Annotated in this window: 179 protein-coding genes, 6 pseudogenes and 3 riboswitches (2 of these 188 only partly in view); of the genes and pseudogenes, 97 read left to right on the forward strand and 88 right to left on the reverse strand. The window is 65.8% G+C overall.

From position 1 onward, the window contains the following. A protein-coding gene (locus tag CCOS191_RS11360; protein ID WP_046855284.1) for an AAA family ATPase crosses the window boundary here: on the forward strand, positions 1-525 show its 3' portion. It extends 18 nt beyond the left edge of the window; the window shows 525 of its 543 coding nt (coding positions 19-543); the start codon falls outside the window, past its left edge; the stop codon is at positions 523-525. An 80-nt stretch (positions 526-605) separates the two neighbouring features. After that, complete coding sequence (locus tag CCOS191_RS11365; protein ID WP_046855285.1) at positions 606-1118, forward strand: GrpB family protein; 513 nt, start codon at positions 606-608, stop codon at positions 1116-1118. 16 nt (positions 1119-1134) lie between these two features. Here the strand turns inward: CCOS191_RS11365 and CCOS191_RS11370 are convergent, their stop codons facing one another. Further along, positions 1135-2061: a LysR family transcriptional regulator gene (locus CCOS191_RS11370; protein WP_046855286.1), complete on the reverse strand. Its 927-nt coding sequence runs from the start codon at positions 2059-2061 to the stop codon at positions 1135-1137. Positions 2062-2184: 123 nt separating this feature from the next. Here CCOS191_RS11370 and CCOS191_RS11375 point away from each other — a divergent pair, with 123 nt between their 5' ends. Together CCOS191_RS11375 and CCOS191_RS11380 are read left to right on the forward strand one after the other, a co-directional pair. Further along, positions 2185-3336 carry an efflux RND transporter periplasmic adaptor subunit gene (locus CCOS191_RS11375; protein WP_046855287.1) on the forward strand — a complete coding sequence of 384 codons (1152 nt, stop codon included), beginning with the start codon at positions 2185-2187 and terminating at the stop codon, positions 3334-3336. 18 nt (positions 3337-3354) lie between these two features. Then, positions 3355-6537, forward strand: a complete 3183-nt coding sequence (locus tag CCOS191_RS11380; protein WP_046855288.1) for an efflux RND transporter permease subunit — start codon at positions 3355-3357, stop codon at positions 6535-6537. 111 nt (positions 6538-6648) lie between these two features. Here the strand turns inward: CCOS191_RS11380 and CCOS191_RS11385 are convergent, their stop codons facing one another. From CCOS191_RS11385 to CCOS191_RS11400, 4 genes are all read right to left on the reverse strand, one after another. Then, positions 6649-9045: a TonB-dependent siderophore receptor gene (locus tag CCOS191_RS11385; protein ID WP_046855289.1), complete on the reverse strand. Its 2397-nt coding sequence runs from the start codon at positions 9043-9045 to the stop codon at positions 6649-6651. 80 nt (positions 9046-9125) lie between these two features. After that, positions 9126-10124 (reverse strand): FecR domain-containing protein, encoded by a 999-nt coding sequence (locus CCOS191_RS11390; protein WP_046855290.1) that lies wholly within the window; start codon positions 10122-10124, stop codon positions 9126-9128. Continuing rightward, the gene (locus tag CCOS191_RS11395; protein WP_046855291.1) at positions 10121-10627 is read right to left on the reverse strand and encodes a sigma-70 family RNA polymerase sigma factor; all 507 of its coding nucleotides are present in this window, start codon (positions 10625-10627) and stop codon (positions 10121-10123) included. The genes CCOS191_RS11390 and CCOS191_RS11395 overlap by 4 nt, the downstream gene beginning before the upstream one ends. 122 nt (positions 10628-10749) lie before the next feature. After that, positions 10750-11667, reverse strand: coding sequence for a LysR family transcriptional regulator (locus CCOS191_RS11400; protein ID WP_046855292.1), 918 nt, complete (start codon positions 11665-11667; stop codon positions 10750-10752). Between the two features lie 125 nt (positions 11668-11792). On the opposite strand from CCOS191_RS11400, the gene CCOS191_RS11405 reads away from it, so the two are divergent. The 5 genes from CCOS191_RS11405 to CCOS191_RS11425 all read left to right on the forward strand — a co-directional run bounded on the left by CCOS191_RS11405 (position 11793) and on the right by CCOS191_RS11425 (position 16115). Next, positions 11793-12551, forward strand: coding sequence for a 5-oxoprolinase subunit PxpA (locus CCOS191_RS11405; RefSeq protein WP_046855293.1), 759 nt, complete (start codon positions 11793-11795; stop codon positions 12549-12551). A 94-nt stretch (positions 12552-12645) separates the two neighbouring features. Next, positions 12646-12891: an acetyl-CoA carboxylase gene (locus tag CCOS191_RS11410; protein WP_046855294.1), complete on the forward strand. Its 246-nt coding sequence runs from the start codon at positions 12646-12648 to the stop codon at positions 12889-12891. A 10-nt stretch (positions 12892-12901) separates the two neighbouring features. Beyond that, a complete protein-coding gene (locus CCOS191_RS11415) occupies positions 12902-14275 on the forward strand; it encodes an acetyl-CoA carboxylase biotin carboxylase subunit (protein WP_046855295.1) in 1374 nt (457 codons plus the stop codon). Beyond that, the gene (locus tag CCOS191_RS11420) at positions 14272-15144 is read left to right on the forward strand and encodes a 5-oxoprolinase subunit B family protein (protein WP_046855296.1); all 873 of its coding nucleotides are present in this window, start codon (positions 14272-14274) and stop codon (positions 15142-15144) included. Before CCOS191_RS11415 ends, CCOS191_RS11420 begins: the two co-directional genes overlap by 4 nt. After that, complete coding sequence (locus CCOS191_RS11425; RefSeq protein WP_046855297.1) at positions 15141-16115, forward strand: biotin-dependent carboxyltransferase family protein; 975 nt, start codon at positions 15141-15143, stop codon at positions 16113-16115. Before CCOS191_RS11420 ends, CCOS191_RS11425 begins: the two co-directional genes overlap by 4 nt. A 99-nt stretch (positions 16116-16214) precedes the next feature. Here CCOS191_RS11425 and CCOS191_RS11430 read toward each other — a convergent pair whose 3' ends face one another. Beyond that, positions 16215-16772, reverse strand: a complete 558-nt coding sequence (locus tag CCOS191_RS11430) for a GNAT family N-acetyltransferase (protein WP_046855298.1) — start codon at positions 16770-16772, stop codon at positions 16215-16217. 121 nt (positions 16773-16893) lie between these two features. After that, positions 16894-17112 carry a hypothetical protein gene (locus CCOS191_RS11435; RefSeq protein ID WP_046855299.1) on the reverse strand — a complete coding sequence of 73 codons (219 nt, stop codon included), beginning with the start codon at positions 17110-17112 and terminating at the stop codon, positions 16894-16896. Between the two features lie 164 nt (positions 17113-17276). Between CCOS191_RS11435 and CCOS191_RS11440 the strand changes: the two genes are divergently transcribed. Further along, positions 17277-17579, forward strand: a complete 303-nt coding sequence (locus CCOS191_RS11440) for a hypothetical protein (protein WP_046855300.1) — start codon at positions 17277-17279, stop codon at positions 17577-17579. A 25-nt stretch (positions 17580-17604) separates the two neighbouring features. On the opposite strand, the pseudogene CCOS191_RS11445 reads toward CCOS191_RS11440, so the two are convergent. Next, a pseudogene (locus tag CCOS191_RS11445) lies at positions 17605-17832 on the reverse strand (LysR substrate-binding domain-containing protein); the annotation flags it as partial. 11 nt (positions 17833-17843) lie between these two features. On the opposite strand from CCOS191_RS11445, the pseudogene CCOS191_RS28380 reads away from it, so the two are divergent. The 3 genes and pseudogenes from CCOS191_RS28380 to CCOS191_RS11455 form a co-directional block, all read left to right on the forward strand. Next, positions 17844-17930, forward strand: a pseudogene (locus CCOS191_RS28380) (RidA family protein); the annotation flags it as partial. A gap of 628 nt (positions 17931-18558) precedes the next feature. After that, positions 18559-19059 (forward strand): hypothetical protein, encoded by a 501-nt coding sequence (locus tag CCOS191_RS11450; RefSeq protein WP_046855302.1) that lies wholly within the window; start codon positions 18559-18561, stop codon positions 19057-19059. Positions 19060-19071: 12 nt separating this feature from the next. Beyond that, on the forward strand, positions 19072-19314 hold the full coding sequence (locus CCOS191_RS11455) for a hypothetical protein (RefSeq protein WP_046855303.1): 243 nt from the start codon (positions 19072-19074) through the stop codon (positions 19312-19314). A gap of 26 nt (positions 19315-19340) precedes the next feature. Here CCOS191_RS11455 and CCOS191_RS11460 read toward each other — a convergent pair whose 3' ends face one another. Continuing rightward, entirely contained in the window at positions 19341-20255 is a 915-nt protein-coding gene (locus CCOS191_RS11460; RefSeq protein ID WP_046855304.1) for a LysR family transcriptional regulator, read from the reverse strand. A gap of 140 nt (positions 20256-20395) precedes the next feature. Here CCOS191_RS11460 and CCOS191_RS11465 point away from each other — a divergent pair, with 140 nt between their 5' ends. After that, positions 20396-20791, forward strand: a complete 396-nt coding sequence (locus CCOS191_RS11465) for a RidA family protein (protein ID WP_046855305.1) — start codon at positions 20396-20398, stop codon at positions 20789-20791. A gap of 383 nt (positions 20792-21174) precedes the next feature. Then, entirely contained in the window at positions 21175-21372 is a 198-nt protein-coding gene (locus CCOS191_RS28385) for a DUF3077 domain-containing protein (protein WP_269451419.1), read from the forward strand. Between the two features lie 106 nt (positions 21373-21478). On the opposite strand, the gene CCOS191_RS11475 is transcribed toward CCOS191_RS28385, so the two are convergent. Then, positions 21479-21721 carry a hypothetical protein gene (locus CCOS191_RS11475; protein WP_046855307.1) on the reverse strand — a complete coding sequence of 81 codons (243 nt, stop codon included), beginning with the start codon at positions 21719-21721 and terminating at the stop codon, positions 21479-21481. 10 nt (positions 21722-21731) lie between these two features. Further along, positions 21732-22232 (reverse strand): hypothetical protein, encoded by a 501-nt coding sequence (locus CCOS191_RS11480; protein ID WP_046855308.1) that lies wholly within the window; start codon positions 22230-22232, stop codon positions 21732-21734. A gap of 451 nt (positions 22233-22683) precedes the next feature. Between CCOS191_RS11480 and CCOS191_RS11485 the strand changes: the two genes are divergently transcribed. Together CCOS191_RS11485 and CCOS191_RS11490 are read left to right on the forward strand one after the other, a co-directional pair. Next, a complete protein-coding gene (locus CCOS191_RS11485) occupies positions 22684-22941 on the forward strand; it encodes a hypothetical protein (protein ID WP_046857755.1) in 258 nt (85 codons plus the stop codon). Between the two features lie 185 nt (positions 22942-23126). Beyond that, positions 23127-23426 (forward strand): DUF3077 domain-containing protein, encoded by a 300-nt coding sequence (locus CCOS191_RS11490; protein ID WP_046855309.1) that lies wholly within the window; start codon positions 23127-23129, stop codon positions 23424-23426. 514 nt (positions 23427-23940) lie between these two features. Here the strand turns inward: CCOS191_RS11490 and CCOS191_RS11495 are convergent. The 4 genes from CCOS191_RS11495 to CCOS191_RS11510 all read right to left on the reverse strand — a co-directional run bounded on the left by CCOS191_RS11495 (position 23941) and on the right by CCOS191_RS11510 (position 28646). Then, entirely contained in the window at positions 23941-26424 is a 2484-nt protein-coding gene (locus tag CCOS191_RS11495; protein ID WP_046855310.1) for a TonB-dependent siderophore receptor, read from the reverse strand. Positions 26425-26535: 111 nt separating this feature from the next. Next, the gene (locus tag CCOS191_RS11500; protein ID WP_046855311.1) at positions 26536-27471 is read right to left on the reverse strand and encodes a FecR domain-containing protein; all 936 of its coding nucleotides are present in this window, start codon (positions 27469-27471) and stop codon (positions 26536-26538) included. Between the two features lie 10 nt (positions 27472-27481). Then, entirely contained in the window at positions 27482-27982 is a 501-nt protein-coding gene (locus CCOS191_RS11505) for a sigma-70 family RNA polymerase sigma factor (protein WP_046855312.1), read from the reverse strand. Between the two features lie 91 nt (positions 27983-28073). After that, positions 28074-28646 carry a LuxR C-terminal-related transcriptional regulator gene (locus CCOS191_RS11510; RefSeq protein ID WP_046855313.1) on the reverse strand — a complete coding sequence of 191 codons (573 nt, stop codon included), beginning with the start codon at positions 28644-28646 and terminating at the stop codon, positions 28074-28076. A 140-nt stretch (positions 28647-28786) separates the two neighbouring features. Here CCOS191_RS11510 and CCOS191_RS11515 point away from each other — a divergent pair, with 140 nt between their 5' ends. The 5 genes from CCOS191_RS11515 to CCOS191_RS11535 all read left to right on the forward strand — a co-directional run bounded on the left by CCOS191_RS11515 (position 28787) and on the right by CCOS191_RS11535 (position 33950). Further along, positions 28787-29965: an acetyl-CoA acetyltransferase gene (locus CCOS191_RS11515; RefSeq protein ID WP_038706289.1), complete on the forward strand. Its 1179-nt coding sequence runs from the start codon at positions 28787-28789 to the stop codon at positions 29963-29965. A 3-nt stretch (positions 29966-29968) separates the two neighbouring features. Beyond that, a complete protein-coding gene (locus tag CCOS191_RS11520; protein WP_046855314.1) occupies positions 29969-31510 on the forward strand; it encodes a class I adenylate-forming enzyme family protein in 1542 nt (513 codons plus the stop codon). A gap of 43 nt (positions 31511-31553) precedes the next feature. Next, complete coding sequence (locus tag CCOS191_RS11525) at positions 31554-32891, forward strand: MFS transporter (protein ID WP_046855315.1); 1338 nt, start codon at positions 31554-31556, stop codon at positions 32889-32891. A 97-nt stretch (positions 32892-32988) separates the two neighbouring features. After that, positions 32989-33624 carry a LysE family translocator gene (locus tag CCOS191_RS11530; RefSeq protein WP_046855316.1) on the forward strand — a complete coding sequence of 212 codons (636 nt, stop codon included), beginning with the start codon at positions 32989-32991 and terminating at the stop codon, positions 33622-33624. A gap of 29 nt (positions 33625-33653) precedes the next feature. Then, on the forward strand, positions 33654-33950 hold the full coding sequence (locus tag CCOS191_RS11535; protein ID WP_046855317.1) for a DUF3144 domain-containing protein: 297 nt from the start codon (positions 33654-33656) through the stop codon (positions 33948-33950). A 57-nt stretch (positions 33951-34007) separates the two neighbouring features. Here CCOS191_RS11535 and CCOS191_RS11540 read toward each other — a convergent pair whose 3' ends face one another. Continuing rightward, complete coding sequence (locus tag CCOS191_RS11540) at positions 34008-34796, reverse strand: formate/nitrite transporter family protein (RefSeq protein ID WP_046855318.1); 789 nt, start codon at positions 34794-34796, stop codon at positions 34008-34010. Between the two features lie 254 nt (positions 34797-35050). Here CCOS191_RS11540 and CCOS191_RS11545 point away from each other — a divergent pair, with 254 nt between their 5' ends. From CCOS191_RS11545 to CCOS191_RS11555, 3 genes are all read left to right on the forward strand, one after another. Then, positions 35051-35989 (forward strand): Dyp-type peroxidase, encoded by a 939-nt coding sequence (locus tag CCOS191_RS11545; protein ID WP_442963665.1) that lies wholly within the window; start codon positions 35051-35053, stop codon positions 35987-35989. A 95-nt stretch (positions 35990-36084) separates the two neighbouring features. Continuing rightward, entirely contained in the window at positions 36085-36906 is an 822-nt protein-coding gene (locus CCOS191_RS11550) for a DNA-binding protein (RefSeq protein WP_052752597.1), read from the forward strand. Positions 36907-36996: 90 nt separating this feature from the next. Further along, positions 36997-37887, forward strand: a complete 891-nt coding sequence (locus tag CCOS191_RS11555) for a sterol desaturase family protein (RefSeq protein WP_046855319.1) — start codon at positions 36997-36999, stop codon at positions 37885-37887. Here the strand turns inward: CCOS191_RS11555 and CCOS191_RS11560 are convergent. After that, on the reverse strand, positions 37873-38556 hold the full coding sequence (locus CCOS191_RS11560; RefSeq protein WP_046855320.1) for an AraC family transcriptional regulator: 684 nt from the start codon (positions 38554-38556) through the stop codon (positions 37873-37875). The two genes, CCOS191_RS11555 and CCOS191_RS11560, sit on opposite strands and share 15 nt — an antisense overlap. 205 nt (positions 38557-38761) lie before the next feature. On the opposite strand from CCOS191_RS11560, the gene CCOS191_RS11565 reads away from it, so the two are divergent. After that, positions 38762-40441, forward strand: coding sequence for an MFS transporter (locus CCOS191_RS11565; protein ID WP_046855321.1), 1680 nt, complete (start codon positions 38762-38764; stop codon positions 40439-40441). A 64-nt stretch (positions 40442-40505) separates the two neighbouring features. Here CCOS191_RS11565 and CCOS191_RS11570 read toward each other — a convergent pair whose 3' ends face one another. The 3 genes from CCOS191_RS11570 to CCOS191_RS11580 all read right to left on the reverse strand — a co-directional run bounded on the left by CCOS191_RS11570 (position 40506) and on the right by CCOS191_RS11580 (position 42471). Beyond that, entirely contained in the window at positions 40506-41075 is a 570-nt protein-coding gene (locus CCOS191_RS11570) for a hypothetical protein (protein ID WP_046855322.1), read from the reverse strand. 84 nt (positions 41076-41159) lie between these two features. Continuing rightward, complete coding sequence (locus CCOS191_RS11575) at positions 41160-41546, reverse strand: VOC family protein (RefSeq protein WP_046855323.1); 387 nt, start codon at positions 41544-41546, stop codon at positions 41160-41162. Between the two features lie 112 nt (positions 41547-41658). Continuing rightward, on the reverse strand, positions 41659-42471 hold the full coding sequence (locus tag CCOS191_RS11580) for a hypothetical protein (RefSeq protein ID WP_046855324.1): 813 nt from the start codon (positions 42469-42471) through the stop codon (positions 41659-41661). A gap of 356 nt (positions 42472-42827) precedes the next feature. On the opposite strand from CCOS191_RS11580, the pseudogene CCOS191_RS28705 reads away from it, so the two are divergent. Together CCOS191_RS28705 and CCOS191_RS28710 are read left to right on the forward strand one after the other, a co-directional pair. Then, a pseudogene (locus CCOS191_RS28705) lies at positions 42828-43544 on the forward strand (PAS domain-containing protein); the annotation flags it as partial. Positions 43545-43661: 117 nt separating this feature from the next. Then, a pseudogene (locus CCOS191_RS28710) lies at positions 43662-44081 on the forward strand (methyl-accepting chemotaxis protein); the annotation flags it as partial. On the opposite strand, the gene CCOS191_RS11590 reads toward CCOS191_RS28710, so the two are convergent. From CCOS191_RS11590 to CCOS191_RS11620, 7 genes are all read right to left on the reverse strand, one after another. After that, positions 44056-47310 carry a transporter substrate-binding domain-containing protein gene (locus CCOS191_RS11590; RefSeq protein WP_046857758.1) on the reverse strand — a complete coding sequence of 1085 codons (3255 nt, stop codon included), beginning with the start codon at positions 47308-47310 and terminating at the stop codon, positions 44056-44058. The pseudogene CCOS191_RS28710 and the gene CCOS191_RS11590 sit on opposite strands and share 26 nt — an antisense overlap. 6 nt (positions 47311-47316) lie before the next feature. After that, entirely contained in the window at positions 47317-47931 is a 615-nt protein-coding gene (locus tag CCOS191_RS11595; protein WP_028690792.1) for a response regulator transcription factor, read from the reverse strand. A 185-nt stretch (positions 47932-48116) separates the two neighbouring features. Next, the gene (locus CCOS191_RS11600) at positions 48117-48359 is read right to left on the reverse strand and encodes a DUF1272 domain-containing protein (RefSeq protein ID WP_046855326.1); all 243 of its coding nucleotides are present in this window, start codon (positions 48357-48359) and stop codon (positions 48117-48119) included. 64 nt (positions 48360-48423) lie between these two features. Continuing rightward, complete coding sequence (cobM, locus tag CCOS191_RS11605) at positions 48424-49176, reverse strand: precorrin-4 C(11)-methyltransferase (protein WP_046855327.1); 753 nt, start codon at positions 49174-49176, stop codon at positions 48424-48426. A gap of 29 nt (positions 49177-49205) precedes the next feature. After that, complete coding sequence (locus CCOS191_RS11610; RefSeq protein ID WP_046855328.1) at positions 49206-49616, reverse strand: cobalamin biosynthesis protein; 411 nt, start codon at positions 49614-49616, stop codon at positions 49206-49208. Continuing rightward, complete coding sequence (locus CCOS191_RS11615) at positions 49616-50305, reverse strand: CbtA family protein (RefSeq protein WP_046855329.1); 690 nt, start codon at positions 50303-50305, stop codon at positions 49616-49618. The genes CCOS191_RS11610 and CCOS191_RS11615 overlap by 1 nt, the downstream gene beginning before the upstream one ends. Positions 50306-50315: 10 nt before the next feature. Then, the gene (locus CCOS191_RS11620; RefSeq protein ID WP_046855330.1) at positions 50316-50501 is read right to left on the reverse strand and encodes a CbtB domain-containing protein; all 186 of its coding nucleotides are present in this window, start codon (positions 50499-50501) and stop codon (positions 50316-50318) included. 100 nt (positions 50502-50601) lie between these two features. Beyond that, positions 50602-50827, reverse strand: a riboswitch (cobalamin riboswitch). A 61-nt stretch (positions 50828-50888) separates the two neighbouring features. Further along, positions 50889-51085, forward strand: a riboswitch (cobalamin riboswitch). A gap of 101 nt (positions 51086-51186) precedes the next feature. Here CCOS191_RS11620 and cobW point away from each other — a divergent pair. Genes cobW through CCOS191_RS11640 form a run of 4 tightly spaced genes read left to right on the forward strand, consistent with a single transcriptional unit; the run spans position 51187 to position 57688 of the window. After that, entirely contained in the window at positions 51187-52254 is a 1068-nt protein-coding gene (gene cobW / locus CCOS191_RS11625; RefSeq protein WP_046855331.1) for a cobalamin biosynthesis protein CobW, read from the forward strand. Between the two features lie 3 nt (positions 52255-52257). Beyond that, a complete protein-coding gene (gene cobN, locus CCOS191_RS11630; protein WP_046855332.1) occupies positions 52258-56019 on the forward strand; it encodes a cobaltochelatase subunit CobN in 3762 nt (1253 codons plus the stop codon). 2 nt (positions 56020-56021) lie between these two features. Then, complete coding sequence (locus tag CCOS191_RS11635) at positions 56022-57020, forward strand: ATP-binding protein (protein ID WP_046855333.1); 999 nt, start codon at positions 56022-56024, stop codon at positions 57018-57020. A gap of 53 nt (positions 57021-57073) precedes the next feature. Continuing rightward, positions 57074-57688 carry a vWA domain-containing protein gene (locus tag CCOS191_RS11640; RefSeq protein ID WP_231867486.1) on the forward strand — a complete coding sequence of 205 codons (615 nt, stop codon included), beginning with the start codon at positions 57074-57076 and terminating at the stop codon, positions 57686-57688. A 104-nt stretch (positions 57689-57792) separates the two neighbouring features. Here the strand turns inward: CCOS191_RS11640 and CCOS191_RS11645 are convergent, their stop codons facing one another. After that, positions 57793-58059 carry a hypothetical protein gene (locus CCOS191_RS11645; RefSeq protein ID WP_028690802.1) on the reverse strand — a complete coding sequence of 89 codons (267 nt, stop codon included), beginning with the start codon at positions 58057-58059 and terminating at the stop codon, positions 57793-57795. 333 nt (positions 58060-58392) lie between these two features. Between CCOS191_RS11645 and CCOS191_RS11650 the strand changes: the two genes are divergently transcribed. Beyond that, complete coding sequence (locus CCOS191_RS11650; RefSeq protein WP_046855334.1) at positions 58393-59718, forward strand: sigma-54 dependent transcriptional regulator; 1326 nt, start codon at positions 58393-58395, stop codon at positions 59716-59718. A gap of 26 nt (positions 59719-59744) precedes the next feature. Here the strand turns inward: CCOS191_RS11650 and CCOS191_RS11655 are convergent, their stop codons facing one another. From CCOS191_RS11655 to CCOS191_RS28720, 11 genes and pseudogenes are all read right to left on the reverse strand, one after another. After that, on the reverse strand, positions 59745-61940 hold the full coding sequence (locus tag CCOS191_RS11655; protein ID WP_046855335.1) for an LTA synthase family protein: 2196 nt from the start codon (positions 61938-61940) through the stop codon (positions 59745-59747). 126 nt (positions 61941-62066) lie between these two features. Beyond that, on the reverse strand, positions 62067-63347 hold the full coding sequence (locus CCOS191_RS11660) for a hypothetical protein (protein WP_046855336.1): 1281 nt from the start codon (positions 63345-63347) through the stop codon (positions 62067-62069). Between the two features lie 46 nt (positions 63348-63393). After that, positions 63394-64134, reverse strand: a complete 741-nt coding sequence (locus CCOS191_RS11665; RefSeq protein WP_023630127.1) for a hypothetical protein — start codon at positions 64132-64134, stop codon at positions 63394-63396. A gap of 33 nt (positions 64135-64167) precedes the next feature. Continuing rightward, on the reverse strand, positions 64168-64848 hold the full coding sequence (locus CCOS191_RS11670; protein WP_023630128.1) for a C39 family peptidase: 681 nt from the start codon (positions 64846-64848) through the stop codon (positions 64168-64170). A 62-nt stretch (positions 64849-64910) separates the two neighbouring features. Then, positions 64911-66227 carry a hypothetical protein gene (locus CCOS191_RS11675; RefSeq protein WP_046855337.1) on the reverse strand — a complete coding sequence of 439 codons (1317 nt, stop codon included), beginning with the start codon at positions 66225-66227 and terminating at the stop codon, positions 64911-64913. Between the two features lie 52 nt (positions 66228-66279). Next, positions 66280-66852, reverse strand: coding sequence for a hypothetical protein (locus CCOS191_RS11680; RefSeq protein ID WP_046855338.1), 573 nt, complete (start codon positions 66850-66852; stop codon positions 66280-66282). Position 66853: 1 nt separating this feature from the next. After that, entirely contained in the window at positions 66854-67297 is a 444-nt protein-coding gene (locus CCOS191_RS11685; RefSeq protein WP_023630131.1) for a hypothetical protein, read from the reverse strand. A gap of 298 nt (positions 67298-67595) precedes the next feature. Beyond that, entirely contained in the window at positions 67596-68147 is a 552-nt protein-coding gene (locus CCOS191_RS11690; RefSeq protein WP_046855339.1) for an AAA family ATPase, read from the reverse strand. Further along, complete coding sequence (gene pnuC / locus CCOS191_RS11695) at positions 68144-68710, reverse strand: nicotinamide riboside transporter PnuC (protein ID WP_046855340.1); 567 nt, start codon at positions 68708-68710, stop codon at positions 68144-68146. Before pnuC ends, CCOS191_RS11690 begins: the two co-directional genes overlap by 4 nt. A gap of 98 nt (positions 68711-68808) precedes the next feature. Further along, positions 68809-69543, reverse strand: a complete 735-nt coding sequence (locus CCOS191_RS28715; protein ID WP_442963671.1) for a methyl-accepting chemotaxis protein — start codon at positions 69541-69543, stop codon at positions 68809-68811. Between the two features lie 138 nt (positions 69544-69681). Next, a pseudogene (locus CCOS191_RS28720) lies at positions 69682-70443 on the reverse strand (cache domain-containing protein); the annotation flags it as partial. A 300-nt stretch (positions 70444-70743) separates the two neighbouring features. On the opposite strand from CCOS191_RS28720, the gene CCOS191_RS11705 reads away from it, so the two are divergent. Together CCOS191_RS11705 and CCOS191_RS11710 are read left to right on the forward strand one after the other, a co-directional pair. Next, positions 70744-71574, forward strand: a complete 831-nt coding sequence (locus tag CCOS191_RS11705) for an undecaprenyl-diphosphate phosphatase (RefSeq protein WP_046855342.1) — start codon at positions 70744-70746, stop codon at positions 71572-71574. Further along, positions 71567-71992, forward strand: a complete 426-nt coding sequence (locus CCOS191_RS11710) for a DUF1294 domain-containing protein (RefSeq protein WP_046855343.1) — start codon at positions 71567-71569, stop codon at positions 71990-71992. Before CCOS191_RS11705 ends, CCOS191_RS11710 begins: the two co-directional genes overlap by 8 nt. Before the next feature lie 924 nt (positions 71993-72916). Here the strand turns inward: CCOS191_RS11710 and CCOS191_RS11715 are convergent. From CCOS191_RS11715 to CCOS191_RS11730, 4 genes are read right to left on the reverse strand one after another with little or no spacing between them, the layout of a single operon-like run. Further along, a complete protein-coding gene (locus tag CCOS191_RS11715) occupies positions 72917-74362 on the reverse strand; it encodes a curlin (protein WP_046855344.1) in 1446 nt (481 codons plus the stop codon). 30 nt (positions 74363-74392) lie between these two features. Further along, positions 74393-74863, reverse strand: a complete 471-nt coding sequence (locus CCOS191_RS11720) for a curlin (RefSeq protein ID WP_046855345.1) — start codon at positions 74861-74863, stop codon at positions 74393-74395. A gap of 15 nt (positions 74864-74878) precedes the next feature. After that, positions 74879-77113: an Ig-like domain-containing protein gene (locus CCOS191_RS11725; protein WP_046855346.1), complete on the reverse strand. Its 2235-nt coding sequence runs from the start codon at positions 77111-77113 to the stop codon at positions 74879-74881. Positions 77114-77139: 26 nt separating this feature from the next. Next, a complete protein-coding gene (locus CCOS191_RS11730) occupies positions 77140-78486 on the reverse strand; it encodes a hypothetical protein (RefSeq protein ID WP_046855347.1) in 1347 nt (448 codons plus the stop codon). A 290-nt stretch (positions 78487-78776) separates the two neighbouring features. On the opposite strand from CCOS191_RS11730, the gene CCOS191_RS11735 reads away from it, so the two are divergent. The 4 genes from CCOS191_RS11735 to qhpG are packed head-to-tail and all read left to right on the forward strand — an operon-like array spanning position 78777 to position 84364. Beyond that, complete coding sequence (locus CCOS191_RS11735; RefSeq protein ID WP_046855348.1) at positions 78777-80687, forward strand: sigma-54-dependent Fis family transcriptional regulator; 1911 nt, start codon at positions 78777-78779, stop codon at positions 80685-80687. Between the two features lie 3 nt (positions 80688-80690). Next, positions 80691-82418 carry an ABC transporter ATP-binding protein gene (locus CCOS191_RS11740; RefSeq protein WP_046855349.1) on the forward strand — a complete coding sequence of 576 codons (1728 nt, stop codon included), beginning with the start codon at positions 80691-80693 and terminating at the stop codon, positions 82416-82418. Then, positions 82408-83085 (forward strand): subtilisin-like serine protease QhpE, encoded by a 678-nt coding sequence (qhpE, locus tag CCOS191_RS11745; RefSeq protein WP_046855350.1) that lies wholly within the window; start codon positions 82408-82410, stop codon positions 83083-83085. The genes CCOS191_RS11740 and qhpE overlap by 11 nt, the downstream gene beginning before the upstream one ends. Further along, positions 83078-84364, forward strand: a complete 1287-nt coding sequence (qhpG, locus tag CCOS191_RS11750) for a flavin-dependent monooxygenase QhpG (RefSeq protein WP_046855351.1) — start codon at positions 83078-83080, stop codon at positions 84362-84364. The genes qhpE and qhpG overlap by 8 nt, the downstream gene beginning before the upstream one ends. Before the next feature lies 1 nt (position 84365). Here qhpG and CCOS191_RS11755 read toward each other — a convergent pair whose 3' ends face one another. After that, positions 84366-85679 (reverse strand): hypothetical protein, encoded by a 1314-nt coding sequence (locus CCOS191_RS11755; protein WP_046855352.1) that lies wholly within the window; start codon positions 85677-85679, stop codon positions 84366-84368. A 91-nt stretch (positions 85680-85770) separates the two neighbouring features. Then, the gene (locus CCOS191_RS11760; protein ID WP_046855353.1) at positions 85771-87264 is read right to left on the reverse strand and encodes an aldehyde dehydrogenase family protein; all 1494 of its coding nucleotides are present in this window, start codon (positions 87262-87264) and stop codon (positions 85771-85773) included. A gap of 484 nt (positions 87265-87748) precedes the next feature. Here CCOS191_RS11760 and peaA point away from each other — a divergent pair, with 484 nt between their 5' ends. From peaA to CCOS191_RS11785, 5 genes are all read left to right on the forward strand, one after another. Further along, the gene (gene peaA / locus CCOS191_RS11765; protein ID WP_046855354.1) at positions 87749-89314 is read left to right on the forward strand and encodes a quinohemoprotein amine dehydrogenase subunit alpha; all 1566 of its coding nucleotides are present in this window, start codon (positions 87749-87751) and stop codon (positions 89312-89314) included. A 36-nt stretch (positions 89315-89350) separates the two neighbouring features. Continuing rightward, positions 89351-90781 (forward strand): quinohemoprotein amine dehydrogenase maturation protein, encoded by a 1431-nt coding sequence (peaB, locus tag CCOS191_RS11770; RefSeq protein ID WP_046855355.1) that lies wholly within the window; start codon positions 89351-89353, stop codon positions 90779-90781. Between the two features lies 1 nt (position 90782). Then, the gene (gene qhpC, locus CCOS191_RS11775; RefSeq protein ID WP_046855356.1) at positions 90783-91106 is read left to right on the forward strand and encodes a quinohemoprotein amine dehydrogenase subunit gamma; all 324 of its coding nucleotides are present in this window, start codon (positions 90783-90785) and stop codon (positions 91104-91106) included. Between the two features lie 19 nt (positions 91107-91125). Next, positions 91126-92247: a quinohemoprotein amine dehydrogenase subunit beta gene (peaD, locus tag CCOS191_RS11780; RefSeq protein ID WP_046855357.1), complete on the forward strand. Its 1122-nt coding sequence runs from the start codon at positions 91126-91128 to the stop codon at positions 92245-92247. Between the two features lie 138 nt (positions 92248-92385). Continuing rightward, positions 92386-94059: an AMP-binding protein gene (locus tag CCOS191_RS11785; protein WP_046855358.1), complete on the forward strand. Its 1674-nt coding sequence runs from the start codon at positions 92386-92388 to the stop codon at positions 94057-94059. Between the two features lie 21 nt (positions 94060-94080). Here CCOS191_RS11785 and CCOS191_RS11790 read toward each other — a convergent pair whose 3' ends face one another. The 3 genes from CCOS191_RS11790 to CCOS191_RS11800 all read right to left on the reverse strand — a co-directional run bounded on the left by CCOS191_RS11790 (position 94081) and on the right by CCOS191_RS11800 (position 97035). Beyond that, positions 94081-94638, reverse strand: a complete 558-nt coding sequence (locus tag CCOS191_RS11790; protein ID WP_046855359.1) for a TetR/AcrR family transcriptional regulator — start codon at positions 94636-94638, stop codon at positions 94081-94083. A gap of 158 nt (positions 94639-94796) precedes the next feature. Further along, complete coding sequence (locus CCOS191_RS11795; protein WP_046855360.1) at positions 94797-95948, reverse strand: acyl-CoA dehydrogenase family protein; 1152 nt, start codon at positions 95946-95948, stop codon at positions 94797-94799. A 16-nt stretch (positions 95949-95964) separates the two neighbouring features. Beyond that, positions 95965-97035 (reverse strand): enoyl-CoA hydratase/isomerase family protein, encoded by a 1071-nt coding sequence (locus CCOS191_RS11800; RefSeq protein WP_046855361.1) that lies wholly within the window; start codon positions 97033-97035, stop codon positions 95965-95967. A gap of 318 nt (positions 97036-97353) precedes the next feature. On the opposite strand from CCOS191_RS11800, the gene CCOS191_RS11805 reads away from it, so the two are divergent. The 3 genes from CCOS191_RS11805 to CCOS191_RS11815 all read left to right on the forward strand — a co-directional run bounded on the left by CCOS191_RS11805 (position 97354) and on the right by CCOS191_RS11815 (position 101174). Continuing rightward, a complete protein-coding gene (locus CCOS191_RS11805) occupies positions 97354-98202 on the forward strand; it encodes a helix-turn-helix transcriptional regulator (protein WP_038706257.1) in 849 nt (282 codons plus the stop codon). A 67-nt stretch (positions 98203-98269) separates the two neighbouring features. Next, positions 98270-99760 (forward strand): aldehyde dehydrogenase, encoded by a 1491-nt coding sequence (locus CCOS191_RS11810; protein ID WP_046855362.1) that lies wholly within the window; start codon positions 98270-98272, stop codon positions 99758-99760. Positions 99761-99782: 22 nt separating this feature from the next. Then, positions 99783-101174 carry an aspartate aminotransferase family protein gene (locus tag CCOS191_RS11815; RefSeq protein ID WP_046855363.1) on the forward strand — a complete coding sequence of 464 codons (1392 nt, stop codon included), beginning with the start codon at positions 99783-99785 and terminating at the stop codon, positions 101172-101174. A 168-nt stretch (positions 101175-101342) separates the two neighbouring features. Here the strand turns inward: CCOS191_RS11815 and CCOS191_RS11820 are convergent, their stop codons facing one another. Both CCOS191_RS11820 and CCOS191_RS11825 read right to left on the reverse strand, forming a co-directional pair. Continuing rightward, positions 101343-101549, reverse strand: a complete 207-nt coding sequence (locus CCOS191_RS11820; protein ID WP_046855364.1) for a tautomerase family protein — start codon at positions 101547-101549, stop codon at positions 101343-101345. A 16-nt stretch (positions 101550-101565) separates the two neighbouring features. Then, positions 101566-102300, reverse strand: coding sequence for an SDR family NAD(P)-dependent oxidoreductase (locus tag CCOS191_RS11825; protein ID WP_046855365.1), 735 nt, complete (start codon positions 102298-102300; stop codon positions 101566-101568). Between the two features lie 125 nt (positions 102301-102425). Here CCOS191_RS11825 and CCOS191_RS11830 point away from each other — a divergent pair, with 125 nt between their 5' ends. The 4 genes from CCOS191_RS11830 (at position 102426) to CCOS191_RS11845 (ending at position 105527) form a co-directional block, all read left to right on the forward strand. Further along, a complete protein-coding gene (locus CCOS191_RS11830) occupies positions 102426-103346 on the forward strand; it encodes a LysR family transcriptional regulator (RefSeq protein ID WP_046855366.1) in 921 nt (306 codons plus the stop codon). A 101-nt stretch (positions 103347-103447) separates the two neighbouring features. After that, on the forward strand, positions 103448-103717 hold the full coding sequence (locus CCOS191_RS11835) for a hypothetical protein (RefSeq protein ID WP_046855367.1): 270 nt from the start codon (positions 103448-103450) through the stop codon (positions 103715-103717). A 134-nt stretch (positions 103718-103851) separates the two neighbouring features. Next, positions 103852-104550: an MOSC domain-containing protein gene (locus tag CCOS191_RS11840; protein ID WP_046855368.1), complete on the forward strand. Its 699-nt coding sequence runs from the start codon at positions 103852-103854 to the stop codon at positions 104548-104550. A 41-nt stretch (positions 104551-104591) separates the two neighbouring features. Then, positions 104592-105527 (forward strand): 5'-nucleotidase, encoded by a 936-nt coding sequence (locus tag CCOS191_RS11845; RefSeq protein ID WP_046855369.1) that lies wholly within the window; start codon positions 104592-104594, stop codon positions 105525-105527. A gap of 38 nt (positions 105528-105565) precedes the next feature. On the opposite strand, the gene CCOS191_RS11850 is transcribed toward CCOS191_RS11845, so the two are convergent. After that, on the reverse strand, positions 105566-105883 hold the full coding sequence (locus tag CCOS191_RS11850; RefSeq protein WP_046855370.1) for a DUF2388 domain-containing protein: 318 nt from the start codon (positions 105881-105883) through the stop codon (positions 105566-105568). 153 nt (positions 105884-106036) lie between these two features. Here CCOS191_RS11850 and CCOS191_RS11855 point away from each other — a divergent pair, with 153 nt between their 5' ends. Together CCOS191_RS11855 and CCOS191_RS26820 are read left to right on the forward strand one after the other, a co-directional pair. Continuing rightward, entirely contained in the window at positions 106037-106663 is a 627-nt protein-coding gene (locus CCOS191_RS11855; RefSeq protein WP_046855371.1) for a glutathione S-transferase family protein, read from the forward strand. Between the two features lie 144 nt (positions 106664-106807). Then, on the forward strand, positions 106808-107578 hold the full coding sequence (locus tag CCOS191_RS26820) for an RHS repeat-associated core domain-containing protein (protein ID WP_231867487.1): 771 nt from the start codon (positions 106808-106810) through the stop codon (positions 107576-107578). Between the two features lie 108 nt (positions 107579-107686). On the opposite strand, the gene mrdA is transcribed toward CCOS191_RS26820, so the two are convergent. Together mrdA and CCOS191_RS28150 are read right to left on the reverse strand one after the other, a co-directional pair. Continuing rightward, positions 107687-109573: a penicillin-binding protein 2 gene (gene mrdA / locus CCOS191_RS11865; RefSeq protein ID WP_046855372.1), complete on the reverse strand. Its 1887-nt coding sequence runs from the start codon at positions 109571-109573 to the stop codon at positions 107687-107689. Between the two features lie 155 nt (positions 109574-109728). After that, positions 109729-109899 (reverse strand): hypothetical protein, encoded by a 171-nt coding sequence (locus CCOS191_RS28150; RefSeq protein ID WP_172670887.1) that lies wholly within the window; start codon positions 109897-109899, stop codon positions 109729-109731. Positions 109900-110102: 203 nt separating this feature from the next. Between CCOS191_RS28150 and CCOS191_RS11870 the strand changes: the two genes are divergently transcribed. The 8 genes from CCOS191_RS11870 (at position 110103) to CCOS191_RS11905 (ending at position 119321) form a co-directional block, all read left to right on the forward strand. Then, entirely contained in the window at positions 110103-111125 is a 1023-nt protein-coding gene (locus tag CCOS191_RS11870; RefSeq protein WP_046855373.1) for a LacI family DNA-binding transcriptional regulator, read from the forward strand. Between the two features lie 72 nt (positions 111126-111197). After that, on the forward strand, positions 111198-111968 hold the full coding sequence (locus CCOS191_RS11875; RefSeq protein ID WP_046855374.1) for a sugar phosphate isomerase/epimerase family protein: 771 nt from the start codon (positions 111198-111200) through the stop codon (positions 111966-111968). Beyond that, the gene (locus tag CCOS191_RS11880) at positions 111961-112920 is read left to right on the forward strand and encodes a sugar kinase (protein WP_046855375.1); all 960 of its coding nucleotides are present in this window, start codon (positions 111961-111963) and stop codon (positions 112918-112920) included. Before CCOS191_RS11875 ends, CCOS191_RS11880 begins: the two co-directional genes overlap by 8 nt. 57 nt (positions 112921-112977) lie before the next feature. Further along, entirely contained in the window at positions 112978-114255 is a 1278-nt protein-coding gene (locus CCOS191_RS11885) for an MFS transporter (protein WP_046855376.1), read from the forward strand. A 10-nt stretch (positions 114256-114265) separates the two neighbouring features. Beyond that, entirely contained in the window at positions 114266-115252 is a 987-nt protein-coding gene (locus CCOS191_RS11890) for a 2-hydroxyacid dehydrogenase (protein WP_046855377.1), read from the forward strand. 203 nt (positions 115253-115455) lie between these two features. Further along, positions 115456-116202: a gluconate 2-dehydrogenase subunit 3 family protein gene (locus CCOS191_RS11895; protein WP_046855378.1), complete on the forward strand. Its 747-nt coding sequence runs from the start codon at positions 115456-115458 to the stop codon at positions 116200-116202. Positions 116203-116214: 12 nt separating this feature from the next. Further along, positions 116215-117990 carry a GMC family oxidoreductase gene (locus CCOS191_RS11900; RefSeq protein WP_046855379.1) on the forward strand — a complete coding sequence of 592 codons (1776 nt, stop codon included), beginning with the start codon at positions 116215-116217 and terminating at the stop codon, positions 117988-117990. Positions 117991-118001: 11 nt separating this feature from the next. Next, a complete protein-coding gene (locus tag CCOS191_RS11905) occupies positions 118002-119321 on the forward strand; it encodes a cytochrome c (RefSeq protein ID WP_046855380.1) in 1320 nt (439 codons plus the stop codon). Between the two features lie 187 nt (positions 119322-119508). Here CCOS191_RS11905 and CCOS191_RS11910 read toward each other — a convergent pair whose 3' ends face one another. The 3 genes from CCOS191_RS11910 to CCOS191_RS11920 all read right to left on the reverse strand — a co-directional run bounded on the left by CCOS191_RS11910 (position 119509) and on the right by CCOS191_RS11920 (position 121443). Further along, positions 119509-119838: a hypothetical protein gene (locus CCOS191_RS11910; RefSeq protein WP_046855381.1), complete on the reverse strand. Its 330-nt coding sequence runs from the start codon at positions 119836-119838 to the stop codon at positions 119509-119511. A 74-nt stretch (positions 119839-119912) separates the two neighbouring features. Beyond that, complete coding sequence (locus CCOS191_RS11915; RefSeq protein WP_046855382.1) at positions 119913-120563, reverse strand: DUF998 domain-containing protein; 651 nt, start codon at positions 120561-120563, stop codon at positions 119913-119915. Positions 120564-120627: 64 nt separating this feature from the next. Next, a complete protein-coding gene (locus CCOS191_RS11920; RefSeq protein WP_046855383.1) occupies positions 120628-121443 on the reverse strand; it encodes a sulfite exporter TauE/SafE family protein in 816 nt (271 codons plus the stop codon). 109 nt (positions 121444-121552) lie between these two features. Here CCOS191_RS11920 and CCOS191_RS11925 point away from each other — a divergent pair, with 109 nt between their 5' ends. Both CCOS191_RS11925 and CCOS191_RS11930 read left to right on the forward strand, forming a co-directional pair. Continuing rightward, positions 121553-122320: an AraC family transcriptional regulator gene (locus tag CCOS191_RS11925; RefSeq protein ID WP_046855384.1), complete on the forward strand. Its 768-nt coding sequence runs from the start codon at positions 121553-121555 to the stop codon at positions 122318-122320. A gap of 79 nt (positions 122321-122399) precedes the next feature. Then, positions 122400-123149, forward strand: coding sequence for a FadR/GntR family transcriptional regulator (locus tag CCOS191_RS11930; RefSeq protein WP_023632887.1), 750 nt, complete (start codon positions 122400-122402; stop codon positions 123147-123149). A 32-nt stretch (positions 123150-123181) separates the two neighbouring features. On the opposite strand, the gene CCOS191_RS11935 is transcribed toward CCOS191_RS11930, so the two are convergent. The 5 genes from CCOS191_RS11935 to CCOS191_RS11955 form a co-directional block, all read right to left on the reverse strand. Next, positions 123182-124762, reverse strand: a complete 1581-nt coding sequence (locus tag CCOS191_RS11935; protein ID WP_046855385.1) for an aldehyde dehydrogenase (NADP(+)) — start codon at positions 124760-124762, stop codon at positions 123182-123184. 99 nt (positions 124763-124861) lie between these two features. Continuing rightward, a complete protein-coding gene (gene garD, locus CCOS191_RS11940) occupies positions 124862-126415 on the reverse strand; it encodes a galactarate dehydratase (protein WP_046855386.1) in 1554 nt (517 codons plus the stop codon). 73 nt (positions 126416-126488) lie between these two features. Continuing rightward, positions 126489-127838 carry an MFS transporter gene (locus CCOS191_RS11945; RefSeq protein WP_046855387.1) on the reverse strand — a complete coding sequence of 450 codons (1350 nt, stop codon included), beginning with the start codon at positions 127836-127838 and terminating at the stop codon, positions 126489-126491. 102 nt (positions 127839-127940) lie between these two features. Beyond that, a complete protein-coding gene (gene kdgD / locus CCOS191_RS11950) occupies positions 127941-128852 on the reverse strand; it encodes a 5-dehydro-4-deoxyglucarate dehydratase (RefSeq protein ID WP_046855388.1) in 912 nt (303 codons plus the stop codon). A 380-nt stretch (positions 128853-129232) separates the two neighbouring features. Next, positions 129233-130042 (reverse strand): gamma-glutamyl-gamma-aminobutyrate hydrolase family protein, encoded by an 810-nt coding sequence (locus tag CCOS191_RS11955; RefSeq protein ID WP_046855389.1) that lies wholly within the window; start codon positions 130040-130042, stop codon positions 129233-129235. A gap of 1924 nt (positions 130043-131966) precedes the next feature. On the opposite strand from CCOS191_RS11955, the pseudogene CCOS191_RS28725 reads away from it, so the two are divergent. The 10 genes and pseudogenes from CCOS191_RS28725 to CCOS191_RS12005 form a co-directional block, all read left to right on the forward strand. Beyond that, positions 131967-132066 (forward strand): annotated as a pseudogene (locus CCOS191_RS28725) (transposase); the annotation flags it as partial. A gap of 280 nt (positions 132067-132346) precedes the next feature. Further along, entirely contained in the window at positions 132347-133897 is a 1551-nt protein-coding gene (locus tag CCOS191_RS11965) for a ShlB/FhaC/HecB family hemolysin secretion/activation protein (RefSeq protein ID WP_046855391.1), read from the forward strand. 40 nt (positions 133898-133937) lie between these two features. Continuing rightward, positions 133938-135743: a DUF2341 domain-containing protein gene (locus tag CCOS191_RS11970; protein WP_046855392.1), complete on the forward strand. Its 1806-nt coding sequence runs from the start codon at positions 133938-133940 to the stop codon at positions 135741-135743. A gap of 10 nt (positions 135744-135753) precedes the next feature. Continuing rightward, a complete protein-coding gene (locus tag CCOS191_RS11975) occupies positions 135754-136179 on the forward strand; it encodes an ExbD/TolR family protein (RefSeq protein ID WP_046855393.1) in 426 nt (141 codons plus the stop codon). Between the two features lie 8 nt (positions 136180-136187). Next, positions 136188-136862: an energy transducer TonB family protein gene (locus CCOS191_RS11980; protein ID WP_046855394.1), complete on the forward strand. Its 675-nt coding sequence runs from the start codon at positions 136188-136190 to the stop codon at positions 136860-136862. A gap of 38 nt (positions 136863-136900) precedes the next feature. After that, on the forward strand, positions 136901-138598 hold the full coding sequence (locus CCOS191_RS11985; RefSeq protein WP_046855395.1) for a putative porin: 1698 nt from the start codon (positions 136901-136903) through the stop codon (positions 138596-138598). 15 nt (positions 138599-138613) lie between these two features. Next, positions 138614-139261 carry a hypothetical protein gene (locus CCOS191_RS11990; RefSeq protein WP_046855396.1) on the forward strand — a complete coding sequence of 216 codons (648 nt, stop codon included), beginning with the start codon at positions 138614-138616 and terminating at the stop codon, positions 139259-139261. Positions 139262-139289: 28 nt separating this feature from the next. Then, positions 139290-139766: a YbjN domain-containing protein gene (locus tag CCOS191_RS11995; RefSeq protein WP_038706233.1), complete on the forward strand. Its 477-nt coding sequence runs from the start codon at positions 139290-139292 to the stop codon at positions 139764-139766. Then, complete coding sequence (locus tag CCOS191_RS12000) at positions 139763-140719, forward strand: peptidylprolyl isomerase (protein ID WP_046855397.1); 957 nt, start codon at positions 139763-139765, stop codon at positions 140717-140719. The genes CCOS191_RS11995 and CCOS191_RS12000 overlap by 4 nt, the downstream gene beginning before the upstream one ends. Positions 140720-140776: 57 nt before the next feature. Next, positions 140777-141739, forward strand: coding sequence for a LysR family transcriptional regulator (locus CCOS191_RS12005; RefSeq protein WP_082120405.1), 963 nt, complete (start codon positions 140777-140779; stop codon positions 141737-141739). Between the two features lie 411 nt (positions 141740-142150). Here the strand turns inward: CCOS191_RS12005 and alkB are convergent, their stop codons facing one another. Continuing rightward, the gene (gene alkB / locus CCOS191_RS12010) at positions 142151-142795 is read right to left on the reverse strand and encodes a DNA oxidative demethylase AlkB (RefSeq protein WP_046855398.1); all 645 of its coding nucleotides are present in this window, start codon (positions 142793-142795) and stop codon (positions 142151-142153) included. Positions 142796-142876: 81 nt separating this feature from the next. Further along, entirely contained in the window at positions 142877-144967 is a 2091-nt protein-coding gene (locus CCOS191_RS12015) for a TonB-dependent siderophore receptor (RefSeq protein WP_046855399.1), read from the reverse strand. Between the two features lie 133 nt (positions 144968-145100). Here CCOS191_RS12015 and ykgO point away from each other — a divergent pair, with 133 nt between their 5' ends. Beyond that, positions 145101-145247 (forward strand): type B 50S ribosomal protein L36, encoded by a 147-nt coding sequence (gene ykgO, locus CCOS191_RS12020; RefSeq protein WP_046855400.1) that lies wholly within the window; start codon positions 145101-145103, stop codon positions 145245-145247. Between the two features lie 53 nt (positions 145248-145300). Here ykgO and CCOS191_RS12025 read toward each other — a convergent pair whose 3' ends face one another. From CCOS191_RS12025 to CCOS191_RS12035, 3 genes are all read right to left on the reverse strand, one after another. Continuing rightward, entirely contained in the window at positions 145301-146755 is a 1455-nt protein-coding gene (locus CCOS191_RS12025) for a PepSY domain-containing protein (RefSeq protein WP_046857762.1), read from the reverse strand. A gap of 5 nt (positions 146756-146760) precedes the next feature. Next, positions 146761-148914 carry a TonB-dependent receptor gene (locus CCOS191_RS12030; protein ID WP_046855401.1) on the reverse strand — a complete coding sequence of 718 codons (2154 nt, stop codon included), beginning with the start codon at positions 148912-148914 and terminating at the stop codon, positions 146761-146763. Between the two features lie 71 nt (positions 148915-148985). Beyond that, on the reverse strand, positions 148986-149375 hold the full coding sequence (locus CCOS191_RS12035) for a DUF2946 family protein (protein WP_038706229.1): 390 nt from the start codon (positions 149373-149375) through the stop codon (positions 148986-148988). Between the two features lie 137 nt (positions 149376-149512). After that, positions 149513-149716, forward strand: a riboswitch (cobalamin riboswitch). Between the two features lie 90 nt (positions 149717-149806). Between CCOS191_RS12035 and CCOS191_RS12040 the strand changes: the two genes are divergently transcribed. The 3 genes from CCOS191_RS12040 to CCOS191_RS12050 are packed head-to-tail and all read left to right on the forward strand — an operon-like array spanning position 149807 to position 153417. Further along, positions 149807-151762, forward strand: coding sequence for a TonB-dependent receptor plug domain-containing protein (locus tag CCOS191_RS12040; RefSeq protein ID WP_046855402.1), 1956 nt, complete (start codon positions 149807-149809; stop codon positions 151760-151762). Between the two features lie 10 nt (positions 151763-151772). Continuing rightward, positions 151773-152501 (forward strand): (2Fe-2S) ferredoxin domain-containing protein, encoded by a 729-nt coding sequence (locus CCOS191_RS12045; protein ID WP_046855403.1) that lies wholly within the window; start codon positions 151773-151775, stop codon positions 152499-152501. Continuing rightward, on the forward strand, positions 152494-153417 hold the full coding sequence (locus CCOS191_RS12050) for an ABC transporter substrate-binding protein (protein WP_046855404.1): 924 nt from the start codon (positions 152494-152496) through the stop codon (positions 153415-153417). The genes CCOS191_RS12045 and CCOS191_RS12050 overlap by 8 nt, the downstream gene beginning before the upstream one ends. A gap of 5 nt (positions 153418-153422) precedes the next feature. Here CCOS191_RS12050 and CCOS191_RS12055 read toward each other — a convergent pair whose 3' ends face one another. Beyond that, positions 153423-154781 (reverse strand): 8-oxoguanine deaminase, encoded by a 1359-nt coding sequence (locus CCOS191_RS12055; protein ID WP_046855405.1) that lies wholly within the window; start codon positions 154779-154781, stop codon positions 153423-153425. A 567-nt stretch (positions 154782-155348) separates the two neighbouring features. Here CCOS191_RS12055 and CCOS191_RS12060 point away from each other — a divergent pair. Further along, positions 155349-158225 (forward strand): HD domain-containing phosphohydrolase, encoded by a 2877-nt coding sequence (locus tag CCOS191_RS12060; protein WP_046855406.1) that lies wholly within the window; start codon positions 155349-155351, stop codon positions 158223-158225. 32 nt (positions 158226-158257) lie between these two features. After that, positions 158258-158788, forward strand: coding sequence for an MgtC/SapB family protein (locus tag CCOS191_RS12065; RefSeq protein WP_046855407.1), 531 nt, complete (start codon positions 158258-158260; stop codon positions 158786-158788). 538 nt (positions 158789-159326) lie between these two features. Here CCOS191_RS12065 and CCOS191_RS12070 read toward each other — a convergent pair. The 3 genes from CCOS191_RS12070 to CCOS191_RS12080 all read right to left on the reverse strand — a co-directional run bounded on the left by CCOS191_RS12070 (position 159327) and on the right by CCOS191_RS12080 (position 161604). Further along, positions 159327-160226 (reverse strand): hydroxymethylglutaryl-CoA lyase, encoded by a 900-nt coding sequence (locus CCOS191_RS12070; protein ID WP_046855408.1) that lies wholly within the window; start codon positions 160224-160226, stop codon positions 159327-159329. Between the two features lie 20 nt (positions 160227-160246). After that, on the reverse strand, positions 160247-160648 hold the full coding sequence (locus CCOS191_RS12075) for a MerR family transcriptional regulator (protein WP_023631568.1): 402 nt from the start codon (positions 160646-160648) through the stop codon (positions 160247-160249). 83 nt (positions 160649-160731) lie between these two features. Continuing rightward, positions 160732-161604 (reverse strand): helix-turn-helix domain-containing protein, encoded by an 873-nt coding sequence (locus CCOS191_RS12080; RefSeq protein WP_046855409.1) that lies wholly within the window; start codon positions 161602-161604, stop codon positions 160732-160734. Between the two features lie 171 nt (positions 161605-161775). Here CCOS191_RS12080 and pobA point away from each other — a divergent pair, with 171 nt between their 5' ends. Further along, a complete protein-coding gene (gene pobA / locus CCOS191_RS12085) occupies positions 161776-162963 on the forward strand; it encodes a 4-hydroxybenzoate 3-monooxygenase (protein ID WP_046855410.1) in 1188 nt (395 codons plus the stop codon). 8 nt (positions 162964-162971) lie between these two features. On the opposite strand, the gene CCOS191_RS12090 is transcribed toward pobA, so the two are convergent. After that, entirely contained in the window at positions 162972-163634 is a 663-nt protein-coding gene (locus tag CCOS191_RS12090; RefSeq protein WP_046855411.1) for an ankyrin repeat domain-containing protein, read from the reverse strand. A 158-nt stretch (positions 163635-163792) separates the two neighbouring features. Here CCOS191_RS12090 and CCOS191_RS12095 point away from each other — a divergent pair, with 158 nt between their 5' ends. Next, positions 163793-164674 carry a LysR substrate-binding domain-containing protein gene (locus CCOS191_RS12095; protein ID WP_023631572.1) on the forward strand — a complete coding sequence of 294 codons (882 nt, stop codon included), beginning with the start codon at positions 163793-163795 and terminating at the stop codon, positions 164672-164674. Positions 164675-164686: 12 nt separating this feature from the next. On the opposite strand, the gene CCOS191_RS12100 is transcribed toward CCOS191_RS12095, so the two are convergent. The 7 genes from CCOS191_RS12100 to CCOS191_RS12130 form a co-directional block, all read right to left on the reverse strand. After that, positions 164687-165415 carry a DUF899 domain-containing protein gene (locus CCOS191_RS12100; protein WP_046855412.1) on the reverse strand — a complete coding sequence of 243 codons (729 nt, stop codon included), beginning with the start codon at positions 165413-165415 and terminating at the stop codon, positions 164687-164689. Between the two features lie 973 nt (positions 165416-166388). Continuing rightward, complete coding sequence (locus CCOS191_RS12105; protein ID WP_046855413.1) at positions 166389-167171, reverse strand: amino acid ABC transporter ATP-binding protein; 783 nt, start codon at positions 167169-167171, stop codon at positions 166389-166391. A gap of 23 nt (positions 167172-167194) precedes the next feature. Then, complete coding sequence (locus tag CCOS191_RS12110; protein ID WP_046855414.1) at positions 167195-168439, reverse strand: NAD(P)/FAD-dependent oxidoreductase; 1245 nt, start codon at positions 168437-168439, stop codon at positions 167195-167197. Between the two features lie 16 nt (positions 168440-168455). After that, entirely contained in the window at positions 168456-169166 is a 711-nt protein-coding gene (locus CCOS191_RS12115) for an ABC transporter permease (protein ID WP_046855415.1), read from the reverse strand. Then, a complete protein-coding gene (locus CCOS191_RS12120) occupies positions 169163-169882 on the reverse strand; it encodes an ABC transporter permease (protein ID WP_046855416.1) in 720 nt (239 codons plus the stop codon). Before CCOS191_RS12120 ends, CCOS191_RS12115 begins: the two co-directional genes overlap by 4 nt. A gap of 104 nt (positions 169883-169986) precedes the next feature. Next, entirely contained in the window at positions 169987-170739 is a 753-nt protein-coding gene (locus tag CCOS191_RS12125; protein ID WP_023632571.1) for a transporter substrate-binding domain-containing protein, read from the reverse strand. Positions 170740-170765: 26 nt separating this feature from the next. Further along, positions 170766-171638 carry a MurR/RpiR family transcriptional regulator gene (locus tag CCOS191_RS12130; RefSeq protein WP_046855417.1) on the reverse strand — a complete coding sequence of 291 codons (873 nt, stop codon included), beginning with the start codon at positions 171636-171638 and terminating at the stop codon, positions 170766-170768. Between the two features lie 143 nt (positions 171639-171781). On the opposite strand from CCOS191_RS12130, the gene CCOS191_RS12135 reads away from it, so the two are divergent. The 5 genes from CCOS191_RS12135 (at position 171782) to CCOS191_RS12155 (ending at position 216216) form a co-directional block, all read left to right on the forward strand. After that, a complete protein-coding gene (locus tag CCOS191_RS12135) occupies positions 171782-172807 on the forward strand; it encodes an Ldh family oxidoreductase (protein ID WP_046855418.1) in 1026 nt (341 codons plus the stop codon). Positions 172808-172969: 162 nt separating this feature from the next. Further along, the gene (locus tag CCOS191_RS28535) at positions 172970-198415 is read left to right on the forward strand and encodes a non-ribosomal peptide synthetase (RefSeq protein ID WP_046855419.1); all 25446 of its coding nucleotides are present in this window, start codon (positions 172970-172972) and stop codon (positions 198413-198415) included. After that, positions 198412-212946 (forward strand): non-ribosomal peptide synthetase, encoded by a 14535-nt coding sequence (locus CCOS191_RS12145; protein WP_046855420.1) that lies wholly within the window; start codon positions 198412-198414, stop codon positions 212944-212946. The genes CCOS191_RS28535 and CCOS191_RS12145 overlap by 4 nt, the downstream gene beginning before the upstream one ends. A 109-nt stretch (positions 212947-213055) precedes the next feature. Next, positions 213056-214210 (forward strand): macrolide transporter subunit MacA, encoded by a 1155-nt coding sequence (gene macA, locus CCOS191_RS12150; protein ID WP_046855421.1) that lies wholly within the window; start codon positions 213056-213058, stop codon positions 214208-214210. 2 nt (positions 214211-214212) lie between these two features. Then, a complete protein-coding gene (locus CCOS191_RS12155; RefSeq protein ID WP_046855422.1) occupies positions 214213-216216 on the forward strand; it encodes a MacB family efflux pump subunit in 2004 nt (667 codons plus the stop codon). Between the two features lie 55 nt (positions 216217-216271). Here CCOS191_RS12155 and CCOS191_RS12160 read toward each other — a convergent pair whose 3' ends face one another. Next, positions 216272-216919, reverse strand: coding sequence for a helix-turn-helix transcriptional regulator (locus tag CCOS191_RS12160; RefSeq protein ID WP_046855423.1), 648 nt, complete (start codon positions 216917-216919; stop codon positions 216272-216274). 224 nt (positions 216920-217143) lie between these two features. Between CCOS191_RS12160 and hisN the strand changes: the two genes are divergently transcribed. Next, positions 217144-217935: a histidinol-phosphatase gene (hisN, locus tag CCOS191_RS12165; protein WP_046855424.1), complete on the forward strand. Its 792-nt coding sequence runs from the start codon at positions 217144-217146 to the stop codon at positions 217933-217935. Positions 217936-217959: 24 nt separating this feature from the next. Continuing rightward, on the forward strand, positions 217960-219006 hold the full coding sequence (locus tag CCOS191_RS12170) for a metal-dependent hydrolase (RefSeq protein WP_046855425.1): 1047 nt from the start codon (positions 217960-217962) through the stop codon (positions 219004-219006). An 83-nt stretch (positions 219007-219089) separates the two neighbouring features. Here the strand turns inward: CCOS191_RS12170 and CCOS191_RS12175 are convergent, their stop codons facing one another. Together CCOS191_RS12175 and CCOS191_RS12180 are read right to left on the reverse strand one after the other, a co-directional pair. After that, positions 219090-219272, reverse strand: a complete 183-nt coding sequence (locus CCOS191_RS12175; RefSeq protein ID WP_046855426.1) for a hypothetical protein — start codon at positions 219270-219272, stop codon at positions 219090-219092. A gap of 101 nt (positions 219273-219373) precedes the next feature. Continuing rightward, positions 219374-219715, reverse strand: a complete 342-nt coding sequence (locus CCOS191_RS12180; protein ID WP_038706052.1) for a hypothetical protein — start codon at positions 219713-219715, stop codon at positions 219374-219376. Positions 219716-219876: 161 nt separating this feature from the next. On the opposite strand from CCOS191_RS12180, the gene CCOS191_RS12185 reads away from it, so the two are divergent. Further along, positions 219877-220698: a shikimate 5-dehydrogenase gene (locus CCOS191_RS12185; protein WP_046855427.1), complete on the forward strand. Its 822-nt coding sequence runs from the start codon at positions 219877-219879 to the stop codon at positions 220696-220698. 84 nt (positions 220699-220782) lie between these two features. Here CCOS191_RS12185 and CCOS191_RS12190 read toward each other — a convergent pair whose 3' ends face one another. From CCOS191_RS12190 to CCOS191_RS12200, 3 genes are all read right to left on the reverse strand, one after another. After that, positions 220783-221028 (reverse strand): hypothetical protein, encoded by a 246-nt coding sequence (locus CCOS191_RS12190; protein ID WP_046855428.1) that lies wholly within the window; start codon positions 221026-221028, stop codon positions 220783-220785. Between the two features lie 96 nt (positions 221029-221124). Then, positions 221125-221652: a lactoylglutathione lyase gene (gene gloA, locus CCOS191_RS12195; protein ID WP_023630254.1), complete on the reverse strand. Its 528-nt coding sequence runs from the start codon at positions 221650-221652 to the stop codon at positions 221125-221127. 206 nt (positions 221653-221858) lie between these two features. Continuing rightward, positions 221859-222215 carry a histone-like nucleoid-structuring protein, MvaT/MvaU family gene (locus CCOS191_RS12200; RefSeq protein ID WP_046855429.1) on the reverse strand — a complete coding sequence of 119 codons (357 nt, stop codon included), beginning with the start codon at positions 222213-222215 and terminating at the stop codon, positions 221859-221861. Between the two features lie 346 nt (positions 222216-222561). Between CCOS191_RS12200 and CCOS191_RS12205 the strand changes: the two genes are divergently transcribed. Together CCOS191_RS12205 and cobF are read left to right on the forward strand one after the other, a co-directional pair. Then, complete coding sequence (locus CCOS191_RS12205) at positions 222562-223851, forward strand: OprD family porin (protein ID WP_046855430.1); 1290 nt, start codon at positions 222562-222564, stop codon at positions 223849-223851. A gap of 64 nt (positions 223852-223915) precedes the next feature. Then, a complete protein-coding gene (gene cobF, locus CCOS191_RS12210; RefSeq protein ID WP_046857763.1) occupies positions 223916-224665 on the forward strand; it encodes a precorrin-6A synthase (deacetylating) in 750 nt (249 codons plus the stop codon). 318 nt (positions 224666-224983) lie between these two features. On the opposite strand, the gene CCOS191_RS12215 is transcribed toward cobF, so the two are convergent. Beyond that, positions 224984-225289 (reverse strand): hypothetical protein, encoded by a 306-nt coding sequence (locus CCOS191_RS12215; protein WP_046855431.1) that lies wholly within the window; start codon positions 225287-225289, stop codon positions 224984-224986. 332 nt (positions 225290-225621) lie between these two features. Here CCOS191_RS12215 and CCOS191_RS12220 point away from each other — a divergent pair, with 332 nt between their 5' ends. Genes CCOS191_RS12220 through CCOS191_RS12230 form a run of 3 tightly spaced genes read left to right on the forward strand, consistent with a single transcriptional unit; the run spans position 225622 to position 227743 of the window. Then, complete coding sequence (locus CCOS191_RS12220) at positions 225622-226245, forward strand: secretin and TonB N-terminal domain-containing protein (RefSeq protein WP_231867488.1); 624 nt, start codon at positions 225622-225624, stop codon at positions 226243-226245. Between the two features lie 17 nt (positions 226246-226262). Further along, positions 226263-226805 (forward strand): RNA polymerase sigma factor, encoded by a 543-nt coding sequence (locus tag CCOS191_RS12225; protein WP_046855432.1) that lies wholly within the window; start codon positions 226263-226265, stop codon positions 226803-226805. 29 nt (positions 226806-226834) lie between these two features. Then, entirely contained in the window at positions 226835-227743 is a 909-nt protein-coding gene (locus tag CCOS191_RS12230) for a FecR family protein (RefSeq protein WP_046855433.1), read from the forward strand. On the opposite strand, the gene CCOS191_RS12235 is transcribed toward CCOS191_RS12230, so the two are convergent. Then, on the reverse strand, positions 227736-228329 hold the full coding sequence (locus CCOS191_RS12235; protein WP_046855434.1) for a type II secretion system protein GspJ: 594 nt from the start codon (positions 228327-228329) through the stop codon (positions 227736-227738). The two genes, CCOS191_RS12230 and CCOS191_RS12235, sit on opposite strands and share 8 nt — an antisense overlap. Continuing rightward, positions 228326-228760 (reverse strand): GspH/FimT family pseudopilin, encoded by a 435-nt coding sequence (locus CCOS191_RS12240; protein ID WP_082120408.1) that lies wholly within the window; start codon positions 228758-228760, stop codon positions 228326-228328. Before CCOS191_RS12240 ends, CCOS191_RS12235 begins: the two co-directional genes overlap by 4 nt. Before the next feature lie 116 nt (positions 228761-228876). Here CCOS191_RS12240 and CCOS191_RS12245 point away from each other — a divergent pair, with 116 nt between their 5' ends. Continuing rightward, positions 228877-229317: a general secretion pathway protein GspC gene (locus CCOS191_RS12245; protein WP_046855435.1), complete on the forward strand. Its 441-nt coding sequence runs from the start codon at positions 228877-228879 to the stop codon at positions 229315-229317. Here the strand turns inward: CCOS191_RS12245 and CCOS191_RS12250 are convergent. Then, positions 229299-229778, reverse strand: a complete 480-nt coding sequence (locus CCOS191_RS12250; RefSeq protein ID WP_046855436.1) for a GNAT family N-acetyltransferase — start codon at positions 229776-229778, stop codon at positions 229299-229301. The two genes, CCOS191_RS12245 and CCOS191_RS12250, sit on opposite strands and share 19 nt — an antisense overlap. A gap of 243 nt (positions 229779-230021) precedes the next feature. Between CCOS191_RS12250 and CCOS191_RS12255 the strand changes: the two genes are divergently transcribed. Next, positions 230022-230642: a LysE family translocator gene (locus CCOS191_RS12255; RefSeq protein WP_046855437.1), complete on the forward strand. Its 621-nt coding sequence runs from the start codon at positions 230022-230024 to the stop codon at positions 230640-230642. Between the two features lie 18 nt (positions 230643-230660). After that, a protein-coding gene (locus CCOS191_RS12260) for an alpha/beta fold hydrolase (RefSeq protein WP_046855438.1) crosses the window boundary here: on the forward strand, positions 230661-230686 show its 5' portion. 847 nt of this gene lie beyond the right edge of the window; only the first 26 of its 873 coding nucleotides appear in the window; its start codon is at positions 230661-230663; the stop codon falls past the right edge of the window.

Raw genomic sequence — 230686 nt, forward strand, 5'->3', positions numbered from 1 at the left:
ATTGGTCAGCCAGGGTCTGGGAAAAGTACCCTGGCGCGCAAGCTTGGCGAGCGCACGGGCTTGCCGGTCGTGCATATCGACACGATTCACTGGCAGCCAGGGTGGGTCGAGCGCAGCCGTGACGAGAAGACGCGTCTTTGCCATGAGGTCGAGGCCCGTGAGCGTTGGATCTTCGAAGGCGGGCACTCGACGACATGGCAAAACCGGCTGGCCCGCGCTGACACGGTGATATGGATCGATCGCTCGGCGCCGCTTCGATTCTTGCGTGTGTTCTTCAGAACGATGCTGAGCCGCGGTCGATCTCGGCCTGACTTGCCGGACGACTGTCCGGAACTGCTGGCCAACCTGCCGGAGTTTTTCAGGTTCATGTGGCGGACGAAAAACTCGTCCCGGGAGGCGATGAAGCGATTCGTGGCGACCGCCCCGTCGGGTTGTCGCGTGGTCTGCCTGCGGTCCAATCGAGATACCGAGGTTTTTCTCGCGAGCCTGGGCGCATTGCCTGATCAGGTGGCGCGAGGTCATTAAAGGCCCGTTCTCGTTTGATTGTTGGCAGACGCCTGCCTTGAAGACGCATCACAACGTTTCAACCTGCCCAAGGATGGCCCATGGCGCTGACCAGCAAGATCACGATCTACAACCCTGAATGGCCGCAGCGGTACGAGGCGGACAAAGTGCTGCTCGCTTCGGCATTCGGGGATGAGCTTCTCGCCCTGCACCATGTCGGCAGCACGGCTGTCCCGCAACTTGCAGCCAAGGCTGAGATCGATGTGCTGATCGAGGTTTCAGAGCATCGCAATGAGGCAGCGCGGGACGAGGTGTTGCTGAAGCTGGGGTATGTACGCGGCACTGACCTGTCGGAAGGACACCATTTCTACCGCCGCAATGTTGGCGAGGTGCGCACCCACAAGATCCATATTTGCAGGTGTGGTCACGATTCAGTCATCCAGATGCTGACGTTCAGGGATCTGCTCAGAAACGACGCCTCCCTCCGGCAGCGATATCAAGACCTCAAGCTCGAGCTGGAGGCTTCCAATACCGGCGGTATGGCTGAATACCTGGAGAGGAAGGGGCCGTTCATCATTGCGGCGTTGCTTGAGGCCGGTGTCAGGCGGTGGTGATGGTCTGCCACAGAGCCTAGGCTTTCTCAAGCTGCGACCACAGGGGATCGCTTGCCATCAACGCCGTTACCCAGTCGGCGAACGCTCTTACTCTCGCCGACAAATGCCGCGTGTAGGGATAGACGATGGACAGGGGCATGCTCGCCATCTGCCAGTGCGGCAGGACCTCGACCAGGGCGCCACTTCTGAAGTGAGGCTCGGCCTCCGCCCTGGGCAGGAATGCGACGCCCAGGCCGGCGACCGCGGCGGCGGCCGTGGCGCTGCCGTTGTTGAAGTACATGCTTGGCGGATGATCCAGGGTGAAGTGCTCGGTTCCGCGGGTAAGGGTCGGGATATATCGCCTGTCCGTGGCGGGAAACTTGAAGCCCAGGTGCTTGTGTCGTGGCAAGTCCGCAGGCGTGTGGATCGGCTCTGCCGACGCCAGGTAGGCGGGTGAGGCGCAAAAGCACAAGCGCATCTGGCCTATCGTGCGGCAAACCAAGTCCTGGTCCGCGACCACGCCGCCACGAATCGCGCAGTCGACGCCTTCCTGGACAAGGTCGACGACGCGCTCGCTGCAGCCGATGTCGAGATGAATCTCCGGGAACCTGGCGGTGAAGTCGGGCAGTGCCGGCACGATGAACAGAATCCCGACCGGTGACGGCATCTCGATGCGCACCCGCCCGCGCACGACGTTGCGGCTCTGGGATACCGAGGCCTCCAGTTCGTCCACATCGTCGATGACCGCACGTGCCCGAGCGTAGTACGCGGCGCCTTCTGTGGTGGGGGAGACCTTGCGGGTGGTGCGGTGCAGCAGCTTGATCCCCAGCAGCGCCTCCAGCGCCTGCAGTTGGCCTGAGATCGTCGTCTTGGCCAACCCCAGCGACTCCGCTGCGCCGCTGAAACTGCCTACTTCGACGATACGGCAGAACGCGCGCATGGCCTCCAAGCGGTCCAAAGCCATTGTCCGGATTTCCGTAAAAACAAAACGATTATGGCTAGTTTATCCGAGTATTTGCTTTTCCTACAGTACGAGCCATGCAACGACTGCACCCTAGTCACTCATCGAAATAGATAGGACAGCCCTGTGCGTGCCCCTTCCGTCAGCGTTACCGCAATCATCATCGCTGCCTTGCTTGCCAGCGGTTGCAGCAAAGAACCAGAGTCGATCGCCGCCAGCCCTCCCGCTGTCGATGTCGTGAGCGCGAAGCTTCGAAACGTCAGGTATTGGGACAGCTTCAATGGTCGCGTGGCTGCCATGGAGTCGGTGGCGATTCTTCCCCGGGTGGGCGGATACATCACCAAGGTGGCCTATGGTGAAGGCCGCGAGGTCCGCAAGGGCGATCTGCTTTTTGTCATCGATCAGCGTCCCTACCGCGCCGCGTTGGACAGCTCGCGCGCCCAGCTGGAGCGGGCGCGTGTTTCGCTGGCGTTTGCCAGGCAGCAAGACCTGCGCGCGCAAAAACTCATCAGTGCCAACGCCGTTTCGAAGGAACTCGCCGAGCAGCGGCGCACGGCCTACGAGCAGGGGATTGCCGAGGTGCACGCCGCCGAATCTGCGGTCGCCACCGCAGCATTGAATCTTGAATTCACCGAGGTTCGATCGCCAATCGACGGTCGTACCAGCCGCGCTCGGCTGACCATTGGCAACCTCGCGGTGGCGGATCAGTCCGTGCTGACATCGGTCGTGTCGCAGGATCCGGTCCATGTCTACTTCGACCCCGATGAACACAGTTACCTGAACTACCGTAAAACGCTCGCGACCTCGGCGAAGGCCGCGGTGCGTATCGGCTTGGCGACTGACAACGGCTTTGCGTACGAAGGTGAGCTGACGTTCGTGGACAACGAAGTGGACGCCGCGACCGGCACGATCCGCGCGCGCGCCACCGTGCGCAACCCGGACAGGCACTTGACCCCGGGCCTGTTCGCCAAGGTCCAGTTTTCACCAGGTGAGGCGGTGCAAGTCGTCGTGGTACCTGATCGGGCCATCCTGACCGATCAGGACAAGCAGTATGTCTATGTGCTCAGCGACGCGAAGACGGCCGAAAAGCGTTACGTCGAAACGGGCAGGCTGCTTGGCAAGCAACGTGTCATCTCGGTAGGCCTGGCCTCGGACGAGCAGGTCATCGTTTCCGAACTGCAGCAGATCTATGCCTCGGGAACCCCGGTCCTGCCCACTGTGCTCGCGCCTGAAAACGATGAGCTGAAAGTTTCCAGCACCCGTCATGACGGACGATGATCCGCAAAGGCTCCCACCATGGATTTCTCTAGATTCTTCATCGACAGGCCGATCTTCGCCATCGTCCTGTCGGTCGTTATTTTTGCCGCGGGCCTGATCGCCATTCCACTGTTGCCGGTCGGAGAGTACCCGGAAGTGGTGCCACCCACCGTGGTGGTGAAAGCGACCTACCCCGGCGCCAACCCCAAGGAAATTGCCGAGTCGGTCGCCGTTACGCTGGAAGAGGCGATCACCGGAGTCGAGGACATGGTGTACATGAAGTCCGTGGCCAGCTCCGATGGCACCCTGCAGGTGGTCGTCACCTTCAATTCGAAGGTCGACCCCGATACTGCTGCCGTTCGCGTACAGAACCGTGTCAGCCAGGCCCTTTCGCGTTTGCCGGAGTCGGTGCGCCAATATGGCATCACCACCCAGAAGCAGTCGCCGACGCCGCTGATGTATGTGGACATGTATTCCGACAACGATGAGTTTGATGCTCTCTACCTGCGCAACTATCTGCGCTTGCACGTGAAGGATGAGCTGGCGCGCATCCAAGGCATCGGCGACGTCGTGCTCTACGGCTCGGGTGATTACGCCATGCGTATCTGGCTCGATCCGGACAAGTTGGCCGCTCGTGGCATCACCGCTGGGGATGCGATCGGCGCGATCCGCCAGCAGAACGTGCAGGTTTCTGCAGGCCAGCTGGGGGCCGAGCCTGCTCCGCGGGATACGGAGTTCCTGGTCTCGATCAACGTCCAGGGCCGCCTGAAAACCGAACAGGAGTTCGCCGATATCATCCTCAAGAGCGGGAGCGACGGACAAGTCACCCGCCTTGCCGATGTGGCCCGTGTGCAACTGGACTCGGGCGACTATACGATGCGCGTGTTTCGCGGCAAGAACCAGGAAGTCGCCATCGGGATCTTCCTGACGCCCGGGGCCAACGCCATCGATGTCGCCAACACGGTATATGCGAAGCTCGACGCGTTGGCCAAGGATTTCCCCGAGGGTGTGCGCTACACCCCAGTCTGGGACCCGACAGTATTCGTCCGTGAGTCAATCAGCGCCGTCCAGCACACCCTGTTCGAAGCGATGGTGCTGATCGTGCTGGTGGTCGTGCTGTTCCTGCAGACCTGGCGCGCCTCGATCATCCCGCTGATCGCCGTGCCGGTCTCGATCGTCGGCACGTTCGCGTTTCTCTACCTGCTTGGCTATTCGATCAATACCCTCACCTTGTTCGGCATGGTATTGGCCATCGGGATCGTGGTGGACGATGCGATTGTCGTGGTGGAAAACGTCGAGCGCAACATCGCGCTTGGCTTGATGCCGCACCAGGCGGCGCACCAGGCCATGCGCGAAGTGTCAGGCCCCATTCTCGCTATCGGCCTGGTGCTGTGTGCCGTGTTCATCCCAATGGCATTCATGAGCGGTGTCACGGGGCAGTTCTACAAGCAGTTCGCGGTCACGATCGCTATTGCCACGGTGATTTCGACGATCAACTCGCTGACCCTGTCGCCCGCCCTGGCGGCCAAGCTGCTGCGTCATCACGACAGCCCCAGGGATCGGCTGACCCGTGGGATGGATTACACCCTGGGCTGGCTGTTGCGCCCGTTCAATCGATTCTTCAATCGCAGTTCGGCACGTTACGAAGGCAGCGTTGCGCGGTTGCTGCCGCGCAAAGGGTTGGTGTTCGTGGTCTACGCAGCATTGCTGGGGGCTACCGGGGTGCTGTTCAAGACGATCCCGGGTGGCTTCATTCCCAATCAGGACAAGCTGTATCTGTTTGCCGGGGCCACACTGCCGCCCGGTGCGTCGCTGTCCCGCTCCGAAGCCGTCGCCCGGCAGATGTCGGTAATCGCCTCAAGCGTGGAGGGCGTTGATTACGCCAACGCTTATGTCGGCATGAATGCGCTGCAGAGCACCACCACGCCGAACCTGGTGACCGCGTATGTCTTGCTCAAGCCCTTTGGCGAACGCACGCGCAGCGCAGCGGACATCAACACCGAGCTGAACGCCAGGTTCGCGGCGATCAAGGACGGTGCCGCCTACGCGTTGCTGCCGCCACCGATCCAGGGGTTGGGCAACGGCTCCGGCTACTCGCTGTTTCTCACCGACCGGGGCGGGCTGGGCTATGCCGCGTTGCAGCAGGCGCTCACCAGGTTCCAGGGCGAGGTTGCCAGCACGCCGGGCATGACTTTCCCGGTCAGTTCCTACCAGTCCAACATTCCGCAACTTGACGTCAAGGTCGACCGTACCAAGGCGCAAGCTCAAGGGGTGGAACTGACGGCCATCTTCGAGACCTTGCAGACGTACCTCGGGTCGGTCTACGTGAACGACTTCAACCTGTTTGGCCGGGTGTATCGAGTGGTCGCCCAGGCCGATTCGAGCTTCCGCCAGACGGCGCAGGATATCGGTAGCCTGCGTGTGCGAAACAGCCGCGGCGACATGGTCCCCATCGCTGCGGTCGTCGATATCGTGCCGACCTTCGGCCCGGATCCGGTGATGCGCTACAACGGCTATCCCGCCGCAGACCTGATCGGCGACGCCGACCCGACGGTGATGTCGTCGGCCGAGGTCATCGCCAAGCTGCAAGCGATCGCGGCCCGCACGCTGCCACGGGGCATCGAGTTGGAGTGGACGGACCTGAGCTATCAGCAGGTCACCCAGGCCAATACCGCAGCGATCGTGTTTCCCGTCGCGGTCATGCTCGCCTTCCTGGTGCTGGCGGCACTGTACGAAAGCTGGACCTTGCCGCTGGCGGTCATCCTGATCGTGCCCATCTGCATGTTCGCGGCGCTGAGCGGCGTCTGGCTGGTCGGTGAGGACAACAACGTGTTCGTCCAGGTCGGCCTGGTGGTGCTCATGGGGCTGGCCTGCAAGAACGCGATCCTGATCGTCGAGTTTGCCCGGGAGCTGGAAATACAGGGGCGAGGCACGGTGGATGCCGCTTTGCAGGCCTGTCGGTTGCGGCTGCGGCCGATCGTGATGACTTCGGTGGCATTCATTGCCGGCGCCGTACCGCTTCTGCTCGGCAGCGGTGCGGGTAGCGAGGTGCGCCATGTCACGGGCGTCACGGTGTTCTGCGGAATGCTTGGCGTGACGTTGTTCGGCTTGTTCCTGACGCCGGTGTTCTATGTCGTGCTGAGAAAACTCGGCGCAGGCATTCCTGTACGTCCTTCCGGCATGGCACAGGACAATATGCTGAACATACTGCCGCGAAACTAAGTGTCGAGCGCCAGAGCCATCGATTTCCAGTCGTGTAAATGCCCTTGGTCTTGCGGCCGTTGATACTGGGTTGAAACCGACAGCCCTGGTTCAGTACGGAGCGTGCGAACGTCAGAAGTTGTATTTGATGCCCGTCATGATGTTTCTTGGTGCACCGTACATACCGTGGTCGCCGGCATAGCTGAGGTATTCGCGGTCGAACACGTTGTTCAGATTGACTGACGCACTCAGGTGTTGGTTGAAGTCGTAGCGAGCCATGAGGTTGGTGACGGCGTAGCTGCCCTGGGTGAAGGTGTGCAGGTCGGCACCGGTCTTGCTCTGCCAGTTCACACCGCCGCCGAGGGTGACCTTGTCCAGAATGCCCGGCAGGCGATAGCTGGTGAAGGTCTTCAGACTGTGGCGGGGCAGGGTGGTAACGATACGCTGGTCGTCAGCGTCGGTGCTCACCGCATAGGCATAACCGGCGGAGGCCTGCCAGCCTTCGGCCAGTTCTCCGTCCAGGGTGAACTCAGCGCCCTTGGTAGTAGTGCCCTGTTCCGACTTGTAAGTGTTGCCGCCTGGGGTGTCGATCCAGATCGCCAGGTTGTCCTGCTCGATCTTGAACAGCGCGATGCTGGAGTTCAGCTTGCCGTCGAAGTGGCTGCCCTTGACACCGACTTCATAGCCGGTGCCTTCCATCGGGTCCAGTGGCTTGTTGTTGATGTCGCGAACCCAGGACGACTGAGGGTTGAAGATTTTCGTATAGCTGGCATACAGCGACCACGTATCGTTGACGTCATACACCACGCCGGCATACGGAATGTAGACGCCGGTTTCCGATTCCTTGGTCTTGGTGTGTTCTGCGTTGTAGGGCTTATCCTCGATGTCACGATGCCAGTCGATCACGCGGCTACCCAGCAAGATGCTCAGATCGTCGGTGGCATGCAGGCGCGTGGCGAGGTAGGCGGCGTATTGGGTTTCGTCGACAGTGGATTTGCCCGTGACGTCGAATTCCGGTTTCACCGAGGCACCGTTCCAGTTCAGCAGGTTGTCGATCGCGCCGGCGGGAGAGCCCGAGTAATCGTATTTCCAGCCGCCGTAGCTTGGCACGCTCTCGTAGTAGTTGGACAAGGTAACGCCGGCGATCAACTCGTGCTCGCGGCCCAACAGGCCGAACGGGCCGGTCAGGTACGCATCGATGTTGTTCTGGCGTGGGATACCGGAGAAGCGCACTGGCAACTGAGTGGTGCCACTTCCGTCCGGGTTGAGGCTACCGTTGACGTAGTTGAAGACTTCGTCAAACTTGTTTTCGGAGTGGGTCAGTTCGATCTTCCCGCTCCAGCCATTGGCAAACTGCTGCTCGATCGAGGTGAAAAAGCTGGTTTGTTCATGGTCGTTGTAAGACCAGGTCTGAGCCGAATTGAGCGAGCGCTTGAGGTTTGTACGAGAGCCGTCAGTGAAGCGGGTTGGCAGGCCGGAGCGCATGGGGGAGTCAACGTCTGTGCGTTGATAACTGAAGCCCATCGTCAGCAGGGTGTCCTCGGTCAGGTCGAACTCGGTAATGCCGTAGATCAGTTGCGAGTCCTGCTTGTAGCGGTCGATCCAGGACTGCTCGGTCTTGAAGTCAGCGACCAGGCGACCGCGTACGTTGCCGGTTTCGGTCAGCGGGCCGGATACATCAAAGCCGGTACCGTAGCGGTCCCAGTTGCCGGCTTCAGCGGTGACGCTGGCCTGAGCCTCGGCGGTCGGACGCTTGCGGATCAGGTTGATCGTCGCTGAAGGGCTGCCCAGGCCGCTGATCAGGCCGGTAGCACCGCGCACTACCTCCACACGGTCATACATGGCCATGCTCTGGGTGTAATTGTCCATGCGCTTGACGGTGGGCACACCATCGATTTCAAAGTTCTGAATCTCGAAGCCACGCGAGAAGTAACCGTCGGATTCGGCACCCTGTCCGTCGCGCAACACGATGATGCCCGGCGTGGCATCGAGGGTATCGCTGAGATTGGTCAGGCGCTGGTCATCCAGGCGCTGGCGGGTCATCACGGTCAGCGACTGCGGGGTTTCCTTGGGGGTCAGGTTCAGACGGGTCGAGCTGCTGGATGAGTAGGTGGTATAGAGCCCGGTACCTTCTGTAGTCGACCCGGGAGCCTTGCCCGAAATGGAAATGCTCTGAAGCTCCAGGGCGGCAGAGGCTGGTGCGCGCAGGAGGGTGTATCGCCCATCCGGCTGGCGAACCGCAATGAGTTGGCTGCCCTCGAGTAGCGCCTGTAAAGCGCCGTCGACCGTGTAATCACCATTCAAGCCCTGGCTGTTTTGCCCGGCAATCAACTCATTGGGAAACGACAACAACAAGTGGGCTTGCTGGCCCAGTTGATTGAGCGCAGCGCCCAGTGGCGCCGGGGCAATTTCGTAGTGCTGCACGTGGCTATCGGCGGCTGCCCAGGCTGGCGCTGAAGTGGCGAGCAGAACCGCTGCGGTAGTGGCGAGCGAGGTTACGTAGTAGGAGGAAATACTGCGGTGATGCATGTGAAGTTTCCCGATGATTTTTGATGTATGGCCTATGAGTCTCGCCAGAAATCAAAACGGCTCATCGAGGACGAAAAAACTCAAACGTTAGCGGGCAGGGGACGCAAGTTGATCCACAGGCGAGTGAAACGCTGTACATCCAGTTTCAGTGTCTGGGCGACGGCATCGATGATTCGATCACTGTCTGCCAGCGGGTAGGTGCCCCATACACGCAGGTTGGCCAAGGCGGCGTCGCACCCCAGATGCCCATGACGATACCGGCCAAGTTCATTGAGGAACGCCTGAAGCGGCTGGCCGTTGGCGACGATCATGCCTTCGGCCCAAGCGGGAGTGGATGCTTGCATTGCCCCCTGGTCGAGCATCCCGAGCGGCCCGAAACGCGCCAGCTGTCCGGCTTGCAGGGTAGTCCAGGAGCTGGCTTGAGTCGGCAGGACGTCAAGCGAGCCACGATAGACCGCCAACTGGGTCGAGCCATTGTCAAACTGCCGCATCGTGAAACGCGCCGAGGACGCCTGCGCCCGAACCTGAGCGGTTTCGATAAACAGCGCCGGGTTCAAGGCAGTGTTGATCAGAACCTCGCCGCTGAGTAATCGCAGGTGCCAGCGCTGGTCAGTCGCGCGAGCATTGATCGCACTACGGGTATTGAGTTCAAGCGACAGATCCGAGGCCAGCGCAACACGTCGCTGCTCGCCCACACCCGTGGTGTAGTCGGCACTCATGCGCGACACCAACTCGCTATCTCGACTCAACCAGGCACCGGTACCTGCAGCCAGCAGCAAGGCCAGGCCCTTTATTGCCCGACGCCTGCTCAGCCCTTCCTGGGAGGGGAGCAACAGGGCCTGTCGGGCGAGGCCTGGATCACCTTGGGTGCGCAATGAGTCGAGCTGCGCCCCCAGCGCCAAGGCTTTTTCCCAGGCCAGCTCATGCAAGGGGTGTTCACCACGCCACGCCATGAAAGCGGCCTGTGCGGGTGAATCGAAATGGGCCTCCTGCATATCGAGCCACCATTCCATGGCTTCCTCACACATCTTCGGCGATAGCGAGGGTTCTTGGCCAAAGGCGTTTGCGGGGATAGTCATTGCAGCGATTCCGTCACCAGCATGCATCGCGCCCCCGCCTTGATGATATGGCGCTTGACGGTAGCGATTGAAATACCCAGCCGCTCGGCAATTTCTGCGTGGCTGAGCCCATCGAGTTGCGACCAGAGAAAAGCCTTCTTGACGGCGATATCCAGTTCGCACAGCGCTTCGTCGAGTCGTACCAGCGTCTCGAAAAGAATCAATTGGGTCGCCAGATCCGGCAGTACGCTTTGGTCCTCGGTCTGCAGCGCCTCCAGATAGGCTTTTTCCAGGCGTGCGCGGCGGTAGTGGTTGGACAGGACACTGCGTGCCACCTTGGCCAGAAAAGGCCGAGGCTGGCGGATTTCCAGCGCCTCGTTGCTGGCCAACAGACGCATGAAGGTGTCCTGCATCAAGTCAGCAGCGCGGTGTGAGCAGCTCAATTGCCGATAAAGCCAGCTACGCAACCAGCGGTGTTGCTGTTGGTAGAGAGCAGTGAGCTGAGCGGTATCGATGGATGCCATGAGCTGCCACAGAACTGGTGCAAATGAGACTTAGTATCATATGAGACTAATGGAGTATCGACAAGAATGCACAAGGGCGCAGTGCATGACTGGCCTGATGGATCAGGGGCATTTGCTTGCTTTCAGCGCCGTGCGGAAAGTTGCTGCGGCGCCAGGAATGCATCGTGGAAGTAATTGTGGAACGCGTGCATCGCCGGGCTGAATTCCCGCTCGCGATGCCAGGCCAGGCCGACGCTCATGGGGGTGACCTTGTCGGTGATGGTCACGGTTTCGATGCGTTTACCCTCCAGCGACCAGGGGCGGTGTACCAGGTCGGAGAGGATCGCCACGCCGCTGCCGTTGGCCACCATGCTGCGCACCGCTTCCACGGAGCTGGTGCGGATTCGCACGTTGGGCTGCTGTCGGGCATGTTCCCAGTAGCGCATGGCGCTTTGTTCGGCTTCGTCGACGGTCAGCAGGATGAAGGGCTCGTGTGTGACGTCGGCAAGGCTCACGGCCGAGTGTTCGCACAGCGGGTGATGGCTGGGCAGCCACAGCCGGCGCTCGGAATTGAACAGGGTTTTCGAGACGATGTCCGGGTGGGTCAGGTTCGAGGTCAGCACCACCGCCATGTCGAATTCGCCTTCCAGCAGGCCATGCTCGATGGCCTGGCGCTCCCGTTCGTGCACTTCGATGGCCACGTCCGGGTGCCAGTGCTCCAGGCGTTGCAGATGGTGCGGCAGGAAGTAGCCGATCACCGTGTAACTGGCCGCTATCCGCAACAGGCCGGTGGCACGAACGTCCGGCAGTGGGCTGTTAAGGGCGTCGTCGACGCTGCGCAAGATCACGTAGGCCCGATTGAGAAAGTGCCGTCCGGCATCGGTCAGGCTCATGCCCTGGGCCGAGCGCTGGAACAGCAGCGTGCCGAGCATGCCCTCCAGTTCCTTGATCGCCGTGGTCACCGCCGACTGGGAAATATTCAAGTGAATCGCAGCTTGGGAGATTTGCCCGATCTCGGCCGTGGCGACGAAATAGCGAACCTGGCGCAGGGTCAGTGACATGAACACTCCGCTTGATGAGGTATCTGATTTTCAGAAGATAGCCCCTCTGATAATAGATCTTCCCAAGGGGGTGGTTGGAATTTAACGTGCTCTGCATGAAGTCACAAGCGTCAGGAGCGAGTGTCATGCAGGCAGTAGATTTCAATTCGGACATGGGCGAAGGCTTCGGTCCGTGGACTATCGGCGACGGAGTCGACAACGAACTGATGGGCTTCATCAGCTCGGCCAACATCGCCACCGGTTTCCATGCCGGCGACCCCGGCACCATGCGTCGCACTGTCGAGCAGGCCAAGCGCCTGGGCGTGGCCGTCGGTGCCCATCCGGGCTTTCGCGACCTGGTCGGGTTCGGCCGCCGTCACATCAATGCACCGGCCCAGGAGCTGGTGGACGACATGCTCTATCAGCTGGGCGCCCTGCGTGAACTCGCCCGGGTTCAAGGCGTAGCCCTGCAACACATCAAACCCCACGGCGCGCTGTACATGCACCTGGCCCGGGACGAGGAAGCGGCGCGTTTGCTGGTGGAAAACCTGCAGCGCCTGGAGCCCGAGCTGCTGCTGTATTGCATGCCCGACTCGGCGATCTGGCGTATCGCCACGGAGCTGGGCCAACCGGTGATCCGCGAGTTCTACGCCGACCGCGAATACGACCTCAGCGGCTCCATCGTCTTCACCCGCAACGTGCGTGCCTACGACCCCGCGCAAGTAGCTGCGCGGGTACTGCGTGCCTGCCAGGAGGGCGTGGTGCGCACGGTGGAGGGTGAAGACCTGGCGATCGAATTCGACTCCATTTGCTTGCACAGCGATACACCCGGTGCCCTGGCACTGGTCGAGGCTACCCGTAATGCGCTCGATGGCGCAGGGATCCAGGTGCGCGCTCCGCGATAACGCAACCGAAGTCACCTGGCACGCAGACGCCAGGGCTTACTCGACACACAGATTTTTTGCCTGCCTTTCTACAACTATTCCAAGAGGAACAGACATGGCGCAGCACACAGTCATCACCCCGTTGCCGGGGACTTTCTACCGCAAGGCCACCCCGGACTCGCCGAACTACGTCGAGGCGGGTGCCCAGGTCAGCGCCGACACGGTGATCGGCCTGATCGAGGTCATGAAGCAGTTTTCCGAACTGACCGCCGGCACGGCAGGGCGTCTGGACGCGTTTCTGGTCGAAGACGGTGATCCGGTTGAGCCGGGTCAGGTCATCGCCACACTCGAAGACGCGTGAGGGCACGACCATGACTCAAGGCATTGGTAAATTGCTGATCGCCAACCGCGGCGAGATTGCCGTGCGGATCATCCGCGCCGCGCAAGCGCTGGGGATTCCCACTGTGGCGGCGTGCAGCGAAGCAGACGTCGATTCCCAGGCCGCACGCATGGCCGACGAAGTGCACATCCTCGGCCCGGCCCGCGCCGACAAGAGCTACCTCAATGTCGAAGCGCTGCTCGGTGCCCTGAAGGCCACCGGCGCCAACGCGGTGCACCCAGGCTACGGCTTTCTCTCGGAGAACGCCGAATTTGCCGAAGCGGTGCAAGCCGCCGGGGCGATTTTCGTCGGCCCAAGCCCCGAGACCATCCGGCGCATGGGCGACAAGGCCGAAGCCCGGCGCACTGCGCAAGCCGCGGGTGTGCCGGTGGTGCCCGGCTCCCCGGATGAACTGTTCGATGTGGAGTCGGCGCTCAAAGCCGCCGAATCCGTCGGTTTCCCACTGCTGATCAAGGCCTCGGCCGGAGGTGGCGGACGCGGCATTCGTCTGGCGGAAAACCTGCAACAATTGCGCGAAGAATTCCCCCGTTCCCAGCGCGAAGCCCAGGCCGCCTTTGGCAATGGCGCGGTGTATCTGGAGCGCTTTATTGGCAAGGCCCGGCACATCGAAGTGCAGGTGCTGGGCGATGGCAAGCATGCGGTGCACCTGTTCGAACGGGAATGTTCGCTGCAACGCCGCCGGCAGAAGATCTTCGAAGAAGCGCCGTCGCCGGTCCTCGATGCGCAGCAGCGCGAGACCCTCTGCGCGAGTGCCGTGCGCCTGACCGAGGCCCTGGGCTATCAGGGCGCGGGCACCCTTGAGTATCTGTACGACGACGCCACCGGAGAGTTTTTCTTCATCGAGATGAACACGCGGATCCAGGTGGAACACCCGGTCAGCGAGCTGATCACCGGCATCGATCTGGTTCAGGCCATGTTGCGCATCGCCGGCGGCGAACCGCTGGGCCTCAAGCAAAGCGATATCCGGCTCAACGGCGCGGCCCTGCAAATGCGCCTGAATGCCGAAGACCCGGCGCGGGATTTCTTCCCAAGCCCGGGTCTTGTGCAAGCGCTGAACTGGCCGGAAGGCGAGGGCGTGCGCGTCGACAGCCATCTGTATGAAGGCTACCGGGTACCGCCATACTATGACTCGCTGCTGGCCAAGCTGATCGTCCATGGCAGCGATCGCGCCGAGGCCCTGGCCCGCGCGCGACTGGCCGTGGAGCAGACCACGCTCACGGGCATGGCCAGCACCTTGTCTCTGCACGGCGAGTTGCTGGAGCAACCCTGGCTGCACACCGCCGATTTCCACACCGGCACTTTGGAAACCTGGCTGGCCGAGCGCCGCAGCGGAGGTGCAGCATGAGCAGTCCGATTCGCTACAGCTTTGGCGCCGACGAACATCTGTTTGCCGAAGTCAGCGACAGCATGTCTCTTGAAGCCTTCTTCAAGGGCATGGCCGTCACCCGTGCGGTGGAGCGCTTGGCCCTCGATGGTGTGCTCGACGTGTGCCTGGCCAACGCCTCGTTCCAGATCCGTTTCGATCCGGACCGCATCGCCCCGGCCGATCTGCTCGAAGCGGTGAAGGGCGCCGAAGCCGAGGCCGTGGCCGAGCGCACCCTGCACACCCGGATAATCGAAATCCCGGTGCTCTACAACGATCCGTGGACCCACGAAACCCTGATGCGCTTTCGCGACCGCCACCAGGACCCGAACGCCACGGACCTGGAATACGCCGCGCGCATCAACGGCTTGGCCGACGTCGAGGCGTTCATCGCCGCCCACAGTGGCGCGCCGTGGTTCGTTTCGATGGTGGGCTTCGTGGCGGGCCTGCCGTTCATGTTCCAGATGGTCGAGCGCGAACGCCAGTTGCAGGTACCCAAGTACCTGCGACCCCGTACCGACACGCCGAAATTGACCCTGGGCCATGGCGGCTGCTTCGGTTGCATCTACTCGGTGCGTGGCGCCGGTGGCTACCAGATGTTTGGCGTCACTCCGGCACCGATCTACGACCCGCAGCAGAACCTGGGGTACCTCAAGGAACACATGGTGTTCTTCCGTCCCGGCGACATCGTGCAGTTCAAGTCGATGGACCGCGATGCCTATGACCACGCCGTGGCCGAGGTCGAAGCCGGGCGCTTCGATCTGCGCATCCGTCCGGTGGAGTTTTCGCTCGATGCGTTCCTCGCCGACCCGATCGGCTATCCCAAGTCGCTGCAGGAGGTGCTGGCATGATCAAGGTACTCAAACCAGGCCTGGCCACCTCAGTGCAGGACCTCGGCCGCGAGGGCTACTACCATCTGGGGATACCACCTTCCGGGGCGCTGGATCAGTACGCCCTGAGCGCGGCCAACCAGTTGGTGGGCAATCCGGCCAATTCGGCGGCGCTGGAGTGCACCTTGCTGGGGCCGGAGCTGGAGTTTCAGCAGGACGCCCTGGTGGCGGTATGTGGTGCGCAGATGACGCCGAAAGTCGATGGCGTGGACATGCATCTGGACACCGCCTTCGAAGTGAAGGCCGGACAAGTGCTGCGTTTCGATTTTCCCAAGGCTGGCGCGCGGGCTTATCTGGCGGTGGCCGGCGGTATCGATGTACCGGTGGTACTCGGCAGTCGTTCCACCTACGCGCTGGGGGCGCTGGGTGGTTTTCAGGGGCGCAGGCTGGTGATTGGCGATGAACTGCCGATAGGCGCCGCCAGCGGCAAGGGGCGTGTCGGGGCGAGTCTGCCCATGGCGTTGCGACAGTCGCTGGGAGGGGAGGTCACCCTGCGGGTGGTGCCGGGGCTGTACTACGATCGCTTGACCCTGGCGGCGGCGGACAGCTTTTTCGCCGAAGCCTGGACCGTCGGCTCGGAGGCAGATCGCATCGGCTATCGCTTCAAGGGTGGCAGCCCGCTGAGCTTCCAGCCTCGCGAGCAGCCGTTCGGCGCCGGCTCCGATCCTTCGAACATCGTCGACAGCTGCTACCCGATCGGCTCTATCCAGGTGCCGGCAGGGCTCGAGCCCATCATTCTGCACCGCGATGCAGTGTCCGGTGGCGGCTACGCAATGATCGGCACGGTGATCAGCGCCGACCTCGATCTGGTCGGCCAGATGCAACCCAACCAGAAGGCCCGCTTCGTCGCGGTGACTCTGGAAGAGGCGCTGCAAGCCCGACGTTCCTACAAGAAAAAACTCAGCTGTCTGGGCAAGCTGTTCCCTTGCTGATCTGCCCGCCGCACTGCGCGGGTAGAGCCAAAAAGGCAAGCCAACGCCGCCCCTCGGTGCGGGGGCGGCTGCCTGCGCTTCAACCGCTGACGTAAAGAACTAGCGACTGGCAGTCGAGCTTTCCAACCAGTCAGCACGAGTCATCTCCCATACTTCGACCTCCATCCGTCCAGATACGAAATTTCCTGCCCGCACGTCTACCAAGCGCATACCCTCATGTTTCGAGACCCTGCGAGATGCGTCGTTGGCAACCGCTTTGGGAACCTGCATGACCGGACGCAACAGTGTCTCGAACCAATAGGCATTGATGATCCGGCATGCCTCGCGCATGTAGCCCTTTCCCCACCACTGTGGGGCGAGCCAAAAGCCTCTGTTGTTTCCAGGCTGATCATACAAACTGATGCTACCCAGGGTGCAGCTGGCATCATCGCGCATGCGGATCATCCAGTGCCATTCCCGACCTGCTGCCATGGCAGGCAGGGCGATATCTCGGACATAGATCAGCGCCCCGTCTTCTGGATACGGCCATGGGACACGACGATCCAGGTAGCGAACCACCTCCCAGCAGGGGAACAGCTCCTGAATGATGGGCGAATCCTCTAACTGGAGGGGGGTGAGAACCAGCCGATCAGTGACAAGCGTCGCAAGACTGTCCATGACATTCGTTCCCGGGCATCCCTGTGAGATTTTGATTATCTGTACCGGGTTGGTTTGTGTCGACCGGTTCTGGCTGTTATCTGCCCTCTGCCAAGGGCAGCTATGGGGCGGAAGCGGCCACTCAATGAAGGTGAAAAAGTATTAGAATCAACCTCAAAGCTTTCTTACCATCTGCTTCGTAAAGGCTGCGTAATGAAGCCTGATCGGCGAGCTTGTGTAGGTTGAAGTGGTTGTAGAACGCTTGGCCCAGTCGCTGATGCTCAAAGCTCCCTTGACTCCAAAGCCGGACGAACTCCTCATAAGCGGCGCGTTCGATCTGCAACGAGAAATCGGTTTCCATGTCAGGCTCCCATCAGTAGACGGCCGCGAACGTACCAATGGCCTGTCGCCTCTGCAAGCTTGGTCTTTCCAGCAAGATGTGTAGTTCTCGGCCGGAAGCTGCCAGTTGTGGCCGACTCAAATCGATCTAGAGCAGTTGTATGAATAGATGAGGCGACCGACATCATGCCCAAACCTACGAATTACTTTTTTGCGAATGTAAGGAAACTCAACGAATTTCGGCCGGGCGTAACCTCGCTCGTGCTTTTTGGCCTAGAAGTCGAAGGCGATGACCCGGTATATCTGGAGATTCGCTTTGAAGACTACGAAGAGCTCCAGATTGAAGGCGACCACTTGATGCTTGGATTAGAAGATGCCATGGAAAGCGCCGAACTTGAGTACGGTATTTTGCGTGGCGATTGGCGAGAAATGAATGAGATGGAAATTCAGCGAATTCCGTTTTTTGTTGGTGGAATACCTGTAAAGTGATTCGACCGCTGTAATTCTACAGGTGTCATTCGCATGTGACTGCTTCTGGCCTATTGCGGTCAGCGGCCATCAATTCGATTATCCAGTCGATAAACACCCGCACCTTGGCGCTGACATGGCGATTCGGCGGGAAGGCTAAATACATTGGCATCGGCGACATGTGGCAGTCTTCAAACAGCGGCAGCAGTTCGCCGCTGATCAGGTGCGGTTCGGCCATGTACTGCGGTAGCCAGAGCATCCCGAGGCCAGCCAGCCAGGTCGGCGGCAAGGCACGCCACGGTGGCCGCTATCGGCGTGACCTGGTTGTCCGGCTTCGACTTTGAGATCAAGGTGATCGCGAAACTACCGTAATAGAGGCGGTGCAACTGCTCCGTCTGGATCATCTTGAATAACTTTTGTACTACTTGGTTCTATCGCGCTGGGGGATGCAGACTGTTTTTTGGATAGCTAGGTAATGGGGTAGGGGAGCAAGTTCATTGCGTGTCCTACAGGCATGAATAAGATTTTCCCTATTTCGAGTAGTCCGTTTCCGAAGCATGCTTTACCCGCTTTTACGCCATCCAACCGAGGTCTAGTCTCGCTGGGTCGCTACAAAAAAGTAGCGACCGGGTCTGCAAGCCCGAGCGGGACAACTAGATCAGCACCACCCTTTTGCCATTGGTCTCAAGCCATTGGCTGTGCGTCATGGTGGCTGCGTGCGGGTGGCCTTCGGGTCAGCCGGGCTTACTCTGGTTGCCCCGGTCTTGCAGACCCGTACATAGCCGCCACCTCTTCGCCTGGAAGCGATGGGTTGCGGTCCGATCAGCGTAACCAGAGAGTTTCATCACGCTCAAGATCTTTCCCGATGCATGAGTTCGGCTTCTTGCTATGCAGCCATTTCGCGGCACAAGCCCACTCCTAAAGGGATCGTGTCAACTTTCAGCTGCATATGGATACCCAGCTGTTCAGAAACTCTGGCTGTTTCGTAAGGATGCGTTAAGTGAACTTTGAAGCGACATTCCAGTACATGGGCCACCACGGGATCGTGTTCAACGTCTCGCAGATCACCCTCACCGAGAGTGACCGCGGTCGTTTGTGCGAGCTGCATTTTGGCGAAGCAAAGCACGCCCATTACCAAGTCAATAGTAAAGTCGTAGAGGTTTACGACAAGATGCAGGCCAAAAACCTGCCCTGCGTGATGATGGTCGGTATTTCCAAACCGCTGACCCGTCAACAAGCAGACACCCTCAATACCCAGCGCACCAGCATTGCTAACCTGGCGCTCTCCGCCTTCGGCGGGGCTGCCCGTGCTGTGGGCAATCTGGCCGGGCCAGTAGCAGGGATGGCGGCAGGTACTGCTGTAGGTATGGGCGTGCGCTCTTACGTTAATGACGTCTTACCCACTTACCATGCTGGCGACGTAGTCGTGAGCATTCAGGCTCAGGTGAGTGGTGGGATTGGCCCGCAGCGCACTGCCGAATCACTGATCATCAGGGCTTGAGAGGCGACGCACATGTCCGAAATTACCCAGGCAGTCATCTTCGTTGCACTGGCTTTTCTATTTGAACGGTTCATGAAGCCATACCTGCTGCGCAAGTGGCTAGGCGTTGCATTGGTCATTGCTGGACTGATTGGTTGCGTTGCGCTGAGCCAGACTCGTCTGCAGGGCTTTGACCTGGGATTGATGTCTGCCCTTGCAGTGCCGCTTGGCATAGGGCTGTTCCTGAGCAGGCGACGATTTGAGGGACGAGAGTAGGAGCCTGGAGCGGCCTTGCACCTGGTTCAGCCAATCACCGGCGCATGCTCGGCCATCAATTCGGTTATCCAGTCGATAAACACTCGCACCTTGGCGCTGACATGGCGATTCGGCGGGAAGGCCAGGTACATCGGCATCGGCGACATGTGCCAGTCTTCGAACAGCGGCAGCAGTTCGCCGCTGATCAGGTGCGGTTTGGCCATGTACTGCGGTAGCCAGAGCATCCCGAGGCCAGCCAGGCCGGCGGCAAGGTACGCATTGCCGTCATCGACTGTCAGTTGCGGGCGCGCCTGGACCTCCAAGCGTTCATCACCTCGGTGCATCGCATAGGGCAAGGTTTTGCCTGTACGAAACCAGAGAAAGCCAACGGTTTTGTGCTGGCCTTCCTCCAACTCAAGGGGGTGAACCGGCGTCCCGAAGCGCTGCAGATAGCCGGGCGTGGCATAGATGCCGAGTTTCAGATCGCCCACATGCCTTGCCACCAAGGACTGGTCGGTGATCTCGCCGCCACGCACCACGCAGTCAATGTTTTCACCGATGATGTCGACGATGCGATCGCTCACGCCCACCGTCAGCTGGATTTCCGGATAACGTGCAAAGAACTCCGGCAAGGCGGGTATGAGCAGCATTCGCGCCAGCGGGCTGGGTACATCCACCCGCAGCCGACCGCGCGGCGCCATCGACGCGCTGGACAAGCTGGTCTCGGCGTCGTCCATGTCTGCCAGTAACCGGACTACACGTTCGTAGTAGGCCGCGCCGTCGGCGGTGACATTGACCTTGCGCGTGGTGCGGTTGAGCAGGCGCACGCGCAGCCTTGCTTCCAGCTGCTGAATGAGCTGCGTCACGGTGGTCTTGCTCATGTGCAGGGTAGCGGCCGCCTTGGTGAAACTGCCGGTTTCCACCACCCGGGCAAACGCCTGCATTGCATCGAATCGGTCCATTCCACGCCTCGTTCGCACCTGGATTGTTTGGAGTATACAAACAGTCCTGGCCAGAGCTGCCCGTTTATCCAGGCAAGTGGCCTTTTTATAGTGGCCTCACCGTAAACACCGGGCCGCTAGGGCCCAGAACGAGGTAGGCCATGTCCAGCAAACGTGATGTCGTTTTCCCGCCAGATCGCCATGCTTTGTACGAGTTGCACCGCTACTCGCCGGCGATTCGCTCCAATGGTTTTCTGTTCGTATCCGGTCAGGTCGGCAGCCGCAAGGATGGTTCGGCCGAGCCTGACCTCGCGGCGCAGGTTCGCCTGGCCTTTGCCAACCTCAACGCGATCCTGGCCGAGGCGGGCGGTAGTTTCGAGGATGTGGTTGATACGACCATCTTCATGGTCGACCCCGACTCGAAATTCGAAGCCATCTGGGAGGTGGCAGCCGAGTATTGGGGCGAAGCGCCTTATCCCACGGTGACCGCTATCGGCGTGACCTGGCTGTCCGGCTTCGACTTCGAGATCAAGGTGATCGCGAAACTGCCGCAATAGTAATGGGGTAGGGGAGCACGATCATAGCCCGTCCTACAGGCATGAATAAGATTTTCCCTATTTCGAGTAGTCCGTTTCCGAAGCATGCTTTGACCACTGTTGCGCCCCCGAAGTGGCGGCTAGTCTCGCTGGGTCGTATCAACGGCCGGGTCTGCAAGCCTGCGCGGTATTACGATGGTGCTCACCATGAGCCTCGGCGTTGAGTCGTGGGTCTCGCTTTTTGGTGGCTGCGTGCGGGTACCCTTTTGGTCAGCCGGGTTTTCGCCTCGTAATGCCCCGGTCTTGCAGGCCTGCACGTAGCTGCCATCTTTCACTGTCCGCCGAATTCCTTCTCCTTAAAGACGCCCCGCACCTGCCTGGAAGGCGCCACCAAAGGTACGCGGCTGTTCCGCGTAGAGTCTGGTAACTGTGCGAACTACGCCATGGAGCAGGCTTCCGTGCTGCTCGACAGCGCCCGCCGGGCTTCCTTCATCGGTGTGATGGACAACGAACCGGTGCTGGTCTGGGCATCGCACTACCTGAGCGATATGGCCAAGGCATTGATGGATGATGCGCATATGGGAATGGTGAAGAAGGTGTGACACAGACAGGGGAGGCGCGCGCAGGGCCGCCCCGACTTGCGCCCGTCAGAAACGCCCCCTGAGTAAAAGGGGGCGGATTTTTCCTCGCCAGAGTTTGGAATGGCTATCAGTCCATATCCGAGAATCGCCGCCGCGTCAGGAACAGCACCACGCCTAGCGGCACAGCCAGCAGCGCCAGCAGTTCCAGGTCAAAGCCCAACACCTGTTGCTGGTCGACTTTGAAGATGCCGACCAAGCCCGCGGCTAACAGCGCCACGCCCAGCCACTTGCGTAAGGGGGAGGGTCTCAGAAACTGAACGAGTAGTGCGCCCAGTACCAGAAGGATGGCAGCTTGCATGATGTAAGGCATGTGTCGCTCCTCAGACCTTGATGACCAACGTCACGCCAGAACGTTGCGGGCCAATCCCGCCATGAACCTCTCCCTCGATGCTGACGAGTACGTCGCCTGCATGCAGGTTAGGCAAGGCCCCTTTGAGGTACCAGTTCATTCCTGTCGTCACCACTGCACCGGAAGTCCAGCCAATTATTGGCCCACCCAAAGCGCCCACCTTTCCGGCAGCAGCACCTGAGGCTGCAGCAATTCCTTTGGCGACGTTGCCGCGCAGGGTGTTGATGGTATCGGCTTGCTGCCGGGTCAGGGGGTTGGAAATGCGGACTGTCAGCAGGCAGGGCAGGTTTCGGGCCTGCATCCGATCATACAGATCCACGACCAAGTTGTTGACTTGGTAGTGGGCGCGTTTTGCCTCACCAAAGTGCAACTCGCGCAGGCGGCCTCGGTCACTTTCCATAAGGGTAATTTGCGAGAGATTGAAGACGATCCCTTCATCGGTTCTGTACTGAGTGGTCCTCTCGAACTTCATGCGCGTGTCCATTCGTGCAAAAGAGGGGATGTTCTACTAGCGATGGGGTAGATGCAAACTATCTCTCGGATAGCTGGGTAATGGGGTAGGGAGCAAGTTCGTATCGCGTCCTACAGGTATGAATAAGATTTTCCCTATTTCGAGTAGTCCGTTTCCGAAGCATGCTTCGGCCACTGTTGCGCCCTCGAAGTGGCGGCTAGTCTCGCTGGGTCGTTGCCAAATCAACGGCCGGGCCTGCAAGCCCGTCTGAACATCGAACTGTACTCATCTTCGAGTCGCTGGCGTTTTCCAGTGGTTGTGCTCAATGGTGGCTACGTGTGGTTGGCCCTCGGGCCGGCCGGGTTATCGCTCGATGTTCCCCGGACTTGCAGACCCGCACGTAGCCGCCACCCATCCTCCTGCAGGTGAATGGGTGTCTGGTTGATCATTCATGAACGTCGAGTATGAAGTCATGTTGAAGATCGTCCCGGATCCACCACCGTCCTCCGAATCCCCCCATCTCCTTGAAGACACCCTGGTCCAGGCCACCGAGTACGTTATGTGCGCGCTGGCCGTCGCCCATCAATCGTTCAATCACCTGCCGAAATCACCGGCCACCCTGGTGATGCTGACGATGATGCACGAGCTTGACGCCACCCGCACATTGCTGGAGTCGGCACTTGCCCAGCTCCACATGAGTACGCGACCGCCGTCATACACTCTGCACTGACAGAGCCGCCACGGATTGGTGAGAGTGGGCGCCCGGATCAGTGAAACAGCTGATGCGATTCCCGTCATCACCTGGGCTTGCCTCATCGCGGGGCAAGCCCGCTCCCACGCATTTGATGCATAACCAGTCGGCGCGCAACCCGGTCTTCGAACCCGCTACATCAAAGACACCCGAGGATTTCGCAAATGGACAACGAAACCCCTGCAGACCACGGCCAGCTTGGCTGGACCGTGGGCGCTTGCACCTGCCTGGAAGGCGCAACCAAAGGTACGCGGTTGTTCCGCGTAGAGCCCGGCAACTGTGCGAACCACGCCATGGAGCAGGCTTCCGTATTGCTCGACAGCGCCCGCCGCGCTTCCTTCATCGGTGTGATGGACAACGAACCGGTGCTGGTCTGGGCCTCGCATTACCTGAGCGATATGGCCAAGGCATTGATGGATGATGCGCACATGGGGATGGTGAAACATCCATCTCACCCGCATTGATGACAGTTTTCATTTCGTCATGCTCGATCAACCGGCGCGGTTTGCCAGCGCTGTTGCGCTTTCCTCAAAGCTTGAGCAGAGCGTGGGTGATGAATCGGTGGCGCGTTTGTGGACAGCCCTCTCAAGGTCTTTGGGTGCGAGGGCTATTGACCGAGTGAGGGACCCCATGTGTTCGCCGCAACCCTTGCAGCGCCTATGAGATCGAGCGCCGCCCGCGCGGCGCATCGCGGATGAATCCGCTCCTACATCTGTTGCAACGTGGCCATGCCTGATAGGCCATGGTTGTGAGCCTTATGTGCTCGACGCGGTTTTTCTGTGGGCATTGCTGCCGCCCCACTCATCTCAAGACCTGCGCCAAGGCTGGCAACCATGGCCTGACAGGTTCGGTACGTTGCAAAAAATGTAGGAGCGGATTCATCCGCGATGCGCCGCGCGGGCGGCGCTCGATCTAACAGGCGCAGAAGCCTTCGTGGCGAACACCTGGAAAGGCCCGGCGCTTACATCCCAGCCCCCATCAGAAACTCCCCTTGAGCGTCACCATGAAGTTGCGCGGCTCGCCGTAGTAGTTGCCCCAGCCAGTGGCCCCCACAGTCGAGTAATAGCGCTTGTCCAGCAGGTTGTTGCCGTTCAGCGCCAGGCTCCAGTGTTCGTCCAGGCGGTACTGCACGCGGCCGCTCCACAGCGTGTAGCCCGCTTGCTCGATGCTCAGGTTGCCCTGGCGGCGGAAGTTCTCGCTCTGGCTGGATACCCCGGCACCCACGGTCCAGCGGTCGAGCGCGCCGGCGAGCTGGTAGTCGCCCCAGACCTTGAGCATGTGTCGCGGGATGAAGCTGGACGTGAAGTTGAGCTCGGTCGGCTCGGTCTGGTTGATGGTGTTCAGGTACTTGGTCTGGGTGTAGGTGTAGCCCGCCAGCAGTTGCAGGCGCTCGATGGGCGAGCCGCTGACCTCGGCTTCGAAGCCCTGGGCGCGCACCTTGCCGCTGTCGGTGTAGCAGTACTGGTCGCCCGAGCCCTTGCAGGTGTCGACGAAGTCGGTTTCGGCGCGGTGCTCCTCGATGGTGCGGAACAGGTTGAAGGTAGTGTTGAGCGCGCCGCCGAACAGTTCACCCTTGATGCCCAGCTCGTAGTTGGCGCCGGTCTTCGGTTGCAGGGCCTGGCCCTGGGCGTTCACCAGGTTGCTCTGCGGCTGGAAGATATCGGCGTAGCTGGCGTAGGCGGTCCATTCATCGTTGAGGTCATAGAGCACTGCGGCGAAGGGCGTGACCTGGCCGTTCTCCTGGCTGCGGTTGTGCACCCAGTAGTCCCAGGCCTGGGTGTAGGAATCGCTTTTGTTGCGGTACCAGCTCACCCGCGTGCCGAGCACCAGGGTCAGCGGCTCGGCCAGTTTCAGGCGCAGGGTGGCGTAGGTGCCGTACTGGGTGGTGGTTGAGTCGGTGGGTTCGCTGCCGCCACGGCTGGGGTTGGCCAGAAACTCGTCCTTGGAGGGGTGTGGGAAGGCCGGTGACGGGTCGAAGGGGTTCTGGGTACCGTTGAGCGGCATCAGCGCGAAGTAATCGTGGGTCTTCTGGCGGCTGGCGTTGGCGCCGACGATCAACTCGTGCTCGAGACCGAATGCCTCGAACTTGCCGTCGAGGTAGCTATCGAAGCCGTAGTCGTCCTGGTCGTAGTCGAATCGCCCGGCGTAGCGGCCGATCGCGGCGCTGCCGGCACCGACCGGTACCGCGCCCTCGGCGTAGCCGTACTCGATATTCTGGTTGTTGTGGGTGTAGACCGAGGCGAAGTTCAGGCTCCAGTCGTCGTTGAAGCGGTGCTTGAGGTCGGCGAAACCGGTGGTGCGCTGGCTTTGCTGGTCGTTCCAGCTGGCGCCCAGGCAGGTGGAGCGCGACAGCTTCAGGTCGCTGCCATCAGCATAGCGGGGCAGGCCGTGGTAGCAGGGCGAGGCATCGATGTCTTCATAGGCCAGGCCGACGCCCAGGGTGGTGTCAGGCGTCACGTCCCAGTCCAGGGCGCCGTACAGCACCTGGTCCTGGCGCTTGGCATTGTCGTAGAAGTACTGGCGATCCTGCAGGGTGGCCACGGCGCGGCCGCGCACGGTACCCGATTCGTTCAGCGGGCCGCCCACGTCCACCTGGCCGCGGTAGTTGTCCCAGGTGCCGGCGGACAGGGTCAGCGTGGTCTGGGCCTTGTCCTGGCCACGTTTGCGCACAAAGTTGACGCCGCCTGCCGATGAGCCGGAACCTTTCATCATGCCGGCCGCGCCCTTGAGGATCTCGACCCGGTCGTAGAAGGCCATGTCGCTGGAGAAGCTGTTGGCCTGCACATAGTTGCCACCCACGTCCAGCGGTACGCCGTCGTACTGGTACTGGCCGTCGAGGTTGAAACCGCGCGAGTAGAAGTACTTGCCGCCCATGGGCGAGTCGTAGACGGTGATGCCGGGGGTCTTGTCGAGCACCTGTTCCAGGGTGTTGAGGTTCTGGTCGTCGAGCATCTTGCGGGTCATGACGGTGACCGACTGCGGCGTCTCCTTAAGGGTGTGCACGCCTTTGCCGATGGTCACCGCCCGCGCTGCATAGGACTGGGTGCCCTCGCTGGTGGCGTCGAGGCGGTTGGCGTCGATGGTCAACGGCCCCAGCTCCATCGCGGGGCCATTGTCAGCCGGGATCAGCACATAGCCGCCATTGCCCTGGCGCTGGGCTTGCAGCCCGCTGCTGCCAAGCAGGCGCAGCAGGCCTTCCTCGACGCTGTAGCTGCCGTCGAGCCCGGGGGTGGAGAGATGCCGGGTCTGCTCGGTGTCGAACGAAATGGTCACCCCCGCCTGTACGCCGAACTGGGTGATGGCGTTGCCCAGGGGGCCGGCTGCGATGTGGTAGGCGGTCTGGCTGACGGCCAGGGCGTCGACCGGCGCGAACATCAGGCCAGGCGCGGTGGCGAGGGACAGGCCGAGGGTGAACCGGTGGATGGCGTGGCGCAGGCGGGTGCTGGGCTGGAGCAGGGGCATTGGGTGATCCTTGCGTGTCATGGCGGAAAGTCGCTGTCGTCGCGGCTTGTGTCATGGACGGACGAGAATCGAAATCAGCAAGATTGCGAAAAACTTTTTTTGGCGCCGGGCTCAGGCAGGTTCGACGTTGACCCAGTAACGGCTCAGGTAGCGCACCCTCACGGGCAGGGATTTCGGCAGGTTCGCCAGGGCGATATCGGTGTCATCGATGGCGAACGAGCCGGAAATGCGCATGCCTTGGACGGACGGCGCGCAACGCAGCACGCCGGGGCGGTAGCGGCCCAGTTCGGCGATGAAATCGCCCAGGCGCCAGTCGTTCACGCTGAGCATGCCCTGGACCCAGGCCGCGGAATCGGCGGGCAGGGCTTGTGCGCGGCCGATCGCGTCGCGGTCAAAGCCGGCCTGCTGGCCGACGTCCAGGCGCAACACCTGGTCGAGGTGGCGTTGCGGGCGTATCTCGACGGCGGACTGCAACACGCCGACCTGTGTCTGCTGCGCTGTTTGGCGCACGCTGAACTGCGTGCCCAGCGCACGCACGCTGCCGTTGTCGGTGTGCACGATGAACGGGCGGCGGGCGGCGTCGCGGGCGGTGCTGATCAGGATCTCGCCGCGATACAACTGGATCGCCCGCACCTGGGCGTCGAAGCGCACGTCGAGTGCGGTGTCGACGTTCAGCTCCAGCTGCGAACCGTCGTCCAGGTGCAGCGAGCGCCGTTCACCGCTGCCGGTGCGCTGCTGGGCGAGCAGGGCGCGATAGGGCACCTGCTCGCTGGCCAACCAGGTACCGCCACCGACCGCCAGTAGCAGGCCCAGCACCTTGAGCACCTCGCGGCGCTGCGCCTGGGCCGCGCCCAGGCCTGACAGCGCAGCCTGGCGCGGCACCCTTGACCACTGGTGTTGGAGTTTCTCCACCCGCGACCAGGCTTCGGCATGCGCGGGGCTCGCGGCCAGCCAATCGCGCCAGGCCTGGGTCCGTGCTGTGTCGGCATCACCGTCATTGAGTTGCACGTACCAGGTCGCGGCCGCCTCGAGGGTTTTCAGGTCCACTGGCCGGCCCTCAATTGTCGACCACCAGCAGGCAGCGGGTCATGGCCCGGATCAGATGGTTCTTGACTGTGGTGATCGATACATCGAAGCGTTCGGCGACCGCCGCGTAGGTCAGCCCTTCCAGTTGCACCGCGAGGAAGATGTCACGGGTCCTGGGGCCCAGTTCGTCGAGCAGTGCATCGACCGCTACCAGCATTTCGATGATCGACAGGCGCGTCTCCGGCGACACTTCGACCGGCTCCGGGCGCAGGGCCAGGGCCTGCAGGTAGGCCTGCTCGATGGCGCGGCGCCTGACTTTGTCGATCAGCAGCGCGCGGGCAATGGCGCTGAGGTAGCTGCGCGCCTCGCGAATGGGGCCTTGGTTGCGGGCAGTCATCACCCGCAGGAAAGTGTCGTGGGCCAGGTCGGACGCATCGGCGGCATTGCCCAGGCGTGCGCGCAGCCAGCTTTTCAGCCAGCCGTTGTTTTCGCAGTACAGCTGGTGAAGCGCCGAGCGGTCGAGCGTCGACATAGAGCGGGATCCAAGGTGTAAATGGTAATTGCTCGCATTGTCTCGGGGTGGCGGAGGGATTGCAAGGTTCGGCTGGCCTGTCGCACTCAGCTCAACTGATGAAAATTATCCTCGATACCAACTCCGCACTGTTCTTGGCCTGCAACTTCTTCATCAACCGCGCCCGATGCACTTCCACCGTCCGATGAGATATCCCCAACTGCCGCGCCACTTCCTTGCAGGTCAGCCCGTTGACGATATGCGACGAAATCTGCCGCTCCCGAGGCGTCAGTTGCACCGCTGGCGCCGGCTGCCGGTCAAGCCGTTCGAAATGCCAGATCATCAGTTTGAATGGATCCTCCGCCGTCAGCGTAAAGCCCTGGGCCCGGGCCCAGAACACCTCGCCGTTGCGGTGCTGCATGAAACGCTCGTCCGAATAGAACGCGCCCAGACCGTTGCGCAGCCAGTGCTCGCTGCGCTCGCCAATGCTCTGGTAGTCGGCCTGGGAAGGGTAGAGCAGCAGGGTCAGGTGCCCGCGCAGCTCCTCGCGGGTGTAGCCGAACAGCCGGGCAAAGGCCTCGTTGCAGTCGAGCATGCGCCGATGCCCGGTGATCAGTTGCGGCGCGGGTGACACCTGGAACGCCAGGCGCTCGAGGTCCGGGGAGGCGTGGGTGGGTACGGTCATCAGGCTTCCTGCCTCGGTGCTTATGGTCATGCCCCGTAAGGCTCACTACTTACTCGTGTACGTAGTTGCCCCAACTAGCGTGGGATTCGGGTGCTGACACATTGTATGCAATACCCGCTTCAAGGACAGAAGAAAACACCATGTTCCACGATTCCGTCGCCATCGTCGCCGCCGCGCACAGCCCTTTCGGTCGTTTGGATGGCCTGAACCTCGAAGACCTGATCGTCCAGGTCACCCGCGATGCCTTGCAGGATGCAGGCATCGACGCCGCCGAGATCGACGCGCTGTTTCTCGGCCACTTCAACTCGGGCCTGGTGGCCGACGGCTTCCCCGCCTCGCTGATGCTGCAGGCCGACCCGCAACTGCGCTTCAAACCCGCCACCCGCTGCGAAAACGCCTGTGCCTCGGGCTCGGCGGCGATCCAGGCCGGGATCAACGCGATCCGCAGCGGCGCCGCCGAGCTGGTGCTGGTGGTCGGCGCGGAGAAGATGACCGGCAACAGCACGGTCGAGGTCACCCGGGCGCTGGCCGGCGCCGGTTACCAGAACGCCTTGCAGGAGGCCGGCCTGAGTTTTGCCCAGCTGTTCGGCCAGGTCGCCCAGCAATACACCGAGCGCTACCACAGCCCACTGGCATCGATGGCGGCGATCGCGGTGAAGAACCACGCCAATGCCATGGCCAACCCGCTGGCGCAGATGCACCGGGTGATGGACTTCGAGCACTGCAACCAGGTGTCGCCGAGCAACCCGCTGATCGCGGCGCCCCTGCGCCTGACCGACTGCTCGCTGATCAGCGATGGTGCTGCGGCGATCATCCTGGCTTCGCCTGCCCGCGCCCGCTCGATGCGGCGCCAGGTGGCGATCCGCTCGATGGTTCAGGTCAATGACTTCCTGCCGTTGTCGCGCCGCGACATGCTGGCCTTCGAGGGGCCGCAGCGGGCCATCCACGGGGCGCTGCGCGAGGCGGGAGTGACCCTCAACGACCTGAGTTTCGCCGAGGTGCACGACTGCTTCACCATCGCCGAACTGCTGATCTACGAAGCCATGGGCCTGGCGCCGCGTGGCGAGGGGCACCGCGCCCTGGACGACGGCATCGTGCGCCAGGGTGGGCGCTTGCCGGTGAACTTGTCCGGCGGGCTCAAGGCCAAGGGGCATCCGGTGGGGGCCACCGGGGTGTCGATGCATGCTCTGGGCTTCGCCCAGCTGACCGGCAAGCCCATCGGCCTGGGCGTGCCCAATGCCGAGTTCGGCCTGCTGTTCAACATGGGCGGGATGGCGGTGGCCAACTACGCCAGCGTGCTGCAAGCCGTCAGGGTCTGAGCCATGAACATCGCCCATTGGTTGCAGGATGCGGCCCAGCGTTGGCCTGGGCGGCCGGCGTTGTTCGAGGGGATGCGGCAGATCGCCGACTACCGGATGTTTGCCACCCGGGTGCGGGCACAGGCGCTGGAGCTGCGTCATGTGCACGGTATCGAACCGGGCGAGCGGGTGGCGCTGTTGATGAAGAACAGCTGCGACTACCTGCAACTGCTCTATGCGATCTGGTGGTGCGGGGCGGTGGCGGTACCGATCAATCACAAACTGCACGCCCTGGAGGGCGCGTGGATCGCCGGCAATGCCGGGGCGCGGCTGATCTTCACCGACGAGGGCCAGCTGTTCGCCGACCTGGCATTGCCGAACGGTTGTCGCGAGCTGGCCACGCCTGTCCAGCGCATGCCGGGGTTGCCGGCCAGCGATGAGCTGCAGGCGCCGCACCCACGCCTGGACAGCGACCTGGCCTGGCTGTTCTACACCTCCGGCACCACCGGGCGTTCCAAGGGGGTGATGCTGTCCCATGGCAACCTGATCGCCATGTCGCTGTGCTATCCGCTGGACGTCGACCCGGTAGCCGCCGATGACGCCGTGGTCTATGCCGCGCCGATGTCCCACGGCGCGGGGCTGTACAACTTCATCCACGTGCGTTGCGGCGCCCGGCACGTGGTGCCCCTGTCCCGTGGTTTCCAGGCGGCGGAGCTGTTCACCCTGGCGCGATCGCTGGGGCAGGTCAGCCTGTTCGCCGCGCCGACCATGGTCAAGCGCATGGTCGAGCAGGCGCGCGAGCAGGGCTATGCCGGCGAAGGCATCAAGACCATCGTCTACGGCGGCGGCCCGATGTACCTGGCGGACCTGGTGGATGCCCTGGATACCTTCGGCCCGCGCCTGGTGCAGATCTACGGCCAGGGCGAATGCCCGATGACCATCAGCGCGTTGTCCCGCGAGGCCATCGCCGACCGTGGCAACCCGGGCTGGCCGGCCATCGCCGCTTCTGTTGGCCGCGCCCAGGCCTGCGTGGAGGTGCGCGTGGTCGATGGCGCGGGCCGCGTGACGGCGGCTGGCGAAGCAGGGGAGATCGTCGTGCGCGGCCCGGTGGTGATGCAGGGTTACTGGGACAATCCCCAGGCCACCGCGGCGGCCCTGGTGGATGGCTGGCTGCACACCGGCGATATCGGCTTTCTCGACGGCCAGGGCTACCTGTCGCTGACCGACCGCAGCAAGGACGTGATCATTTCCGGGGGCAGCAACATCTATCCCCGCGAGGTCGAGGAAGTGCTGATCCAGCACCCCGAAGTGTTCGAGGCCTGCGTGGTGGGTGAGGCCGACGCCGAGTGGGGCGAGTCGGTGGTGGCCTTCGTCGTGCCGCGCACGGCGGGCAGCCTCGACTCCCAGGTACTCAATCAGTGGTTCCTGGCGCGCATGGCCTCGTTCAAGAAACCGAAGAAGTACCTGTTCTGCGCCGAGCTGCCGAAAAACAGCTATGGCAAGATTCTCAAGACCCAGTTGCGCCAATGGCTGCAGGACCCGGACGGGTCGCTCGGCAGCGCTTGAGCCGCGACATTTCATGGAAAGCGACACGACAGGAGTTACCCGCATGGGCATGTCACCCGCCAGCACCCAGCGCCAGCGGCGCCGGGCTTTCATCGGCGCCACCACCGGCCACCTGATCGAGTGGTACGACTACGGCGTCTACGGTTTCCTGGCCTTGTATATCGGCAAGGCCTTCTTCGTTTCCGACGACCCCACCAGCAGCCTGCTGGCGAGCTTCGCGGCCTTTGCCCTGAGCTTCTTCATCCGGCCCTTGGGCGGGCTGTTCTTCGGCCCGCTGGCGGACAAGATCGGCCGCCGTCGCACGCTGATCACGGTGCTGGTGATGATGGCCGGCTCCACCTTCCTGCTCGGCCTGCTGCCGACCTACGCCAGCATCGGCATCGCCGCGCCAGTGCTGCTGGTGCTGATCCGTTGTGTGCAGGGCTTCTCCGCCGGGGGCGAGATCGGCACCATCACCAGCTTCATCTCCGAATACGCCGGCCCCGGCCGTCGGGGCTTCGCCACCTGCTGGCTGATGGTCACGGCGGTGCTCGGGTTGCTGTTGGGTGGCGCGGTGGCCAATGGCATGACCTGGGCCCTGGGCGCCGAGCTGATGCAGGACTGGGGCTGGCGGATTCCGTTCCTGATTGCCGGCCCTCTGGGCTTCATCTCGCTGTATATCCGCCTGAAGCTCGAGGACAGCCCGGAGTTCCTCGCCCTGGTGGAGGCCGGGCAGACTTCCAAGGCGCCGCTGCGCGAGGTGTGGCAGTGGAAGCGTTCGATTGCCCTGGTGTTCTTCATCATCACCTTGCACAGCTCGATCTTCTACCTGGTGCTGACTTTCGCCTCGACCTACATGTCCAACACGCTGAAGTTCGACAGCGGCACCACCTTGCTCTATGTGTTCGTCGCCAGCCTGTCGGCGGCGCTGGTGATGCCGTTTGGCGGCGCCTTCACCGATCGCTACGGGCGCAAGCCGTTCCTGATGGTGATCGGCACGTTGGCGACCCTGGCCATGTACTGGTTCTTCAAGACCGCGCCGGGCGCCACACCGGCGACCCTGTTCTGGCCGCTGATGGCGGTGGCGATCCTGTTTGGGCTGTATGCGTCGTCGACCTACGCGCTGATGAGCGAGCTGCTGCCGACGCGCATCCGCTCCACCGGCATCGCCATGGCCTACAACATTCCGGTGGCGGTGTTCGGCGGCAGCGCGCCGCTGATCTCCACCTGGCTGATCAAGGTGACCGGGGATATCACCGCGCCTTGGTACTTCTACGTGGGCACCGGCGTGGCGTCGCTGGTGGCGCTGGTGGTGCTGCGCCAGGAGGATTTCGTGGCCTGCAACCGTGCACCGACGCAAGAACGGCCGGTGGGGACGGTACTGGCGGATTCTCAGGCTTGATATAGCACGGGGAAATCAGGCGCAGCGCCAATTCCGGAGCGGGGCGGCATTCTGTTACAGTCGCCGCCTCATGTAATCGGCCCGAGGATGTACAAGGATGTCGCTGCACGATTGGTTCGGATTTGTCGTTGTCTCGATGGTGGTGACCTTGTCGCCAGGCCCGGGTGTCATCATGGCGTTGTCCAACTCGCTGTCGCACGGGCCGAAGCGGGCGATGCTCGGCTCGCTGGGCAACGCGCTCGGGCTGCTGGTGGTGTCCACCGCCACCAGTGCGGGCCTCGGGGTATTGCTGCAGACTTCCGCCAGCGCTTTCCTGCTGCTCAAGGTGGTGGGCGCGAGCTACCTGATCTACCTCGGCGTCAAGCAGTGGAAAAGCCGCAGCAGTGCCTTTGACCAGCTAGAGCAACCGGTCAAGGCCCTGGTCAGCAACCGCCGGCTGATGCTCAACGGTGTGACGGTGGCGTTGACCAACCCGAAAGCCATCCTGTTCTTCGCCGCCTTCCTGCCGCAGTTCATGGGCTCGGGCAACGGCGCCGATAGTCAGCTCGGGCTGCTGGTCGGCACCTTCGCCCTGTGCTCGATCCTGGCCCATGCTTTCTATGTCCTCCTGGCCCAGGCCTTGAAGCGCAAGCTGGCGGCACCAAGCCGCGCTCGCTTGATGAATCGCCTGTTCGGCGTGTCGTTCATGACGCTGGGGGCCAGCCTGTTCACCGTTCAGGCCAAGACCGCCTGAGCGCAACGTTTTCCGATAGGTAGATTCCCATGGCACAAGCCACCGACCAGGCCTTCTACGACCGCGCCGATGCGCATGTGGAACTGGCCAACCAGCAGATCGAAAAGCTCGAGGACCTCGGCAAGGTCAGCGCTTCGATGACCTTCGCCGCCAGCCGCTTCAATGCCTGGATGGCGGCGCGCAGTTTCAAGTCCGCGGCGGAGATGGCTGCGGCGCGCGAGGAGTTGCTGAAGTACTTCAGCGAGCAGTACCGGATGATGCTCGAAGACAACCTTGACGAGCATATCCAGCACTTCGACCGCTATGTGCTGGGCAAGGACAACTGAGTTCGCACACAACCAGGACATCGACGAAAAACACCCCACCGCTTCGGTGGGGTGGTATCAGTGCAATGCGCCTTGTTCCTGCGCAGGCACGCCGAACGACACGTAGTAGGCCAGGCCGACAAAGATCGCCCCACCCACGGCGTTGCCCAGGAACACCGCCACCAGGTTCTCTGCCAGTTGCCCCCAGCTCAGGTAGCCGGCGAAGATCGCCGCCGGGATCAGGAACATGTTGGCCACCACGTGCTGGAAGCCGATGGCGACGAAGGCCATGATCGGGAACCAGATGCCGAGGATCTTGCCGCTCATCTCGCGGCTGGCGTAAGACAGCCACACCGCCAGGCATACCAGCCAGTTGCAGCCGATACCGGAGACGAACGCGTGCAGGAAGTCGGCGCTGACCTTGCTGGTGGCGCCAGTCAGGGTCTTGCCCAGATACGCGCCCTCGGTCAGCCCCAGCAGATGGCCGAAGCAGTAGGCGACGAACAGCGCGCCCAGCAGGTTGGCCAGGGTCACCAGGGTCCAGTTGCGCGCCACTGCCCGCAGGCGGATACGCCCGGCGAACATCGCGAGGGGCAGGCTCATCATGTTGCCGGTGAGCAGTTCGCCACCGGCCAGGATCACCAGGATCAGGCCGATGGGAAACACCGCGGCGCCGAGCAGCGTGCCGAACGAGGCCCACTGCGGGGGAATCATGGTGCTGACGTGGATCGCCAGCAGAAAGCCCAGGGAAATGAACGCGCCGGCCAGGAAGCCGAGGATCAAGGTGGCGCGGGTGGGCAGGTGGGCTTTGCGGGTACCGGCTTCGATGACCAGCTCGGTGATCCGGGAGGGGGTATTCACAGACATTTCAACAACTCGAACGCAAGGATAACGGCGGTACCATTGGGCGGATCTGGTAACGATGGGACGAGGCCAGCGCGGTTCGGCTCGTGGTGGAGGGAACAGGCAACTTCGAAGCGGGCGGCACGTTATCTGAGGCAATTTGACGCGGTCAAATCGATAGGCTGGATGAGTTGATAGAGCGCATCTATGAGGTGCGGTTGTTCAGCCGCGCTGTGCTATACCACAAGCGATCAAACCCAGCGTGAGAGGAAGCCTTGGTGAATACAGTCAAGATCGAGCCGCAGGCTGTCGACAGCCCGATCACCCGTAGTGCGATGTTTCTGGTGGCCACGCTCAATCCGGGCGAGCGATCCGTGGCCGCTGTGCGGGCGCTGTGCGCCGACCTTGGCGGCTTGGTGCGTTCCGTGGGCAAGCGGGTGCCGGCCGGTAACTTGTCTTGCGTCATCGGCTTCGGCGCGGTGGCCTGGGCGGGTTTGTTCGGTGCGCCGCAACCGGCCGGCCTGCATTCCTTCCGCGAGTTCGGCAGCGGTACGCGCAAGGCGCTTGCCACACCGGGCGACATTCTTCTGCATATCCGCGCCGAGCACATGGACCTGTGCTTCGAGCTGGCGGCATTGCTGGTCAAGCGCCTGGCCGGGGCGGTGACGGTGGTCGATGAAGTACAGGGGTTCCGCTATTTCGACATGCGCAGCATCATCGGCTTCGTCGATGGCACCGAGAACCCCGGTCCGCGGGACGTGGCGCGCTTCACCCTGGTCGGCGACGAGGACCCGGCGTTCGCCGGCGGCAGCTATGTGCTGGTGCAGAAGTACCTGCATGACATGGCCGGCTGGGAGGCGCTGTCGACCCAGGAGCAGGAGCGCATCATAGGGCGCACCAAGCTGGCCGACATCGAACTGGATGCCGCGAGCAAGCCCAGTTGCTCGCACAGTTCGCTGACCACCCTGGAAGAGGGCGGGCAAGAGATCAAGATCCTGCGCGACAACATGCCCTTCGGCCGCCCCGGTGCCGGGGAGTTCGGTACCTATTTCATCGGTTACGCCCGGTCGCCCGCGCCGATCGAGCAGATGCTCGAGAACATGTTCGTCGGCAAGCCGCCGGGCAACTACGATCGTCTGCTGGACTACAGCCGCGCCGTTACCGGCGGGTTGTTCTTCGTGCCGCCGGTGGATTTCCTCGAACAGGCCGCTGAATGACATTTCACCCGCAGGCTTGAATCGAGGGGCAGGGCCGTGCAGTATTGCGCCGAATTGCATGGTACATGCCATGGTATGAATAGGTGGAATGAGCAATGGCCCGCAATGGCATAGACAAGGCTTCCGTTCAGCAGGCACGGCAGGCACTGATGGCCCGGGGTGAACACCCCAGTATTGATGCGGTACGTATCGAGCTGGGTAATACCGGCTCGAAGACCACTATCCACCGCTACCTCAAGGAACTGGACCGGCAGCCGCTGGAGTTGCTGGGCAGCCAGGGGGCCTTGAGCGAACCGTTGGCGCGATTGGTCGAACAACTGGCCGCCCAGTTGCAGGAGGAGGGGCAGGCCCGGATCGCCGCCGCCGAGCAGGCGGCGCAGGCGCGTTGTGCGGCGATGCAGGCCGAGCTGCAACTGACCCAGCGCGACCTGGCCGGCGCGCTGCGCCAGGTCGAGGCCCTGACCACTGCGTTGCATGCCGAAACCCAACGCCTCTCGACCGCCCAGGCCAGCCTGCAGGCCGAGCAGTTGCGCAGCGCCAGCCTCAGCCAGTCACAGGGTGAGTTGCAGGCGCGCTTGGCCGACAAGGACGGGCAACTGCGCGCCAGCCTCGAGCAGCGCCAACAGGACCAACGCCGCAACGAGACCCAGGTGCGCCAGCTGCAAGGCCAGTTGCAGACCTTGCAGCAGGGCGCCCTGGCGCGTCAGGACGAGCTGACGCGCCTGCACCGCGACAATGAGCGCCTGCTCGCCGAACATCGCCAGGCCACGGCCCGGGGCACCCTGCTGGACGAGCAACTGCAGCAGCGTGACGCGCAAGTGCAGGGGCTGCGCGCCATCCTCGCCCAGGCCCAGGGCGCCAACGACGAGATGCGTAGACAGCTGGCAGCCCGAGCCGCGGATACACCGACCCTGTAGAGCATCGCTGCGACAGATGCGCCGTTCGTTCAATCGCTGAGGTCAGGCACCAGGCAACACTGGCGGCTCCAACCATGACTGGAGCCATCCATGCGTATCCTCTATGCCCCGTGTTTCTTCTTCGGTTTCATTGCCACCGCGGTGTGGCTGATCGATCTTGGCGCCGATATCCTCTGGCTGCTGCCCCTGCTTGGCGTGGCGATCCTGCTGTCGTTCACCTGCGAAGCGCTGTGCCCCTACAAACCGGCCTGGAGCGAGGCGGCAGGCGAGGGCGGGCGCGATGGTCTGCACGCGCTGGTCAACGAAACCCTCAATATCGCCAGCATCGCCGCCATCCCGCTGTTCGCCGGCTGGCTGCCGGCCACAAGCCTGTGGCCCAGCCACTGGCCCGTGCTCGGGCAACTGTTGCTGGCGCTGCCCTTGGCCGACCTGGGCATCACCCTGGTGCATTACGCCAGCCATCGCAGCGCGCTGCTCTGGCGCCTGCACGCGGTGCATCACAGCGTGACCCGGCTGTACGGCTTCAATGGCTTGATGAAGCACCCGCTGCACCAGATGGCCGAGGGGCTGGGCGGCGTGCTGCCATTATTGCTGCTGGGTTTGCCGCAGGACGTGGCGGCGTTGCTGGCGTTCTGCATCGCGGTCCAGCTGCTGTTGCAGCACAGCAATGTCGACATGCGCATCGGCGCTCTGCGCCATCTTTTCGCCTGGGCCCCCGTGCACCGGCTGCACCACCTCAAGTACGGCACCCTGGGCGACGTCAACTTCGCGCTGTTCTTCCCGGTCTGGGATCGCTTGCTCGGCACTGCCCTGCACCTGCCGGGCTATGGGTTGGCCGATGACGACATGGGCATCGGCGACCGTCCGGACTATCCCAAAACGTACCTTGCGCAACTGCGTGAGCCGTTCCGTCCAGCGGCCACGGCGCAGCCGCCGGTAGCCGTGCCGAACAACCTACGTCAGGCGCTAGAGCACGTCTGAGCGCAGGTGGCGCAGGGCTTCGCTGGCGCGGATGCCGAATTGCTGGCGCAGGCTGCGGCTCAGGTGCGCCGAGTCGGCGAAGCCGGCGGCCATCGCCGCCTCGGTCAGGCTGGCACCGGACAGCGCCTCGCCCAGGGCCACGCGTAGGCGTTGCCACAGCACCATGCGCCGCACCGACAGGCCCAGGCGGCCACTGAACAGGCGTTCGAGCTGGCTGACCGACAGCGCCGCAGCCTGTGCCAGCTCCGTGGCCGGCAGGCGCTGCTCGTCCAGCGCGCGAATCCGTGCCAGGGCCCGCGCCAGGCGCGGATCCAAAGTGCGGCGTGGTGCCTGGCGCAACGCCTGGGCCAGGCTTGAGATATCGCGGGGGGCTTGCCGGCAGACGTCGAGCAAGGTCTCCAGGGAAAACGCCAGGGGCTCGGCGAACAAGGTGATACAGGTGGTGCCGGGCGCGAGAATGGCGTGGTGCTGCAACGAGGCGATGGCCAGCATGTCGCCGCGCTGCTCTTCGCCATTGACCTGCAGGCAGGCTTGGCCCTCGAGTGCGAGCACTACCTGGTGGGCATAGTGGGCATGGACACCGGTGTGGCCCGCCGTGCCGAGCAGCAGGCCGTGATCATCGGCCAGCCAGAGCCGACCTCGCCAGGCGCTGTGCTGTGCTTCGCTCATTGCCGGTTCCCTATCCGTTTCGGCGCTCGATCACCCAGGCGAGTGGCTATCGTGCAAAGGCCGATTATGCTTGAAGTGACTTGCCGCGATTCGAGGCCGATGCCTCGTCGTGCTTCGCGCAGCCTGCAATGCCTTTGGGCCTGGGTGCGTGCTTTGGCTACCTGATGGAGCACTCCGGTCTACCACAACCAGACGGAGGCGACCCATGGCGGTCCTTGACAGCGCATCCACGGGCAGTAGCGCGCCCCAACGTGGCATTTCCCGGGAGGAGCGCAAGGTCATCTTCGCCTCTTCGCTGGGCACCGTGTTCGAATGGTACGACTTCTACCTGTACGGCTCGCTGGCGGCAATCATCGCCAAGCACTTTTTCGCCGGGGTCAACGAAACCACTTCGTTCATCTTTGCCTTGCTGGCTTTCGCCGCCGGCTTTGCCGTGCGGCCATTCGGGGCCATCGTGTTCGGTCGCCTGGGCGACATGATCGGGCGCAAGCACACCTTCCTCATCACCATCGTGATCATGGGCGTGTCCACCGCGGTGGTCGGGTTGCTGCCCAGCTATGCGACGATCGGCGTGGCCGCGCCGGTGATCCTCATCACCCTGCGGTTGCTGCAGGGGCTGGCATTGGGCGGGGAGTACGGCGGCGCTGCCACCTATGTGGCCGAGCATGCGCCCAAGGGCAAGCGCGGGTTCTTCACCGCGTGGATCCAGACCACCGCCACCCTCGGGCTGTTCCTGTCGCTGCTGGTGATCCTGGCCTGCCGTACGGCCATGGGCACCGAGGCATTCGAGGATTGGGGCTGGCGGATACCGTTCCTGCTGTCGATCCTGCTGCTGGCGATTTCGGTGTACATCCGCCTGCAGCTCAACGAGTCGCCGGTGTTCATGAAGATGAAGGCCGAGGGCAAGGCGTCGAAGGCGCCGCTGACCGAATCGTTCGCCCGTTGGGACAACCTCAAGGTGGTGATCATGTCACTGCTCGGCGGCACCGCCGGCCAGGCGGTGGTGTGGTACACCGGGCAGTTCTACGCGCTGTTCTTCCTGCTGCAGACACTGAAGATCGACCCGCAGACCGCCAACCTGCTGATCGCCGGTTCGCTGCTGATCGGCACGCCGTTCTTCATCGTCTTCGGCAGCCTGTCCGACCGCATAGGGCGCAAGAAGATCATCATGGCCGGCTGCATCATTGCCGCGTTGACCTACTTCCCGATCTTCAAGGCGCTGACCGAGTACGGCAACCCGGATGTGTTCGTTGCCCAGGAGCAGAACCCGGTCGTGGTGGTGGCTGACCCCGGGCAGTGCGCCTTCCAGTTCGACCCGGTGGGCAAGGCCCGCTTCACCAGTTCCTGCGACATCGCCAAGAGCCTGCTGGCCAAGCGGGCGATCCCGTACGAAAACGAAAAGGCCGAGCCTGGCAGCGTGGCGCAGATCCGTATCGGCGAGCGGGTGATCCCGAGTTTCGAGGGGACAGGCCTGGCCGCGGCTGAACTGAAGACGCAGGCCGACGCTTTCACCGCCACCCTGACCGGTGCCCTGAAAGAGGCCGGTTATCCCGAGAAGGCCGACCCTGCGAAGATCCACTACCCGATGGTGTTGCTGCTGCTGACCATCTTGGTGATCTACGTGACCATGGTCTACGGGCCGATCGCTGCCTGGCTGGTGGAGCTGTTCCCGGCGCGGATCCGCTACACCTCGATGTCGCTGCCGTACCACATCGGCAACGGCTGGTTCGGTGGCTTCCTGCCGACGGTGGCCTTCGCCATGGTGGCGGCGACCGGGGATATCTACTACGGGCTGTGGTATCCGATCGTCATTGCGGTGATGACCGCGGTGTTGGGTATCTTCTTCCTGCCTGAGACCAAGGATCGGGATATCCATCACACCTGAAGGATGAAGGTCCGCTCCTGCAGCAATGGCGCGGTTCACGCCATCACTGCAGGAGCGGCCCCGGTCAGTCGAAGTAACCGCGCAAGGTGTACCGGTAGCCGACATCCACCTCCGAGGCCTGTGGGCGCGCATAGGCCTTTTTCATGACGAATTCGAACGCCGGTTCGTACAAACCGTCGCGCACCACGGCGCCCGCGAGCACCTCCACCGAATACCAACCGTTGTCCAGCTCGATGATCGGCCGCCCCGGCTCCTGGTAGCGCGCCAGCAGATCGCCCAGGGTCTTGTTGGTGAAGTGCTGCAGGATGCGCCAGGTGAACAGCATCACGGCGCCGTGGTCGACCCTCAGCACATGGCCCGGACGACGGTGCTTGAGGCGGCTGCCGGGCTCGAGCAGTGCCGGGGTGCGTTCGTCGAGGGTGAACAGGATGCGGTAGGGCAGGTTGTCGACGCCGGCCAGCGGCAGGATCACCCCTTGTTGCACCGCCAGGTCGCCGCTGTCGCTGCTGGTGAACGCGCGCGCCAGGTCGTCGGGCAGGTCTTGGTCTTCCTTGAACTGTTCGAGCAGCTGGATATCGCCCAGCAGGAAATAGTCGACCAGGTCGTTGAGCACTTCGCTGAATTCGTAGCGCATGGGGTGTCCTTGTTCTGGCTGCGCTGGAGGAAGTCAGCAATGTAGCAGCCCACGAGGAAAACCTCGCGGGCTGCACGAAGGTGGCTAATGGCGCTGGGCGATCTGGATCAGGTTGCCGCAGGTGTCGTCGAACACGGCCACGGTGACCGGGCCCATGGCAGTAGGTGGCTGAGTGAAGTGCACGCCCGCCTTGCACAACCTTTCATATTCAGCCTGGATATCGCGCACGCCGAACGAAGTGGCGGGGATGCCGTCCTGCTTGAGGGCGGCCTTGTAGGTCTTCGCCGCTGGATGGGCATCGGGCTCGAGCAGCAACTCGACGCCATTGGGATCATTGGGGGAGGTGAGGGTGAGCCAGCGGTACTTGCCCATGGGGATGTCGTGCCTGGGCTCGAAGCCCAGGACATGGTGGTAGAAGGCATGGGCCTTGGCCTGGTCGTCGACGAGGATGCTGGTGACCACGATCTTCATGCGTACCCCTCCGGTAAGGCGCCGTCGCTATGTCGGCGCCTCCTGAGTATAGGAGAGTGTATTGCGAGGCCTTGCCTTGAATGTGGCAGGTTGTCGGGCTTCAGGCATGGCATCAGTTCCCTTTTACTGGGCCCGTGAGCAGGATCGGTGTCCAGTTACGATCAGCGTTTTTTTCCTTGAAGGCCTGGTCCAAATCGGCTTGGGTCATGAAGTTTCCGCGGATATAGAGCACTGCATAGAAGTGCGCCCATTGATGGGTCTGCGTATACGCCTTCATATCGGAGTAGAACTCGTCGACACAGGACTTGGCCGTTGTCAGGGTTCGGGCAAACTTGAATTCGACCACGGTTCGCAAGGAGGGAACGGCAAGGTCGGTACGATGCAGTTTTAATGAGCCGGGGATCACAGCTTCCCGTTGGATGTCGGGAAAGGCGAACTGGGCGACCTTCCATACGGCGTTTCGAACTTCAACCTCCTTGGCAGGAGGGTCGAAGAGGTCGTCGAACATCTTCGGCGTACTGCGCAGAATGTGTTCAAACGCCTGGATCGCGGTAGTTCGCGTGTGCCCGGAGATTACTTGGAGCGAGTTGAAAAACACTTCGAGCACCTTGAGTGCCGGGGAGAAACCACGCCCCTCGTTCAGGCAAGGCTCGAGCTCACTCGTTTCGAGTGCGTTTTCAAAGTCGCGGTGGAATGTAGATAGGCCCTGTAGTACTCCAAGCTTCTCGGCCAGCAGACAGATCTCTCTGAATGCAGCCTGTAAATGAGTTTGCAACTCCTGAGAGGCGGCAGAGTACGATTCATTCAGTAAAATTCTGTCGGTGATTGGCTGCCGGGAGGCCCTGTCACAGGCGAGTTCTGCATTTCTTGCTTGATCCAGGGTGGTGGCTACCGACTCGATGAGAGAGCACTCATTGAATACCATGCGATTCCTGTTGAATGGTCATTTGTTACGTGAGGTTCCGGCGATTCTACAGGTTGTCAGTCTAGGCCTGTCGTTGCTGCCTCCAGCACCGTTGTTCTGAACGCACCTACTGCACGGGCCGCTGCCACATAGGTTGAAAGCGGCGCTTCAAGCGGGCAGACCATGCCCACGCCCGGCCATGACCGGACAGACGGCACAAATGCCTAATGCGAAAGTGATATCAGATCGCTTGCATGCCTTCGGCGCCGATCTATGCTCAGGACATTCCGTGAGCACAGGAGGCCCGGTCCATGTTCGAGTACCATCGCAAGTCCGACTTGATCGAGATACAGCGCAGCCGGCAGGCCCTGGCGGGCATGGAGGCGAAGCTGGCAGCGATCAGCCGTTCCATGGCGATGATCGAGTTCGCGCCGGATGGCACGATCCTCGAGGCGAACGAGAACTTCTGCAAGACCATGGGCTACAGCGCCGACGAGATCCGCGGCAAGCACCACCGGCTGTTCTGCGACCCGGTCTATGCCAAGAGCGCCGAGTACCAGCAACTCTGGCGCGAACTGGGCGAGGGCAAGGCCATCAGCGGTACGTTCGAGCGCCTGGACAAGGCGGGCCGTGAGGTGTGGCTGGAGGCCAGCTACATGCCGGTGATCGATGAGCGCCAGCAGGTGACCAGCGTGATCAAGGTGGCCTCCGACATCACCCGCCACGTGATCGAGGAGCACGAGAGCGAAAGCCTGCTCAAGGCCATCGGCCGTTCGATGGCGGTGATCGAGTTCACCCCGGCCGGGCGCGTGATCAAGGCCAACCAGAATTTCCTCGACACCATGGGCTATCGCCTTGAGGAGGTGGTGGGGCGTCATCATGGGCTGTTCTGCCTGCCCCATGAACGCGAGTCGGCCCAGTACCGCGATTTCTGGGCCTCGCTCAACCGCGGTGAGTACCATTCACATCGCTTCGAGCGGGTCAACAAACAGGGCCAGACCGTTTACCTCGAGGCGTCCTACAACCCGATCTTCGACAACAAGGGCCGCTTGTACAAGGTGGTGAAGTTTGCCAGTGACATCACCCGGCAGGTCAGCACCCAGCAGACCGCCGCTGACGCTGCCCATGCCAGCTCGATGCAGACCGATGCCTGCGCACGCAAGGGTACCCAGGTGGTGCAGCAGGCGGTCGAGGTGATCGAGCAGATTTCTTGCGAGCTCAACGACGCCGCCCGCACCATCGACGCGGTGAGCAAGCAGTCCGAAGTGATCGGGCAGATCGTCCTGACCATCCGCGGCATCGCTGATCAGACCAACCTGCTGGCGCTCAACGCCGCCATCGAGGCGGCCCGGGCCGGCGAGCATGGCCGAGGCTTCGCCGTGGTCGCCGACGAGGTGCGCAACCTGGCGGCGCGCACCAGCAAGGCGACCCTGGAGATCGTCGAAGTGGTGCGGCAGAACCATGACCTGTCGTTGACCGCGGTGGCCAGCATGCAGTCGAGCCTGACCCGCACCGGCCTGGGCGTGGAACTGGCCAACGAAGCCGGTACGGTGATCATGGAGATCCAGCAGGGTTCGCGGCACGTGGTGGACGCCATCAGCCAGATCAATTCGACCCTTCAATTGCACTGAGGCTCTGGCGCAGTTCGTGCTCCAGGGTGTACAGGCTCGACCGTAGCTGGGCGAGCCGTTGTTCAACAGGCTGCCCCTGGGCTATGGCCTGCTCCAGCGCTTCGCAATCCTGCCTCACGCCCCTGACCTTGAGCATCCGCGCGCCGCCCTTGACCCGATGGACCACTGGGGCGAGGGCGTCGGCTGCCGGGTTGGCGCCCAGTGCGTGCAGTGCCTGCAGGTCTTCGGCGCTGCTTTGCGCCAATTGCTCCAGCAGGCGCCTGACCAGCCTGTCATCGTCCTGGGTGAGGTGGCGCAGCTGCGCCAGGTCGAAGCCGCTGGCGCGGGGCGTCTCGGCGGCCAGCGGCAGGCAGGCCTTGAGCGCCTGCAGGCCGATCGGCTTGAACAGGCATTCATCCATGCCGCTGTCCAGGCAGCGCTGGCGTTCCTCGGCCTGGGCGTTGGCAGTGACGCCGATGATTCGAACCGCGGGCAGGTTTTCATCGTGCTCCCGTGCACGAATCTGGCGGGCCAGCTCATGGCCGTCCATGACCGGCATGCTGCAGTCGGTGATGACCACATCGAAATGGCCGTCCAGCCAGAGCGACAGCGCGGCCTTGCCCTGGTCGGCGAGGATCACCTGGTGACCCAGCGAGCGCAGTTGCTTGTCGAGCAGCAACAGGTTGGCGGGGTAGTCATCGACGACCAGGACTTGCAGCGGGCCAGCACCGGCTTCGATCAAGGCCTTGCCGGCAGGCTCGGTGGCAGGAGGCTCGGCGCCTGGCAGGCGTAGATGCACTTCGACCTGGGTGCCCAGGCCCTCGATGCTGTTCAGGTGCAGCTCGCCCCCCATCAGCTCGCACAGCTCGCGGCTGATCACCAGGCCCAGGCCCGCCCCTTGGCGTGCCTGCCGGCCATCGACCTGGGAAAAACTGGTGAACAGACGTGCCTGATCGCTACTGCTGATCCCCACGCCGCTGTCCTTGATTTGCAGCCTGACCTCAAGCAGGTCGGCATCGATCGGGACGACAGCCAGCGACACGTCGATCCCGCCCTGGTCAGTGAACTTGATCGCGTTGCTCAGCAGATTTGACAGCACCTGCTTGAAACGCAGCGGATCGACCAGCAGCCACGCGGGCGAGGCGGGCAGCAGCGCATCCAGCGCGAGCCCTTTGAGACGTGCGCTGCCTTCGAAAACCCGCAGGGTCGCACGGATCAGTTCGAGCAGATCGCAAGCCACCGGTTGCAGTGTCATGTGGCCGGACTCGATGCGCGATATGTCGAGCACATCGCCAATCAGGTCGAGCAGGCCGATCGCCGATCCATGGGCCGCCTCCAGCGCCTGGCTGTCACTATGGCCGTGCCGGCTGTCCTCCAGGGCCATCTCGAGCAGACCGATGACCGCGTTCATCGGTGTACGGATCTCATGGCTCATGACTGCCAGGAAGGTGCTTTTCGCCCGACTGGCCTGTTCGGCATCGTCCTTGGCCTGGCGCAACTGTTCGAGCAGGCCGCGGCTGAGCGCCAGTTGTTCCTGCAGTGCGCGCTGGGCTTCGCTGCGCTGATGGATGAGCTTGCGCAGGTAGCTGTTCCAGAACGCCACACCGGCCAGCAGCAGGGCGGCCAGCACCAGTACCTGCAGCGCCAGCGTGCGGTAGTTGCGCCAGGGGCTGTCGCTGACCGCGGTGTTGGTCCGCCACTGGTTGACCAATTGTTCCAGCTCGTCGGGTGGAATGCTTAGCAGGGCCTTGTCGAGGATCGCCTGCAACTGAGGCTGTGCGGGGCCTACGGCGAAGGTCGCCAGGGCCGGCTCGTCACCATGCAGGCCGGCAATGTGCAGACGGTCCTTGAACACCTGGTTGATGAAATAGCTGGCATTGATGTGCGAGCCGAGGGCGACATCGGCATTACCGTTGGCCACGGCCTCCATCAGTTGTAGAGGGTTCTCCACTTCCACGATGCGCAGTTCGCCATATTGCCGTTCGAGGCCTTCGCGCAGCGGCGAACCCCGCAGCAGCGCCACCCGCAGTCCTTTCAGTGGTTGCTCCGGCTCTAGGGGGGCCGCGTCCCGCCTTGTGACCAGTACCCGTGGGCTGATCATGTAAGGACGGGTGTAGCGCAGGCGTTGGGCGCGGTGCTCGCCGTAACCGATGGCGCCAATCATGTCCACCTTGCCCTGGGCTACCTGCTCGACCATGTTCTCGAACGAATCCGACTCGACCAGCTTGAAGCGCAAGCCGGTACGCAGGCCGATACGCTCCAGCAGGTTCAGGGCGATACCCCGTGGCTGCTGCTGGGCGTCGGTGAAGCTCAAGGGCGCCAGTGTGGTGTTGATCATCACGCTGACCTGCCGGTGTTGCACTATCCAGTCGCGCTCCTCCTGGGTCAGGGCATCAAGGCGGCGGTCGAGCAGCAGGCTGGTACTACCGCCGGTCCAGCGGCGCAGGATGTTCAGCCGTTCGCTGTCGGCGATGCGGCCCAGGGCCAGGTCGACCAGTTGCAGCAGGCGCTGGTTGTCCTGGGTCAGGGCAAAGGCAAAGCTGCTGGCCGGAGCCTTGACGAAGTGATCGACCTTGACCGCTTCCTGGAAACCCTTGGCGATCGCATAGTCAGTACTGATGGCGTCGCCCAGATAGGCGTCGGCCTGCCCCAGGGCAACCGCAGCGACTCCGGCGAGTGTCGAGCGATAGAGGTCCAGTTGTGCGTGAGGATAGAGGCGTCGCACCGCCTGTATGGGCAGGTAATGATCCACCATCGCAAGGCGCAGGCCAGCGAGGTCGTCACCGTCGCGCAAGGCCTGGTCCTTGCGCGATACGATGACCGGCAGGTCGTCGGCATAGGGCAGGCTGAGGGCCAGTTGCGCGTCATTGGCCTCGAAGGCGTTGGAGCTGCCCAGCAGATCGATCTCGCTAGCGCGCAGCGCTTCCAGGGCCAGCTCGCGGCTCGGATAGCGGCGCACCTCGACCGGCACCCCCAACTGCTCGCCGATCAGTCCGGCGTAGTCCGCGCTCAGGCCTTCGTAGTCGGACTGGCTGTTGTTGATGTCGAAGGGGGGGTAGTCGGGGCGCGAACTGCCTAGCACCAGGCGCCCGCGACTGGCCAGCCACTGACGGTCGGATGCGGCCAGCGTCAGAGGAGGCGCCGCGCTCAGGGCGCGGGCCAGGAGATGGCGGGATTCGCTGTGCGCTTCGCTGTGAGCGGGCAATGCTGGCAGCATGGCCAGCAGCAGGCACAGCAGGGTGCCCTTGATCATGATTCAGGCCACGTTGTTGCGTTTGGCCAGGTCAACCATTTCCACCAGCGACTCGACCTTGAGCTTCTCCATGATCCGGCCGCGGTAGGTGCTGATGGTCTTGGCGCTGAGGTTCATCTGCTCGCCGATCAACTTGTTGCTCTGGCCGGCGCTGAGTCGGCGCAGCACTTCCATTTCGCGGTTGGACAGCAGTGCCAGGCGCTCGGTCTCGCTTTCCAGGGTGTTGCTGTTGACCGCCATCTGCGGAAAGGTCGAGTAGCCTTTGACCAAGGCCTTGAGGGCGAACACCAGGGCATCGAGGTCTTCATCCTTGTTGACGAAGGCCGAGATGCCGGCGTCCATGCAGCGGCGCACGTAGAGGTCGGCGGGCTGGCCGGTCAGGGCCATGATCCGTGGGGGCGGGTCGATCAGCTTGAGGCGCTTGATCACTTCCATGCCATCGAGGTCCGGCAGGCCGATGTCGAGGATGACCACGTCTGCCTTGGTCTGCTCGGCCAGGCGGGCGGCCTCTTTGCCTTTGCCGGTTTCACCCACGACGGTGAAGCGCTCACGTTCGAGCAGCATGCGTACGGCGAGTCGCACAATGTGGTGGTCATCGACCAACAGCACGGATGTCATTCAGGTCACTCCTGTCAAAGTGCAGCCCGCTTCCTGCGTTGAATTTCAGGCGCGGGCTGCGGACTTGCTGGGCAGCGCGCACCTTACGGACATTCAGGACCCTTGGTAATAGGCGAGTATAGGTGTGTTGAAAATCCCGCACCAACCTGTAGAAAAGTCCTACAAGCAAGGTTCGGCGCAAAGGCTCAGGCGCAGGGGACCTGGGGCTTTAGTACACGGTGTGTGGAGGCGGGGTTGTTGGCCAGCACCTTGCCGACGCGCGTGGGGCGCGCCACCAGTTGGCCGCCGCAGTTCGGGCAGCGGTCGTGGAAGTGCCGCTCGTTGCAGGCGCGGCAGAAGGTGCACTCGAACGAGCAGATCAGCGCATCCGGGCTTTCGGCGGGCAGGTCGGTGTCGCAGCATTCGCAGTTGGGGCGCAGGTCGAGCATGGTCGGGGCTTCCATCCAGTTGGAAAGCCCAGTGTGCTCCGCCGTCGCCCGCTCGGCAATCGCTTCACGAGCCGGGGCGATAGAGGTGGGCATGGCCGGCGCGATACAGGGCCGAGTCGGCGAAGGGGGCGTCGCCCAGGACATGCCCGACGAGAATCAGCGCGGTACGCCGGAAGCCCTTGGCGGCCACACGCTCGGTGATATCCGCCAGGGTGCCCTTGACCCAGTCCTGGTCAGGCCAGGTAGCGCGATGGACCACGGCGATGGGGCAGTCGGCGCCATAGTGTGGCAGCAACTGCTCGACGATACGTTCCAGGTGGCGCACACCCAGGTGGATGGCCAAGGTGCTGCCATGGCGGGCCAGGTCGGCCAGCTGTTCACCGGCCGGCATCGGCGAGCTATCACCGTAGCGGGTGAGGATCACCGTCTGCGCCACGTCGGGTAGTGTCAGCTCGCAGCCCAGCAGCGCGGCGCTGGCGGCGGTGGCGGTGACGCCGGGGACGATCTGGTAGTCGATGCCCAGCTCACGCAGGTGGCGGATCTGTTCGCCGATGGCGCCATACAGGCTGGGGTCGCCGCTGTGCACGCGGGCTACATCCTGCCCGTTGGCATGGGCCTGGCGCATGGCCTCGATGATCTGCTCCAGGTGCAGTTCGGCGCTGTTGAGCACGGTGTGTGCCTGATGCCCCTCGAGCACTACAGCCGGTACCAGGGAGCCTGCGTAGATGATCACCGGGCACTGGCGGATCAGGCGCTGGCCCTTGACCGTGATCAGCTCGGGATCGCCGGGGCCGGCGCCGATGAAATAGACCGTCATGGGGGTTCCTTGCAGGTAAAAGGGGCGGATTATCCGCCGATGGCCAGGGCCAAAGTAGCGCCGCCGAGCCCTTGCCTTGGCACATGCAGGCGCGGCACGGCGCCTGTGCGCCCGGCCAGGGCCAGGGCTGCGCTTTCGGCGACGCCCCAGCAGCCGGTCTGGGCGTACACCGTTGTCGAGCGCTGACTGAGCAGCGCTTCGAAGGTCGACAAGTGGCTGCTGTCGAAGCAGATGAACGGCAACCCGAGCCGCTCGGCCAGTGCCAGCAGGCCGGGCTCGCGCGCCTTGGGTTCGATGCTGGCGATTGCCTTCAGCGCCGACATCGGCAGGGCGTGGTTGGCCAGGGTCTGGCGCAGCAGCACCGCGAGCGTTTCGACCGGGCAGCCACGGCGGCAACCAAAGCCGGCATACAACGCCGGCTGGGGAGCAAGGTCGCGCATCAGTGCTGGCTGGAGCGGCGGAACAACCAGGCGCTGAGCAGGCCCAGGGCCACCCAGAACGCGGCGTTGGTCAGCCACGAAGCGATCTTGAACTGGGTCTCCAGCGCCTCGGGGGCCAGGCTTTCATGAACCGCTGGCTGTGGCGCGCCGATCAGGTGCGGGATCACCAGCAGGGCGACTCCGAGCACCTTGAACAGCCAGTGCTGGGCGAACACCAGTAGCGCGAGGCCGGCGGCGGTGGCGGCGGCGGTGCCGATCCACCAGGTCTGGCGCTGGCCAAGGTCGGCGGCGGCGGTGCCGGGCAGTTCCGGTGGCAGGCCCAGGGTCGGCGCCAGGCAGAACACGGCGAAGCCCGCCAGGCCCCACAGCGCGCCGGTCGCCACGCGGCCCGGGGCACGCAGGCTGTACAGGGCGGCGAGGATCAGGGCGAAGCCGACGGCGACCACCAGGTTGCCGCCTGTGGTGGACAGGATACGCTGCCAGCCATCTTCGGGCGCCCAGGCCTCGGCGCTGTGCTCATGAGGCGCGGCGGCCTCGCCATGTTCATGATGTTCGGCGGCGGGGGTGGCGGTTTCATAGGTTTCCGCCTGGAGAATCAGCGGGGCGACCCAGAAGCTTTGCAGCAGGGTCAGCAGCAGGGCGGCGAGCAGGCCGCTGAAACCCGCGGTACGGGCGATGCGCGTGATCATGCGGGCGTACTCAGTGGCAAGGGAAGGCGGCGCTGTGGCGGGTGTCGTGGGCGGCGTTGTGCACCGCCTCGATGTGCGAGAAACCGGCGAAGTACACCAGGCACAGGCCCAGCAGGCTCGCGCCGACCGCGACGATCAGGCGCTGGCTGAGACTGACGGGGGTAGCGATACTGGGTTTGGCGTGGGTGATGGGCATGACGCGTTCCTCTGCTGCTTTTGTTGTGGCAACGGGCAGGCGCGACGCCCCCGGGCACGGCTGGCCCGGGTGATACGACAGCGCCCGCCCACCGCGGGGTGTTCTGCAAGCATGTCAGGCCGGTCTCCGGGCTGGCGAGGCGGAGCGGGGCTCCATTGATCAAACGCCACCTTCCCATGCCGCACGATGGGCACAGTGGTCTGGACGCTTCTCTCGCTTACCGTTGCGGGGGCAGCACCGGCTTTGTCGGCCCTCTTCTAAAGGAGGCGCGACGCACCGGTTTCCCGTTTCACCCCCGTTGGGGGCACCTGAACGCAATGCGCTAGCAAATCACGGGGCCGGGCCTGCGTCAATCGCCGCGGCGGTTGACCGCCAGGCAGGCACTGCGTAGCCTTGCCGGTTCGAGGTTCCCGGGCGTTGTCCCGGGCTAAGACGGGAACGCGGTACAAGCCGCGGCTGCCCCCGCAACTGTAGGCACTGAAGGGTTCGGCACAGCCACTGCGCACGCGCGGGAAGGCGCCATCCCACCGGCTTTGATGGCCGGCGGTGCAAGCCAGGAGACCTGCCTCGCAACGTTTTCGACTTTCAACCGGGCGGGGTGATCCGGTGGCGAAACAGTCAGGCCGACACGGGCCGTGGCTGTCGTCCTGCATGCCCGCGCCATTGCTGCCAAGGGCATCGCGACATGAAAACACTGGCCAAGCTTCCCGTCACCATCGTCACCGGCTTCCTCGGTTCGGGCAAGACTACCTTGCTGCGCCATATGCTCGACAACGCCCAGGGCCGCCGCATCGCGGTAATCGTCAACGAATTCGGCGAGCTGGGCATCGATGGCGAGATCCTCAAGCAGTGCAGCATCGGCTGCTCCGAGGAAGAGGCCAACGGCCGCGTCTACGAGTTGGCCAACGGCTGCCTGTGCTGCACCGTGCAGGAAGAATTCTTCCCGGTGATGCGCGAGCTGGTGGCGCGCCGCGGCGATCTCGACCATATCCTTATCGAAACCAGCGGCCTGGCCCTGCCAAAACCCCTGGTGCAGGCCTTCCAGTGGCCGGAGATCCGCAACGCCTGCACGGTCGATGCGGTGATCACCGTGGTCGACAGCCCGGCCGTGGCCGCCGGCACCTTTGCCGCCTACCCGGACCAGGTCGACGCCCAGCGCAAGCTTGACCCCAACCTCGATCACGAGTCGCCACTGCACGAACTGTTCGCCGACCAGCTGGCCAGCGCCGACCTGGTGGTACTGAACAAGGCCGACCTGATCGATGCCGAGGGCCTGGCCAAGGTCCGTGCCGAAGTGGCCGAGGAGCTGCCGCCGGCGGTCAAGGTGATCGAGGCCAGCAGTGGTCGCCTGCCGCTGGAGGTGCTGCTGGGCGTGGGCGCCGAGTCCGAGGCGCATATCGATGGCCGCCGCACCCACCACGACAGCCATCACGACGGCGATGACCATGACGACCATGACCACGACGCCTTCGACTCGATCTCCATCGACCTGCCCGAGGCCGACGAAAGCCTGCTGCTCGATGCCTTGACGCAACTGGTTACCGAGTTCGGCATCCTGCGCGCCAAGGGCTTCGCCGCCATTCCCGGTAAGCCGATGCGCCTGCTGATCCAGGGTGTGGGTACCCGCTTCGACAAGCATTTCGACCGTGCATGGCGCAGCGAGGAGCCACGGATCACCCGCCTGGTGCTGATCGGCCAGGACCTGGACGCGACCCAGCTGGAAGCGCGCCTGCGCCAGGCCCTGGGCGCCTGACCCATGCACCTGCTGCGGACCCAGCCCGGCGGCTTTGTGCCGGACGACAGCATCGCCGACCTCGGGCAGACCCCCGCCGAACTGGTGATCCTCTGCAGCGGTGACTCACACCTGGCGCTGCTTGCCGAAACCGCCGAGCAGTTGCCGGCGGATTTCCCCAGCGTGCGCCTGGCCAACCCGATGCAGGTGCAGAACCACGCCTCGGTCGACCTGTATGTCGACCAGGTGCTGCGCCATGCCAAGGTGATCCTGGTGTCGCTGCACGGCGGCGTCGGTTACTGGCGCTACGGTGTCGAACAATTGGTCGAGCTGGCGGCACGGGGCGTGCAACTGATCCTGGTACCCGGCGACGATCGTCCCGACCCGGAGCTGACCGGGCTGGGCACGGTACGCGGCGAACAGGCCGAGCGCCTCTGGCATTACCTGCGCCAGGGTGGCAAGGCCAATGCACTGAACCTGTTCAACTGCCTGGCCAGCCAGTGGCTGGGGCGCGCCTACCCCTGGGACGAGCCGCAGCCATTGCCGCGCACGGTGGTCTATCACCCGGCCAAGGCCAGCGCACGGCTCGAGGACTGGTACGCCGAATGGCATCCGGAGTACCCGGTGGCGCCGCTGCTGTTCTACCGCTCCCACCTGCAGGCAGCCAACACCGCGTTCATCGATGTGTTCTGCCAGCGCCTGCAGGCTTGCGGCTTGAATCCGTTACCGATCGCCGTGGCCAGCCTCAAGGAGCGCGCCTGCCTGGATCAGGTCGAGGCCTGGCTCGACGAAGTGCAGGCCGAGGTGGTGATCAACACCACAGGTTTTGCCCTGTCCAGCCCCGAACAGCCCAATCTGCGCCCGCTGCGTCGCGACGTGCCGGTGTTGCAGGCGATCTGCGCCCAGGACAACCAGCCCGGCTGGGAGCAGAGCGAGCAGGGCCTCGGCGCCCGCGACCTGGCGATGCACATCGCCTTGCCCGAGCTGGACGGGCGCATCATCACCCGGCCGGTGAGCTTCAAGGACCTGGCCTGGCGCAGCGAGCGCAGCCAGTCCGACGTGGTCTGCTACCGCGCCCACCCCGAACGCATGGATTTCGTCGCTGAACTGGCGCGGCGCTGGGTGACATTGGCGCGCCTGGACAACCAGGAGAAGCGCGTGGCCCTGGTGCTGGCCAACTACCCGACCCGCGACGGGCGCATCGGCAATGGTGTCGGCCTCGACACCCCAGGCGCGGCGTTGAATATCCTCAAGGCCCTGCAGGCGCAGGGTTACCCGGTAGCTGGCCTGCCCGACAGCGGCACCGAGTTGATCCATCAGTTGCTTGGCGGTGTCACCAACGACCTCGATCACCTTGACCAGCGCCCTTGCGCCCAGAGTCTGGCCCTGGCCGACTACCACAGCGCCTTCGCCGCGTTGCCCGAGGCCAACCAGCGCGCTGTGCTGGAGCGCTGGGGGCCGCCCGAGCAGGACCCGATGTTCCGCAGTGGGCGCATGATGGTCGCTGGCTTGCGCTACGGCCTGACCTTCGTCGGCATCCAGCCGGCGCGGGGCTACCAGGTGGATCACAGCGCCGTGTACCACGACCCGGACCTGGTGCCGCCGCACGGCTACCTGGCGTTTCACTTCTGGTTGCGCAACGGCTACGCCGCCGATGCGTTGATCCATGTCGGCAAGCACGGCAACCTGGAATGGCTGCCGGGCAAGGGCGTGGGGCTGTCCGCCGAATGCTGGCCGGATGCGTTGCTCGGGCCGTTGCCCAACATCTACCCATTTATCGTCAACGATCCGGGCGAGGGCGCCCAGGCCAAGCGACGCACCCAGGCGGTGATCATCGACCACCTGATGCCGCCATTGACACGCGCCGAGACCTATGGCCCGCTGCGCCACCTGGAACAGCTGGCCGACGAGTACTACGAAGCGCAGCTGCTCGATCCACGTCGCGCCAACGAGTTGCAGCGCGACATCCTCGCACTGGTCAAGGCCAACCACATCGACCGTGAGCTGCAGCTTGAAGGGCAGCTGGAGGATGCTGCGGTGTGGTTGCCGCGCCTGGATACCTACCTGTGCGACCTCAAGGAGTCGCAGATCCGCGATGGCCTGCATGTGTTCGGCCAGTCGCCCCAGGGGCGCCTGCGCAGCGACACGCTGCTGGCCCTGGTGCGGGTGGCGCGGGGAGATGGCAAGGGCGGCAATGCCAGCCTGATTCGCGTGCTGGCCAAGGCCTTGGCGTTGGGCTTCGATCCGTTGGACTGCGACCTGGGGCAGGCCTGGGACGGGCCGCGCCCGGGCCTGCTGCTGCAACTCGACAACAGCGCATGGCGCACCTGTGGTGATACCCGTGAGCGTCTGGAGTGCCTCGCGCTGACATTGATCGAGCAGGCATTGCAAGGGGCTGTGGCGCTGCCGGATGAAGACGGCTGGGCACCGGTGCGCGAGGTCTTGCAGGCACTGGTCGAACGGATCGCGCCGGACCTGGACGCCTGTGGCTCCGCCGAGATCGACGGCCTGCTGGCCGCACTGGCCGGGCGGTTCGTCCCGGCCGGGCCCAGTGGCGCGCCCAGCCGTGGCCGCCTGGACGTGCTGCCCACCGGGCGCAACTTCTACACCGTCGATGTGCGCAACCTGCCGACCACCACCGCCTGGCGCCTGGGGTTTGCCTCGGCCAACCTGATCCTCGAGCGCCACTTGCAGGACCACGGCGACCACTTGCGCCAGTTGGGCCTGTCGGTGTGGGGCACGGCGACCATGCGCACTGGCGGCGACGACATCGCCCAGGCCCTGGCGCTGATGGGCGTGCGCCCGGTGTGGGCCACCGGCAGCCAGCGGGTCGACGACTTCGAGATCCTGCCATTGAGCCTGCTCGACCGGCCACGGGTGGATGTGACGCTGCGAGTGTCGGGTTTCTTCCGCGACGCCTTCGGCAACCTGATCCGTCTGTTCGACGCCGCCGTGCAGGCGGTGGCCGCGCTGGACGAGCCGGACGACCTGAACCCCCTGGCCGCCCGGGTGCGCGCCGAGCGTGAAGCGTTGCTCGGCGCCGGCATGGAGCTGGAGCAGGCGGCGCGGCAGGCCGGCTGGCGGGTGTTCGGAGCCAAGCCAGGGGCGTATGGCGCCGGCGTGCAGAACGCCATCGACGGCCGCCTGTGGCACAGCCGCGACGACCTGGCCGAGGTCTACCTCAACCATGGTGGCTACGCCTACGGCGCCAGCGACGAAGGCACGCCGGCCCGCGCCGCGTTCGCCCAGCGCCTGGCGCAGGTGCAGGCCGTGCTGCAGAACCAGGACAACCACGAGCACGACCTGCTCGATTCCAACGACTACTACCAGTTCCAGGGCGGCATGCTGGCGGCCGCCGAAACCCTGGCCGGTACCGCGCGGGCCAGCTACCACGGCGATCACAGCCAGGCCGACCGGCCGCGGGTGCGGACCCTGAAGGAAGAACTCAACCGCGTGATCCGTGCCCGCGCGCTCAATCCGAAATGGATCGACGGCGCCAAGCGTCATGGCTATAAAGGTGCGTTCGAGCTGGCGGCGACGGTCGACAACCTGTTTGCTTTCGATGCCACCACCCACCTGATCGACGACCATCATTACCAGGGCCTGGCCGACGCCTATGTGCTCGACCCGGCCACCCGAGATTTCATGCGCGAGCACAACCCCGAAGCCCTGCGCGACCTCACCGAGCGCTTGCTGGAGGCCCAGCAGCGCGGGTTGTGGCAGGAACCGGGCGACTATCGCGAGAGCCTCGAGCAGCAGTTGCTCGCCGGCGAGGAAGACAGCTGAACATGAGCGAACCCGTACAATTCCCCCTGGCCGCCGTGGTCGGCGCCGACGACCTCAAGCTGGCCCTGTGCCTGACGGCGATCGACCCGAAGATCGGTGGCGTGCTGATCGAAGGCCCCCGGGGCATGGCCAAGAGCACCCTGGCAAGGGGGCTGGCCGACCTGCTGGGCGACGGCCCGTTCGTGACCCTGCCATTGGGGGCGACCGAGGAGCGGCTGGTCGGCACCCTCGACCTCGATGCCGCGTTGAGCCAGGGCCAGGCGCGGTTCTCGCCGGGTGTGCTGGCCCACGCCGACGGTGGCGTACTGTACGTCGACGAAGTCAACCTGCTGCCCGACCCCTTGGTGGACCTGCTGCTGGACGTAGCAGCCAGCGGTACCAACCGTATCGAGCGCGATGGCATCTCCCATCGGCACGCCGCCCGGTTCGTGCTGATCGGCACGATGAACCCGGAGGAGGGCGAGCTGCGGCCGCAACTGCTCGACCGGTTTGGCCTGAACGTGGCCCTGGAGGGCCTGCCCGCGCCCGAAGCACGGCAGCAGATCATTCGCCGTCGGCTGGCTTTTGACAGCGACCCGCAGGCGTTCTGTGCCCAGTGGGCGCCCCAGCAGACCGCGCTGCGCCAGCGTTGCCAGGCCGCGCGCGAGCAATTGGCGTCGATCGCCCTGGACGACCAGGCCCTGGCCTGGATCACCGAGCGCTGCTTTGCTGCCGGGGTGGACGGCATGCGCGCCGACCTGGTCTGGCTGCGTGCGGCGCGGGCTCACGCCGCCTGGCGTGGCAATACAGTGATCGAGGAAGCGGATGTGGAGGCGGTTGCCGAGTTTGCCTTGCGCCATCGCCGTCGCGCCCACGCACCGCAAGCGCAGGCCGCCACGTCGGGCGAGCCACCTCGGCCGCCGCAAGCGCAAGGCGGGCAGGGTGACTGGGGCGCCTTGGCGCCGCAGCCGGTGGCGACGGGCGCACGCCGCGAGGTACCGAACTGGGCAAAAAAGCCCTGAGCATCCGCTCGCGCCCTGCCCAGGCGGCGGATGCCAAGCCCCGTGTCGGCAATTTGACAGGTAGCGCCCGGGGCCGCCCGCGTACGGCCGACACTGGCCGTATCGCCTGGCTGCCGACTTTGCTCAAGGGGCGACCGCGCCTGCGTCGCGAGCTGTGCTGGCAACAGCGCCAGGCCCAGGCGCCGGAGCTCTGGCTGGTGATCGTCGATGCATCGGCTTCCACCCGCCGCAACCAGGCACTGACCCAGGCCAAAGGCCTGCTGGCCGGATTGTTCGATGAGGCCTATCGGCAGCGCGCACGCCTGGCCTTGCTCACAGCCAGTGGCGACAAACCGCAATGGCAGCGGCATGGCCTGAAGGCCTCGGCGGCCTTGCAGCCCTGGTTGCAGGCGCTGGGGGCTGGCGGCGGCACGCCGTTGCCGGCCGCGCTGGAAGAAGCGCGCCATTGGTTGTTGGCGCGGAGCAAGCGCCTGCCCCTGGAGACCCAGCGTTGCCTGGTGCTGACCGATGGTCGCCTGCAGCAGGAAGCACAATTGCAGCCGTTACCGTGCAGCACGTTGCTGGTGGATATGGAAATGGCGGCGGTGCGTGTGGGCCGCGCACAACAACTTGCCGAACAACTGCATGCCGAATATCGGCATATCGAGCAGTTCAGCGTGGTCAATTAAGCAGGCGGCTGCGACAGGATGTCGCAATTGAAAAAGTTATCCCCGTATTCGGGGAAAGTTGCCAAAGTGCGTGGCGGCCACGCACTTTGTAACAGCCAACCTTGTTACTTTGGCATCGACCAGGGTTGCAGGTCGTAACCTTTGCCGGACAGTTCGGCGCGCACTTCCTCGATCAAACTGGCCCATTGCGCAGGGTCGGAATAGACGCGCGAGGACACTTGTTTGCTGCCGATACGGGTGCTGGTCCGGTCGATCACTGCCAGGCTCAGCTCACCGGTACCGTTGGGTGCATCCCAGGCTACGCACTGGAAGGGTTCGAAGGCGTGGTCGGCGATCAGCAGTGCTTCGTTGACACGGAGCGGGGCATTCATGGTTCGGTCTCTCTCATGGTCCCAAACAGCGAAATATTGTTCCGCGGTGTTATTCCTGAACACTCTACAGCGCGGGGTTATTTGTACTGATGCTCCAGGTCAGGGTTCAAGTCACAAGGTTTTGAAATTTTTTATTGACGATTCATTCGTCCGTGCTTGTCGCTCCCGCCTCAGACGCGCAAGGGTTGAGATAATTCCCGAGTGTGCCGGGCACACGGCTGGCGGGCTGACCAACGGTAGTGGGGAGCGTCAAGTTCATTGCTACTGTTAATTCGGGCGTCGCAACTGTCTGTTTATAGGTAAAAAACCAATAACTGGCGCCAAGGAAAGGTCATGCTTGAACCTGCATCCCACCGCCGCCTGCTGATCGTCGACCCCTGCGACGATTGCCACCGCCTGTTGCCGGGCTTGCGCAGTGTCGGCTGGGATGTCCGAAGTTGCACGCTCGAGGCGGCGCTGGAGCAACCCTGCGATGTTGGCCTGGTGCGCTTGCAAGCCTCGCACCTGCTGCACCCCGAAGCGGTCAAGGACCTGATCAAGCGCAGCAATACCGAATGGATCGCCGTGCTCAGCGCCGAGGAACTGCGCCTGCAGAATGTCGGCGATTTCGTCTGCGAGTGGTTTTTTGACTTCCATACACTGCCGTTCGATGTCTCCCGGGTGCAGGTCACCCTGGGCCGTGCCTTTGGCATGGCACGCCTGCGCGGCAAGGGCGCGGTGCGCGTCGATGAGCCCGAGCACGAGCTGCTGGGCGAAAGCCGGCCGATCCGCGAGTTGCGCAAGCTGCTGGGCAAGCTGGCGCCGACCGAGTCGCCGGTGCTGATCCGTGGTGAAAGCGGAACCGGCAAGGAACTGGTGGCGCGCACCCTGCACCGGCAATCACAACGTCGGGACAAACCTTTTATTGCCATCAATTGCGGGGCGATCCCGGAACACCTGATCCAGTCCGAGCTGTTCGGCCATGAAAAGGGCGCCTTCACCGGGGCCCACCAGCGCAAGGTAGGGCGCATCGAAGCGGCCAATGGCGGCACCCTGTTTCTCGACGAAATCGGTGACCTGCCTTTGGAGTTACAGGCCAATCTGCTGCGCTTTCTTCAGGAAAAGCACATCGAACGGGTGGGCGGCAATCAGCCCATCGCGGTCGACGTCAGGGTTCTGGCGGCTACCCATGTGGACCTGGAAAAAGCTATTGCCTTGGCGCGATTTCGAGAAGACCTGTACTACCGACTGAATGTTTTGCAAGTGGTGACCGCGCCACTACGTGACCGACATGGCGACCTGTCGATGTTGGCCAGCCATTTTTCACAGTTCTACAGTGCCGAGACGGGCAGGCGGCCACGTTCATTCAGCGACGGTGCCCTGGCGGCAATGGGACGGCACGAGTGGCCGGGCAATGTGCGCGAGTTGGCCAACCGGGTGCGGCGTGGCCTGGTGCTGGCCGAGGGACGGCAGATCGAGGCCCAGGACCTGGGACTGCAGGACCTGCAGGAGCAGGACCAGCCGCTGGGCACGCTGGAGGACTACAAGCACCGCGCCGAACGGCAGGCGTTGTGCGATGTGCTGAACCGGCACAGCGACAACCTGAGTATCGCGGCCAAGGTACTGGGTGTGTCGCGGCCGACTTTTTACCGGTTGTTGCACAAGCACCAGATTCGTTGAGCAACCACGCTGCCGATCGCGGGGCCTCAGCTCGACTGGGCGAGATGGCCGTCCGCCAGTTCCTCCACCGTCTCCGGCTCATCGGGCAACGCGGTGATCACGCTGAAGTCGCTGACCTCCACTTCGCCGCCACCATACCCCAACAGGTGGAAGGAAAACGCCTTGCGCACGGTGGGGTTGTCGAAGTCGAACTGCATTTCCAGCGGCTCATCGGCCGTTACCCGAATCTCTTCGGGCAAGCCAAGCTGCACATCCTGCTCAAGCTCCTTGGCCTTGAGCCGGATGTACACGGCGTGGCGCGGGTCCAGCGCTCGTACCTTGAGGCGTACCCGGGTGCGGGTGCCTTCGGGCATCTCCAGGTATTGCGCGCCGATCAGGTTGTCGGCCCAGTCATCCTTGATGCGCTCAGCCAGGGCGATGGGGGAGGGACCGCCGAACTGGTAGCGCAGGTTGAGCGGAGTCTGCAGCAACGACTGGTCGAGGCCGGTGGCCAGCAGGCCGATCTGCGCCCCCAGGCTGTCGTCCCCGCGGCCGACGAATTTTGCCTGGTCGGCAATGAAACCGGGGCTGGCATAGCGTCGGCAGCGTTGCTGGAAATCGCACTCGCTGAGGGTACCTTGGCCGTCGTGGTAGCGCAGCATGCCATTGGTGTAGGAAATCATCTCGCGGCCACTGTCGTACTCGCGGTACAGCGAGCGGCCGGCCAAGGCCGCAGGGATTGGCAGGGCAAAGTAGTCGAGCAGCGAGGTGCTCAGGTCGACGTGGCCGTAGGTGCCCTGCTTGAGCCTGGGCAGTTGGGCGTGCTCCGGTGCGAGCGTGAGGTTGAAGCCCCACGCCGATGCCAGGCGCACGCCATCGATGCCGTGGGATTCGTCGGAGGTGACGATCACCAGGGTGTCTTGCAGCACGCCCTGGCGCTCGAGGCCGTCGAGGAAGCTGCCAAGGGCATCGTCGAGGTAGGCCACCGCAGCCTGCTTGGGCGTATCGAAGCGTTGCAGATAGGCCTCCGGAGCCGAATAGGGCTGGTGGGTGCCGACCGTGAGCAGGGTGAGCATCCAGGGTTGCGGCTGCTTGCGCAGCTCACCGATATAGTCAAGCGCACCCTCGAAGAACGCGCGGTCGTCCTTGCCCCAGGGGAATTCCAGGTAGTTGTCGTTGGCGAACCACTCCAGCCCATGCACCGTGTCGAAGCCGATGTGCGGCATGATCCGGTCCTTGGCCATGAAGCGCAGCCCGGCGCCTTGCAGGTAATGGGTGGCGAAGCCGGCCTCGCGCAGCTGGGCCGGCAGGCAGGCCTGGTTGCGTTGCTGCTGGGTCAGCAGCTCGACCCCCTTGGGCGTGCCGTTGGCCAGCTTGTCGTAGTCGCCGCAGAGCATCGCGTACAGGCCGCGAATGGTCTGGTGTGTGTGCAAGACATAGTCGGGGGTGTTCATGCCGCGCTCGGCCCACTGGCTGAGACGGGGCATCAGGTCCTGCTGGTAGTGGCTGCCCAGTGCCTCGCGGTTGGGGCGCAGGTAAGCGCCGGGGATGCCCTCGACGGTGATGATCAGCAAGTTGCGTGCCTTGCCCGGGGCGTCGAGCAGCTTGACGCCATTGAGGTCGGACTGGGTCAGGCCGGCGCTGGACAGCGCCGTGACTGACGGCACCCGGCCCATACGGCTCAAGGCCTGATGCTGCACCTTGCCCACCGCCGTCGACAGCGCCTGGTGGGTGAGGCCGTATTGGCGCCATTGGTCAGCGTCCGAGGGGGCCAGCTGCTGGCCGCCCCAGTGCAGGCCGAACAGTGCCAGGGGCACGGCCCAGAGACGCCGTGGCAACGGCTTGCTGGCGGGCGATCGCCATACGCTCGCCAGCCAGGCGCCAATGCCTGCGACCAGCAGGGCGGGGAGCCAGGCATGGGCCAGTCCGCCGCCGGTGGAGTTCTCCATGAACTGCGGGTCGATCAGGTAGGTCAGGTCGTCGACCGTGGGCAGCCTGCCGACGGCGCTGACCAGCTCGGCGGATGCCACCCACAGGCCGCCCCAGGCCAACAGCAGCGGCAGGGCCAGCCACCAGGGGCGCCGCTGCAGGAGCAGGACCAACAGGCTGCCGATGGCGAGGTCGGACAGGTAGCCGAAGGGGTTGGACCAGCCCAGCAGGGCGCGCGCGGTCAGGGGTATCACCAGCACCAGGATTGCCAGGCTGGCAAGGCGGGCGCGAGGGTGACCGAGCAGGTTGTTCACGAAACTTTCCTTAATGCCATTAAACCGTCACAAAAGTGTGCCGGATGATAACAGGCTGGTGCCGGGAAAGTCGGGCGCTACAAAACCGGTAACCAAATGCCGGGCCCTTGCGCGGGCCCGGTGCGGTCAGAAGTAGTAAGGGAATTTCAGGCTGAACGAGAAGTCTGGCGCGTCTTCGGTGAGACCGATGGACAGGTTGGGCACGATGGTCAGGTTGTCGGTGGCAGCGAAGGTCAGGCCGACGTTGAAGTTGGCGGCGTTGTAGTCGCTGTTGGTGATCGACTGCCAGTCGCCGCCGTCGGGCTTGATCTTGCTTTTGCTGGCGAACTGGTCGGTGACCGAGAACGACATGCTCATCCGCTCGTTCAGGGCGAAGGCAATGCCGCCGCCGATCTGCCAGGAGTCGCCCAGCTTGACGTCCCCCTTCACCTTGGAGTTGACCTGTGGGCTGATGTCGCTGAACGAGTCCTGCATGTTGTAGGTGTAGGACAGGCTGGCGAACAGCACGGCAGGGTCGAACGTCTTGACCAGCGAGATGCCCGGCGTGATCGCCCAGACACCGTTGCCGGTGGGGAGGCTCTCGGGTACCGAAAGGTTGTTGTTCGTCGGGTCCTCGACCAGCTTGATGCCGTACGGATCCTTGCCGGTGGGTGCTTTCACCCGCAGGGTGAGCACGGCGTCGGGAAGGTTTTCCGATTCGTCGAGGAATTTGTAGGCGATCCCGACGTTGACATCGCCGATGGCAGGGTCACGGGTGACGGTGGCGTCGGAGGTGACCGGCCCGGCACCGCCCGCACCACCGGACGAATAGGTTGATTCGCGATAAACGATTGGCACGTTTATATCGAACTGCCAGCGTTGGTCCATGTTGTAACGGGCGGTCAGGTCCAAGGTCCAGTTATCCGCCTTGATACGGTCCAGATTGATATTGCCGAGGAAGATCGAATCGAGCGCGAGGAAGCCGTTGAGGGTCAGCGCACGGGTATCGTAGTGCGTATAGGTCAGGCCGGTTTCGACACTGAACTTGCCGCCACCGAAGAAGCCGCTGGCTTCGTCATACAGGTTGGAAACGCTTTGCGCCGGCTCCGAATCGTCCTTGAGCGACTGGCCATAGGAGCTGCCGCTGCTGCCCGGGGCGCCGGAGGCCACGGTCTGGGCGCCCTTGGCCGGTGTCGAAGGTGACTTGGTCAGCCGCTTTGGGGGCGGCGCGGCGGGGGTTTCCTCGACTTGACGCACACGCTGCTCGAGCACCATCAAGGCGTTCTGCTGGGCTTCATAGCGTTGTTTCAGTTCCCGCAGCTCCTGCTTCAGCGCCTCGACCTGAGGGTCCGGAGCCGCATACAGCAGTGTGGCCGGGGTCAAGGTACTCAGACAGACTACAGCTTTGAGCGTCAACGATCGTTGCATGAGTTAGCCGTCCCTTCAGACTACATACGATGAGAGTCAGCGTAGATCAGTATCCGAGCGCGCGAAGGCCTTTGAGCTGGTCAAGATTGCCGTTAAGCGCCGCCGCAGGCACGTTGTCGCGCAGCACGACGTTGAGGGAGGTCAGGTTGCTGACCTGGTTGCCGTTGCCCAGCAAGGTGGCGTTCTGCATCAGCCCGCCCTGGGCGATCTGCTGCAGGGTACTGCCCTGGTTGTTGTTGGCCATGACATTGAGTTGCACGCCCGTACCATTCGCGGAAACGCTCATGGACCCCGCGGCGTTGCTGCCGACCAGTGTCGAGCCTGTGGCGAGTGCCTGGCCCTGCTGCGGTACGTCGGGCGCCTGGTTGGCCTTGGTGACGTTGATGTCGACGTTGTTGTAGGCCGTGTTGTTGTCGCCAGCGGCACGCACGACCTGAGTTACGCCGACAGTGCTGTCCAGGCCACCACCACCGGTGACGGTACCCGTCCCGCCTTTGGCGCCGCTCGAGCCCGTGCCTTTCTCGTCGATCATGGAGACATAGAACTGCGGCTTGATGGTCGACTGCTGGACCTGCATCGAGGTCTTGGCCCCGATCACATCGCCGTTGGCGTTCTGCCAGGTGCTGGTCATGACCACGCCGAAACTGATGATCCGCCCCGGCAGCACATAGCGGCCGCGCAAGTTCGCCAACTCCTGGTCCTTCAGTTCAATGGGTTTGAACGTCTCTGCCTGGGCCGGCAGTGCGGCGGCGAGGCAGATCAGGGTGAGCCATGCTGGGGTCTTCATGGGATGCTCCCGGAGCGTCTTGCTCAATTGTCATTAGAAGAAGTCGCTGCGGATGAAACCGAAGTCCATCAGCTCGGCGTCTTTGACCGGGGTGAAATTGTTGATGCGGCCCTTGGCGCTCAGCGGCAGAGGTGGGTCGAGCAAGGCATTGTTCTTGTCGTAACCCTGGCCGATCACGGCGAAGATGATGCCGTTCCAGCCTTTGAGAAAATCTTCGACTTTGTAGCGTTTGTGGCCGAGCACTGGATCGCCGATGTACACCCAGCCCTTGTCGACGCGCTGCATGACCACGAAGTGCTTGTAGCCACGGATGTCCATCAGTACCACCACGGGAATGCGCACGCTGGTGAGGGTGTCGGCCGCGACCCGGTAGCCGCGGGCACGCATGCCCAGGCTTTCCACGTAGCGTTTCATATCGAGCATGGAGAAGCCCTGCACCCGCACCAGGTCCTGGTCGGCGTGGGCGAGCATGCCTTCGATGATGTGTTGTTCGTCCACGTCCAGCCAGTAGGCCTGGCGCAGGATGGTTGCCAGCGCCGCGGCGCCGCAACTGAAATCGGTCTTCTGTTGCACCAGGTCGGCGAACTTGCGCTCACGGATGCTCTGGATGGGCTTGTAGATCACCGCGCCCCCCGGCAAAACCGAAAGCGGCATCTGCGCCGCTTCGCTGTAACTGGCCATGCACAGCAAAAACGCCAAGGCGATCATCCGCATGGTCTTGCCCCCTGGTCCTGTTGAAGAAAGGCCCCCCGAAGGGGGCCTTACGGTTACAGCGCTCAGAACGAGGTGTTGGAGATGGCCAGCGAGTTGCTCTGCTGGTTGCCCACACCGGCTGCGACGTTGACGCCGAGGTTGCCGCTGCCACCGTTCACCGAGCCACTGAGGGTTGCGGTGTTGGTTACAGGGTTAGCCCAACCGGTAGGGGTCAGCACCTGGAACGACACGGTGTTGCTCAGGTCGTACGAGCTGGACTCGCTGTAGCTCTTCGAGCCGGACTTCGACGATTCGTTGGAGGCGCTGCCCGACTTCTCATAGGAGGAGTCGTAGGCTTTCTCGAACGCAGAGTCGCGTGCTTTCTCGTACGAGGAGCTGGAAGACTTCTCGTGCGATTTGTCATACGACGCGTCGATCGAGGCGGTCAGCGATGCATCGAACGAGTCGGTGCGGCTGCGCTCGTGGCGGCCGAAGTCCTGGGTCTGGGTCACGCTGCCGCTTGCCGAGGCATCCAGCGAAGCGTTCAGAGAACCGCTTGCCGAGGAGCTCGAATCATGGCTACGCGAACCACTGGCGCTGGAGCTGTTGGAGCCACTGGCGTTCCAGCTTTTGGAGCCGGCGGCGTCCCAGCTCGACGAGGCGCTGCTGTCCTTGCTGTAGCTGGAGTCTTTGTCGTACGAGGCGCTGCCGCTTCTGGTCGTGGTGAATGTCAGCGTATCGACCCGGTAGGTGCGGTCGGCGCTGTTGTTCACTACCAGGCCTGGGCCACTCTGGTCGGCAGAGGCGGTGGCGGTGGCATTACCCAGTGGCGCATTGGAGTTGGCAATGGCCATGGTGTTTTTCTGTTGGTTCAGGTCGCCACCGGCAATGTTGATGCCCATGTTGCCGCTGCCGTTGTTGCCCGAGCCGCTCATGATGCCGGAGTTGGTGGTGCCGTAGTTGTTGACCTTGTTGTTGTTGCTGTACTGACGTACGTCGGCGGTGGCCGAGGCGGAGCCGAACACGAAGCTGTTGTCCAGGCTCGAATCGGCGCCGGCGTTGGCGATGGCGGCGGCGTTGTCCTGCTGGTTGCCGGCGCCGGCCGCGACGTTGACACCCACGTTGCCGCTGGTGCCGGAGGCCGAGCTGCTCATTTCGGCTTCGTTCACCGTGCCTTCATTGCTGATGCGGTTGCCGGTGCTGCTTTGCTTGTCCCAGGCATTGGCGGTGGCATACACCGGGATCTTGGTAGGAGGAGGGGTGTGATGACCGTTGTTGTGGCCATTGTTATGGCCATTGTTGTGGCCGCCACGTGGATCATTCTGCCCAGCTTGTACAGCCACAGCCATGATCGCAGCAATTGCGAAAACCAGAGGCTTGAGTGCCATCGAGGGTTTCATGGTGGTTCTCCGTACTTTGTTTTAGGTTAAGTGTTGTTGTTACCTGTTTGGGTCAATCTGCGACCCGGATGCTCAGGGTGTTGGCCGTTCGGTTTCCCACCCCTGCACTCTGATTCAACTGCACCACGCCACGGCTACCGGTGAATGCCTGGTCGCTGGTGCTGACCTGGCGATGGCCGGGTGTCTGGGCAGTTGAGTCCGAGCTGTTGATCAGCGCCACGTTCTGTTGCAGAAGGACGCTGTCGTCGATGCTTTGCGGTTGGGCACTGACGCTGATGCGCAGTGCGTTGGCTTGCTGGTTGCTGGCGCCGGCGCTCTGGTTGACCCCCAGGATGCCGTTGCCGTGGCTGAAGGCTGTGCCCTGGATGTTGGCCTGGGCATCGATCGCCGGGTCGGACCCGGTGCGCAGCCGCTGGTGGATCTGGGTGCTGGCGTTGGCGTCATGGCCGATGGCGATGGCGCGGGCATTGACCTGTTGCTGTTGATCGCCGGCCGCCTGGTTGACGCCCAGGTTGCCCTGGTATTGCGCACCCGAGCTGTCAATGGTGGCGTTGTTGATCACGGGGGATTGGGCGAAGGTCGGCGCACTGCACAACGTGGCCAGGAGCAGCAGCGTATGCCTCATGTCACTGACCTCCACTGAGGATCTTCAGCGCGCCCAGGCCTTGCTGGACGTTCGAGTTGACCATGTTGGCGATGCCGTTGCCGCCCGAACCCGAGCCACGGCCACCTGCGATATTGGGCAACTGTGTCTGGTTGCCGATGTTGCTGCCGATGGTGTTGGTCTGCTGGGTAATCAGCGAGTTGATACCGGCGCCGCTGGTGATGTTGGCGAAGTCACCATCGCTAAGCTCACTGGTCTGCCTGAGGATGTGGGCGGACGGGTTGGTATTGACGGTGACCGGACTAGGATCAGGGATGATCGGCGCTCGTATGGCGCTGCGGGTCTGCACGTCGCGGGTGATGACGACGATGCCGTTGTCAGCCCAGGTGGGCAGGCTGAAGCTGGAACCCAGTGCGCATCCGATCAGCAGGAGACGACAGACGTTGCCTTTATCAAGTTTCCCCACGATGGCAATTCCTTCTTCGGCGTGTTGGGCCTGGGCCGCGTTGCCAGAAGGAGAGCAGAAGCTGTGCCGGTTTTTGTTATTGCTTTCGAATCAGTGAGTTGTGGAGCTGGAGCTGGCGCGTCAAAGGATTGGTGTATCAGTGCTGAGACAGAGAGACGACCCAGGAGCTGCCGGGCCCATTGAAGTCGGGCGCTGACGGGTTTTCGTCGAGGGTGTTTCACGGGTGTGACACTACCCCCGGATCTGGCGCAATACGCGCAAATCCGGGGGCCATGGCCCCGCAGGGTGTATCAGTGGCTTAACATTCTGTGGGGCAGGTTGGGGATTTGCCGTCCAGCAGACGCTGTACAACGCTCAAGACCTTGGCGCTGCGTTGCGACCAGTCGCCATCGATCACCTGCACGTTCTGTCGGTGGCGTTGCAACCAGGCCAGGCTGTCGTCGAAGAACACCTGGCGCTCTTCCAGCCGTGGCTGGCAGCGCAGCCCGTCCCCGACCCATTCGACGCCCTCGGGGCGCAGCAACAGGTGCAGGTCGTAATGGCGCGCCTGGATGGCCTGTTCCAGCCACCTGGGGCAATCACCGAACAGTGCCCGGCTCCACAGGATATTGCTCAGCAGGTGGGTGTCGAGGATCAGCAGCTCCGGTGCCTGCGCCCGGCCCTGGTCTTCCCAGGCCAACTGGCCACGCGCAATGGTAGGGATGTCGGCGTAGCAGGTATCGCGCTGCTCGCGCTCCATGAAGTGGCGGACGTACTCACCGACCAGCACGCCACCGAAATGCGCCTGGATCTCGCCGCTCAGCCAGCTCTTGCCACTGGATTCCGGGCCGCACAGCACCAGGACCTTCATGCGCTGGCCAGCGCCGGGTCGCGCCGCCACTCCAGCCAGCCGCGCACGGCAATCAGGGTGAACAGGGCATACAACGCGGCGGTGAGGTAGAGGCCTTTGTAGAGGAACAGCCCGACGAAGACCACATCCACCACCACCCACAGCGCCCAGCACTGCAGGCGCTTCTGGGCCATCCACAGCTGGGCCACCAGGCTGAAGCCGGTAAGCGCGGCGTCGAGCCAGGGCTGGGCAGCGTCGGTCCAGTGGGCCATGGCAGCGCCCAGCAGCAGGCTGGCCGCCAGGCCGATCGCCAGGCCCTTGAGCATCGTCACGGGTGCCAGGCTGGTCACTTGGCGGGCGTCCTCGACCCGGTCCGGGCGGGTCCATTGCCACCAGCCGTACAGTTGCAGCACGGCATAGACCAGTTGCAGGAGCATGTCCGAGTACAGCTTGACCTCGTAGAAGATCCAGCTGTACAGCACCACCATCACCAGCCCGATCGGCCAGCACCAGGGGTTCTGCTTTACGGTGAGCCAGACGGCGATGACGCCGAGCGCGGCGGCGAACAGTTCGAGGCCGGACATCGGCGATCCTTGGACGGGGAAAGGGCGCGATGCTAACCGCTTCGAGCGACCTGCTTCAAGCGGCGGGCAGCATCCGAGCTACCCGCCGCCTGGCCCTGCTAGACCCTGAACTGGCGCAGCAACTGTTCCAGTTCATCGCTCAAGCGGGCAAGCGCCACCCCTGCGTCGCTGGATTGGCGGGCGGCCGCGGCGGTCTGTTGCGACAGGTCGGCGGTTTCGGTGACGTTGCGGTTGATTTCCTCGACCACATGCGACTGCTGCAAGGTGGCGCTGGCGATCGAGGCATTCAGCGCGCCCAGGTTGCCCAGTGCCTGGTTGATGGCGTCCAGGCTGCTACCGGCCTCGCGGGCCTGCTCGACGGTCTGGCGCGAGGCTTCGCTGCTGGTATCGATGGCCCGCACCGCGGCTTCGGACTGGCCTTGCAGGTGCTCGATCATGGTCTGGATCTCGGCGGTCGACTGTGCAGAGCGCTGGGCCAGCAGGCGCACTTCGTCGGCGACCACGGCGAAGCCGCGCCCTTGCTCACCGGCGCGGGCGGCCTCGATGGCGGCATTGAGGGCAAGCAGGTTGGTCTGCTCGGCGATCGAGCGGATCACCTCGAGTACGCCGCCGATCTTCGTGCTGTGGCTGGCCAGTTCGCGGATCACCTGTACTGCCTGGTCGATGGTCGCCGAAAGCCGGTCGATCTGTTGCAGGCTGCCGTGGATCGCCTGTTGGCCGTGGCCAACCTGCGTCTGGGCGTTGCGCATTTCGTTGGAGGCCTGCTCGGCGTGCTTGGCCACGTCGTGCACCGCGTAGGAAACCTCGTTGATGGCGGTGGCCACCTGATCCATCTGCAGCGATTGCTGGGCGCTGCGGGCCTGGGCGGAGCCTGCGTTGTCACCCACATGGCCGGCCGACTCGGCCAGGGCATGGGCCGCCCCCTGCAATTGGCCGATCACGCCCTGCAACTTGCCGTTGAAGCGGTTGAAGTGTTCACCCAGCTGGGTGATCTCGTCGCGGCCGTGGGTGTCCAGGCGCCGGGTCAGGTCGCTTTCGCCACTGGCGATGTTGCCCATGGCCTGCACGGCCTCTTGCAGTGGCCGGGCGATGCTGCGGGCGATCAGCATCACCAGGAGGGCCATCAGCAGGGCGATGCCCAGGCCCAGCAGCGAGGCGTCGCGCAACTGTCTGGCGAACTCGGCCTGCACGTCGTCGATGTAGACGCCCGAGCCGATGATCCAGCCCCAGGGCTTGAACAGCTGGATGTACGAGGTTTTCGCCACCGGCTCGCTGGCGCCGGGCTTGGGCCAGCGATAGTCGACGGGCCCCGCGCCCTGGCTGCGGGCCAGGGCGACCATCTCGTTGAAGACGGCAAAGCCGTCGGGGTCGCGGATGGCGGAGAGGTCCTGGCCATCGAGCTTGGGGTTGGCCGGGTGCATGACCATCTTCGGTTGCAGATCGTTGATCCAGAAATAGTCGTTCTGGTCGTAGCGCAGCCCGCGCACCACCTGCAGGGCCTGCTGCTGTGCGGCCTCGCGGGTCAGCGTGCCGGCGGCCTCCAGGCCTTGGTAATGGGCCAGCACGCCGGCGGCGGTTTGCACCACGTGGCGGGTCTTTTCGGCCTTGGCCTGGTACAGGCCGTCATGGATCTGGCGCAGCATCAGCAGGCCCAGCACCAGCAGCATGGCCACGGCCACCAGCAGGATCAGCCACAGGCGGCGGCTGATCGACATCGACCTCAGGGTCTTCATGATGCGTTACTCCAGTCTTGTTCTTTTTATCCAGGGCATCCAAGCATGCTTTGTCGCGGGTCCCCACTCGACCAACGGCTAATGCGTCGTTCTTGACATCCTCAGTTGCAGGTAACGCAAGCCTTGAAACATAGGCTCTGCTAGGATTTCGGCCGCGCCAGATGAAACCTTTAGGCGGCTGGACTTTTCAGCTGGCTTTGGGGGCCCCTGTCGCTGTAAAAAGCACGCGCCGCGTGCGGTATCAATTGTGTCAATCAAAACAAGCGGCCTGCCACGCGCAGCGTCGCACTTGGGGGAAAGATGGATTTGTGGAGTGCCTTGCAGGCGATCATCCTGGGCGTGATCGAGGGGCTGACGGAGTTCCTGCCCATTTCGAGCACCGGGCACCAGATCATCGTCGCCGACCTGATCAACTTCGGCGGCGAACGCGCCATGGCGTTCAACATCATCATCCAGCTGGGTGCCATCCTGGCGGTGGTGTGGGAGTTCCGGCGCAAGATCTTCGACGTGGTACTGGGCTTGCCCACGCAAGTGCCGGCACGGCGCTTCACCGCCAACCTGCTGATCGCCTTCATTCCTGCGGTGATCCTGGGCGTGCTGTTCGCCGACCTGATCCATGAGTACCTGTTCAACCCCATTACCGTTGCCGCCGCGCTGGTGGTGGGCGGGGTGATCATGCTGTGGGCCGAGCGTCGCCAGCACCGGGTGGAGGTCGACCATGTCGACGACATGCGCTGGACTCACGCGCTGAAGATCGGCCTGGTGCAGTGCCTGGCGATGATTCCGGGCACCTCGCGCTCGGGCTCGACCATTATCGGTGGCTTGCTGTTCGGCCTCTCGCGCAAGGCGGCGACCGAGTTTTCGTTCTTCCTGGCCATGCCGACCATGGTCGGTGCGGCGGTGTATTCGGGGTACAAGTACCGTGATCTGTTCCAGCCGGGCGATCTGCCGGTGTTCGCCATCGGTTTCGTGGTGTCGTTCATCTTTGCCATGATTGCCGTGCGCGGGCTGCTCAAGTTCATCGCCAACCACAGCTATGCGGTGTTTGCCTGGTATCGCATCGCCTTTGGCCTGCTGATCCTGGCGACCTGGGAGTTTGGCTGGGTCGATTGGTCGACGGCGCATGGTTGAGAGGGCCAGTACGCAGCGTGCGCCCCGACGCGAGGAGGGCGTGCGCAATGCGCGCCTGAAGGGGCTGGTACTTTTGGTGCTGTGCCTGTTGCCGGTGCTCGGCGGCCTGCGGATGGGGTTGAGTGGCGGGAGCTGGTTGCCGTTGGCGATGTATCCGGTGGTGAGTCTGGTCAGCCTGTTGTTGTACTGGCAGGACAAGCAGCAGGCGCGGAGTCAGGCTTGGCGTACGCCGGAAAAGGTGCTGCATGCCAGTGAGCTGCTGGGGGGGTGGCCGGGGGCTTTGCTGGCGCAGCAGGTGTTTCGGCACAAGACTCGGAAGGTTTCCTATCAGGTTGTGTGTTGGGGAATTGTTCTGGTGCATCAGGTGTTCTGGGTTGATTATTTGTTTTTGGCGGGGCGGTGGGGGGCTTTGATCTGACGGTTGTAGTTTTGGTTTTGGTTTTGGTTTTGGTTTTAGTTTTGAAAGTTGTATGCGCATTCATTTGTGATGTCGACGCTTATTCACCTTTCCGCCCTTACGGCGGGTCCCTTTTTGAAGGATCAAAAAGGAACCAAAAAATCCTCGCTCCATTCATCCGGCCCTCCGCTTCGCTCCGGGTCCCCTCACTCCGGTCTTGCTCCCGGGAGGACCGCGCTGAACGCCCCATCCTGGGGCGCAGCGCTTGACGGGCATCCATGCCCGTCACCTCCCTCCGCAAGACCTGCGTTCGGCCTCCTGAAGTCGCGAAGTTACGGGCGGCGCCTGCACTAACGCAGCTAGTCGCTAGTTGCCATCGTGGGAACTCTAGATCAACATCTCGGGGCAAGCCCGCTCCCACGATAGTTTGACTACGTTATTCAACGTGGGAGCGGGATTGCCCCGCGATGGCGTAATGAAAAACAACATTACATCTACTGAAAAACCAAAAGTTCTGCTCTTGATCCGCTCTTGATCTGCTCTTGATCTTGCTTCTAAGTGCGCGATAGTTCAGGCGACACAAGTTGCGACTTCAGGAGGCCGAGTGGAGTTCTTGCGTAGTGGGGCGACGGCCATGGATGGCCGTCGAGCGCTGCGCCCCAGGATGGGGCGTACAGCGCGGTACCCACGGGAGCAAGAACGGAGCGAGGGAACCCCGTAGCGAAGCGTAGGGGCCGTATGAACGGAGCCGAACGGTTTTGCCTACTTTTGTCAAGACAAAAGTAGGTCGCCGTAAAGGCGAAAGGGTGACTAAATGTCGACATCTTCTACGAATGTGTCTACAAAAAACAAAACAATCGCCCCCGAACCCGAACCCAACCCAAAGAAAAAAAGGAACCGCAGCGCCAGGGGAGAACCAACGCCACGGTCCAAGGGGAAACCCCGTCACTGCTGGGTAACAGTCGCCATATTGGCATTCCCAAACTGCGTAATGGTGGCCGTCTGACTAGCCCCACTCTGGTCGACAAACGCCTGGTTCCCATTCCCCCCCTGGGTCACGTAGGCGAGGTTGACCCCATCGGTCTGCTTGATGGTCGCCTCGTTGCCACTGCCATACAGCTGATAGGTGTAGCTCTGGTTGCCACTGCCCGACTGCTCGAGGGTGATGCTGCCGCCATTGCCCGCAGCCAGGCCCTCGGCGTAGTTGGCGGTGCCGCGCTGGTCGGCGATGAGCAGGTTGTCGCTGCCGTTCTGCTCGAAGTACAGCTCGTTGTTGCTGTCGGCCTGGCGGGTCTCCATCTGGTTGCGGTTGCCATCCTGGTTCAGCCGGGCGATCTGGCTGTTGCCCTCCTGGGTAAGGTTGACCCCGTTGCCATTGCCCGCCTGGTTGATCTGCGCCTGCTGACCGACACCGAACTGCCCGCCGGACTTCTCGCCCTTCCAGTTGCTGGCCATGATCTTGTTGGCGTTGCCCACCGTGCTGATGGTCAGGCTGTGGTTGTCACCGGTCTGGTAGGTGAAGTGCAGGTTGTTGTTGCCCACCTGGGAAATGCTGGTCACCGCCTGGTTGGTCTCGAACTGGTCCGACCAGCTGGCGTTGCCACGGCCGGTCTGGCTGAGGCCCGCGCTGTTGGACTGGCCGAAACTCTGGTCGATGTAGCCTTCGTTGCTCTGGCCGTTCTGGTAGACACTGGCCTGGCTCGCGGCCTGGTTGTCCTGCCACACCTCCACCGAGTTGCCGGTGCCGTACTGGTTGATGCCGATGGTGCCGCCCAAACCGTCGCGCTGGTCACCGTAGGCCCAGTTCTGCCGGCCTTCCTGGTAGATGGCGATATCGCCGTCCTGGTGGGTCATGTGCTCGGCGGCGGCCTGGTTGTCGCTGCCACCCTGCATGATCACGCTCTTGTTGTTGCTGCCACCGAACAGCTGCTCCACCGTGGCGTCGTTGCCATGGCCGGACTGCAAGGTGGTGGCCTGGCTGCCGTACTGGGTGTCCTGCCAGATGACCGAACGGTTGCCGCTGCCTTGCTGGACCTGCAGGGCTTCGTTGTTCTCGCCCACCGACTGGCTGGCGAAGGCGTCATTGAGGCTGCCGCCGGACTGCTGGGTGATCTGGCTGCCGTTCTCGAACAACTGCTCGGCGTAGCCGGCGTTGAACGAGCCGGTGGCGCTCTGCTGGATATGGCTGGTGCTGCTGTCCTGCAGCGCCATGTGGTTGTGGTCGTGGCCGGCCTGGTTCTGCGTGGCCGAGGCGAACGACGCCTGGGTCTGCTTGACCTCGGCGATGTTCTGGTTGCCCTGTTGGGACTGGGTCGAAGTGCTGTCGTCGGCCATGGCCTGGCCGGCAAGGGCCAGGACGATGGCGGCGCTCAGGGGGGCGAGCTTGTGCATGGTGTTGCCTCCAGATCTGTCGATGAGTGCCTAGCGGTACTGGGTGATGTGGACCTGCTGGCCGTTGCCGGCCTGGGTCACGGCGCTGTTGAGCCCCGTGCCGCGCTGGTCGATGGTGGCGCTGTTGTGGTTGCCGATCTGCTCGATGGCGGCGCTGTTGCCGCTGCCGCTCTGGCGGATCGTCGCGTCGTTGCCCTGGCCCTGCTGGCTGATAACGGCCGTCAGGTCGCTGCCTTCCTGCAGGATGTAAGCCTCCTGCGCGCCCCCGGCCTGGACGATCCGGCCCAGCAGGGCTTGGCCGCTCTGGTCGAGGGCGGCACGGTTGCCGCTGCCCAGTTGCTCGATCACCGCGACCTGGCCGGCGCCGGTTGGCAGCAGGCGCAGCACCAGTGGCTCGCCCAGGTCGCTGCCGGCGGCAAGGTCGGCGTTGTCCATCAGGTCGTCGGCCCAGGCCTGGCCCCCGAGGGCCAGGCACAGCAGCAGTGGAAACAGGGCGTTCATGGCATCCTCCCGGCGCTACTGCACGACCACGTTGGTGGTGCGAGTGGTGCCCTGGCTGCTGGTCACGGTCGCGGTTGGCGCGGCGGTCGGGATCAGCGTGGTGCTGTTGCTCACCGTCAGGCGCCAGCGGCCGGTGACCGGCACGGTGGTGGTGCCCAGGGTCTGCACGCCGCTGGTGGTGGTCACCCGCACCGTGATGGTGTTGCCGGTGGTCACCGAGGACGTGCCGCTGATGTCCCAGTTGAAGCGGTTGTTGGAGCGCGCCGTGACCGTCGCCGCGGTGACCGCGAAGGTCTCCTGTGCCGGTCGTGGCGATACCTGCACCGTGACCGTGCCCGGCGTCGAGGTGGCGCCGATTGCGTCACGGGCGACGTAGGTGAAGCTGGTGGTGAACGCCGCGGTGACCGTCGCCGGTGGCGTGTAGGTGATCACGTTGCCGTCGGTGCTCACCGTGCCGCGCCCGGCCGGGGTCGGCTGGGTGACGCTGGCGATGGTCAGTGGCAGGTTGCCTTCCGGGTCGGTGTCGTTGGCCAGGGCGTTGATGGTCAGTGGCACGCCGAGGGTGGCGGCGCTGTCGGCCACTGCGGTTGGTGGACGGTTCGGCGCGACGTTGACGGTCACGGTGGTGACCGGCGATTTCAGGCCCTTGGCGTCTTGCGCGCGGTAGCTGAAGGTCGCCACCAGCGGCGAGGTGGCCCCGGCCGGTGGGGTGTAGGTCACTGCCGTGGTGCCGTTCATCACCACGCCGCCCAGGCCGGTGCCCGGTTGGGTGAGGTCGGTGATGCTCAGCGGCACGTTGCCGTCCGGGTCGCTGTCGTTGGCCAGCAGGTTGAGGGTGATCGGTATGCCGACACTGGTACTGCCGCTGTCGGCCTGGGCCACGGGGGCTTGGTTCTCGGCCTGCACTGGAGCGCTGCCGACCACCACCACCGGTTCCACGTCGAAACCGCCATGTGCCGACTTGACCGTGATGCTGGCAGGCGGCTGGGCCAGGTCGTTGACCGTGAGGCTTTGCTGGACGCCGGACTTGGACATCCGTCCGAAGCCCTGGACCAGCAAGTCCGGCACCACGACTTCGTCGCTGGAACGGGCCTCGATCAGCAACCGCTTGGCGCTCCAGTCATAGCGTGCCGTGCCCACCTTGACCACATCGCTGAGCTTGCTCGACAGCGAGGTCGGGCGTGTGGTGCCGGCCGGGCTGCTGGCGGTGACCACCACCACCGACGGTGGCACTGCCTGGCTCAGTTGCTGGTTGAAGAACAGCCCGTTGTTGTCGGCGAGCATGCTGAACTGGCAGGGCGAAGGCGGCGAGCCGACCAGCGCCAGGCCGTTGCGCAGGCACAGGCTGGCGCTGTTCGGCGCCTTGGCGAAGACTTCGACGCGGGTGCCCGCGGCGTTGCGCTGGTAGGTGGCGCGTTCCAGCGTCGCCGGGGTTTGCTGGCGTTGGTCGAGGACCTTGCCGGAGACGGTGAAGACGTTGGTCTGGATGGTGCCCGCCGGGCCCTGGATACGCACGAAGTTGGTGTTGTTCGGGCTGCCGGTCACCGCCTCGGTGATGTTAGGGTCGCCGACGAAGGTCTCGGTGGCGCCGGTGTCCGGGTTGACCTCGGTGTAGGGGCCGCCGACACCGCGCAGGAACGGGCCGAGGTTGCCGTTCAGCGCGCCGCTGAAGTTGCCGGGGGCACCGATGCCGATGTCGCGGGTGATGTTGATCGCCCGCCGGCCCGCCGTGGTCACGTTGACCGTCTCGACCCCATAGGGGTGGGTGATGGTGTAGGTGCCGGTGCGCGGCACCGAGGCGCGGATGCGGATGCGGGCGAAGCTCTGCTGGTCGCCATTGACCGGATTCTCGGCGGCGAAGGCCGCCTCGAGGCCGGCAACGTAGACCTCCAGCTCGTAGCCACTGTTGCCTACCTGGGGGATCTCGGTCTCGGCCAGGAACCAGAACATCTCCGGTGGCCAGTTGTCCGGGAACACCAGCGGCAGGGCATCGTCATAGACCCCGGGCTCGGGCAGCAGGGTGCACATGTAGGCTGGAGCGCCCGGGCCGCCCGGTGATCGGGTGCTGGTGGCGCGCGACTGGCACAGCTCCAGGGCGAGGTTGTTGGCGTCCTTGTACCACATGGGGTAGCCCCCGGTGGCGAAGGTGTAGGGGCCGGGGTCGACCTCCGACAGCGCGGCCCAGGCCGCGCTGCTGAGGGTGAGGGTGAAACCGGCGGCGCAGAGCGCGCGACGCGACCAAGTATTCATGCTGCCTCCTTGAAGGCGTGTCCTGTTCATGGCACCAGCACCACGTCTTCGCTGTCGCTGCCGCCATGGGCGCTGGTGACCTGCACCGTCGCTGGCGGGATCGGCGAGAGCCCGGTGGTCAGGGTCTTGACCGCGCCGTTGCCGCTCAGGCCGCCGATCAACGCACCGTTGCCGGTGCGGGCGGTGAGGGCCGGCGGGCTGGTCTCGTCGCTGCTGCTGGCCACCAGGGTCAGCTGGCCGCTGCCCAGGCTGTATTCGGCGCGGCTGATGGTCACCAGGTCGGTCAGCGGCATGGGGGCGCTGGTCGGGGTGCTGGTGGCGATGGCCAGGCTGTTGTCGGCGGTCACCTGCAAGGTCAGCGGCAGGGTCGGGTTGAGCGGCGACTGGGCGTACCAGGCACCGGTGCCGTTGGCCTCGCCGAGGGGCAGGGTGGGGGTCTGGCTGGTCAGGGTGACCGTGGCGGGCGCCGGCGGGGCCATGACGAACACATCCTGCTGGGCGCGCAGGTCGCCATTCACGGTGTGTCGCGAATAGGTGCTGCGCAGCGGGATCAGCGGCGTCGGGCGGTTGACCGTGGACAGCTTGCCGGAGATGGCGAACAGCTCGGTACGCAGGTCGATGCCATTGGGCCCTTCGATGCGTACGAAGTTGGTGTTGAACGGGCTGCCGGTGACCGGCTCCTCCAGGTTCGGGTCGCCGATGAAGCGTTCGCTGGCGCCGGTGCCTGGGTTGGTTTCGGTATAGGGGCCGTTGACGCTGCGCAGGAACGGCCCGACGTCGCCCCTGAGCGCGCCGCTGTAGTCGCCTGGCGAGCCGATGCCGATGTCGCGGGTCATGTTGATCGCCCGGCGTCCGCCAGCCGCCACCTCGAACACATCGACACCGTAAGGGTGGGTGATGGTGTAGGTACCGGCCACTGGCACATCGACGCGGATGCGCACCCGGGCAAAGCTGACCTGGTCGCCATCCACCGGTTCCTCGGCACTGAACGCGGCTTCGATGGCCGAACCGTAGCTCAGGTCGATACCGCGGGCGGCATCGACGATGGCGGCGTCGGCGGTGAACCAGAACGCTTCGTCGGGGAAGTTGCTGGGGAAGACGACTGGCTGGGTGTCGTCGAACACGCCGGGTGTCGGCAGCAGCGTGCACATGTACGAGGGCGCGCCAGGAGCACCGGCGACCCTGGAGCTCACCGCCTTGGACAGGCACAGGTCGAGCACCCGGCCGTGGCTGTCCTGGTACCAGGCAGGGAACTTACCGGTGGGCAGGGTGTAGGGGCCGGTGTCGACCGCATACAGCGCAGCCTGGGCCGGGAGCTGGAGCAGGCCGGCGAAGATCGCCACGGCCAGCGGGTGGGGTGTCGGTCGGTGCATGAGTTGCTTCCTCCTGCAAACGGGCCCATGGGTTGGGGCGTCTGGGGAGGGATCGGCAACTGTTGTGCCAAGTTTTGCAGAGGGGCGTCCAGGGCCTTTGCGACGAGGGTTTCAGCGTCCCGGCAACGGTCTGGCGAGGTAGCCATGGTGGGCGGGTGGCCCCAGCATTGGGGAATGGGGTGAGGCTCGGTGTCTGTCGTGGCTGATGACTGACAGCCAATTCTGAAGCACACTGCCGAAAAATCCGATGCCCGTTGCCCCGCCTGAGCGGGGCACATCAGGAGCACGCAATGGCGCGACAACTTCCAACAACAACCGCCAACGACCCCTTGCAGCAATCTCGCCTGGTCCGCCTCAAGCTTGCCAGCGAAGGCGAACTGCCCTGCGGCATGCTGCGCGACGAGATCGACGCCTCCTGGCGGCGCAGCCTTGGCCATGGCCTGGACTGCCTGCAGGGCGAGCAGGTCGGCCTGGGTATTCGCCACGGCCTGGACCTGGACACGCTGCTGGAACACAACCGCCTGCTGATCGACGCAGCTACCCCCGAACTGGACTACCTGATCAAGCGCCAGGGCAAGAGCGGCATCGTCATCCTCGGTGACGCCCAGGCCAACGTGCTGACGATCGACGGCCAGAAACACGTGCTCGAGCGCGAGGGCCTGCGCGACCTGCACCCTGGCAGTTGCTGGAGCGAGGCCCTGCGCGGCACCAATGCCATCGGCACGGCAGTGGTCGAGGGCCAGCCGACCCTGATCAACTGCGGCGAGCATTACCTGGACCGGCTAAGCCCGTTCTCCTGCACCTCGGTGCCGCTACGTGATCCGCGTGGCGAAGTGATCGGCGTGCTCGATGTGACCCGTGAAGGGGTCATGGCCCAGCCTCAGGACAGCCTGTCCACGTTGCTGCTCGCCGCTGGCAATATCGAAGGCCGGTTGTTCGGGCTCTACCATCCCGAGCATCTGGTGCTGGCCTTCCACAGCCGTCCGCAATACCTGGCCAGCGCCTGGCAGGGCTTGCTGGCGCTGAGCCTGGAGGGCGAGGTGCTGGCAGCCAACGACAATGCCTGCCAATTGTTGCAGATGCCACGCCAGGCGCTGCTCGGGCGGCGCAGCAGCGACCTGTTGGGCGAACGCTCCCCGGCGTTCATCGCGCGCCTGTGGCAGGGCGGTGTCAGCAGCGTGCAGACGGCTGCGGGCGAGTTCTTTTTCCGGGCGCTGCAACTGCCACGGCATGCGCGCATCAGTGGCCCGTCCCCGGTCGCCAAACCAGCAGCGCCGAAGGCCCAGGCACTGGAAGCGCTGGCCGGTGGCGATGCGCGTCTGGCGCGTGCCTTGCGCATGGCCCGCCAGGGCCTGGCGAACGGGCTGCCGGTGCTGCTGCTGGGCGAAACCGGCACCGGCAAGGAGGTGGTTGCCCGTGCCCTGCACCAGGCCGGTCCGCGTGCCGACAAGCCATTCGTGGCGGTCAACTGCGCGGCGATTCCCGAGGGGCTGATCGAGTCCGAGCTGTTCGGCTACCGCGACGGCGCCTTCACCGGCTCGCGCCGGGGCGGCATGGTCGGGCGGCTGATGCAGGCCCATGGTGGCACGCTGTTCCTCGACGAGATCGGCGACATGCCGCTGGCCCTGCAGGCGCGCCTGCTGCGTGTGCTGCAGGAGCGCCGCGTGGCGCCCCTTGGCGCCGGCGACGAGCAGGACATCGACGTGGCGCTGATCTGCGCCACCCACCGCGATCTCAAGCGCCGAGTCGCCGACCAGCACTTCCGCGAAGACCTCTACTACCGGGTCAATGGCGTGTCCCTGCGCCTGCCGGCACTGCGCGAGCGCGACGACCTGGCAACGATCATCCAGGGCCTGCTGGACAAGGCCGGGGCCCGCGCTGTCAGCCTTGACCCGGCACTGGTCGCGCTGCTGGAGAACTTCGACTGGCCGGGCAACATCCGCCAGCTGGAAATGGTGGTGCGCACCGCCCTGGCAATGCGCGAGGAGGGTGAGCAGGTGCTGACCCTCGACCACCTCACCGACTGCCTGCTCGATGAACTGGCCAGCGGCGCCGCGCCGTCCGGCAGCCTGCGCGACAACGAACTGGAACTGATCCGCGCCGCACTGGCCCGGCACCAGGGCAATGTCTCGGCCGCGGCCGAGGCCCTGGGCATCAGCCGGGCGACGCTGTACCGCAAGCTCAAGCAGTTGCGTGGTTGAGCCATGGGCGGATTGTTTTCCCGATTGATCGAATCCAGCGACCCGCAGTTGATGCGCCAGGCCCTGGCCTGGCTCTACGGTTTCGTACGCCCGCAGCGTGGCGCCATCGGCGTGCTCCTGGGGTTGTCCCTGGGCGCCTCGCTGCTGGCCCTGGCGCAACCCTGGCTGGTCAAGACGCTGATCGACGAGGGCCTGCTGGCCAAGGATTACCAGACCCTCTGGCACATGGCGGCGATCATGATCATCGCCGGCCTGCTCGGCACACTGCTGGCCGGGGTCAACCGCTACCTGCACACGCGCCTGTCCGGGCGCATCCTGTTCGCCCTGCGCGACGACTTGTACCGACACCTGCAACAACTTTCGCCGACCTTCTACGGGCGCCGACGCACCGGTGACATCCTGTCGCGGCTCGATGGCGATGTCGCCGAGATCCAGCGCTTTGCCGTGGACTCGCTGTTCTCGGCGGTATCGGCGCTGATCGGCCTGGTCGGCGCGGTGGCCTTGATGCTGATGCTGTCCTGGCAGCTGTCGCTGCTGCTGGCGTTGCTGATTCCGCTCGAAGTGCTGTGGCTGCGCTGGATGCGACGTAAGGTCGAGCGCGAGGTGCGCAGCCTGCGCGAACGCTCGGCGGACGTGTCGTCGTTCCTGGTCGAGACGCTGCCGGCGATGAAGTTCATCCAGGCCGCCGGCCAGCAGCGGCGTGAGGCCGAGCGCCTCGATCAGTTGGGGCAGAGCTACATGGGGCAGTTGCTCAAGGTGCAGGTCACTGAGTTCTTTACCCAGGCGGTGCCCGGCACGCTGACTTCCTGGTGCCGGGCCTGCGCATTCCTGGTCGGCGGCTGGTGGGTGATCCAGGGCACCTGGCAACTGGGCGCGCTGATCGCCTTTTCCACCTACATGGGCATGGCCGTCGGTCCGGTGCAGAGCCTGCTGGGCCTGTACGTCGCGGTGCAGCGGATGGCCGTGAGCCTGGGGCGGGTGATGGAGCTCAAGCAGGAAGCGCTCGCGGTGCGCGAGGCGGACGATCCCCGGCCCATGCCACAAGGGACCGGGGAGCTGCGACTGGACGGCGTATTTTTCGCCCACGATGGGCGCCAGGGTGTGGTGCTGGACCAGGTGCAGGCCTGTCTGCCCGGCGGCGCCAAGATTGCCATCAGTGGCGCCTCCGGCGTCGGCAAGTCGACTCTGATCGACCTGCTGCAACGCTTTTACGACCCGGATGGCGGGCGCATCCTGCTCGACGGCGTCGACCTGCGCGAGCTCGACCTGCAGGCCCTGCGGCGGCGCATCGCGGTGGTCAGCCAGGACATCGTGCTGTTTCGCGGCACCCTGGCGCAGAACCTGGCCTACAGCACGCCCCAGGCCAGCCGTGAGGAGATCGAGCAGGTGGTGCGCCTGACCCGCCTGGACAGCCTGGTGCAGAGCCTGCCGCTGGGGCTCGATGGTCTGCTGGGCGAACGCGGCCAGCAGTTGTCCGGTGGCCAGAAGCAACGTATCGCCATCGCCCGGGCGCTGCTGCAGCAACCGGCGATCCTGGTGCTCGATGAGGCCACCTCGGCGGTGGACGAAGCCACCGAGCGTGAAGTGATTGCCGCCATCGACCAGCTGTTCGCCGGGCGTACGCGGATCCTGATCAGCCATCGTGCCTCGACCCTCGCCGATGCCGACTTGCACCTGGAACTGCGTGAAGGGCAATTGCGCAGCAAGGAGCCCGCCGACCATGGCCGTTGACCTGTGCATTGGCGTGATCGACAGTGGCTGCTCGGCGCAGCAGGCGGATAGCCTGCGCGGAGCGCGACGCTTCTGGCTTGAGGACGGCGTGCTGTGCGAGGGCGAGCCGCTGCCGGATGCCCTGGGCCACGGCAGCGCGGTGCTGGCGCGGCTGCGGGCCGAGTCCGGCGGCCAGCCGGTGCTGCTGGCCCAGGTGTTCGCCGGGCAGGGCAGCACCAGCGCCTTGCAGGTGGCCGCTGGCCTGTTGTGGCTGGTGGAAGCGGGCGCGACCGTGGTCAACCTGAGCCTGGGTCTGCGCCAGGATCGCCCGGTACTGCGCCTGGCCTGCGCCGAGGCCGTGGCCGCTGGCGTGCTGCTGTGTGCCTCCAGTCCGGCGCGGGGCGAGCCGGTGTATCCGGCCAGCTATCCCGGGGTTATTCGCGTCACTGGCGATGCCCGCTGCGCCGCTGGGCAATGGTCGTGGCTGGGCACTGCCCAGGCCGACTTCGGCGCGGCGGCTGGCGCCGCTGGGGTGGCCGGGGCCAGTCTGGCCTGTGCCGCGTTCACTGGACGGGTGGCGGCCCTGCTGCGCGAGGAGCCCGGCATGACGCGGCAGGCACTGTTGCACTGGCTGGAGCAGCATGCGGCGTTCGTCGGCCCTGAGCGCAAGGAGTCGACCGATGTCTGAACCGAGCATCCTGGTACTCGGTGCCGGACCTGCGGGGGCGACTACTGCCCTGGGGCTGCGGCGGATGGGCTACCCCGTCACCGTGGTCTCCGACTGGCGCCGTTTCACTGCAGTGGAAGGTGTTTCGCAACGTGTGCTGGAGGGCTTGCGCCATGCGGGCCTGGGCGCTGCCCTGGCCGAGGCGACCACGCCGGCCACGCGGCAGGTCCACTGGAACGGTGAGCGGCTGCAACCGAACCAGGAGTGGCTGCTGGATCGCCAGCGCTTCGATCAGGCACTGCGTGATGACTTGAATCGTGCCGGTGTCGAGCTCGTCGAAGGGCGTGTGCGCGAGGTGGAGCAGGGGCAGGGGTACCGGGTCCAGTTGGACGACGGGCGTACCTTGCACGGCGATTTCCTGGTCGAGGCCCGTGGTCGTCAGGCCCCGTTGAGCGAAGGTCGCCTGCGCGGGCCGGAGACGGTCAGCCTGCTTAACCTCTGGCAGACCGAGCCCGGCACGCCAGCCTCGGCAGTGGAGAGCCTGGACGACGGCTGGGCCTGGATGGCGCGGCTGGCCGATGGCCGCTGCTACTGGCAGGTGACGCTGGACGTGATGGCGGCGCGGCTGCCTGGCAAGACGGCGTTGCCCGAGTACTGTGCCGAGCTTCGTCGTGGCTCGGTGCTGGTGGCGCAACTGTTCGGTGAGCAGGCCTTTGCCCCTGCCCAGGTGCATGCACGCAGCAGCACAGCAATTCTTGTCGGCAACTGCGCGGGCCGTGATTGGCTGCGGGTTGGCGATGCGGCGATGGCGGTCGATCCGCTGTCGGGCAATGGCATCTTCCAGTCCTTGTCCTCGGCGCTGCAGGCGCCCGTGGTGATCAATACCCTGCTGCAACGGCCCGGGCAGGCGGACCTGGCGCAGCGCTTCCATCAAACGCGGATCGAACAGTTGTTCCTGCGTTTCGCCCGGATCGGGCGCGACTTCTACGCCCAGGAAGCGCAGCGTGGCGCGCAGCCGTTCTGGGCTCGCCGCCGAGGCTGGCCGGATGCGCAACCGCTGCACGCGGCGGCAAACTGGCAGGCGGTGCGGGTGGAGCGCCGCCCGGTGCTGCGCGATGGTTGGGTGGAGGAGGCCGAAGTGGTGGTGACGGCTGATCAGCCGCTGGGGGTGTGGCACCTGCAGGGTGTCGAGCTGGCGCCGGTGGTGCGGGGGTTGCAGGCTGGCATCGGCCTGGAGCGCCTGGTGACACAGGCGCACCAGCCGATGGTCGAGCGCTGGTTACGCGAACAGGGCTTTTGATTTAGAAGAATGTCCCCACCACCAGTTGCAGGTAGGCCCCGCTATCCCGGCCACCCAACTGCACGCCGCCATCCTGCGCGCTGCGCTGCGGGGTGTAGAACCCCACCAGCGGGCTGATCAGCCAATGCTCGTTGACCATCCACTCCACATACAGGTCCACCTCGCGCCCACCCAGGTTGCCCTGGTCGGTGCTGAGCGGGTCGAAGTCGAAGTACAGCGCGCCCAGGGTCAGCCCCTCCCGTGGCGTGGCCTTGAGCGCCACATGGTGCACCTGGGTATTGCTGTTGAATGGCCCGGCGTAGTTGGCCGCCACCTCGCCCTGGAACCAGGTGCCATAGCCCCGGCTCAGGCCATAGAACAGCGGGTCGAAGTGCTCCGAGAAGCGGCTGTAGCGGTAGGTCGCGGTGGGCGACCAGGGCAGTGCGGAGAAGGTCCAGTTGCCCTCCAGGTACCAGGCGTTCTCGCGCCCGTCGGTGCGGTCCTGGGTGACATACTCGGCGGCCAGTTCGAGGTCTTTCACTCCCAGGTTGCCACGCCCGCGCAGGCTCACCGTGTCCATGCCGTCGCGGTGTTCCAGGCCAAGGATCTCGGCGTAGCGGCGGTCGACATCCAGGCCGCGGATCCAGCTCAGGCCCAGGGTGCCCGCGTCGGCGACATGCTCGAGGTTGGCCACCGCCATGGAGGTGTCGGCCTGGAACGGGTTGTCGGACTTGAGCCACATCAGGTCGCCGCGCCAACCCTGCTTGCCGCCCAGACGCAACACGGCGGTGCGGTCGAACGCCTTGCGCGCCGCCAGGTAGTAGGCGCCGCCACGGTCGAAATCGGCGCCCAGGTCGACGTTGCCGGCATTGACCGGGTCGCCCTGGATCAGGAAACCGTCGCCGAGGGTGATGACCTGGCGCCCGCCGGAGAGATCGATGCCGTCTTCGCCAAGCACCGGAAACAGGGTGCCCGAGCGCCATCCAAGGTAAGCGTCCTCGATGCCGGTGCGACGTTCGTCACCGAGCGTGAAACCCGCGGCGTCGCCATCGCCCCAGGTGGCCGAACTGAGCAGGCTGAAGGCGCCGTAAAGCGTGCCGTTGCCGGTCAGCGCCTGGCTGGCGCTCAGGCCGTACTTGACGTAGCCCTCGCTCCAGTTGCTGCTGCCGGCCTGGCGGTTGCCGAACTGGTCGAAGCTTTCGTCGCTGTGGAACACGCCGAACAGCGCTTCGAGGTTGGCGTCCAGGGTGGTGCCGGCGTGATTGTACAGTTCGTGGGCCTGGGTGAGGGGAGAGGCCAGCAGCAGGGCCAACGTGCAGGCGAGCTTGTGCGTCATGGTGTGCTCCATGTTTTTGTTGTTTTCTGGTTTTTTCATTGCCTGGCCGGGCCTCATCGCCGGCCAGGCGATGAGGCCAGCACAGGTGAAATCAGAGCTTGATCAGCACCGACTTCAGCTCGGTGTAGTGCTCGATTGCCGCCGCGCCCATCTCGCGGCCGACGCCGGAGAGCTTGTAGCCGCCGAACGGCAGCGCCGGGTCCAGCGCGCTGTGACAGTTCACCCACACCGACCCGGACTTGATCCGGGGGATCATCCGGTGCACCGCGGCCAGGTCGTTGGACCAGATGCTCGCGCCCAGCCCGTAGGGGTTGTCGTTGGCCAGGCCCACCACCTCGTCAAGGTCGTCGAATGGCATGGCCACCAGCACCGGGCCGAAGATTTCCTCCTGCACCAGGCGGTGGCGCTGGTCGACATCGACGATCACCGTCGGCTTGACGAAGTAGCCCGGGCCGAAGCCTTCGCCGCCGCAGGCGATGGTCGCGCCCAGCTCGCGACCCAGGTCGATGTAGCCGGTGACCCGCTCCTGCTGCCTGGCCGAGATCAGCGGGCCCATTTGTACGCTAGGGTCCAGGCCGTTGCCCAGTTTCATGGCATTGGCGATGCCGGCGATATCGGCCACCACGTTGTCGAAGTGCTTGCGGTGCACATACAGTCGGGAGCCGGCGCAGCACACCTGGCCCTGGTTGAAGAAGATCGCCGTGGCGGCCCCGGCGGCGGCCTCCTGCAGGTTGGCGTCGGGCAGGACGATGGTCGGCGACTTGCCGCCCAGTTCGAGGGTGACGCGGGTCATGTTGTCCATGGCGGCCTTGCCGATCAGCTTGCCGACTTCGGTGGAGCCGGTGAAGGTCAGCTTGTCCACGCCCGGGTGGCGGCTCAGCGCGGCACCGGCGTTCAGCCCGGTGCCGGTGATCACGTTGAACACGCCGTCCGGGTAGCCGGCCTCGCTTACCAGTTCGGCGAGCTTGAGCGCGGTCAGCGGGGTTTCATCGGCAGGCTTGAGCACCACCGTGCAGCCGGTGGCCAGGGCCGGGCCGAGCTTCCAGCAGGCCAGCAGCAGCGGGAAATTCCAGGCGACGATGGCACCGACCACGCCCACCGCCTCGCGGCGCACGAACGCGTGGAAGTCGTCATTGGGCATCAGCGGCAGCGACGGCTCGACCGTGCTGCCTTCGAGCTTGGTCGCCCAACCGGCCATGTAGCGCAGGAAGTCGATGGCCAGTTGTACGTCCATCACTTGGGCCACGGCGGCACTCTTGCCGTTGTTCAGGCATTCCAGCTCGGCCAGTTCCTGGGCATCGCGCTGCATCAGGTCGGCCAGGCGCCACAGCAGGTTCTGCCGCTCGCGCGGACGCATCCGGCTCCAGGCCGAGTGTTCGAACGCCTGGCGGGCGGCCTGCACGGCCCGGTCCACATCCTGTGCCTCGGCCGCGGGGACCTCGGCGAGGGCCTCGCCACTGGCCGGGTTGCGCAAGGTCATGGTGCGGCCGCTGGCGGCGTCCTGCCAGTCGGCGCCAATGCGCATCTTCAGCTGGCGTGCGAGGAAGGCACGGGTGGCGGGCAGGATCGGCAGTTCGCAATGCATGGGACGGTGCCTCTTGTCATGGTTGTGACCAGGGCAGGGCAATGGGCGTGCCAAGCCGGTCAACGCGTTCACAGCCCTTGATACATGTGGTTTACGCGTTACATGGCATGCAGTCAGGGAGGCTTGAGCTGTTGCACATTGAGACTGGGTGAGACGCGGATGAAACGAACCGCTGTGCGGGCCAATCGCCGGCAAGCCGGCGCCCATAGGTACGGCGTTGCTCTCGAAGGTGGCTAGATCCCTGTGGGAGCTGGCTTGCCAGCGATGGCCTGCGCAGCAGGCCCCGTGTCTCAAGGTGAAACACCTCGTCGCGAAATGGCACGTTCGGCCACAGCCTGCGCTGCTGGGGTTTGCCCCTGCTCTGCGCTCAAATCGTTGATGCAAAACATATTTGCCGCAATTGGCACACTTCCTGTATCGCTACTGTCAGATGCACACCGCAGCGTGCGAATAACGATAAGAACGATACCGTGGAGGTCTGACCTTGAAGACGACTCGACTCCGGCGGCAGGCGGGCACACTGGCGCTGGTCGCCACCGCACTGCTGTCCGCCCAGGCCATGGCGGCCGAGCAGGGCCCGAGCCTGTTGCAGAACAAGTGCATGGGGTGCCATATCCCCGAAGGCAACGACAGCTACAGCCGCATTAGCCACCAGCGCAAGACCCCCGAGGGCTGGCTGATGAGCATCGCCCGCATGCAGGTGATGCATGGCCTTTCGATCAGCGACGACGACCGCCGCACCCTGGTCAAGTACCTGGCCGACAAGCAGGGCCTGGCGCCCAGCGAGACCGACGGTGTGCGCTACGCCATGGAGCGCCTGCTCAATACCGTCGAACACTTCGACGACCAGCTCAGCCAGATGTGCGGGCGTTGCCACTCCGGCGCCCGGGTCGCCCTGCAACGGCGCCCGGCCAAGGAGTGGGAGCACCTGGTCAACTTCCACCTCGGCCAATGGCCGTCCCTCGAATACCAGGCCCAGGCCCGCGACCGTGACTGGCTGGACATCGCCCTCAAGCAGATGGTGCCCGACCTGGCCAAGCGCTTCCCCCTCGACAACCCGGCCTGGGCCGAGTGGCTCAAGGCCCGGCCCGAGTCCAAGGTCCTGGCCGGGCAATGGGCGTTCAGCGGCCATATGCTGGCCAAGGGTGACGTGCGTGGGGTGATGACGGTCAGCGCCGAGCAGGGCGACACTTTCAAGGTCGAGGTCAAGGGCGCCTACGCCGACGGCACGCCGTTCAACGGCAGCGGTTCGGCGATCCTCTACAACGGCTATGAATGGCGCGGCAACGTCAAGATCGGCGAGGCCAACCTGCGCCAGGTGTTCGCCGCCATCGACGGGCAGATGAAGGGCCGCATGTTCGAGGCCGAGCACGACGAGCGTGGCCTGGACTTCAGTGCGGCGAAGGCCGGGCAGGGGCGCCTGCTGGCAGTGCAGCCGGCGTTCATCAAGACCGGCAGCGACAGCGAGATCACCCTGGTGGGCAGCGACCTTTCCGGCAAGCCAGACCTGGGCGCGGGCGTGCAGGTGACCGAAGTGCTGGAGTCGACGCCGACGCTGATCCGGGTCAAGGCTCGGGCCGCCAAGGATGCCGCCGCCGGCCCCCGCGAGGTGGCGGTGGGCGCGCTCAAGGGCGTGCAATTGGCGGTGTACGACAAGGTCGATGAGGTCAAGGTGGTGCCGGCGTTCTCCATCGCCCGCATCGGCGAGAACGGCGCCTCGGTGCCGAAGGTGCAAGGTCGCTTCGAGGCTGAAGCCTGGGGCAAGGACGCCAGTGGCCAGCCGCTGCGCATCGGCTACCTGCCAGCCACCTGGAAAGTCGAGCCGTTCAACGAACGGGCGGTCGAGGACGAGGACGTCAGGTTCGCCGGGCAGATGCAGGCCGACGGCGTGTTCGTGCCGGGCGGGGCAGGGCCCAACCCCGAGCGCAAGATGATGACCAACAACGCCGGCAACCTGAAGGTGATCGCCACCCTCGCCGACGGTGGCCAGCAAGGCGAGGGCCACATGATCGTCACCGTGCAGCGCTGGAACAATCCGCCGCTGCCATAGGCATCAACCTGACCAATTGCTTATCGGGAGGTCGCCATGGGCGCACTACTGAACCTGGTCGAACGCAACCTGCACGAAGTGCAGGTCGATGCCGACCGCATGCTGTTCCATATCCCCAGCAGTTCGCTGTTCGCCACCGACGCGGTGACCGGCGGCATCATCGACACCCTGCGCCGCCAGGGCTGCTCCGCCGAGGAGCTGCTGCAGCAGCTCGGCCAGCAGTTCGACGGGCAGGATATCGAGGAAACCCTGCGCGAGCTGATCGCCCTGGAAGTGGTCAGCGACGGCTCGCCGCTGACCCCGGAAATCGCCCTGAAACAGGTCGAGCGCACCGCGCTGAACACCGTGGTGCTCAACGTCAACACCGGCTGCAACCTCAGCTGCACGTACTGCTACAAGGAGGACCTCGACAAGCCCTCCGCCGGCAAGAAAATGAACAGCGCCACCGCCGAAGCCTCGGTGGAGATGCTGCTCAAGGAGTCGCCGAACGAGGAGCGCTACAGCGTGGTGTTCTTCGGCGGCGAGCCGCTGTCCAACCGGGCGTTGATCGAGCACATGGTGGCGTACTGCGAGCGACGCTTCGCCGAGGCGGGCAAGCAGGTCGAGTTCATCATGACCACCAATGCCACGCTGCTCACCGAAGAGATCGTCGACTGGCTCGATGCCCACCGCTTCGGCCTGTCGATCAGCATCGACGGGCCCAAGACCGTGCACGATCGCAACCGCATCACCGTGGGCGGGCAGGGCACCTACGACGTGGTGCGGCGCAAGGCCGACATGCTGCTGTCGCGTTACCGCAGCCGGCCGGTGGGGGCGCGGGTGACGCTGACCCGTGGCATCACCGATGTCGAGACCATCTGGAACCACCTGTTCAACGAGATGGGCTTCGCCGAGGTCGGGTTCGCCCCGGTGACCTCCGGCGACATGGCCGACTTCAACCTCACCGGCGACGAGCTGGTGCAGGTGTTCGCCAACATGAAGGCCCTCGGCCGGCGTTACCTGGAGGCGGCGCTGGCGCACCGCAACATCGGCTTCTCCAACCTGCACCAGCTGATCACCGACATTCACGAAGGCCACAAGAAGGCCCTGCCATGCGGTGCCGGGCTGAAGATGCTGGCGGTGGACCACGAGGGCGAGCTGAACCTGTGCCACCGCTTCACCGGCTCCAGCCTGCCGACCTTCGGCAATGTGCACCAGGGCGTGAAGCAGGCGCAGCTCAACGATTTTCTCTCGCAGCGCCTGGACCGCAGCGGCACCGGTTGCGACAGCTGCCGCATCCGCAACCTGTGTTCCGGCGGTTGCTACCACGAAAGCTACGCCCGCTACGGCGACCCGCAGCATCCGACCTACCACTATTGCGAGCTGATGCGCGACTGGGTCGACTTCGGCATCGAGGTCTACAGCCGCATCATGGCCGTTAACCCGGCCTTCATCGATCGCTATATCACTCCCCGGAAGGCGCACTGACATGAAGCACCTCAAACCGCTGAACAACAAGGCGCGCATCCTCGAGCAGGCGGCCGCCGAAGACCGCGTCGAGGAAGTGCTGGCGATGAGCGCCGTGGCCGGCTGCACCGCCACCACCGACCCGGGCTGGGAAGTGGACGCCTTCGGTGGCGTCAGCTCGCTGTGCCAGCCGATGGAGGCCGACCTGTACGGTTGCTCCGACCCTTGCTGGTGGCCAGCCCAGGTGCCGGACATGATGAGCACCTACCAGGACTGGAACGCCCAGGCGACCAACTCCGCCGAAGACTGGCGCAACCTCGGCACCGTATTCCCGAAAGACAAATAGAACGACAAGGGGAAACCGCATGAAACCTGGATTCTGCGCGCAACTCGCGCTCACCGTCGCCGCCACGGCCTGCGCCTGGGCGGCCCAGGCCGACGACGCAGGCAAGGCCCTGAAGGCCGGCCATGAATACCTGATCGCCACCAACTACCCGAACAACCTGCACGTGGTCGAGGTGGCCAGCGACACGCTGTACAAGACCTGCCGCATGCCCGATTCGTTCGGCCCCGGCACGGCGATGATGGCGCCGGACAACCGCACCGCCTACGTGCTCAACAATCATTTCGCCGATATCTATGGCATCGATCTGGACAGCTGCAAGACCACCTTCCACGCCAACCTGTCCAGCGTGCCGGGCGAGGTCGGCAAGGCCATGTACTCCTTCGCCATCAGCCCCGACGGCAAGGAGGTGTACGCCACGGTCAACCCCAGCCAGCGCCTGAACGACCACTATGTGGTCAAGCCGCCGCGCCTGGAGGTGTTCCGCACCGGCGACGGCCTGGATGCCAAGCCCGTGCGCAGCTTCCCGATGCCGCGCCAGGTGTACCTGATGCGCGCCGCCGACGACGGCAGTCTCTATGTGGCCGGGCCAGACATCTACAAGCTGGACGTCAACACCGGCAAATACACCGTCGCACTGCCGCTGCGCAGCTGGAACCGCCCGGGCTACAGCGCGCCGGACGTGCTGTACTTCTGGCCGCACCAGAGCTCGTTGCACGAGTTCTCGATGCTCTACACCATCGCCAGGTTCAAGGACGCCAAGCAGGACCCGGCCACCGCCGAGCCGCTTTACGGCTACCTGAGCATCGACCTGAAGACCGGCAAGGCCCATACCCAGGAGTTCGCCGAGCTGACCGAGCTGTACTTCACCGGCCTGCGCTCGCCGAAGGACCCGAACCAGATGTACGGCGTGCTCAATCGCCTGGCCCGCTACGACATCGCGCAGAAGAAGCTGGTCAAGGCCGCCAACCTGGACCATACCTACTACTGCGTGACCTTCGACAAGGCCGGCGACAAGCTCTACCTGGGCGGGACGTTCAACGACCTGGCGGTGTTCGACCCCGATACGCTGGAGAAGGTGGGGAACATCAAACTGCCCGGTGGCGACATGTCGACCACCACGCCGCAGGTGTTCATTCGGTAGAGCGGTGTTGGCGCTATCGCCGGCAAGCCGGCTCCCACAGGTACGGTGCTGCCCTCGGGCCTGCAGCGATCTCTGTGGGAGCCGGCTTGCCGGCGATAGGGCCGGATCAATTCCTACAAGAACAACAAGAGACACCCCATGACCCAGCCCAGCCACACCGTAGGCAGCAACGTCATTCCCTTGCTCAACTTGTGCATCGGCGACGCCTTCGACGCCACCGTCGCCCGCTTCCCCGACCGCGAGGCCCTGATCGTCCGCCATCAGCAGTTGCGCTACACCTGGCGGCAGCTGGCCGATGCGGTCAACCAGCACGCCCGCGCTCTGATGGCCCTGGGCGTGCAGGTCGGCGACCGCTTAGGGATCTGGGCGCCCAACTGCGCCGAATGGTGCATCACCCAGTTCGCCAGCGCCAAGATCGGCGCGATCCTGGTCAACATCAACCCGGCCTACCGCACCAGCGAACTGGAATACGCCCTGGGCCAGTCGGCCTGCCAGTGGGTGATCTGCGCCGACGCCTTCAAGACCTCCGACTACCACGCCATGCTGCTGGACCTGGTGCCCGAACTTCGCGCCTGCCGAGCGGGCGAGCTGCAAAGCGCGCGCCTGCCCGCGTTGCGCGGGGTCATCAGCCTGGCGGCCACGCCACCTGGTGGCTTGCTGGCCTGGTCGGCGTTGCAGGCCCGTGCCGGGGAAACCGCCCCCGGACAACTGGCCACGCGCCAGGCCAGCCTGCACCGGCATGCGCCGATCAACATCCAGTACACCTCCGGCACTACCGGGTTTCCCAAGGGCGCGACCCTCAGCCACCACAACATCCTCAACAACGGCTACATGGTCGGTGAAAGCCTCGGATTGACCGAGCACGACCGGCTGGTGGTACCGGTGCCGCTGTACCACTGCTTTGGCATGGTCATGGCCAACCTCGGCTGCATGACCCACGGCAGCACCCTGATCTACCCCAATGACGCCTTCGATCCGCTGCTCACCCTGCAGGCGGTGGCCGAAGAACGCGCCACCGCCCTGTACGGCGTGCCGACCATGTTCATCGCCGAACTCGACCACCCGCGTCGCCATGAATTCGACCTGTCCAGCCTGCGCACCGGGATCATGGCTGGCGCCACCTGCCCGATCGAGGTGATGCGCCGGGTGATCGACGAAATGCACATGGGCGAGGTGCAGATCGCCTACGGCATGACCGAGACCAGCCCGGTGTCGTTGCAGACCGGCGCCGCCGACGACCTGGAGCGCCGGGTGACCAGCGTCGGCCGCACCCAGCCGTGGCTGCAGAGCAAGGTGATCGATAGCGCAGGCACTACCCTGGCACGCGGCGAGATCGGCGAGCTGTGCACCCGCGGCTACAGCGTGATGCTCGGCTACTGGGAAAACCCCAAGGCCACCGCCGAGAGCATCGACACCGAGGGCTGGATGCACACCGGCGACCTGGCGGTGATGGACGAACAGGGCTACGTGCGTATCGTCGGGCGCAGCAAGGACATGATCATCCGCGGTGGCGAGAACATCTATCCGCGGGAGCTGGAGGAGTTTTTCTTCACCCACCCGGCGGTGGCCGACGTGCAGGTGATCGGCATCCCCTGCAGCCGCTATGGCGAGGAGATCGTCGCCTGGATTCGCCTGCACCCGGGGCAGACCCTGGGCGAGGAAGAACTGCGTGAATGGGCGCGGGCACGCATCGCGCATTTCAAGGTGCCGCGCCATTTCCGCTTCGTCGATGAATTCCCGATGACGGTGACCGGCAAGGTGCAGAAGTTCAGGATGCGCGAGATCAGCATCGAGGCGCTGGCGGGCGGGTAGGGGCGGTAGCCGCCCTCAGCCTCAGGCCTGGGCCCGCGCGCCATTGAGGAACAACTGTTCCACGGTCTGCGCGGTGTTGGCGCTGGCGGCGCGGCCCCGGCGCTCGGCATCGACCATGCCGTAGATCATGGTCATGAACATTTCGGTGAACACCGCCGCGCTGATGTCGATGCGCAGCACGCCCAGTTGCTGGGCGCGCAGGAAGAACGCGTCCATGGACTGGGTGTAGGCCTGCCAGCGCATATCCTCGGCGTTGTTGAGCAGAGTGTCGGGGCGGTACTGGAACATCAGGAACACCAGCATTTCGCGGTGCTTGAGGTGTTCGGCGATCAGGTGGCGAATGCCGACCAAGGGTTCGGTGCGTTCCAGGTCGGCTTCCTGGATGACCTGGTTGAGCACGTGCTCGCCGTGGTCCTCGAGCAGGTTCACCAGATTTTCGCGGGTGCCACAGAAGCGGTGCAGGGTGGCCTTGCTGACCCCGGCGGTTTCCGCCAGCTCTTTCAAGGTGGCGCGGGGATGGACGACAATGGCATGGGCCAGCGCCTTGAGCAGGCGTTCTTCTTGGAGGGATCTGCGCATGTGGGACCTCGAGTCGGGGTTCGGCTGTCGGGCAGGCGAAAAGAGACGAAAGATCCATTACTGTATCATATGAGACGAATAAATCTCATTGGTTGAACAATTCATCGCGGGTCAAGGCTGCTCCACCGTGGGAGCGGGCTTGACCCGCGATGGGTACGTCAGATCGGATAATGCTTCAGCTCACGGGCGATCAGCATGCGCTGGATCTCGCTGGAGCCCTCGTAGATCTGGGTGATCCGCGCATCCCGATAGTACTTCTCCACCGGGTAGTCTTCCAGGTAGCCGTAGCCGCCATGCACCTGGATCGCCATCGAGCAGACCCGCTCGGCCATCTCGGAGGCAAACAGCTTGGCCTGGGAGGCCTCCGACAGGCAAGGCTTGCCCGCGCTGCGCAGACGCGCGGCGTGCAGGATCAGCAGGCGGCTGGCGTTGATCTGCACCTGCATGTCGGCCAGCAGGTTGGCGATGCTCTGGTGCTCGTTGATCGGTTTGCCGAACTGGATGCGCTCGCGGGAGTAGGTCAGTGCCGCCTCGAAGGCTGCGCGGGCGATGCCCAGGGCCTGGGCGGCGATGCCGATGCGCCCGCCTTCGAGGTTGGACAGGGCAATGGCCAGGCCCTTGCCGCGCTCGCCGAGCAGGTTGGCGGCCGGGATGCGGCAGTTGTCCAGGGTCACCGCGCAGGTATCGGAGGCGCGGATACCCATCTTGTGTTCGCTGCGGTCGACCTTGAACCCAGGGTTGTCGGTGGGCACCAGGAACGCCGAGAGGCCTTTCTTGCCCAGCTCCGGGTCGGTCACGGCGAAGACGATGGCCAGCTTGGCGCGGCGGGCATTGCTGACGAACTGCTTGGCGCCATTGATCACCCACTGGCCATCGACCAGGTCGGCGCGGGTGCGCAGGTTGTGGGCCTCGGAGCCGGCCTGGGGCTCGGTCAGGCAGAAGCAGCCGATCACCTCGCCGCTGGCAAGTGGCGGCAGCCAGGCCTGCTTTTGTTCAGGCGTGCCGTAGGCCAGCAACGGGCCACAGCCCACCGAGTTGTGAATGCTCATCAGCGCCCCGATGGCGCCGTCGCCGGCGGCGATCTCCTCGACCGCCAGGGCATAGGCGACGTAGTCGGTGTAGCTGCCGCCGAAGTCCTCCGGCACCACCATGCCGAGCAGGCCCAGCTCGCCCATCTTGCGTACCACGTCGTCATCGATCCAGGCGGCCTTCTCCCAGGCCTGGGCATGGGGGGCGATCTCGCCGCGGGCGAAGTCGCGCGCCATGTCGCGGATCATGATCTGTTCTTCGCTCAGTTCCAGGTCTTGCATCTGTGTACTCCCGGGCTCACAGGCCTTCGAAGAATTGGTCGACGCGCTGCGCGGTGAGCTCGCCCAGGGTCGGCGGGTTCCAGCGCGGCTGCTTGTCCTTGTCGATGATCAGGGCGCGCACGCCCTCGATGATGTCGCCGTACTCGAACCACTGGCGGTCGATGTGCAGTTCCATGGCGAAACAGTCTTCCAGGTTCAGGTGGCGGCCACGGCGCAGCAGCTCCAGGGTCACGGCCATGGCCAGCGGCGAGCGGGTTTCCAGCAGGGCGGCAGTCTCCAGCGCCCACGGATGGCTGTCGCCGATGGTCACGGCGCGCAGCTGTTCGATGATGCTGGGCAGGTCGGGCAGGGCGAAGAAGTGGTCGATCACCGGGCGCAGGCGCGCCAGCGGGGCGTCTTCGAGCACCTGGGTGCCGAGCTTGGCCAGCAGGCCCTGCAGGTCCTTGAGCGGATGCTCGCCGAATACCAGGCGGTCCAGGCCTTCATCCAGCGCGGCCAGCCTGGCGCTGTCCACGTACCAGTCGGCGAGGCCGCAGTACAGGGCGTCGGCGGCCTTGACCTGGGTACCGCTGACGCCCAGGTAGATGCCCAGCTCGCCGGGCACGCGAGACAGGAAGTAGCTGCCGCCGACGTCCGGGAAGTAGCCGATACCCACCTCGGGCATTCCCAGGCGGCTGCGCTCGGTGACGATGCGCAGGTCGCAGCCCTGGGCCAGGCCCATGCCGCCGCCGAGGGTGAAGCCGTCCATCAATACCAGCACCGGCTTGCGGTAGCGGTGCAGGCACAGGTCCAGGGCATATTCCTCGACGAAGAACTCCTCGTGCAGCTTTTCACCGGCCTTGAAGCTGTCGTGCAGCGAGCGGATGTCGCCGCCGGCGCAGAAACCCTTGGGCCCCTCGCCACGCAGCATCACGGCCTGCACCTGCGGGTCCTGCGCCCATTGGTCGAGGTGGTGCTGCAGGCTGCGCACCATGTCCAGGGTCAGGGCGTTGAGGCCGGCGGGGCGGTTGAGGGTGAGGTGGCCAATGTGGTTGCGGACCTCGGCCAGTACCTGATCCGTTGCCGAGGGTTGAGCGTGCGCGGTCATCGCGGTCTCCCTGCTTTGTTATTGATTTTCCAAGTGAAGTCCTGGAGTGCGCGAGCGGATCGGTCGATCCTGTCATGCAAAATTACCTTGCACAATTGGCAAATCTGCAGGGCTGCCCTGCATTTTTGTCGTCACGCGCACTCTTGGCCGAGGCAGCCACTGTAGCAACTACAGGTTACCTGTAGGAGCGGAGCTTGCCCCGCGGTGGCGTCGCTACAGGTTGAACGACGGTCGCCTCTCACCCCGAAGGGTGATAGCCGCCCTGTCCCCCCCATGAAACAATCCCGGCCAGCACTCACCCTGGCGGGGAAGACAATAATGAGCAATGCCCAGCTGAATTCGCCCGACTGGTATGCGCAGATGGCCCGCGTGGTCGACGCCATCGGCACCCCAGGCTTCGTCGAGGCACTGTTCGCCGCGCTCAACCAACTGGCAGCGTGCCAGGCCATCACCGTGTTCCTGTATCCGCGCAAGGGCCTGCCATCGGCGCTGTTCGCCAAGGACGACGAGGGGCCCTGGCTGCCCGAGGGCAACGTGCAGAAGTACCTCGAAGGCTATTACCTGCTGTGCCCGTTCTATCGCGCCTGCATGGACGGCGTGCCGGCCGGCTGCTATCGCCTGAGCGACGTCGCCCCCGACCACTTCAAGCGCAGCGAGTACTACACCTCGTTCTACCAGCACGCGCATCTGGAGGACGAACTCAACTACCTGGTGCCGCTGGACGCCCAGCTGACCATCGCCGTGGCCCTGGGCAGCACCCGGCGCCTGGGCAGCCGCCAGGTGGCCGAGCTCAAGTGCGTCGCCGCCTGGGTGGTGGCGGTGGTGCGCCGCCACTGGGGGCAGTTGGATGCCGAGGCCCTGGGCGGGCGTTTCGAAAGCGCGCTGGGGCGGCAGATCAACGCCGCGCTGAACAACTTCGGCTCGTCCTTGCTCACCGAGCGTGAGTGCCATATTGCCCAGTACCTGCTGCGCGGCCATTCCACGCGTTCGCTGGCCGAGCGCCTGGGCATCAGTGAAGACACGGTCAAGACCCACCGCAAGAACCTCTACGCCAAGCTCGATATCGCCACCCAGGCCGAGCTGTTCTCGCTGTTCATCGCCTCGCTGGCCCAGGCCCAGGAAGGCTTGAGCAAGGACCCGCTGGAAAGCTACCTGCGACGGCGCTGACACACCGCTTCACCTCATCCAGACAACGACAATCACCGGCCCGCGTGTGGCCGGAGGGGAGACCTGCGTGCATACGAAAAGCGATTGGCTGCAGCGCGCCGCGCGGCAAAGCTTCATCACCACCGCGTTGATCGACGGACGCCCGGTAGCGGCCCGCGACGGCGCCACCTTCGCCGCCATCAACCCGGCGACCGAGCAGTGCCTGGCCCGGGTCGCCGCCTGCGCCGACAGCGAGATCGACCAGGCGGTGCGCGCCGCCCGCCGTGCCTTCGAGCATGGACCTTGGGCGCGCATGGCGCCGGCCGAGCGCAAGCGCGTGCTGCTGCGCCTGGCCGAGTTGATGCTGGCCCACCGCGAGGAGCTGGCGCTGCTCGACTCGCTGAACATGGGCAAGCCGGTGATGGACGCCTACAGCATCGATGTGCCCGGCGCGGCCCAGGTGTTCGCCTGGTATGGCGAGGCGCTGGACAAGCTCTATGACCAGGTCGCGCCGACCGCCGCCAGCGCGGTGGCGATGATCAGCCGCGAGGCGTTGGGCGTGGTCGGCGCGGTGGTGCCGTGGAACTTCCCGCTGGACATGGCCGCCTGGAAGGTCGCCCCGGCGCTGGCCGCAGGCAACAGCGTGGTGCTCAAGCCCGCCGAGCAGTCGCCGTTCTCGGCCCTGCGCCTGGCCGAGCTGGCCCTGGAGGCCGGGTTGCCGGAGGGGGTGCTCAACGTGGTACCGGGCCTGGGCGAAACCGCTGGCCGGGCTTTGGGCCTGCACCCGGACGTGGATTGCCTGGTGTTCACTGGCTCCACCCAGGTGGGCAAGTACTTCATGCAGTATTCGGCGCAGTCGAACCTCAAGCAGGTGTGGCTGGAATGCGGCGGCAAGAGCCCGAACCTGGTGTTCGACGACTGCCGCGACCTCGACCTGGCGGCGCAGAAGGCCGCGTTCGGCATCTTCTTCAATCAGGGCGAGGTGTGCTCGGCCAATTCGCGGCTGTATGTGCAGCGCTCGATCCACGACGAATTCGTCGAGCGTCTGCTGCGCCAGGCACGCGAATGGCTACCGGGCGACCCGTTGGACCCGGCCAGCCGTGCCGGCGCCATCGTCGATGCCACGCAGACCGCGCGAATCGAAGCTGCCATCGGCCAGGCCCGGGAGCAGGGCGCGCGTCTGCGCTGCGGTGGTGAGCGCCTGAGCGTGAACGGCTCGCGCAACTTCATCACGCCGACGATCTTCACCGACGTACGCCAGGACATGGCCCTGGCCCGCGACGAGGTCTTCGGCCCGGTGCTGGCGGTCAGCACCTTCGACGACGAGGAGCAGGCCATCGCCCTGGCCAACGACAGCGTCTATGGCCTGGCCGCGTCGGTGTGGAGCGACGATCTCAACCGCGCCCACCGCGTGGCCAGGCGGCTCAGGGCCGGCACGGTGTCGGTCAACACCGTCGATGCCCTGGACGTGACCGTGCCGTTTGGCGGCGGGCGCCAGTCAGGCTTCGGCCGCGACCTCTCGCTGCATTCGTTCGACAAGTACACCCAGCTCAAGACCACCTGGATCCAGCTGCGCTGACATTCACCCGAGGAGAACAACAATGAACGCACCCATCACCCCGGCGACCGGCAAACGCGATACCCGCGACTACCAGGCTGGCGACGCCGCCCACCACATCCACGCCTTCCTCGACCAGAAGGCGCTCAACGCCGAGGGACCGCGGGTCATCACCCGCGGCGAGGGCCTGTACCTGTGGGACAACGACGGCCGTCGCTACCTGGACGGCATGTCCGGCCTGTGGTGCACCCAGCTCGGCTATGGCCGCAAGGACCTGACCGCCGCCGCCGCCGCGCAGATGGACCAACTGCCGTACTACAACATGTTCTTCCACACCACCCACCCGGCGGTGATCGAGTTGTCCGAGCTGCTGTTCAGCCTGCTGCCCGGCCACTACAGCCACGCCATCTACACCAACTCCGGCTCCGAGGCCAACGAGGTGCTGATTCGCACCGTGCGCCGTTACTGGCAGGTGGTCGGCCAGCCGCGCAAGAAGATCATGATCGGCCGCTGGAACGGCTACCACGGCTCGACCCTGGCGGCCACGGCGCTGGGTGGCATGAAGTTCATGCACGAGATGGGCGGGTTGATCCCGGATGTGGCGCATATCGACGAACCGTACTGGTTCGCCGCCGGTGGCGAGCTGACCCCGGCGGAGTTCGGTCGCCGTTGCGCCTTGCAACTTGAGGAAAAGATCCTCGAACTGGGCGCCGAGAATGTCGCAGGCTTCATCGCCGAGCCGTTCCAGGGCGCCGGCGGCATGATCTTCCCGCCCGAGAGCTACTGGCCCGAGATCCAGCGCATCTGCCGCCAGTACGACGTGCTGCTGTGCGCCGACGAGGTGATCGGTGGTTTCGGCCGCACCGGCGAATGGTTCGCCCACCAGCACTTCGGTTTCGAGCCGGACACCCTGTCCATCGCCAAGGGCCTGACCAGCGGCTACGTGCCCATGGGCGGCCTGGTGCTGAGCAAGCGTATCGCCGAGGCTTTGGTGGAGAGGGGCGGGGTGTTCGCCCACGGCCTGACTTATTCCGGCCACCCGGTGGCGGCGGCGGTAGCCATCGCCAACCTCAAGGCCTTGCGCGACGAAGGTATCGTGCGCCGGGTCAAGGACGACACCGGCCCGTACCTGCAGCGCATCCTGCGCGAGGTGTTCGCCGATCACCCGTTGATCGGTGAAGTACAGGGCACCGGCCTGGTGGCAGCCTTGCAGTTCGCCGAGGACAAGGCCACGCGCAAGCGCTTCGCCAACGAGAACGACCTGGCCTGGCAGTGCCGCACCTTCGGTTTCGAGGAAGGGGTGATCATCCGCTCGACCCTGGGGCGGATGATCATGGCGCCGGCCCTGGTGGCCAGCCGTGGCGAGCTGGACGAACTGGTGGAAAAGACGCGTATCGCGGTGGAACGTGTAGCACGATCGGTGGGCCGAGGCTGAAACCCGGGGGCGCGCAGGCGCCCCTTCGCCGGCAAGCCGGCTCCCACAGGGTCCGCGCAATTCGTGAGTGCCGCGCTGTACCTGTGGGAGCCGGCTTGCCGGCGATGGGTTGCGTAGCAGCCCCAGTGACGCGAACTGACAGACATTACCCTTTCGCCCGTGATGGCTTCAGCGACGTTCGCGCTGGCGCAGCGCCGTCACCGTCTCGCCAGCGACACCCCAGTTGTCGGTGGGCACCTCCTCGATGACCACGAAGGTGCTCGCCGGTGGCTTGTTCAGCACCTGTTCCAGCAAACGCGTGGTGCCTTCGATCAACTGGCGTTTGTGTTCGGCCGTGACGCCTTCTTCGGTGACGCGGATATGGACATAAGGCATGTGCGTGGCTCCCGTTTCAGTGCCAGGTGCCGGCGGTGCTGCCACCGTCGACGGGCAGGACGGCGCCGCTGACGAAGCGCGCGTCGGTCAGGTACAGCACGGCGTTCACCACGTCCTCGGGCTGGCCGGTGCGTCCGCTCGGCGACAGTGCGCCGAGGCCTTCGGTGTTGCCGCTATGCAGCGGGGTGTCGATGATCCCCGGGGCCACGGCGTTGACCTGCACGCCGCTGGCAGCGAGTTCCAGCGCCAGGCCCTTGACCGCCTGGTTCAGCCCGCCCTTGACCAGCACCGGCAACAGTGCCGGCACACGGGTGTCCGGCTGCAGCGCCACCGAAGCGGTGATCGCGACGATATGCCCGTGCCCTTGCGCCTTCATCACCCGGGCGGCGGCCTGGGCGGGGTAGAAGAAGCCCTTGAGGTTGGTGCCGACCAGCGCGTCGACATCGGCTTCGGTGTAGTCGGTCACCGGTTTAGGGATGAAGATGCCGGCGTTGTTGACCAGAATATCGACGCGGCCAAAAGCTTCCTGGGCGGCGGCGAACAGCCGCTCGGCGGTGGCTTTCTCGGCGATGTCGCCAGCGACGCCGATAAAGCCAGGCGGGTCGCCCAGGCGGGCGGCGGCCTGGTCCAGGCGAGCCTGGGTGCGGGCATTGCCGACCACGTTGTCGCCACGCTCGAGGAAGGCCTGGGCCAGGGCGTAGCCCAGGCCGCTGGAGGCGCCGGTGATGATGACGGTTCTTGCGCTGCTCATGGGGAAAGTCTCCGGTGGTTCGAGCCAGTGCTCGGGTGTGCAGCCACTCTAGGCTGCAACGCCCACTTGAAAAATGAGGCATGAGGCATTTCAATCGATACATCATGTAATCAATCGAGCCACCCATGACCCGCCACTTCGATGATCTGCAACTGGGCAGCCTGGAGCTGTTCTGCCTTGCCGCCGATGCCGGCAGCTTTACCGAGGCCGCGACCCTCGCCAGTGTCACCCCCGCAGCAGTGAGCCGTTCGGTGGCACGCCTGGAGGAACGCCTGGGCGTGCGCCTGTTCGTGCGTACAACCCGGCAGATGCGCCTGAGCGAGGCCGGCCAGGCCTACTACCAGCATTGCCGCCAGGCATTGGGCCAATTGGTCGAGGCCGAGCGCGAGGTCACCGGTGGCCAGCTCGAGCCCGCAGGCTGCCTGCGCATCAGTGCGCCGACGCCTTACGCCCATCACCGCCTGTTGCCACTGCTGCCGCGCTTTCGCCAACGCTATCCGCGGGTGCAGGTGGACGTGCATGTGAGCAACCGCAACGTCGATTTCGCCGAAGAGCATTTCGACCTGGCGATTCGCGGCCGCGCACCGGCCGACTCGCGGCTGGTGGCCCGGCGCCTGGAGGATGCCGAGCTGGTGGTGGTCGCCACTCCGGACTACCTGGCTCGGGCCGGTGTGCCACAGACCCTCGAGGACTTGGCCGGGCACGAATGCATCCAGTTCGAACTGCCCAGCAATGGCCGGCGTCCCGCCTGGAGTTTTCGTCGCGAGGGCCAATGGGTCGAGCTGGAAACCCAGGGCGCCTTCACCTGCCTGGGCGACTTTCTTGCCACCACTACCCTGGTGCGTCACGGCGGCGGCCTGATGCAGGCCTACCGGTTCACCGTGCAGGACGCCCTGGAAAGCGGCGAGCTGGTGGAGGTGCTCGCCGTGCATGGCGGCACGTCGCGGCCGTTCATGCTGGTCTATCCCCAGGCCCGGCACATGCCGCTGAAGGTCCGCGTGTTCATCGACTTCCTGGTGGCCGAGGTGGCTGTACCGTTGGGCTGAAGCCCTGTTGCGCTGACCTTGGCGGACTATGCTCTGTGCTGCGTCGGCCAACTGGCCGGCGGATATTCCGGCAGTCAGGTTGTTTCCCAGGAGAACACTCCATGAAATCCATGACACTGCTAGTGATCACTTGCGTACTGAGCTTCGCCGCCCATGCCGAGGATGGCCCGGCGACCAACTGCGATGCCAAGATCAAGGACCTGGAGTACATCAGCAAGAGCGATGGCCAGGCCTTGCATGGCGGCATGGCCCATGACTACCACGAGTTGCTCAAGCAGGCCAAGGCCGCCCAGGCCAAAGGCGACATGGAGACGTGCCAGGCCTCGGCCGACCGTGCCAAGACGATCTACAACAAGGCGCGGGGCAAGTAGGCGCTGTCGAAACCTCTCGGGGACAAGTCCGCTCCAGCAGGAGCGGGCTTGCAGGCAGCCCCGCCAATCGGCCGGTTGGGCCTCTCGCGGGCTCTGGTGTAAGCTCTCCCGGTCCTTCCCACGAGACCCGCCGCATGACCTCGCCCAGCCCGCGCCTGGACAGCCTGCTCACCGGCAGCGCCCGGCCATTCACCCGCCCAGGTTCCCTCAGCGCCATCGACAAGCAACCCCGCCAGGGCCCCTTGCAGGTGACCTTGCTCGGTATCGCCGGCGACGAACAGGGCGATCTGCGCGTGCACGGCGGCGTCGACAAGGCTATCCATCATTATCCCCGCGATCACTACCCCGACTGGGTCGCTGAACTCGGCGAACACCCCTTGTTGACCCGGCCCGGTGCCTTCGGCGAAAACTTCAGCAGCAGCGGTTGGCGCGAGACCGATGTGTGCCTGGGTGACCGTATCCGCGTCGGCACGGCGTTGCTGGAGATCTCCCAGGGGCGCATGCCGTGCTGGAAGCTCAACGACCGTTTCGACGTGGCGCAGATGGCGCTGCGGGTGCAGCAGAGCGGGCGCACCGGCTGGTACTACAGGGTGCTGGAGGAGGGCGAGGTACAGGCGGGCGATGCCCTGCAACTGGTCGAGCGCCCCTATGGCCAGTGGTCGGTGGCGCGGCTTTCGGCGGTGCTGTTCGACAAGCAGCTGGAGCCCGGCCTGTTGCGTGAATGCCTGGAACTGCCGCTGGTGCCGAACTGGCGTCGCACCCTGGAAAAGCGCCTGGAGCAACGCCAGGTCGAGGACTGGACTTCGCGCCTGCAAGGTCGCAGCGAAAGCTGAACGGCATCGCGCACAACATTTACCCACACAAGGAATGCCCCATGGCCTTCGAACTGGATGATCGCCTGGTCATCGGTGTCGCTTCCAGCGCCGTGTTCGACCTGAGCGAGTCGGACGCCGTGTTCCGCCGCGACGGCGAGGCGCAATACCGCAAGTACCAGGAGCAGCACCTGGACGTGCCGCTGGGCAAGGGCATTGCCTATCCCTTCATCAAGCGCCTGCTGGCGCTCAATGACCTGCGCGGTGATCCAGAGGACCCGCTGGTGGAGGTGGTGTTGCTGTCGCAGAACGACCCGGACACCGGCATGCGGGTGATGAAGACCATCGGTCACTACGGCTTGAACATGACCCGGGCGATCTTCACCCAGGGTCGCTCGCCGTATGAGTACATCCCGGCGTTGAACATCGCGCTGTTCCTGTCCGCCGACAAGCAGCACGTGGACGCCGCGATCAAGGCCGGCTACCCGGCGGGGCAGGTGCTGGATTCGAAGTTCGACGACGATGAAAGCGACGATAACCTGCGCATCGCCTTCGACTTCGATGGCGTGCTGGCCGGCGATGAGTCGGAAGCGGTGATGCAGTCGGGCGGCCTTGGCAGCTTCCATGCCCATGAAGTGATCAATGTCACCCAGCCGCACAACCCCGGCCCGCTCAAGGAATTCTTCGTGCGCATTGCCCGCATCCAGGCGGCCGAAGAGCAGCACAAGCTGGCCAATCCCACTTACGAGAACCGCCTGCGGGTGTCGATCGTCACGGCGCGCAACGCGCCTTCACACGAGCGTGCGCTCAATACCCTGAAAAGCTGGGGGGTGATGGCCAACGACGCGTTCTTCCTGGGTGGGATCGAGAAGCGCAGGGTATTGCAGGTACTAAAGCCGCACATCTTCTTCGATGACCAGTCCGGGCACCTTAAGAGCACCAGCACGGTGGTGCCGTCGGTGCATATCCCGTTCGGCGTGACCAACCGCCCGGGCTGACCTGCGCCGCGCAAGCGGCGCCAGGTCGCCCTGGTCCGTCAGTGATTCGCCAAACTGTCATCCTGCGACAACAGCGCCTGGGCCAGCTCTTCGTCACTGGCCTGCAGCCCCGGATTGGCCTGGCGCACCTCGGCCAGCGCCGCTTCCAGATAGGCCCCACGAATGGCACCGCCGCTGGCTACGAAGGCCGACAGCTCGTCGCGGGCCGGGATGATCCGTTTGTCATCCTTGAAGGTCGAGTACAGCGAGGCGGAGACCCCCGCCGAGGTAGCCACGTCCCCGGCATCGACGCGGGCCAGGGCGGCACCGGCAGGAAGCAGGAGCAGCAGCGAGGGAACGAGCAGTAAGTGGCGCATGGCGAGTCCTCCGGAAAGGTGATGCCCAAGGGTGTTACTGCATGTTCATAAGAGCGACGCCGGGTGTCAGGAGTTCCTTGCCACATTGACCCCGGTCTTTGCCCATGATTTGCTCGCTGTCCTGCAGCCTGCCAATCAAAGGAACCGGATGCCATGGCCGAATATACGCTCCACTGCTTTGCCGAGTCGGGAAACGCCTACAAGGCCGCGCTGATGCTGGAACTCACCGGCCAGGACTGGGCGCCGGTGTTCGTCGATTTCTTCCATGGCCAGACCCGTGGGCAAGACTGGCGTGACGCGGTCAACGAGCAAGGGGAGGTGCCGGTGCTGGAACATGCCGGCGAGAAGCTTACCCAATCGGCGCTGATCCTCGATTACCTGGCCGAGCGCACCGGCCAGTTCGGCCCGCGGGACGATCACGAAAAGCGCGAGATCTGGCGCTGGATGCTGTTCGACAACCACAAGTTCACCAGCTACTACGCGGCGTTGCGCTTCATCTACTGCCTCAAGCAGATGGGCGAGTCGGATGTCACCCGCTTCCTGCGCGAGCGGGCCAGGGCGGCCTACCAGATCGTCGATGCGCACCTGGCGAAGACGCCGTTCATGGTGGGCGGGCGGCTGACCATCGCCGACCTTTCGCTGGCGGGCTATGTGTATATGCCCGAGGACACTGGCCTGGCGGTTGGCGAGTTCCGTCATATCGAGGCCTGGAAACAGCGAATCCAGGACATTCCAGGGTGGAAACATCCCTACGACTTGATGCCGAGAGCCGCTGGCTGAGGCAACGCCAGACCTGCCGGTACAGGCTTGCCTTGCGATAGCGCGCCCGGTATGCAGGTTGGCAGGCCTGGCATTTTTGTCAGTTGCGGGCTAATGGAGTTGCTTGCACAGTCACGCAGACAGGAACTTTGTCCAGGAGTCTGCATGTCAGTATCAACTGTTAGCTCGAAAATGGCCCTGCTGGCCACCGACCGGCACGGTTCGATACTGCGTCATCATGCGTCGCAGGCCAGCCTTCCGGTTCCCTACACCGCGTTTGGGTATCGGCCATTTGCCAGTGGGTTGCCCCTGATGCTGGGTTTCAATGGCCAGTTGCAGGAACTGCAGGTTGGGGGCTACCTGCTTGGCAATGGCTATCGGGCATACAGCCCGGTGCTGATGCGCTTCCTGTCACCCGACAGTTTCAGCCCCTTTGGAGACGGTGGCCCAAATGCCTATGTTTACTGCAGCGAAGATCCTGTGAACGCAGTCGACCCGTCAGGACACAAGCCTAAATACAAGATAAAAATCGAGATATACCACCCTAAAGGACCCGTTCCTGGTGGTGATCCTACCCCGACCCGACAACAGATCTGGAACCAGCCTGGAAATACCGCAAACCTCAAGCTTGAAGCGAAATCCAATGCGTTTACGTCGCACGTGGAGAACCTGTATGTATTCGAGTCAGGGGACGGTAAACCCATGTATGTTCTTGGGTTCCATGTAAAGGAAATGCAGGAGATAGCCAGTCGCAGGGAAGCGATATCCAAGGGGCCAGTTGATAGTGAAGGCGTATTGGCTTCCCTGACCAGCCGGGCCAAGGAAATATCCAAGATGGGCACCAACCTCTATAACCAGGCAGCCGATCGCGAAAATAGAAATGTGAATTTTGTGCAGGACAAGAGTCCCAGCATCAGGGAAAACTCAGATTCCTGACTAAAACGCCGTGATGACGCTCATCTGTGAAAATGTGTGGGCGGCGCTCAGTTGCGCCGCTTCCAATCACTCCCGGTCAAGTTCCCGAGCCTCGACGCAGGCACGGCCCTATGTATGTGGCACGGGCTTGGCCAGCCCCGCATACCGCTCCTTCAAATGCCCCTGCTCATCCAGCAGATACGCATCCATCACCTCCCGCACCACCGGCCCCGCCACGCGGCCACCGGCTTCACCGTTCTCGATCATCACCGCTACCACCAGCGCCGGGTGATCGGCCGGGGCAAAACCGACGAACAGGGCATTGTCGCGGTGGCGCTCGAGGGTCTTGTTGCGGTTGTAGCGCTCACCCTGCTTGATCGCCACCACCTGCGCGGTGCCGCTCTTGCCGGCGATGCGGTACTGGGCGCCGGCGGCGGATGCGCGGGCGATGCCGCGCGGGTCGTGCATGACCATCTGCATGCCCTGGCTGACCTGGTCCCAGGCATGCTTGTCGTGCAGCACGATATCCGCCATCGGGTGCGGGTCGACCGGCGCCTGGCCACCGATGGTCAGGGCCAGGTGCGGGCGGTGCCACACGCCCTTGCTGGCCAGCAGGCTGGTGGCCTGGGCCAGCTGCAGCGGGGTCACCTGCATGTAGCCCTGGCCAATGCCGAGAATCAGCGTTTCGCCGGGGAACCAGGCCTGGCGCCGGGTGGCGCGCTTCCACGCCTGGGACGGCATCAGCCCCGGCGCTTCCTCGAACATGTCCAGCGAGACCTTCTGGCCGAGGCCGAACTCGGCCATGTAGTCGTGCAGGCGGTCGATGCCCAGCTTGTGCGCCAGGTCGTAGAAGTAGGTGTCGTTGGAGCGCATGATCGCGCTGTACAGGTCGACCCAGCCATCGCCCGTGCGGTTCCAGTTGCGGTACTTGTGCTCGTAGTTGGGCAGCTCGTAGTAGCCAGGGTCGAACACCCGGCTGCCGGGGGTGATCACGCCGCTGTCGAGGCCGGCGATGGCCACCTCGGGCTTGACCGTCGAGCCTGGGGCGTACAGCCCGCGCAGCACGCGGTTGAACAGTGGCCGGTCGATGGAGTCGCGCAGGGCGGCGTACTGCTTGAAGCTGATGCCCTTGACGAACAGGTTGGGGTCGAATGCCGGGTTGCTGACCATCGCCAGCACGTCGCCGTTGGCCGGGTCGAGCACCACCACCGCGCCGCGCCGATCGCCCAGGGCTTTCTCGGCGGCTTGCTGCAGGTGGGCGTCGAGGCTCAGCACGATGTCCTTGCCCGGCACCGGGTCGTGATGATTGAGCACGCGCATCACCCGGCCCTGGGCGTTGGTCTCGACTTCCTCGTAGCCCACCTGGCCGTGTAGCTGGTCCTCGTAGAAACGCTCGATGCCGGTCTTGCCGATGGACTGGGTGCCACGGTAGGCGGTGCTGTCGAGGCTCTTGGCTTCCTTCTCGTTGATGCGTCCGACGTAGCCGACCGAATGGGCGAAGTGTTCGGCCAAGGGGTACTCGCGAATGAATTGTGGCTCCACCTCCAGCCCCGGCAGGCGGAACTGGTTGACCGCGATCAGGGCGATCTGCTCCTCGCTCAGACCGACCAGCAGGGTCACCGGCTCGAACGGCTTGCGGCCGCGGCGCAGGTCCTTGTCGAACTGCTGGCGGTCGTCCTCGGACAATCCCAGGACCTGCGCCAGGTTGTCGAGCACCTTCTTCGAATCGCCGGCCCGCTCGCGGGTCATGGTCAGGTTGAAGCTGGGCTTGTTGTCGGCCAGCACCACCCCATTGCGATCGTAGATCAGGCCGCGTTCGGGCGGGATCGGCAGCACGTGCACGCGGTTGTTTTCCGACACCGCCGACTGTTGGTCGTGCTGCAACACCTGGAGCACATAGAGCCGGCCTACCAGTACCGCCACCAGGCCGAGCACCAGCAGGGCACAGGCCAGCAGCCGGCGGTTGACCAGGTGCTTTTCCTTTTCGTGGTCCTTGAGGGGAATGGGTTGCGGCATGAGCACAGGGGAGCGGCGGGTGGGGCGGCGATGCTACGCGGGCAGGCGGTGAGGCTCAAGGCGCAGCGCCCCGCGCACTGCTGGCCAGGCATTGCTCTGGCCCGCAGGCAGGGGCTCTGCGGCAATCATGAAGCTTCTTTCATGTGGGCACAGGCCTAGGCAATGAACTCCGATTCTCTTGCCGGCTGAACAACCGCATCCTGGCGAATGCTGAGCACCACGGCCCCTGCGCACAAGCCCAGCAGCCCGACACTGGCCACCACGATATCCCCCATCCCCATGCCGGCGAGCATTAGCACCAGGCTGATACGAAACACTGCGGTCATGGCGATCTCCAGGGCAGGGCGAGCGAAGTCCGAAGTGTCACCATACCGCTCCGAAGGCCGAGGTACAGGGCAGGAGGGAGGGTTTGGCAGTGTATGCGCCTGCTTTGGCACAAAGCCCGCCACTTGACGGCATGGGCCATCCCTGATTTCATTGAAACCGGTTTCATCAACCCTGCACAAACACCTACAAGAAGGGCTCAGGGGTGGATAAAGACGCAGTTCCCGTCCGCGGACGGGTCACTATCAGCGAGGTCGCGAAGGCGGCCGGCGTCTCCAAGGCAACCGTCTCGCGCTATATGGGCGAGGATCGGCAACTGCTCGCCGAGGCGACCGCGCAGCGGATCGAAGCCGTCGTCGAGCGCCTGGGCTATCGCCCCAACCGCATGGCCAGTGCCCTCAAGCGCGGCCGCACCGGGCTGATCGGCATGCTCCTGGCGGATATCCGCAACCCCTATTCCGTGGCGGTGATGCACGCTGTCGAGACGGCCTGTCGCCAGCACGGCTACAGCCTGGTGGTGTGCAACACCGACTGTGACGACGCCCAGGAGCGCAGCCAGCTGCAAGCCCTGCAGGCGTACAACGTCGACGGCCTGATCGTGAACACCCTGGGCCACCGCGCCGGGGAGCTGGCCAGTCTGGCCCGCGACCTGCCCATGGTGCTGGTCGACCGGCAATTGGCGGGCCTGCCAGTCGATCTGGTGGGCCTGGACAACAGCGACGCCGTCGAGCAGGCGCTCGATCACCTTGAACACAACGGTTATCGCGACATCCTCGCCGTCACCGAGCCACTCGATGGCACCAGCTCGCGGCAGGAGCGCGTGGATGCCTTCCAGGCCTCCATCGCCCGGCGTCGTGGGTTGCGCGGGCAGGTGCTGGAGGTAGGCCCGGGCCTCGCCGAGCAGCTGGGCGCGTTCATCACCGGGGCAGGGCACGGCCCGCAGGCGCTGTTCAGTTGCAATGGTGTCGCCACCCTGGAGCTGGTGCGGGTGCTGCACGCCAGGGGCGGGCCGCTGTTCCAGGACCTGGGCCTGCTGGCGCTGGACGACCTGGACTGGTACCCGCTGGTGGGCGACGGCATCAGCGCATTGGCGCAACCCACCGGGCGTATCGGCGCGGCGGCGTTCCAGTGCCTGCTGGAGCGCCTGCAAGGCAGCCCTCTGCCGGCCCGGCGCCTGGATCTGCGCGCGCAGCTCATCGCGCGAGGCTCTACCCGATCACAACACTGACGGCGCCCTGGACGCCGTTGTTGCCGGGGAAAAATGAAACCGGTTTCATCCACAAGAACAAGGACTACCACGATGCGCACGCACACTGTTTCCATCAGCTTGTCGAGTTTCGGGGCCGATGCCGTGAGGCGGTTGGGCCAGGCCAGCTACCTGCCGTTGCTCGCTGCGGCGGGTGCGCGTCGGGTGGAGTGGCGCGAGGAGCTGTTCGACGCCGCGCCTGATGCCGCTACCCTGGCCAATCTGGCCGCCGAGCATGGCCTGCAGAGTCTCTACTCCACGCCACTGGAACTGTGGCGCGAGGACGGCAGCCTGGAGCCCGCGATTGCCCAGCGCCTGCAGCTGGCGAGTGAGATCGGCGCGGTGGCGCTCAAGGTGTCGCTGGGTCATTACCAGGATGGCTGCGATTTGCCGGCGCTGGCGCCACTGTTGCAACACAAGACGGCGCTGTACGTGGAAAACGACCAGACGCCCTACGGTGGGCGCCTGCAGACCTTGGTGAAGTTCTTTCGCGAGGCCCAGGCGCAAGGCGTGGCGCCGGGCATGACCTTCGACATCGGCAACTGGTACTGGCACGACGAGTCGCCGCTGCTGGCCGCGCAATTGCTGGGGCGTTGGGTGCGCTACGTGCACTGCAAGGCGGTAGCGCGCCGCGCCGACGGGCGCCTGGTGGCCGTGGTGCCCGAGGACCTCGACCTGGCCCAGTGGCGCGAATTGATGACGCATTTCGCCGCGGGCCTGCCGCGTGCCATCGAGTACCCCCTGGCCGGCGAGGACCTGCTGGCACTGACGGCGCGCCAGGTCGCGCAACTGGCCGAGCTGGAAGGGCAGGTGTGCCATGGCTGAGCATGACGTGCTGTGCTTCGGTGAAACCATGGCCATGTTCGTGGCGGCGCAGCCGGGCGACTTGGCCCAGGTCGAGGGCTTCGGCAAACGCATCGCCGGTGCCGACAGCAATGTGGCCATCGGCCTGTCACGCCTGGGCCTGCGGGTGCAATGGCTGAGCCGGGTCGGTGACGACTCGCTCGGTGCCTTCGTGCTCGACAGCCTGCGACGCGAAGGCCTGGACTGTTCCAGTGTCGAGATCGATGCCGGGCACCCAACGGGGTTCCAGCTCAAGGAGCGCTGCGACGATGGCAGCGATCCGAAAGTCGAGTATTTCCGCCGTGGCTCGGCGGCCAGCCGGCTGTCGCCCGCGCTGGTGCGGCCGGCGTTGTTGCAGGCCCGGCACCTGCATGCCACGGGCATTCCGGCGGCGCTTTCAGGCAGTTGCCGCGAACTGTGCCACCAGTTGCTGGATGGCATGCGAGCCAATGGCCGCAGCATTTCCTTCGACCCCAACCTGCGTCCCTCGCTGTGGCCCGACCGCCAGACCATGGTGCGCGAGGTCAACGCCCTGGCGGCCAAGGCCGACTGGGTGCTGCCAGGGCTGGAGGAGGGGCGCCTGCTCACCGGCCGGCAGTCGCCGCAGGCCATCGCCGAGTTCTACCTTGAACAGGGCGCGCAGTACGTGGCGATCAAGCTGGGGGCCGAAGGCGCCTACTGGCGCGATGCCCAGGGCGCCCATGGCGTGATGCCCGGCCAGCCGGTCGCGCGGGTAGTGGACACCGTGGGCGCGGGCGATGCCTTCGCCGTCGGGGTGATCAGCGCCTTGCTCGAAGGCTTGCCGCTGCGCCGCGCCGTGGCCCGCGGCAACTGGTGCGGCAGCCGCGCGGTGCAGAGCCGCGGCGACATGGAAGGCCTGCCGCAACGTCATGAACTGGACCACCACGAAAACCCTGCGCGCGAAGCACGCTGAAGCGCCGACCTGTGCGCAACCTGATGTGACAAGAACAACAAGACCAGGAGAACACCCATGCAGATCGATCGACTCGCACCCAGACGCTGGTGGTACATCATGCCCATCGTCTTCATCACCTACAGCCTGGCCTACCTCGACCGGGCCAACTACGGCTTCGCCGCGGCCTCGGGCATGGCCGACGACCTGAAGATCACCCCGGCGCTGTCGTCGCTGCTCGGCGCGCTGTTCTTCCTCGGCTACTTCTTCTTCCAGGTGCCGGGCGCCCTGTACGCGCAGAAGCGCAGCGTGAAGAAGCTGATCTTCGCCAGCCTGATCCTCTGGGGCGGGCTGGCCACGCTGACCGGGATCGTCCACGACGTCTATTGGCTGATCGCCATCCGCTTTCTCCTGGGCGTGGTCGAGGCGGCGGTGATGCCGGCCATGCTCATCTATCTGTGTCACTGGTTCACCCGTGCCGAGCGCTCGCGGGCCAACACCTTCCTGATCCTCGGCAACCCGGTGACCATCCTGTGGATGTCAGTGGTCTCGGGTTACCTGGTGCAGCAGTTCGACTGGCGCTGGATGTTCATCATCGAGGGCGCGCCGGCCATTCTCTGGGCGTTCATCTGGTGGCGCCTGGTCGATGACCGACCGGAGCAGGCCAAGTGGCTCGATGCCCGGGAGAAGGCTGCGCTGCGCCAAGCGCTGGACGCCGAGCAGCAGGGTATCAAGCCGGTGAAGAACTATGCCGAGGCATTCCGTTCGCCCACGGTGATCATCCTGTCGTTGCAGTACTTCTGCTGGAGCATCGGCGTGTATGGCTTCGTCCTCTGGCTGCCGTCGATCCTCAAGCAGGCCGCCGCGCTGGACATCGTCACCGCCGGCTGGCTGTCGGCGGTGCCCTACCTGGGGGCGGTGCTGGCCATGCTCGGGGTGTCGTGGGCCTCGGACCGCCTGCAGAAGCGCAAGCGCTTCGTCTGGCCGCCGCTACTGATCGCCGCGCTGGCGTTCTACGGCTCCTATGCCCTGGGTACCGAGCATTTCTGGTGGTCGTACGCCTTGCTGGTGATCGCCGGCGCTTGCATGTACGCGCCCTACGGGCCGTTTTTCGCGATCGTTCCCGAACTGTTGCCGGCCAACGTCGCCGGGGGCGCCATGGCACTGATCAACAGCATGGGCGCGCTGGGCTCGTTCTCGGGCTCGTACCTGGTCGGCTACCTCAATGGTGTCACCGGCGGCCCCGGCGCTTCGTACCTGTTCATGTGCGGTGCACTGCTGCTGGCCGTGGCCCTGACCGCCGTCCTCAACCCCTTGCAACAGGCGCGCCGGCACAGCCTGGCGCCGAGCCGATAGGAGCCTCAGCATGAAAAAGCGCATCGTCGCCTACAAACGCCTGTCCGATGAACTGATGGCGCGCCTGCACGCGCAGGCCGAGGTGACCCTGGTGGAAGCGCCGGCCGCCGATGGCCTGGCGCGCTTGCGCGCGGCGCTGCCGGGCGCCCATGGCCTGCTGGGCGCCAGCCTGCGCCTGGACCGCGCGCTGCTCGACCTGGCGCCGCACCTGGAAGTGATCTCCAGCGTGTCGGTGGGCGTGGACAACTACGATATCGAGGCGCTGGATCAGCGTGGGGTGCTGCTGACCAACACCCCCGACGTGCTCACCGAAACCACCGCCGACACCGGTTTCGCGCTGATCCTGGCCTGTGCCCGGCGCGTGGTCGAGCTTGACGGCTGGATTCGCGCCGGCCACTGGCGGGCCGGGATCGGGCCGGCGCAGTTCGGCTGCGACGTGCAGGGCAAAACCCTGGGCATCGTCGGCATGGGCCGTATCGGTGAGGCCCTGGCCCGACGCGCGCATGCCGGTTTCGGCATGCGCGTGCTGTACCACACCCGTCAGCCGCGGCCCGAAGTGGAGGCGCGGTTCGCCGCCGCGCATCGCAGCCTGGAGGCATTGCTGGCCGAGTCCGATTTCGTCTGCCTGTGCCTGCCGTTGACCGCCGCGACCGAGAACCTGATCGGCGCGCCACAGCTGGCGCTGATGAAGCCATCGGCGATCCTGGTGAACATCTCTCGTGGCCGCGTGCTCGACGAGGCGGCACTGTTGCAGGCGCTGGCCGAGCGGCGCATTCGCGGCGCCGGGCTGGACGTGTTCGTGCAGGAGCCGCTGGCGGTGGATTCGCCGCTGCTGCAACTGGACAACCTGGTGGTCACCCCGCATATCGGCTCGGCCACGCTGGAGACCCGCGAAGCCATGGCCCGCTGCGCAGTGGACAACCTGCTGGCCGCGCTGGCTGGCGAGCGGCCGACGAACCTGGTCAACCCTGTGGCCTGGGAACGGCGAAACAACTGAACCTGGTGAGCGTCGCGCTTGCCTCATGTCTACCAAAACAACAGCCTTTGTCTGGTTCGAGATCCCGGGGTCGCTCTGCGACCCCTTGGCAATTCAAGGCCGGCCGCGCAAGACAGCGCTGTCTTGGGCGGCCGGCGCCGGGATCTCCATTGGCGAAAAGGGCGACGATTCCCGTATGACCTGATCAACAGAGAGACATCCTCATGTCCAAGGACCAACCCGCCTCCGTGCAACCGGCGCGCCGGGCGTTCCTGCGCCAATCCCTGACCCTGATCCCGGTGGCGACCCTCGCCAGCACCGGACTGGGCGGCGCAGTGCTCGCCGACAGCGCCACCCCGGCACCTGCCGAACCGGCCCGGCCGGCTACCGCGCGCGCCTACCAGCCGACCTTCTTCACCCAGGAGGAGTGGGCCTTCGTCAGCGCCGCCGTGGCCGTGCTCATCCCCACTGATGCCCTGGGCGCGGGCGCGGCCGATGCCGGCGTGCCCGAGTTCATCGACCGCCAGCTCAACACCCGCTACGGCAGTGGCGGGCTGTGGTACATGCAGGGGCCATTCCACCCCGACGCCCCCAGCGAGCTGGGCTACCAGCTCAAGCTCAACCCTCAGGAGATCTACCGGCTGGGCATCGCCGAGACCGACGCCTGGTGCAAGGCGCAGTTCGGCAAGGCGTTCGCCCAGCTCGATCTTGCGCGCCAGCAGCAGGTACTGGAGGCCCTGGACGGCGGTACGGCGACGTTTGCCTCGCTGCCGGCGGCCACCTTCTTCAACATGCTCTGGCTCAACACCCGCGAAGGCTTTTTCAGTGATCCGCTGCACGGCGGCAACCAGGGGTTGGTCGGCTGGAAGCTGGTGGGCTTCCCAGGCGCCCGCGCCGATTTCATGGACTGGGTGGAGCGCGACGAGCGTTATCCGTTCCCGCCGGTCTCCATCAGCGGCGAGCGGGGTTGAAGCATGAGCCAGATGAAAAAAGTCGATGTAGTCATCGTCGGGTTCGGCTGGGCCGGGGCGATCATGGCCAAGGAGCTGACAGAGGCCGGCCTGCAGGTGGTTGCCCTGGAGCGAGGCCCGGCCCGGGACACCTACCCGGACGGCGTCTACCCGCAGACCATGGACGAGCTGACCTACAACTCGCGCAAGAAGCTGTTCATGGACATCTCCCGCGAGACCGTGACCCTGCGCCATAGCGTCAACGACGTGGCCGTGCCGTATCGCCAGTTCGGCGCCTTCCTGCCCGGCACCGGAACGGGTGGGGCGGGGCTGCACTGGTCCGGCGTGCATTTTCGCGTCGACCCGGTGGAGCTGCGCCTGCGCAGCCACTACGAGGAGCGCTACGGCAAGGCCTTCATCCCCGAAGGCATGACCATCCAGGACTTCGGCGTGAGCTACGAAGAGCTGGAGCCGTACTTCGATTTCGCCGAGAAGGTGTTCGGCACCTCCGGCACGGCCTGGTCGATCAAGGGCCAGGTGGTGGGCCGCGACAAGGGCGGCAACCCGTTCGCCGCCGACCGCTCCAGCGACTTCCCGCTGGTGGCGCAGAAGAACACCGTGTCGGCCCAACTGTTCGAGAAGGCCGCCCGTGAAGTCGGCCATCACCCCTACAACCTGCCGTCGGCCAACACCTCCGGGCCTTACACCAACCCGTACGGCGCGCAGATGGGACCGTGCAACTTCTGTGGTTACTGCAGCGGCTATGCCTGCTACATGTACTCCAAGGCCTCGCCCAACGTGAACATCCTGCCGGCCCTGCGCCAGGTGCCGAACTTCGAGTTGCGCAACAATGCCCATGTGCTGCGGGTCAACCTGACCGAGGACAAGCGCCTGGCCACCGGCGTGACCTATGTCGATAGCCAGGGGCGTGAGGTCGAGCAACCGGCCGACCTGGTGATCCTCGGCGCCTTCCAGTACAACAACGTGCGCCTGATGCTGCTCTCGGGCATCGGCAAGCCTTACGATCCGGTCAGCAACCAAGGCGTGGTGGGGCGCAACTTCGCCTACCAGAACATCTCCACCGTGACCGCGTTCTTCGACCGCGACAGCCACCACACCAACCCCTTCATCGGTGCCGGCGGCAACGGTGTGGCGGTGGACGATTTCAACGCCGACAACTTCGACCATGGCCCCCACGGTTTCGTCGGCGGCTCGCCGTTCTGGGTCAACCAGGCGGGCGCCAAGCCGATCTCCGGTACCAAGGTGCCGCCGGGCACGCCGAAGTGGGGCAGTGGCTGGAAGGCCGCGGTGGCCGACAGCTACCGGCACATGCTGTCGATGGATGCCCACGGCGCGCACCAGTCCTACCGCGACAACTACCTCGACCTGGACCCGGTGTACAAGGACGCCTACGGCCAGCCGTTGCTGCGCATGACCTTCGACTGGAAGGACAACGACGTGAAGATGAACCGTTTCATGGTCGAGCGCATGGGCAAGATCGCCGAAGCCATGGGGCCCAAGGCGATCAGCGCGGGGAAAAAGGCCTTCGGCCAGCACTTCGATGCCTCCACCTACCAGACCACCCACCTCAATGGCGGCGCAATCATGGGCACCGACCCGAAGACCAGTGCGCTCAACCGCTACCTGCAATGCTGGGACGTGCACAACGTGTTCGTGCCCGGCGCCTCGGCCTTCCCCCAGGGCCTGGGCTACAACCCTACCGGGCTGGTGGCGGCGTTGACCTACTGGTCGGCGCGGGCGATCCGCGAACGCTACCTGAAGAACCCCGGCCCACTGGTGCAGGCATGAGGAGGCCGGTCATGAAACTCAAGACACTGTTCATCGCCATGCTCGGCCTGGGTGCGAGCAGCTTGCTGCACGCCGCCGACGGCGTCGATCCAGCCTTGGTCAAGCAGGGCGAGTACCTGGCCCGTGCCGGCGACTGCGTGGCCTGCCACACCGCCAAGGGCGGCAAGCCCTTCGCCGGCGGGCTGCCGATGGAGACGCCGATCGGCACCCTGTATTCGACCAATATCACCCCGCACGCCAGCGGCATCGGCCAGTACCGCTACGAAGACTTCGAGCGCGCCGTGCGCCAGGGCATCGGCAAGGATGGCAGTACGCTGTATCCGGCCATGCCATACCCATCCTATGCCCGAGTCAGCGATCAGGACATGCAGGCGCTGTATGCCTACTTCATGCACGGCGTGCAGCCGGTGGCGCAGCAGAACAAGGCCAGCGACATCCCTTGGCCATTGAGCATGCGCTGGCCGCTGGCGTTCTGGCGTGGGTTGTTCGCGCCCGAGGTCAAGCCGTTCGAAGCCGCAGGGCGCGATCCGGTGGTGGCGCGGGGTGCCTACCTGGTCGAAGGGCTGGGCCATTGCGGGGCCTGTCATACGCCACGGGCGATCACCATGCAGGAAAAGGCATTGGATACCGCCGACGGCGATGCCTTCCTGGCTGGCAGCGCACCGCTCGAGGGCTGGATCGCCAAGAGCCTGCGCGGCGACCACAAGGACGGCCTGGGCAGTTGGAACGAGGCGCAGATCGTCGCCTTCCTCAAGACCGGCCGCAATGAACGCACCGCGGTGTTCGGCGGCATGAGCGACGTGGTCGAGCACAGCATGCAGTACATGAGCGATGCCGACCTGACGGCCATTGCCCGCTACCTGAAGACCTTGCCGCCGAGCAACCCGGACGACCAGCCGTTCCAGGCGGACCCCAGCGTGGCCCAGGCGCTGTGGCAAGGCAATGACGGCAAGACGGGCGCGGCGTTGTACGTGGACAACTGCGGGGCTTGCCACCGTACCGACGGCCAGGGCTATGCCCGGGTGTTCCCGGCACTGGCGGGCAATCCGGTGGTGCAGGGGCAGGATGCCACCTCGCTGATCCACATCGTGCTGGAAGGCGCGACCCTGCCGGCCACGGCGAGCGCGCCGTCGACGTTCAGCATGCCCGGCTTCGGCTGGCGGCTGTCGGACCAGCAGGTGGCCGATGTGGTCAACTTCATTCGCAGCAGCTGGGGCAACCAGGCCGCGGCGGTGACCGCGGGGCAGGTGGCGGCGCTGCGCAAGGCGGCACCGGTGCCGCTCAAGGCGCAGACGCTGATCGGCGATACCACGGGGATTGCGGAGCCTTGATCGGCAGGCTCGATTGACAGGGAGGTGTTGTGGGAGGGGGCTTGTCCCGCGATGGCCGCTTGGCCAGATCGCGGGGCAAGCCCGCTCCCACCGGTTGCCGATTACGCCGCTGAATACCTCGAAATCACTTCAATATGTGCTAATAAGTTACATTTGATATAACTCATAGCTACTTGAATTATATGAATTATTTTTTAGCGACTGCATGCTGGGCACATTGCTCGTAATACGTCTGCTTGATCGCCGCCGGCTTCAGCCGCGAGCGGCTGTTGTACGTCTGCTCGGTGATCCCGAACGCCGTCATGCGCATCCATGGCTTGGCGAACTTGCGTGCCTGCAGCTTCTTGCGCGTGGCATACAGGGTCACCCCGGAAAGCTTGGCCTGTTGCGCCTCGGCGGCGATCTGCGCGCCCCAGCCGCACACCTGGCGATCGTTCTGGCTCAGGGCCCGGGCCTGGGCGCCGAAGGCGGTTGTGGCCAGCAGGCAGCCAGCCACGGTTGCTAGAATTACGCGCATGTTGCTGTCCTAAGCATCTGAAGGAAAACGAAGTTTGCCCGCGCTTTCGACGCCTGGGGGCCAGCAGTTTGCCGTCAGGCGATGGCCATTTGCAGGCCATCGCGCGAACGCCAGCGCAACGATTGCAGGGCCAGGGCGGCAACCCACAACACGCTGATGCCGTAGTTGAGGCGCTGGTACAGGCCGAACAGTTCACCGCCTTGCGCGGCCTTGGCCATCAGCACCACGGTGATCATCGCCAGCACCGAGCACAGCAGCGACCACCTTCCCAGCCACGGGGAGCCTGCCACGCGTTTGCCCAGCCAGATCCACAACACGCTGGCCAGGGTCAGCGAGAGGAACATCAGCAGGCCGCTGAGATTGTGCATCTGTTGCGAGAACGACGGCTCCAGCGGCGCGCAGCCCTGGTCGCAGGGGAACCAGCCGGTACCCAGGCTGCCGACAGCGTGCAGCAGCACCAGCCCCGCGCTCAACCGAGCCAGCCCCGAGTACCGCCAGCGCCGCGCCAGGCCCCAGGCGAACAGGCCGAAGAGCAACGCCAGGGGGAAGTTGTTGACCCAGGGCGAGAAGCCATGGGTCGGCGCGCCGACCGCGCCGAGCTGGCTCATGGCCTGTTGCAGATGGTCGTAGCCGGGATAGGCCAGGGCGGTCAGGCCAACGCCTGACAGCAGCCAGAGCGGGATGAGCAGGCCAGTGGCGAGCAGCAAGCGATCGAACGTCTTCATGCGGTTTCCTTCCTTGGAGAGAGCAGGTCGCAGCCTACAGCGCGGGCATGACCGATGGCCAGGCTCAATCGCCAACGAGCAGCATCACCAACAGTACGCAGGCCAGCAGCGCCAGGTAGGCCCGGGCATGCACGTGGTCGGGGATGCGCCCCAACAAGGGCGCGGCCAGGTGCATGCCCAGCCAGGCACCGACGGTCATCACCAGGGTGGCGCGCAGGTCGATCAGCCCGAGCACGCCGACACCCAGGTCAGCCTGACTGCTCGGCACCAGGGCATAGACCAGCGTGGCCGCCAGGGCCATGGGCAGCGACAGCGGATTGGCCATGGCGGTGGCGGTGCGCATGCTGGCGCCGCGGCGGCGCATCAGCGGCACGGTCATCACGCTGCCACCGACGCCAAGCAGCGCTGCCAGCGCGCCGATGGGCAGGCCGGCCAGGGTTGCGCCGGTACGGCTCATTTCAGCCAGTGCCTGCCCGCCTGTGCGGACGAAGCCCGGGCGCAGCCAGGCATCGAGCAGGCTGAGCAGGAGATAGGCGATGAACAACCCGCGCAGCCAGGCGCTGGTCACGTACAGGGCGGCCCAGGCGCCGAGCAGGGCCCCGACGGCAATGGCCGGCGCCAGGGGCCGCACCAGGTCCCAGCGCAGGCTGCCGGCGCGGTGGTGGCGCCAGGTGGCCAGGGCGCTGCTGAAGATCATCACCGTGGCCGAGGTGGCCACGGCGATCTGCATGGCATGCTCCGCCACGGCCGTGCCGGCGCCGTGGCTGGTCAGCAGCAGGGCATAGAGCAGCGGCACGGCGAAGAACCCGCCGCCGAAGCCGAACAGCAAGGTGGTGACGCCGGCACACAAGCCGAACAAGCCAAGCAGGGGGTAGAGCATGGGAACAGCCTCAGGGCCAGGACAGGGGCTCTCAGCGTAGGCACCTGCCTCTTGGCCGGCTTGCGCCAATTGGCCAATAATCATCGCATCACGGCCAGAGCCTGTTGTCATGCGCAATGTTCCCCTGTCCCAGATCGATGCCACCCCCCGTGCGGTACTGGCCATCGCCACCGATTACCCGCCCGACACCCTGTTGCCCAGGCACGTCCATCGCCGGGCGCAATTTCTGTATGGGATGAGCGGGCTGATGGAGGTGCTGACCGACGACGGCGCCTGGGTCATTCCACCCGGCAGCGGCGTGTGGATTCCTCCCGGCAAACCGCACCAGGTGCGCATGCGCGGCGTGAGTACCCGCAGCCTGTACATCGAGCCGACAGCGCTGCCTCGCCCGGGCCCGCTATGCGAGGCATTGCGTGTCGAACCGCTGCTGCACCAGCTGTTGCTGGCCAGCGCCGAAGTGCCGGCCCTGCATGACGAGGCGGGGCGCGACGGCCTGCTGCTGGGGCTGCTGCTGCATGAGCTGGGCCAGGCCGAGCGCCTGCCGCTATTCGCGCCGATGCCAACGGAGCCACGTTTGGCGGCCCTGTGCCAGGCGTTCCTGGCGCAGCCGTTGATCCATGCCCGCGCCGAGGCCTGGGCGCGTCAACTCAACTGCAGCCCGCGCACCTTCAGCCGGCGTTTTCGCGAGCAGACCGGGCTGTCGTTCGGCCAATGGCGCCAGCAGGCCTGCCTGATGGCGGCGGTGACACGCCTGGCGGCGGGCGAGGCGGTGACGGCCATCGCCCTGGACCTGGGCTACGAGAGCCCCAGCGCATTCTCCAGCCTGTACCGCAAGGTCATGGGCCACACGCCCTCGGCGGCGCGCCAGGGCGCATGAAAACCCGCCCGGACGTATGTGATCGTACAACTGCTTGCGCTATCATCGCGCCTGTCTTCCACAACCAGACAGACAGGGCATGACAGAGCAGCAGGTACAGGCACGGACCCGGCGCAAGCCACGCAGTCTGGCCCAGGAACTGGTCACGGTGCTGACCGAGCGCATTCGCAGCGGCCAGCTCAAGCGCGGCGACAAGCTGCCCACCGAATCGCAGATCATGGCCGAGGAAGGGGTCAGCCGCACCGTGGTGCGTGAGGCCATCTCGCGGCTGCAGGCCGCAGGCCAGGTCGAGACCCGCCACGGTATCGGCACCTTCGTGCTGGACACCCCAAGTACCGGGGGTTTTCGTATCGACCCGGCGACCATCGTCACCCTGCGCGAGGTGCTGGCGGTGCTGGAGTTGCGCATTGCCCTGGAGATCGAGTCGGCAGGCCTCGCGGCCGAGCGTCGCAGCGACGAGCAACTGGCCGGCATGCGCGCCGCGCTGGACGAGCTCAACGAGGGCGCGGCCCATGCCTCGGATGCGGTGTCGGCGGACTTCCAGTTCCACCTGCGCATTGCCCAGGCCAGCGGCAATCACTACTTCGCCGACATCATCAATCACCTGGGCACCAGCATCATCCCGCGTACCCGGCTCAACTCGGCGCGCCTGGCCCATGACGACCAGGCGCATTACATGAGCCGGTTGATGCACGAGCACGAAGCGATCTACGAGGCGATCGCCCGACGCGACAGCGAAGGCGCCAAGATGGCCATGCGCATGCACCTGAGCAACAGCCGCGAACGCCTGCGCCAGGCCCATGAAGAGGCCGAGGCGCAGCGGGGCTGACGTCCGAGGTGGTCAAACGCGTTTCCAGGTAGTCAGACTGCCCCTTCGCTCCACTGTCCATTCACCAGCCGCCGCAGCCCCAACGGGTTGCCATCGCGCAACGCTTCCGGCAGCAAAGCCTGCGGGTAGTTCTGGTAGCACACCGGCCGCAGGAAGCGATCGATCGCCAGCGTTCCCACCGAAGTACCACGGGCATCCGAGGTCGCCGGGTAAGGCCCGCCATGGACCATGGCGTCGCACACCTCGACCCCGGTCGGGTAGCCATTGACCAGGATGCGCCCGACCTTTTCTTCGAGCAGCGGCACCAGCCAGGCAAAGGCCTCGAAGTCGTCCGGCTCGCCGATCAGCGTGGCGGTGAGCTGGCCGCGCAGGCCGAGCAGGGCGGCGCGCAACTGCGCCTCGTCGGCGACCTCCACGGCCACCGTGGCCGGGCCGAACACCTCCTCCTGCAGCAACGGGTCGGCCTCTGCCAGCAGGCGGGCATCGGCCTTGAACAGCTGGGCGCGAGCCTGATCGCCTTGCTGCGGCTGCCCCGCCAGATGCTGGATGCCAGCGTGGGCCTGCAGATGTTCCAGGCCGCCGACATAACTGCGCAGGCCACCGGCATTGAGCAACGTCTGCCCGGCCTGCTGATCCAGGTGCTGGCCCAACTCGCCCAGCAGTTGGCTGAAGCCTGGGGACTGCAAGCCGATCACCATACCGGGGTTGGTGCAGAACTGGCCGGCGCCCAGGCACACCGAGCCTGCCAGTTCGCGGGCGATGGCCTCGCCGCGCTTGGCCAGGGCGCCGGGCAGGACGATCACCGGGTTGATGCTGGACATTTCGGCGAACACCGGAATCGGTTGCGGCCGCTCGGCGGCCATGCGACACAGCGCGTCGCCGCCCTTCAGCGAGCCGGTGAAGCCGACGGCCTGGATGGCCGGGTGCTTGACCAGCCATTCGCCGACACCACCGCCGAACACCATGTTGAACACGCCCTTGGGCATGCCGGTGCGGTCGGCGGCGCGCAGGATGGCGCAGGCCACCAGGTCGGCGGTGGCCATATGGCCGCTGTGGGCCTTGAACACCACCGGGCAGCCGGCGGCCAGGGCCGCGGCGGTGTCGCCACCGGCGGTGGAGAAGGCCAGCGGGAAGTTGCTGGCACCGAACACCGCCACCGGGCCGACCCCGATGCGCATCTGGCGGATGTCCACCCGTGGCAGCGGCTGACGCTCGGGCAGCGCCAGGTCGATGCGCGCGCCGAGGTAGTCGCCGCGACGCAGCACCTGGGCGAACAGGCGCATCTGGCCGCTGGTGCGGCCGCGCTCGCCCTGGATGCGCGCGGCGGGCAGGGCGGTTTCACGGCAGACGATGGCGACGAAGTGGTCGTCGAGTTCGTCCAGTTCGGCGGCGATGGCTTCGAGGAACTCGGCGCGGCGGGCCGGGGGCAGTTGGCGGAACGCGCTGAAGGCGTCGGCGGCGGCGCGGGCGGCACGGTCGACTTCGCTCTCGGTGGCCTGGGCGAAGCTGTAGGGCAGGGCTTCGCCGCTGGTGGCGTCGAGGCTGTGCAGGCGTTGCGGGCCAAGGGCGCTGCGCTGGCCGGCGATGAAGTTGTGGCCGAGGATATTGGGCATGGAAACTCCAGGATGAGTGATGAGCCAGTGCGTGGGAGCGGGCTTGTCCCGCGATTGCATCATCGCGGGGCAAGCCCGCTCCCACGCCACCTGTGTCGGTCAGGTGATCGGTGCTGGGTTGAACAGGGTGATGTCGTTGTGCAGCCGGTGCTGTTCGGCCCAGGTCTGCCTGCGGCCGCTGGCCACGTCCAGGTAGTAATGGAACAGCTCCCAGCCCAGCTCCTCGATGCTCGCCCGGCCGCTGGCGATGCGCCCGGCGTCGATGTCGATGAGGTCCGGCCAGCGCTGGGCCAGCTCGCTGCGGGTGCACACCTTGACCACCGGCGCCATGGCCAGGCCATAGGGCGTGCCGCGACCAGTGGTGAACACATGCAGGTTCATCCCGGCCGCCAGCTGCAAGGTGCCGCAGACGAAGTCGCTGGCCGGGGTGGCGCAGAAGATCAGGCCCTTGCGCGTTACCCGCTCGCCGGGCCCGAGCACGCCCTGGATCGCGCCGCTGCCGGACTTGACGATCGAGCCCAGGGCTTTTTCGACGATGTTGGACAAGCCGCCTTTCTTGTTGCCCGGCGTGGTGTTGGCGCTGCGATCAGCGGCGCCCTGCTGCAGGTAGCGGTCGTACCAGTCCATTTCGCGCACCAATGCGTCGGCGACCTCCGGCGTTTCGGCGCGGGAGGTGAGCATGTAGATGGCGTCGCGCACCTCGGTAACTTCCGAGAACAGCACCGTCGCGCCGGCGCGCACCAGCAGGTCGGCGGCATAGCCCAGCGCCGGGTTGGCGGTGATGCCGGAGAAGGCGTCGCTGCCGCCGCACTGCATGCCGAGGATCAGTTCGCTGGCCGGCACGCTCTCGCGGCGGCGCTGGTCGAGCTTTTTCAGGCGGGTCTCGGCCAGGGCCATGATCTGCTCGATCATCTCGCCGAAGCCCAGCGTCGCATCCTGCAGGCGGTACAGCCACGGCTCGCTGAGGTCCACGGATGGATCGCCGTCGTGCATCACCTGGCCGGCCTGGAGCTTTTCGCAGCCCAGGCTGATGACCAGCGCCTCGCCGCCAAGATTGGGGTTGCGCGCCAGGTTGCGCACGGTGCGGATCGGGATGTAGGCATCGCGGGCGTTGATCGCCACGCCGCAGCCGTAGCTGTGGGTGAGGGCGACCACATCGTCGACATTGGGGTAGCGGGGCAGCAGTTCGGCGCGGATACGCTTGACCGCATGGTCGAGCACGCCGGTCACGCACTGCACGGTGGTGGTGATGCCGAGGATGTTGCGGGTGCCGACGCTGCCGTCGGCGTTGCGGTAGCCCTCGAAGGTGAAGCCGTCGAGTGGCGGCAGGGCGGCGGGCACGGCGTCGCAGCGTGGCAGGCTGGCAAGCTCGGGCGCGGCCGGCATCGCCAGTTGATCTTCCTTGACCCAACTGCCCTGGCGCAGGTCTGCCAGGGCATGGCCGATGACCTGGCCATAGCGGCGCACCGCCTCGCCCTTGCGGATGTCCACGGTGGCGACCTTGTGGCTCTGCGGCACGCCCTCGACCAGGGTCAGGCCATCGGCAAAGCGCGCGCCTTCGCCCAGGCCGCCGTCGTTGACCACCACCACGACGTTGTCGTCGGGGTGCAGGCGCACGTAGCGGGGCGACTCGGAATGTTCGATCAACTGCATGGTCAGGCCCTTCTTGTCTTGTCTCTCAGGCGTGGTGCTGTCGCCGGCGCCGTGGGGCGCCGACGTGTCCGGCTTACTGGCGGGCCAGTTCGGCGTCGGGCGCAGGTTCGCGCTTGGGCGGTTCCTTGAGCTCGATGCGCTTGATCGGGCCGACGATCACCAGGTAGCTGAACACCGCCACCAGGGCGTTGGCGCCCACATACACCAGGGCCCATTTGAACGAACCGGTGGCGCTGATGATGTAGCCGATGACGATCGGCGTGGTGATCGAGGCGATGTTGCCGAAGGTGTTGAACAGCCCGCCCGACAGGCCGGCGATCTGCTTGGGCGAGGTGTCGGCGACCACCGCCCAGCCCAGGGCGCCGATGCCCTTGCCGAAGAACGCCAGGGTCATGAAGCCGACCACCATCCACTCGGCCTCGACGTAGTTGCAGAACACCATGGTGGTCGACAGCAGCAGGCCGCAGACGATCGGCAGCTTGCGCGAGAAGGTCAACGAGTTGCCGCGGCGCAGCAGCCAGTCCGACAGCACCCCGCCGAGCACCCCGCCGATGAAACCGCATACCGCCGGCAACGAAGCGATGAAGCCGGCCTTGAGGATGGTCATGCCGCGCTCCTGCACCAGGTACACCGGGAACCAGGTGAGGAAGAAGTAGGTGATGGCGTTGATGCAGTACTGGCCGAGGTAGACGCCCAGCAGCATGCGACTGGTCAGCAGCTGCTTGATGTAGCCCCATTTCGGGCCGTCGCCGCCGCGTTTCTGGTCCATGTCCACCAGGCCGCCGTTCTGTTCGATATGGTCGAGTTCGGCCTGGCCTATGCGTGGGTGCTGGCGCGGGTTGTAGATGGTCTTCATCCACACCGCCGAGAACACGATACCCAGTACGCCCATGACCACGAACACATGTTCCCAGCCGAAGGTGAAGACGATCCAGCCCATGATCGGGGCGAACAGCGCGGTGGCGAAGTACTGCGCCGAGTTGAAGATCGCCGAGGCGGTGCCGCGCTCCTGGGTGGGGAACCAGGCCGCGACGATCCGCGCGTTGCCGGGGAACGACGGCGCTTCGGCGAAGCCCACCAGGAAGCGCAGGGTGAACAGCGTGACCACCGCCCAGGCCACCGGCAGCCCGCCGACGAAGCCCTGCAGCAGGGTGAACAGCGACCAGGTGAAGATGCTGAAGGCGTAGACGTTCTTCGAGCCGAAGCGGTCGAGCAGCCAGCCGCCGGGGATCTGCCCGGCCACGTAGGCCCAGCCAAAGGCGGAGAAGATGTAGCCGAGGGTGACCGCGTCGATGCCCAGGTCTTTCTGCAGGCTGGAGCCGGCGATGGCGATGGTGGCGCGGTCGGCGTAGTTGATGGTGGTCACCAGGAACAGCATCAACAGGATCAGGTAGCGTACATGCGTCTTTTGCGTCGCTTGCATGCTGGTTACTCCCACTCGTTATTTTTATACGGGGATTGTTTGTAGGCCGGAGCGGGGCGTCCCTGCTCCGGCGGCGGCTTTGGCAGGCCGCGGGGTGCTCGCTTATTGCGGCCCCATCTTGTCCATCAGCGCGGCGAGCATCTCGTACTCCTGCGCGGTGAGGTCGGTCAGCGGCGTGCGCACGGGGCCCGCGTCATAACCGGCGAGCTTCGCCCCGGCCTTGACGATGCTCACGGCGTAACCGGCCTTGCGGTTGCGGATGTCCAGGTACGGCAGGAAGAAATCGTCGATCAGCTTGGCCACGGTGGCGTGATCGTCGCGGGCGATGGCGTGGTAGAAGTCCATCGCGGTCTTGGGCACGAAGTTGAACACCGCCGACGAATACACCGGCACTCCGAGCGCCTTGTACGCCGCAGCATACACCTCGGCGGTGGGCAGGCCACCCAGGTAGCTGAAACGATCACCCAGGCGGCGACGAATCGACACCATCAGCTCGATGTCGCCCAGGCCGTCCTTGTAGCCGATCAGGTTCGGGCAGCGCTCGGCCAGGCGTTCCAGCAGGTCGGCGTTCAGCCGGCAGACGTTGCGGTTGTAGACCACCACGCCGATGTTCACCGCCTTGCACACCGCCTCGACATGGGCGGCAACGCCGTCCTGGCTGGCTTCGGTGAGGTAGTGGGGCAGCAGCAGCAGGCCCTTGGCACCCAGGCGTTCAGCCTCTTTGGCATATTCGATGGCCTGGCGGGTCGAGCCGCCGACGCCGGCGAGGATCGGTACCGAGGTGGCGCAGGTGTCGACGGCGGTCTTGATCACCTGGCTGTACTCGCTGGCGGCCAGGGAGAAGAACTCGCCAGTGCCACCGGCGGCGAACAGCGCGCTGGCGCCATACGGGGCGAGCCATTCCAGGCGTTTGACATAGCCTGCGGGGTTGAAGTCGCCGGCCGCGTCGAAGTCGGTGACGGGGAACGACAGCAGGCCGTGGGAGAGGATGGATTGCAGTTCTTGTGGATTCATTGTTGTAGGCATCCTGTGGCGCTTGGAAGGAGGAGGTACCAAGGTGAGAGGTAAGTTATCGTACAACTATTGAGATGACTAGACCCTGGACACGGAATTTTTTGGACGCACGGGACGGGTGGCCTCATCGCGGATGAATCCGCTCCTACAGGATCGCGCGAATCTGTAGGAGCGGATTCATCCGCGATGAGGCCAATGCAGGCGAGACGACTTTTTCAAGTCATCGTATCTCTTGAGGGAAGGAAAAAAGATCGCGGAGACAGGCACAAGCCCGCCGCCCGCTTCCACGGGAGGTGTTCTGGGACCAGCAGAGGGTGACCGTGGGAAACGGGGGCGACCTTGCGCCGCCCCGCGATCAAAGCTAACGAAGCTTCAGAGGGTCAGGCGGCCTGGTTGCGCTTGACCTGGGACTTGCGGACCTGGGCGCGGCAGGCGTCGCCGAAGGCCTGGAACATCTTGATCGAGTCGGGGTTCTTCGCCGCCTGCCACTCCGGGTGCCACTGCACCGCGAACAGGAAGGGCGAGATGCTCGGGGCGTGGATCGCCTCGACCAGGCCATCCTCGGCATGGGCGATTGGCTCGATGCCGGCGCCCAGGTTGCGCAGGCCCTGGCCGTGCAGCGAGTTGACGCGAATTTCGTCGCTGCCCAGGGTGTCGCGCAGCCAGCTGCCCGGCTTGATCTTCACGCCGTGCACCTGGGCGTACTGGACCTCGACCGGATCTTCGGGGTTTTCCCGGTGGTCGTTGAAGCCTGGCTCGGCGTAGACCTTCTGGTAGATGTCGCCACCGAGGGCCACGTTGATTTCCTGCATGCCGCGGCAGATGCCGAAGATCGGCAGGCCACGCTTGATCGCCGCCTTGACCAGCGGGATGTCGAACAGGTCGCGGTCCTTGTCCTGGCCCTTGCCGGGCGTCTGGTTGTCCTGGCCGTAGAGGGCCGGGTCGATGTTGCTGCCGGCACCGGTCAGGTACACGCCGTCGGCCATGTCCAGGTAGGTCTCGAGGTCTTCGACGCCGCAGCAGGTGGGCACCAGGACCGGGACACAACCGGAGAACTCGACCAGCGGGGAGATGTATTTGTGGGTCATGACCTGATAGTCATGGCCTTTGCGCTCTTGGCTGCCCATGGTCATCAGGACGACGGGTTTGCGCAGGGAAGGTTGCTTGTTGCCAATGTTGCTGTTGGACATATGTCACCTTGAGACAGGTCATGCCTGTCGTTGTTGTGCAGGCGCACGGCCGGGGCCTTGAGTGCTGCCTGAAGCCCCGAGCACTGCCGGCTCGCCCTGCAGGCGATGTCGGTCGGGGCCTGACTCATAGCTTGCCAGAGCCGTTCGATATGTCAAACGAGTGACGAAGCCTCAAGCCGCCATTTTACGGGGGCTGTAGGCCGTCGGAGCCTTGAGCGACAAGGGTTTGGCGCAAGCAAGGTCAATAATATTTAACGACGCAGTCGGCTCTTTGCACCAATGCAATGTCATGCAGGCATGACCTCGGAAGTTCATCATGTCCATGATGACGGTCTCCGAAGAAAAAACACCCTGCGAAAGCGTACGCCTCGCGGGGTGCAGGGGTGACCATCTCGTTAAGGAGGTCGCCGTAAAGGCGAAAAGGTGAGTATGCGTCGACATGGCGAATGAATGCGCATATAACTTTTAAAACACACGCTGTGAAAGTGAAAGTGAAAGTGAAAGTGAAAGTGAAAGTGAAAGTGAAAGTGAAAGTGAAAGTGAAAGTGAAAGTGAAAGTGAAAGTCAAAGTCAATCGGCATCGGTTTTTATAGTTTTAAGCGCATTCATTTGCGATGTCGACGCACAGTCACCTTTCCGCCCTTACGGCGGCTTACTTTGGTCGTGGCCAAAGTAAGCAAAGCCGTGGCGCTCCATTCATCCGGCCCTCCGCTTCGCTCCGGGTTCCCTCACTCCGGCCTTGCTCCCGGGAGGACCGCGCTGAACGCCCCATCCTGGGGCGCAGCGCTTGACGGGCATCCATGCCCGTCACCTCCCTCCGCAAGTCCTGCGTTCGGCCTCCTGAAGTCGCGAAGTTACGGGCGGCGCCTGCACTAACGCAGCTAGTCGCTAGTTGCCATCGTGGGAACTCTAGATAAACACCGCGGGGCAAACCCGCTCCCACGATAGTTTGACTACGTTATTCAACGTGGGAGCGGGATTGCCCCGCGATGGCGTAATGAAAAACAACATAACATCCACTGAAAACCAAAAGTCCTGCTCTTGATCTGCTCTTGATCTGCTCTTGATCTGCTCTTGATCTTGCTTCTAAGTGCGCGATAGTTCAGGCGCCACCAATTGCGACTTCAGGAGGCCGAGTGGAGTTCTTGCGTAGTGGGGCGACGGCCATGGATGGCCGTCGAGCGCTGCGCCCCAGGATGGGGCGTACAGCGCGGTACCCACGGGAGCAAGAACGGAGCGAGGGAACCCCGGAGCGAAGCGTAGGGGCCGTATGAACGGAGCCGAACGGTTTTGCCTACTTTTGTCAAGACAAAAGTAGGTCGCCGTAAGGGCGAAAAGGTGACTAAATGTCGACATCTTCTACGAATACGCAAACAAAAATCAAAACAATCACTTCCGACCCCGACCCCGACCCCGACCCCGACCCCGACCCCGACCCCGACCCCGACCCCGACCCCGACCCCGACCCCGCCCCCGCCCCCCTCGAAACCACCCCCTCTGATGAACCTTTCATGACAAAACTTCGGTAGCAATCCGCCACCCCCGTCAAAGCCAAGGACACCAACAAGGCACCTGGCCACCAGGCCAATCAAGCCTTGAGAACCGGCCTGGGAGCGGGGCAATGGGCACTATGGAACGCTACACGAAAGTGGGAATGCAGGAGCTCGACCAGCGTCTGGCCAAGATCGTCGAGGCCGCCCGCAAGCAGCCCGTCTCGGTCTACCGCTACGGCGCCCCCTGGGTATGGATCGTCTCCCAGGACGACTGGCAGGGCGCCCTGCGCGAGGTGGCCAGCTGCGTGCCGCCCGGCCATTCGCTGGCGCTGCTCAAGCCGCGCATAGAGGCATTGCTGGACGCGCACCAGCCCGCGCTGGCGCTGCTGGCCGAGCAGCAGGGCATGATCATCACCCCGCGCACGCTGATGCATGTACTGCTCCTGCAGCTGCTGTATTCGGTGCCCAGCGAGAAGCAGCTCTACGAACAGCTCAACTACAACCTGCTGTTCCGCTGGTTCACCGGCCTGGAGCTGAAATCACGGGTGTGGAACTTCAGCCTGTTCAGCCATGACCTCGGCGTGCTGCTGGGCAGTGCCATGGCCGTTTCCCTGCTGCAGCGCATGGTCGACGAAGTGCTCGGCGCGAGCCTGCAGGCCATGCCCGAGTTCAGCCTCAACCTGGCCCTGTTGCACAGCTGGCTGGCCCGCCACCAAGGCCAGCCCGCACCCAGCGACAACCACTAGCAAACCAACGAATTCCTGGCGCTCAAGGGGGCGGTGTGGAGCATTTTTTCTTCAAACGATGCGGCATGGGCGCAGGGGCGCTGCTGTGCCTGCTGGCGGTCGACGTGGCCGCGGACGAGGCGCAGCGCCGGGTCGAGATCAACGAATACGTGGTGCGCGGCAACACCGTGCTCGACGCCCAGGCCATCGAAGAGGCGGTCTATCCCTACCTGGGGCCGGACAAGACCCTGGCTGACCTCGAAGGCGCCCGCGAGGCGTTGCAGAAAAGCTATCAGGCCCGGGGCTACCAGTCGGTGTTCGTCGAGCTGCCCGAACAGAAGGTCGAAGGCGGCGTGGTCTACCTGCAGGTGAGCGAAACCAAGGTCGGCCGCGTGCGGGTGGTGGGCGCCAAGCATTACTCGCCGCTGGAGATCCGTGAACAGGTGCCGGCGTTGGAGGAGGGCAAGGTCCCCGATTTCGCCCAGGTACAGAACGAACTGGCCACGCTCAACCGTGCCCCGGGGCGGCAGGTCATGCCGCTGGTGCGCGAAGGCCAGCGCCCGGGCACCATGGACGTCGACCTGCAGGTCGAGGACAAGCAGCCCTGGAACCTGAGCCTGGGCCTGAACAACGACCACAGCGCCGACACCGAGAAGCTGCGCAGTGTCGTCAGCCTGGGCTACAACAACCTCTGGCAGGCCGGCCACAGCGTCTCGCTGACCTGGTTCACCGCGCCCCAGGACCGTGACAACGCCGAAGTCTGGTCCGGGTCCTACGCCGCGCCGCTGAGCGAGCGCTGGACCGTGCAGTTCTCCGGCTACCACTCCGACAGCAATGTCGCCACGGTGGGCGGCACCAATGTGCTGGGCAAGGGCCATTCCTACGGCGTTTCGGCGATCTATAACCTGCCGGGCGTCGGCGCCTGGGCCAACGCCCTGTCGATCGGCGTGGACTTCAAGGACTTCGACGAACAGGTCGGCCTGGGTGGCAGCAGCGACAAGGTCCCGCTCAAGTACGCCCCGATCACCCTGGGCTATACCGGCTACCGCTTCACCGAACAGGACCAGCTGAGCCTCGGCCTGAGCCTGGTGGCCGGGACGCGCAGCCTGCTGGGCTATGGCAGCGACGATACCGAGTTCGATTACAAGCGCTACCGCGCCGACTCCAGCTTCGCCGCGCTCAAGGGCGACGGCAGCTACACCTTCGACTTCGCCGGTTCCTGGCAGAGCGCTTCCAAGCTGGCGTTCCAGCTGGCCTCGGGGCCACTGGTGTCGAACGAGCAGTTCGCCGCCGGTGGCGCCACCTCGGTGCGTGGCTATCTCGCCGCCGAACGCACCGGGGACGACGGCCTGCTGTTCTCCCAGGAACTGCGCACCCCATCCATTGGCCGCTACGTTGGCAGCTACATCAGCGACTGGCGCTTCTACCTGTTCGCCGAGGGCGCCCAGTTGCGCCTGCAGGACGCACTGCCCGAACAGGACGACAGCTACAGCCTGGCCAGCGTCGGCGTCGGCACCCGCGCCACGCTCAACGACTGGTTGTCCGGCAGCCTCGACTGGGCCGTGCCGCTCAAGGACGGCCCCAACACCGACAAGAACGCTTCCCGCGTGCACTTCAGCGTGCAGGCGACTTTCTGAACGATTGACCTACTGACCGGCATCGGCCTGGAGACCTCTCATGCAACGCCTGATATTGACCTTGCTGCTGTGCCTGGGCTTCGCCCTGTCGGGCAGCGCCAGCGCCTGGTGGCAAGACGACTGGATGTACCGCAAGCAGATCGCCGTGGACACCACGCCCCAGGGCGCCGGCCTGACCCAGGCGCTGGGCCGCACCGCACTGCTGGTGCGTCTGCACACCGGCAACTTCAGCTTCGACGGCGTCAGCGAAACCGGCGCGGACATCCGCTTCGTCGCTGCCGACGACAAGACCGTGCTCAACCACCATGTCGAGCAGTTCGATCCGCTGATGGGCATGGCGCTGATCTGGGTCGACGTACCCCGTATAGAAGCCGGCCAGCGCCAGGACCTGTGGATGTACTACGGCAACCCCAAGGCCCAGGCACCCACCAGCCAGCCGAGCTTCGACGCCGACTACACCGCGCTCTACCACTTCGACGGTGCCATCGCCCGTGACGCCAGCCCTTATGGCAACCAGCTGCAAGGGCCGACGGTCAGCGTCGATGGTGTGATCGGCCGGGCCATCCAGCTCGGTGGCCAAGCCTTGCAACTGCCCGCCAGCGCCTCGCTGCAACTGCCGGCGGGCGCGGCGTTCAGCTTCAGCACCTGGCTGCGCCAGGATCAGGCGGTGGGTGAGCAACTGCTGCTGGCGCGCCGCGAGGCCGGCCACAGCCTGCTGCTCGGCCTGGCCGAAGGCGTGCCCTTCATCGAGGTGGACGGCCAGCGCGCCGCCGCCAATCAGGCGCTCGGCGCCGGCCAATGGCAGCACCTGGCGCTGGTGGGCGAGGGCGGCAACCTCACGCTGCTGGTCGAAGGCCAGCCGGTCGCGCGACTGGCCGCGAGCCTGGCGGCCTTCAGCGGCGCCATCGGCATCGGTGGCGACCTGCCAGCGGGCGAGGGCGAGGCTGCCGGCCACTACGCGACCTTTGTCGGCGCCCTGGACGAGCTGCGTGTTTCCCGCGTCGCCCGCAGCCAGGCCAGCCTGCAGGCCGACGTGCTGGCCCAGGGTGCCGAGTCGCGCCTGGTGGTCTATGGCGTCGACGAGGAACAATCCGGCTTCGGCTTCGGTGGCCTGGGCTTCCTGCTCAAGGCGGTGCCGGTGGACGCCTGGGTAATCATCGCTGTCCTGGTGCTGATGATGGTGCAGTCGTGGGTGATCATGCTGCGCAAGCAGCGCACGCTCAATCGCGTCACCGCCGCCAATACGCGCTTTCGCGAGCGTTTCGCCACGGTCGGCACGCGCCTCGAGCAGTTCGCCGACGATCGCGAACTGCATGACCGACTCACCGACTCCTCGCTGTGGCGCCTGTATCTGGTGGCGGTGCAGGAAATCCGCACCCGCCGCGCCCAGGGCGCCGACACCAGTGAAGTGTCCGCGGCCACCATCGAAGCCATCCGCTGCTCCATGGACGGCGTGCGCACCCGCGAGAACCAGGCGCTGTCGTCGAAACTGTCGACCCTGTCCAACGCCATCGCCGGCGGCCCCTACATCGGCCTGCTGGGCACGGTGCTGGGGATCATGGTGGTGTTCCTCGGCACCGCCATGGCTGGCGACGTCAACATCAACGCCATCGCCCCGGGCATGGCCGCGGCGCTGCTGGCCACCGCCATGGGTCTCTTCGTCGCCATCCCCGCGCTGTTCGGCTACAACCGCCTGACCACGCGCAACCGCGAAGTCAGTGCTGACATGCGGGTGTTCGTCGACGAGTTCATCACCCGCCTGGCCGAGCTGCACGGCGAGGGCCAGGCCGGTGAAGCGGCGCTGCGTCCGGCCGGGCGCAGCGTCAACCCGTCGATCCCGGCGTGAGGAGGCAGCCATGGCATCCGTGAACAACGCCCAAGACGACGACGCCGACGCCGCGGTCGACAGTATCAACATCACCCCGCTGGTGGATGTGCTGATGGTGGTGCTGGTGATGTTCATCCTCACCGCCACCGCGCAGGTTTCCGGGATCCAGGTGCAACTGCCCAAGGCCAGCGCCACGGTGTCGCTGGCCCAGCCCAAGACCAAGGCGATCTCGATCAACGATGCCGGCCAGGTGTTCCTCGACGCCTACCCGGTGACGCTGCAGGAGCTGGAGGACCGCCTGCGCAGCGAAAAGGCGCGCAGCCCGGATTTCCCGTTGATCGTGCGCGGTGACGCGGGGGTGCAGTACCAGAAAGTGGTCGAGGTGCTCGACCTGCTGCGCCGTCTCGAACTGGCCCAGGTCGGGCTGGTCACCGGCAAGCCGAACCAGGGGTGAGGGCAGGCATGGAACCTAAAGCCAACTTCCGCCGCCTGCTGACCTGGGCCGTGCTCGCCGTCGCTGGCGCGGGCCTGGCCTGGCTGCTGTGGCAGTGGGCCAACGACATGGCCGGGGTGCGCCGCGAGGCGCCCAAGGTGCCGGCGATCATCCCGCTGCCGCCACCTCCACCGCCGCCTCCGCCCGAGCCGCCCAAGGAGCCTGAACCGCCGGTCGAGGAAAAGATCGTCGAGCCGCAGCCGGTGCCCGAGGCCGAGGAGGTCAAGCCCGCCGAGGACGCGCCGGACCCAGCCCAGGACCTGGCCGACCCCATGCAGATGGATGGCGACGCCCAAGCGGGCGGCGACAGCTTCAACGTCGGGGCCGGCAAGGGCGGCGGCATGGCCGGTGGCGGCGGTGGCGGCCTGGGCAGCGGCACCTACAGCCAGTACCTGGCCTATGCCTTCCAGCGCCTGCTGCGCGACAACCCCGAGCTGCGCAACCTGGTGTTCAACCTGCAGGCCGAGATCTGGCTCAGCGCCGCCGGCGAGATCACCCGGGTCGAGCTGCTGCGCGGCAGCGGCGAGCCGGAGGTGGACGCCCAGGTGCTCGCCGCCCTGCGTGGCGCCCGCGCCCTCGACCAGCGCCCGCCGGCCAACCTGACCTTGCCGGTGAAGATAGCCCTGCAGGGGCGCCGGCCATGAACAACGAAGCACGACTGACCCACAGGAGCTGCAAACCCATGAAGTGCCCAGTCAACCGATTGACCCTGGCGCTCGGCCTGCTGGCCGCCGCCACCGCGGTCGGTCCGGCCGTCGCCCACGCCGCGCCGTCGGAGAACGCGACCGTCAACCTGATCCGCCTGCTGGTGGAACAGGGCGTGCTCAAGCAGGACAAGGCCGACGCGCTGATCGCCCAGGCCGAGCGCGAGGCCCAGCAGGCGCGGGCTGTCAGCGCCGCGCCGATCGTCGCCCAGGCCCCCGCGGCCAACGGCGAGGTGCGCGTGCAGTATGTGCCGGCCATCGTCCGCCAGCAGATCCGCGACGAGATCAAGGCCGAGGTGATGAACACCGCCAAGCAGGAAAACTGGGCAGCGCCCAACACCTTCCCCGACTGGGCCTCGCGCATCAGCTTCGACGGCGACCTGCGCCTGCGCTACGAGTCGCGCGGCTACGCCGACGGCAACAGCAACGAGATCGTCGACTTCGCCAAGCTCAACGACAAGGGCCCGTACGACGTCAACGCCAACAGTGGCTCGAACCTGCCGCCGCTGCTCAACACCCGCGAGGACCGCGACAGCCTCCTGCGCCTGCGTGCACGCTTCGGCCTCAAGGCCCAGCTGGCGGACAACTGGGTGGCCGGCATTCGCGTCGCCACCGGCTCCAACAACAACCCGGTGTCGACCACCCAGAACCTCGGAGGCGGCTTCGGCAAGAAGGACATCTGGCTCGACCAGGGCTATGTCACCTGGACGCCCAGCGAGCGACTGACGTTGACCGGCGGGCGCATCGCCAATCCGTTCATGTCCACCGATATCCTCTATTCCCACGACCTCAACTTCGATGGCGTGGCGGCGATCTTCGACCAGCCGCTGAACCGCGACCTCAGCCTGTTCGGCACCGTCGGCGCGTTCCCTGTGCAGTACAGCGACGACAGCGCCAGCAGCAACGGCCTGGACAAGGAGGACAGCGACAACAAGTGGCTGTACGGCGCGCAGCTGGGCGCGAAATGGGCGCTCAACGACCATCACCGCCTCAAGGGCGCGATGGCCTACTACCGCTTCGACGACATCGCCGGCGAGCGCTCCAGCCCCTGCGCGCCCTGGGATGGCCAGCCGGCCTGTGACAGCGACGAAACCCGGCCGACCTTCATGCAGAAGGGCAACACGGTGTTCCTGCTGCGCGATATCACGCCCAATCCGGCCAACCCGGCGGCCACGCCGCAGCCGCAGTTCGTCGGCATCGCCTCGGAGTTCGAACTGCTCGACCTGAACCTGGTGTGGGACGCCGACTTGCCCCATGACTTCAAGCTGCGCAGCCAGGCCAACTACATCCACAACCTGGCCTACGACGAGGGCGACATGCGCAAGCGTTCGGCCGGCCAGCTGGCCAACAACATCGACGAGAACGGCAACATCAAGAGCGGCGGCGACGCCTGGATGTTGCAGTTCACCCTGGGCAACGCCCTGGACATGCGCAAGGCCGGCGACTGGAACCTGTTCGCCGGCTACAAGCGCATCGAGCCTGACGCGCTGCCGGACGGGTTCAACGACTCGAGCTTCCACCTCGGCGGCACCAACGCCAAGGGCTATTTCCTCGGTGGCAACTACGGCCTGGCCGACAACGTCTACGCTACAGCCCGTTGGTTGAGCAGCGAGGCAGTCTACGGCGCGCCGTTTGACATCGATGTGCTACAACTTGAAGTCAACACGCGGTTCTAGGGAAGGAGCACGGGCATGAACAAGGGAGTCTATCGCCATCGTTGCGCCTGGTTGATGCTGGCGCTGGGCGCAAGCCTGGCCGCCTCGGCGTCGGCCGAAACCCTCGAAGAGCGCCTGCGCACCCAGCTGCGCAGCACCACGCAACAGCTGCAGACCCTGCAGAGCGAGCAGGCGCAGGCCAGCGCCGCCCGTCAGACGGCGGAACAGCAACGCGACGCGGCCCTGGGCCAGGTGCGCGAGCTGACCGCGCAACTGGCCAAGGCGCGCGGCCAGAGCGAACAGCTCGCCGGCCAGCAGCAGGCCGTGCACAGCCAGGCCCAGGCGCTGGTGGCCAGCAGCAACGAACAACTGCACAAGTACAAGCAGGCCTATGACGAACTGCTGGGCATGGCGCGCGCCAAGGAAAGCGAGCGTGCCGGCCTGCAGGCACAACTGGCCGAGCGCGATGGCCAGGTGCAGCAGTGCCAGGCGCGCAACCAGCAGATGTACGGGGTGGCCAAGGAGATGCTGGCCGCCTATGAAAAGGTCGATATCGCCGATGTGATGAAGATGCGCCAGCCCTTTGCCGGCTCGGCTCGGGTCCGCTTCGAGGAGCTGGCCCAGGCCTATGGCGACAGACTCTACGAAAGCCAGTTCGACGCCCCCACGGGCGTGACCCAGTGACGTTTTCTCAACGCAAGGAAGTAAGCACATGACCGAAGTCACCCTGATCGAAACCGTTAGCGCCGACTCCCTGACCAAGCTGCTGCAGGATGCCGGCTGCCGGGTCAATCGCACCGAGCAGAATGCCGTGGTGCAGTTGCTCAGCGCCAGCCAGGGCGTGGGTTACGCCGTACGTTTCGGCAACCGGGCGCTGAACCAGGAAGGCGAGTTCCTCGATTTCACCTTCAGTTGCGCGCTGCGTATCCAGGGCGAGCTGCCAGCGGGCCTGGCCGAGCGCTGGAACGCCACGCGGCGTTTCGCCCGCCTGTCGGTGCAGGGCGAGTTCCTGGTGATGGAGAAGGACGTGGTGGTTGCTGACGGCGTCAGCGAGAAACACCTGCTTGGCAGCCTGTTGCTGTGGGATCGCCTGCTGCAGGAGTTCATCGTCTACCTGCGCGACTACAGCCGCAATGTCGCCGAAACGGCGCCCGAGCAGGTGGCCAGCGATGCGGTGAGCGCTTCGTGACGGCGCGAACCCTGTGGGCCGGCGCTGGCGCGCTGGCCGTTGTCGCAGTGGCGGTCGCCCTGGCCTTGCGCCCGGGCGACCAGCCGGTGGCGGCGGCGCGCCCGGCTTCGCCCGCCACCCTGGTGGCCACCGACAACGGCCCGGTGCTGGCGCGCCTGGGCGAGCAACAGGTGGGCAGCGGCGAGCTCAAGGCGCTGTTCGCCCAGTTGCCCGAAGAGTCCCGTGCCAGCCTGCGCGGTGACCGGCCAGCACTGGAGGCCTGGATCCGCGCCCGCTTGGCGGAAAAGGCCCTGTACCAGCAGGCCGAGGCCCAAGGCTGGCTGCAGCGTCCGGAGATCCAGGTGCAGACCCGTGCGGCCACCGAGCAGATCGTCTTGCGCGACTACCTCGACTCGGTGAGCAAGGTACCCGACGACTACCCCACTGAAGCCGAGCTCAAGCAGGCCTACGAGGCAGGCAAGGCTGGTTTGCAACTGCCGGCACGCTATCGCCTGAGCCAGATCTTCCTGCGGGTGGAGAACCCCAAGGATGACGAGGCCGTGCGCAAGCAGGCCGCGGCCCTGGCCAAGCAGGCCCAGGCCGCGGATGCGGACTTTGGCGCATTGGCCCGCGAGCATTCGCAGGATGCCGGCACCGCCGCCAACGGCGGGGATACCGGCCTGCAGGCCTTGGCGCAACTGTTGCCGGAGGTGCGCGGGGTGGTGCCGAAACTCAAGGTGGGCAGCGTCAGCGAACCGGTGCAGAGCGCGGCGGGCTATCACATCATCAAGCTGGTGGAACAACAGCCGGCCCGGGCGGCGACCTTCGACGAGGTGGCCCCGCGCCTGCGCCAGGTGCTGCGTGCCCAGCGCCAGGAGCAGGTGGCCAAGGCCTATGTCGAGGGCATGTTCGACACTGCCACCCTCAGCATCGACGGCGCGGCGCTCAACCAGGTGCTGGAAAGCAGCCGCTAGTCGCCTACAACCATGGAAGAAGCGGGCCTGCCTAGTCAGGCCCGCGGGAGGCGAGGGATGCCTATCGATCTGTCCCGGGGGCGAGCCCCGGATACCAGCGTGCCCGTCGTTCGTCCCCAGGTGCCGCTGGCCCTGGACGAACAGACCCTGAACTGTTTTCTGGTCACCGCGCGCTGCGGTTGTTTCATGCAGGCGGCGCGGCGGCTAAACCTCAAGCCGGTGGCCTTGCGAAAACGCCTGGCGGCCCTGGAGGCACGCCTGGGCTACAGCCTGTTCGTCAACCGCAACAACAACCCGGTGCTCAGCCAGCAGGGCGAGCGCCTGCAGCAGGTGCTCCAGGCCCGCGAACCGGTGGTGCCACCGCTGCGGGAAGCCAGCGCCAGTGTGCGCCTGGCCGTGGCCGAACCACTGCTGCAGGACCTGCTGGGCCGCAACCTGATCAACTTCGTGCGCCAGCATGCCGGCATGCGCCTGGAGGTGGCCACGCTCGATGGTCGTCAGGTACCCGAGCAGGCCGTGGATGTGGCGCTATGGCTGGGCGACCTTGACCAGGGCGCCCGCAGCGGCTGTTTTGCCGACAGCACCGCCGAAGCCCTGGCCACCCTCGAGTACCTGCCGCATATCGCCAAGCGTTATGCCCGCGAGGCCAACCGCCCGACCAGCCTGGCGCACCTGCAGGACTACATGCTGGTGCAATGGCAAGGCGAGGTCGGCGTGCAGGCGTTGACGCCCTGGCAGGCGCTGTTGAGCACCCGCTCGGCCGGCGTGACGCAGATCCAGGACTACGAGATGTACTGCCAACTGATCAAGTGCAGCGCCAGTGTCGGTTTGCTGCCGCACTACGCGGCGCATCTGGATCGTGGCCTGCTGGCCTTGCCGGGGTTGTTCCGCGAGCCGATGCGCCGGCGCGTGTGGCTGGCGGTCGATGGGCGTACCGAAGCCGACCCGTTGGTGCAGGTGATGGTCGGGGCGATCCGGGCCGCGTTCGAGGAACGCCGGGAATGGTTTGCCGGCCGTTAGGGTCATCCCTTTCAAGGTCTTTTGGCGCGGTGGGGTATTGACCGCATCAGGGCTACCAGGTGTTCGCCTTAACCCTTGCAGGGCCTATCAGATCGAGCGCCGCCCGCGCGGCGCATCGCGGATGAATCCGCTCCTACATTTGTTGCAACGTGGCCATGCCTGATAGGCCATGGTTGTTAGCCTTGTGCGCTCGACGCGATTTATCGGTGGGCATTGCCGGCGCCCCACCTGTCTTGAGCCCTGCGCCAAGGCTGGCAACCATGGCCTGACAGGTTCGGTACGTTGCAACGAATGTAGGAGCGGATTCATCCGCGATGCGCCGCGCGGGCGGCGCTCGATCTGACAGGCGCTGCCACTCTAACGTCGAACACCTTGAAAGCCCTGACCGTTAGGGTCAGCCGGCCTTTAGGATCAGCCGGCCTTGCGCAGCGTCAGGTTGATCCGCCGTTCGCCCATGCGCGGATGCACGCCAGGTTTGATCGGCAGCACGCCATGAAAGCGCAGGCGGTCCTCGCCGCCCCACACCAGCACGTCGCCGTGGTTCAGCGGGATGCGCCGGGTACGGTCCGAGCGTTGCAGCCCGCCGAACAGGAACACTGCGGGCAGGCCCAGCGAGATCGAGACGATCGGATGGGCGTAGTCCTGCTCGTCGCGGTCCTGATGCAGGCTCAGGCGGGTACCCGGCAGGTAGTGGTTGATCAGGCAGGCATCCGCCACGAAGCCGTCGAAACCGGCCTGGGCGGCGGCGCGCGAGGCCAGCTCGACCAGCACCCGGGGCAGGGCGGGCCAGGGCTTGCCACTGACCGGGTCGGTGGCGGAGTAACGATAGCCGCTTGCGTCGCTGACCCAACCCAGCGCGCCGCAATTGCTCAGCGCCACGGCCATGCGCAGGCCGCCGGGGGTCTGCATGTGGCGAAACGGCGCCGCGCGCAGCACCGGGCGCAAGGCATCGAGCAGGGGCTCGAGCTCCGCCAGGGCGAAACCTGGCAGCAGCGTGGTGTGCGCGGCCAGCTGCTGGGGGTGTGCGTCGAACAGATCGAGATCGGACTGGATCATGCCAGGGGCTGCTTGGGTGGTGTCCGCACAGTGTATCGCGATGCCCCGGTGCGTGGAGCATCGCGAGCCACTGCGTTGGCCTCAGAGGCTGAGCGTCAGGCTGACACTGACATTGCGCGGCTCGCCCGGCAGCACCCATGAGCTGTTGTATGAGCGCTCGTAGTACTTGCGATCGAACAGGTTGTTGAGGTTCAGGCCCACGGTGACCTGCTCGCTGGCCTTGTAGTGCGCCAGCAGGTCGACCGTGCTGTACGAGGGCAGGGTGAAAGCGCTGCCGGCCTGACCGGAGCGCTCGCCGACATAGTTGAACGCCGCCCCCAGGTCCGAACCGCGCAGGGCGCCATTCTGGAACTCATACACGCCCATCACGCTGCCGCTGTTACGGGCAATGCCCAGCAGGTCGCTGCCCTTGGGCAGGCTGGCATCGCCCTTGGTGACCTCGGCATCGATGTAGGCATAGGCGCCGATCACCCGCACCGCCTCGCTGAGCTGACCGCTGAACTGCAGGTCCAGGCCCTGGCTGCGCGCCTTGCCGGCCGCGATGCTCTCGCCCAGGGCATCGGTGGTGATGACGTTCTCCTTGTCGATATGGAACAGCGCCACCGTGGCGCCCAGGCGGCTGTCGAACAGGTCGAGCTTCAGGCCGGTCTCGTAGCCGATGCCTTTCTCGGGCTTGTACACCTGCCCCTGGGTGCCGATGGTGTTGGGCTTGAACGAGGTCGAGGCGTTGGCGAACACGCCGACCTGTGGCGTCAGCTGGTACAGCAGGCCGACGCGGGGCGTGGCGACATCCTTGGCCTGGCTGTTGCTGATGCCGCTGCTGCGGTTCTGCGAGGTCTGCTCGATGCGCTCCAGGCGTACCCCGAGCAGGCCGCGCAGGCGTTCGCTGAAGGCGATCTGGTCCTGCAGGTTGAGGGCATGGCTTTCGGTGCGCTCGAAGAAGTCATTGGCGCGGGTGAGGGCCGGCTTGGGCTTGCCGTATACCGGGTTGCGGATGTCCAGGCCGTAGCTGGCCAGGGTCGCGCTCTGCGGGTACTTCTGGCTGTTGCGGTAGTTCTCGTATTCCAGGCCGATCAGGCTCTGGTGCTGCCAGCCGAGCAGCTCGAACTGGCCGTGCAGTTCGGCTTGGGTGATGTTGTCGTTCCACTCGAAGTCGCGCTCGCGGTAGAAGCGTGTGAGCGTGTTTCCGACCAGGGCCTGGGGCTCGGAGCTGTTGCCCTTCAGTGTGCCCTGGGTGTAGTGGTTGGCCAGGCGCAGCTTCCAGTTGTCGTCGAGGAAGTGCTCCAGGGCCAGGTCGACGGTCTGGTTGTCGTTGCGGATCTTGCCGTCGTTGGGCTCGCCCATGAACGCCGAACGCGGCACCGAGCCCATCTGGCCATTGACCGCCGGGATGCCGCGGTCGAACACCGATTCGGTGCGGGAGAACTCGGTGTCCAGCAGCAGGCGGGTGTCGGGCGACAGCTGCCAGCTCAGCGACGGGCTGACGATCCGTCGCTCGCTGTTGACGTGATCGCGGAAGCTGCCGTTGTCCTCCACCGCCAGGTTGACCCGGCCCAGCAGGTTGCCTTGGCTGTCCAGCGGCGCGTTGGCGTCCAGCGTGCCGCGGTAGCGGTCCCAGCTGCCGGCGCTCAGGTTCACGGTGCTGAACGTCTCGGCCTGGGGGCGCTTGCTGACGATGTTGACCAGCCCGCCGGGATCGCCGCGCCCATAGAGGCTCGCGGCCGGGCCCTTGAGTACCTCGATGCGCTCGATGCTGGAGGTGTCGGGCGCGCTGTAGCTGCCGCGGTTGACGGCGAAGCCGTTCTTGTACAACTCCCCCGTGGTGAAGCCGCGCACGCTGTAGTTGAGAAAGGTCAGGCCGCCGAAGTTGTTCTGCCGCGACACGCCGCCGGCAAAGTCCAGGGCGCGGTCGATGCGGGTGCTGTTGAGGTCCTTGAGTACCTGGGCCGGCACCACTTCGATGCTCTGCGGGGTGTCGCGGATATCGGTGTCGGTGCGCGTGGCGGTGGCCGAGCGGGTGGCCCGATAACCCTGGACCGGGCCGTCGGCGCGCTCTTCGAGGTAGGCGTCGGTGATCGAGGTTTCGTCCAGCACCAGGGGTTGGGCCGCAGCGAGCGGTTGACCGAACAGGCCCAGGGTCAGGCCGGCCAGAAGGGGAGCGCGAGGGTTCAAGGGGGATCTCCGTTAAATATGTAATAACATTACATTATCGTTCCAGTCATCGCCAGAAGAAGGTGTGACAGGGCGGTTGCGCGATGAGAATGATTTGCGTTAATGTTATGTTATTACGTATCCGGAGGTTCTCATGCAAGTACTGTCCTCACTCAAGCAGGCCAAGCGCCGTCATCGTGACTGCCAAGTGGTCAAACGCCGTGGTCGGATCTATGTGATCTGCAAGTCCAATCCCCGGTTCAAGGCCAGGCAGGGCGGGGCGAAGAAAAAGCGCGGGTAGCCGTCAATGGCTGTCAGTCAGGCGAAAGGGGCTGCACAGCAGCCCCAATGACGCTACCGAAGAGTCCTGCGCAGGCGTCGCCAGCCCAGTACCACACCACTGAGGGCTATCACCAGGCCGCCGCTACTCAGGCCGATGATCAACCCTTCGCGCAACAGCGGCCGCGCCAGCAGCGGTTGCCAATCCCAACTGTGCAACAGGTTGAACAACCAGCGCCCGGCACGTTGCGCCCGGTCGTGGCTGGCCACCAGCGTGCCGCTGGCAGGGTCCAGGTAGGCCCAGGTGCCCGCCGCGTCGGCGAAGCGCAGGCGCAGCACGGGCAGTGGGCGCGCTTGGGATCCGTACATGCTCTGTGGCTCGCGGGCGAAGTAGTGGAAGTCGTAGGCGCTCTGCCAGTCATCCTCCACCGACACCCCGGGAGCCATCGCTTGCGCGGCCGCCAGCAGCCTTTCCCGGCTGAAGGTACGCGCCGGCGGGGCGTGTGCTTCAAGGATGCGGCTGTCGCCGTCGGCGCTGCGGGCCACTGCATAGGTGACGCCGGCCAGGCGTTGCCACTGCAGCTCCACTGCATCGAACCCTGTTTCGTCGCGCAAGCGGGCCAGGGCCTTGGCAATCGGCAACTGCAGGTCGGCGGCGCGCAGCGGCGCTTGCTGCAAGGCGATCTGCGAGCGGCTGTCGGTCACGCCCCAGGGGCGCATCGACATCAACCCGCTGAACACCCACAGCACCAGCACCCCACCGAACAGCAGCCCGCCGATGTGGTGCCAGCGCAACCAGCCGCCGGGGTAGGGGCTGCACGATCCGCTACGGTAAGGCTTGCGCAGCCGCAGGCGCAGGATGCCCACCGCGATGCCCATGAGCGCCATCAGCGTGCCGAGCAGTGACAGGCCGATCACCAGGGTGCGCCAGCCATTGTCGAAGCCCAGGCCGCCGCGCAACGGATAGAGCCAGTGCAACCAGGCGCCGACCCAGTTCCAGGCGCGCTCACGGCCGCTCGCATCGCGCACCACCTCGCCGGTGCGCCCGGACAGGTACAGCCAGGTGCCGGCCGCATCGTCCACTTGTACCCGGTGCAAGGGGCGATCGCTGTCCAGGGCCCGGGAGTGGGTCCACATGTCCTCGTCCAGCGTGCCCTGGTAAGCCAATGCCGCGCTACCGGCGTACTGCCGGGCATTGGCCAGAGCCCAGGCCGCGTCGGCGTTGGCCAGGGGCTCGCCGTTGGCTGCATCGAGGGTGACGCGGCGACCGTCCGCCAGCTCCAGCAAATAGTACGGTTGCCCGCCCAGGCTGGTCAGGCGCAGCGCCTTCAACGGCTGCTCAGCCCATTGCGCCGGCAACTCGGCGCAGCATCCCGCCGGCAAGGCCGGCAGGTGGGCCAGGCGCTCGGCCGTGGTCAGCTTGGGGTAGCCGACGTACAGCATGACCACCCCGGAGACGAACCACAGCGCCATGAACAGGCAGGCGACGATGCCCAGCCAGCGATGCCACAGGTACAGCTGGCGTTTCAGGCCCATCAGTAGCGCCACTGCACAGCGACTTCCAGGCTGCGCGGCTCACCCAGGTAGTACTGGGTGTTGGTCTGGTGGATGAAGCGGGCGTAGACCTCGTCGGTGAGGTTGCGCAGGCGGGCGCTGAGTTGCACGTGCTGGTCCAGGTCGTGGGTCATCGACAGCCCGTAGACGGTGTACGAAGGCACCCACTGGGTGTTGGCGGTGTTGGCGTACACCGCCGAGACGTAGCGGGCGTCGGCGCCGACCTGCCAGCCCGGCGCCAGGTCGTAGGTCAGCCAGAGGTTGGCCACCCGGTCCGGAATGTTCACCGGGTTCTTGCCCTTGCGCGAGTACACCACGCCGCCGATGGTCTCGTTGAACTCGTCGTATTCGGCGTTGACCCAGCTGAAGTTGCCCGCTGCCAGCAGCTTGGGCGTGACCTTGAACGACGCCGCCAGCTCGATGCCGGTGGAGGTCTGCTGGCCGGCCTGCTCGGTGGTGTTGGGCACGGTCGAGGAGGGCACCGAGATGTTCTTGCGTACGATGCGGTAGGCCGCCGCGGTGGCCGAGCCGCGCCCGTCGAGGAAGTCGAGCTTGCTGCCCACTTCCACCTGCCTGCCGGTGCTCAGGTCGAAGTCGCCGACCTGGCTGATCGACGCGCCGGTGAGCGAGCCCCCTGGCGGTTCGGCCGAGGTGCTGTACTGGGTGTACAGGCTGATATTGGAGGTCAGGTCGTAGACCAGCCCCAGGCGCCCGGTGAAGGCATCCCAGCGCCGATTCAGCTTGGCCCGGGTCACGTGGTCGACCACGTCGAAGTCGATATGGTCGTAGCGCAGCGCGGTGACCAGCGACAGCTGGTCGGTCAGGCGGGTCCGATTCTCGACGAAGCCCGCAGTGGTGTCGGTGGTGGTGCTGCGGCCCTTGGCGCGTGGAGCGTCCATGCCAGGAATGTCGAGGAAGTGACCGGGCTGGAAACCGTTGGGATCGATGCTGTCGAACGCGCCCTTGGACAACGGGTAGGCGGTCTGCTGGTTGCGGTTGTAGTCCACGCCGAACGCCCAGTCGCTGGCCAGGCCGAACAGCTGGCCCTGGTGGGTCAGCTCGACGCGGTTGCCGTTGACCTCCTGGTCGTGGCGCTGGCGGTAGCCGCCGGAGCGGGCGATGGCGGTGTTGCCGGGGTTGTAGCGGTACACCTCGAGGTTGCGGTAATCGCGCTGGCCGTTGTAGTGGTAGAAGGTGTTGCGCAACTGGTTGCTGTCGTCGATGCGGTAGTCGGTGATCGAGCGCAGCCAGCGGGTGCGCTGCTCGTAGCGGCCGTCCTCGACGTTGTAGTTGTCGAAACGGTGGTGCTTGTCGATGTGCAGGGTGCCGCTGGCCGGTTGCAGCACCGGCGCGCCCCAGTAGGGGCTGTCTTCCTTCTCTTCGAGATACTCGATGGCCAGGGTATGCGACAGCTGGTCGTTGATGTCGCTGAGCAGCGAGAAGGCCAGGTTGCCGGCCCCATTCTCCTGGCGGTCGATATAGCCATTGGTGCTGGTGCGGCTGTAGTCGAGCCGCGCGTAGTGGCGTGGTCCGTCACCGCTGTTGAGCGCCTTGTTGAAGCCGACCGAGGTTTCCATCGTGTCGTAGCGCCCATAGCTGACGCGGCCCTCGAAGGTGTCCTCGTCGCGGTTGGCCAGTTTGGTGATCATGTTCAGGCTGCCGCCCACGGCGCCGCTGCCGTTGAGGAACGACGACGGCCCGCCGAGCAGTTCGACACGATCGTAGATCCATGCCCCGACCGGGCGCCCGGCGGCGCCATACTGCAGGTTGATGCCGTTGAACAGCTGGCTGACCTGGGCGCCGTTGAAGCCGCGATACGTCACGTAGCCGCCCCAGCCGGGCGGTGCCGAGGCGTTGACCCCGGGCAGCGCGTTGGCGGCGTCCTGGAAGTTGCGCGCGCCGATGCGCTGCATGGTCTTGCGGTCGGCGACGCTGACCGAGGCGGGGTTCTCGCGGGCGCTGAGGTTCAGGCGTGAGCCGCTTTCGATGGGGCGGTCCAGGTCGAGGCTGGTCGCCTCCTTGGCTTGGTCGGCCGTGGCCGTGACGTTGCTGGCGGGCAGGGTGAGAGTGTCGTCCTGCGCCCAGGCGCAGGTTGCGCTGCCAACGAGCAGCGCCAGAGTGGTCATGCGGAACATGCAAGGCTTCCTGGCTGAAATCGGTGAGCACACGCCCGCTGCCGATCAGGCAGTTCGAGGGCGTGGCGATGTCAGAACGCGAGAAGCGAAGCGGGGGAGGCGCGGGGGTTGACCAGTGGCCAGCGCTGCTTGGGCAGCCGTGGCGCGGGTTGTCTGGGTAAGGGTTTGCTCGACTCCCCGGCGAGCAGGGCCAGCAAGCCGAAGAACACCGCCAGCAGGATGGCGCTGAACAGGCTGGCGATCACGCAGTCGCCGCCGGCGGGCAGCACCGGGTCGGTGATGTCCTGGTCGCCCTTGAACACGCCGCTGCTGTCGGCCGCGCACCAGGCGGCGTCGTCGAGGCCGGCCAGGCGCAGCCCGGCCATCTGCCCATGGCCCATGGCGCACAGCAACGAGCCGAACAGGATGCTGAAATACAGCACCCAGGCGACTTGCGATCGTGTGTGGCGGGCCAGCTTCATCGGCAAAGCTCGAAGGGAATAGGTTAGGCGTGCGGATTCTACAACTTTTGACACATCTGCCTAGAGTGATTGGAAGATAAAAAACACGCGAAACGATTCACCGGCCTTTGCTTGACGCACCTTGCCCCAAGGTGTTCAGATGCCGACCGATTTCAGGTGTCCCATGCCGCCGCGCATGGGGTGAAACGGGAAACCGGTACGCGCTTCGCGCCAGTCCGGTGCTGCCCCCGCAACGGTATGCAAGTGATGCCTTCGATAGACCACTGTGGCCCGCGCGTCATGGGAAGGTGAAGACATCTTGTCTTGCGAGCCCGGAGACCGGCCTGGAATGTAGTAGGCAAACTCCTGCGGTGGGCGGGCATGGGCCGGTATTGGCGTGTGCGCGATCCGTGCTCCTGCGTGCTTCTGCGAAAGTCACTTTCGAGAAGAGCATGATTGCTGTGATTCACTCCCGACGTCGCTTCCCCAAGGCCCGGACCTTGTTCCTGGGCTGCCTGGCCAGCCCCCTGGCACTGGCCGAAAACACCCCCCTGATCCTCGACCAGCAGATCGTCGCCGCGCCGTCGGTGGAGTCGACCACGGTCGCCGCCATGGCCCAGTACGGCAGCAAGGTCGAGATCGTCAGCCGCGAGCAGATCGAGCGCGCCGGCCCCGGCGCCGACATCACCCGGGTGATGCAGATGTTCATCCCCGGCTTCTACGTCGCGCCGAAGAACGGCCCGTTCGACTACGGCACCTACTCGCTGCTCGGCGGGCGCAACGACGACACCCTGATCCTGCTCGACGGTGTACGCCTGAACAACCGCCTGTACGGCGGCCTGTACCTGGACACCCTGCCGGCCAACGCGGTGGAGCGCATCGAGGTGCTCAAGGGCGGCCAGAGCCTGTTGTTCGGCACCCAGGCCGTGGCGGGGGTGATCAACATCGTCACCCGCAGCCCGCAACGTCGTCAGGCTTCAGGTGAGGTCAACCTGGGCCTGGACAGCTTCGCCGGCAGCAGCAAGGACGCCCGCGTCGAGCGGATCTTCAACAATGGCTTCGGCGACCTGGGCCTGCTGGCCTATGTCAGCCACAACGTCTCCGACGGTTACCAGCCGTTTCGCAACCGCGACTACAGCGGCAACGTCAGCGACAAGAAGCGCGGCTACGAGGTGACCACCTTCGGCGGCAAGGCGATCCAGGCCTTCGGCGACGATGCGCGTCTGGAGCTGTTCTACCAGTACACAGACGCCAACCTCGATTTCGCCCGACCGGTGAACAATTACAAGACCACCAATGACCGCGTGCAGCAGATCGCCACGGCTACCTTCGAACAGCGCATCAGCGAGCGCCTGAGCTACTTCGTCAAGGGCCACGTCAACGACTGGGACACCCGCTACACCCGCATCAACAACCGCGCCGACGGCTCCCGCGACGTGGTCAACCACAACGACTACTGGGGCTTTACCGATTGGGGCGTGCAGGCCGAGGGCAAGGCCGAACTCGACGGCGGCCACGTGCTGGTGTTCGGTTCCGACAACCAGTGGTTCAAGGGCCAGGACGACGTGCTGGTGATCGACGACAACAAGGCCCAGGCCAATGCGTTGTATGCCCAACTGCGTCCCAGGATCGAGGCCTTGCCCAACTGGCACCCGAGCCTCGGCCTGCGCCACGAGGCCATGAGCGGCGGCGACAGCGCCACCGTCGGCATGCTCACCTCGCTGTACGACCTGAGCGACAACTGGCAACTGCGCGGCCAGTATGGCAGCGCCTACAAGCTGCCCAATGCCGAGCAGTTGTTCGTCAACGAGCCTGGCGACGAGATCGGCAACCGCGACCTCAAGCCCGAGAAGAGCCGCAATGCCGAGCTTGGCCTGGACTACCACGGCCTGCTGCTGGAGCGTGAATTCAGCGCCAGCGTCACCGTGTTCCGACGCAAGATCACCGACTTGATCACCCTGGACGGCAGCCAGTGGGTCAACGGCCAAGGGCAGGTACAGATGCGTGGCTTCGAGGCCGATGCGCGTATCCAGCTTGACGATCAATGGAGCCTGCAGGCCGACATGACCCGCAACCTCACCGAATCGCGTACCGGGGCAACGATCAACGACGTGCCGAGTTTCTTCGCCCGTTCGCGGCTCGGCTACGAATCAACGGACCGCAGGTGGGGAGCCGGGGGCGCCATTCGCTATATCCGCGACGTGGTCAGCTCCAAAGGCGTCGACTACGGCCATTATTCGGTGGTCGACGCCGATGCCTACCGCTACCTGGACGGCGCCCGCCAGCACCGGCTGAGCCTGCTGGTGGAGAACCTGTTCGACCGCGACTATGTCACCAGTCGGGCGAGCAATGTCGACAACCTCGGGCGGCCGTTCACCAGCGAACTGCGCTACACCTACACCTTCTGAGGGCGTGAGCATGGACTACCAGCGCGTGTTGTTCGTCGGCCCCGGCCTGGGTGGCGGCTCGGCGGCCGAAGCTTTCGGCGCCGAGATTCGCGACCTGCGTGGCCGCGAGGCGGGCCGGGATATCGTCGACACCCTGGAGGGTTTCGACGGGCTCTGGGCGGTGATCCGCGAGGCCCTCGACCAGGGCGTGGAACGCCTGCTGGTGGTGGACCTGGAACCCACCTCGGACAGCGCCTACCTTGACTGGCTGCGCGATGAGCTTGGGCGCCTGGCGCAAGGTCGGGCCGGCGTCTGGGTCACGGCCCAGGCCCTGGGGCGGCGTGGCCTGGATGCGCGGGTGGCCTGTGCCAGCATCGGCGAACCTGCTCGCCACCTGGCGTGCGACCAGGTCAACGCGGTGGCCAGCGACCCGGACTGGTCGCGGGTGCCCGAGCATGCCCGCCAGGTGTTCCTCTGCACCGGCCCTCGCTGCGTGCGGCGCGGTGCCTTGCCGCTGTGGAAACGCCTGCGCCGGCGGTTGCTGGAGCGTGACCTGATCGAGACCCCGGGCGGCGTGCTGCTGACCCGCACCGGTTGCCAGTTTCCCTGCAACCTGGGGCCCGTGTTGACGGTGCACCCGGACGGTTGCTGGTATCGGGTACGTGATGATCGGGAGGTGGAGGAATTGGTGGAAACGCATCTAGAGGGCGCAAGGATCGCCAAAGCACTGTTGATCAAGGGAGGGGCGTGCGATGCGTAAAGCCTGGCTGCTGTCGCTGGCCTTGTGCTGTGGCACACCGGCCCTGGCCGACAGCTATCGCAACTGCGGGCAGGACTGGCAACGGCCCGCTGCGGCGCCTGCGCGTATCGTCGCCCTCAACCAGCACGCGGCCGACCTGCTGCTCGCCCTCGGCGCGGGGCCGTCGATGGTCGGGGTGGCCTACCTGGACGACAACGGCGCCGCCTACAAGCAGGGCCGCTACCAGGGTGTGCCGGTGATCGCCCGGGAGTATCCGGCCAGTGAAGTGTTGTACGCGCAAAGGCCGGACCTGGTGGTCGGTGGATTCGCCACGGCCTTTGGCGATGGGATCACCTCGCGCAGCAGATTGGCCGGCAACGGGATTGCCACCTACCTGCTCGAGTCGGCCTGTAACGGTCACTCGCTGGACTACTACGGCCATGTCCGGCGTGACCTGACTGTGCTAGGCGAGCTGTTGGGCAGGCAGGCGAGGGCGCAGGCATTGATCGAGGCGATGGAGGCCGACCTGGCGCAGGCCAGGGCGATCGCACCCAGCGGCAAGCCACTGTCGGTGTTCTACCTCGACAGCGAGGTGCGGGGGCTGGACAGCGAGGGCGGACGTGGGTTCGTCACGCCGCTGCTGGCCGCCGCCGGGGCGCGCAATGTACTTGCCGGGATCGACCAGTACCGCGTGACGATCAACCGCGAGGCGCTGCTGAGCAGCGACCCCGACGTGATCCTGCTGGCCGACGCCCTGTGGTCGCCGGCCAGCCGCAAGCGTCAGCTGCTGACCCGCGACCCGGTGCTTTCGAGCCTGCGGGCGGTGCGCGAGAATCGCATGATCGATATCCCGTTCACCCAGCTGATGCCCACGCCGGCCAGCGGGCGGGTGGCCCTGGAACTGGCGCAGCGGCTCAGGGGGATGGCTGTTCCATAGCCGGCCTACTCGCCGATGACCAACTGACGCGCCAACTGGTTATGACGCTCCAGCACCCTTGGCAGGTCGACGGTAGTGATGCGCCCGTCCCGAACCACCACGCGCCCGTTGATCACGCTGGTGTCAACATGGGTCGGGGTGCAGAACACCAGCGCCGCCAGCGGGTCGTGGAGGGCACCGGCATAGGCCACATGGCCAAGGTCGAAAGCGACGAAGTCGGCGACCATGCCCGGTGCCAGGGCACCGATATCGTCACGGTTGAGTACCTTGGCACCACCCAGGGTGGCGATTTCCAGCGCTTCGCGGGCGGTCATCGCATCCGGGCCGAAGCCGACCCTTTGCAGCAGCAAGGCCTGGCGTACCTCGCCGATCATGCTGGCGCCGTCGTTGGATGCCGAACCATCGACCCCCAGCCCCACCGGCACGCCGTGGTCGCGCATCTTGCGGATCGGCGCTATGCCTGAGGCCAGGCGCATGTTCGAGCACGGGCAGTGGGCGACCCCGGTGCCGGTGCGGGCGAACAGCTCGATGCCGTGCTGGTCGAGCTGCACGCAGTGGGCATGCCACACATCGTGGCCGACCCAGCCCAGGTCCTCGGCGTATTCGGCCGGAGTCATGCCGAACTTCTCGCGGCTGTAGGCGATGTCGTTGACGTTCTCGGCCAGGTGGGTGTGCAGCGACACGCCGTACTCGCGAGCCAGAACCGCCGCTTCGCGCATCAGGTCGCGGCTCACCGAGAACGGTGAGCAGGGCGCCACCACCACGCGCCGCATCGAGCCATGGCTGGCGTCGTGGTAGTCCTCGATCAGACGCTGGGATTCCTTGAGGATGTCGCTTTCCTTTTCCACCACCGAGTCCGGCGGCAGGCCACCCTGGCTGCGGCCGACGCTCATGCTGCCGCGGGCGGCATGGAAGCGCATGCCGATTTCCTCGGCGGCGTGGATGCTGTCGTCGAGCTTGCAGCCGTTGGGGTAGATGTACAGGTGGTCGCTGGAGGTGGTGCAGCCCGAGAGGATCAGCTCGGCCATGGCCGTCTGGGTCGAGACCGCGATCATCTCCGGGGTCAGCCGCGCCCAGATTGGATAGAGGTTGGTCAGCCAGTTGAACAGCTCGCCGTCCTGGGCCGCCGGCACCACGCGGGTAAGGCTCTGGTACATGTGGTGGTGGGTGTTGACCAGGCCGGGGATGACCACCTTGCCGGTCATGTCGAGGATCACGTCGGCGTTTTGCGGCAGCGTTTCGCTGGGGCCGACCTGGCGGATCACGTTGTCTTCGATGTACAGGCCGCCGCGTTTGATTTCACGGCGTTCGCCGTCCATGGTCACCAGCAGTTCGGCGTTCTTGACCAGTAGGGTCTTGGGCATGTGTGTCCCCTCCCGTTTGGGATGTGTTTTCTGATTGTAGAGAGGCGCCTGGTGCATGGGCCGGGCGCACCAGGGCCGTCAGGCGCCGCGGCGTGACCGGGCGTCGATGACAGGGGCGAACGGTTCACCGCGCACGTGCGAAGGCTGCGCCATGGCGGGCGCATCGGGCAGGTGGGCAGACGGTGACAGGACGAATGCGGCAAGTGGCATTCGGGAAAGATGCCCGGTGAAGGCGGGCGGCAGTGGATGTCGCATGGCTTGAGCCTGTCGCAATACGCAACGGCGATGACCGTTGTCGTAGGCGCGAGGCAGTGTAAACAGAATTCGCTTGTTTTGTATACGATGGATTGTTTCGACAAACCGCGGCCTGCAAGCGCTTCGAAAAAGTGCATGCAGTCTTATATGGCGTCGTGCCACTATCGGGCTGTCTCGCTGCCAGCGGATATCTCGGGCCGGCACGTTCGCATGGGCTGATTACACTGTGGAAATCGCCACACGGGGAGTACCTGGGATGGGCTGCGTGTTGATAGGGCAGGCTGGACGGGCGTGCGCTCGAGGTAGACGGCCATGAACAACCGTGGCCGGAGCATTTCCCTGCAATGGCTGGTGGCATTGGCGATCATGCTGGGCATGCTGGCGCTGGGCGCGGCCCTGGCCTGGCAAGGCTACCTGGGCGTGCGCCAGGCCCTGGTGGCCGCCGCCGGCGATGCCGCCCAGCAGGTCGGCCGGACCATCGACGAGCGCGCCCGGCGCCTGGTCGACCCGGTGCAGAGCAGCATTCGCCTGCTGGCCTTCAGCCCGGCGTCAAGCACGTTGGCCCAGCGCCTCGAGCAACTGCCGCAACTGGTCGAGAGCCTGCGTGCCAACCGCATGCTCAGCGCCGCCTACGTCGGTTATCCAAACGGTGAATTCCTGCTGGTCCGGCGCTTGCGTGACCCGCAACTGTTGCAGCGCTTCGCGGCACCGGCGGACACGGCGTTCCTGGTGCAGACCGTCACCCAGGGCGCCGATGGCGCGATGCAGGGCGAGTGGCGCTTCTATGACCCGGCACTGACCTTGTTGCAGCGCCAGGGCAAGCCCGACTACCAATACGATCCACGCCAACGCCCCTGGTTCATCGAAGCCAGCGCGCAGCCCGAGACCGTACTCACTCGCCCCTACGTGTTCTTTACCACCCGCGAGATCGGCCTGACCATGGCCCAGCGCAGCGCCGAGGGCACCGCGGTGATCGGCATGGATGTCTCGGTCAACGACCTGGCCAGCGAGAGCCGTGACCTGCGCATCACCGTCGGCACCGAGATCGCCGTGGTCGACGACCAGGGCAACGTGGTGGCCTATCCCGACCTGCAACGGGTGGTCGTGCGCGAGGGTGAGAGCGTGCGCCTGTCGCGCATTGGCGAGCTGGGCATCGGCAGCCTTGCGCATATCTACGCCGACATGCCCCAGGGCGCGAGCCCACAGCCTTACCAGGTCGAGGGACAGACCTGGTACGGCATGCGCGTGCCGCTTACCTCCATGGCCGGACAGCACCTGCAGGTGCTGATCGCCGTGCCGGCCCACGAACTGCTGGCCGGCGCGCGCAAGGTGCTGTTCGAGCAGTTGCTCTGGGCAGTGGCACTGGCCGCCGTGTTGCTGTTGCTCGGCGGGCTGCTGGGTCGGCGCATCGGCCGTCCGTTGCGCCGGCTGACCGAGCAGGTGCAGGGCCTGGCCAGTTTCGATTTCAGCCGTGAGGTGGGCGTTGTCTCGCGGGTCTCCGAAGTGCGTGAGCTGAGCCGGGTGCTGAGCCGCATGTCCGGCACCATCCGCAACTTCCAGGCGATCACCCTTACGTTGAGCCGCGAGACCCAACTCGAAGGCATGCTCGACGGCGTGCTCAATCACCTGGTGGCGGCAGCGGGCGTCAGCGCCGGTGCGGTGTATCTGTACGACGACAACACTCGGTTGCGCCTGGCCGCCGCCAGTCGCGGCCATGACTACCCCGAGGAACTGGCGGTGCCTGAAGGCGAGCGGCATGACCTGGCCAGTGCGGTGACCCAGGCCCTCGCATGGCAAGGGCGCAGCCTGGCGGTGGTACTCAATGACCGCGGCCAGGCGCTGCTCGGCATCCTGGTACTGCAACTCGCCGATGCGAACGCGGCCGTGGGCCAACCGTTCCAGCGCTTCGTCGAGGAACTGTCCGGAGCCGCCGCCGTGGCCATCGAGACCCGCCAGCTGGTCGAGGCCCAGCAGCGCCTGCTGGACGCCATGATCAAGTTGCTGGCCGACGCCATTGACGCCAAGAGCCCCTATACCGGCGGCCATTGCGAACGGGTGCCGCAACTGGCGCAGATGCTCCTGGACCAGGCCGTGCAAGCTGACAGCGGCCCCTATGCCGACTTCAGCATGAGCGAGGCCGAGCGCTACGAATTCCGCGTGGCCGCCTGGCTGCACGACTGCGGCAAGATCACCAGCCCCGAATACGTGGTGGACAAGGCGACCAAGCTCGAGACCTTGTACAACCGCATCCACGAGGTACGCATGCGCTTCGAGGTGCTCTGGCGCGATGCCGAGGTCGCCTACTGGCAAGGCGTGGCCAACGGCGATGATGAGCCGGCGCTGCGGCGCACGCTGGAGGCATGCCGGGCAACCTTGCAGGAGGAGTTCGCCTTCGTCGCCAACGCCAACATCGGTGGCGAGTTCATGCAGGAGGCCGATATCGAGCGCCTGCGCACTATCGGCCAGCGCCGCTGGCGGCGGCACTTCGACAACCGCCTGGGCATCTCCCGCGATGAGGCGGAGCGGTTCACCGACACCTCGGCGGCAACCTTGCCGGTGGACGAGCCCCTGCTTGCCGACCGCGATGAGCACCGGGTGCCCTGGGGCGATCGTACGCCGCCGGTGGCCAAGGACGACCCGCGCAACCACTGGGGTTTCGACATGCGCCTGCCGGCCCATGCCAGCAACCACGGCGAGCTGTACAACCTGTCGATCCGCCGCGGCACGCTCAACGATGAAGAGCGCTTCAAGATCAACGAGCACATCGTGCAGACCATCATCATGCTCAGCGCGCTGCCGTTCCCGCGCCAGCTCAGGCGCGTGCCGTCAATCGCCGGCAACCATCACGAGAAGATGGACGGCAGCGGCTACCCGCGCAGGCTCGGCCAGGAGGCGTTGAGCATCCCCGAGCGGGTGATGGCGATCGCCGACATCTTCGAGGCGCTGACCGCGGCGGACCGGCCCTACAAGGCGCCGAAGACCCTGTCCGAGTCGGTGAAGATCCTGGTGTTCATGGCGCGGGACAAGCATGTCGACGGGCAGTTGCTGCGCTTGTTCCTGAGTAGCGGGGTGTACCGGCAATATGCCGAGCGCTTCCTGCGTCCCGAGCAGATCGACGAACTGGACGTGGCGTACTGGTTGGAGCAGTTGCAGGGTTTCACGCCAGAGCAATCCACCTACACTCCTTGAGACCTGTTCGGCGGGATCTCTGGAGGCACCCGATGGAAGCATTCTGGCAAGCCTTTCTGGCGGCGTTGCAGACCGAATTCGCCGATGTCGCCGACGCGCGCGAGGTATCCCGGATCCTCATCCGCCTGCTGATGGCGGCCTTGCTGGGGGCGGTGCTGGGTTTCGAGCGCGAGAGCAAGGGCAAGTCGGCCGGCGTGCGCACGCACATGCTGGTGTCCATGGGCGCGGCCTTGTTCGTCCTGGCGCCGAGCATGGCCGGGGCGGATGCGCAGGCGTTGAGCCGGGTGATCCAGGGCATCGTCGCCGGGATAGGCTTTCTCGGCGCGGGCACGATCCTCAAGGGCAATGGCCGCGACACCAGTCACGTCAAGGGCCTGACCACCGCGGCCGGGTTATGGATGACCGCCGCCATCGGCACGGCCGCCGGCATGGGGCGCGAGGCCACGGCACTGGTCAGCACGGTGCTGGCGCTGCTGGTGCTGGCGAGCATGCCGTTGCTGGTGGAAAAGGTCGAAGGCGAGCATGAGGACAAACGCGAGGAGGAGGAGGGCAGGAAGCACTGAGGGGAGCCGAAGCTCCCCTCATAAGCGTTGTTGCCTGCTCTTTTCTTATTATTGGAGATTGGCCTGTTGTTGTTTTTGTCGGCTGTCGTCTCTGCACTGCGGGGCCCCCAACCGGGGCCAAGAGCAAACGTATTTTTTTGAGCGCTGACCTGCGTTCATCCAACGTGATCCAACCTTGACTGCCGCTACCTCGGAGGTAGTTTTATTGTTCTTGCCAGGTTGCGGGGCCGGAACCCCTGGAATGCACGTCGACTCCAAAAAAATCTGCTTGCTACGTCTCTGCCGTGTTGTTCTTGTTATGTCAGAGCCGTTTACTGTTGTTTTTATTGGGTATCGCGTTTTTTGTTCTTGTTATGCCTAAAGATATAGCAGGTGGCGTGCCAACTTTTATAAACCCTTTAAAATCAATGGTTTGGTGATTTTGCAGAGTGGATTGGCACGTGAAAATTTGTCGAATTGTTTCCCTGTTACCCGATTTTCTTCTGCACAGCGTGTAGGCGGTAACACTCCACCCACACCTGTGTGACAAGCGTGTGACTCAGCGAACGCCGCGGGCCTTCGCCACCCGCGAACCGGTGGCGCGCCCGAGCACTTCGCTGATACGCAGGCCCGCGGCGATCAGCCGGTCCAGGTCAATGCCGGTTTCGATGCCCAGCCCTTGCAGCAGGTACACCACATCCTCGCTAGCGACGTTACCGGTGGCGCCCTTGGCGTAGGGGCAGCCGCCCAGGCCGGCCACCGAGCTGTCGAACACGCTGATGCCTTCGAGCAGGCTGGCATAGACATTGGCCAGCGCCTGGCCGTAGGTGTCGTGGAAGTGCCCGGCCAGCTGCGCGCGGGGCACCTGGGCCGAGACCACCTCGAACAGGCGGCGGGTGTCACCGGCGGTGCCGGTGCCGATGGTGTCGCCCAGCGATACTTCATAGCAGCCCATGTCATGCAGGGCCTTGGCCACCGGTGCCACCTGCTCGGCGCTGATGCGTCCCTCGTAGGGGCAGCCGAGCACGCAGGAGACATAGCCGCGCACCCGCACACCCTGGCTGCGGGCAGACTCCATGATCGGCTCGAAACGCTTGAGGCTGTCACTGATCGAGCAATTGATGTTGCGCTGGGAGAACGCTTCGGACGCCGCCGCGAACACCGCCACTTCCTTCACCCCGGCGGCCAGGGCATCTTCGAAACCGCGCAGGTTGGGCGCCAGCGCCGCATAGGTGACGCCCTCGCGCTGACGGATACCGGCGAACACTTCGCCGGAGCCGGCCATCTGCGGGACCCATTTGGGCGAAACGAAGCTGCCCACTTCTATGTAGGCGAGCCCGGCGTCGGTGAGGTCATCCACCAGGCGCACCTTGTCGGCGACGCTGATGGGCTGGGCTTCGTTCTGCAGGCCGTCGCGCGGGCCGACTTCGACCAGGCGGACATTCTTGGGCAATGACATGGCGGGCTTCCTGTGGCGGATCAACGGTGGGTGTGCGGCGGGTTCAGGGTGGCGGCCAGGGCCTGCTCGCAACGCTCCTGGGCGGTGTCCAGCTCCAGGTGCATCTGCTGGATGTCGAGCATCTGCTGTTCGAGCTGGGCGCGGCGTTCGGCGATCTTCGCCAGCATGCTGGTGAGCTGTTTCTGGTTGCCGCCGGAGGGGTCGTAGAGTTCGATCAGTTCACGGCATTCGGCCAGCGAGAAACCGATGCGCTTGCCGCGCAGGATCAGTTTGAGCGTGACCTTGTCGCGGGCCGAGTAGATGCGTTCCAGGCCGCGTCGTTCAGGGCTGAGCAGACCCTGCTCCTCATAGAAGCGGATGGCGCGGGTGGTGATGTCCAGTTCGCGGGACAGGTCGGAGATGCTGTAGGTCTGGCTGCTCATGCTGGCGCTCGGGGGAGGGAATGCGAGTAACCTAATGCCAGGTTGACGTATACGTCAAGCAAGGGCTGTGCTCGCAGGCCCGCTCAGACATTCACGGACTTGCGGTAGGCCTTGGGCGTCTGCCCGTCGAGCCGTTTGAAGAACCGTGCAAAGTAGGTCGGGTCGCTGAACCCCAGGCTGTCGGACAACTGGCCGATGCTCATGCGCGTGTAGGCAAGATTGCGCCGTGCTTCGAGCAGCAGGCGCTGGTGGATCACCTGCAACGCCGATTGCCCGGCCAGCGCCCGGCACAGCTGGTTCAACAGCAGGCTGGTGATGCCCAGGCGCGCGGCGAAATCGTCCACGGCAAGGTGCTCGCGGTAATGCGCCTCGACCAGGCGCAGGTAGCGGCCGAGCAACTGCTGGTCCCGTTCGTCCTGGCTGCGCGCTGGCAAGGCGGCTTGCTGGCGGTTGATCCACACCATCAGCGCGGTGACCAGTGCCTGCAGCATGGGGCCGCGGGCCGGAGCGCTGCCCTGGTACTCCTGCTGCAGCGTGTCGATCAGGCCGTGCAGGCGCACGCGGTCCTTGCCCAGCGGGTAGCACCGTGCCGCCGCCAGCACGCTCAGGGGGGCGCCCAGGCGCTTTTCCAGATCGACCACCAAGGCCGTGCCGAACGTCAGCACATGCCCCTGGATATCGGCGCTGAAGCGAAAACCATGGACAGTCAGCGGCGGTACCACCTGGATCGCCGCCTCGCGAATCACCCGGCGTTCGCCCTCGATCTCCACCTGTGCCTCGCCGCGCTGCACATAGAGCAGCTGGAACAGCTCGGCGTGCCGGTGCGGTTTGATCTCCCAGTGGTGCAGACGGCTGCGCGCCGGGATCGACTCGCAGTGCAGCAGGTCGGTATCCGGCCAGGCACGGTGCTCGCCATACAGCTGGAACAACGGGATGCCGGAAAGGGGGCTGTGCATGGAGTGGGACCTGTCCGTTAATCGAACGAATTTCAGGAAAGTGCAGTTTTCAAAGCGGATTTCGCACGTTCTGCACATTTTTCAGCAGTAAAAATACAGGTGCAAACTCTAACAGCAGATGCGCGGCCATTGCCAGTGCAAAGCCGGCATCGTCATCGTGAGACAACAACAATGAAGACTCAGGTTGCAATCATCGGCGCCGGCCCGTCCGGCCTGCTGCTCGGCCAGCTGCTGCACAACGCCGGCATCGATACGCTGATCGTCGAGCGCCAGACCCCGGACTATGTGCTGGGGCGCATCCGTGCCGGCGTGCTCGAACAGGGCACGGTCGAATTGCTGCGCGAAGCCGGCGTGGCCCAGCGCATGGATCGCGAAGGGTTGGTTCATGAAGGGGTCGAGTTGCTGGTCGGTGGCCATCGCCAGCGTCTTGACCTCAAGGCACTGACCGGTGGCAAGACGGTGATGGTCTACGGCCAGACCGAGGTCACCCGCGACCTGATGCAGGCTCGCGAGCAGAGTGGGGCGCCGATCATCTATGCGGCCAGCAATGTCCAGCCCCATGACATCGAGGGGCCGCGGCCCTACCTGACGTTCGACAAGGACGGTCGCCAGCACCGGGTGGAGTGCGATTACATCGCTGGCTGCGATGGCTTCCATGGCGTGGCCAGGCAGAGCATCCCGGCCAGCGTGCTGAAGGTGTACGAGCGGGTCTATCCGTTCGGCTGGCTGGGACTGCTGGCCGATACCCCGCCGGTCAACCATGAGCTGATCTACGCCCATCACGAACGCGGTTTCGTGCTGTGCAGCCAGCGCTCGCAGACGCGCAGCCGCTACTACCTGCAGGTGCCGCTGCAAGAACGGGTCGAGGACTGGTCCGACGAGCGCTTCTGGACCGAGCTCAAGGCGCGCCTGCCAGAGGCGGTGGCCGAGCAACTGGTGACCGGGCCTGCGCTGGAGAAAAGCATCGCGCCGCTGCGCAGCCTGGTGGTCGAGCCGATGCAGCATGGCCGCCTGTTCCTGGTCGGCGACGCCGCCCACATCGTGCCACCCACCGGCGCCAAGGGCCTGAACCTGGCAGCCTCGGACGTCAACTACCTGTACCGGATCCTGGTCAAGGTCTACCGCGAGGGGCGTACCGACCTGCTGGCGCAGTATTCGCCCATGGCATTGCGGCGGGTATGGAAGGGCGAGCGCTTCAGTTGGTTCATGACCCAGCTGCTGCATGACTTCGGCGAACACCAGGATGATTGGGACCGCAAGATGCAGGCGGCCGATCGCGAGTACTACCTGGGGTCGGCGGCGGGGCTGGCGAATATTGCCGAGAACTATGTGGGGCTGCCGTTCGAGGCTGTGGAATAACCGGCGCGTCAGCGGCGCCTGGAGTTTTCCAGCAAGGCGACCATCTCGCGATAACCGCGTTGGCGCGCATGCTCCAGCGCAGTCACGCCGTCCTTGTCGGCAATTAGCGGGTCCGCCCCGGCCGCCAGCAACTGGCGCACGATTTCCACATGCCGCGGGCCGCCATCGCCGAGGATCACCGCCTCGAGAAGCGCGGTCCAGTGCAGGCGGTTGAGGTGGTTCACATCGACACCCGCCGCTATCAGCAACTGCACGGTGCTCACATGCCCGCGTTCGGCGGCCGGGATCAGCGCGGTACCACCGTAGCGGTTGGTGCTCTTCAGGTCGGCGCCATGGGCCAGGGTCAGGCGCAGGATGTCGTCCAGCCCGCGCGCGCCCGCGTACAGGTAGGGGCTGTCGTTGATATTGTCCTTGGCGTTGACGTCAGCGCCGGCCTCGATCAGCACCTTGGCGGCTTCCACTTCATTGGCGTGGGTGGCCACCAGCAACGCGGTCTCGCCCTGGTCGTTGCGGGTATCGGCCTGCGCGCCCCGGTCGAGCAGTTGGCGCACGGCAGGGGCATCGCCGCGGCGGGCGGCATCGAGCAACGCAGTGTTCATGGCGGGGGTCTCGGCATGGCTGGCAAGGCTGGTGAACAGGGTCAGCAGCAAGGCGGTGAACGGCAGGCGCATGGTGGTCGGCTCCTGATATGACGAGGGTTCATGCTAGTGGGCCTGTGTTTGTTGCAGAAGTGAAAAATCTGGATGGATCCCAGTGTATTTGCGCATGTTGCCGGGTATCGGTACCCGTGGTAGAAGTCAGGCTTGTCATTCAGAAGTCGAATATCAAGATGTCTGCCAGCGTAAAACCAAATAGGGCCCTGTTCGACCTCGACCTGCTGCGCGCCATCGTCGTGGTGGCTGACTGCGGCAGTTTCACCACCGCCGCGGCGCGCCTGCATTCCACGCAGTCGACCATCAGCCAGAAGGTCCGCCGCCTCGAGGACATGGTCGGCCACCGCCTGCTGGTGCGTGGCAACCGCGATGTGCTGCCCACCGATGCCGGGCAGACGCTGCTCGGTTATGCCCGACACATGCTGGCCCTCAACGACCAGATGCTCGAGGCGTTGGCCGGGGCCATGGTCGGGGTAACCGTGCGCCTGGGCGTGCCGGAGGATTTCGTCGGCGGGCGCACCACCAATGCGCTGTCCGCGTTCAGCCGGCAGCACCCCCAGGTCAAGCTGGAAGTCACCAGCGGGCTATGCCGCGATCTCAGCCAGGCCTATGACAACGGCGAGCTCGACCTGGTGCTGCTCAAGCAGCGGCGCAACAGCCGCGAGGGGGTGGCCTGCTGGCCGGAGCGCCTGCAATGGATCGACAGCGCGCGCATGCCGTCCTTCGATCTCGACCCGATTCCCTTGGTGACCTTTCCGCCACGCGGGCTGTACCGCGATGACATGATCAGCGCGATCGAAGGCATGGGCCGACGCTGGCGCATCAGCTTCACCAGCTCGAGCCTCAGCGGTATCCAGGCGGCGGTGGCCGACGGCATGGGCATCAGCCTGCTGCCGCCGCGGGCAGCGCTGCTCGAGCACCGGGTACTGGGCATCGAGCAGGGGCTGCCGGAGGTGGACAGCTACGAAATCGTTATCGTGCACCGGCCCACGGCGGATGTGATGGTCAAGGCACTGGCCGAGGTCTTGACGGAGTTGCTGGCGGTGCAGGCGATCTGACCCGCCGGAAACTCACTCCTTGCAGCAATGCGGCTTGTCAGTCGCATTTTCATAGCGATCATGATGCCGCACCCAGTCCATCGTCCCGTCCTCGTTGCGCCCGAGGGGCGCGAGGTCGAGGAAGTTGTACGCGTTGACCAGGATGTCCAGCCCCCGGGCATAGGTGGAGTAGGTGTGGTACAGGCTGCCGTCGCTATCGCGGTAGAACGCGCTGAGCCCGGGCAGCTCCGTTTCGTCGCCGGTGTAGGGTTCGTAGTTGTACTGGGCGCTGCCATCGGTGGCGACAGTGACGCCGAAATCCTGGTTGAAGCGGCTGCCGTGCGATGAAAACCATGGGAAGTGCCAGCCCATGCGCCGGCGGAACGCCTGGAACTCGGCATAGGGCGCCCGCGAAACTGCCACCAGGGAAACGTCGTGGTGGGCGAGGTGCAGGTTGGCGCCGTCGAAGTGGTCGGCCAGGAACGAGCAGCCCGGGCAGCCTTCGTGCCAGCCGTCGGCGAACATGAAGTGATAGACCAGCAACTGGCTGCGTCCGGCGAACAGCTCGCCCAGGCCTAGTTCGCCGTCCGGGCCCTGGAAACGGTAGTCCTGTTCCACCGCTACCCAGGGCAGGGCGCGGCGGGCGGCGGCAAGCTCGTCGCGTTGATGGGTGAAGGCTTTCTCGTGCAGCCAGAGTTGGTGGCGGGCGGCGAGCCATTGGCTGCGGGTTGCCACGGTGTGTTTGGGAGTGGGATGGCTCATGGGCGTGACTCCACGCTTGGGGGTTCATCCCGTAGTCGGGTGGCCCTTAGGTAATTCGACAGGTTTTATCCGTTATCGACGAATGGTTGAGCCACTGTTTGCTTTAGCTCTTGCTCTTGCTCTTGCTCTGCTTTTGCTTCTAAGCGCGCGATAGTTCAAGCGACACAAATTGCGACTTCAGGAGGCCGAACGGAGGTCTTGCGGAGGGAGGTGACGGGCATGGATGCCCGTCAAGCGCTGCGCCCCAGGATGGGGCGTTCAGCGCGGTCCTCCCGGGAGCAAGGCCGGAGTGAGGGGACCCCGGAGCGAAGCGTAGGGGCCGGATGAATGGAGCGAGGATTTTTTGGTCCCTTTTTGATCCTTCAAAAAGGGACCCGCCGTAAGGGCGGAAAGGTGATTATGCGTCACCATCGCAAATGAATGCGCATATAACTTTCAAAACACTCACTGTATAAGTCAAAGTCAAAGTCAAAGTCAAAGTCAAAGTCAAAGTCAAAGTCAAAGTCAAAGTCAAAGTCAAATGCGATTGGTGTGGGTTTTCACAGTTGTAAGCGCATTCATTTACTATACTGACGCATAGTCACCTTTTCGCCCTTACGGCGAGTTCCTTTTTGTCGTGGCAAAAAGGAACCAAAAACCGTGCGCTCCATTCATCCGGCCCTCCGCTTCGCTCCGGGTCCCCTCACTCCGGCCTTGCTCCCGGGAGGACCGCGCTGAACGCCCCATCCTGGGGCGCAGCGCTTGACGGGCATCCATGCCCGTCACCTCCCTCCGCAAGACCTGCGTTCGGCCTCCTGAAGTCGCGAAGTTACGGGCGGCGCCTGCACTGGCGCAGCTGTCGCTAGTGAGGTTGAAACTAATCTTGAGATCAAGATTAAGATCAAGATCAAGATCAAGATTAAGCCTTCATATATTGCATCGCTGTTTTGCAGGGCGGACTGGGTTGCTTATATCTGCGCAGGGCCACGAACCACTAATGCAGGATCTGCTTCAAAAACGCCTGTGCCCGCGCCGTCCTGGGCTGCCCGAAGAACACTTCCGGTGAAGAGTCCTCAATGATCTGCCCACCTTCGAGAAACAACACCCGCTCTGCCACCTGTCGGGCAAAGCCCATCTCGTGGGTCACGCAGAGCATGGTCATGCCGGTACCGGCCAGTTGCACCAGCACATCCAGCACCTCGGCCACCATCTCCGGGTCGAGCGCCGAGGTCGGCTCGTCGAACAGCATGATCCTCGGCTTCATGCACAACGCCCGGGCGATCGCCACCCGCTGCTGCTGGCCGCCGGAGAGCTGGCTGGGGTACTTGTGCGCCTGGCTTTCGATACCGACCTTGCTCAGGTACGAGCGCGCCCGTTCCTCGGCGTCCCGCCGCGACAGGCCGCGCACGCTCATCGGTGCCAGCAGGCAATTGTCGAGCACGCTCATGTGCGGGAACAGGTTGAAGTGCTGGAACACCATGCCGATCTCGCTGCGCACCTTGGCGGCCTCGCGGCCAGTGCTGGCAAGGTCGGTGCCAGCCACGCGGATGCTGCCCTGCTGGGCGATCTCCAGGCGGTTGATGCAGCGGATCAGCGTCGACTTGCCCGAGCCCGACGGGCCGCAGAGCACGATTCGTTCGCCCTCGCGCACCGACAGGTCGATATCGCGCAGCACATGGAACGCGCCGTAATGCTTGTTCAGGCCCTCGATACGGATCAGCTCCGGGCGCGGGTCGGGGGCAGGGTGCAGGCTGGCAAGGCTCAAGGGTGCGGTCATCTTGTTGTTCTCCCGCTCAAGGTTCAGGCGAAGCGTGCGGCGCTGTAGGGCGCAGGGTCGGTGAAAGGGCGCTCGCCGGTCATCAGTTCCGCCAGCAGGCGGCCGCTGACCGGGCCCAGCGTCAGGCCATGATGGGCATGGCCGAAGTTGAACCACAGGTGCTTGTGCAGCGGCGCCGGGCCGATTACCGGGCGCATGTCCGGCAGGCAGGGGCGACGGCCCAGCCAGGGCTTGTCGTCCAGGCGCTCGCCCAGGGCCGGGAACAGCTTGCGCGCCAGGGCCTCGCAGCGGCGCAGCTGGATCTCGTTGGCCGGGGCATCGCTGGCGGCGAATTCGATGCCGGTGGTCAGGCGCACGCCCCGGGCCATCGGCGCCAGGACATAGCCACCCTGGGTGTCGCAGATCGAGTGGCCCAGTTCGGCGCCGTCGCGGGTCGCGTAGTGCATGTGGTAGCCGCGCTTGATCCCCAGCGGAAAGCGATAGCCCAGCCGTTCATAGAGGTCGGCCGACTGCGGGCCGAGGCAGGCCACCACCTCGTCGGCTATCACCGTGCCGCGACGGCTGTCCACCTGCCAGCCGCCCTCGACCTGGCGCAGGCTCCGCGCATCGCCGTGGAGGAACTGGCCGCCGCGCTGGACGAACAGCGCGGCATAACCACGGGTCAAGCCGCCGGGGTTGCTCACGGTCTTCGGGTCGAGCCAGTGGATGCCACCGATCACCCCGCCGTCCAGTTGCTGCTCGCGAGCCTGCAGTTGCTCGCGTTCGAGGATCTCGTAGCGCAGGCCGTAGCGGGCCAGGCCTTGAAGGTCGTGCTTGGCCTGGGCGAACAGCGCGGCGTCGCGGTACACCTCGATCCAACCCTTGGCCTGCACCAGCCCTTGCAGGCCGGCGGCTTCGATCAGCGCATCGTGTTCCTCGACGCTGCGCTGCACCAGCGGCAGCATGTCGGCGGCGGCCTTGGCCAGGCGTCCGGGGGCGGACTGGCGCCAGTAGCTGAGCAGCCAGGGTGCGGCCTTGGGCAGGTGGGCGAGGCTGTAGCGCACGTCGGGCTGGCGGTTCAGGCCATAGCGCAGCAGGGCGCTGTACTGGCGCGGGAAGGCATAGGGGATCACGCTGGAACGCTCGATCAGCCCGGCGTTGCCATGGCTGGTGCCGCTGCCTGGCTCGTCGCGGTCGATGAGGATCACCTGGCGTCCGCGGGCCTGCAGGTGCAGGGCGGTGCTGACGCCGACGATGCCGGCGCCCAGGACGATGGTCTGGCAATGCATGGAAGATTTCCTTCAGTCAGTTCAGGTGGCGGCCCAGGCGGGCTTCCAGGTGTTTCAAGGTGCGCCGGACCACCTCGACGATCAGCAGATAGAGCACTGCCGCCCACAGGTAGATCTGGAAGTCGAAGCTGCGCGAGAAGGCCAGCTTGGTCACCCCCATCAAGTCGTAGATCGTCACCAGCGAGGCAATCGCGCTGGCCTTGATCATCATGATCAGCTCGTTGCCCAGCGGGCCGATGGCCACCAGCAGCGACTGCGGCAGGACCACCTTGAAGAAGGTGGTCGAGCGCTTGAGGTTGAGCGCCTTGGCCGCTTCGTACTGGCCCGGCGCGACCGCCATCAGGCTGGCGCGGAAGATCTCGGCCTGGTAGGCCGCCGTGTTGAGGGTGAAGGCGAGCAGGGCGCAGTACCAGGCCTCGCGGAAGAACCACCAGAGGCCCTGCTCCTGCCAGAAACCCTTGAGCGAACCCAGCCCGTAGTACAGCAGGAACAGCTGGGCCAGCAGCGGTGAACCGCGGAAGAAATACACGTAGCCAGCCGCCAGGCGCCGCAGCACGCGGCTGGGTGACATCCGCGCCAGCGCCAGGAGCATGCCCAGCAGCGCGCCGAGGGTGAACGAGATCGCCACCAGCTTGGCGGTGACCAGCAGGCCATCGACGAAACGTGCGCCGTAACGGTCCAGCAAGTCCGGGTCGAGCACGTAGGCCAGCAGTTGCTCCAGGCTCATGGGCGGGCTCCTTGAAGGTGGCGATTGCTGCGCCGCTCGAGCAGGGCGAAGACCCTGCCCGACAGCGCCGAGAACAGCAGGTAGACCAGGCAGGCGACGCCGTAGAACAGCATTGGCTCCTTGGTTACGCTGACTGCGAGATTGGTCTGGCGCATCAGGTCGATCAGCGAGATGGTCGAGACCAGCGAGGTGTCCTTGAGCAGGCTCAGCCAGTTGTTCGACAGGCCCGGCAGGGCGATGCGCGTCAGTTGCGGCAGTACCACCTTGAAGAACCCGGTGCGCTTGCCCAGGCCCAGGGCCGCGCATGCCTCCAGCTGGCCCTTGGGCAGGGTCTTGAAGGCCATCAGCCAGATCTCGCTGGAGAACGCGGCGAACACCAGGCTGAAGGCGGCCATGGCGGCGAGGAAGGTGTTGATCAGCACCTCGCCCTCATAGCCCAGCGCGGCGAGGAGCTTCTGCGCGGCGATCTGGCAGCCGTAGTAGATGATCAGCAGGGTGAGCAGTTCGGGCAGGCCGCGAAACACCGTGGAGAAGAGGGTGGCCCAGGCCCGCGGCAGGCGTTTGCGCGAGCGCGCGGCGAGCGCCACCAGCAAGCCCAGTGGCAGGCCGATGGGCAGGCAGGCCAGGGCCAGCGACACGGTCACCAGCGCGCCGGCCAGCAACGCCTGGCCCCAGCCGCCGCTGGCGAAGGAAAGCAGGGAGAGTTGATCGAGCATGGCTAACCCCCAGGAAACAGGTGCCCTGGTGGGAGCGGGCTTGCCCCGCGATGGCGTGGTTCACTGATCAGGCGCCATCGCGCGGCAGGCCGGCCTCCACGAGATTACTGGTAGATGTCGAAGGCGAAGTACTTGCTTGCGATCTTCTGGTAGGTGCCATTGGCCACGATCGCCGCCAGCGCCTCGTTCAGCCGGGTGCGCAGGGCCTGGTCGTCCTTGCGCACGGCAATCGCCGCGTCGGCCTTGGTGCCGTCGACATCACCGAGGATCTTGCAGCAGTCCTTGCCATTCTTGTTCAGCCATTCGTGCAGCGGGAACTTGTCGGCGATCACCCCGTCCAGGCGCCCTGCGGCAAGGTCTGCGTTGGCTTCGTCAAGGGTCGGGTACAGCTTCACGTCCGCGCCGGCCTTGCCGTATACGTCCTCGGCGTAGATCGCCTGGGTCGAGGCGGATTGCGCGCCGACCGTGTAGCCCTTGAAGTCGGTCTGCGCGTCGCTGATCGGGCTGTCCTTGGCGACGGCCACGGTCAGTGGGGTGCGGTAGTAGTGGTCGGTGAAGGCGATCTTCCGGCGCCGTTCCTCGGTGTCGATCATCGAGGCCACCACCGCGTCGTACTTGCGCGCCATCAACGCTGGAATGATGCCTTCCCAGTCCTGGGCCACCAGGGTGCATTCGACCTTCATCTGTTCGCACAGGGCATGGGTGATGTCGATGTCGAAGCCGTGCAGCTTGTTGTCGGCGTCGACGTAGTTGAAGGGGGGATATGCGCCTTCAGTGGCAAAGCGCAGGGTCTCGGCACTGGCGTGGCCCGCCAGCAACAGGGCGCACGCACCCACCACAGCCATGGTTCCTTTCATCTCGCACCTCGGTCATCGCACTCTTGCTATTGTTGTTTGCCCGCCGGCCACGAGGTGTAGCCGACGAACTCGTTATGTAGAGCGGCAGTTGCTTCCAAGCGTTTTTCAACATCCGGTCCGAGCTGCTTGCAGACCTCGTTGACCATCAGGTGCACCCACGACAGCATGGTCGCGGTGGATTCCCAGAACAGGTTGAATTCGGTGGGGATGCGGAATACCTCGTCGGCTTCGGCATCGGCCCAGTCACAGAAAGTGTCGGTGACCAGGGTCACCGGGATACCCAGCGCACGGGCCTTGTGGCACAGCTGCAGGGCGTGGCGCGAATAACGGCGCGCCTCGAACACCACCAGCGCGCAGTCCTGCGGGCGCCCCAGCAGTACCTCGCCGAAATGCCCGGCGCTGCCATCGACCAGCTGTACGCCGTCGCGCAGGTACTGCAGCAGGTGGCTCATGCACATGGCCACGCCACGCTCGGTCTGAAAGCCGGCGACGAATACCCGGGGTTTGTCGGCCAGGCGCCGGGCGACCTGTTGCCAGGTTTCGCCGCGGCTGTATTCGTGCACGCGCACCAGCGCGGCCATCTCCAGCTCCAGGCTGCCTGAGCGCTGGTCGTCCTCGGGTTGCTGGCGAAACGCCTGCAGGCGGTCGCCGGCCAGCCACGGGCCGTCGCCCAGGTCGTTCTGCAGGTCCTGCTTGAGCGCCTTGAGGTGGGCATAGCCCAGGGCGCGGCAAAAGCGGCCGACGCTCGATTCGCTCACGCCCAGCTTGGCGGCGATGCTGGCCGAGGTCTGGAAGGGCAGTTCGTGGAGGTTGGCGAGCATGTAGCTGGCGATCTGGCGGCCCGAGGCGGCAGCGGTGTGCAGGCTGCTTTCCAGGCGTTGCTTGATCGATTGGCTCATGGTCGGTTCCGGTTGATTTCTGGCGTGGAAGCCAAAATGGCTGTTTTCTGTCATCAAGTCAATATTTGACAGATAGCTGTCATTGGCGGGAAAGTCTGTGCAGTTGCGCTGTAGCGATTCCAATTCCAAGAAAGGAGCTCCAGATGTCTTCACCTTCCACCGGCCCTGTCGTGCGCGTGCCTTTTATCGAACTGCAGGCATTGCTCCATGCAATCTTCGCGCGGCATGGCTGCAGCGCGGCAGTGGCCGCCGTGCTCGCCGACAACTGCGCCAGCGCCCAGCGTGACGGTGCCCACAGCCACGGGGTGTTCCGTATTCCCGGTTATGTCTCGACCCTGGCCAGCGGTTGGGTCGATGGCCGCGCCGAGCCACAGGTAACCGACCTGGCGCCGGCTTATGTGCAGGTCGATGCCAAGGGTGGGTTTGCCCAGCCGGCCCTGGCCGCGGCCCGCGCGCTGTTGGTGGAGAAGGCGCGCACGGCCGGCATCGCGGTACTGGCGATCCACAATTCGCACCATTTCGCCGCGCTGTGGCCGGATGTCGAGCCATTCGCCGATGAAGGCCTGGTGGCCCTGAGCGTGGTCAACAGCATGACCTGCGTGGTGCCCCACGGTGCGCGCAAACCGCTGTTCGGCACCAACCCCATCGCCTTCGCCGCGCCTTGCGCGGGGCACGACCCGATCGTCTTCGACATGGCCACCAGTGCCATGGCCCATGGTGACGTGCAGATCGCCGCCCGGGCTGGCGAACAGCTGCCGCCGGGCATGGGCGTGGATGCCGCCGGCCAGCCGACTACTGACCCCAAGGCGATTCTCGAAGGCGGCGCGTTGCTGCCGTTCGGCGGCCACAAAGGCTCGGCGCTGTCGATGATGGTCGAGTTGCTGGCGGCGGCGCTGACGGGGGGCCATTTTTCCTGGGAGTTCGACTGGTCCGGGCATCCGGGGGCAAAGACCCCGTGGACCGGGCAGTTGCTGATCGTGATCGACCCGGCCAAGGCCCAAGGCGAGCGTTTTGCCCAGCGCAGCCGTGAACTGGTGGAGCAGATGCAGGAAGCGGGGCTGACGCGCATGCCAGGGGAGCGGCGCTACCGTGAGCGTGAAGTGGCACTGCGCGAAGGCGTGGGTTTGTCCGAACGAGAGTTGGCCGAGTTGCAAGCGCTGGCTGGCTGAACCCGCTCTTTTGTAAGGGGAGTCAGGCGCCTGAGCGGCCTGGCTCCCAGGCGTTGAACCCATCTGCTCCTGCCGTTGTCCCCCCTTCCCATGTCAGCCCGCCCCCCCGTGATCCATTAGCGTTCCGAGCATTTCCGACTGGCAAAAGCAGGATGCTTACCAATGCTCTTCAGCGAACTCATGGCAGCGCTTTCCACCCGTGCGATCCGACTCCAGCGCGAGGAGGCCGACCTGATCGTCGAGGGCGATGACGATACCCTCGATGACGCGCTGTGGGACGCATTGGCGGCGCACAAGCCAGCGCTGCTGGAGATGCTCGCGGGCCTGGAGGATGGCTGGCTGAGCCCGGCGCTGCGCATCACCCCCGACATGCTGCCCCTGGCCGGGCTCGACCAGGCCGCCATCGACCGCATCGTCGCCACGCTGCCCGGGGGCGCGGCGAATCTGCAGGACATCTACCCGCTGGCGCCGCTGCAGGAGGGCATGCTCTACCACCACCTCACGGCTGCCGAGGGCGACCCCTATGTGCTGCAGGCCCAGCTGCGCTTCGCCAGCCCGGCGCACCTGCAGGCGTTCGCCGAGGCGCTCGACTGGGTGATCCAGCGCCATGACATCCTGCGCACGGCACTGGCCTGGGAATACCTGGACCAGCCGCTGCAGGTGGTGTGGCGCAAGGCGCCGCTGGCGTGCGAGGCAGTCGGAAGCCTGGACGGTGACGAGCCGCTGGAGCAACTGCGCGCCCGTTTCGACTCGCGTCATTACCGCATGGACCTGGCCCAGGCCCCCTTGCTGCGCCTGGTGCATGGCCAGGATCGCGACGGCCGGGTGCTGGGCCTGCTGCTGTTCCACCACACGGTCATGGACCACACCGGCCTGGACATCGTGCGCCGCGAGATTTACGCCTATCTCGCGGGTGACAGCGAGCGGCTGCCAGCCCCGGTGCCGTTCCGTGACCTGCTGGCCAGGAGCCGCCAGGCCCAGGACGAACAGGCCCATGAAGCATTCTTCGGCGCCATGCTGGCCGATATCGATGCGCCGACCCTGGCCTTCGGCGTCCAGGAGGTGGCCGGCCAAGCCATGGAGGAAGCCCGGATCACCCTGGCGCCCGGCCTCAGCCAACGTCTGCGCGCCCAGGCCCGGTCGCTCGGGGTCAGCCCGGCCAGCATCATGCACCTGGGGCTCGCGCGCCTGCTGGGCGCGTGGTCCGGGCGCGAGTCAGTGGTGTTCGGCAGCGTGCTGCTGGGGCGCATGGCGGCGGGCGAGGGCGGTGAACACGCCCTCGGGATGTTCATCAATACCTTGCCGCTGCGGGTCGACCTGCAGGGGCAGGGTGTGCGGGATGCACTGTTGCTGACCCACCGCCAGTTGACCGCACTGCTCGGCCACGAACAGGCACCACTGGCCCTGGCCCAGCGTTGCAGCGGTGTGGTGGCGCCGATGCCGTTGTTCAACAGCATGCTCAACTATCGCCATAGCGCGGCAGGTGACGCCGCGGCGGTGATCGCGGTGGCGCCGGGCATCGATGTGGTCGGCACCGAAGAGCGTACCAACTATCCCCTGAACCTGGCGGTCGACGATCTGGGTGACGATCTGCGCCTGACGGTCCAGGCCCTCGCTGAATGGGGTGCCGAGCGACTGTGCGGGCAACTGCGACAGGTGTTCGAGGGGCTGGTGGAGGCGCTCGAGCGCGCCCCCGACTTGCCCGTGCTGGTGCTGCCGGTGCTGACGCCCGAGGAGCGCCATCAACTGCTGACCGGCTGCAACACCACGGCCGCCGAACACGACCTCGACCAGCCGCTGCACGCGTTGTTCGAGCGCCAGGCGCTGCTGCATCCACAGGCGGTGGCCATCGAGGCGGAAGGTGAACAGCTGACCTATCGGCAGCTCAACGAACAGGCCAACCGCCTGGCCCACCACCTGATCGCCCTGGGCGTGCGCCCCGACGACCGGGTGGCGATCTGCGTCGAGCGCGGCCCGTCGATGGTGGTTGGCCTGCTGGCCATCCTCAAGGCCGGTGGCGCCTATGTGCCAGTGGACCCGAGCTACCCGGCCGAGCGCATCCGCCACATGCTCGTCGACAGCGCGCCGCTGGCGGTGCTGGTGCACGCGGCCACCCGCGAGGTGCCGGGCGCGCTGGCCGTGCCGCAGATAGACGTCGACCAGGCGGACTGGGAAAGCCTGCCGGCGACCGACCCACGGGTGGCCGGGCTGACCTCGCGCCACCTCGCCTATGTGATCTACACCTCCGGCTCCACCGGGCTGCCCAAGGGCGTGATGGTCGAGCACCGCAGCGTGGTCAACCTGGTGCACTGGAGCGCTGGGCTGTGCCCCGCGAAGGCGGACGGCGCGGTGCTGCACAAGACCCCGATCAGTTTCGACGCCTCGGTGTGGGAGCTGTTCTGGCCCCTGGGCAGCGGCCTGCGCCTGGTGCTGGCGCGGCCGGACGGCCAGCGTGACGCGGACTATGTGGCGCGGCGGATCATCGAGTCCAGGGTCAGCGTGGTGCAGTTCGTGCCGGCGCTGTTGCAGCAGTTCCTCGAACAGGCGCGCAGCGCGCAATGCAGCAGCCTCACCGACATCGTCTGCGGCGGTGGCGAGCTGACCGAAGCCCTGGTGCGCCAGGTGCGCGAGCGCCTGCCGCAAGTGCGCCTGCACAACGTCTACGGCCCCACCGAAACCACGGTCGATTGCAGCGTCTGCACCCTGGAGCCCGATCAGCCCGTGCCGGACGGCGCGCTGCCAATCGGCCGGCCGATCGACAACACCCGCCTTTACGTACTGGACGGCGCGGACCAGCCGCTGCCGTGGGGCGTGGCCGGGCACCTGCACATCGGTGGCGTGGGGGTGGCGCGTGGCTACCTGGGGTTGGCCGGGCAACAGGCCGAACGCTTCATCGACAGCCCGTTCGTGCGCGGCGAGCGCCTGTACCGCAGCGGTGACCTGGTGCGCCAGCGCGCTGACGGTTCGTTGCAGTTCCTCGGTCGCAACGATCACCAGGTCAAGCTGCGCGGACTGCGTATCGAACCGGGTGAGATCGAAGCCTGCCTGAACCGCGTGGACGGCGTGCGCGAGGCGCTGGTGCTGGTCCACGAACACCCGCACAGCGGCCAGCGCCTGGTGGCCTACCACACTGGCCAGGATCACGCCGCGCAGTACCTGCGCGAGCGTCTGCTTGAGCAGTTGCCGGAGTACATGGTGCCGGCACTGTTCATCCACCTCGATGGCATGCCGCTGACGCCCAACGGCAAGGTCGACCGCAAGGCTCTGCCGACCCCCGAAGCGCCGGTGCGCCAGTACCAGGCGCCCCAGGGCCCGATCGAGACCGCCCTGGCGGCGATCTGGGCGGACCTGCTGGGTGTCGGGACAGTGGGGCGTGACGACAACTTCTTCGAGCTGGGCGGCCATTCGCTGCTGGCGGTACGCCTGGTGGAGCGCATGCGCCAGCAGGCGCTGGCGGCCGATGTGCGGGTGCTGTTCAGCCAGCCCACGCTGGCCGCGCTGGCGGCGTCGGTGGGTGGCCGGGCCGCCGTCGAGGTGCCGGCCAACCGTATCCCGGCAGGTTGCACGCGGATCACCGCGGACATGCTGCCCCTGGCCGACCTCGACCAGGACGCCATCGACACACTGGTGCGGCAGATCCCCGGTGGCGCGGCCAATATCCAGGATATCTACGGCCTGGCGCCGTTGCAGCAGGGCATCCTCTACCATCACCTGGCCAGCGAAGGCGCCGACCCCTATGTGGTGCAGGCGCGTTTCGCCTTTGCCGGGCAGGTCGAACTGGACGCCTTCGTCGCCGCGCTGAACCAGGTCATTGCGCGTCACGACATCCTGCGCACCAGCCTGCATTGGCAGGGTCTGGACGAGGCGGTGCAGGTGGTCTGGCGCGAGGCGCCGCTGCTGCTGAGCCCGGCGCTCGAAACGCCACGGCTTGACCTCGGCCAGGCGCCCTTGCTGCGCCTGAGCAGCCAGCGCCAGGCCGGACGCCTGGAGGCGACCCTGCTGCTGCATCATATTCTTGTCGACCACACCGCCGTGGAACAGCTGATGCTCGAGGTGGGGGCGCTGCTGCAAGGCCCCGCAGAGCTGCCGGCCAGCATCCCGTATCGCAACTACGTGGCCCAGGCACGCCTTGGCGCGGACCCTCAGGCCGACGAGGCACTGTTCCGCGAGCTGCTGGGCGATATCGACGAACCGACCGAAGCGTTCGGCCTGCGCGAGGCGATGGTCGAGGCCCATTCGGTGGGTGAAAGCCGCTGGCCATTGGAGCCTGCGCTGGTCGCACGCCTGCGCGGGCAGGCCAGGGCGCTGGGGGTCAGTGTCGCCAGCCTGGTGCACCAGGCCTGGGGGCAGGTGCTGGCGCAGATGTCCGGACGCGAAGAGGTGGTGTTCGGCACCGTGCTGCTCGGTCGCCTGCAGGGCGGCGAGGGCGCCGACCGGGCGCTGGGCATGTTCATCAATACCTTGCCGCTGCGGGTCAGCGTGGGCGCTGCGGGCGTGGCCGAGGGCGTGCGCCTGACCCACCAGCGCCTGGCGCGCCTGCTGGCCCATGAACAGGCCTCCCTGGCCCTGGCCCAGCGCTGCAGCGGCGTGCCGGCCTCGCAGGCGCTGTTCAGCAGCCTGCTGAACTATCGCCACAGTGCTGGCCAGCCTGCGCAGGGGCCGGTCTGGCCGGGGATCGAACTGTTGACCGCGCAGGAGCGCAGCAACTACCCGCTGGTGGTCAGCGTCGACGACTATGGGGATGATTTCCGGTTGACGGTGCAGGCCGTGGCGTCGGTCGATGGCGAGCGCGTCTGCCGCTTGCTGCAGTGGGCCCTGACGCAGTTGGTCACGGCGCTGGAGCAGGCGCCGCAGGTCGCGCTGCACAGTCTGCATGGGTTGCCCAGGGTAGAGCGCGACTGCGTGCTGGGTTGTTTCAATGCCACGGCACGCGACTACCCGCGCGACCTGGCCGCCCACCGCCTGTTCGAAGCCCACGCCGCGAGCACGCCCGAGGCACTCGCGGTGATCCACGGTGAACGCCAGTGGAGCTATGCCCAGCTCGATGACCAGGCCAATCGCCTGGCCGTCTACCTGCTCGAGCAGGGCGTGCGTGCCGGTGATCGCGTGGCTTTGCTGCTGCCACGCTCCTTCGACCTGTTGGCGGCCCAACTGGCGGTGAGCAAATGCGCGGCAGTGTTCGTGCCGCTGGACGGCAATGCTCCGGTCGAACGCCAGGCGTTCATGGTCGGCGACAGCGGGGCGGCGTTGCTGCTGACCCACAGCGACCAGCCCGAAGTGGCGGGGGCGCGCCGGGTCGAACTCGACCGACTCGACCTGAGCGACTATGCCGATGCGCCGCTAGGGCTGGCGGTGGACGCCGGCAGCGCGGCGTACATCATGTACACCTCCGGCTCCACCGGCACACCGAAGGGCGTGCAGGTGCCGCACCGGGCCATCGTGCGCCTGGTGGTCAACAACGGCTTTGCCAACTTCGATAGCCAGGACCGGGTGGCCTTCGCCTCCAACCCGGCGTTCGACGCCAGCACCCTGGAAGTCTGGGCGCCGCTGCTCAACGGCGGCGCGGTGGTGGTGATCGACCAGGATCAGGTGCTGTCGCGCCAGGGCCTGCGCGAGGTGCTGCTGGAGCAGGGCGTCACCGTGCTGTGGCTGACCGCCGGCCTGTTCCACCAGTTCGCCGATGACTTGCTGCCGGCGTTGCGCAAACTCCGCTACCTGATGGTCGGCGGCGATGTGCTGGACCCGGCGGTGATCGCCCGGGTACTGCGTGACGGCGCGCCGCAACACCTGCTCAATGGCTACGGCCCGACCGAGGCCACCACCTTCAGCACCACCCACGAAATCACCGAGGTGGGCGAGGGCAGCATCCCGATTGGCAAACCGATCGGCAACAGCCGCTGCTACGTGCTCGATGCCCGCCAGCAACTGCTGCCGGTGGGGGCGCTGGGCGAGTTGTACATCGCCGGCGACGGCGTGGCCCTGGGTTACCTGGGTCAGCCAGAGCTGACGGCCGAGCGCTTCCTGCCCGATCCGTTCAACGGCGGCACCATGTACCGCAGTGGCGACCTGGTCAGTTGGCAGGCCGACGGCACCCTGCGTTACCTGGGCCGTGCCGACCAGCAGATCAAGCTGCGCGGTTTCCGCATCGAACTGGGCGAAATCGAGGCGCGCCTGGGCGAATGCCCGGGCGTGCGCGACGCGGCGGTGATCGTGCGTGAGGACGCGCCGGGAGACAAACGCCTGGTGGCGTACTTCACCGGTGACGTTGCGGCGATCGGCGAACTGCACGAGCGTCTGCAAGGCGTGCTGCCGGACTACATGCTGCCGTCGGCTTATGTACGTCTGGATGCGCTGCCCCTGACGGCCAACGGCAAACTCGACCGTCGTGCGCTGCCGCAGCCAGGCAGCGAGGCCGTGGTCAGCCGCGCCTTCGAGGCGCCGCAGGGCGAGGTGGAGACGGCACTGGCCGCGATCTGGGCCGATGTACTCAAGGTCGAGCAGGTCGGTCGCCATGATCACTTCTTCGAACTGGGCGGCCACTCGCTGCTGGCGGTGAGCCTGGTCGAGCGCATGCGCAAGGCCGGCCTGGCTGCCGACGTGCGCGTGCTGTTCGCGCAGCCGACCCTGGCCGCGCTGGCGGCGGCGGTGGGCTCTGGACGAGAAGTGACCGTACCCGAAAACCGTGTCCTCCAAGGTGCGACCCGGATCACGCCAGAGATGCTCAGCCTGATCGAACTGGACCAGGCCAGCATCGACCACATCGTCGCCAGCGTGCCGGGCGGCGCCGCCAATGTGCAGGAGATCTACCCGCTGGCGCCGTTGCAGGCGGGCATCCTCTATCACCACCTGAGCGCCGAGCAGGGCGATCCGTACCTGTTGCAGTCGCGCCTGGCCTTTGACAGCCTCGAGCGCCTGCGTAGCTGGGCAGCGGCCTTGCAACAGGTCATCGACCGCCACGACATCCTGCGCACTTCGGTGGTCTGGGAAGGCCTGGCGGAGCCGGTGCAGGTGGTCTGGCGCCAGGCCAACCTGGCGCTCAGCGAAGTCACCGGCCTGGGTGAGGAGTCCGTGATCGAGCAGTTGCTGGCGCGTTTCGATGCCCGCCAGCAGCGTCTGGACCTGACCCGGGCGCCATTGCTGCGACTGGTCTATGCCGAGGATCCGCGCCAGGGCGAGTGGGTGGCGCTGTTGCAGTTCCACCACCTGACCCTCGACCACGCCGCTATGGCCGTGGTCGGCGAGGAGATGCAGGTGCTGCTGGACGGGCGTGGCGCCACGCTGCCTGCCGCGGTGCCGTATCGCAATTATGTCGCCCAGGTCTGCCTGGGCGACGATCAGGCCAGCCATGAGGCGTTCTTCCGCGCCCAGTTGGGGGATGTCGAAGAACCGACCCTGCCCTTTGGCCTGGCCGATGTGCAGGGCGATGGCGGGCGGGTCGAGCATGCCGCCCTGATGCTGCCTGACGCCCTGGCCCAAGGCCTGCGCGAGCAGGCCCGGCAGCGCGGCGTCAGTGCCGCCAGCCTGGTGCACCTGGCCTGGGCCCGGGTGGTCGGTGTGCTGGCGGGGCGTCACGACGTGGTGTTCGGCACCGTGCTGATGGGCCGCCTGCAGGGCGGCGAGGGCGCCGACCGCGCCCTGGGCATGTTCATCAACACCCTGCCACTGCGGGTGGACACCGCGCTGCCGGTGGAGCAGGCCGTGCGCGTCACTCATCAGCGCTTGTCGGCCCTGCTCGGTCACGAGCATGCGCCCTTGGCGCTGGCCCAGCGTTGCAGCGGCGTGGCGGCTTCGGCGCCGTTGTTCAGTGCCTTGCTCAACTACCGGCACAGCGCCGAGGCGGCCCGGGACGGTGAAGGTATCTGGCAGGGTGTGCGCCTGCTGGGCGGCGAGGAGCGCAGCAACTACCCGTTGACCCTGAGCGTCGATGACCTGGGCGAGGGTTTCTCGCTGAGCGTGCTGGCCGCCGAGGGGTTGCCTGCGGCGCAGGTCGGCACGTGGATGGTCAATACGCTAGGCCAACTGTTGCAGGCGCTGGAGCGGGCGCCGGGCCAGGGACTCGATCATCTGCCGATGCTGGATGACGAGGCTTTGCGCCAGGTGGTGGAGGGCTTCAACACCACTGCCGTCAATTATCCGCAAGGGCACACCGTTCACGCGCTGGTCGAGGCCCAGGCGCCCGAAGCGCTGGCCGTGGTACAGGGCGAGGTGAGCCTGAGCCATGGCGAGCTGAACCAGCGCGCCAATCGCCTGGCCCATTACCTGATCAAGCGTGGCGTGGCGCTGGGCGACCGTGTCGCGCTGTGCCTGTCGCGCGGTCCGCAGCGGCTGGTGGCGATGCTGGCCGTGCTCAAGGCCGGCGCGGCCTATGTGCCGGTCGATCCGGGCTATCCGGCGGAGCGCATTGCCTATCTGCTCAGTGACAGTGCGCCGACGCTGGTGCTGGTCGAATCGAGCACTGAGTCGCTGGTGGGCGAGGTGGCCAAGGTTGCGCTGGATGGCGATGACTGGGCTCATGAAGCTGACAGCAACCCCGTCGTCGCCGGTCTGGATGCGGATCAGCTGGCCTATGTGATCTACACCTCCGGTTCCACCGGCCAGCCCAAGGGAGTGATGGTCGAGCACCGCACCCTGGCCAACCTGGTCCACTGGCATTGCCAGGCCTTCGACCTGGGCGCCGGCAGCAACACCTCCAGCGTCGCCGGCTTCGGCTTCGATGCCATGGCCTGGGAGGCTTGGCCGGCGCTGTGCGCCGGGGCGGTGCTGCACCTGCCGCCGGCGCAGATCGGCGGCGAGCACGTGGACGAACTGCTCGACTGGTGGCTGCAGCAGCCGCTGCAGGTCAGCTTCCTGCCGACCCCGGTGGCCGAGCAGGCGCTGCGCCGCGAACGCCAGCACCCGACCCTGCGCACCTTGCTGGTGGGCGGCGACCGTTTGCGCCAGTTCGACCGCGATCCGGGCTTCGTGCTGGTCAACAACTACGGCCCGACCGAGACCACGGTGGTCGCGACGTCCGGTCAACTTCAGCCGGGTGGCGCGCTGCATATCGGCAAGCCGACCGCCAACACCCGTGTCTATGTGCTGGATGCGCAGCGCCAGCCGGTGCCGGTCGGCGTGACCGGCGAGCTGTACATCGGTGGCGCGCAGGTCGCCCGTGGCTACTTCAACCGCCCCGACCTTACCGCCGAGCGTTTCCTCGACGACCCGTTCGCCGCTGGCCGTATGTACCGCACCGGCGACCTGGTGCGCTGGAACGCCGACGGCACCCTGGACTACCAGGGGCGCAACGACGACCAGGTGAAGATCCGCGGCGTGCGGGTCGAGCTGGGCGAGATCGAGGCCGCGCTCAAGGCCCAGCCGGGCATCGCCGATGCCGTGGTGCTGGTGCGCGACGAGCGCCTGCTGGCGTGGTTCACCGAAGCGGCAACGGTCGATATCGAGCGCCTGCGCGAGGGCTTGCAGGCCAGCCTGCCGGCGCATCTGCTGCCGCAAGCCTTGGTGCGCCTGGACGCACTGCCACTGACCAGCCACGGCAAGCTGGACCGCAAGGCGCTGCCGCAACCGGCCATGCTCGCCGCCCAGGACTACGTCATGCCGCAAGGTCCTGTGGAAACTGCCATCGCTGCGCTCTGGGCCGAGGTGCTGGGTATCGAGCGGGTTGGTCGCCACGACAACTTCTTCGAACTTGGCGGCCACTCGCTGCTGGCGGTCAACCTCACCGCGCGTCTGCGCCAGGCCGGCCTGCAGGCCGACGTACGCACCTTGTTCGGCCAGCCGACGGTGGCGGCGCTGGCGGCGACCCTGGGCCAGGGCCGCCAGGTCGAGGTCCCGGCCAACCGGATCCCGGCCGGCTGCACCCGGATCACCCCGGACATGCTGCCACTGGTGGATCTTGAACCTGCTGCCATCGAGCGCATCGTCGCCACGGTGCCGGGGGGCGTGGCCAACGTGCAGGATATCTACCCGCTGGCACCGTTGCAGGAAGGCATCCTCTATCACCACCTCAGCTCGCCGCAGCACGACCCCTATGTGCTGCAGTCGCCCATGGCCTTCGACAGCCTGGCGCGGCTCGAGGCCTTCGCCGCTGCGTTGCGCCAGGCCATCACACGCCACGATGTGCTGCGTACCGCCGTGCTCTGGGAGGCTCTGGAGCAACCGCTGCAGGTGGTCTGGCGCGAGGCGCCGCTGCTGGTCGCACCGCTCGAAGGGCAGGACCTGCAACGCCTGGAGCTGAGCCAGGCACCGCTGATTCGCCTGCTGTACAGCGCCGATGCCGGCAGCCAGCGGGTCGAGGCACTGCTGCAGTTCCACCATATCGTCCTCGACCACACCGCCCTGGAGATCATCGGCGCGGAACTGCTGGGCTACCTGCAAGGCACCACGGCACCGCTACAGGCCCCGGTGCCTTACCGCAACTACGTGGCCCAGGCGCGCCTGGGCGTCAGCCAGGCCGAGCACGAGGCGTTCTTCCGCGAGCTGCTGGGTGATATCGACGAGCCGACGCTGCCCTACGGCCTGAGCGACGTGCAGGGCGATGGCCAGGCTATCGAGGAAGCCCAGCTGTGGCTGGACGAAACCCTGGCCGCGCGCCTGCGCCAGCAGGCCCGGCAACTGGGCACCAGCCCTGCAAGCCTGTTCCACCTGGCCTTCGCCCGCCTGCTGGCCGCCACCAGTGGCCGCGACAGCGTGGTGTTCGGCACCGTGCTGCTGGGCCGGCTGGAGGCCGGCGAAGGTGCCGAGCGGGCGCTGGGCATGTTCATCAATACCCTGCCGCTGCGCCTGGACCTGCAGGGCGTGGCCCTGCCCGAAGCGGTGCGCCAGACCCAGCAGCGCCTGAGCGCCTTGCTGGTCCACGAGCATGCGTCGCTGGCCTTGGCCCAGCGTTGCAGCGGCGTACCGGCGCCGGCGCCGCTGTTCAGCGCCATGCTCAACTACCGTCATGGCCAGGAGGCCAGCGAAGCCCGGCGCCTGGACTGGCAGGGCATCGAGTTCCTCGACGGCCAGGAGCGCAGCAACTACCCGCTGAGCCTCAGCGTGGACGACATGGGCCAAGGGTTCCGCCTGGTGGCCATGACCCCGGCGACGGTTGGCGCCCAACGGGTCTGCGGGCAGCTGCGGCAGGTACTGCTGGCGTTGGTCGAAGGCCTGGAGGCACAAACCGGGCAGACGGTGCTGCAACTGCCGGTGCTGCAGGACGAGGAACGCGCCTTCTTGTTGCAGGACTGCAACGCGACAGCGCGGGCCAATGATTCCGAGCAGCCGATCCAGGCGCTGTTCGAGCGGCAGGCAGCACGCGCCCCCGAAGCGATTGCCGTGCACGCTGAAGCGGGGCAACTGAGCTACCGCGAGCTCAACGTCCAGGCCAACCGCCTGGCTCACCACCTGATCGCACTGGGTGTGAAACCCGACGACCGGGTGGCGATCTGCGTCGAGCGCGGCCTGCCGCTGCTGGTCGGCCTGCTGGCGATCCTCAAGGCCGGTGGCGCCTACGTACCGCTCGACCTGGACTATCCGGCCGAGCGCCTCGGCCACATGCTCGCCGACAGCCAGCCGCGGGCGCTGCTGGTGCAACAGGCCACCCGGGCCCTGGTGGGCTCGTCGGCGACATTGGTCGACCTCGATCAGCCGACTTGGGGCGACCTGTCGGACAGCAATCCGCAGGTGCCTGGCCTGACCTCGCAGCACCTGGCCTATATGATCTACACCTCAGGTTCTACTGGCGTGCCCAAGGGGGTGATGGTCGAGCACCGCAACGTGGTCAACCTGGTGCACTGGAGCGCCGGACTGTTCCCGAACAAAGGTGCGGTGCTGCACAAGACCCCGGTGAGCTTCGACGCCTCGGTGTGGGAGCTGTTCTGGCCGCTGTGCAGCGGGTTGCGCCTGGTGCTGGCGCGCCCGGATGGCCAGCGCGACCCGCAGTACTTGGTAGAGCTGATCGAACGGCAGCAGGTGAACGTGGTGCAGTTCGTGCCGGCCTTGCTGCAGCAGTTCCTCGACGAGGACGCCAGCGCCGCCTGCGCCAGCCTTACCGACATCGTCTGCGGTGGTGGCGAGCTCACCGAAGCCCTGGCCCGCCAAGTGCGCGAGCGCTTGCCACAGGTGCGCCTGCACAACGTCTATGGCCCCACCGAGACCACGGTCGACTGCAGCGTGTGGACCCTGGAAGCGCGGGATCCGCTGCCGGCGGGCGCATTGCCGATCGGACGGCCGATCGACAATACCCGCCTGTACGTCCTCGACGCCCACGACCAACCGGTGCCGTTCGGCGTTGCCGGTCAGTTGCACATCGGCGGAGCCGGGGTGACGCGGGGCTACCTGGGCTTGCCGGAGCAACAGGCCGAGCGTTTCATCGCCAGCCCGTTCGTTGACGGTGAGCGTCTGTACCGCAGTGGCGACCTGGTACGCCAGCGCCATGACGGCGTGCTGGAGTTCCTCGGCCGCACCGACCACCAGATCAAGCTGCGCGGCCTGCGTATCGAGCCGGGCGAGATCGAGACCTGCCTGAACCGGATCGCGGGTGTGCGTGAGGCGCTGGTGCTGGTGCACGAGCATCCGCACAGCGGTGCGCGCCTGGTCGCCTATCACCGGGGTGAACCGCAACAGGCCGACGCGCTGCGCCGGGCCTTGCTGGCACAGCTGCCGGAGTACATGGTGCCGGCGCTATTCATCCATCTCGACAGCTGGCCACTGACCCCGAACGGCAAGCTGGAGCGCAAGGCACTGCCGCTGCCGGATCTGCACGCGGGCGGCTACGAAGCACCACAGGGCGACACGGAAACCCTGCTGGCCGAAATCTGGGCGCAGTTGTTGGGTGTCGAGCGCGTAGGGCGTCACGACAACTTCTTCGAACTGGGCGGCCATTCGCTGCTGGCCGTAAGCCTGACCGCGCGGCTGCGCCAGGCCGGCCTGCAAGCCGACGTGCGCACGCTGTTCGGCCAGCCGACGGTGGCGGCGCTGGCAACCACCCTGGGGCACAGCCGCCAGGTGCCGGTTGCGGCCAACCTGATCCCGGCCGATTGCACCCGCATCACCCCGGACATGCTGCCGTTGGTGGCGCTGGAGCAGGCCGACATCGAACGCATCGTTGCCACGGTGCCGGGCGGCGCGGCCAACGTGCAGGACATCTACCCACTGGCACCGTTGCAGGAAGGCATCCTCTACCTGCACCTGAGCAGCGCGGACGCCGATCCGTATGCCTTGCGCGCGCAATTGCGCTTCGACAGCCCGGCGCGCCTGCAGGCGTTCGCCCAGGCCCTGGAGCAGGTCATCGCCCGGCACGACATCCTGCGCACCGCGGTGCTCTGGGAGGGCCTGGCGCAACCGGTGCAGGTGGTCTGGCGCCAGGCGCCGCTGCAACTGGCGCCGCTCGACGCGCAGCACCTGGCACGCCTGGACCTGGGCCAGGCGCCGCTGATCAGGCTGCTGCACCGCGCCGTGCCGGGCAGCCAGCGGATCGAGGCGGTGCTGCAGTTCCACCATATCGTGCTCGACCATATCGCCATGCAGGCGGTGCAGGCCGAGCTGCGCGGCTATCTGTCGGGCCACGACGAGCCGCTGCCGCCGTCGGTGCCGTACCGCAACTATGTGGTGCAGGCGCGCCAGGGCGTCAGCGAGGCCGAGCATGAAGCGTTCTTCCGCGCCCGCCTGGGCGATATCGACGAGCCGAGCCTGCCGTTCGGCCTGCGCGAGGTGCAAGGCGAGGGGCTGGCCCTCGATGAGGCCGAGGTCGAGTTCGAGGGGGCCCGCTATGGCCGCTTGCGTGCCCAGGCCCGCCAGCTGGGGGTGAGCACCGCGAGCCTGGTGCACCTGGCCTGGGCGCGCCTGCTGGGCAGTGCCTGCGCCAAGGACCAGGTGGTGTTCGGTACCGTGCTGTTGGGCCGTCTGCAGGGCGGCGAGGGCAGCGAACGGGCGCTGGGCATGTTCATCAACACCTTGCCGCTGCGGGTCGACCTGGGTGGGCTCGGCGTGCGCGAAGGCGTGCTGGCCACGCACCGCGAGCTTTCGGCGCTGCTGCTCCACGAGCACGCCTCGCTGGCCCTGGCCCAGCGCTGCAGCCAGGTGGCGGCGCCGCTGCCGCTGTTCAGCGCCTTGCTCAACTACCGCCAGAGCAGCCGGGCCGCGCCGCAGGCGCAAGCCTGGGAAGGTATCGAGGCGCTGGGCAGCGAGGGGCGCACCAACTATCCGCTGAGCCTTAACGTGGATGATTTCGGCGACGGCCTGCGCCTGGGCGTGCAGGTGTCTGCCCAGGTCGGCGCGCAAAGAGTCTGCGCGCAGATGCTGCAGGTGCTCGACGGTCTGCTGCTGGCGCTTGAACAGCACCCCGAGGAGCAACTGGAGCGCCTGCCCGTGCTGAGCGCCGATGAACGGCGTCAGGTGCTGGGCGATTTCAACGACACTATCCAGGCCTACCTCCTCGACCAGACCCTGCACGGGATGATCGAGGCCCAGGTGCGGCGCACCCCTGATGCCGTGGCGGTAAAGGCAGAGGAGGGCGAACTGAGCTATCGCCAGCTGGATGACCAGGCCAACCGCCTGGCCCATCACCTGATCGCCCTGGGCGTAAAGCCTGACGACCGGGTGGCGATCTGCGTCGAGCGGGGCCTGGCGATGGTGGTCGGCCTGCTGGCCATCCTCAAGGCCGGCGGCGCCTATGTGCCGGTGGACCCGGAGTACCCGGCCGAGCGCATCCGCCACATGCTTGGCGACAGCGCCCCGCTGGCGGTGCTGGTGCACGCCGCCACACGCCATGTGCCGCAGGCCAGCGCGGTGCCGGTGATCGACCTCGACCTGCCGACCTGGCTGGAGCAACCGGCACAGGCGCCGCAGGTGGCAGGGTTGACCCCGCGCCACCTGGCCTACGTGATCTACACCTCCGGTTCCACCGGCCTGCCCAAGGGGGTGATGAACGAGCACGCCGCGGTGGTCAACCGCCTGCTGTGGATGCAGGACGCCTATCGCCTGGGTGCCGACGACGTGGTACTGCAGAAGACCCCGTTCAGCTTCGACGTGTCGGTGTGGGAGTTCCTCTGGCCGCTGCAGACCGGGGCACGGCTGGTGATGGCGCGCCCTGGCGGGCACCGCGACCCCGAGTACCTGCGCGAGGTGATCCGCGCCGAGCAGGTCAGCACCTTGCACTTCGTGCCGTCGATGCTCGATGTGTTCCTCGCCCATGGCGATGTCCTGCCGCACCGCCTCAAGCGCGTGCTGTGCAGCGGCGAAGCCTTGCCGGGTAGCCTGGTGCGGCGCTTCCAGGCACAGCTGCCGACGGTCGAGCTGCACAACCTTTACGGCCCGACCGAAGCGGCGGTGGACGTCAGCGCTTGGCACTGTGTGACGGCGCCGGACAATACGCCGATCGGCAAGCCGATCGCCAATACCACGCTGTACGTGCTCGATGCCCACGGCCAGCCCGTGCCGCGGGGCGTGGCCGGCGAGCTGTACATCGGCGGCGTGCAGGTGGCGCGTGGCTACCTCAACCGCGAGCAACTGACGGCCGAACGCTTCCTTGACGATCCGTTCGCCAGCCAGGCCGGTGGTCGCCTGTACCGCACGGGCGACCTGGCCCGGCATCTGCCCGACGGCAACCTGGAGTACCTGGGGCGCAACGACGACCAGGTGAAGCTGCGCGGCCTGCGCATCGAACTAGGCGAGATCCAGGCCTGCCTGACCCGCGTCGAAGGGGTCAAGGAGGCGGTGGTACTGGCCCGCGAGCAGCGCCTGCTGGCCTACTACACCGGTGCCCGGCAGGCGCCGGAGGCTTTGCGCGCGGCACTGCTCGGCCAATTGCCGGAGTTCATGGTGCCAGCCTCGTTCACCTACCTCGAGGCGCTGCCGCTGAGCCCCAACGGCAAGCTGGACCGCAAGGCGCTGCCGCAGCCAGAGGCGACGCAGCAGGTCTACGAGGCGCCGCAAGGCGGGGTCGAGACGCTGTTGGCGCAACTCTGGCGTGAGTTGCTGGGTGTCGAACAGGTCGGTCGCCACGACAACTTCTTCGAGCTCGGCGGCCATTCGCTGCTGGCCGTGACCCTGACCGCGCGCATGCGCCAGGCGGGCCTCGCGGCGGATGTGCGGGTGCTGTTCGGCCAGCCGACCCTGGCGGCGCTGGCGGCGGCTGTGGGCGGCGAAGTGATGGTGGAGGTGCCGGCCAATCGCATCCCGGCCGACTGCCAGCGCATCACCGTCGATATGCTGCCACTGGCGAAACTGGACCAGGCGGCGCTCGACCAGGTCGTGCGGCAGATCCCCGGCGGCGCGGCGAATGTCCAGGACCTCTATGCCCTGGCGCCGTTGCAGCAGGGCATTCTCTACCACCACCTGGCCAGCGCCGAGGTCGACCCCTATGTGCTGCAACTGGGCTTCGCCTTCGCCGGCCAGGCCGAGCTGGACGCCTTCGTCGCCGCGCTGAACCAGGTCATTGCCCGTCACGACATCCTGCGCACCAGCGTGCACTGGCAGGGGCTCGATGAGGCCGTGCAGGTGGTCTGGCGCGAAGCGCGCCTGGACATCCGGCCGGCACTGGACAGCGTGCGCCTGGACCTGGGGCGCGCACCCCTGATGCACCTGAGCAGCAGTGTGGAGCAGGGTCGCCTGCAGGCGACCCTGCTGCTGCACCATATCCTCCTCGACCACGCCGCCATGGAGCTGCTGGTGGCGGAGGTCGGCGATGTGCTGCTGGGCCGCGAGCCTCAGGGCGACAGCGTGCCGTACCGCAACTATGTGGCTCATGCGCGACTGCGCGACGACAGTCAGGCGCAGGAGGCGATGTTCCGCCAACTGCTGGGCGATATCGATGCGCCGACCGAGGTTTTCGGCCTGCGTGACGCGCTGGGCGATGGCAGTCATGTGCTCGACCATCGCCAGTACCTGGACGACAGCCTGGCGCAACGCTTGCGCGGTCAGGCGCGGGCGCTGGGGATCAGTGTCGCCAGCCTGGTGCACCAGGCCTGGGGGCAGGTGCTGGCGCAGTTGTCCGGCCGTGAGGAGGTGGTGTTCGGCACCGTGCTGCTCGGCCGCCTGCAAGGCGGCGAGGGTGCCGAACGGGCGCTGGGCATGTTCATCAACACCCTGCCGTTGCGGGTCAGCGTGGGCGACATGGACGTGGTCGCAGGCGTGCGCCTGACCCACCAGCGCCTGGCGCGCCTGCTGGCCCATGAACAGGCCTCCCTGGCCCTGGCCCAGCGCTGCAGCGGCGTTCCGGCCTCACAGGCACTGTTCACCAGCCTGCTGAACTACCGCCACAGCGCGGCTGGCGGCACGGAGCAGGCCCAGGCCTGGCAGGGGATCGAACTGCTGGCCGCCCATGAGCGCAGCAACTACCCGCTGGTGGTCAGCGTCGACGACCTGGGGGATGGCTTCGCCCTGACCGTGCAAGCGGTGTCGGCCGTGGACGGCGGCTTGGTCTGCCAGCTGTTGCAGGAGGCCCTGGCCCGCTTGGTCGAAGCATTGGCGCATACGCCGGCAACGCCACTGAGCCGGCTGCATGGCTTGCCGGCAGCCGAGCGCGAGCGGGTGTTGCGCCAATTCAACGCCACCGGGCGCGACTACCCGCGTGATCTGCCCGTGCATGTGTTGTTCGAGGCGCAGGCCAAGGCCAGCCCGGATGCGCTGGCGGTGGCCCATGGCACAAGGCGCTGGAGTTACCAGGCCCTCGACCGGCAGGCCAATCGGCTGGCCGGGTATCTGCTGGAACTGGGCGTGCATGCCGGTGATTGCGTGGCCTTGTTGCTGCCACGCTCCTTCGACCTGTTGGCGGCGCAACTGGCGGTGAGCAAGTGCGCGGCAGTGTACGTGCCGCTGGACGGCAATGCCCCGGCCGAGCGCCAAGCGTTCATGGTCGGTGACAGCGGGGCGGCGTTGCTGCTGACCCACAGCGATCAGCCCGAAGTGGCGGGGGCGCGCCGGGTCGAACTCGACCGGCTCGACCTGAGCGACTATGCCGATGCGCCGCTAGGGCTGGAGGTGGATGCCGACAGTGCGGCGTACATCATGTACACCTCCGGCTCCACCGGCACACCGAAGGGCGTGCAGGTGCCGCACCGGGCCATCGTGCGCCTGGTGGTCAACAACGGCTTTGCCAACTTCGATAGCCAGGACCGGGTGGCCTTCGCCTCCAACCCGGCGTTCGACGCCAGCACCCTGGAAGTCTGGGCGCCGCTGCTCAACGGCGGCGCGGTGGTGGTGATCGACCAGGATCAGGTGCTGTCGCGCCAGGGCCTGCGCGAGGTGCTGCTGGAGCAGGGCGTCACCGTGCTGTGGCTGACCGCCGGCCTGTTCCACCAGTTCGCCGATGACTTGCTGCCGGCGTTGCGCAAACTCCGCTACCTGATGGTCGGCGGCGATGTGCTGGACCCGGCGGTGATCGCCCGGGTACTGCGTGACGGCGCGCCGCAACACCTGCTCAATGGCTACGGCCCGACCGAGGCCACCACCTTCAGCACCACCCACGAAATCACCGAGGTGGGCGAGGGCAGCATCCCGATTGGCAAACCGATCGGCAACAGCCGCTGCTACGTGCTCGATGCCCGCCAGCAACTGCTGCCGGTGGGGGCGCTGGGCGAGTTGTACATCGCCGGCGACGGCGTGGCCCTGGGTTACCTGGGTCAGCCAGAGCTGACGGCCGAGCGCTTCCTGCCCGATCCGTTCAACGGCGGCACCATGTACCGCAGTGGCGACCTGGTCAGTTGGCAGGCCGACGGCACCCTGCGTTACCTGGGCCGTGCCGACCAGCAGATCAAGCTGCGCGGTTTCCGCATCGAACTGGGCGAAATCGAGGCGCGCCTGGGCGAATGCCCGGGCGTGCGCGACGCGGCGGTGATCGTGCGTGAGGACGCGCCGGGAGACAAACGCCTGGTGGCGTACTTCACCGGTGACGTTGCGGCGATCGGCGAACTGCACGAGCGTCTGCAAGGCGTGCTGCCGGACTACATGCTGCCGTCGGCTTATGTACGTCTGGATGCGCTGCCCCTGACGGCCAACGGCAAACTCGACCGTCGTGCGCTGCCGCAGCCAGGCAGCGAGGCCGTGGTCAGCCGCGCCTTCGAGGCGCCGCAGGGCGAGGTGGAGACGGCACTGGCCGCGATCTGGGCCGAGGTGCTCAAGGTCGAGCAGGTCGGTCGCCATGATCACTTCTTCGAACTGGGCGGCCACTCGCTGCTGGCGGTGAGCCTGGTCGAGCGCATGCGCAAGGCCGGGCTGGCTGCCGACGTGCGCGTGCTGTTCGCGCAGCCGACCCTGGCCGCGCTGGCGGCGGCGGTGGGTTCTGGACGAGAGGTGGCCGTACCCGAGAACCGCGTCCCTCACGATGCGACCCGGATCACGCCAGAGATGCTCAGCCTGATCGAACTGGACCAGGCCAGCATCGACCGCATCGTCGCCGGCGTGCCGGGCGGCGCCGCCAACGTGCAGGAAATCTACCCGCTGGCGCCGTTGCAGGAAGGCATCCTCTATCACCACCTGAGCGCGGAGCAGGGTGACCCCTATCTGCTGCAGACCCGCCTGGCCTTCGACAGCCTGGAACGGCTGCAAGCCTGTGCCGGTGCCTTGCAGCAGGTCATCGACCGCCACGATATCCTGCGCACTTCGGTGGTCTGGGAAGGTTTGGCGGAGCCGGTGCAGGTGGTCTGGCGCCAAGCCCGCCTGGACGTGCACGAAGTCACTGGGCTGGGCGAGGAGGCGGTGATCGAGCGCCTGCACGATCATTTCGACGCACGCTCGCAGCGCCTGGACCTGACCCAGGCGCCACTGCTGCGCCTGACCTACGCCATGGACCCAGCCGGGCAGCGCGTGGTCGCGGTGCTGCACTTCCATCACCTGGCCCTGGACCACACGGCGATGGAGGTCATTGTCCATGAAATGCAGGCGTTGCTGTCCGGGCGCCAGCACCTGCTGAGCGCACCCGTGCCGTACCGCACCTACGTGGCCCAGGTGCGCCTGGGCGCCGCCGAGGCGGGGCACGAGGCGTTCTTCCGTGGCATGCTCGGTGATGTCGAGGAGCCGATCCTGCCCATGGGCCTGGCCGATGTACAGGGCGACGGGCGTGATATCGAGGGAGCCCGCCTGCCACTGGACCTGGCCTTGTCGCGCCGGGTGCGCGAACAGGCGCGGGCGCAGGGTGTCAGCGCCGCGAGCCTGATGCACCTGGCCTGGGCCCGGGTGGTGGGCGTGCTGGCGGGGCGTCACGACGTGGTGTTCGGCACCGTGCTGATGGGCCGCCTGCAGGGCGGCGAGGGCGCCGACCGTGCGTTGGGCGTGTTCATCAATACCTTGCCGTTGCGCATCGACACGGCCAAGGCGACCAGTGACGCGGTACGGCTCACCCACCAGCGGCTGTCGGCGCTGCTTGGCCACGAACATGCATCACTGGCGCTGGCCCAGCGTTGCAGTGGGGTGGCGGCTTCGTCGCCACTGTTTAGCGCCTTGCTCAACTACCGTCACAGCCCGGTTGATGTCGCCGCAGCAGCTGGCGACAGCTTCCAGGGTATGCACCAGTTGGGCGGCGAGGAACGCAGCAACTACCCACTTACCCTGAGCGTGGACGACCACGGCGAAGGCTTCACCCTGAGCGTGCTGGCCCTGTTGGGGATCGGCGCCGAGCGGGTCGCGGGCTGGATGAACGCGGCTGTGGCCGGGCTGATCCTGGCGTTGGAGCAAGGTGGCGCGGTGCAGGTCGACACATTGCCCATCCTCGATCACACAGCGCAGGTCCAAGTGCTCGAAGGCTTCAATGCCACGGCTGTAAGCTACCCGCAAGGGCACACCGTGCATGGGCTGGTCGAGGCCCAGGCACCCGAGGCGTTGGCCGTGGTGCAGGGCGAGCAGCGCCTGGGCTATGGCGAACTGAACCAGCGCGCCAACCGCCTGGCTCATCACCTGATCGAGCGTGGCGTGATGCTGGGCGACCGCGTGGCACTGTGCCTGGAGCGTGGCCCGCAACGGCTGGTGGCGATGCTCGCCGTGCTCAAGGCCGGCGCGGCCTATGTGCCGGTCGATCCGGGCTATCCGGCGGAGCGTATTGCCTATCTGCTCAGTGACAGTACGCCGACGCTGGTGCTGGTCGAATCGAGCACTGAGTCGCTGGTGGGCGAGGTGGCCAAGGTCGCACTGTACAGCGATGAGTGGCTGGACCAAGCCGATGACAATCCGGTTGTTCAGGGCCTGGACGAGAATCAACTGGCCTATGTGATCTACACCTCCGGTTCCACCGGCCAACCCAAGGGGGTGATGGTCGAGCACAGTACCCTGGCCAACCTGGTCCACTGGCATTGCCAGGCCTTCGACCTGGGCGCCGGCAGCCACACCTCCAGCGTCGCCGGCTTCGGCTTCGACGCCATGGCCTGGGAGGCCTGGCCGGCGCTGTGCGCCGGGGCGGTGCTGCACCTGCCGCCGGTGCAGATTGGCGGCGAGCACGTGGACGAACTGCTCGACTGGTGGCTGGAGCAGCCGCTGGATGTCAGCTTCCTGCCGACCCCGGTGGCCGAGCAGGCGCTGCGCCGCGAACGCCAGCACCCGACCCTGCGCACCTTGCTGGTGGGCGGCGACCGTTTGCGCCAGTTCGACCGCGATCCGGGCTTCGTGCTGGTCAACAACTACGGCCCGACCGAGACCACGGTGGTCGCGACGTCCGGTCAACTTCAGCCGGGTGGCGCGCTGCATATCGGCAAGCCGACCGCCAACACCCGTGTCTATGTGCTGGATGCGCAGCTCCAACCGGTGCCGGTCGGCGTGACCGGCGAGCTGTACATCGGTGGAGCGCAGGTCGCTCGTGGCTACTTCAACCGCCCCGACCTTACCGCCGAGCGTTTCCTCGACGACCCGTTCGCCGCTGGCCGGATGTACCGCACCGGCGACCTGGTGCGCTGGAACGCCGACGGTACCCTGGACTACCAGGGGCGCAACGACGACCAGGTGAAGATCCGCGGCGTGCGGGTCGAACTGGGCGAGATCGAGGCCGCGCTCAAGGCCCAGCCGGGCATCGCCGATGCCGTGGTGCTGGTGCGCGACGAGCGCCTGCTGGCGTGGTTTACCGAAGCGGCAACGGTCGATATCGAGCGCCTGCGCGAGGGCTTGCAGGCCAGCCTGCCGGCGCATCTGCTGCCGCAAGCCTTGGTGCGCCTGGACGCGCTGCCACTGACCAGCCACGGCAAGCTGGATCGCAAGGCGCTGCCGGATCCCGATCCCTCGGCCCTGGTTCGCCAAGCCTATGTCGCGCCGAGCGGTGCTTCCGAGATGGCAATAGCCGCGATCTGGGCCGAAGTGCTGGGTATCGAGCAGGTTGGTCGCCACGACAACTTCTTCGAACTCGGCGGCCACTCGCTGCTGGCGGTGAGCCTCACCGCGCGCCTGCGCCAGGCCGGCCTGCAGGCCGACGTGCGCACCCTGTTCGGCCAGCCGACGGTGGCGGCGCTGGCGGCGACCCTGGGCCAGGGCCGTCAGGTCGAGGTCCCGGCCAACCGGATTCCGGCCGGCTGCACCCGGATCACCCCGGACATGCTGCCTCTGGTGGAGCTGGAACCTGCCGCCATCGAACGCATCGTCGCCACGGTGCCGGGCGGCGCGGCCAACGTGCAGGACATCTACCCGCTGGCGCCGTTGCAGGAAGGCATCCTCTATCACCACCTCAGCTCGCCGGAGCACGACCCCTACGTGCTGGCCTCGCGCATGGCGTTCGCCAGCCAAGAACGCCTGCACGCCTTCGTCGATGCCCTGGGCAAGGTGATCGCCCGCCACGACGTGCTGCGCACCTCGGTACTGTGGGACGGCCTACCGCAGGCGGTGCAGGTGGTGTGGCGCCAGGCCGCTCTGGCGGTCTTCGAGGTGGCGGATGAAGCCGCGGTGCCGCACGCCCTGGCCCTGGAACAGGCCCCGTTGGTGCGTCTGTACCACTGGCCGGACCCGCAAGGTCCAGGGTTGCTGGCCGCGTTGCAGTTCCACCATATCGTCCTCGACCATACCGCCCTGGATGTACTGGGCCGCGAGCTGGTCGGTTACCTGCAGGGCGCGGCGGTGCCCGCCGAGCAGGGCGCGCCGTACCGCAACTACGTGGCCCAGGCGCGCCTGGGCGTCAGCCAGGCCGAGCACGAGGCGTTCTTCCGCGAGCAACTGGGCGATATCGACGAGCCGACCTTGCCTTACGGCCTGGCCGACGTGCAGGTCGATGGCCAGGCTATCGAGGAGGCCCAGCTGTGGCTGGACGAGACCCTGTGCGCAGACCTGCGGCAACAGGCCCGGCAGTTGGGCGTCAGCGTCGCCAGCCTGTTCCACCTGGCCTACGGCCGTCTGCTGACCGCTACCAGCGGCCGCGACAGCGTGGTGTTCGGCACCGTGCTGCTGGGCCGGCTGGAAGCTGGCGAAGGCGCCGAACAGGCCTTGGGCATGTTCATCAACACCTTGCCGCTGCGCCTGGACCTGCAGGCCGCGACCCTGCAGGAAGCGGTGCATCAGACCCAACAGCGCCTCAGCGCCTTGCTCGCCCACGAACATGCTTCGCTGGCCCTGGCCCAGCGCTGCAGCGGCGTGCCGGCGCCGGCGCCACTGTTCAGCGCGATGCTCAACTACCGTCACGGCAGCCAGGCGGACGAGGCCCAGCGCTTGGCGCTGCAGGGTATCGAGACCCTGCAAAGCAACGAGCGCAGCAACTATCCGCTGAGCCTGAGCGTGGACGACATCGGTGCAAGCTTCCGTCTGGTAGCCCTGGCCCCGGCGGCGGTCGGCGCCGCGCGGGTCTGCGAGCAGCTGCAGCAGGTGCTGCAGGCCATGGTCGAAGCGCTGCCACGCGAGCCACGCCAGGCGTTGCTACAACTGCCGGTGCTGTCGCTCGATGAGCGCCGTCAGCTACTGCACGACTGCAACCGTACGGCGCGGCCTCACGACCTGACCCAGACCCTCCAGGCGCTGTTCGAGGCCCAGGCCCTGCGTACGCCCGAGGCCGTGGCCATCTGCGCGGAGCAGGGTGAGCTGAGTTATATCCAGCTCAATGCCGAGGCCAACCGCCTGGCCCATCACCTGATCGCACTGGGCGTGCAGCCCGACGACCGGGTGGCGATCTGCGTCGAGCGCGGCCTGCCGCTGCTGGTCGGCCTGCTGGCGATCCTCAAGGCCGGTGGCGCCTATGTGCCGCTCGACCCGGACTATCCGGCCGAGCGCCTCGGCCACATGCTCGCCGACAGCCAGCCGCGGGCATTGCTGGTGCAACAGGCCACCCGGGCCCTGGTGGGTTCGTCGGCGACGTTGGTCGACCTCGATCAGCCGACTTGGGGCGACCTGCCGGACAGCAATCCGCAGGTGCCTGGCCTGACCTCGCAGCACCTGGCCTATGTGATCTACACCTCCGGCTCTACTGGCGTGCCCAAGGGGGTGATGGTCGAGCACCGCAACGTGGTCAACCTGGTGCACTGGAGCGCCGGGCTGTTCCCGAGCGAAGGCGCGGTGCTGCACAAGACCCCGGTGAGCTTCGACGCTTCGGTGTGGGAGCTGTTCTGGCCGCTGTGCAGCGGGTTGCGCCTGGTGCTGGCGCGCCCGGATGGCCAGCGCGATCCGCAGTACCTGGTGGAGCTGATCGAACGGCAGCAGGTGAACGTAGTGCAGTTCGTGCCGGCCTTGCTGCAGCAGTTCCTCGACGAGAACGCCAGTGCCGCCTGCGCCAGCCTCACCGACATCGTCTGCGGTGGTGGCGAGCTCACCGAAGCCCTGGCCCGCCAGGTACGCGAGCGCTTGCCGCAGGTGCGCCTGCACAACGTCTATGGCCCCACCGAGACCACGGTGGATTGCAGCGTCTGGACCTTGGAAGCGCGAGATCCGCTGCCGGCGGGCGCATTGCCGATCGGCCGGCCGATCGACAACACCCGCTTGTACGTCCTCGACGCCCACGACCAGCCCGTGCCGTTCGGTGTGGCCGGTCAGTTGCACATCGGCGGAGCCGGGGTGACGCGGGGCTACCTGGGCTTGCCGGAGCAACAGGCCGAGCGTTTCATCGCCAGCCCGTTCGTTGACGGTGAGCGTCTGTACCGCAGCGGCGACCTGGTACGCCAGCGCCAGGACGGCGTGCTGGAGTTCCTCGGCCGCACCGACCACCAGATCAAGCTGCGCGGCCTGCGTATCGAACCGGGTGAGATCGAAGCCTGCCTCACCTGTGTAGCCGGGGTGCGCGAAGCCGTGGTGCTGGTGCACGACGCCCAGCCGGCCGGCCCGCGCCTGGTGGCCTATGTCACCGGCGACGTGCCGCCGGCCGAGGCCTTGCGCGAAGCGTTGCTCGGCCAGCTGCCGGAATACATGGTGCCCGCACTGTTCATTCCGCTGCCGGCCCTGCCGCTGACCGCCAACGGCAAGCTCGACCGCAAGGCCCTGCCGGCAGTTGACCTGCCGACCCGCGACTACGAGGCGCCAGCCGGCGACACCGAACAGCTGCTGGCGCGGATCTGGAGTGAGCTGCTGGGCGTGGAGCGGGTAGGGCGCCATGACAACTTCTTCGAACTGGGCGGCCACTCGCTGCTGGCGGTGACCCTCACCTCGCGCCTGCGCGAAGCGGGCCTGGAGGCCGACGTGCGCAGCCTGTTCGAACACCCGACGCTGGCAGGCTATGCCGCCATCACAGACAGAATGGAGATCGTCCTGTGAGCATCAACGAACTACTGGCGACACTGACCGCCAACAATGTCCAGCTGGCCCTCAAGGATGGCCAGCTGGTGGTCCAGGGCAATCGCCAGGCCTTGACCGACGCGGCCCTGGTGGCACGCTTGCGCGAGCACAAGCCGGCGCTGGTCGCCCTGCTGGAGCGCGGCGAATACGTGGCGGCGCGCCAGGGTAGCGTCGAAGTGCCGGAAAACCGCATCCCCGCCAATTGCGAGCGCATCACCTGCGCCATGCTCAGCCTGGCCGAACTCGACCAGGACAGTCTCGACCAGCTGGTCGCGGCCATCCCCGGCGGGGCGGCCAACGTGCAGGACATCTACCCGCTGGTGCCGCTGCAACAGGGCATGCTGTTCCACCACGCCAGTGCCGGCGAGCATGATCCCTATGTGATGCAGGCGCGCTTCGTGTTTGCCGACAGCAGCCGGGTCGAGGCCTTCGCCCAGGCGCTGCAAGGGGTGATCGAACGCCACGACATCCTGCGCACCTCGGTGCACTGGAAGACCCTGGAAACCCCGCTGCAGGTGGTCTGGCGCAAGGCCCGGCTGCGTGTCGTGCAACTGGCTCCCGGCGCGTTGCCCGACACCGGCTTCGACCTGACCCAGGCCCCGCTGATCCGCCTGCAGTGCCAGGCGCCGGAGCCCGGCGGGCAGGTCCACGCCACCCTGCAGTTCCACCACGTGGCCATGGACCACAGCGCCCTGGAAGTGGTGCGCCACGAGATGCTCGCCTTCCTGCTCGGCGAGAGTGCCCATCTGGGCCGGCCGGTGCCGTTTCGCAACCACGTGGCCCAGGCCCTGCTGGGCGTGAGCGAGGCCGAACACGAGGCGTTCTTCCGCGACATGCTCGGTGGTGTCGACGGGCCGACCCTGGCCTATGGCCTGGGCGATGTGCAGGGCGACGGCGCGGCGCTGAACGAGCACGCCCTGGATCTCGACCTGGCGTTGTGCCGCGACCTGCGCAGCCAGGCGCGCAGCCAGGGGGTGAGCGTCGCCAGCCTGTTCCACCTGGCCTGGGCGCGGGTGCTGGGTGGCCTGACCGGGCGCGAACAGGTGGTGTTCGGCACCGTGCTGATGGGGCGCCTGCAAGGCGCCGAGGCCACCGACCGGGCGCTGGGCATCTTCATCAATACCTTGCCGCTGCGGGTCGACCTGGATGCCGCCGACCTGGCCACGGCGATCAAGGCCACCCACCAGCGTCTGAGCACACTGATGCGCCACGAGCATGCGCCCCTGGCCCTGGCCCAGCGCTGCAGCGGCGTGGCGGCGCCGACCCCGCTGTTCAACGCCTTGCTCAACTATCGCCACAGCGCGCCCTCAGGCTCCGAGGCGGTGCGCCGGGCAGGCTGGGCAGGTATCGAGATCGTGCATGCCGCCGAGGCCACCAACTACCCGCTGACCTTGAGCGTCGACGACTTCGGCGAAGCCTTCCGCCTGACCTTGCTGGCCAGCCCAGAAGTGCCGGCGCAACGCGTCTGCGCCTATCTGCAGCAGACCCTGCGCAGCCTGCTTGCAGCCTTGAACCAGGCATCCGCGGTTGTAGTCCGCGCGTTGCCGATGCTGCCGGACGAAGAGCGCGAGCACATCCTGCAAACCTTCAACCAGACCCCTGGCGCCACGGATGCTCATGGGCCGTTGCACCAGCGTATCGAAGCCGTGGCCCAGGCCCATCCGCAGGCCCTTGCCGCCACCTGTGACGACCAGTCGCTGAGCTACCAGCAGTTGAATCAGCTCGCCAACGCCCTGGCCCATCAGCTGATCGGCCTGGGCGTGCGCCCCGACGACCGGGTGGCGGTGTTCGCCCGGCGCGGGCTGGACACCTTGGTCGGCCTGCTCGCGGTGCTCAAGGCCGGCGCCGCCTACGTGCCGGTGGACCCGGCACACCCCGACGAGCGCGTGCGCTACCTGCTGGATGACAGCGCGCCAGTGGCCGTGCTGACCCAGCAGGCGCTGCGCGGTCGCCTGGGCACGCGCGCGACGCCGGTGCTGGCACTCGACCTGCCGGACTGGCCAGCGCGCCACGACGATCCCCAGGTGAGCGGCCTGGGCCCGGCGCACCTGGCCTATGTGATCTATACCTCAGGCTCCACCGGCCAGCCCAAGGGGGTGATGGTCGAACACCGCAACCTGAACAACCTGGTGGACTGGCACTGCCGCGCGTTCGACCTGTGCCAGGGGCGCCACACCTCGAGCCTGGCCGGCTTCGGCTTCGACGCCATGGCCTGGGAAGTCTGGCCGGCGCTGTGCGCGGGGGCGACCCTGCACCTGGCCCCGTCCAGCGAAGGCCACGAAGACCTCGACGCGCTGCTGGCCTGGTGGCGCGCCCAGCCGCTGGATGTCAGTTTCCTGCCCACGCCGGTGGCCGAGTATGCCTTCAGCCACCAGCTCGAGCACCCGACCCTGCGTACCTTGCTGATCGGCGGCGATCGCCTGCGCCAGTTCAACCGCACCCAGACCTTCGCCGTGGTCAACAACTACGGCCCCACCGAGACCACCGTGGTAGCCAGCTCCGGCGTGGTGGAGGCGGGCGGCGCCCTGCACATCGGCGGCGCCGTGGACAACGCCCGCCTGTACGTGCTCGATGCGTACCTGCAGCCCGTGCCCCTGGGTGTGCCCGGCGAGCTCTACATCGGCGGCGCCGGGGTCGCCCGTGGCTACCTGGACCGCGCGCAACTGACCCGCGAACGCTTCCTCGACGACCCGTTCAGCGCGACACCCGGTGCACGCATGTACCGCACCGGCGACCTGGTGCGGTGGCTGGCCGACGGCACCCTCGATTACCTGGGCCGCAACGACGACCAGGTGAAGATTCGCGGCGTGCGCATCGAGCTGGGCGAGATCGAAAGCCGCCTGAACGGCCTCCCGGGCATCGGCGAGGCGGTGGTGGTGGCCCGCGAGGACCAGCCCGGCCAACCGCGGCTGGTGGCCTACTTCACCGCCCAGGCGGGCCTGGAGCCGGCCCAGCCTGAGCAGCTGCGCGGGCAGTTGCTGGCCCATCTGCCGGAGTACATGGTGCCGGTGGCGTATGTGTCGCTGGACGCACTGCCCCTGACCGCCAACGGCAAGCTCGACCGCCGTGCGCTGCCAGCGCCGGAACGCTCGGCCCTGTTCGAGCGTACCTACGTGGCCCCCGAGGGTGAGCTGGAATCGGCCCTGGCCCAGGTGTGGGGCGAGCTGCTGCACGTGGAGCGGGTTGGTCGGCATGACCACTTCTTCTCGCTGGGCGGGCATTCGCTGCTGGCCATGCGCATGGTTTCCCAGGTGCGCTTGCGCCTCGGCGTGGAACTGGCCCTGGCCGACCTGTTCGCCAATCCCGAGCTGGCGGCGGTGGCCCAGGTGCTGGCCGGCGCCGGGCGCAGCGAGCTGCCAGCGCTGGTCGCGGTGTCCCGTGAGCAACCCTTGCCGCTGTCGTTTGCCCAGCAGCGCCTGTGGTTCCTCGCGCAACTGGAAGGCGGCAGCCAGGCCTACAATGTGCCGCTGGCGCTGGGCCTGCGCGGCGCACTGGATGCCGATGCGCTGGAGGCCGCCTTGCTGCGCATCGTCGCACGCCATGAGAGCCTGCGCAGTCGCTTCGTGCCCTGCGGCGACAGTGCCGAGGTGATCATCGCCGCGACCCCGCAATCCGGCTGGCTGCAGCGCCGGACGCTGGCGCCGCAGGCATTGGCCGGGCACCTGCGTGACGAGGCCGCCGCGCCCTTCGACCTGACGACGGGGCCGTTGCTGCGGGCCAGCCTGCTGCGCCTGGGTGAGGGGCACCATGTGCTGCTCCTCACCGTGCACCATATCGTCGCCGATGGCTGGTCCCTCGGCGTGCTGACCCGCGAATTGAGCGCGCTGTATCCGGCGCTGCGCGAGGGCAAGGACGACCCGTTGCCGGCGCTGGCCATCCAGTACGCCGACTACGCCGTGTGGCAGCGGCGCTGGCTGGCCGGTGAGCAACTGCAACGCCAGGCCGACTATTGGCGCCAGGCACTGGACGGCGCGCCGACCTTGCTGAGCCTGCCCAGCGACCGGCCACGACCGGCGCGCCAGGATTTCAGCGGCGCCAGCTTGGCGCTGCAGCTGGATGCGCGCCTGGGGGCCGGCCTGCGGGCCCTGGCCCAACGGCACCAGGTGACCCTGTACATGGTCCTGCTCGGCGCCTGGGCCGCCACCCTGGCGCGGCTTTGCGGGCAGGCCGAGGTGGTGGTGGGCTGCCCGGTGGCCGGGCGCGGGCGCGCCGAACTGGAGCCGTTGGTCGGCCTGTTCGTCAATACCCTGGCCCTGCGTATCGATACCGCCGGCGCGCCAAGCACCGAGCGCCTGCTGGCGCAGGTCAAGGCGCGCCTGCTCGACGCCCAGGCGCACCAGGACCTTCCCTTCGAACAGGTGGTGGAGATCGCCCGGCCGGCGCGCAGCCTCGGCCATACCCCGTTGTTCCAGACCACCCTCAACTGGCTGGCCACCGAGGGCGCCGCGCCGACCCTGGCGGGGCTGCGGCTGGAAGGCGTGGAACAGGTCGGCCAGGTAGCCAAGTTCGACCTGTCGCTGAGCATGGGCGAGCAGGGCGAGGCACTGGTCGGCAGCCTCGAGTACGCCACAGCGCTGTTCGATGAAAGCACCGTGCGCCGCTTCGCCGGTTATTTCGACAGTATGCTGCGCGCCATGCTGGCCAATGACCAGGCGCCGCTGGCCGAGGTCGAACTGGTGGGCGAGGCCGAGCGCCAGCGCCTGCTGGACACCTTCAATCGCAGTGCCCTGGCGTTCCCGAACGGGCAGACCGTGCATGGCCTGGTCGAGACCCAGGCGGCACGCACACCGCAGGCACTGGCCGCCAGCCAAGGCGACATGACCCTGTCCTATGGCGAGTTGAACCAGCGCGCCAACGCCCTGGCCCATTACCTGGTCGGGCAGGGTGTCGGCCCCGACGAGCGGGTGGCGGTGGTGGCCCGCCGAGGCCTCGACACCCTGGTGGCCTTGCTGGCGGTGCTCAAGGCCGGCGGCGCCTACGTGCCGGTGGACCCGGCGCACCCGGACGAGCGGCTGCGCTATCTGCTCGAGGACAGCGCCCCGGTGGTGGTGCTGGCGCAGCAGGCATTGTTGCCGCGTCTTGCAGGACTGGGCGTGGCGGCGCAGGCACTGGACAGGCCGCACTGGCCGGAGCGTACGGACAACCCCGAGGTCCCCGGCCTGCAGGCCAGCCACCTGGCCTACGTGATCTACACCTCCGGCTCCACCGGCCAGCCCAAGGGCGTGATGGTCGAGCACCGCACCCTGGCCAACCTGGTGCACTGGCACTGCAAGGCCTTCGAGCTCGGCGCCGGGGATCACACCGCCAGTGTCGCCGGCTTCGGTTTCGACGCCATGGCCTGGGAAGTATGGCCGGCGCTGTGCGCCGGCGCGGTGCTGCACTTGCCACCGGCGCAGTTGGGCAACGAGCAGCTCGACGGTCTGCTGGCCTGGTGGCTGGAGCAACCCCTGAAGGTGGCGTTCCTGCCGACCCCGGTCGCCGAGTACGCCTTCGCCCAGGGGCTGCGCCACCCGACCCTGCGCACCTTGCTGATCGGCGGTGACCGCCTGCGTCAGTTCAACAGCGACCCCGGCTTTGTGGTGGTCAACAACTACGGCCCTACCGAGGCGACCGTGGTCGCCACCTCGGGCCTGGTGCTGCCGGGCGGCGTGCTGGACATCGGCCGGCCGATCGCCAATGCCCGCGTGTATCTGCTGGATGATGCGCGGCAGCTGGTGCCGAGCGGTGTGGCCGGCGAACTCTACGTGGGTGGCGCCGGTGTGGCGCGGGGCTACCTGAACCGCGCAGAGCTGAGCGCCGAGCGCTTCCTCGACGATCCGTTCAGCGAGGTGCCCGGCGCACGCATGTACCGCACCGGCGACCTGGCGCGCTGGAATGCCGACGGTACCCTGGACTACCTGGGCCGCAACGACGACCAGGTGAAGGTGCGCGGCCTGCGCATCGAACTGGGCGAAATCGAGGCGCAGTTGCTCGCCCTGGAGGGTGTCGCCGAAGCGCTGGTGCTGGCCCGCGAGGACCAGCCCGGGCAGCCGCGGCTGGTGGCCTACTACATTGCCGGCGCCGAGGCGCAGCCGGTGGGTACCCTGCGCGCCGCGCTGCAACAGCGCCTGCCCGCCTACATGGTGCCGGCGGCCTGGGTGCGGCTGGATGCCTGGCCGTTGACCGCCAATGGCAAGGTCGACCGCAAGGCCCTGCCGTTACCCGAGCGCGAAGCGGACAGCCAGGCCTACGAGGCCCCGGCTGGGGCCTTGGAGGTCGCCCTGGCCGAGCTGTGGGGCGAGCTCCTGCAGTTGGAACGGGTAGGCCGTCAGGACCGCTTCTTCGAATTGGGCGGCCATTCGCTGCTGGCCATGCGCATGGTCGGCCAGGTGCGCACACGGCTAGGCCTGGAGTTGTCGCTGGGCGAGCTGTTCGCCGACGACCGCCTGCTGGCGGTGGCGGCGACCTTGGCCGAGGATCGCCACGACGTGCTGCCGGCCATCGAGCCGGCGCCGCGCGGGCAGTCCCTGCCGCTGTCGTTCGCCCAGCAACGGCTGTGGTTCCTGGCGCAGATGGACGATGCCAGCGCCGCCTACCATATTCCCCTGGGCCTGGCCTTGCGCGGCCCGCTGGACCGTGCCGCCCTGGAGCGGGCGCTGGAGCGCATCGTCGAGCGCCACGAGAGCCTGCGCAGCCACTTCACCCAGGCAGGCGCCGAGGCGCGGGTGCGGGTGGCGCCCGGACGGGGCGGCTTCGCCCTGGCCTGGCATGACCTGCGCGGCGCGGCGCAGCAGTTGCCCGAGCTGATGCAGGCCGAGGCGTTGCTGCCATTCGACCTGGCGCATCAGCTGCCGGTGCGCGGCCGCCTGCTTTGTCTGGCGGCGGAGCACCATGTGCTGCTGCTGACCTTGCACCATATCGTTGCCGACGGCTGGTCGATGGGGGTGTTCACCCAGGAGCTGGCGGCGTTGTACCAGGCCTTCAGCGAAGGCCGCGACGACCCGTTGCCGACGCTGGCGATCCAGTATGGCGACTATGCCCTGTGGCAGCGTCGCTGGCTGAGCGGTGACGTCTTGCAGCGCCAGGGCGACTACTGGAGCCAGGCCCTGGCCGGCGCGCCGGTGCTGCTGACCCTGCCCACCGACCGGCCGCGACCGGCCCGTCAGGACTACCTGGGCGACCGCGTCGAAGTGCGCCTGGACCGGCGCCTGAGCGAAGACCTGCGGGCGCTGTGCCTGCGTCATGGGGGCACTCCGTTCATGCTTTTTGCCGGCGCCTGGGCGGTGCTGCTGGCGCGCCTGTCCGGCCAGGCCGAGGTGGTGATCGGCACCCCGGTGGCCAACCGCCGGCAGGCCGAGGTCGAGGGGCTGATCGGCTTGTTCGTCAACTCCCTGGCGCTGCGCATCGATACCGCCGGCAGCCCCGATGTCGGCGCGCTGCTGGCCCGGGTCAAGGCCTGCGTGAGCCAGGCCCAGGACCATCAGGACCTGCCGTTCGAACAAGTGGTGGAACGCTTGCACCCGCCGCGCAGCCTGGCCCACACACCGCTGTACCAGGTATCGCTGGCGTGGAACGGCGTGCCCGGCGAGGCCCTGCGCCTGGGTGAGTTGCAGCTGGAGGCGCTGGGCGGCGCGCAGACCTTCGCCAAGTTCGACCTGACCCTGAGCCTGGGCGAGACCGCCGATGGCTACGGTGGTGCCCTGGAGTTCGCCACCGCGCTGTTCGACCGGGCGACCATCGAGCGGCACCTGGGTTACCTGGAGCAACTGCTGTGGGCGATGGCGGGCAGCGACCAGGCCGTGCCGGCGAAGGTCGAGTTGCTCGGCGCCGCCGAGCGTCGCCAGGAACTGGTGGCCTGCAATGCCAGCGAGCGGATCGGCGGCCTGCAGCAACCGCTGCACGCGCTGTTCGAGGCGCAGGTGGCGCGTACGCCGCAGGCCATCGCGGTGCAGGCCGAGGACGGGCAACTGACCTACGCCGAACTGAATGCGGCGGCCAACCGTTTGGCCCACCGCCTGATCGAACAGGGTGTGGTCGCCGACAGCCGGGTCGCCGTGTGCCTGGCGCGGGGGCCAGGGTTGCTGGTCGGGCTGCTGGCGGTGCTCAAGGCCGGTGGTGCCTATGTGCCGCTGGATCCGGGTTACCCGGATGAGCGCCTGGCGTACATGCTCGAAGACAGCGCGCCGCTGGCGTTGCTGGTGGATGCCGCCAGCAACCGGCGCTTCAGCGACAGCCCGGTGGCGCGGCTGGACCTCGACCAGCCGGACTGGACCGAGCAGTCGCCGGACAATCCGCAGGTACCTGGCCTTGGCGCCCGCCACCTGGCCTACGTGATCTACACCTCCGGCTCGACCGGCACGCCGAAAGGGGTGATGGTCGAGCACCGCAGCCTGTGCAACCTGGTGCACTGGAGTTCGCGGCTGATCGCCCCGAGCGCCGCAGGCGCGCTGCTGCACAAGACCCCGGTGAGCTTCGATGCGTCGGTTTGGGAGCTGTTCTGGCCGTTGTGTGCCGGCCTGCGCCTGGTGCTGGCGCGCCCGGATGGCCAGCGCGACCCGGACTACCTGGCGGCGCTGATCCAGCGCCAGCGGGTCAGCGTGGTGCAGTTCGTGCCCGCGCTGCTGCAGCAGTTCCTCGCCCTGGAGGCCAGCGCGGCCTGCGACAGCCTCACCGATGTGGTCTGTGGCGGTGGCGAGCTGACTTCGGCGTTGCTGCGCCAGTTGCGCGAGCGCCTGCCGCAGGTGCGGCTGCACAACGTCTACGGCCCCACCGAGGCCACCGTCGACTGCAGCGTCTGGACCCTCGAGCCCCGGCAGCCCGTGCCCGAAGGGGCGCCACCGATCGGTCGGCCGATCGCCAACACCCGCCTGTATGTGCTCGACAGCCATGGTCTGCCGGTACCGCGGGGCGTGGTGGGCGAGCTGTACATCGGCGGCGTCGGCGTGGCGCGTGGCTATCTGGGCCTTCCGGTGCTGGAGGCCGAACGTTTCGGTGCCAGCCCGTTCGTGGTCGATGAGCGCCTGTATCGCAGCGGCGACCTGGTGCGTCGTCGCGCCGATGGCGAGCTGGAGTTCCTTGGCCGCAACGATTTCCAGGTGAAACTGCACGGTCTGCGTATCGAGCTGGGCGAGATCGAGGCCTGCCTGGCCAGCCATCCGCACGTGCGCGAAGTGGCGGTGCTGCTGCGCGGCGAGCGCCTGGTCGCCTGGTTCACGGCCGACGATGGCGCGCCGGGCGTGGCGGCATTGCGCAAGCATGCCCAGGCACGCTTGCCGGACTACATGGTGCCGTCGGCCTACGTGGCACTGCCGGCCATGCCATTGACGGCCAATGGCAAGCTCGACCGCCAGCGGCTACCCGACCCCGGTGCCGACGCGGTGCTCAGCCGTGCCTACGAGGCGCCGCAAGGCGAGGCCGAGCGCCATCTGGCGGCGCTATGGGCCGAGTTGCTCAACGTGCCGAGGGTAGGGCGCCAGGACCATTTCTTCGAGCTCGGTGGCCACTCGTTGCTGGCCGTGACCCTGATCGCCCGCTTGCGCGCCGAGGGCCTGGACGCGGACATCCGCGTGCTGTTCGCCGAACCGACCCTGGCCGCGGTGGCCGCGACCCTGGGCCAGCATGGCGGGAGCCGGGTGCCGGCCAACCGCATCGGCAGTGATTGCCGGCGCATCACGCCGGACTTGCTGCCGTTGGTGGCGCTGGAGCAGTCGCACATCGAGCGGATCGTCGACCAGGTGCCTGGCGGTGCCGCCAATGTGCAAGATATCTACCCGCTGGGGCCGTTGCAGGCAGGGATCCTCTATCACCACCTGGCCAGCGAGGGTGACGACCCCTACCTGCTGCAGGCGCGTTTCGCGGTGGCCGACCAGGCTCGGTTGGAGGCATTGCGCCAGGCGCTGGACCAGGTGATCGCCCGGCACGACATCCTGCGTTCTTCGTTGTACTGGGAAGGTCTGGCGCAGCCGGTGCAGGTGGTATGGCGCCAGGCGACGTTGCCCGTGCAGGAACTGGCCGCGGATGAGCCGATCAGCTTGCGCCTGGACCTGACCCGCGCGCCGCTGCTGCGCCTGGTGCACCGCGAGGACCCGAGCAGCGGGCGTATCACCGCCACCTTGCTGTTCCACCACCTGGTCATGGACCACGTGGCCCAGGATGTGTTGCGCGCCGAATTGCAGGCCTGCCTGCTCGGCGAGCAGCTGCGCTTGCCGCCGCCGGTGCCGTACCGCAACTACATCGCCCAGGTGCTGCAGGGAGCCGGCGAGGCCGAGCATGAGGCGTACTTCCGCGAGCAGTTGGGCGATATCGACGAGCCAACCCTGGCCTACGGTCCGCATCCGCTGGCCCACGCCGACGCCGTGGCCGAAGCCCAGCACTGGCTCGACGACGGGCTGGCGCGACGGGCCCGCGAACAGGCGCGGCTGCTGGGTGTCGGCGCGGCCAGCCTGATGCACCTGGCCTGGGGCCTGGTGCTGGGGCAGTTGTCGGGACGCGACAGCGTGGTGTTCGGCACCGTGCTGCTCGGTCGCCTGCAGGGTGGTGAAGGCATGGAGCGGGCCTTGGGCGTGTTCATCAACACCTTGCCGCTGCGCCTGGACGTGGGCCGCCTGCCGGTGCGCGAGGCGCTGCTGGACACCCATCGCCGGCTGACCGGGCTGTTGGTGCACGAGCATGCGCAACTGGCCCTGGCCCAGCGCTGCAGTGCCTTACCGCCCGGTGCGCCGCTGTTCAGCGCCTTGCTCAACTACCGCCACAGTGCCGCCGCGCTGGCCCATGACACTGCCAGTGGGCGTGCCTGGCAGGGCATCGAGCTGCTGCATGCGCAGGAACGCAGCAACTACCCGCTGGCCCTGAGCATCGACGACCTCGGGGAGCGCTTCAGCCTGACCGCGCAGTGCGCGGCGGGCCTGGACGCCCGGCGTCTGTGCGGTTACCTCGAGCAGGCTCTCGCACACCTGGTCGAGGCCCTGGTACATGATCCCGAGCAAGGCCTGGAGCGGCTGGACATCGTGCCGGCCGAGGAGCGTCGCCGATTGCTCGGATACAACGCCACGCAACGCGACTACCCCAGGTCGGTGCCCGTGCACCGCCTGTTCGAGCAACAGGTGTCGCGCCATCCATTGGCGCTGGCGGCGCTGCATGATGAGCGCCAGCTGAGTTACGCCGAGCTCAATGAGCAGGCCAACCGCCTGGCGCACTGGCTGATCGGCGAGGGGGTGGCGGCCGGCGATCATGTGGCGATCCTGCTGCCACGCTCGCTGCCTTTGCTGGTCGCGCAGTTGGCCGTGCTCAAGTGTTCGGCGATCTATGTGCCGCTGGACATCAACGCCCCGGCCGAGCGTCAGGCGTTCATGGTCCAGGACTGCCAGGCGGTGATGCTGCTGACCCTCGGCAGCCTGGCGGCGGATTGCGAGGCGCGGCGCATCGACCTGGACTGCCTGGCGCTGGACGAGCAGCCCGCGTACAACCCGGGCCTGGCCCTGGAGGCCGACTCGGTGGCCTACGTGATGTACACCTCCGGCTCCACCGGCACGCCGAAAGGCGTGCGGGTGACCCATCGCGGCATCGCCCGGCTGGTGCTGAACAACGGTTATGCCGACTTCAACGCCACGGACCGTTTCGCCTTCGTCGCCAACCCGGCGTTCGACGCCGCGACCATGGATGTCTGGGGCGGCCTGCTCAACGGCGGCCAGGTGCTGGTGATCGACCACCAGACCCTGGTCGAGCCAGCACAGTTCGCCGCCGCCCTGCGCCAGGGCGGCGCCAGCGTGATGTTCGTCACCACGGCGCTGTTCAACCAGTATGTGCAGCTGATCCCCGAAGCCCTGGCCGGGCTGCGCATCCTGCTGTGCGGCGGCGAGCGCGGCGAGCCCGCCAGCTTCCGCGCCTTGTTGGCCCGGGCGCCGCAGTTGCGCCTGGTGCACTGCTACGGGCCCACCGAGACCACCACCTTTGCCACCGCCAGCACGGTGCGGGCGCTGGTCGACGGCTGCGAGCACGTGCCCATCGGTGGCCCGATCGGCAACACCACGGCCTATGTCCTGGACGCGTATGGGCGCCTGCTGCCCGAAGGCGTGACCGGTGAGCTGTACATTGGCGGCGATGGCGTCGCCCTCGGCTACCTGAATCGTCCGCAGCTGACCGCCGAACGCTTCCTCGACGATCCGTTCGCCGCAGCTGTCGGGGCGAGGTTGTACCGCACCGGTGACCTGGCCCGCTGGCGCGAGGATGGCCAGCTGGAATGCCTGGGCCGCACCGACGACCAGGTGAAGATCCGTGGTTTCCGCATCGAGCTGGGTGAGATCGAGCAGCACCTGGCCCAGTGCCCGGGACTGGAGGAGGCCGTGGTCATGGCCTTGCGCCTGGAACAGGGGCCGTTGCGCCTGGTGGCGTGGTACACCCGTACCGACATGGACCTGGACGGCGTGGCGCTGCGCGGCTTCCTACGCGAACGGTTGCCGGAGTACATGCTGCCGGCGGCATTCGTTTTGCTCGAGGCGTTGCCGTTGACCAACAATGGCAAGGTCGACCGGCGGGCGCTGCCGCTGCCGGGCGCGCAAGACCTTGCCGTGGCGGTGTTCGAGGCGGCGGTTACGCCTGTGGAGCAGGCGTTGGCCGCGCTGTGGGCGCAGGTGCTGGAGGTCGAGCGGGTGGGGCGGCATGACAGCTTCTTCGAACTGGGCGGGCATTCGCTGTCGGCGATCCGCCTGGTGGGCGAGATGCGCCAGGCCGGCCTGCACACGACCCTGGCCCAGCTGTTCCAGCACCCGACCATTGCCGCCCTGGCGCCGCTGCTCGACGAGGTGGCGGCAGAGGATGAGGCGCAGGGCCTGGTCACGGTGCGTGCCGCCGGCAGCCAGCCTGCACTGTTCCTGATCCATGAGTTCAGTGGCCTGGACCTGTATTTCCCGGTCCTGGGGCGGCATATCGAAGGTGATTTCCCTGTCTATGGGCTGGCCGGCGTTGCCGTCGGGCAGGCGCAACTGAACACCATGGAGTGCCTGGCGGCGCGCCTGGTGCAGCAGATTCGCGCCGTGCAGCCACACGGGCCGTATCGCCTGGCCGGCTGGTCGTTCGGCGGTGTGCTGGCCTACGAGGTGGCGGCGCAATTGCTGGGCGCGGACGAGCCGGTGGCCTTCGTCGGCCTGATCGACACCTACGTGCCGCGCCTGAGCGACCAGGGCAAGGCGCGCTGGCAAGGGCCGCACCTGGTGCAAGCGCAGTTGCTGCTGCATTGCCGCGTGCACTGGCAGGCGCAGGGTGAGGCGGGGGCTATGCAACTGGCCGAGATCGAGGCGTTGCAGCCGGGCGCATTGCCCTTCGAGGCACTGCTTGCCCTCTGCCGTGAGCGACAGTTGCTGGTGCCGGGCCTGGCCCAGGCCAGCGATGGACAGTTGCGCCACTTCTTCGAGCGTCACCTCGCCCATGGCCATGCCCTGGCTCACTATCGCCTGGCGCCGTTGCCGGTGCCACTGCACCTGTTCATAGCCGAACAGCGCAGCGCCGGTATCGTCACCGACAGCCCGAGCCTGGGCTGGGCCGAGGCCTTGCCTGGGCAGGAACTGAAGTGCCTGAGCGTGCCGGGCGATCACCAGAGCATGGTGCAGGACCCGCAAGCCGCCGTGCTCGGCCAGGCCATCGCCCAGGCGATGCAGGCCGCGTCGGCGCTCGCGCCGGCGACGCACCAGCCGCTACTGGCAATCCAGAGTGGCGCGCCGGGCCATGTGCCGGTGTTCTGCGTGCCGGGGGCCGGCGACAGCGTGACCAGCTTCATCGGCCTGGCCGAGGCGCTGGGGCCGGACTGGCCGGTGCATGGCCTGCAGGCGCGCGGCCTGGCTGCGGGTGAAGTGCCCCATTGCTCGGTCGAGGTGGCTGCGGCGTGCCATGTCCAGGCCATAGAGGCGCTGTACCCCGAAGGGCCGTTGAACCTGGTCGGGCACTCGTTCGGTGGCTGGGTGGCCCATGCCATGGCGATACGCCTGCAGGCCAAGGGGCGCGAGGTGCGCTCCCTGACCCTGATCGACAGCGAGGCGCCGGGCGCGGGGGGCAGTTGCGGCAAGCCGTACACCTATACCCAGGCCCTGCAGCGGCTTATCGAGTCGTTGCAACTGTCCACCGGCAAGTCGTTGGGCATCGAGCCTTTAGCCTTCGCCGAAACCGACGATCAGGAGCAGCTGCGCCAGTTGCACGCGGCGATGGTACGGGTCGGCCTGATGCCGTCGCGCTCCTCGCCGCAGGCGCTCGAAGGCGTGGTGCGCACCTTCGCCACGGCGCTGCGCACGGTGTATCGCCCCGAGGGAGGCTTCAACGGTTTGGTGCGGCTGGTGCTGGTGGCCGATCCGAGCCTGGACGCCGCCGGCAACCAGGGCGAGCAACAGGCTATGGAAGATGGCTGGCGTGAATGGCTGCCACAGCTGGAGGTGTGGCAGGGGCCAGGCAACCATTTCAGCATCCTCAAGGTGCCGGATGTGTTCAGCCTGGCCGCCTGGTGGCATGACGGGCAGGCCCTGTATCACAGCAGGGTGAAGCAGTAACACCGTCGTGAGAGCGGGCTTGCAAAGCGATGGCGTCACCTTGGAGTGGCGTTATTGCGGGGCAAGTCCGCTCCCACGGGACCTCATCAGCTTCAGGAAGAACGGTTTTATGGAAAAGACGAAGTTTCGCAAGATCACCCTCGGTGTCGCCGTGGCCCTGGTCGCCGGCATCGTGCTCTACGCGGTACAGGCCCCAGCCAAGCCGCCGCAGTACATCACCGCCACGGTCGAGCGTGGCGATATCGAAAACGCGGTGCTGGCCACCGGCACCCTGGAAGGTATCCGCCAGGTCGACGTCGGCGCCCAGGTTTCGGGGCAGCTCAAGTCGCTCAAGGTCAAGCTTGGCGACAAGGTCGCCGAAGGCCAGTGGCTGGCCGAAATCGACCCGCTGGTGCCGCGTAACTCGCTGCGCCAGGCCGAGGTCGACGCCGAGAAACTGCAGGCCGAGCGGCGTTCGGTGCAGGCCAAGCTCAAGCAGGCCAAGCGGGTCTACGAACGCTACGACGTACTCCAGGCCGACGAGTCGATCTCGCGCCAGGACTTCGAGAACGCCGAGTCCGAATTCGAGGTACAGCAGGCCAACCTGCGCTCGCTGGACGCGCAGATCAAGAGCGCCCAGGTGCAGATCGATACGGCGCGGGTCAACCTCGGCTACACCCGCATCGTCGCGCCGATCGATGGCCATGTGGTGGGTATCGTCACCCAGGAAGGGCAGACGGTGATCTCCAACCAGCTGGCGCCGGTGATCCTCAAGCTTGCCGACCTCGACACCATGACCATCAAGGCCCAGGTGTCCGAAGCCGATGTGATTCATATCAGCCCCGGCCAGCAGGTGTACTTCACCATCCTCGGTGACGACAAACGTTACTACGCCAAGCTGCGCGGCACCGAGCCCGCGCCGCAGAACTACCTGGAAAGCAGCGACAAGAGCGGCGGCGCCGCCAAGCAGGCCAGCGCGGTGTTCTACAACGCGCTGTTCGAGGTGCCCAACCCCGAGCACCGCCTGCGCATCTCGATGACCGCCCAGGTGCGTATCGTCCTCGACACCGCCCTGGGCGTGCTCACCGTGCCGGTGGCGGCGCTGGGGCCGCGCGACGCCGACGGCAGCTTCCCGGTGCGGGTGCTCGATGGCAAGGGTTTCGCCCAGGTGCGCAAGGTCCAGGCGGGGATCAACAACAACGTCAAGGTGCAGGTCAAGGACGGCCTGGCCGAAGGTGACCGCGTGGTGATCGGCGAGCCGGTGTCGGGCGAGGCGGGGGCGTGAGCATGAACATGAACGTGGAACTGTCGCCGGCGCGGGCGGTGTCGGCGCTCGAGGACCAGCCGCTGCTGCGCCTGGACGGGGTCAGCCGCAGCTTCATGGCGGGCGACCGCGAGTTCCTGGCGCTCAAGGGCATCGACCTGGAGATCCATGCCGGCGAGCTGGTGGCGATCATCGGCGCCTCGGGTTCGGGCAAGTCGACGCTGATGAACATCCTCGGTTGCCTGGACCATGCCAGCGCCGGCAGCTATCAGGTCAGCGGCCAGGAAACCCGCGATCTCGACGACGACGCCCTGGCCGCGCTGCGCCGTGACCACTTCGGTTTCATCTTCCAGCGCTACCACCTGTTGCCGCACCTGGATGCCCTGCGCAATGTCGAGATCCCAGCGGTGTACGCCGGCGTGGCGCAGGCCGGGCGCCATGCCCGGGCGCGGGAACTGCTGGGCCGCCTGGGCCTGGGTGGACACCTGGCGCACCGGCCCAGCCAGCTGTCGGGGGGGCAGCAGCAGCGGGTCAGTATCTGTCGGGCGCTGATGAACGGCGGCGAGGTGATCCTTGCCGACGAGCCCACCGGAGCCCTCGATACCGCCAGCGGCAAGGAGGTGATGAACATCCTGCTGGAACTGCACGGCGCCGGGCACACGGTGATCCTGGTGACTCACGATCCCAAGGTCGCCGCCCATGCCGAGCGGATCATCGAGGTCAGCGACGGGCAGATCGTCAGTGACCGGCGCACCCGCGCCGAGGCCCCCGCGCCGACCGCCGAAGCCGCACCGGCGCGCGAGCAGGCGCCACGGCGGCTGGTGGCCAGCCTCGGGTTGTTCCGCGAGGCCTTCAAGATGGCCTGGATCGCCCTGGTCTCGCACCGCATGCGCACCCTGCTGACCATGCTCGGGATCATCATCGGCATCACTTCCGTGGTGTCGATCTCGGCCATCGGCGAGGGCGCCAAGGGCTACGTGCTCAAGGATATCCAGGCGATCGGCAGCAACACCATCGACATCTACTCCGGCACCAGTTTCGGCGACAGCCGGGCCAAGGCCATCGAGACCCTGGTGCCGGCCGACGTGACCGCGCTCAACGAACTCTATTACGTCGACAGTGCCACCCCGGTGATCGGCCAGAGTTCGCTGGTGCGCTACCGCAACATCGACGCCGACGTGCAGCTCAACGGCGTCAGCGAGCAGTACTTCCAGGTGCGCAACATCCCCCTGGCTGCGGGGATCGTGTTCAGCGCAGACGATGCCCGGCGCCAGGCCCAGGTGGTGGTGATCGACCACAATACGCGCAAGCGCCTGTTCGGTGACGGCGTCAACCCGCTGGGGCAGGTGATCCTGGTCGGCAACTTGCCGTGCACGGTGATCGGCGTGACGGCGGAGAACAAGAACCTGTTCGTCGCCGGCAACACGTTGAACGTGTGGATGCCCTACGAAACTGCCGCCGGGCGCGTGCTTGGCCAGCGCCACCTGGACAGCATCAGCGTGCGGATCAAGGACGGCATGCCGAGCAAGCGGGTGGAGGAGGAGGTCAACAAACTGATGTTGCAGCGCCACGGTACCAAGGATTTCTTCACCAACAACCTCGACAGCATCATGCAGACCGTGCAGAAGACCAGCCGCTCGCTGACCTTGCTGCTGTCGCTGATCGCAGTGATTTCGTTGGTGGTGGGGGGGATCGGGGTGATGAACATCATGCTGGTGTCGGTCACCGAGCGCACCCGCGAGATCGGCATCCGCATGGCGGTGGGGGCACGGCAGTCGGATATCCGCCAGCAGTTCCTGGTGGAGGCGGTGATGGTCTGCCTGATCGGCGGCGTAATCGGGATCGGGTTGTCGTACGGGATCGGCTATCTGTTCGCGCTTTTCGTCAAGCAGTGGGAGATGGTGTTTTCACTGGGGTCGGTGGTCACGGCGTTCGTCTGCTCGACCTTGATCGGCATCGTGTTCGGCTTCGTGCCGGCGCGCAACGCGGCGCGGCTGGACCCTATCGAGGCATTGGCGCGGGATTAGGCCTGAGAGCGAGCGCTATATGCATGGCGCTCGCTCCCAGGTGTCCTGCGGGGGACTAGATTTCGGCATACATCCAGCGCATCAGCGAGTGGCGTCCGCTGATGCCCAGCTTGATCGCCGCCCGGCGCAGGTAACTTTCCACCGTATTGACCTTGAGCCGCAGATGCTCGGCCTGCTGCGGTGCGGTACGCCCGGCCAGCAAGCCTTCGCACACCTGCATTTCGCGCTCGGACAGGCGGATGCCGGTCTGACGCAGGCGCTCGAGAAAGCGCTGTTCGAGGCTGTCGGGGTCCGCGGGTAGCGGCGCGGCAGGCTGCAGGGCATTGATGTGTTTTTCCAGCATGGGCAGCAGCAAGGGCGAAATGTCCTCCAGCCGGCTGCGATCGGTAGCTGAGAAGCCAACGCGGGTGTCGGCCCGCAATACCGTGATTTCGTAGCGGAAACCATCCTTGCGTCGGGCCAGGTGCAGGCGCGCCGGGTCGTCGAAGCCGTCACCCGTATCGCCGGCGCTGAACACCGTCTCGCTGATCAAGGTCGCGTCTGGCTGGCTGGCGCAAGCCGGGTCGATGCGCAGTTGGCGGATATGCGTGGCATCGATGGTCAGGTGGGTCTGGATCAGGTCGTGCAGGTGCCGGGGGAAATGGCGGCTGCCAGTACTGGCTATGACTTTGCCGATCTGCGGAAAGAGCAGGTGCGAATTCATCGTGTCATCCATGATAGGCGGTGGAACGGAGGCCCTTGCGCCAGCAACCAGCATCCTTGACTGTCGGCCGGGCCATCGGGGCTGCTAGCTATCCTAGTACAACGAATCAGTGACGGTTAAATGAAGCGGCGATAATGGCATAACAATATCATGGGTGACGCCAGAGGTGTGTCCAGGCACGACTCGGGTATGATGCGCATCCCATCCAACAACGAGACCGCCCCATGTCCCTGAGCGCTGAACAGATCGGCGAATTCCGCTCTTTCTCCGAGCAACTGGCCGATGCCGCCGCGGCGGCGATCCAGCCGTACTTTCGTGCCAGCCTGGATGTCGAGGACAAGGGGGGGCGCCTGTACGACCCGGTGACCATCGCCGACAAGGCCGCCGAAGAGGCCATGCGCGCGCTGATCCAGGCCCGCTATCCCACCCACGGCATACTGGGTGAAGAGCAGGGCGCGGCACTGGGCAGCAGCCCGCTGACCTGGGTGCTCGACCCGATCGATGGCACCCGCGCCTTCATCACCGGCCTGCCGCTGTGGGGCACGCTGATCGCCCTCAACGACGGCACCCGCCCGGTGCTCGGGGTGATGAACCAGCCCTTCACCGGCGAACGCTTCATCGGCACCCCGCACGGCGCCTGGCGCAATGACACGCCGCTGAAGACCCGCGCCTGCGCCGACCTGGCGTCGGCCACGATGATGTGCACCACCCCCGACATGTTCGACACCCCGGCGCGCAAGGCGGCGTTCGAGGCGGTCGCCGGCAAGGCCCGGCTGATGCGTTATGGCGGTGATTGCTATGCCTACTGCATGCTGGCGTGCGGATTCGTCGATGTGATCGTCGAGGCCAGCCTGCAACCGTACGACGTGCAGGCGTTGATGCCGATCATCGAAGGCGCGGGTGGGGTCATCACCTCCTGGGATGGCGGCTCGGCCCAGGACGGCGGCTGCGTGGTGGCGTGTGGCGATCCGGCGTTGCATGCGCAGGTACTGGCAATGTTGCGTCACGCCATCTGATAGACCCTGCACGAGACGTTTGCCGTGGACTCAATCACCCAAGCCGTGCTCGGCGCGGCCCTGCAAGGCACCGTGCTGGGCCGTATCCAGGGCCGCCGTTCGCTGATCTATGGCGCCGCCCTGGGGACACTGCCCGACCTGGATGTGGTGATCCGCTATGCCGATCCGGTGTCGCAGATGACCTTCCACCGTGGCTTTTCCCATTCGATCTTCGTCCTGACCGGCCTGGCCCTGTTGCTGGCCTGGCTGGTCGCCTGGCGTTGGCCTGGCCGAGGCTATACCCCTGGCAGGCTGTTCCTGGCCTTCTGGCTGGCGCTGGTCACCCACCCGGTGCTCGACGCCTTCACCGTTTATGGCACCCAGCTGTTCTGGCCTTTGCACCTGACGCCGGAGAGCTGGGCGGCGGTGTTCATCATCGACCCGGTGTATACCGTGCCGTTGCTGCTGGCGGTGGGCTATGCGGCGATCAGGGGCCTGAACGGCAGGGCGACCGCGATGCTGTGCCTGGCACTGGGGTTCAGCACGCTGTATCTGGGTTTTGGCCTGGCCGGGCGCATGGCCGCCGAGCAACGTTTCCACCTGGCCTTGCAGGCGCAGGGAGTAGAGCCCAGTGAGGTCCGCGCGGTGCCCATCGCCTTCAACAGCCTGATCTGGCGGGTGCTGGCGAAAACCCCGGACGGCGACTACTACGAGGGCGTGAGCAGCGGGTTCGATCGCGAACCTCCGGAGATGCTGAAGCAGTCGCGCAATCTGCAGGCTGCCAAGGTGCTTGCGGGTGCACCGCTGTACGAGCGTCTGCGCTGGTTCACCGATGACTGGCTGCGCTACGACATCATTGGCGACTCGCTGGTGGTCACCGACCTGCGCATGGGCATGCCGGGCAACTACAGTTTCCGCTTCGAGATGGCCCGACGTGACGCCGCGGGGCAATGGGCGGTGATCCAGCCCAGGGGCTGGGTTGGTGGCGGTGCCGCCTCCCTGTTCGATGGCGAGCGGTTGAGCTTGATCTGGCGCCGTATCCTCGACCAGCAACCACCACTGCCACTTGCCGTGTGGGCGGGGCACTTGTAGGCGGCTGGTTGGCGAGCAAAAAAAAAGCCCGCCGGGTGGCGGGCTACAAGGGCTTAGGGAGCAACACACAACAAATTCGGGGGTCAGGCGACCAAGGTCTGGTCGAGCAAGCGGCCGGCCAGGGTCTCGGCGCTGCTGCGGCTGGTCAACGGGCCACTGATGGCTTCACCGTCGCGCAGCAGGTACCAGCAGGCCAAAAGGCCCTGTTGGCGCAGGCTGCTGGGGACTGCGCTGCCGACAACGGACATGATCTGGATCGGGGCCATGGTGGATCTCCTCTCGAACATGGCCCTACCTTACCCAGGCGCCTTCAGGGTTTGAAATCAATGTCCTCGATAGTGGTCATTGCTTTTATCAACTATGCCGCTTACCAGCGCGGCGGGCCGTAGTACACCGGCGGCGGGCCGTAATAGCGGCGGTAGACCGGGGGCGGGGCGGGCACATAGCGCTCGACCACGTAGGGCTGGTAATACACCGGCGGTGGCGGCGCCTGCACGTAGACCGGTGGCGGTGGATAGTAGGCCGGCTGGCGTTCGACGTAGACAGTGCGGTCGTGGCCGCCCGATACGGCCGCCCCGACCACCGCGCCCACCACGGCCGCGCCGATCACCGGCCCCGGGCCGTACCAGCCGCCACCATGGGCCGAGGCTTGCCCGCTGATGGCCAGCGCGCCGACCAGCAGGGCGATTCCGGGGATGAAACGCTTCATGGTGACACCTCGCAAGACAACCCCACGTTCGGGGTCTGTCTACTATGACCGCAGCCTCGGTCAACTGCGCACTGGCACAGGGTAAAGGTTGTGTAAGGGGCGACCGGCGGCGGGGTCTGGTACGCTGGCGCAATCGATTCAGCCATGACAGAGGAACCGCGATGAGCCATTCACCGAGCAGGGACACCGTGTTGTGCATTTCCCTGGCCGGGCGCCCCGGTACGTTCGGCGTGCGCTTTCACAACCATCTGTATCAGCAGTTGGGCCTGGACTATTACTACAAGGCCATGACCACCCAGGATCTGCCGGCCGCCGTGGCCGGCATCCGCGCCTTGGGTATTCGCGGTTGTGGCGTATCGATGCCCTACAAGGAAGCCTGCCTGGCCCTGGTGGACGAGGTTGACCCCTCGGCGGCGGCCATTGACTCGGTGAACACCCTGGTCAATACCGCAGGCCATCTGAAGGCCTACAACACCGATTACCTGGCGGTACGGCAACTGCTGGCCGAGCGGCGGGTCGATCCGGCGACCAGCTTCGCCTTGCGTGGCAGCGGTGGCATGGCCAAGGCGGTGGCCAGCGCGCTGCGCGACGCTGGTTTTCGCGACGGCATCATCGTCGCCCGCAACGAGCAGGCCGGGCGGCAATTGGCGGATGTCTGCGGCTATCGTTGGCTACCTGAACTCGAAGACCGTTGCCCGCCGATGCTGATCAACGTCACGCCGATCGGCATGGCCGGTGGCCCGGAGGCCGACCAGTTGGCCTTCAGCGAAACCGCCATCGCGGCGGCCGAGCGGGTATTCGATGTGGTTGCCCTGCCGGCACGCACACCGCTGATCCGCGCCGCCGAGGCGCTGGGCAAGCCGGTGATCACCGGCCTCGACGTCATCGCGTTACAGGCGCTGGAGCAGTTCGTGTTGTACACCGGGGTTCGGCCGACAGCCGAGCAGGTGGCGGCGGCCGTGGCCTATGCCCGTGAAGGCTGACTAGGTGTAGAGGGCGTCGCTGCGCGCCGCATCGCCGGCAAGCCGGCTCCCACACTGCGGGTGCTGGCTGCTGGCGTGGGGCTTTCAGAACACCCGCTGATCCTTCTCATCCAATTGCTGGTCAACCAGCGCCCGGCCATGGGCCAAAGACACGTGCTGGGCATTTTCCAGGTCGGCGAAGAATTTCATCGGCATCGATAGTCGCCTGCTGCTGTGGCCGGCAGGGTCGGTGATCACGCAGCCTGCAGCATAGGGCAGGGGCGAGTCGGGGTGGGGCATCACGCTGGCGGTGATGGTGTGGTCGCGGTATTCACAGTGAAGGGTTTGCATCGTCCTTACCTCGCTGTGGCTTGGAACAGGAGTTACTTCCATATACCACAGCGAGGGGCCGGGAGTTCCCGGCCCGACGAGCGCCACCTGTGGCTATCAGCCCTTGAGTTCGGTCGGCTGGATGACTTCGACCCAGTAGCCGTCCGGGTCCTTGACGAAGGCCAGGTGGTTCATGCGGCCATCCTGCAGGCGCTTCTGGAACGGGACGTCCAGCGCCTCGAAGCGGGCGCAGGCAACACGTACGTCCGGTACCGAAATGCAGATGTGGCCGAAACCGCGCGGGTCGGTGTTGCCATTGTGGTAGGCGAACTCGGGATCGTTCTCGGTGCCGTGGTTGTGGGTCAGCTCGAGTACGCCGGGGATCGATTTCATCCACTGATGACGCTCGGCATCATCGGCAGGAATCTGCGCCGGGTCGACCAGGGCCAGGAAATACAGGCTGAAAGCCGCTTCCGGGAAGTCGCGCTTGTCCACCAGGCGGAAGCCCAGTACGCGGGTGTAGAAGTCCAGGGACTTCTCGATGTCCTTGACCCGCAGCATGGTGTGGTTGAACACGAATTGGGCGGTGGCGGTGTCTGGTTGGGCGGTAACGCCGGGGAGGGTTTGCAGATCGTGCAGGCTCATGGGTACTCCGGAATCAGGGCCTTGAATAGGTTTGCCATGATACGGGAGTCAACCAGCAGCGCAAATGAAAGCGCCCCGCACGAGTGCGGGGCGCCGGAATTAGAGGCCCGCATGTGCGGGCGCGTGATGGGGTCGCTAGTCCTTTAGCTGGTTCGATACTGAGCCTGCGGGTGTGAAAAAAGTGTGAAGCGGGTGTCGAGGTTTCATCAGCGCACCCAACTTTCCACCGTCTGCGCCCCGTACTGTTCCTTCCAGGCTTTCAGCCCGCGGTGGTTGCCGCCCTTGGTCTCGATCCGCTCGCCGGTATGGGGGTTCGCGTAGACCTTCACCACCCGCGGGCGGCGTTGCTGCTTGACCGCGGCCGGGGCGCGGGTCACGGCTTTCGGGTCGAGAATGGCGATGATATCGCGCAGGCTCTTGTCATAGCTTTTCATCAGGCCGACTAGTTTCTGCTCGAATTCGATTTCGCGTTTAAGGCCGGCATCCTTTTTCAGCGCTTCCAGTTGTGCCATCTGTTCCTTGAGCGCTTTTTCGGCAGCACGAAACTCTGCAAGTCTGGACACTGTCTTCACTCCTGTAAGTCTGCCGTGGCGGGACGTGACGAACATGAAACCAGACTGAACGCCGGCCACGTGGATGGGTAAAGCTGTTCGCTAAGCGAGAGTGTAGTAGTCGCTTGCGAGTGGGTAAACAGCAAACTTTCTATCAATTAGCCGGGAACTTTGCCGATTTTTTACGCGTTATTCGAAAAGACCCCGCCAAGCACCTTAGACCATGGTCCCATGGCTTAGGCTAGAGCCCTTGGCGGAAAATTATGGATGATGGTCGAAGTGTATTCGTTCATCGCGTAGTGCCGGTGCAGATGACTGCCCGGATGGTTTTTCGTCTTTCTTCTGGATGTTCCTTCGCATGTTTGCCCCTTTCCCCCTCGCCCCCGGGCGCCGAGTTGCCGGCTTGTTCTTCCTGTGTGCCGGTGTCAACGCCCAGGCTGCCGGTTTTCTTGAAGACAGCAGTGCCAAGGTCGAAGCACGCAATGTCTATTTCAACCGCGACTTCCGTGACGGCCACACCAGTTCCAAGCAAGGCGCGTCGAAGCGCGAAGAGTGGGCGCAGGGCTTTATTCTCAATGTTCAGTCCGGTTATACCCAGGGACCGGTCGGGTTCGGCGTGGATGCGCTGGGGATGGTTGGTTTCAAGCTCGACTCCAGCCCCGCCGACAGCAATAGCGGCCTGTTGCCGTCGTCCGGGCATGATCCGCGTCACTCCGCCGACCAGTACGCCAAGATGGGCGTCGCCGGCAAGGTGAAGGTGTCCAGGACGGTATTCAAGTACGGTTCGATGATGCCGGACGTGCCGCTGCTCAAGTACAACGACGGGCGCCTGCTGCCGACCATGTTCCATGGCGCCTGGTTGACCTCCGAGGAAGTGCGCGACCTCAAGTTCACCCTGGCGCGCCTGAACCAGTACACCGCGCGGGACTCCACCGACCGCCAGGACATCCGCGTGCACTGCAAGAACAAGCGCTATGCCTGCGATATCGAGGCCGATCATTTCGACCTGGCTGGCGTCGACTACCGCTTCAACGACCGCGTCAGTGCGCAGTACCAGGTGTCCAAGCTGGAAAACATCTACCGCCAGCACTTCCTCGGGCTGGTCGCCAGCCAGCCACTGGAAGTCGGCACGCTGTCGGCGGACCTGCGGGTGATCAAGAGCGACGACATCGGCAATGCCCGTGCCGGGCGCATCGACCACCGCGCCTTCAGCGGCATGCTTGGCTACAGCCTGGGTGGGCACAAGCTCAGCGCCGGCTGGCAGCGCATGTACGGCGACAGCGCCATGCCGTACCTCGACGGCACCAACCCCTACCTGGTCAACTATGCCCAGGTCAACGACTTCGCCGCCGCCCAGGAGCGCTCCTGGCAGGTGCGCTACGACTATGATTTCAAGGCGCTGGGCGTGCCCGGCCTGACCTTCTTCACCCGCTACATCAATGGCGACAATGTGAAGGTTCCTGGCAGCAACGCCGAAGGCAAGGAATGGGAACGCGACAGCGAGCTGAAGTACCAGGTGCAGAGCGGCACCTTCAAGGATGTCAGCGTGCGCCTGCGCAACTCCACCTACCGCAGCAACTACGAGAAGTGGGCGCGTGACATGGACGAAACCCGGGTCATTGTCAGCTACAACTTCTCGATCTTCTGACCCGCTTTGCCAAACGGCCGGTGGTCGGTCGACAATGACCACCGGCAACCAGGCAGGGCAGGCGATGAAACAGCTTCTACTGATCGGCATCGGACCGGGCGATCCTCGCCAGGTCACCTACGAGGCGGTGGAGGCGCTGCGGCGCGCCACGGTGTTCTTCGTCCTCGACAAGGGCAGCGACAAGGACGAACTGGTGCGCCTGCGCCGGGCCATCCTCGAGCGTTACCTGCCCGAGGGCGGTTACCGCCTGGTGCAGGTCGAGGACCCGCGCCGGGACGGCCAGGCGCCGGATTATGTCGGCGCCGTGCAGGACTGGCACGCCCAGCGCGCCGCATTGTACGCCCGGCTGGTCGAGGATGAGCTGGGCAGCGATGATGTCGGCGCGTTCCTGCTCTGGGGCGAGCCGGCGCTGTACGACAGCACCCTGCGAATTCTCGACCTGGTCCGCGAACGCGGCCTGGCGCTGGCCTTGCAGGTGATTCCCGGCATCAGCAGCATCCAGGCGCTGGCCGCCCGTCACCAGATCCCGCTCAACCGTATCGGCGAGCCGCTGACCGTGCTGCCGGGCCGACGCCTGGGCGAACAGTCGCGGATCGACAATGTGCTGGTGATGCTCGACGGCCAGTGCGCGTTCGCCGCCCTGGATGATCCGCAACTGGTGATCTACTGGGGCGCCTACCTGGGCACGCCGGACGAGCTGCTGGTGAGCGGGCCGTTGCAGGCGGTGAAGGCGCGCATCCTCGAGTTGCGCGATGAGGCGCGGCGGCGCAAGGGGTGGATCATGGATACCTATCTGCTGCGCAGGGAGGGGTAGTGGTTGGTGGTTGGCGGGAGAGTTGCAGCGCCTGTGAGATCGAGCGCCGCCCGCGCGGCGCATCGCGGATGAATCCGCTCCTACATTTGTTGCAACGTGGCCATGCCTGATAGGCCATGGTTGTTAGCCTTGTGCGCTTGACGCGATTTTCGGTGGGCATTGCCGCCGCCTCACCTCTCTTGAGCCCTGCGCCAAGGCTGACAACTATGGCCTGACAGGTTCGGTACGTTGCAACGAATGTAGGAGCGGATTCATCCGCGATGCGCCGCGCGGGCGGCGCTCGATCTCAAGAACGCTGTAGATCCATCGTCAGACCCATCAAGGCCGCTGTGGCACCACCGAACTGCCAAAGCTGTTGCCCATGCGCGTCGAGGTCGCTGCCGGTGTCGCCAATCCCATCTGGTTTGGTGCCCTGCGCTGCATCTGCCTGACCGGATCGAGCTGATCGCGCAGGCCCTTGGCGGCGCGCGGATCGGCCCCTTGCAACTGTCGGGTCAGACAGTCGTAGGCCAGCGCCCGCGACTGCCCGACCTGCACGTCGATGCAGCCCTTGGGCGGTTCGGCCAGCGCCGGCAGGGCGCAGGCCAGCAGCAGGGGCAAAGTGATCAGCGACAGTCGAATCATGATGCTTCTCCGTGCAGTCATTCCTAGGGTCTGTATGAAAAGCCTTGATACTCGGTGATGCTGCGTTGAAAACAGCCTGGTGCGCCAGCCCGGTCGGAATGCTCATTTACAACCCGTAAAGTCGAGCGCGACTCCGACCGTTCCTCGGCTGTTTTCGCCTTGCCTGACCTTCGTCTCAAGACTTTTCATACAGACCCTGCGCCAGTCTATTCGCTGCCGGCATGGGACGGGGTGAAGCTTTGATTGCCGAGGCCTGTCACCACAGCGTCATACACAGGCCCCAGGATGACGTTTCCCCGGCGACGGCGGCCAGCAAGGAGGCCTGATCTCCCGTGCGTGCATTGCTTGTGGTCGGCGCGCTGATACTGGCCTGGTTGGTGGCGGCGCCAGGGGCGCGTGGCCAGCCGTTACTGACCTTCGACATACCGGCGCAGGCGCTGGACCGGGCGCTGGACAGCTTCGGCCGGCAGAGTGGCCTGGCGGTGCTGGTCGACCAGATGTTGCTCGCCGGCCAGCGCTCCAGCCCGCTGCACGGCCGCTACACGGCGCGCGAGGGTTTGCAGCGCTTGTTGCAAGGAACCGGCCTGCAGGCGCAGCACGGCAGTGGTGGATTCACCCTGCAACCGTTGCGCCTGCGCACAACGCCCGGGCGTGGACACAGTGAAGGCCCGGCGTCGGGCAGTTATGCGGTGGCATTGCAACACGCGGTGGAGCGCGCCCTGTGCGCTTGGCCGTCGACCCGCCCGGGCAGCTACCGGGCGGCCGTGCAGGTCTGGATCGATGCCAGCGGGCAGCTGGTGCAGAGCCGGCTGCTGGCCTCCACGGGCGACTTCGCCCGCGATGCCGCGCTGGTCGAGCGCCTGCGGTCGGTACGCCTGGAGCAGGCGCCGCCAACTTCACTGGCACAGCCGCTGACCCTGTTGCTGCGCCCGGAACCTATGGATTGCCCTCTTTAGCAAGGAGCTGTGGCGGCATGAACAAACCTCGGGACAGTGCGCTGGTCAAGCTGTTTCTGACCTCCTACGACACCTTCAGGGTCCGCCTGAGGCGCCGGCTTGGCTCGGATGACCTGGCCAACGACGTGCTGCAGGAAACCTACCTGCGGGTGGATCGCATGGACGCCGCGCACGACCTGCACAAACCCGGTGCCTACCTGTACCGCATGGCCTTGAACGTTGCCGCCGACCGCCGCGAGGCCGATGCCCGGCTGCTCACTGGCGCCGAGATCGAAACGCTACTGCAGGTGGCCGAGGACCAGGACCCGGCTCGCATCGTCGGCGGCCAGCGCGAGATCCAGAACCTGCTGGGCGCGCTTTACGAGCTGCCAGCCCGGCGCCGGCGGATTTTCATCGCCGCGCGGCTGGAGGAGGCCTCGCACCAGGAAATCTCCCAGCGTTTCGGTATTTCCACACGCACCGTGGAAAAGGAACTCAAGGCGGCACTGGGGCATTGCGCGATGCGTCTGGACAGAAAAGTGTTTCAGCGCTTCGGTCCCGGCGCGGGAAAACCGTCTTGAACGATAGTCGACCTCTTCATGTGAGCACCATGCCCCAGATTCCGCCCGATCCCGACTTGCAGCGCCAGGCCCAGGGCTGGCTGTTGCGGCTGACCTCCGGCCAGGCCACCCAGGCCGATGCCCGGGCCCTGCACCAGTGGTGCGCGCGCAGCCCCGCGCACGCCGAGGCGTTCGCCCAGGCGCGTCAGCTCTGGTGCTTGCTCGGGCCTGCGGCGCAGCAGGTCAGCCAGGCGCCATCGGCGCCGCTGCTCGGGCGTCGGGCGCTGCTGGGCGGGGCGCTGGCTGCGTCGCTGGCGGTGGTTGCCTGGCGTGGCGGCTGGCTGGACGAGGCCATGGCGCCGCCTGCGGCGTTCGCCACCCAGGTGGATGAGCAGCAACGGGTGGAGCTGGCGCCAGGGATCAAGCTGGAACTGAACGTGCGCACGCGCGTCAGCCGCGAGACACAGGGTATCGCCCTGCTGGCGGGCGAGATCGAAGTGCAGGCCCACCAGCCCATGCAGGTGCGGGCGCAGGAGGGGGTGATCAGTACCGAACAGGCTCGATTCAATGTGCGCGAGGACGACGATGGCGTCTGCGTCACCTGCCTGAGTGGCGAGCTGCGCATCTTTGCCCAGGGCCGGCTCGAGGCGCTGCCGGCCGGCCGCCAGTTACGTTATGGCGCGCAAGGCGTCGGCGTGCCCGAGGCCTTCGACATTGGCCAGGTGACGGCCTGGCGCGAGCGCATGCTGGTGTTCCGTGATGCACCATTGACCCAGGTAATCGACGAGATCAACCGCTACCGCCCCGGGCGCCTGGTACTGCTCAACCCGTCACTGGGGCGCCGCCGGGTGCAGGCGCGGTTCAGTTTCGATCAGTTGCGCCAGGCCGCCGAACTGATCCGCGTCGCCTATGGCGCGCGCTGCCTGGAACTGCCCGGCGGGGTGGTGCTGGTCAGTTGAATGGCCCCAGCACCTGGCGGTAGTGTTCCTCGCCCTGGGGGCCGCGCCGGTTCAGGCGCACCTCGAGCCCGACGGGGTTGTCGTCGGCCTCGCTGGCCGGGGAGCGCCAGCCGCCCTTGGCCTGCCAGGTGCGCAGGCTGAATGCGCTGACGTTGTCCAGCACCGCCACTGCGGCTTTCGGCGCGGGCAATGGGAAGCCTTCGCGCAGTGGCGCGGCGGCGCGGTACAAGGTGCTGCCGCGCACATACCAACGCACCCGCTGCAGGCCGCTGCCAGACACGGCACCGGCGCGTACCAGCTCCAGGCGCTCGGCGCGGGCACGCATGGCGGGTAGCAAGGGCTTGCCCGGCGGCTCGTGGCCGGGCAACACCGGCTCGACCAGTTCCACCGTGGCACGCAAGGCCAGGTCGCGCTCCAGCTGCTGCAGCACACGCATCACCGCCTGATGCTCATCGCTGGCCTGGCGCAGGTGCTGGTCGGCGCGGCTGACGCTGTCCAGGCCACGCCAGGCGATCAGGCTGACCACCGCCATCAGCAGGATGGCGATCATCACTTCGATCAGGGTAAAACCGCGTTGGCGGGTCATGGCTGGCTCACCCGCACCTGCCCGGCGGCGTTGCGCGCCAGTTCCAGCTGTAGCGTGCCGCTGTGCAGGCGCAGGGTCAGGGGGGCGCCGATCCATTCGCCATCGAGCCACACCGCGCCACGGGGCTCGGCCTGCACCTTCACCGTCTCGGCCTGCCAGCGGCGCGGCTTGAGTGGTCCCTCCGCCAGCACCTGGCCATCGGCGCGCACGAAGCGGTAGCCGTCGCGGTCGCTCTGCCAGCGCAGCGGCTGACCGTCGGCCTGGGCTTCGCTTTGCGCCATCTCCAGCAAGCGCGCCAGGCGCTCGCCGTCTGCGCGCAACTGCTTGCCCGGATCGGGGCGGATGTTCAGGCTGATGGCGGCGCTGGCGATGCCGACGATCACCAGCACCACCATCAGTTCTATCAGGGTGAAACCACGTTGTCCTTTCACGGGGTGCTCCTTGTCCTGGCAAGGCAGCTTGCCCGAGCAAGATGATCGGCGTGTGAAACAAAACCGTGAGAATCACCCGGTATGCTTGGGCGCAGGCACACAAGGAGCGCGTGACCATGCGTATCGTTCGTCCCAACTTGTCACTCGGGCTGTTGTTGCAGGCGCTGGGGCTGCTGGTCGCCATGGCCGGGCTGGCGACCTGGGGGCAGTTGTTGTGGCCGCCAGCGGCGGGGCAGGCCACGACCCGGGCTGCCGACGCCCCGGTAGTGGCCGAAACAGCGGCTGGGCGATGGTTTGCCGATATTCCCCAGCAGGTGCAGATCCAGGTCAGCGGGGTGATGGCCGGCAGCCAAGGCGCCGTGGCCATCGTCAGCCTCGACGGCGGCCCGGCTCGCGCCGTGCGCAGTGGCGAGGAGCTGGCTCGCGGGGTGCGCCTGGTGGCCATCGAGGGGCGTGGCCTGGTGATCGAGCGCGGCGGCCAGCGCAGCCGCGTCGAGGTGCCGGTACTGGCCCAGGCGTCGTTCTGGGGCGAGGCGCCTCAGCCCTCGGCGAACTGACGCAGGCGCTCGCCGTCGAGACGATAGCGAATCCACTCGTCCTGCGGCTCGGCGCCCAACGACTGGTAGAAACCGATGGCCGGCTCGTTCCAGTCCAGCACGCTCCACTCCATTCGCCCACAGCCGTTTTCGACAGCTTCGCGGGCGATATGCCGCAGCAGCTTGCGCCCCGCGCCGTCACCGCGCTGCTGCGGGGTGACGTAGAGATCCTCGAGGTAGATACCGTTGCGCCCCAGCCAGGTGGAGTAGCTGTAGAAATACACGGCGAACCCGATGGCCTGGCCGTCGCGCTCGCAAATCAGGCTACGCACCGTGCTGCCCGGGTCGAACAGGCTGTGCTCGATGTCGGCGAGGGTCGCCACCACTTCGTGGCGGGCGCGTTCGTAGTCGGCCAGTTCGGTGATGAAGGCCAGGATCTGGGCAGCGTCGGCCAGGACTGCGGGGCGGATGGTCACGGGCATGATGGGGCTTCCTTGTGCGGGATAGGGTGCGAAGGCTTCAGTAGTGTCAGGTAGGACGAGGGGAGGCCGCCAGGTGTCTGGCGGAAGATTTGCCCCGCTTTGCTGCGACGATGGCGTGGAGGCACGCAATTGAGTGAAACAGAAATGTGTATTCATTCAATTTCGCGTAACTGTACCGGTCATTTCCTACAAGCCTCCGCTACCGTGGCATTTCGATAATCAGAAAAGCCGGAAACTGCCGCCATGCTTGCCTCGCTCGATCTGCTCAGCGCGTTCGTCCTGTTCGCCTTTGTCTCTTCCATCACCCCCGGTCCGAACAACACCATGCTGCTGGCCTCGGGGGTCAACTTCGGCGTGCGCCGCACGATTCCCCACGCGCTGGGCATCAGCGTCGGCTTCATGGTGATGGTGCTGGCGGTTGGCCTGGGGCTCGGTGAGGTGTTCAAGGCCTGGCCACCGTTGTACAGCATCCTGCGCTACGCGGGCGCGGCCTACCTGTTGTACCTGGCCTGGAAGATCGCCACCTCCGGGCCGATGTCCGGCGACACCAATGGCAGCCGCAAGCCGCTCGGGTTCTGGGGGGCCGCGGCGTTCCAGTGGGTCAACCCGAAGGCCTGGGTGATGGCGATCGGGGCGATCACCACCTACACCCCGGCCCAGGGCTACGTGTTCAACGTGATCGTCATCGCAGCAGTGTTCGCCCTGGTGAACCTGCCCAGCGTCGGCATCTGGGTGATGTTCGGCAGTGCCTTGCGCAACCTGTTGCGCAATCCGCGCGCGGTGGTGCTGTTCAATGTCCTGATGGCCGTGCTGCTGGTGATTTCACTGTATCCGCTGCTGTTTGTAGAATCGGCGTTTTCCTAGAGCCGATGAGTGCCGTCGATGGAGTTGATTCCCTGGTCCCATGA

Source organism: Pseudomonas sp. CCOS 191 (assembly GCF_001007005.1).
Taxonomy (GTDB): Bacteria; Pseudomonadota; Gammaproteobacteria; order Pseudomonadales; family Pseudomonadaceae; genus Aquipseudomonas; species Aquipseudomonas soli.

Coding starts and splice junctions, on each gene's coding strand:
- CCOS191_RS11595 (WP_028690792.1), bottom strand. CDS start 47,931: ATGACATCCGTGCTGTTGGTCGATGACCACCACATTGTGCGACTCGCC.
- CCOS191_RS11985 (WP_046855395.1), top strand. CDS start 136,901: ATGAAGTGCCCAGTCAACCGATTGACCCTGGCGCTCGGCCTGCTGGCC.
- cobF (WP_046857763.1), top strand. CDS start 223,916: ATGAAACAGCTTCTACTGATCGGCATCGGACCGGGCGATCCTCGCCAG.
- CCOS191_RS12205 (WP_046855430.1), top strand. CDS start 222,562: ATGTTTGCCCCTTTCCCCCTCGCCCCCGGGCGCCGAGTTGCCGGCTTG.
- CCOS191_RS12155 (WP_046855422.1), top strand. CDS start 214,213: ATGAACATGAACGTGGAACTGTCGCCGGCGCGGGCGGTGTCGGCGCTC.
- CCOS191_RS11855 (WP_046855371.1), top strand. CDS start 106,037: ATGGCCGAATATACGCTCCACTGCTTTGCCGAGTCGGGAAACGCCTAC.
- CCOS191_RS11965 (WP_046855391.1), top strand. CDS start 132,347: ATGGGCGCAGGGGCGCTGCTGTGCCTGCTGGCGGTCGACGTGGCCGCG.
- gloA (WP_023630254.1), bottom strand. CDS start 221,652: ATGAGCCTGCACGATCTGCAAACCCTCCCCGGCGTTACCGCCCAACCA.
- peaD (WP_046855357.1), top strand. CDS start 91,126: ATGAAACCTGGATTCTGCGCGCAACTCGCGCTCACCGTCGCCGCCACG.
- CCOS191_RS11565 (WP_046855321.1), top strand. CDS start 38,762: ATGGCGGTCCTTGACAGCGCATCCACGGGCAGTAGCGCGCCCCAACGT.
- CCOS191_RS11390 (WP_046855290.1), bottom strand. CDS start 10,124: ATGACTATCCCCGCAAACGCCTTTGGCCAAGAACCCTCGCTATCGCCG.
- CCOS191_RS11400 (WP_046855292.1), bottom strand. CDS start 11,667: ATGTCACTGACCCTGCGCCAGGTTCGCTATTTCGTCGCCACGGCCGAG.
- CCOS191_RS11830 (WP_046855366.1), top strand. CDS start 102,426: ATGACCCGCCACTTCGATGATCTGCAACTGGGCAGCCTGGAGCTGTTC.
- CCOS191_RS12040 (WP_046855402.1), top strand. CDS start 149,807: ATGATTGCTGTGATTCACTCCCGACGTCGCTTCCCCAAGGCCCGGACC.
- alkB (WP_046855398.1), bottom strand. CDS start 142,795: ATGATCCAGTCCGATCTCGATCTGTTCGACGCACACCCCCAGCAGCTG.
- CCOS191_RS12190 (WP_046855428.1), bottom strand. CDS start 221,028: ATGCAAACCCTTCACTGTGAATACCGCGACCACACCATCACCGCCAGC.
- CCOS191_RS12235 (WP_046855434.1), bottom strand. CDS start 228,329: ATGACCCGCCAACGCGGTTTTACCCTGATCGAAGTGATGATCGCCATC.
- CCOS191_RS11525 (WP_046855315.1), top strand. CDS start 31,554: ATGGGCATGTCACCCGCCAGCACCCAGCGCCAGCGGCGCCGGGCTTTC.
- CCOS191_RS11995 (WP_038706233.1), top strand. CDS start 139,290: ATGACCGAAGTCACCCTGATCGAAACCGTTAGCGCCGACTCCCTGACC.
- CCOS191_RS11600 (WP_046855326.1), bottom strand. CDS start 48,359: ATGCTCGACCTGCGCCCCAACTGCGAATGCTGCGACACCGACCTGCCC.
- CCOS191_RS11845 (WP_046855369.1), top strand. CDS start 104,592: ATGGCCTTCGAACTGGATGATCGCCTGGTCATCGGTGTCGCTTCCAGC.
- CCOS191_RS11760 (WP_046855353.1), bottom strand. CDS start 87,264: ATGCATTGCGAACTGCCGATCCTGCCCGCCACCCGTGCCTTCCTCGCA.
- CCOS191_RS12075 (WP_023631568.1), bottom strand. CDS start 160,648: ATGAGCAGCCAGACCTACAGCATCTCCGACCTGTCCCGCGAACTGGAC.
- CCOS191_RS11385 (WP_046855289.1), bottom strand. CDS start 9,045: ATGCATCACCGCAGTATTTCCTCCTACTACGTAACCTCGCTCGCCACT.
- peaB (WP_046855355.1), top strand. CDS start 89,351: ATGGGCGCACTACTGAACCTGGTCGAACGCAACCTGCACGAAGTGCAG.
- CCOS191_RS11405 (WP_046855293.1), top strand. CDS start 11,793: ATGCAGGCAGTAGATTTCAATTCGGACATGGGCGAAGGCTTCGGTCCG.
- CCOS191_RS11610 (WP_046855328.1), bottom strand. CDS start 49,616: ATGCGCGACCTTGCTCCCCAGCCGGCGTTGTATGCCGGCTTTGGTTGC.
- CCOS191_RS12095 (WP_023631572.1), top strand. CDS start 163,793: ATGTCTGCCAGCGTAAAACCAAATAGGGCCCTGTTCGACCTCGACCTG.
- qhpE (WP_046855350.1), top strand. CDS start 82,408: ATGGCCGTTGACCTGTGCATTGGCGTGATCGACAGTGGCTGCTCGGCG.
- CCOS191_RS11740 (WP_046855349.1), top strand. CDS start 80,691: ATGGGCGGATTGTTTTCCCGATTGATCGAATCCAGCGACCCGCAGTTG.
- CCOS191_RS12030 (WP_046855401.1), bottom strand. CDS start 148,914: ATGTTCCGCATGACCACTCTGGCGCTGCTCGTTGGCAGCGCAACCTGC.
- CCOS191_RS11930 (WP_023632887.1), top strand. CDS start 122,400: ATGACAGAGCAGCAGGTACAGGCACGGACCCGGCGCAAGCCACGCAGT.
- CCOS191_RS11835 (WP_046855367.1), top strand. CDS start 103,448: ATGAAATCCATGACACTGCTAGTGATCACTTGCGTACTGAGCTTCGCC.
- CCOS191_RS11660 (WP_046855336.1), bottom strand. CDS start 63,347: ATGCAACGATCGTTGACGCTCAAAGCTGTAGTCTGTCTGAGTACCTTG.
- CCOS191_RS11650 (WP_046855334.1), top strand. CDS start 58,393: ATGCTTGAACCTGCATCCCACCGCCGCCTGCTGATCGTCGACCCCTGC.
- CCOS191_RS11925 (WP_046855384.1), top strand. CDS start 121,553: ATGCGCAATGTTCCCCTGTCCCAGATCGATGCCACCCCCCGTGCGGTA.
- CCOS191_RS11580 (WP_046855324.1), bottom strand. CDS start 42,471: ATGGTATTCAATGAGTGCTCTCTCATCGAGTCGGTAGCCACCACCCTG.
- CCOS191_RS12005 (WP_082120405.1), top strand. CDS start 140,777: ATGCCTATCGATCTGTCCCGGGGGCGAGCCCCGGATACCAGCGTGCCC.
- CCOS191_RS11850 (WP_046855370.1), bottom strand. CDS start 105,883: ATGCGCCACTTACTGCTCGTTCCCTCGCTGCTGCTCCTGCTTCCTGCC.
- CCOS191_RS11635 (WP_046855333.1), top strand. CDS start 56,022: ATGAGCGAACCCGTACAATTCCCCCTGGCCGCCGTGGTCGGCGCCGAC.
- CCOS191_RS11365 (WP_046855285.1), top strand. CDS start 606: ATGGCGCTGACCAGCAAGATCACGATCTACAACCCTGAATGGCCGCAG.
- CCOS191_RS11875 (WP_046855374.1), top strand. CDS start 111,198: ATGCGCACGCACACTGTTTCCATCAGCTTGTCGAGTTTCGGGGCCGAT.
- cobM (WP_046855327.1), bottom strand. CDS start 49,176: ATGACGGTCTATTTCATCGGCGCCGGCCCCGGCGATCCCGAGCTGATC.
- CCOS191_RS11790 (WP_046855359.1), bottom strand. CDS start 94,638: ATGCGCAGATCCCTCCAAGAAGAACGCCTGCTCAAGGCGCTGGCCCAT.
- CCOS191_RS11840 (WP_046855368.1), top strand. CDS start 103,852: ATGACCTCGCCCAGCCCGCGCCTGGACAGCCTGCTCACCGGCAGCGCC.
- CCOS191_RS11670 (WP_023630128.1), bottom strand. CDS start 64,848: ATGCGGATGATCGCCTTGGCGTTTTTGCTGTGCATGGCCAGTTACAGC.
- CCOS191_RS11725 (WP_046855346.1), bottom strand. CDS start 77,113: ATGAATACTTGGTCGCGTCGCGCGCTCTGCGCCGCCGGTTTCACCCTC.
- CCOS191_RS12060 (WP_046855406.1), top strand. CDS start 155,349: ATGAACAACCGTGGCCGGAGCATTTCCCTGCAATGGCTGGTGGCATTG.
- pnuC (WP_046855340.1), bottom strand. CDS start 68,710: ATGTCCGGCCTCGAACTGTTCGCCGCCGCGCTCGGCGTCATCGCCGTC.
- CCOS191_RS11705 (WP_046855342.1), top strand. CDS start 70,744: ATGGATTTGTGGAGTGCCTTGCAGGCGATCATCCTGGGCGTGATCGAG.
- CCOS191_RS11440 (WP_046855300.1), top strand. CDS start 17,277: ATGCCCAAACCTACGAATTACTTTTTTGCGAATGTAAGGAAACTCAAC.
- CCOS191_RS11885 (WP_046855376.1), top strand. CDS start 112,978: ATGCAGATCGATCGACTCGCACCCAGACGCTGGTGGTACATCATGCCC.
- CCOS191_RS11510 (WP_046855313.1), bottom strand. CDS start 28,646: ATGACCGTACCCACCCACGCCTCCCCGGACCTCGAGCGCCTGGCGTTC.
- CCOS191_RS12215 (WP_046855431.1), bottom strand. CDS start 225,289: ATGATTCGACTGTCGCTGATCACTTTGCCCCTGCTGCTGGCCTGCGCC.
- CCOS191_RS12065 (WP_046855407.1), top strand. CDS start 158,258: ATGGAAGCATTCTGGCAAGCCTTTCTGGCGGCGTTGCAGACCGAATTC.
- CCOS191_RS12130 (WP_046855417.1), bottom strand. CDS start 171,638: ATGAGCCAATCGATCAAGCAACGCCTGGAAAGCAGCCTGCACACCGCT.
- CCOS191_RS12120 (WP_046855416.1), bottom strand. CDS start 169,882: ATGCTCGATCAACTCTCCCTGCTTTCCTTCGCCAGCGGCGGCTGGGGC.
- CCOS191_RS11370 (WP_046855286.1), bottom strand. CDS start 2,061: ATGGCTTTGGACCGCTTGGAGGCCATGCGCGCGTTCTGCCGTATCGTC.
- CCOS191_RS11990 (WP_046855396.1), top strand. CDS start 138,614: ATGAACAAGGGAGTCTATCGCCATCGTTGCGCCTGGTTGATGCTGGCG.
- CCOS191_RS11475 (WP_046855307.1), bottom strand. CDS start 21,721: ATGCCTTACATCATGCAAGCTGCCATCCTTCTGGTACTGGGCGCACTA.
- CCOS191_RS12035 (WP_038706229.1), bottom strand. CDS start 149,375: ATGAAGCTGGCCCGCCACACACGATCGCAAGTCGCCTGGGTGCTGTAT.
- CCOS191_RS12100 (WP_046855412.1), bottom strand. CDS start 165,415: ATGAGCCATCCCACTCCCAAACACACCGTGGCAACCCGCAGCCAATGG.
- CCOS191_RS11490 (WP_046855309.1), top strand. CDS start 23,127: ATGGACAACGAAACCCCTGCAGACCACGGCCAGCTTGGCTGGACCGTG.
- CCOS191_RS28715 (WP_442963671.1), bottom strand. CDS start 69,543: ATGGATCAGGTGGCCACCGCCATCAACGAGGTTTCCTACGCGGTGCAC.
- CCOS191_RS11430 (WP_046855298.1), bottom strand. CDS start 16,772: ATGGACAGTCTTGCGACGCTTGTCACTGATCGGCTGGTTCTCACCCCC.
- CCOS191_RS12185 (WP_046855427.1), top strand. CDS start 219,877: ATGAGCCATTCACCGAGCAGGGACACCGTGTTGTGCATTTCCCTGGCC.
- CCOS191_RS11945 (WP_046855387.1), bottom strand. CDS start 127,838: ATGCAAGCGACGCAAAAGACGCATGTACGCTACCTGATCCTGTTGATG.
- garD (WP_046855386.1), bottom strand. CDS start 126,415: ATGCAGTTGATCGAACATTCCGAGTCGCCCCGCTACGTGCGCCTGCAC.
- CCOS191_RS11905 (WP_046855380.1), top strand. CDS start 118,002: ATGAAACTCAAGACACTGTTCATCGCCATGCTCGGCCTGGGTGCGAGC.
- CCOS191_RS12135 (WP_046855418.1), top strand. CDS start 171,782: ATGTCTTCACCTTCCACCGGCCCTGTCGTGCGCGTGCCTTTTATCGAA.
- CCOS191_RS11920 (WP_046855383.1), bottom strand. CDS start 121,443: ATGCTCTACCCCCTGCTTGGCTTGTTCGGCTTGTGTGCCGGCGTCACC.
- CCOS191_RS11980 (WP_046855394.1), top strand. CDS start 136,188: ATGGAACCTAAAGCCAACTTCCGCCGCCTGCTGACCTGGGCCGTGCTC.
- mrdA (WP_046855372.1), bottom strand. CDS start 109,573: ATGCCGCAACCCATTCCCCTCAAGGACCACGAAAAGGAAAAGCACCTG.
- CCOS191_RS11880 (WP_046855375.1), top strand. CDS start 111,961: ATGGCTGAGCATGACGTGCTGTGCTTCGGTGAAACCATGGCCATGTTC.
- CCOS191_RS11380 (WP_046855288.1), top strand. CDS start 3,355: ATGGATTTCTCTAGATTCTTCATCGACAGGCCGATCTTCGCCATCGTC.
- CCOS191_RS12225 (WP_046855432.1), top strand. CDS start 226,263: ATGAACAAACCTCGGGACAGTGCGCTGGTCAAGCTGTTTCTGACCTCC.
- CCOS191_RS11680 (WP_046855338.1), bottom strand. CDS start 66,852: ATGAGGCATACGCTGCTGCTCCTGGCCACGTTGTGCAGTGCGCCGACC.
- CCOS191_RS11785 (WP_046855358.1), top strand. CDS start 92,386: ATGACCCAGCCCAGCCACACCGTAGGCAGCAACGTCATTCCCTTGCTC.
- CCOS191_RS11795 (WP_046855360.1), bottom strand. CDS start 95,948: ATGCAAGACCTGGAACTGAGCGAAGAACAGATCATGATCCGCGACATG.
- CCOS191_RS11420 (WP_046855296.1), top strand. CDS start 14,272: ATGAGCAGTCCGATTCGCTACAGCTTTGGCGCCGACGAACATCTGTTT.
- CCOS191_RS11455 (WP_046855303.1), top strand. CDS start 19,072: ATGTCCGAAATTACCCAGGCAGTCATCTTCGTTGCACTGGCTTTTCTA.
- CCOS191_RS12160 (WP_046855423.1), bottom strand. CDS start 216,919: ATGAATTCGCACCTGCTCTTTCCGCAGATCGGCAAAGTCATAGCCAGT.
- CCOS191_RS11665 (WP_023630127.1), bottom strand. CDS start 64,134: ATGAAGACCCCAGCATGGCTCACCCTGATCTGCCTCGCCGCCGCACTG.
- CCOS191_RS11465 (WP_046855305.1), top strand. CDS start 20,396: ATGTCCAGCAAACGTGATGTCGTTTTCCCGCCAGATCGCCATGCTTTG.
- CCOS191_RS12045 (WP_046855403.1), top strand. CDS start 151,773: ATGGACTACCAGCGCGTGTTGTTCGTCGGCCCCGGCCTGGGTGGCGGC.
- CCOS191_RS11730 (WP_046855347.1), bottom strand. CDS start 78,486: ATGCACCGACCGACACCCCACCCGCTGGCCGTGGCGATCTTCGCCGGC.
- CCOS191_RS28150 (WP_172670887.1), bottom strand. CDS start 109,899: ATGACCGCAGTGTTTCGTATCAGCCTGGTGCTAATGCTCGCCGGCATG.
- CCOS191_RS11495 (WP_046855310.1), bottom strand. CDS start 26,424: ATGCCCCTGCTCCAGCCCAGCACCCGCCTGCGCCACGCCATCCACCGG.
- CCOS191_RS11540 (WP_046855318.1), bottom strand. CDS start 34,796: ATGTCTGTGAATACCCCCTCCCGGATCACCGAGCTGGTCATCGAAGCC.
- qhpG (WP_046855351.1), top strand. CDS start 83,078: ATGTCTGAACCGAGCATCCTGGTACTCGGTGCCGGACCTGCGGGGGCG.
- CCOS191_RS12125 (WP_023632571.1), bottom strand. CDS start 170,739: ATGAAAGGAACCATGGCTGTGGTGGGTGCGTGCGCCCTGTTGCTGGCG.
- CCOS191_RS11710 (WP_046855343.1), top strand. CDS start 71,567: ATGGTTGAGAGGGCCAGTACGCAGCGTGCGCCCCGACGCGAGGAGGGC.
- CCOS191_RS11425 (WP_046855297.1), top strand. CDS start 15,141: ATGATCAAGGTACTCAAACCAGGCCTGGCCACCTCAGTGCAGGACCTC.
- CCOS191_RS11720 (WP_046855345.1), bottom strand. CDS start 74,863: ATGAACGCCCTGTTTCCACTGCTGCTGTGCCTGGCCCTCGGGGGCCAG.
- CCOS191_RS11570 (WP_046855322.1), bottom strand. CDS start 41,075: ATGCGCTACGAATTCAGCGAAGTGCTCAACGACCTGGTCGACTATTTC.
- CCOS191_RS12055 (WP_046855405.1), bottom strand. CDS start 154,781: ATGCCCAAGACCCTACTGGTCAAGAACGCCGAACTGCTGGTGACCATG.
- pobA (WP_046855410.1), top strand. CDS start 161,776: ATGAAGACTCAGGTTGCAATCATCGGCGCCGGCCCGTCCGGCCTGCTG.
- hisN (WP_046855424.1), top strand. CDS start 217,144: ATGTCCCTGAGCGCTGAACAGATCGGCGAATTCCGCTCTTTCTCCGAG.
- CCOS191_RS12245 (WP_046855435.1), top strand. CDS start 228,877: ATGCGTATCGTTCGTCCCAACTTGTCACTCGGGCTGTTGTTGCAGGCG.
- cobW (WP_046855331.1), top strand. CDS start 51,187: ATGAAAACACTGGCCAAGCTTCCCGTCACCATCGTCACCGGCTTCCTC.
- CCOS191_RS11395 (WP_046855291.1), bottom strand. CDS start 10,627: ATGGCATCCATCGATACCGCTCAGCTCACTGCTCTCTACCAACAGCAA.
- CCOS191_RS11955 (WP_046855389.1), bottom strand. CDS start 130,042: ATGTCCAACAGCAACATTGGCAACAAGCAACCTTCCCTGCGCAAACCC.
- CCOS191_RS11820 (WP_046855364.1), bottom strand. CDS start 101,549: ATGCCTTATGTCCATATCCGCGTCACCGAAGAAGGCGTCACGGCCGAA.
- cobN (WP_046855332.1), top strand. CDS start 52,258: ATGCACCTGCTGCGGACCCAGCCCGGCGGCTTTGTGCCGGACGACAGC.
- CCOS191_RS11690 (WP_046855339.1), bottom strand. CDS start 68,147: ATGAAGGTCCTGGTGCTGTGCGGCCCGGAATCCAGTGGCAAGAGCTGG.
- CCOS191_RS11900 (WP_046855379.1), top strand. CDS start 116,215: ATGAAAAAAGTCGATGTAGTCATCGTCGGGTTCGGCTGGGCCGGGGCG.
- CCOS191_RS12250 (WP_046855436.1), bottom strand. CDS start 229,778: ATGCCCGTGACCATCCGCCCCGCAGTCCTGGCCGACGCTGCCCAGATC.
- macA (WP_046855421.1), top strand. CDS start 213,056: ATGGAAAAGACGAAGTTTCGCAAGATCACCCTCGGTGTCGCCGTGGCC.
- CCOS191_RS12090 (WP_046855411.1), bottom strand. CDS start 163,634: ATGCGCCTGCCGTTCACCGCCTTGCTGCTGACCCTGTTCACCAGCCTT.
- CCOS191_RS11410 (WP_046855294.1), top strand. CDS start 12,646: ATGGCGCAGCACACAGTCATCACCCCGTTGCCGGGGACTTTCTACCGC.
- CCOS191_RS11435 (WP_046855299.1), bottom strand. CDS start 17,112: ATGGAAACCGATTTCTCGTTGCAGATCGAACGCGCCGCTTATGAGGAG.
- CCOS191_RS12080 (WP_046855409.1), bottom strand. CDS start 161,604: ATGCACAGCCCCCTTTCCGGCATCCCGTTGTTCCAGCTGTATGGCGAG.
- kdgD (WP_046855388.1), bottom strand. CDS start 128,852: ATGAATCCACAAGAACTGCAATCCATCCTCTCCCACGGCCTGCTGTCG.
- ykgO (WP_046855400.1), top strand. CDS start 145,101: ATGCAAGTACTGTCCTCACTCAAGCAGGCCAAGCGCCGTCATCGTGAC.
- CCOS191_RS11615 (WP_046855329.1), bottom strand. CDS start 50,305: ATGATCACGCGCATCGCCCGTACCGCGGGTTTCAGCGGCCTGCTCGCC.
- CCOS191_RS12230 (WP_046855433.1), top strand. CDS start 226,835: ATGCCCCAGATTCCGCCCGATCCCGACTTGCAGCGCCAGGCCCAGGGC.
- CCOS191_RS11535 (WP_046855317.1), top strand. CDS start 33,654: ATGGCACAAGCCACCGACCAGGCCTTCTACGACCGCGCCGATGCGCAT.
- CCOS191_RS11910 (WP_046855381.1), bottom strand. CDS start 119,838: ATGCGCGTAATTCTAGCAACCGTGGCTGGCTGCCTGCTGGCCACAACC.
- CCOS191_RS11805 (WP_038706257.1), top strand. CDS start 97,354: ATGAGCAATGCCCAGCTGAATTCGCCCGACTGGTATGCGCAGATGGCC.
- CCOS191_RS11555 (WP_046855319.1), top strand. CDS start 36,997: ATGCGTATCCTCTATGCCCCGTGTTTCTTCTTCGGTTTCATTGCCACC.
- CCOS191_RS11485 (WP_046857755.1), top strand. CDS start 22,684: ATGTTGAAGATCGTCCCGGATCCACCACCGTCCTCCGAATCCCCCCAT.
- CCOS191_RS11530 (WP_046855316.1), top strand. CDS start 32,989: ATGTCGCTGCACGATTGGTTCGGATTTGTCGTTGTCTCGATGGTGGTG.
- CCOS191_RS26820 (WP_231867487.1), top strand. CDS start 106,808: ATGTCAGTATCAACTGTTAGCTCGAAAATGGCCCTGCTGGCCACCGAC.
- CCOS191_RS11550 (WP_052752597.1), top strand. CDS start 36,085: ATGGCCCGCAATGGCATAGACAAGGCTTCCGTTCAGCAGGCACGGCAG.
- CCOS191_RS11520 (WP_046855314.1), top strand. CDS start 29,969: ATGAACATCGCCCATTGGTTGCAGGATGCGGCCCAGCGTTGGCCTGGG.
- CCOS191_RS12180 (WP_038706052.1), bottom strand. CDS start 219,715: ATGAAGCGTTTCATCCCCGGAATCGCCCTGCTGGTCGGCGCGCTGGCC.
- CCOS191_RS11620 (WP_046855330.1), bottom strand. CDS start 50,501: ATGCCCATCACCCACGCCAAACCCAGTATCGCTACCCCCGTCAGTCTC.
- CCOS191_RS12110 (WP_046855414.1), bottom strand. CDS start 168,439: ATGCATTGCCAGACCATCGTCCTGGGCGCCGGCATCGTCGGCGTCAGC.
- CCOS191_RS11815 (WP_046855363.1), top strand. CDS start 99,783: ATGAACGCACCCATCACCCCGGCGACCGGCAAACGCGATACCCGCGAC.
- CCOS191_RS11415 (WP_046855295.1), top strand. CDS start 12,902: ATGACTCAAGGCATTGGTAAATTGCTGATCGCCAACCGCGGCGAGATT.
- CCOS191_RS12050 (WP_046855404.1), top strand. CDS start 152,494: ATGCGTAAAGCCTGGCTGCTGTCGCTGGCCTTGTGCTGTGGCACACCG.
- CCOS191_RS11575 (WP_046855323.1), bottom strand. CDS start 41,546: ATGAAGATCGTGGTCACCAGCATCCTCGTCGACGACCAGGCCAAGGCC.
- CCOS191_RS11970 (WP_046855392.1), top strand. CDS start 133,938: ATGCAACGCCTGATATTGACCTTGCTGCTGTGCCTGGGCTTCGCCCTG.
- CCOS191_RS11975 (WP_046855393.1), top strand. CDS start 135,754: ATGGCATCCGTGAACAACGCCCAAGACGACGACGCCGACGCCGCGGTC.
- CCOS191_RS11460 (WP_046855304.1), bottom strand. CDS start 20,255: ATGGACCGATTCGATGCAATGCAGGCGTTTGCCCGGGTGGTGGAAACC.
- CCOS191_RS11895 (WP_046855378.1), top strand. CDS start 115,456: ATGTCCAAGGACCAACCCGCCTCCGTGCAACCGGCGCGCCGGGCGTTC.
- CCOS191_RS11735 (WP_046855348.1), top strand. CDS start 78,777: ATGGCGCGACAACTTCCAACAACAACCGCCAACGACCCCTTGCAGCAA.
- CCOS191_RS11505 (WP_046855312.1), bottom strand. CDS start 27,982: ATGTCGACGCTCGACCGCTCGGCGCTTCACCAGCTGTACTGCGAAAAC.
- CCOS191_RS11515 (WP_038706289.1), top strand. CDS start 28,787: ATGTTCCACGATTCCGTCGCCATCGTCGCCGCCGCGCACAGCCCTTTC.
- CCOS191_RS11645 (WP_028690802.1), bottom strand. CDS start 58,059: ATGAATGCCCCGCTCCGTGTCAACGAAGCACTGCTGATCGCCGACCAC.
- CCOS191_RS11890 (WP_046855377.1), top strand. CDS start 114,266: ATGAAAAAGCGCATCGTCGCCTACAAACGCCTGTCCGATGAACTGATG.
- CCOS191_RS11935 (WP_046855385.1), bottom strand. CDS start 124,762: ATGCCCAATATCCTCGGCCACAACTTCATCGCCGGCCAGCGCAGCGCC.
- CCOS191_RS12255 (WP_046855437.1), top strand. CDS start 230,022: ATGCTTGCCTCGCTCGATCTGCTCAGCGCGTTCGTCCTGTTCGCCTTT.
- CCOS191_RS12105 (WP_046855413.1), bottom strand. CDS start 167,171: ATGACCGCACCCTTGAGCCTTGCCAGCCTGCACCCTGCCCCCGACCCG.
- CCOS191_RS11825 (WP_046855365.1), bottom strand. CDS start 102,300: ATGAGCAGCGCAAGAACCGTCATCATCACCGGCGCCTCCAGCGGCCTG.
- CCOS191_RS11915 (WP_046855382.1), bottom strand. CDS start 120,563: ATGAAGACGTTCGATCGCTTGCTGCTCGCCACTGGCCTGCTCATCCCG.
- CCOS191_RS11715 (WP_046855344.1), bottom strand. CDS start 74,362: ATGCACAAGCTCGCCCCCCTGAGCGCCGCCATCGTCCTGGCCCTTGCC.
- CCOS191_RS28535 (WP_046855419.1), top strand. CDS start 172,970: ATGCTCTTCAGCGAACTCATGGCAGCGCTTTCCACCCGTGCGATCCGA.
- CCOS191_RS12115 (WP_046855415.1), bottom strand. CDS start 169,166: ATGAGCCTGGAGCAACTGCTGGCCTACGTGCTCGACCCGGACTTGCTG.
- CCOS191_RS11480 (WP_046855308.1), bottom strand. CDS start 22,232: ATGAAGTTCGAGAGGACCACTCAGTACAGAACCGATGAAGGGATCGTC.
- CCOS191_RS12070 (WP_046855408.1), bottom strand. CDS start 160,226: ATGTCATTGCCCAAGAATGTCCGCCTGGTCGAAGTCGGCCCGCGCGAC.
- CCOS191_RS11675 (WP_046855337.1), bottom strand. CDS start 66,227: ATGAAACCCTCGATGGCACTCAAGCCTCTGGTTTTCGCAATTGCTGCG.
- CCOS191_RS11800 (WP_046855361.1), bottom strand. CDS start 97,035: ATGACCGCGCACGCTCAACCCTCGGCAACGGATCAGGTACTGGCCGAG.
- CCOS191_RS11560 (WP_046855320.1), bottom strand. CDS start 38,556: ATGAGCGAAGCACAGCACAGCGCCTGGCGAGGTCGGCTCTGGCTGGCC.
- qhpC (WP_046855356.1), top strand. CDS start 90,783: ATGAAGCACCTCAAACCGCTGAACAACAAGGCGCGCATCCTCGAGCAG.
- CCOS191_RS12175 (WP_046855426.1), bottom strand. CDS start 219,272: ATGGCCCCGATCCAGATCATGTCCGTTGTCGGCAGCGCAGTCCCCAGC.
- CCOS191_RS11755 (WP_046855352.1), bottom strand. CDS start 85,679: ATGACGCACAAGCTCGCCTGCACGTTGGCCCTGCTGCTGGCCTCTCCC.